This is a genomic window from Streptomyces sp. CA-142005, from assembly GCF_050942335.1.
Lineage (GTDB): Bacteria > Actinomycetota > Actinomycetes > Streptomycetales > Streptomycetaceae > Streptomyces.
Window position 1 is genome coordinate 2757501 of sequence record NZ_CP192078.1, and the last position, 223663, is coordinate 2981163.

Below are 223663 nucleotides of genomic sequence, written 5' to 3' on the forward strand. Positions count from 1 at the left end.
TGGGGCCACGGTAGGCGTGTGAGCCGGGGTCGTTCGGGCCGTCGTACGCCTCGACCTCGGTGAGGCGGACCGCGATCGGGCCGTCGGGGGTCGTACGCACCAGGACGCGGCCCAGGAGGTCCGGTGCCACCTCCAGGACCGGGCGGTCGAAGAACTCTCGGGGCAGTGGCGTACGGTCCGGGGGCGCGATCATGCCGTCCGAGGGTAATGCAGACGAGACACCGCGTCGGCGGAACCGGTCGGCGGCGGATCGCGTTTGTAGGGGTCGAGGTCCTTCGTAAAGGGAGAGTCAATGGCGTTCAAGAAGCTGCTCGCGAGCCTCGGGGCCGGCGGGGCGTCGGTCGAGACGGTGCTGACCGAGGTCAATGTCGTGCCGGGCGGTGTCGTCCAGGGTGAGGTGCGGATCCAGGGCGGGTCCGTGAACCAGGACATCGAGGGGCTGTCGGTCGGTCTGCAGGCCAGGGTCGAGGTGGAGAGCGGCGACGAGGAGTACAAGCAGAACATCGAGTTCACCAAGGTGCGGCTCGGCGGTGCCTTCGAGCTGCAGGCGGGTGCCGTGCACGCGGTGCCGTTCGGTCTGGAGATCCCCTGGGAGACGCCGGTCACGATGATCGACGGTCAGGCGCTGCGCGGGATGCACATCGGGGTCACGACCGAGCTGGCGATCGCGCGGGCCGTGGACTCCGGCGACCTGGACCCGATCAACGTCCACCCGCTGCCGGCGCAGAAGGCCATCCTGGACGCGTTCATCCAGCTGGGCTTCCGCTTCAAGAACGCGGACATGGAGCGCGGCCACATCCGGGGCACGCGGCAGCGGCTGCCCTTCTACCAGGAGATCGAGTTCCACCCGCCGTCGCAGTACCGGGGCCTGAACCAGGTCGAACTGAGCTTCGTGGCCGACGAGCACGCGATGGACGTCGTGCTGGAGATGGACAAGAAGCCGGGTCTGTTCAGCGAGGGTTCGGACACCTACCGGACGTTCCAGGTGGGCCTGAACGACTGGATGGGGACCGACTGGGCGGCTTATCTGAACCAGTGGCTGTCCGAGGTCGGCAGCAAGCGCAACTGGTTCTAGGCTCGGGAACTGCTGGTTCCAGATCATCGATCAGGAGGTACCGAGGTGACCGAGCTCAAGCGGCGGCCGCTCCCCCATGACTTCCATCCGCCCGTGCCGTCGTTCACGGTGACGAGCGCGGACATCGAGGAGGGTGCGACGCTGAAGAGCGCCCAGGTCCACGCGGAGGGCAACACCTCGCCGCACCTGCGGTGGGAGGGCTTCCCGCCGGAGACCAAGAGCTTCGCCGTCACGTGCTACGACCCCGACGCGCCGACCGGCAGCGGCTTCTGGCACTGGGTGCTGTTCGACATCCCGGCCTCCGTGACGGAGCTTCCGGCGGGTGCGGGCGGCGGCAAGTTCGAGGGCCTGCCCGAGGGTGCGGTGCATGTGCGCAACGACTACGGGACGAAGGACTTCGGTGGCGCCGCCCCGCCGCCCGGGGACGGGCCGCACCGGTACGTCTTCACGGTGTACGCGGTGGACCAGGAGAAGCTGGGTCCGGACTCCGACGTCTCTCCGGCCGTCGTCGGCTTCAATCTGCGGTTCCACGCGATCGCGCGCGCCCAGCTCATCGGTGAGTACGAGAACCCCGCGCAGGGCTGAGCGCGGCGCCGTGATTCAGCCGAGCGTTCATTGAACGTTTGCCCGCCTCCGGTCTTGGAAGTGATCGGAGGCGGGCATTTTTTATTGCGTTGTCCATCTCGGCGCGCCCGTCCAGAGTTGATCCAAGCCCGCCGGGGGGTGGGCAGATGCGCACGGGAGGTGGGCTGGATGCGGGACACGCTGGTACTGAACGCGAGCTTCGAGCCGCTGTCGACGGTGACGTTGAATCGAGCCGTCGTTCTGGTGCTCCAGGACAAGGCCGTGGTCGAGCAGGCCCACCCCAAACTGCGCATGCGCGGTGCCGATGTGGACATACCCGCGCCCCGGGTGATCAGGCTGTGCAGGTATGTACGGGTGCCGTTCCGAAGACAAGCCCCGTGGTCGAGGCGGGGCGTGCTGGTCCGGGACCGGCACCGGTGCGCGTACTGCGGGCGCAGGGCCACGACGGTGGACCATGTGGTGCCGCGGGCGCAGGGTGGGCAGGACACGTGGCTGAACACGGTTGCCGCGTGTGCGGAGGACAACCACCGGAAGGCCAACCGGACTCCCGAGGAGGCGGGTATGGCTTTGCTGCGTCAGCCTTTCGAGCCGACTCCGGCGGACGCGATGCTGTTGGCTTTGGGTGCCGAGGAGTTCGAGGCCCTGCCGGACTGGTTGGCTCGGGAGGCTGCCTGACCGGTCGCCGCAGGGGCTTGTGACGTACGTCGGCCGCGGGTGGTTCGTGGTTTCTCGCGCGGTTCCTCCGGGCCCCTGAAGGGCACGGAGGAACCCGGCGTTTCCCGGTAACCGCTAGTCGATGTTCGGCTTCTCCCGGCGCTCCGTGCCCGGGCCGTTGTTCTGTGCGGGGACGTTGGCTCCGCCGTTGCCCTGGCCGCCGCCGCCCAGGGGGCCGAAGTTGCCCATGGCGCCGGACAGGCCCTTGAGGGCGTCGCCGATTTCGCTGGGCACGATCCAGAGCTTGTTGGCGTCGCCCTCGGCGATCTTCGGGAGCATCTGCAGGTACTGGTAGGACAGGAGCTTCTGGTCCGGGTCGCCGGCGTGGATGGCCTCGAAGACCGTACGGACCGCCTGGGCCTCGCCCTCGGCGCGCAGGGCGGCGGCCTTGGCCTCACCCTCGGCGCGCAGGATCTGGGACTGCTTCTCGCCCTCGGCGGTGAGGATGGCGGCCTGGCGCGTACCTTCGGCGGTGAGGATCGCGGCGCGCTTGTCACGGTCGGCGCGCATCTGCTTCTCCATCGAGTCCTGGATGGAGGTGGGCGGTTCGATGGCCTTCAGTTCGACGCGGTTGACGCGGATGCCCCATTTGCCCGTCGCCTCGTCGAGGACGCCGCGCAGTGCGGCGTTGATCTCCTCGCGGGAGGTCAGGGTGCGTTCGAGGTCCATGCCGCCGATGATGTTGCGGAGTGTGGTGACCGTCAGCTGCTCGATGGCCTGGATGTAGCTGGCGACCTCGTAGGTGGCCGCGCGGGCGTCCGTCACCTGGTAGTAGATGACCGTGTCGATGTTGACGACCAGGTTGTCCTGGGTGATCACCGGCTGCGGCGGGAAGGGTACGACCTGTTCGCGAAGGTCGATGCGGTTGCGAATGGTGTCGATGAACGGGACCACGATGTTCAGGCCCGCGTTCAGGGTGCGTGTGTAGCGGCCGAAGCGCTCGACGATGGCGGCGCTGGCCTGTGGGATGACCTGGATGGTCTTGATCAGGGCGATGAAGACCAACACCACCAGAATGACCAGGACGATGATGACCGGTTCCATCGTGTTCCCCGTACCCCTCTCCGCCTCGGCGCCTTCGGCAGATCTCGTGGTTGTAGAAGATCTTGCTGGTCGAGTCTGACAGACCATTGCCCAACTCGTGGGCATGATGCCTCAGATGACGATGGCGGTGGCCCCCTCGATGTCCACGACGTCCACTTCCTGGCCCACTTCGTAGGCACGGCCGGTGTCGAGGGCGCGGGCCGACCAGATCTCCCCGGCGAGCTTGATGCGTCCGCCGGAGCCGTCGACGCGCTCCAGGACGACCGCTTGTTTGCCCTTCAGAGCGTCGACGCCGGTGGCGAGTCCGGGGAGTTGTCTGCTGTGCCGGGCCGCGATGGGGCGGACGACGGCGATGAGTGCGACGGAGACGACGACGAAGGCGAGGACCTGGATCACGGCGTCGAAGCCGAGTCCGGCGACGACCGCGGCCGCCACGGCTCCGACCGCGAGCATGCCGAACTCCGGCATGGCGGTGACCACGAGCGGGATTCCGAGCGCCGCCGCGCCGACGAGCCACCACACCCATGCGTCGATGTCGTTCACACGGTCATGGTAGGGCCGGGGTCGGGCGGCGGACAGGGCGCAAAAGGAGGCGGGACGAGCCCGGGAAGACCTGACGGAAGGTCACGGGCGAAGGGTCAGGACAGGGGCAGGCCCTGGGCCGTCCAGCGGTCGCCGACCTGCTCGACGACGAGCGGCAGGCCGAAGCAGAGGGAGAGGTTGCGGGAGGTCAGTTCCAGCTCGATCGGGCCGGCGGCGAGGACCTTGCCCTGGCGGATCATCAGGACGTGGGTGAAGCCGGGGGCGATCTCCTCGACGTGGTGCGTCACCATGATCATCGAGGGGGCGACGGGGTCGCGGGCGAGCCGGCCGAGGCGGCGGACCAGGTCCTCGCGGCCACCGAGGTCGAGGCCCGCGGCGGGCTCGTCCAGCAGCAGCAGCTCGGGGTCGGTCATCAGGGCGCGGGCGATCAGGGTGCGCTTGCGCTCGCCCTCGGAGAGGGTGCCGAAGCGGCGGTCGAGGTAGTCGCTCATGCCGAGGCGGTCGAGGAAGGCGCGGGCGCGCTGCTCGTCGACCTCGTCGTACTCCTCCTGCCAGTGGGCGGTCATGCCGTAGGCGGCCGTGAGCACCGTCTCCAGGACCGTCTGGCGCTTGGGGAGCTTCTCGGCCATGGCGATGCCGGCCACGCCGATGCGGGGGCGCAGCTCGAAGACGTCGACCTTGCCGAGGGTGTCGCCGAGGATGGTGGCGGTGCCCTTGCTGGGGAAGAGGTAGCTGGAGGCGACGTTCAGGAGGGTGGTCTTGCCGGCGCCGTTGGGTCCGAGGATGACCCAGCGCTCGCCCTCCTTCACCGACCAGGAGACCTGGTCCACCAGAGCCCGGCCCTCGCGGACCACGGATACGTCCTGAAGCTCCAGAACATCGCTCATGAGCGCGTTGTCTCCCCTTGCAGTGTGGCCGGTCTCGGCTGTCGCGTACGCCTGTGGCTCGGTCCGCCGCACCTGTGGGCGCAGCCCTTATGAAATCTACGCCACGAGTGCCCCGCTCCATTCCATCGGTCCGGTCCTTAGGGTGGGGGCATGCTCACGGAACCGCGTTCAGGACGCCTTGCCGCTTGGGGAAATGCCCTTTTGGCCGGACTTGTCTCTCCGGATGACGCCGCGCTCGCCATTGTGGGCGAGGACACCGTGCACCGGGTGGAGGGACTGCCCGGGGAGTCCGCGCAGGTCGGGCTCACGCTCGCGCTGGGGCGGCTGCGGACGCTGGGGGCGACCGGGCTGCGGGTCGCGCTGCCGGCGCCGGGGCATCCGCTGGGGTTGAGCGGTCCGCCCGAGTTCAATGCGCGGGCACTGGAGGCCGAGGAGGCGGTGGTCTGCCACGGCGCCGCGCTCGGGCTGGTTCCGGAGGTCTACGAGGCCGGGCCGGAGGGTGATGTGCATGCCGAGGTGGTCTGGCATGTGCTGTCCGTGCGGGAGGCGCCGCCCGCCGACGTGCCGTCGCTGGGCGAGGCCGAGCGGGAGCTGGCGGAGGCGCTGCGGGAGGCGACCGAGGTGCTGTCGAAGCTGGACGTCGCCGGGTCGGGTCCGGTGGCCGAGGCGGCGATCGACGCGTACCGGGCGCGGGCCGAGCGGGGGCGGGAGGTGCTGGCGCCGGGGTATCCGCCGCGTGCGGTACGGGTGCTGGAGCTGGCGCAGCGGGTCGCGCTGCTGGTGTCGCTGGCGTACGGCAACGGACACGGGGGTGCGGTCAGTTCCAGCGAGATGGCGGCGCGCGCGGAGGCGTTGCGGCCGGTGGAGCGGACGGCGCGGCGGGCGCAGGTGGCGGCGTACAACTCGATCGTGGAGGAGCGGGAGCGGGGAGCCCGGTAACCGGATGGTGGGGGCGGTGGCACCGGCTGGGGCGCGAGGCCGTATCGACATGCGGCTCCACCCGCGGGGGTGCGCCTCCCGAGTGGACGGCAGACGACAGCAGGCCTCCCGGTAGGGACCGGGAGGCCTCTGGTCGGTGTCGGCCGGAGCTCAGTGGTTGAGGCCGAGGTTGCCGAAGGCCGGGTTCAGCACGCCGATGACGCTCACGCTGTTGCCGACCGCGTTCACCGGGACGTGCACCGGGACCTGGACGACGTTGCCCGAACCGACGCCCGGGGAGCCGTGGGCCTCGCCGCCGGCCCAGCTGCCGGTCGTGGCGGAGGCCATGCCCGCACCGGCGGCCACGAGGCCACCGGCCACCATCGTCACGGCGGCTGCCTTCTTCAGGTTCTTCACTTTCCAACCCCTCCTAGGCGGTCACCGCGGCGGTTCGCCGCGGCACGCACTGGAGAACGGCGGAGATCGTCGGAGGATGCGCCATCCGGGTGACATTCCCACGACGGTATGAATCTCAGTCCGGAGTGGAACCCTCCGTATTGCCGGGGCGCCCCGGCGCGCACGGCGCGTTTCAGCCGGTCACTCCGTGCCGTACGGCCCACAGCGCGGCCTGGGTGCGGTCCGCGAGGTCGAGCTTCATCAGGATGTTGGAGACATGCGTCTTGACGGTCTTCTCGGACAGGACGAGGGCGCGGGCGATCTCGCGGTTGGAGCGGCCGTCCGCGATCAGGCCGAGCACCTCGCGCTCCCGGTCGGTGAGCGAACCGCCTCTGCTCTGGCCGGAGTTGGCCTCCTCCTGGGAGAGCAGGGCGCCCGCGACCTCGGGCTGGAGCAGGATGTGGCCGGCGTGCACGGAGCGGATGGCGCCCGCGAGGGCGTCGGGGTCCACGTCCTTGTAGACGTAACCGGCGGCGCCCGCGCGCAGGGCCGGTACGACCGTGCGCTGCTCGGTGAAGCTGGTGACGATGAGCACGCGCGCGGGGTTGTCGAGTTCGCGCAGCCGGCGCAGGGCCTCGACGCCGTCCATGCCCGGCATCTTGACGTCCATCAGGACGACGTCCGGGCGCAGTTCCTCGGCGCGGGCGACTCCCTCGGCGCCGTCGGCGGCCTCGCCGACGACCTCGATGTCGTCCTGCACCTCCAGGAAGGTGCGCAGGCCCCGGCGGACGACCTGGTGGTCGTCGACGAGCAGCACCCTGATCGCGTCAGCCACCGGGGACCTCCATCTCGATCGTGGTGCCCTTGCCGGACACCGACTCCACGGTCAGCGTGCCGCCGACCCCGCTCGCGCGGTCCCGCATGGAGACCAGGCCCAGATGCCGTCCGGCGCGGCGGACCGCCTTCGGGTCGAAGCCGCTGCCGTCGTCGGTGACGCGCAGCACGGCTCCGCAGCCGCGCCGCTGGACGCTGACGTCGACGTGGGCGGCGCCGGAGTGGCGCAGGGCGTTGTGCAGGGCTTCCTGGGCGACCCTGAGCAGGGCTTCCTCCTGAGCGGCGGGCAGGGCGCGGAAGCCGTTGCTGGTGAAGGTCACGCGCGCGGTGTGGGCGCGGTCGAGGACCTGGGTCTGGGTGCGCAGGGTGGCGATCAGACCGTCTTCGTCCAGGGCGGCGGGGCGCAACTCCACAACGGCGGCGCGCAGTTCGTCGGCGGCCTCGGCGGCGAGCGCGGCGACCTGGTGGAGTTCGCCCTTGGCGCGTGCGGGGTCGCGGTCGACGAGGGCCGCCGCGGCCTGGGCGGTCAGGCGCAGGGAGAAGAGCTTCTGGCTGACCGCGTCGTGCAGTTCGTGGGCGAGGCGGGAGCGTTCCTCGGCGATGGTGAGTTCGCGGCTGCGCTCGTAGAGCCGGGCGTTGGTGAGGGCGATGGCGGCGTGCTGGGCGAGGATGGCGAGCAGTTCCTCGTCCTCCTCGGTGAAGCCGCAGGTCCCGTCCCGCCTGGGACAGTTCTTGTTCGCCAGGAAGAGGGCTCCGATGACCTCGTCGCCGTCGCGGATGGGCAGGCCGAGGAAGTCGGCCAGGTCCGGGTGCGCGGCCGGCCAGCCCTCGAAGCGGGGGTCCTTGCGCACGTCGGCGAGGCGCTCCGCCTTCGCCTCGTGCAGCATCGCGGCGAGGATGCCGTGCTGGCGCGGGAGCGGGCCGATGGCGCGCCACTGCTCGTCGCTGACGCCGTCGACGACGAACTGGGCGAAGCCGCCGTGGTCGTCGGGGACGCCGAGGGCGGCGTACTGGGCGTCGAGCAGCTCGCGGGCGGAGGCGACGATCGTCTTGAGGACATCGCGCACCTCCAGATGCCTGCTCATGGCCAGCAGCGCGGAACTGACCGCTGCGAGGCCGGACCGGGGGCGGTGACTCATGTCCTCACGGTACCGGCGGGGTGTGACAGGCGGATCGGACCTGTGGCGGCGGGGCCCGGTCCGCTGGTCCTAGGGCGGCCGGTGTAGGTCCCGGGGCCCCGGACGCGCGGTGTACGCCGAAGGGCCCCTGCGGTTTGCGGCCCGCGTCCGACGCGGCCGGGCCGGTGCCGTTCCTAGGTTGTGGTCACCGCCTGGTGGAGGCGGTAATGACGAGGGGACGGTAGTCATGCCGGTTGCGATCATCACGGGGGCCTCGAAGGGCCTCGGGCAGGCGCTCGCAGCGGCGCTGGCCGCGCGGGGCTGGGATCTGGTGCTGGACGCCCGGGGCGCCGAGGTTCTCAAGGAGGCCGCGGAGAGCATCGCCGGGCACGGCACGCGCGTGGAGGCGCTGGCGGGGGACGTGACGGATGCCGGGCACCGGGCCGCGCTGGTGGCGGCCGCGCGCCGGCTGGGCGGGGTCGACCTGCTGGTCGGCAATGCGAGCGCGCTGGGTGCCGAGCCGCTGGTGCGGCTGGCCGAGCTGTCCTTGGAGGGACTGCGGCGGGCGCTGGAGGTGAACGTGGTGGCCGCGCTGGGCCTGGTCCAGGAGGCGCTGCCGCTGCTGCGGCAGTCGCCGGCCGGGGCGGTGGTCGCGGTCAGCTCCGACGCGGCGGCCGAGGCGTACGAGACCTGGGGCGGCTACGGCGCTTCGAAGGCGGCCCTGGACCAGCTGACGGCGGTGCTGGGCGTGGAGGAGCCCGGCCTGCGGGTGTGGGCGGTGGATCCCGGGGACATGGCGACGGACCTGTACGCCGCGGCCGTACCCGACGACGACGGTCCGCGTCCGGCGCCGGACACCGTCGTTCCCGCGTTCCTGCGGCTGCTCGACGAACGGCCGGCCAGCGGGCGGTACGCGGCGCCGGCCCTGCTGGAGCGGCCATGAGGACGGGCACGGGGGTCCCCCCGCTCGAGCGAAGTCAGGAGTGGGTGAAGGTGCCGGAGGGGCTGTCCGCGCGCGTGCCCGCCGAGCAGCGCGGTCCGGGGCTGGGCCGAGACGCCGTACGGCTGCTGGTGTCGCGCGGTGCCCAGGTGACACATCACGCCTTTCCGGAGCTGCCGCTGCTGCTGCGGGCGGGGGACCTACTGGTGGTGAACACCTCGCCGACGCTGGCCGCGGCGGTGGACGCGCGCATCGGGGACGCGCGCGTGGTGGTGCATTTCTCCACGCGCGGGGACGACGGCCGGTGGGCGGTCGAGCTGCGGGAACCGGACGGTCGAGGTACCACGCGCGCGCGTACGGGCACGCGTGCGTATAGGGAAGTGATGCTGCCGGGGGCGGGGCGGCTGGTGCTGCAGGAGCCGCTCAGCCCGCGCGGGGAGCGGCTGTGGTGGGCCCGGGCGGACGGGGACGTCCTCGGGATCCTGCGCGCGCACGGGCGGCCCATTCGCTACTCCTATACGGAGCGGGACCAGCCGCTGTCCGCGTACCAGACGGTGTTCGCGCTGCCGTCGCCGGACGGGGCGGGCAGTGCGGAGATGCCGAGTGCGGCGCGCCCCTTCACCGCGGCCCTGGTGGCGGAGCTGGTGAGCCGGGGTGTGCAGTTCGCGCCGGTCACGCTGCACACGGGCGTGGCGTCGGCGGAGGCGCACGAGCCGCCGTATCCGGAGCGGTTCGCGGTGCCGGAGGCGTCGGCGCGGCTGATCAACGACGCGAGGGCGGGCGGGCGACGGGTGATCGCCGTCGGTACGACCGCCGTGCGGGCCGTGGAATCGGCGGCCGGGCAGGACGGGGTGGTGCGGGCGGCACAGGGGTGGACGGACCTGGTCGTGACGCCCGAGCGCGGGGTGCGGGTGGTGGACGGGCTGCTGACCGGGCTGCACGAGCCGGAGGCCTCGCACCTGCGGATGCTGGAGGCGGTCGCGGGTCGGCCCGCGGTCGACCGGGCCTACGAGGAGGCGCTCAGCGGGCTCTACCTGTGGCACGAGTTCGGCGACGTGCATCTCATCCTCCCGGTGGAGCACCCTCACACAACGCGTTGCGACGGCAACTCTTGGTGAAACGTCCACCTCTCCGATGTGAGCCCGAGCATAGGGCCCAGATCACGTACGACCGGGCATAGGAGATAAACCATCCCTACATGAACGGGACAGACGGCCTTGTCTGTCCCGTTTTGCCCTTCCATGATCCACTAAGGCGGATCGTACGTCACACCTTTGCATGGGAATTTTGCGCCAGCTAAGAATTGCTTCCGTCGCTCAGCGCCGTGGGTCATCGGCCCGCGGCGTTCGTGTGGGAGGAGCAGATTCCCCCGGCGGACGCAGGAGCGACCTCCGCGCTATCGAAGAGGTCCATCAGCCATGCCCAAGAACATCCTCAACCGTGCTCATAGTGCCCTGACCAAGCAGCACAAGATGGCCATCGCCGGTGTCGCCGCTCTCGGCACCGCCGCCATCGCCGTCTCGGCCGTCCCGAGCAGCGCCGACACCGTCACCACCGGCGCCCCGGCCACGACCGCCCAGGTCGCCGCCGGCACGACGCTGAAGAACGTCAAGGGCACGGTCACCGACCAGCTCGCCCCCGAGACGGTCAAGCTCGACATGTTCGCCGCGAAGAAGAAGGCAGCCGACGAGGCCGCCGCCGCCAAGCAGCGCGCCGAGGCCGCGAAGAAGGCCGCCGCGCAGAAGGCCGCCGCCGACGCCGCCAAGAAGGCCGCGCAGGCCCGCGCCGAAAAGGAGGCCGCGAGCCGCTCCACCCAGCGGGTCGACCTCCAGCCGGTCGCCGCGAAGACCTACGCCAACAACCTCGACGGCTGGATCCGTCAGGCCCTGGACATCATGAAGCAGCGCGGCATCCCCGGCTCCTACAGCGGTGTGCACCGCAACATCATGCGTGAGTCCTCGGGCAACCCGATGGCCATCAACAACTGGGACATCAACGCCCAGAACGGCATCCCGTCCAAGGGTCTGCTCCAGGTCATCGACCCGACCTTCCGCGCGTACCACGTGCCCGGCACGTCGTGGAACATCTACGACCCGGTCGCCAACATCACGGCCGCCTGCAATTACGCGGCCCACCGGTACGGCTCGATGGACAACGTCAACAGCGCGTACTGAGGGCCGGCGCGGACCTCGTACACGTGACGCCGAAGGGCGGCACCCCATCGCGGGGCGCCGCCCTTCGGCGTCGTACGGGCACGGTTACTTGCGCATGACCTCCGGCTCGTGGCGGCGCAGGAAGCGGGCCACGAAGAAGCCGCAGACCACGCCGAGCGCGATCAGCGCGATCATGTCCAGCGTCCAGGCCCCGGCGGTGTGGTTCCACAGCGGGTCCGTGCTGGTGGGGTCGTCGGTGTTCGGGGCGATGTTGTTGAAGTCCAGCGTGGCGCCGGCCGCGGCCACCGCCCAGCGCGACGGCATCAGGTACGAGAACTCGTTCACACCGAGCGTGCCGTGCAGGGTGAAGAGGCAGCCGGTGAAGACGACCTGGATGATCGCGAACATCACGAGCAGCGGCATGGTCTTCTCGGCGGTCTTCACCAGCGAGGAGATCACCAGGCCGACCATCATCGAGGTGAAGCCGAGCGCCATGATCGGCACGCACAGCTCGAACAGCGTGGAGCCGCCGAGCACGACACCCTGGTCCGGGATCTCACGGCTGGAGAAGCCGATCACACCGACCATCAGGCCCTGCAGCACCGTGACGGCGCCGAGGACGACCACCTTCGACATCAGGTACGCCGACCGGGACAGGCCGGTCGCGCGCTCCCGCTCGTAGATCACCCGTTCCTTGATCAGCTCACGCACGGAGTTCGCGGCGCCCGCGAAGCACGCGCCGACGGCCAGGATCAGCAGCACGGTGGTGGCCGTGCCGTTGGGGATGTGCGTGCCGGTCCTCGGATTGACCGCCGCGTTGACCAGCAGGCCCCGCTTGTGGTCGATCAGCAGGCTGACCGCGCCGAGCACCGCCGGCAGGATCACCGTCAGCGCCAGGAAACCCTTGTCGGACACGATGACCGACACATAGCGCCGGATCAGGGTCATCAGCTGCGAGCCCCAGCTCTGCGGCTTGGGCGGCTTCATGGCCTGCGGCGGAGGCATGTGTACGGCCTGCGGGGCGACCGAGTCCACGTCCGCGGCGTACATCTGGTAGTGCTGCGAGCCCTTCCAGCGGCCCGCCCAGTCGTAGTCGCGGTAGTTCTCGAAGGCGGAGAAGACGTCGGCCCAGCTGTCGTAGCCGAAGAAGTTCAGCGCCTCCTCCGGCGGGCCGAAGTAGGCGACCGCACCGCCCGGCGCCATCACCAGCAGCTTGTCGCACAGCGCCAGCTCGGCCACCGAGTGGGTCACCACGAGGACCGTACGGCCGTCGTCGGCGAGGCCGCGCAGCAGCTGCATGACGTCGCGGTCCATGCCCGGGTCGAGACCCGAGGTCGGCTCGTCCAGGAAGATCAGCGACGGCTTGGTGAGCAGCTCCAGGGCCACCGAGACACGCTTGCGCTGGCCGCCGGAGAGGGAGGTGACCTTCTTGTCCTTGTGCACGTCGAGCTTGAGCTCGCGCAGCACCTCGTCGATGCGGGCGTCGCGCTCGGCCGCGGTGGTGTCGGCCGGGAAGCGCAGCTTGGCCGCGTACTTCAGCGCCTTCTTGACGCTCAGCTCCTTGTGCAGGATGTCGTCCTGCGGGACCAGACCGATACGCTGGCGCAGCTCGGCGAACTGCTTGTACAGGTTGCGGTTGTCGTAGAGGACCTCGCCCTGGTTGGCGGGCCGGTAGCCGGTGAGCGCCTTGAGCAGGGTCGACTTGCCGGAGCCGGACGGGCCGATGACCGCGATCAGGGACTTCTCCGGGACGCCGAAGGAGACGTCCTTGAGGATCTGCTTGCCGCCGTCGACCGTGACGGTCAGATGGCGCGCGGAGAAGGAGACCTCACCGGTGTCGACGAACTCCTCGAGCCGGTCGCCGACGATCCGGAAGGTGGAGTGGCCGACGCCGACGATGTCGGCCGGGCCCAGCTGCACCGAGCCGCCCTTGGGGATCGGCTGGCCGTTGACGTAGGTGCCGTTGTGCGAGCCGAGGTCGCGGATCTCCAGCCGGCCGTCGGGCGTGGCGTGGAACTCGGCGTGGTGCCGGGAGACCTGCAGGTCGGAGACGACCAGGTCGTTCTCCAGGGCACGGCCGATGCGCATCACCCTGCCGACGGCGAACTGGTGGAACGTGGTGGGGCTGCGGTCGCCGTAGACCGGCGGCGCCCCCGCGGCACCACCGGGCGTCTTCTGCGCGTACTGCTCCGCGGGCCCCGCCTGCTGCTGCGGGAACGCGGGCGCCTGCTGCGGCCAGCCCTGCTGCGGCTGCTGGGCGGGCGCCTGGTGCGGTACGGCCTGCTGCGGGGCCGGTGCCTGCTGGGCCTGCGGCTGTGCGGCCTGCGGAGAGGCGGGTGCCTGCTGGGCCCAGCCCGGCGCCCCGGCGCCCTGCGCCGCGTACGGTGCCGGCTGCTGCCGGCCGACCGCGGCGCCCGACAGGTTCAGCCGCGGTCCGTCCGTCGCGTTGCCGAGGTGCAGCGACGCGCCCGGCCCGATCTCCATCTGCTGGATCCGCCGGCCCTGCACGAACGTGCCGTTGGTGCTGCCGTGGTCCTCGATGACCCAACTGCGGCCGTTGAAGCTGACCGTGGCGTGCCGCCAGGACACCCTGGCGTCGTCGAAGACGATGTCACCCTGCGGATCGCGGCCGAGGGTATAGGGCCTGGACGGGTCCAACGTCCAGGTCCGTCCGTTTGATTCCAGTACGAGTTCCGGCACTCCATGCCCCACTGAGTTGTCCCCCGAATTACCCCCATCACAGGGAGTCTAGGGATGTCGAACATCGGGGGGAACTATTTCAGGCTCGGCCCGCTGACCGAAACCCGGGCCTTGTGGACGGGCGCCCGCGCACGCTTCAACTCGCCCCGTTGACGGGGTTGAAACCGGGCCGGAGAGTGGTAATCCCGGCGTGGGGGGACAAGCGCGGCTCCGGTGCCGCGCCGCGGATCGGGGGGTCTGCCATGAGGTCTGCCACGAACGCCGAGACCGCGCCGCGCGCCACGACGGTGCCCTGGACGGACGTCCTGCTGTCCGCGATCGCCGCGGTGAGCTGGGCGTTGATCGGGATGGCGGGCACGGCCGCGCTCGGCCTGCACCTCCTGCGAGCGGACACGGCAGGCTCACTGGGCCCCATGACAGCGGCCGTTGTGGCACTCGGGGCGGGTGGGTCGGTCACGCCGTCGGGCGATGTGTCCGCGTTCGGTCTGCAGGGCGCCGAGGCCCACACCGCCATCGAGATCACGCCACTCGGGGTGAGCCTGGCCGGTGCCCTGCTGCTGTCGTGGTTCTTCCTGCGGTCCTTGCGCACGGCCGGAGTTGTCGTCGCGCCCGCCGAACTCCTCGCCCGCGCGGGCACGGTGACCGCGCTCTTCGTCGCCCTGCTGGGCGGTCTCGGCTGGGCGGGGCACGACGTCGTCACCATCGACGGCGGCTCGCTCAGGCTGGACCGGCTGCCGGGCACGGGCGGCACGGAAAGCGGCGGACTGAGCATCCCCGGCCTCGGCGACGTGAGCGGACTGCTGCCGAACCGGATCGGCGACCTCGTCCACGCCAAGGCCGCGGTCGGCTTCACCGTGGACACGTCGGCCACGCTGCTCGGCGGCGCACTCTGGTGTGCCGGCGTCCTGCTGATCGCCCTGCTCGCCTCCCGGCGCGCACCCCTGCCACCGGGCTGGTCCGTCGTGCACCGGGCGGTACGGCCGGCGGTCTCGGCGCTCGTCACCGTGCTGCTGGTGGCCGTGGCGGCCGGGCTCGCGGCGGCGGCGTACGCGGCGACCGGCGACGACCACCCCGGGCGGATCGCCGGCGCGGCCCTGCTCGGCGCGCCGAACGGGGTCTGGCTCGGCCTTCCCCTCGGTCTCCTCGTCCCCTGGGACGGCCACGCCACCGGTGTCCTCGGCAGGTCCCTGCCCCACCCGCTGGACCGGCTCCTGTCCGCGCACACCGATCAGCCGGTGACGCTGGGCCGGCTGGCCGACCTGGACGGCCGGGTGTGGCTGCTGGCCCTGGCCGCGGCACTGGCGATGCTGCTGGCCGGCGTCCTGACGGCGGTCCGCACACCGGTGGTGCGGCAGGCCGACAGCGCTCTCGCTTTCGCCGCCCGGTGCGGACTGCGCCTGGGCATCACGACCGCGCTCGCCCTCCCCCTGCTCGCCTGGCTGACGTCCGTGTCCCTGACCGCCTCGCTGTCCGTACTCGGCCTCGACGCCTTCGGCGCGGGCCTCGACCTGCACGGCCACCTCGGCCTCGCCCTGCGGCTCGGCGCGGCGTGGGGCGCGGGGGCCGGTGTGATCGGCTCCCTGACGGCTTGGGCGACCGGGGCGGCAGGGGGACGGGCGGCTCGGGCGGCTCGGGGGGTGCGGGGGAACGGGGGGAGCTTGGGATACGACGGGGACGGTGGTGCCGGAGGTGTCGGGCGTGTCGGGCCGTACGCGCCGAGCACGCCGTACCGGCCGCCGAACCCGGACACGAATCCCTATCTGCGGGTGCCGCAGGCCCTCCAGGTGCCACAGGACCTGCGCGAGGAGCCGCGGGACGCCGGGCCCGCCGCCGGGGACGACATGTACGGCGCCCCGACCATCGCCCGGCCGCTCGACGAGGCTCCCCCGCCGCCCCGACGCCGTCCTCCGGCACGGCGAGGTGATCGTTCGCAGGGGTCGGACGGCACCGAATGGCCACCGCCGCCCCCTCCGCCGCCACCCCCGGCACCGCCCGGGGAGCCGAAGCGCCGCGGCTGAGTCGGCGGGAGGCCGCGCCCGACGCGGGTTCGGTGCGACCGACTCTCCTGCCCATGCCCGTCGGGGCATCTCATGGCACAGTCGTGGTGGGGCCGGGGGCCGCCGTGTGCGGGCGGGCGGTGTCTCCCGGTGGCAAGATCCCTGACACCGGCGCGACATCCATTGTTCCGTGTCCGTCAGTCGGACCTCGACGGCGGACGGCACTGGGTGCCGGATACGGTGGTGACACCATGAGCGCTTCGCAGACCTCCGCTGAACAGACCCCCGAGGTCCCCACCCTCCTCGTCAAGATCTTCGGCAAGGACCGGCCGGGCATCACGGCAGGCCTCTTCGACACCCTCGCCGCCTACGTCGTCGACGTGGTCGACATCGAGCAGGTCGTCACCCGGGGCCGCCTGGTGCTGTGCGCGCTGGTGACGCAGCCGCCGGCCGGCCTGGAGGGCGACCTCAGGGCCACCGTGCACAGCTGGGCCGAGTCGATGAAGATGCAGGCGGAGATCATCTCCGGGCACGGCGACAACCGGCCGCGCGGCCTCGGACGCTCGCTGGTGACCGTGCTCGGCCATCCGCTGACCGCCGAGTCGACGGCCGCCATCGCCGACCGGATCGCGAAGGCCGGCGGCAACATCGACCGTATCTTCCGGCTCGCCAAGTATCCGGTGACGGCAGTGGAGTTCGCGGTCTCCGGCGTGGAGACCGAGCCGCTGCGCACGGCCCTGGTCACGGACGCGGCGGCACTGGGTGTCGACGTCGCGGTCGTCGCGGCGGGCCTGCACCGGCGGGCTCAGCGCCTGGTGGTCATGGACGTGGACTCCACGCTGATCCAGGACGAGGTCATCGAGCTGTTCGCGGCGCACGCCGGCTGCGAGGACAAGGTCGCCGAGGTCACGGCGGCGGCGATGCGCGGGGAACTGGACTTCGAGCAGTCGCTGCACGCGCGCGTGGCGCTGCTGAAGGGGCTGGACGCCTCCGTGGTGGAGAAGGTCCGCAACGAGGTCCGGCTGACGCCGGGCGCCCGGACCCTGATCCGCACGCTGAAGCGGCTCGGCTACCAGGTCGGGGTCGTCTCCGGTGGCTTCACCCAGGTCACGGACGATCTGAAGGAACGGCTGGGCCTGGACTTCGCGCAGGCCAACACGCTGGAGATCGTCGACGGCAAGCTCACCGGCCGGGTCACCGGCGAGATCGTGGACCGCGCGGGCAAGGCGCGGCTGCTGCGCCGGTTCGCCGCGGAGGCGGGGGTGCCGCTGTCGCAGACGGTGGCGATCGGCGACGGCGCGAACGACCTGGACATGCTGAACGCGGCCGGTCTGGGCGTCGCCTTCAACGCCAAGCCGGTGGTCCGCCAGGCGGCGCACACGGCGGTGAACTTCCCCTTCCTCGACACGGTCCTGTATCTGCTGGGCGTCACCCGCGAAGAGGTCGAGGCGGCCGACACGCACGACGAGGGCTGAACCGGCCCGGATGCGCAGGGGCCCGGCACCTTCGCGGTGCCGGGCCCCTGCGCACGGGTGGGATCACTCGGCGGGCGCCCAGTAGTCCCTGAGGATGGCCACGCCCGGCTCCAGGCTCTTCCAGGGGCCGTCGAAGGACAGCAGCGCGAAACCGGCGGCCGGGAAACCGCGGCGGTCCATCCGGTCGCGGGCGTCGCCCTCGGCCGTGCCGGACAGGATGTCGGCCAGGCCGTGGACGCCCGGGTTGTGGCCGATCAGGATCAGGTTCCGCACGTCGTCCGGAGTCTCGTTCAGCACGGCGATCAGTTCGCCGGGCGAGGCCTCGTAGACCCGCTCCTCGTAGACGGTTTTCGGCCGGTGCGCCAGCTCGTGGACGGCGAGCTTCCAGGTCTCGCGGGTCCGGTTGGCGGTGGAGCACAGGGCCAGGTCGAAGGTGATACCGGTGTCGGCCAGCTTGCGTCCGGCCACCGCGGCGTCCTTGCGGCCCCGCTCGGCGAGCGGGCGCTCGTGATCGGACACCTGGGGCCAGTCGGCTTTCGCATGCCGGAGGAGGACGATACTGCGAGGTTCTGCGGCGCTCATGGGACCCAGCTTCGCATGAAACAGGCCATGCGGCGCAGGGAGTTGACATGCGGATTCACCGCGTACGAAGGCTGCTGGTCAGCGCATGAGGAGTTGGTGGGCGCGCTCGAAGAGGTGGGTGATCGCCGGGTCGCCGCTCGCGGCGTGCGCGTCCGACGGGTTCAGTATCAGCGTCAGCAGTGCGATGAAGGCGAGCGCGGGGAGGGCGAGGGCCCACCAGGGCAGCCGGATGTCGACGCCGCCCGTGGTCGCCGGGTGGGGCCGGGAGTGGGTGCGGGCCGACATGATCGCCTCCGTGGGTCTTCGAGCGGGTCCGTGACCGTGTCGTGCGGTCACATCTCGAAGCTACGGAATCCGGGGCGGCCAACCCATCCGGACTTCCACCCAGTTGACCCTGACCCTTTCCCCCTAGGGGATGGTGGAGCTAGCCCCACCATCCGCCGGGGACGCGGGCCGGGACGCCGTCGTCACGGGGAGGCGAGGGTCGCGATGACGGCGATGATCACGAAGATGGCGAAGAACGAGCCGAAGACGATCAGCATCTTCTTCTGGCCGTTCTGCGGGTTCGGGTCGAGCACAGGCTGCATGCGCCCAGTCTCGCACCCTCCGCTCCGCGGGGGTCGGCCGGGGGCGGACAGTGGCCCCGCGGGGACCCCCGGGCGCGGGGCGTCCCTCGCTCACGCCCACGCCCACGCCGGGAGCGAGCCGACCGATCGCCCGTTCGTCCGGCTCGGACCTGCCACGAGCGGGCACCGCCGCCCTCACCGACCCGCCGGTGCGGGCCGGCCCGTCTCCCCCACCGGTCCACGGACGACCGACGGGGCCATCCACACGGGCACGCCCCGGCCACCCTCCGCGGGGGGCGGTGCGTCGCGCGCCTGGTCCTGGCCGGGGCGGTGCGTCGCCCCTCCGATCGTGGGGCGCCGGTGCGCAATCGGCCGACAGTGCCTCGCACCCTCCAGCCCAAGCCGACACGCTCAGCGCGTCACCCCCTGGCCGGGGCATCGCGTCACCCGCCCGGTCCTGGCCGGGGCAGGCAGCGCGACGTGCCTCCGATCCTGGCGGGGGTGAGCCCGTCGCCCCTCCGATCGTGGGGCGCCGGTGCGCGGTCGGCGGGCAGTGCCTCGCGCCCTCCAGCCCAAGCCGACACGCTCAGCGCGTCACCCCCTGGTCCTGGCCGGGAGCCAGCGCATCGTCCCTCCGATCGCGGGGCGGTGCCACGCATCCTCCAGCCGAAGCGAGCCGACACGCTCAGCGCGTCACCCCCAGCCCAGCCCCCAAGCAGCGCCGACCAGCGCATCGCCCCCCCTCCGGGCCCGGCGGGAAAGGTGGCGCCGATCGACGCATCGAGCCCTCCCACGCCAACGGGCAAGCCGGCGCCACGAGCCCCCACCTCAGCCACCATGCTCAGCGCATCGCGTCCTCGGGCCACAGACCGGTCCGCTGCTCAGTGCACCGCGCTCCGGCCCCAGAGGACAAGCCCTCCCCCCAACCCACCACGCCCAGCACTTCGCCTCCGCCAGCCGAGACCGGACCGCTCAACGCATCGCGCCCCCGCATCCCCCTGGTCCGCCCCCGGGTCAGGGTGCCGTCGCCTCGTCCTCCACCGTGCGGTTGCGGCCCGCCAGGAAGCCCACCGCCATCTGCGGCAGCATCAGGCCCGTCATGAGGGCGATCGGCAGGCCCCAGCCGCCGCTGTGCTGGTAGAGCACGCCGACCAGCAGCGGGCCGGGGATGGAGATCAGATAGCCGGTGCTCTGCGCGAACGCGGACAGCTGGACCACGCCCGGCCCGCTCCGGGCCCGCATGCCGACCATCGTCAGGGCCAGCGGGAAGGCGCAGTTGGAGACTCCGAGCAGCAGCGCCCAGGCCCAGGCGCCCGCAGCCGGCGCGAAGTACAGGCCCGCGTATCCGGCGAGCCCGCACACGCCCAGGACCAGCGCGATCGGCCCCTGGTGGGGCAGCCGGGTGGCGACCCGCGGGATGACGAAGGCCAGCGGCACGCCCATCACCATGGTGACGGCGAGCAGCACGCCCGCGGTGCCGGCCGGCACGCCGGCGTCGCGGAAGATCTGCGGCATCCAGCCCATCGTGATGTAGGCGGCGGTGGCCTGGAGGCCGAAGAAGACGGCGAGCGCCCAGGCGGTACGGCTGCGGGTGATGCGCAGCGGCGCCTGCTGTGCCGCCGCCCCCACCTGCTGTGCCTCCGCGCGCTCCCGCTGCCCGGCCCGCGCGGCCCCGGCGTCGCCGCCGCGGTCCCGGAGGAGCGGCAGCCAGGGCAGCACGGCGGCGCCCGCCAGGGCGGCCCACACGGCGAGGCCGGACCGCCAGCTGCCGCCGAGGACGTCGGTCAGGGGCACGGTCACCGCGGCGGCGAGGGACGTGCCGAGGGCGAGGGCCATCGAGTAGAGGCCGGTCATGGAGCCGACCCGGTCGGGGAACCAGCGCTTGACGATGACCGGCATGAGCACGTTGCTGAGGGCGATGCCCATCAGGGCGAGCGCGCTCGCGGCCAGGAATCCGGCCGTGCTGCCGAGATACGGCCGCATCAGCAGGCCGGCGGTGATGGCGGCCATGCCGGCGCACACCACGGCGGCCGGGCCGAAGCGGCGGGCCAGCCGGGGTGCGGTGATACCGAAGACCGCGAAGCAGAGCGGGGGCACGGAGGTGAGCACGCCGGCCACGCTGCCGCTCATGCCGAGCCCGTCGCGGACCTCCTCCAGGAGCGCGCCGAGGCTCGTGATGGCCGGGCGGAGGTTCAGCGCGGACAGGACGATGCCGACGACGACCAGGCGGGTCGCCCACGCGTGCGTGCGGCCGGCGCCGGGGGTCGTCTCGGGGGCGTTCGTCGTGGCGGCCGTACCGCGTTCGGTCGGTGACATCACCGTACGGGTCTCCGCTGTCCGGGTTTCCTCACGTGCCATGAGGCCCATCATAGAATCATGGGATGATTGGTTGTCCATCCCCGCGGCGCTCCCGCCCGGGCCTCGCGTGCGAAGGTGTGCCATGCCCCTGAGCCACCCGCGCCGTTCCGCGCTGTCCGAGCAGGTCATCGCCGAGCTGCGCAACCAGATCACCTCCGGCGAGTGGCCGGTCGGCTCGCGCATCCCGACGGAGCCGGAGCTGGTCGAGCAGCTCGGCGTCGCCCGCAACACCGTCCGCGAGGCCGTCCGCGCGCTCGCCCACAACGGTCTGCTGGACATCCGGCAGGGCTCGGGCACCTATGTGGTGGCCACGAGCGAGCTGGCCGGTGTGATGCACCGCCGGTTCTCCGACGCCGATCCCCGGCACATCGCCGAACTGCGCGCCGCGCTGGAGTCGGCAGCGGCGAAGCTGGCCGCCGAGCGGCGCACGGAGAAGGACCTCAAGCAGCTGGACGCGCTGCTGGACCGGCGCGAGGCGGCCTGGCAGACCGGCGAGGCGGAGGCCTTCGTGTCCGCCGACGCCACCTTCCACCTGGCCGTCGTGGCCGCCTCGCACAACGACGTGATCACCGCGATGTACGCCGATCTGGGCGAGGTGCTGCGGGACTGGCTGCGCGCGGACGTGGGCGCGGAGCTGACTCCGGAGACGTACATGGATCACACGCGCCTGATGGACGCGATCCGCGCCGGGGACGCGGAGGCGGCGGCTGCCGAGGCCGCGAGCTATCCGTTCCTGTGCCGGCCGGGCCGGTTCGGCGCCCCTTCCGGCGACTGACCAGCCGTGAAGCGCTCCTGCCGTGCCCGATCCAGCCGTTCAGTGCACGTTCTGGTGGCTTATCCAGACCGAGCGGACTTCCTTCCAGCACCGGCCGGCCAGCCGTACGGTCATCGCGGGTCCGGTGTCCACCGGTGCGCTGTCGGTGTCGATGTCCCACCAGCGGGCGCACTCGATGTGCAGACGCACGCGATCGGTGTCGACATAGGGATTGTGGCAGTAGGCCACCACGTGGGAGCCGTGGACGGCCGTACGGCAGGAGGCCCCGAAGAAGCTCGGCGCGGGAGGCTTTCCGTCGTCCACGCGCGCGTAGGACATCGCGTCGTACGGCAGTGAGAGCACGAGGGCCACGGCCACGGTCAGCGGGGCCAGGCTTCGGGACAGGCGCACAACGGGACCTCCTCGGCCGGGCTGGGGAGGGACGCGCGGGTGAACGCTCAATCCAGGGTGAGCCGTCCGGGCCACGGGGCGCCCGGCAGGTGGGCCGAACGGGTGACGCCCCGGTCCCCGCGCGCTGCGGGGACCGGGGCGTCGGGTACGAGGATCAGGCGCCGATGGCGTGCAGACCGCCGTCGACGTGGATGATCTCGCCGGTGGTCTTCGGGAACCAGTCGCTCAGCAGGGCGACGATGCCCTTGCCGGCCGGCTCCGGGTCCTTCAGGTCCCACTCCAGCGGGGCACGGGTGTCCCACACGGAGGCCAGCTCGCTGAAGCCCGGGATGGACTTGGCGGCCATGGAGCCGATCGGGCCCGCGGAGATGAGGTTGCAGCGGATGTTCTGCTTGCCCAGGTCGCGGGCGATGTAGCGGCTGGTGGCCTCCAGCGCGGCCTTGGCCGGGCCCATCCAGTCGTACTGCGGCCACGCGTACTGCGCGTCGAAGGTCAGGCCGACGACCGAGCCGCCGTTCTGCATCAGCGGCAGGCAGGCCATGGTGAGCGACTTCAGGGAGTACGCCGAGACGTGCATGGCGGTGGCCACCGACTCGAAGGGCGTGTTGAGGAAGTTGCCGCCGAGCGCGTCCTGCGGCGCGAAACCGATGGAGTGCACGACGCCGTCGAGGCCGCCCAGCTCCTCGCCGACGACGTCGGCCAGCCGGCCCATGTGCTCGTCGTTGGTGACGTCCAGCTCGATGACCTTGGTGGGCTTCGGCAGCTTCTTGGCGATGCGCTCGGTCAGCGTGGGCCGCGGGAACGCCGTCAGGATGATCTCCGCGCCCTGCTCCTGGGCCAGCTTGGCCGCGTGGAAGGCGATGGAGGACTCCATCAGCACGCCGGTGATCAGGACGCGCTTGCCCTCGAGGATTCCGCTCATGGTGATCAGTGACCCATTCCCAGTCCGCCGTCAACGGGGATGACGGCTCCAGTGATGTACGAGGCGTCGTCCGAGGCGAGGAACCGCACCGTCGCGGCGATCTCCTCCGGCTGCGCGTAACGGCCGAGCGGCACCTGCGAGACGATGTTCCGGCGCTGCTCGTCGGTGAGCACCTTGGTCATGTCGGTGTCGACGAAACCGGGCGCGACGACGTTGAAGGTGATGTTGCGCGAGCCCAGCTCACGGGCGAGGGACCGCGCGAAGCCGACCAGGGCGGCCTTGGAGGCGGCGTAGTTCGCCTGGCCCGCCGAGCCGAGCAGGCCGACCACGGACGAGATCAGGATGACGCGGCCCTTCTTGGCGCGCAGCATGCCGCGGTTCGCGCGCTTGACGACGCGGAAGGTACCGGTGAGGTTGGTGTCGATGACCGAGGTGAAGTCCTCCTCGGACATGCGCATCAGGAGCTGGTCCTTGGTCACGCCGGCGTTGGCGATCAGTATCTCGACGGGACCGTGCTGGTCCTCGATCTCCTTGTAGGCCTGCTCCACCTGCTCCTGGTCGGTGATGTCGCACTTGACGGGCAGGCAGCCCAATTCCGTCAGGGCGGCAGGCGGCTCACCCGAGCGGTACGTGATCGCGACCTTGTCGCCGGCGTCGGCGAACGCGCGGGCGATGGCGAGGCCGATGCCCCGGTTTCCTCCGGTGACGAGAACCGAGCGGCTCAACGGATCACCCTTTCGATAGCGGTCTGCAGATGTCGGACAACCCGCCCGGACACCTGGTGACAGGCGGCTTCATCGGAAACCTATCGGTACGGCCGGGTCCGCGGGCAATCGGGCACCGACAGTGGCGGGCGGGAGTCACTGTCGGATCCCTACAGAACCGCTGCCGTCCGGGCGCGAAACGTGTGGTCCGCCGGGCCGCTCCCACGACATGATCGGATCCGACAGGCCACGACAGCAGGGAGACCTCCGTGCCTCATTCCATCGACGAAGCCTTCACGGCCCTTCCGCTAAGGTCCCTCGCCGACGCCGCTCTGGCTCGCGCGCGTGCGCTCGGGGCCGAGCACGCGGACTTCCGGTTCGAGCGGGTGCGCAGCGCGTCCTGGCGGCTGCGGGACGCCAAGCCCGCCGGATCGTCGGACACCACCGACCTCGGGTACGCGGTGCGGGTCGTGCACGGCGGTACGTGGGGCTTCGCCTCCGGCGTGGACCTGACCATGGACGCGGCCGCCAAGGTCGCCTCGCAGGCGGTGGCCATGGCCAAGCTGTCCGCACAGGTCATCAAGGCAGCCGGGTCGGACGAGCGGGTGGAGCTGGCCGGCGAGCCGGTGTACGCGGACCGCACGTGGGTGTCGTCGTACGAGATCGACCCGTTCTCCGTGCCGGACGAGGAGAAGGCCGCGCTGCTGGCGGACTGGAGCACGCGGCTGCTGGCCGCGAACGGCGTCAACCACGTGGACGCCTCGCTGCTCACCGTGCACGAGAACAAGTTCTACGCCGACACCGCCGGGACCGTGACGACCCAGCAGCGGGTACGGCTGCATCCGCAGCTGACGGCCGTGTCGGTCGACGAGTCCAGCGGCGAGTTCGACTCGATGCGCACCCTCGCGCCGCCGGTCGGGCGGGGCTGGGAGTACCTCACCGGCACCGGCTGGGACTGGGACGAGGAGCTGGAGCGGATCCCGGAGCTGCTCGCCGAGAAGATGCGGGCGCCGAGCGTGGAGCCGGGCCTGTACGACCTGGTGGTCGACCCGTCCAACCTGTGGCTGACCATCCACGAGTCCATCGGGCACGCGACGGAGCTGGACCGGGCCCTCGGCTACGAGGCCGCCTACGCCGGCACCTCCTTCGCCACCTTCGACCAGCTGGGCAAGCTGCGGTACGGCTCGGAGCTGATGAACGTCACCGGCGACCGCACCGCCGAGCACGGCCTCGCGACCGTCGGGTACGACGACGAGGGCGTCGAGGCGCAGTCCTGGGACCTGGTGAAGGACGGCACGCTGGTCGGCTACCAGCTGGACCGGCGGATCGCCCGGCTCACCGGGTTCGACCGGTCCAACGGGTGCGCGTTCGCCGACTCCCCCGCGCATGTGCCGGTGCAGCGCATGGCCAACGTCTCGCTGCAGCCGGACCCGGCGGGGCTGTCCACCGAGGGCCTGATCGGGAGTGTCGACCGGGGCATCTACGTGGTCGGCGACCGGTCCTGGTCGATCGACATGCAGCGGTACAACTTCCAGTTCACCGGGCAGCGCTTCTTCAAGATCGAGAACGGCCGGATCACCGGGCAGCTGAAGGACGTGGCGTACCAGGCGAACACGACGGACTTCTGGGGTTCGATGACCGCCGTGGGCGGTCCGCAGACCTACGTCCTCGGCGGCGCCTTCAACTGCGGCAAGGCCCAGCCAGGGCAGGTGGCCGCCGTGTCGCACGGCCGCCCGTCCGCCCTCTTCAAGGGCGTCAACATTCTGAACACCACGCAGGAGGCCGGTCGATGAGCGCCCGTACGAACAAGCCGCACGAGATCGTCGAGCAGGCGCTCGCGCTGTCCCGGGCCGACGGCTGTGTCGTCATCGCCGACGAGCACTCCACCGCCAACCTGCGCTGGGCGGGCAACGCGCTGACCACGAACGGCGTGACGCGCGGCCGTACGCTCACCGTGATCGCGACCGTGGACGGCAAGGAGGGCACCGCCTCGGGTGTCGTGTCGCGCTCGGCGGTCACCGCTCAGGAGCTGGAGCCGCTGGTGCGGGCCGCCGAGACCGCCGCGCGCGGTGCGGGGCCCGCCGAGGACGCGCAGCCGCTGGTCGGCGGGGTACCGCAGTCGCCGGACTTCACGGACGCGCCCGCCGAGACCTCCTCCGCGGTGTTCGCCGACTTCGCCCCGGCGCTCGGCGAGGCGTTCGCACGCGCGCGTGCGGGCGGCCGTGAGCTGTACGGCTTCGCCAACCACGAGCTGGTGTCGACCTACCTGGGCACGTCCACCGGGCTGCGCCTCAGGCACGACCAGCCCACCGGCACGCTGGAGCTGAACGCCAAGTCGCCCGACCGGACGCGCTCGGCCTGGGCGGGCCAGTCCACACGGGACTTCAAGGACATCGACCCCGGCGCGCTGGACGCCGAGCTGGCCGTGCGGCTCGGCTGGGCCGAGCGGCGCGTGGAGCTGCCCGCCGGCCGCTACGAGACGCTGCTGCCGCCCACGGCCGTCGCGGACCTGCTGATCTACCAGCTGTGGTCGGCGTCGGGCCGGGACGCGGCCGAGGGCCGGACGGTCTTCTCCAGGCCGGGCGGCGGCACGCGCGTGGGCGAGAGGCTCGCCGAGCTGCCGCTGACCCTGCGCAGCGACCCGAACGAGCCGGGCCTGGAGTGCCCGCCCTTCGTGGTCGCCCACTCCTCCGGCGGGGACCAGTCCGTGTTCGACAACGGGCTGCCGACCCACATGACGGAGTGGATCGGCGAGGGTGTGCTCAAGCACCTGACGACCACCCGGCACAGCGCGGGCCTGACCGGGCTGCCGGTCGCCCCGGTGCTCGGGAACCTGATCCTGGACGGCGGGAACGACCGCTCGCTCCAGGACATGGTCGCGGGCACCGAGCGCGGGCTGCTGCTGACCTGCCTGTGGTACATCCGCGAGGTCGACCCGGCCACGCTGCTGCTCACCGGTCTGACCCGGGACGGCGTCTACCTCGTGGAGAACGGCGAGGTGACGGGGCAGGTGAACAACTTCCGGTTCAACGAGTCGCCGGTGGACCTGCTGCGGCGGGCCACGGAGGCGGGGCGTACGGAGAAGACGCTGCCGCGCGAGTGGAGCGACTGGTTCACCCGGGCCGCGATGCCCGCGCTGCGGATCCCTGATTTCAACATGAGCTCTGTCAGTCAGGGCGTATAACCTCGTAGGCGTTCGTGGTCGGGTGTCACCCGACTGCCCGAAGATCATCGAGGAGACACGAGAACCGTGACGGACATCGTCGACGAGCTGAAGTGGCGTGGGCTGTTCGCCCTGTCCACCGACGAGGACGCTTTGCGCAAGGCGCTCGCGGACGGTCCCGTCACGTTCTATTGCGGTTTCGACCCGACCGCGCCGTCACTGCACGTCGGGCACCTGGTGCAGGTGCTCACCGTGCGCCGGCTCCAGCAGGCCGGACACCGGCCGCTGGCGCTGGTCGGCGGCGCGACCGGGCTGATCGGCGACCCGCGCCCGACGGCGGAGCGCACGCTGAACGACCCGGAGACGGTGGCCGGCTGGGTCGGCAAGCTGCGCGCCCAGATCGAGCCGTTCCTGGACTTCGAGGGCGAGAACGCGGCGGTCATGGTGAACAACCTCGACTGGACCGCGGGCCTCTCCGCGATCGAGTTCCTGCGGGACATCGGCAAGCACTTCCGCGTCAACAAGATGCTGACGAAGGACTCCGTGGCCCGCCGCCTGGAATCCGACCAGGGCATCAGCTACACCGAGTTCAGCTACCAGATCCTGCAGGGCATGGACTTCCTGCAGCTCTACCGGCGCTACGGCTGCACCCTCCAGCAGGGCGGCAGCGACCAGTGGGGCAACCTCACGGCCGGCCTGGACCTGATCCACCGGCTGGAGCCCGGCGCCGAGGTGCACGCGCTGGCGACCCCGCTGATGACCAAGGCCGACGGCACCAAGTTCGGCAAGACCGAGGGCGGCGCGGTCTGGCTCGACCCCGAGATGACGACGCCGTACGCGTTCTACCAGTTCTGGCTGAACGTGGACGACCGGGACATCTCCACGTACATGCGCATCCTGTCCTTCAAGTCCCGCGAGGAGCTCGAGGAGCTGGAGCAGCAGACGCAGGAGCGGCCGCAGGCCCGGGCCGCGCAGCGGGCGCTCGCCGAGGAGCTGACCACACTGGTGCACGGCGCCGACCAGACCGCCGCGGTGATCGCCGCGTCGCGCGCCCTGTTCGGGCAGGGCGAGCTGGCGGAGCTGGACGGTCGGACGCTGGCGGCGGCGCTGTCCGAGGTGCCGCACATCAAGGTCGCCGAGCTCGGTCCGGTGGTCGATCTGTTCGCCGAGGTCGGGCTCGTCGCCAGCAAGTCCGCCGCGCGGCGGACGGTGAAGGAGGGCGGGGCCTACGTGAACAACGTGAAGGTCGCCGCCGAGGACGCGGTGCCCTCGTCCGAGGACCTGTTGGACGGGCGGTGGCTGGTGCTGCGGCGGGGGAAGAAGAACCTTGCCGCGGTGGAGGTCGTGGGCGCCTGAGCGCCGTGGGGGTGTGGGTGGACTGGCGACCGCGGCGTTCGTCGTGGTTTCTCGCACAGTTCCCCGCGCCCCTTTCGGGGCGCCCTCGCTCAGCGGGTCCTCAAGCCCGGACCCTCTCCTGCTTCCGCTTGCCCAGCGTCGCCATGTAGAGGGCGTCCACGGCCGCGACGATGATGATCGCGGCCACCAGCTGGAAGATGTGCCGGGTCCAGTCGATGCCGCGGGTGGCGGCGACGCCGACGGCGCGGGCGACCGCGTTGCCCACGATGGCGCCGAGCATGCCGCCGATGGTGGTCAGCCAGAGGGGGCTGTGCTGCTTGCCCGGGATGATCGCCTTGGCTATCAGGCCCAGCACGAATCCCACGATGATCGCCCACAACCAGCCCATGGCTGCCTCCTTGTACGGCTCGACGTGAGCATTAGGGCCAGTGTGGGTCGGTGGGCCGTACGACGCATGTCGGGTTCACCCGTGCGCGGCAGGGCCGGTGGCGTTACCGCAGGCAGTGGGCGACCCGGTCTCGTGGGCGGCGGACCCGCGGCGTAACGTGAAGGGTCGGGGCCGATACGGGCGGATGGTGGAATGTGATGCGGAAACAGCACGGCGGCAACGTCCAGGTGTTCCGGATCACCGGAGCCCGGACGGGACTCGCCGAGGACGTACGGGGCCGGCAGCGCAGGTACGTCATCTCGATGACGATCCGCACGGTGTCGGTGATCCTCGCGGTCTCCCTGTGGAACGTCGAGCGGTACGTCGCCGTCGTGGCGCTCGTGGCCGGAGCGCTGCTCCCCTATGTCGCCGTGGTGATCGCGAACGCCGGCCGGGAGCGGCCGCCGTCCCTTCCCTCGACGTTCATCACCTCGCCGGTGCGGCCGATGATCACGCCGCCGCGCGCGGAGGAGGCGCGGGCGGAATCCGCCCCGGAGGACGCGGCGGCTCATCCGACGGGGGCGCCCGGTGAGCGGCCCGGACCCGCGTGACCGAGGGGCCGGCCGGGAAGCGGAACGACGGCGCCCGTCAAGCTCAAGAAAAGCTCAGATCAATCGTGCAGTTCCAGTGCCGGGCGACGGGGTAGCCGTGACATACTGCGTACGCGCTCCGCATCCCCCGTCGGAGCGACAGACCGACGCCGGGCAGCTCCCCCCGTGGCTGCTCGGCGTCGCCTTGTTCGGGCCCTTTCTGTACGACGAACCCGAGACGAACCTGTGAGTGACGAGACCCCGATCTGCTCTGCCAAGGGCTGCCATGCCGCTGCCGTGTGGGTACTGGCGTGGAACAACCCGAAGATCCACACGCCGGAGCGGCGCAAGACATGGCTCGCGTGCGAGGAGCATCGCGAGCATCTGTCGCAGTTCCTCGGTGTGCGGGGCTTCTTGAAGGACGTCGTGAAGTTCGCCGACTGGCGGGATCCCGAGGGAAGCTAACCGCCGATCGCCGACATCGGCCGGTCCGGCTGCACGAACGACGGGTCGTCCAGTCCCGCCCCGGCCTTCTTCCCCCACATCGCCAGCTTCCAGATGCGTGCGATCTCCTCGTCGGGGGCGTCGCTGCGGAGCGCCTCCCGCAGGTCCGTCTCCTCCGTCGCGAAGAGACAGGTGCGTATCTGGCCGTCGGCCGTGAGGCGGGTGCGGTCGCAGGCCGCGCAGAAGGGCCGGGTGACCGAGGCGATGACGCCGACCCGGTGCGGGCCGCCGTTCACCAGCCAGCGCTCCGCCGGGGCCGAACCGCGCGCGTCGGCACCCTCGGGGGTGAGGTCGAAGCGGGTGCGCAGGGAGGCCAGGATGTCCCCGGCGGTGACCATGCCCTCGCGCTTCCAGCCGTGCTGGGCGTCGAGCGGCATCTGCTCGATGAACCGCAGTTCGTAGTCGTGCTCCACGGCCCAGGCCAGCAGGTCGGGGGCCTCGTCGTCGTTCAGCCCAGGCATCAGGACCGAGTTGACCTTGACGGGGGTCAGGCCGGCCTCGCGGGCGGCCCCAAGACCTTCGAGGACGTCCTTGTGGCGGTCGCGGCGGGTCAGGGTCTTGAAGACGTCGGGGCGGAGGGTGTCCAGGGAGACGTTGACCCGGTCCAGGCCGGCGGCCTTCAGCGCGGTCGCGGTGCGCTTGAGGCCGATGCCGTTGGTGGTGAGGGACGTCTGCGGGCGGGGGGTGAGGGCCGCGACGCGCTCGACGATGCCGACCAGGCCGGGGCGCAGCAGGGGCTCGCCGCCGGTGAAGCGGACCTCCTCGATGCCGAGCATGCGCACGGCGATGTCGACGAGGCGGACGATCTCGTCGTCGGTGAGCAGGTCGGGCTTGGCCAGCCACTGCAGGCCCTCCTCGGGCATGCAGTACGTGCAGCGCAGATTGCAGCGGTCGGTCAGCGAGACCCTCAGGTCGGTGGCCACCCGGCCGTAGGTGTCGATGAGCACGTGGGCCCCCTCCCTCGATCCCGGATCACTCATTTTCCGTCACCTGCGAGCGTACGTGACACCACCGACAACGACAGCGGCCCGATCCGACGAGGTACGACACGGCCGCGTCGTAGGACCCTACAGTCCCGTCACGACGCGGCCGTCGTACGAACGTCAGTGCGCTCCGGTGCCGGTCAGGGACCGCACCTCCAGTTCGGCGTACTTGCCGGCGTCCGGGACCTCCTTGGACAGCAGGGTGCCCACGACGCCGAGCAGGAACCCGACCGGGATGGAGATGATGCCGGGATTCTCCAGCGGGAACCAGTGGAAGTCGACGTCGGGGAACATCGAGGCCGGGCTGCCGGAGACCACCGGGGAGAAGAGCACCAGGCCGACCGCGGTGACCAGGCCGCCGTAGATCGACCACAGGGCGCCCGAGGTGGTGAACCGCTTCCAGAACAGGCTGTAGAGGATGGTCGGCAGGTTGGCGGAGGCCGCGACCGCGAAGGCGAGGGCGACCAGGCCGGCCACGTTCAGGTCGCGGGCCAGGGCGCCGAGGACGATCGAGACCGCGCCGATGCCGACGGTCGCCCAGCGGGCCGCGCCGACCTCCTGCTTCTCGGTGGCCTGCCCCTTCTTGATGACGTTGGCGTAGATGTCGTGGGCGAAGGAGGACGACGAGGCCAGGGTGAGGCCCGCGACGACCGCCAGGATCGTCGCGAAGGCGACGGCCGAGATGGTGGCGAGCAGGATCGCGCCCCAGTTCGAGTCGACGCCGCCCAGATGCAGCGCCAGGAGGGGTGCCGCGGTGTTGCCGGCCTTGTTGGAGGCGATGATCTCGTCCGGTTTGATCAGCGCGGCGGCGCCGAAGCCGAGGGCGAGGGTCATCAGATAGAAGGCGCCGATCAGGCCGATCGCCCAGATGACCGACTTACGGGCGGCCTTTGCGGTCGGGACCGTGTAGAAGCGGATCAGGATGTGCGGCAGGCCCGCGGTGCCGAGGACCAGGGCGAGGCCGAGCGAGATGAAGTCCAGCTTGGTGGTGCCGGTGGCGCCGTACTTCAGGCCGGGCTCCAGGAACGCCGAGCCCTTGCCGCTGTTGTCGGCGGCCTTGCCGAGCAGGTCGGAGATGTTGAAGTGGAACTTCAGCAGGACCAGGAAGGTCAGCAGCACGGCTCCGGCGATCAGCAGCACCGCCTTGACCATCTGGACCCAGGTGGTGCCCTTCATGCCGCCGATGGTGACGTAGACGATCATCAGGAGGCCGACCAGGGCGACGATGCCGATCTTGCCGCCGTCGCTGGTGATGCCGAGCAGGAGCGAGACGAGGACGCCGGCGCCCGCCATCTGGGCCAGCAGGTAGAAGATCGAGACGACGATGGTGGAGGTGCCGGCGGCCGTGCGGACCGGGCGCTGGCGCATGCGGTAGGCCAGGACGTCGCCCATGGTGTACCGGCCGGAGTTGCGCAGGGGTTCGGCGACCAGCAGCAGGGCGACCAGCCAGGCGACGAGGAAGCCGATGGAGTACAGGAAGCCGTCGTAGCCGAACAGGGCGATGGCGCCGGCGATGCCGAGGAAGGACGCGGCGGACATGTAGTCGCCGGAGACGGCGAGGCCGTTCTGGAAGCCGGTGAACTGGCGTCCGCCCGCGTAGAAGTCGGCGGCGTTCCTGGTCTGGCGGCCCGCCCAGACGGTGATGACGAGGGTCGCGGCGACGAACACCGCGAACAGGGTGATGATCAGCGTACGGTGCTGGCTCGCCTCGCCGGCGGCCAGCGTGATCGCGGGGCTCATGCGCCGCCCTCCATCCGGGACTTGATGGCCTCCGCCTTGGGGTCGAGCTTGGCGGCGGCGTGCCGTGCGTACCACCAGGCGATGAGGAAGGTGGTGAGGAACTGGGCGAGGCCCAGGACGAGGGCCACGTTGACGTTGCCGGCCACCTTGGTGCCCATGAAGCCGTGCGCGTAGTTGGAGAGCAGCACGTACAGCAGGTACCAGGCGGTGAAGGCGACGGCCAGCGGGAAGGCGAACGAGCGGTGGGCGCGGCGCAGTTCGCCGAACTCCGCGCTCTGCTGCACCTCGGCGAACTCCTCGGTGGAGGGAAGTGGGGCCCCCGGTGTGGCGGGGGGCGGTGTCTCGGTGGCCACGGGGTCTCCTCGCGTTGCGGAAGCAATGACGAACCGGGAGCTTGATCGTGCTGGCGCCCCCTGCCAAGGTCCACGGCGCCACGCGAGGACCGGTTCAAGTCCTGTGAGTTGTTTCGCAAGCGATCTTGTCGAGCCATTGCCAACTCATTGCTGATCGGTGAGCCGTGGAGATAGCTTCTGCCTGCACCACCCGCCATGTACCTGCCCGAGCGCCACCTGTGTCTCGGGCCGTTTCGTACCCGGATGATGTGGAGATCCCATGGTTCATCTGCGTTCCAGACGCCGGCTCGCGCTCGCCGTGCCCGTCGTGCTGTCGCTGACCGCCTCGCTCGGTTTCCTGCCGACGGCGGCCTCCGCGGCGCCCGACGCGGCCAGGGCGGCGCAGGTGGCGGACGACGGACCGAACCTCGCGTACGTGGTCAACACCCGCACGGATCACCGCACGATCGAGTCCGTGCAGCGGGAGATCCTTCGCAACGGCGGCTCGGTCGTGGCCAGTTACGACAAGATCGGCGTGATCGTCGCCCACTCCGCGAACCCGGACTTCGCCGCGCGGATGCGCGCGGTGCGCGGGGTGGACTCGGCGGGCGCCACGCGTACCGCGCCGCTGAGTGCGGCGGGGACGACCGACGAGGGCGCCGTTCAGGTCCTGTCGAAGGCGGAGGCCGCGAAGCTCACCCAGGCCGCGGCCCCGGGTGAGGAACCGCTCGAGGCGGACCAGTGGGACCTGCGGGCGATCGGCGCCGACCGGGCCGCGCGGATCAACCCGGGCAGCAGCGGGGTGACCGTCGGTGTCATCGACACGGGCGTGGACGACACCCACCCGGACATCGCTCCGAACTTCTCCGCCGCCCAGTCGGCGAACTGCGTGAGCGGCAAGGCGGACACGACGTACGGCGCGTGGCGCCCGGCGGACGCCGACCACTACCACGGCACCCATGTGGCCGGTGAGATAGCCGCGGCCCGCAACGGCATAGGCGTGGCCGGTGTGGCGCCGGGCGTGAAGGTCGCGAGCATCACGGTGGCCCAGCCGGACTCGACGCAGCTGTTCTACCCGGAGAGCGTGGTCTGCGCCTTCGTGTTCGCCGCCGACCACGGCATCCAGGTCACCAACAACAGCTACTACGTTGATCCGTGGCTGTACAACTGCATGGACGATCCGGATCAACGTGCCATCGTTGACGCGGTCAACAGGGCCCAGCTGTACGCACAGGGCAAGGGCACGCTCAACGTGGCCTCCGCGGGCAACTCCAACGACGATCTCGACTCGCACGCGCTCGTGGACGACTCCAGCCCCGACGACTCGACGGCCACGACCCGCACGGTCGACCCGCACGAGTGCTTCGACGTGCCGACCCAGCTGCCCGGTGTGGTGACGGTGAGCGCGGTGGGCGTGAAGGGCGCCAAGTCGTACTACTCCAGCTACGGCCAGGGCGTGATCGACGTGGCGGGGCCGGGCGGCGACAAGTACCAGATCCCGGACACGCCGTCGAAGAACGGCCGCATCCTGTCCACCCTGCCGAACGACCAGTACGGCTTCCTCCAGGGCACCTCGATGGCCTCCCCGCACGTGGCCGCGGTGGCCGCGCTGCTGAAGTCGGCCCATCCGGACGCCACTCCGGCCCAGCTGCAGGCCCTGCTGAAGGCCGAGGCGGACAACCCGGGCTGCCCGAGCGAGCCCTACGACGGCAACGGTGACGGTGTCGTGGACGCGACCTGCGTCGGCGGCGAGCGCGTCAACGGCTTCTACGGCTTCGGTGTCGTGGACGCGCTGCGCGCAGTCAAGTAGCCGCTCAAGTCGCCGCGCCCCGCGCCGACTTCCCGCACGGCACGCTCGTACCGCGAACGAACTGGAGAGAACTGACCCATGACAGCGCCCAAGCCGCGCTTGCGCCGCGCCCTCGCGATCCCGGCCGGGATGGCCCTGGCCACGGCCCTGGCGTTCCTGCCGAACGTCACCGCGTCCGCGGCGGACAACACCCCGGCGGCCACCGCCGACGGGCCCATGCTCAGCTATGTCGTCAACGTCCGTACCGGGAACGGTGTCTCGGCGCACGTGCAGCAGGCGATCGCCCGGGCCGGTGGTTCGGTGGTGATCGCGTACGACCAGATCGGTGTGATCGTCGTCCACTCCGCCAACCCGGACTTCGCGAAGGAGATCCGCGCGGTGCGCGGGGTGGACTCGGCCGGTGCCACGCGCAACGCGCCGCTGCCCGCCCAGTCCACCACCGACGTCGGCACACCGAAGGTGCTCGGCGCCGAGCAGGTCGCCGAGGCCGGCGCCGAGGCGACGGCGGGCCAGGACCCGCTGGAGCCGCTGCAGTGGGATCTGCCGGCCATCAAGGCGGACAAGGCGCACGAGAAGACGCTGGGCAGCCCTGACGTCACGGTCGCGGTCATCGACACCGGTGTGGACGACACCCACCCGGACATCGCGCCCAACTTCGACCGGGCGGCCTCCGCCAACTGCGTGTCCGGCAAGCCCGACACGACCGACGGCGCCTGGCGGCCGAGCGCGTCGGAGAGCCCGCATGGCACGCACGTGGCCGGGGAGATCGCGGGTGCGAAGAACGGCGTGGGCATCACGGGCGTGGCGCCGGGCGTCAAGGTGGCCGGCATCAAGGTCGCCAACCCGAACGGGTACTTCTACACCGAGGCCGTGGTCTGCGGCTTCGTGTGGGCGGCCGAGCACCACGTCGACGTGACCAACAACAGCTATTACACCGACCCGTGGTACTTCAACTGCACCACCGACCCGGACCAGAAGGCGCTGGTCGACGCGATCACGCGGGCTTCGCGGTACGCGGAGAAGAAGGGCACGGTCAACGTCGCCGCGGCCGGGAACGAGAGCTACGACCTCGCGTCCGACTCGATCACCGACCCGGTCTCCCCGAACGACGGCACCCCGTCGGACCGCGTGATCGACCCGCACACCTGCTACGACATACCGACCCAGCTGCCGGGTGTGGTGACGGTCGCGGCGACGGGCGCGAAGGGCCTGAAGTCGTCCTTCTCCAACTACGGTCTCGGTGTGATCGACATCGCCGCACCCGGCGGCGACTCGACCGCCTACCAGAAGCCGGAGCCCCCGGCGACCAGCGGTCTCATCCTGGGGCCGCTGCCGGGTGGCAGGTGGGGCTACATGGCCGGTACGTCGATGGCGACGCCGCATGTCGTGGGTGTTGCCGCATTGATCAAGTCAGCCCATCCGTACGCCCCGGCCTCCCTGGTCAAGGCGCTGCTGTACGCGGAGGCCGACGCCACACCGTGCACGGACCCGTACGACATCAACGGTGACGGCAAGGTCGACGCGGTGTGTGAGGGGGCGAAGAACTACAACGGCTTCTACGGCTTCGGCACGGCGGACGCGTTGGCCGCAGTGACCGAGTAGAGCCGGTCAGCCCCTATATTGATTCAGTCAATACTGCATAGTGCAGTCATGACTGGTATCAAGTCCGCATGGTCCGCGCTGGGTGGCGATCCCGCCCACCTCGCGCGGCTCACCACCGTGGTACGGGAGGGCGCGCTCGAGGCGCGCCTTCCCGTACGGGAGCTCGCCCGTGCCTGTGTCGGCTCCTGTGCGCTGGCCGCCGCCGAACTGGCGGCCCGACGCGCCGGGCTCGCCGAGCTGCCCGCCGTCCGGGTCGACGACGGCGCCGTGGCGGCCGCCTTCCACAGTGAACGGCACCTGCTGGTCGACGGGCGGGCACCTGTCTCCTTCGCGCCGCTGTCGCGGTTCTGGCGGACGGCCGACGGCTGGGTGCGCACCCACGCCAACTACCCGCACCACCGGGCCCGGTTGCTCGGCGCGCTCGGCCTGCCGGCAAACGCCTCGCCGCAGGCGGTGGAAGGCCGGCTCGCCGAGCGGTCCGCGGTGGAGGCCGAGGAGGCGGTGTACGGCGCCGGCGGCCTCGCCGTGGCCCTGCGCACCCCGAAGGAGTGGGCGGCCGCCGAGCAGGCCGCCGAGGTGGCCGCACGCCCGCTGGTCGAGCGCGAGCGCCTCGGCTCCACGCACGCGCGCGTGCTCACCCCGCTCGATCCCGGCGCCGCTCCCCTGCTGCCCGCCGCCGGGCTGCGCGTGCTGGACCTGACCCGGGTCCTCGCCGGCCCGGTCGCCACCCGCACCCTCGCCCTGCTCGGCGCGGACGTGCTCCGCGTGGACGCCCCCTGGCTGCCCGAACTCCCCGACCAGCACGCCGACACGGGCTTCGGGAAGCGGTCGGCGACGCTCGACCTCACCGCCGGCCGCGACACCTTCGAGGAGCTGCTGGCCGCGGCCGATGTCGTCGTCACCGGCTACCGGCCGGGCGCCCTCGACCGGTTCGGGCTCTCGCCGCAGGCGCTGGTGGCGCGCCGGCCCGGACTGGTCGTGGCGCAGATCTCGGCGTGGGGCGCGTACGGCCCCTGGGGCGGTCGGCGCGGCTTCGACAGCCTGGTGCAGGTCGCGACCGGCATCGCCGTGACCGAGGGCTCGGCCGAGCAGCCCGGCGCGCTGCCCGCGCAGGCGCTGGACCACGGCAGCGGCTATCTCCTGGCGGCGGCCGTCCTGCGGGCGCTGACCGAGCAGTCGTACGACGGGGGCGGCCGCCTCGTGCGCCTGGCGCTGGCCCGGACCGCGCGCTGGCTGACCGACGAGATCCGGCCGTCCGCGGCCGCGGACACGCCGTACGAGGGCCCGGACGCCTGGCTGGCCGAGACGGACGGCCCGCTCGGCCGGCTGCGGCACGCGCTGCCGGCGGTGTCCTTCGCGGGCGGCCCCGCCGACTGGGCGCGGCCTCCGGTGCCGTGGGGGTCGGACAGCGCCCGCTGGCGGTGAGTGCGCGGGCGGCCGGAAACGTATCTATGCGTGGAATTCCGTACCGCCAGTTGTTTTCGGGGACTTGCCCGGTTCTGCGGTGGCTGGCGAAGATCGCGGGGTGAGCTTGATACGACCGACCGCCGAGGCGACCGGCGAGGAGGGCTCGGGGCGGCGGTCCGGCACCGGCCGGGCCGCCGCCCTCCTGGTCCTGGTGGCGCTGGGCGCCCTGATCCCGCTGCTCGGTCCGCCGGCGGCGCTGAACGGCACCGGGGAGGCCGCCGCACCGGGGGCCGGTGGCATCGGGCTGCTGCGCACGGTGCTGTTCGCCGCCCTGAGCGTGCCCCTCGGCGAGCTGTTCGTGCACCGGCTCGCCCGGCGTCTGCCCGGTGTGCCGCCCGAAGGGCCGCCCAGCTGGGCACCGTTCGCGACCAGCGCCGGGTTCGTCGCCGCGCTGGCGCTCGCCGCGGTGGTGTCCGCCGGCGATCTGATCCCGCACCGCCTCGGCCAGATCGACGTCGGCGGCCTGTACGGCTCCCGCGACGGGCGGCTGGCCCTGCTGGAGGTCAACGCCTTTCTGGCGGCGGCCCTGTGCACCTTCCTCAGGCGCCCGGCGGCCCAGGTGTGGCCGCTGGCCTCGGTGGTGGTCGCGGAGGCGCTGCGCGCCCACCCCACGACCGAGCACAGCCCGCTGGTCGGCTCGGGCCTGACGCTGGCGCACCTGACGTGCGCGGCGCTGTGGGCCGGCGGTCTGCTGCACGCCCTGCGGCTGGTCCGGCTGTGGCCCGGCGATCCGGCCGGGGCCGCGCTGCTCGGCCGCTACGCGCGCGTGGCGGCCGTCCTGCTCGCCGTCGTCACCGCGAGCGGCGTGTGCGGTGCACTGCGCCGCATGCCGCCGGCCACGATCCTGGACCAGCTGACGACGACGGCGTACGGCCGCACCCTGCTGGCCAAGGTGATCCTGGTCGCCGCCGTCGCGCTGCTCGCCCTGTGGGCGCGGATCCGGCTGCGCCGCGCCGCCGACCCGCTGGCCGCGTACGTGCCCGCGCGGGCCGAGGTGATCGCCCTGGGGACGGTCGTCGCGGTCTCGGGGCTGCTCACGGCGCTGCCGCTGCCGATCCGCTGGACCTAGCGGGTACTCAGGCGTTGGTGACGAGGACCTTGAGGGCCGTGCGCTCGTCCATCGCCTTGTAGCCGTCCGGCACGCCCTCGATGCCGACGGTCATGTCGAACACCGGCGAGGGGTCGATCGTGCCGTCCAGGACGTCCGGGAGCAGGTCCGGGATGTAGGCGCGGACCGGGGCGACGCCGCCGCGCAGGGCGATGTTCCGGTCGAACATGACGCCGAGGTCGAGGCCGGTGCCGCTGCCGTGCGGCACGCCCACGAAGCCGATCGCGCCGCCGTCGCGGGTGATGTTGACCGCCGTGCGCATGGACTGTTCCGTACCGACGGCCTCGACCACGGCGTGCGCGCCCTGGCCGCGGGTGAGTTCACGGACGGCCTCGACGGCCGCTTCCCCGCGCTCGGCGACGACGTCCGTGGCCCCGAAGCGGCGCGCGATGTCGGTGCGGACCTCGTGCCGGCCGAGCGCGATGATCCGCTCGGCGCCCAGCCGCTTGGCGGCCAGCACCGCGCACAGGCCGACGGCGCCGTCACCGACCACGGCGACCGTGGCGCCGGGGCGGGCGCCCGCGCCGAGGGCGGCGTGGTGACCGGTGCCGAGGACGTCGGAGAGGGTCAGCAGGGCGGACAGCAGATGGTCGTCGGAGGCCGCGTCCTTCGGCAGCTGGACGAGGGTGCCGTCGGCGAACGGCACGCGCACGGCCTCGCCCTGGCCGCCGTCGTAGCCGACGGAGCCCCAGAAGCCGCCGTGCTCGCAGGACGTCGTCAGGCCCTCGCGGCAGTAGTCGCAGACGCCGTCGGACCACATGAACGGCGCGACCACCAGATCACCGCGCCGGACGGTGCTCACCTCGGAACCGGTCTCCTCGACGATCCCGAGGAACTCGTGCCCGATGCGCTGCCCCGGCTGCCGGGCCGCCTCGCCCCGGTAGGCCCACAGGTCGCTGCCGCAGATGCAGGCGCGCAGCACCCGTACCACGGCGTCGGTGGGCAGCTGCACCACGGGCTCGGGGACGTCCTCCACGCGCATGTCGTACGGGGCGTGGATGGTGGTGGCGCGCATGGCGAGGGTCCTTCTCGTGCGGGTCGGTGCGGGCGCTCAGGGGGTGGTCGAGCGCAGCTCACGGTACGCCGTCGCCGCCCCGGCCTGCGATCCCGGGGTCCCCGGCCCGCGTGTCAGACCCCGGCCGCGCTCAGCAGGCTGCCCGCCGCGTAGGTGACCCCCATCGCCAGGGCCCCGCCCACCACGTTGCGCAGCACCGCCCGTTTGGGGTCGGCCGCGCCGAGCCGGGCGCTGGTCCAGCCGGTGAGGACGAGCGCGGCCAGGACGGAGACCACGGTCACGCCCAGCCGCCAGCCGGGCGGGGGCAGGACGATGGCCAGCAGCGGCAGCAGCGCGCCCACCGTGAAGGCCAGGAAGCTCGCCCAGGCCGCGTGCCAGGGGTTGGTCAGGTCCTCCGGATCGATTCCGAGCTCCACGCGCGCGTGGGCCCTGAGCGGGTCCCGCGCGGTGAGCTGTTCGGCGGCCTCCCGGGCCACCTCGTGGGACAGTCCGCGGTCCTCCAGCAGCGTGGTCAGCTCCTGCAGCTCGGCCTCCGGCTGCTCCCGCAGTTCCCGTTTCTCCACGGCCAGCGCGGCCATCTCCGAGTCGCGCTGGGTGGAGACGGAGACGTACTCGCCGGCGGCCATGGACATCGACCCGGCGAGCAGGCCGGCCAGCCCGGCGGTGAGCAGGGCGGACCGGCTCTGGGTGGCGCCGGCCACGCCGACGACGATGCCCGCGGTGGAGACGATGCCGTCGTTCGCGCCGAGCACGGCGGCCCGCAGCCAGTTCAGCCGCGAGCCGAGCGCTTCTCCGTGGGCCTCTTCGTGGGTGGGTTCCGTCACAGCAGGGAGGATCGCACTCCCGGGGCCGCCCCCTCCACATCACCACTCCCGCAGCGAGGCCCCCGAGCGAACACCGGGCTGGTCGCGCGCTGTCCTGACGACCCGTCACCCGCACCTCGGTTGCGGCGGATCAGGTGAGGTAAAGACACGCAGCGAAGGGAACTTGGGGGGCACGGCAGCACACATGCGTGCGACGGCCGAACGGCTGAGCGGCAGACCGGCGGAGCCGCGGGCACCTGCCGGATCACGGTGTCAGTCGTGGCCCGTATCCTCAATGACCATGCTCGAAGACCGTGCGACCGCAGTGTCCTCCCCCACCCAGTGGCCGGCCGCGTATCCGAAGGGATACGCGGTCGTTGACGTGGAGACCACCGGCCTGGCCCGGGACGACCGGATCATCTCGGCGGCCGTCTACCGGCTGGACGAGCGCGGCGAGGTCGAGGACCACTGGTACACGCTGGTCAACCCGGAGCGCGATCCGGGACCGGTGTGGATACACGGTCTGACGAGCGAGGTGCTCGAAGGGGCGCCGCTCTTCACGGACATCGCCGAGGAGTTCGCGGCCCGGCTGGACGGCCGGGTGCTGGTCGCGCACAACGCCGTCTTCGACTGGCAGATGATCGCGCGCGAGTACGCGCGCGCGAAGCGCGAGGCGCCGGTGCGTCAGCGGCTGTGCACCATCGCGCTGTCGAAGGAGCTGGGCCTGCCGCTGCCCAACTTCAAGCTGGAGTCGCTGGCGGCGCACTACGGCGTCGTACAGCAGCGGGCGCACCACGCGCTGGACGACGCACGCGTGCTGGCGGAGGCGTTCCGGCCGAGCCTGCGGGCCGCGGCGGCGGGCGGCGTCCGGCTTCCGCTGCTGGAGTGCCGGCCGCTGACGGAGTGGTCGGACCGTCCGGTGCCCCGGCAGTCGTCCGGCGGATACGGGGGCTACGGCGGCTACCGGCCGAGCAGTTGGCGCCCCTCCCGCAAGAGGCCGGCATGCCCCTATCCCAACCCGGGTCGCTACGAAGACGGCAAACGCCTCAAACAGGGCATGCGGGTGGCGTTCTCCGGGGACACCTCCGTCGACCGCGAGCTGCTGGAGGACCGGGCCACCGAGGCCGGTCTGCACGTGGCCTCCAGCATCTCCCGGCTGACCAGCCTGCTGGTCACCAACGACCCCGACTCGGTCACGTCCAAGGTGGTCAAGGCGCGGCAGTTCGGTACGCCGATCGTCGACGAGGCCGCGTTCGGGCAGTTGCTGCGGGACGTCGAGCCGGCCGACGGATAGCGGCACGCAGGGCCGCGCCGAACCGGCAGGAAATCGTACGAACGGGTGGTTGCCGGACGACTCACCCGGCGGCCACTCGCCCGCACGGACGGTGACGGCTCACCCTGTGGCACATGGCGAAATGCGAAGTTTGCGGCAATGACTACGGAATGGCCTTCGAGGTCCACGCCCAGGGTGCGGTGCACGTCTTCGACTGCTTCTCCTGTGCGATCCACCGGATGGCCCCCATCTGCGAACACTGCCGGGTGCAGATCATCGGCCAGGGCGTGGAGGCCGACGGCAAGTTCTACTGCGGGGCCCACTGCGCCCGCGCCGAGGGAAAGGTGGGAATCGTCGACCGGGTGTGACCCGGTACCCGCCTGAATGCACCCCACGGCCCGGATGTACCGTCGTGGGGTGCACCGCTACCGCTTCCTGTTGTCCCGCCAGTGGGTGATCCTCACCCTCGTCGCGATCGCACTGATCCCGACGATGATCAGGCTGGGCTTCTGGCAGCAGCACCGGTACGAGGAGCGCACCGCCCGGAACGACCTGGTCTCCTCGGCCCTGCACGCCAAGCCGGTCCCGGTCGAGCGGCTGACCTCCCCCGGGCACACCGTGACCCGCACCGAGAAGTACCGCACGGTCACCGCGACCGGCACCTTCGACACCGCCGGGGAGGTCGTGGTCCGGCGCCGGACCAACGCCGACGGCGAGGTCGGCTTCCACGTGCTCACCCCGCTCGTCCTCACGGACGGCAGGGTCCTCCTCGTCAACCGCGGCTGGATCCCCGCGGACGGCGCCCAGACCGCGTTCCCGAAGATCCCCGCCCCGCCGTCCGGACGGACCACCGTCACCGGGCGGCTGATGGCCGACGAGACGACCGCGGCGAGCGGCATCAAGAACGTCAAGGGCCTCCCCGACCGGCAGATCATGCTGATCAACAGCGCGGAGGAGGCGCACCGGCTCGGCGCGCGGGTGCTCGGCGGCTATGTCGAGCAGACGGCGCCCACGCCCAAGGGCGGCCCGGAGCAGATCTCCGACCCCGGCAGCGAGGACGCCCCGCTGAACTACGCCTACATGATCCAGTGGTGGCTGTTCGCCGCGGGCGTCCCGGTCGGCTGGTGGTTCCTGGTCCGCCGGGAGATCCGCGACCGCGAGGAGGCCGCGGCGCAGACGGAGCCGGAGGAGAGCACACCGGCCACGGTGTGACCCGCCACGCCACCGGCTCTCCCAGGGCCACGTCACTCCCCCGGCGCACCACCTGATTGGCCCTCTGTCCCGCCGGGAAACCGGATCCCGTGAACGCGCGCATCGAGGACTACGCACTCATCGGTGACGAGCAGACCGCCGCGCTGGTCGGGAGGGACGGCTCCATCGACTGGCTGTGCCTGCCCCGCTTCGACTCCGGGGCCTGCTTCGCGCGGCTGCTGGGCGACGAGGACCACGGCCACTGGCGGATCGCCCCCGAGGGAGCGGACACCTGCACGCGCCGCGCCTACCGGCCCGACACCCTCGTCCTCGACACCGAGTGGGAGACCCCGGACGGCACGGTCCGCGTCACCGACCTGATGCCGCAGCGCGACCGCGCCCCCGACGTCGTACGCATCGTCGAAGGCGTCAGCGGCCGGGTCACCGTCCGCAGCACCCTCCGGCTGCGCTTCGACTACGGCTCGATCATGCCGTGGGTGCGCCGCTCGGACGGGCACCGGGTGGCCGTCGCGGGCCCGGACTCGGTCTGGCTGCGTTCCGAGCCCGCCGTGCGCACCTGGGGCGCGGACTTCGGCACCCACTCCGAGTTCACCGTCGCCGAGGGCGAGCGGGTCGCGTTCGTGCTCACCTGGCACCCCTCGCACGAACAGCGCCCGCCGCTCAACGACCCCTTCGAGGGCCTGGAGTGCAGCGTCACCGACTGGCAGGGCTGGGCCCGGCAGTGCTGTTACGAGGGCCCGTACCGGGACGTGGTCGTCCGCTCCCTGATCACCCTCAAGGCCCTCACCTACATCCCGACCGGCGGGATCGTCGCCGCGGCGACCACCTCGCTGCCGGAACGGCCGGGCGGCGTGCGCAACTGGGACTACCGGTACTGCTGGCTGCGCGACTCCACCCTCACCCTCGGTGCGCTCCTCAACGCCGGCTACCAGCAGGAGGCCTCGGCCTGGCGCGACTGGCTGCTGCGCGCGGTCGCGGGCGACCCGGCCGACCTGCAGATCATGTACGGCGTCGCGGGCGAGCGGCGGCTGCCGGAGATGGAGCTGTCCTGGCTGCCCGGCTTCGCCGACTCCGCCCCCGTACGCATCGGAAACGGCGCCGTCGAGCAGCTCCAGCTCGACGTGTACGGCGAGGTGATGGACTCGCTCGCCCTGGCCCGTAGCTCGGGGCTGTCCCCGCGGCCGCACATGTGGGCGATGCAGCGCGCCCTGATGCGGTTCCTGGAGTCGGCGTGGCGGCAGCCGGACGAGGGCCTGTGGGAGGTGCGCGGCGGGCGGCAGCAGTTCGTGCACTCCAAGGTGATGGTGTGGGTGGCCGCCGACCGGGCCGTGAAGACGCTGGAGCAGCACGAGGACCTCGACGGCGACCTGGAGGGCTGGCGCAGACTCCGCGACGAGGTCCACCAGGAGGTGTGCGAGAAGGGCTACGACCCCGAGCGCAACACCTTCACCCAGTACTACGGCTCCCGCGAACTGGACGCAGCGCTGCTGCTCATCCCGCGCGTCGGCTTCCTGCCGCCGGACGACCCGCGGGTGGTCGGCACCGTCGACGCGATCCGCGACGACCTCGGGCACGGCGGCTTCCTGCGCCGGTACGACACCGAGGACTCGGTGGTCGACGGGCTGCCGAGCGGCGAGGGCGCCTTCCTGGCCTGCTCGTTCTGGCTGGCGGACGCCCTGCATCTGACCGGCCGGAAGGACGACGCGCGGGAGCTGTTCGAACGGCTGGTGGGCCTGGTGAACGACGTGGGGCTGCTGGCCGAGGAGTACGACCCCGTCAACGGCTGCCAGCTGGGCAACTTCCCGCAGGCCTTCAGTCACATCGCGCTGGTGAACACCGCCCTCACGCTGTTCGGGGACCACCAGGCAGGATAGGGGCCATGGATCTTGGACTGAAGGACCGGGTGTACGTCGTCACCGGGGCGACCCGCGGACTGGGCAACGCCGCCGCGCGGGAACTCGTCGCCGACGGGGCGAAGGTCGTGATCAGCGGCCGGGACGGGAAGCGGGTGGCCGACGCCGCCGCCGAACTGGGCCCGAACGCCGTGGGCGTGAGCATGGACAACGCCGACCCCGAGGCGCCGGAGCGGCTGATCGCGGCCGCGCGTGAGCACTTCGGCGGCTTCCACGGCGTGCTGGTGAGCGTGGGCGGGCCGGCGCCGGGGTTCGTCGCGGACAACACCGACGAGCAGTGGCGCACCGCGTTCGAGTCGGTGTTCCTCGGTGCGGTGCGGCTCGCCCGCACGGCGGCTGCCGAGCTGGAGCCGGGCGGGGTGATCGGGTTCGTGCTGTCCGCGTCGGTGCACGAGCCGATTCCGGGGCTGACCATCTCCAACGGGCTGCGCCCCGGGCTCGCCGGGTTCGCCAAGTCCCTCGCGGACGAGCTGGGGCCGCGGGGGATCCGGGTGCTGGGGCTGCTGCCGTCGCGCATCGACACCGACCGCGTGCGCGAGCTGGACGCGTTGTCGGCCGACCCCGAGGCCACCCGGGCCGCGAACGAGGCCCGGATTCCGTTGCGGAGGTACGGGACTCCGGCGGAGTTCGGGAAGGTCGCGGCGTTCCTGCTCTCTCCGGCCGCCTCCTATCTCAGTGGGGTCATGCTGCCTGTGGACGGGGGCATGCGGCACGGGTTCTAGGTGCGGCCCCAGGCCGTCAAGTGACCCTTTCCGCGCGGTGTCTGACCGTCCGCAGGCGTACCTCCGCGGGCAGCGAGGGCAAGCGAGCCGACCGGCGGGCGCGGGTCAGGGCCTCGGCCGTGAACCCGTTCAGGGCCGTCGCCGGGTCCACGTGCGGCTCCAGTTGGAGCCACACCCTCGCCGTGGGCGTCGTACGGCGGCCCCGCAGGAGGATCTCCGCGTGCGCCACGCCCTCCTGCTGTACGGCGTCCTGGGCCAGGGCCGATTCCAGGGCCCTGGCGCGCAGCAGGGCGGACTCGTCGTCGCCGGTGTCGATCAGGATCTCGGCCAGCCGGCGGCGGCGCAGCACCGACGTGAGCCACCACAGGGCGAGCAGCACGACGGCGGCGAGGGCGGCGATGACCGCCGGCCACCACCAGCTCCTGCCGCGCCAGTGGGTGCGTTCGGCCTTGGTCAGCAGGACGTCGTGCGGGCCGGTGTGGATCCACCAGGAGGGTGACGGCGCACCCAGGCCGACGGCGAGCACCGCGCCGCCGAGCGCGAGCAGGAGCAGGCCGACGAGGGCCAGCAGGACGCGGTTGAGGCCGCCGGCGCGCATCGTCCTCACCCCTTCCGTCCGGGCCGGGACACACGCAGTGACAGCGTGGGCGGGCGGGTCAGGCCGAGGCCCCGGATCGCGTCCGTGAGCACGGTGTCCAGGTCGGCGCGTACCTCGTCCAGGTCACGGAAGTGGCAGACGGCACGGACGTCGGCCTTCTTGTGACGCATCCGCACCCGGACCGACCGGACCCCGGACACGTCGACGGCCCGGTCGCGGAGCAGGAGCGCCGCGGCGTCGCGCCGGAGCGCGGCGCGGACATCGGGGTGCGGGCGCCGCATGGACAGCAGTCCGCGCAGGCCGGGCGTGACCGCGAGGACGATCAGCCACAGGCCGAGCGCGACGGCGACGGCCGCGCCGGTCAGCACCCAGACGTCGTCCAGGGGCCGTTCGGCCAGTTGCCGGGCGAGTGCGCGGCGCCAGTGCATCGCGGGGTGGTGGGCGCGTACGGCGGCGATGTCGTACAGCAGCAGACCCGCGCCGGCCAGCAGCAGGAGCGCGACGACGGCGGCCGGGACGCGGCGCGGCGACCAGAAGCGGCCGCTGCCCCCGGCGGGGGCCGGTGGGGTGGTGCCGGGCTCCTTGTCGAGGGTGGGGGTGGTCGACTGGGGTTCGCTCATCACGCCCTCCCGTGCGGTGCCGGGTGCAGCCGTTCGACCTGGACGGCGACCTCGGGCACCTCCATGTCCACCAACGCGCCTACCCGCTCGGCGACATGGCGACGCACGGCGGCGCAGTGGGCGCCGATGTCGCAGGGGTAGCCGAGTTCGAGGTGGACGCGGACGCGGGCCGCCCGCCGGCTGACGACGACCGTGGCGTGCGGGGCGGCCACGTCGGCGGGCAGCGACGGCAGCGCCTCCCGGGCGGCCTGCGCGGCGATCTTCGCCACGACCCGGTCGGCGATCCGGGTGGCGCCGCGCTCGCCCGGCGGCACGAGGGCCGGCGCAGGGCGCGCCGCGCCGGTCTCGGCACTCACCTCCGGTCACCGCCGCCGGTCGCGCCGGTCGCCGCGGGTGCGGAAGAAGTCACCGAGTTCCAGGTCGCCCTCCGCGAACCGGCCGGCGACGAACCCGATCGCGCCCAGCGCCGCCACCAGCAGGAAGGCCGCGAAGCCGCCGAAGTACCCGGCGAAGCCCAGCGCCATTCCGGCGATCATGCCGACCACGGCCATGTTCATGGAGCGCTCCTCAGCTCATCGGGCGTGCGTGGTCCGGGACCGGGTCTCACTGGATCCGGGGCTCCAGTTCCTCTTCCTCTTCCTCGGGCAGCTTGACGTCGCTCACCGCGATGTTGACCTCGACCACCTCGAGTCCGGTCATGCGTTCCACGGCGGCGATCACGTTCTCCCGCACGTCGCGGGCGACATCGCCGATCGAGACGCCGTAGTCCACGACGATCTCCAGGTCGAGCGCGGTCTGCACCTCGCCGACCTCGGCCTTCACGCCCCGGGTGACCGCCTTGGAGCCGCCGGGCACCCGGTCGCGTACGGCGCCGAGCGTGCGGGCCAGACCGCTGCCCAGGGCGTGGACGCCGACCACGTCCCGGGCCGCGAGAGCGGCGATCTTCTCCACCACGCCGTCGGCGATGGTCGTCCGTCCGCGGGCCCCGGGATCGCCGCCGCCGCGCCGGGTCGCCTTACGGGTCGAGACCTGTGGCTCCTGGTCGCCCTCGGGGGTCGTCGTCATGTCGGTCATCGCCGTACATCCCTTTCGGTCGTCCCCTTCGATCGTCCACTGCCCACCGTAAGCAAAGTTCCCCGACCGCGCGCCGCCGATACGGCAGGCTGGAGGAATGACGGCGGAGCGGTGGACACAGGTGGTGCGGCGCCAGATCGGGCTGGGCAGGCTGCTGCCGCTCGGCGGGCCGGGCGACGGCGCCTGGCTCGCGGAGGGCGCGGCCGCGGCGGTACTGGAGCGCGCGGCGGCCGAGGGGATGCCCGGGGTGCGGCTCGGCGCACTGCGGCTCGCGCTCGCCGATCCGGCACAGGTGCAGGAGCCGGTCGTACCGGCTCCGCCGAGCGCGCTTCCGCCGGGCCCGCTGCGGCTGACGGCGGACTTCGCCGCGACGGCCGCCGAGCCGCTGCCGGCGGTGGCGTCCGGGCTGCGGCGGACACTGGCGGCGGCCGCGACGGAGCGGCTCGGGCTCGTGGTGACGGAGGTGGACCTGCGGGTCACCGGCCTGCTGGACGCGCCGCAGCCGGCCGCTGAGGCGCGTGCACCGCAGCCGGTGCCCGCGCGGGAGCCCACGGATCCGGACGAGGCCCGGGCGGCCGCGGCCGCCCTGTCCGTCCCCGGGGTGACCGGGCTGACGGGTTCCCTCGGCGGTCTGCGCCGGGCGGTTCACCTGGAGGAGCGCACGACTGGTACCGCGCTGCCGTACCGGCACGCGCGCGTGGAGCTGGCGACCAGCGCGGACCGCCGGGCCGTTGACGTGGCCCGGCAGGTCCGTACGGCCGTACGGGACGCGCTGGAGGACCGCCCGACGGTGGCGGTGTTGATCACGGCGGTCGGTGAAGCGGCTTTTTAGGGGGCGCGCACCGTCCGAACGGCCGCCGCTCCCGCGGTCACTCGCCGAGGCCGGCCAGGTCCCGGAGCCGGCGTGCCTGAGCGGCACGCTCGGCCGCGCGCTGAGCCTCGTAGTCACGGCCCGCCGCCCCGCGCAGCAACGCCTTGGTCTCGGCGACGGCGTCCCGCGGCGCGGCCAGCAGCGCGGCCGCCAAGTCCCGCACGGCGTCGTCCAGTTGGTCGCCGGGCACGGCGACGTTGGCCAGCCCGGACGCCACCGACTCCGCCGCGCCGACGAACCGTCCGGTCACGCAGATCTCGAGGGCGCGGGCGTAGCCTACGAGGCCGACCAGCGGGTGTGTGCCGGTCAGGTCGGGGACGAGACCGAGGCTGGTCTCGCGCATGGCGAACTGCACGTCGTCCGCGACGACCCGCAGATCGCACGCGAGCGCGAGCTGGAAGCCGGCCCCGATGGCGTGCCCTTGGACGGCGGCGACGGACACGATGTCGTTGCGCCGCCACCAGGTGAACGCCTCCTGGAACTCGGCGATGCTCGCGTCGAGCCCGGCGTCGTCACGGCGCGCGAGTTCGATGAAGTTCGGCTCGCCCGGGATCCCCTCCGGGGTGAACATCTGCCGGTCCAGCCCGGCGGAGAAGGACTTGCCCTCGCCGCGCAGCACGACGACGCGGACGGAGCCCGGCAGCAGCCGGCCGGCCTCGGTGAGCGCGCGCCACAGGGCGGGGCTCTGCGCGTTGCGCTTGGCCGGGTTGGTCAGCGTCACCGTGGCGAGCGCGTCGTCGACGGTGAGCCGTACGCCGTCCTTGTCGAGTGCGGGAGCGAGGTCCTGGTCGGGCGAAGCCATGGGGCGCCTCCGATGGGTGCGGTCATCCGGGCATGCCTACGGCATGCTTAAGTGACTGCACAGTAACCACCCGGCTGATCTGGGGTCCCCCCGGGCCCCTCAAGGGCCCAGGGGGGAGGCCGACCGGGTGGCCACCATCGAAGTCGATGGACCACCCGGCGTCAGGACGATGCGGCCTTCTTGCCCCGGGTCGCTCCGCCACGCCCACGAAGCGTGACGCCCGACTCACTGAGCATCCGGTGTACGAAGCCATACGAGCGGCCGGTCTCCTCGGCCAGCGCCCGGATGCTCGCACCGGAGTCGTACTTCTTCTTCAGGTCTGCCGCGAGCTTGTCGCGCGCGGCGCCGGTCACCCGGCTGCCCTTCTTCAGAGTCTCGGCCACCCGTGCCTCCTCATGGGAAGTGCGCTCTGGTCTCCTCATGATCACCCCTCTTGGGCCTGATGGCCACCCATTCGGCAAGGTCCGTGAGACATCGTTGTGACGACAGGAGTGGACCTCCACAAGCGGAATCAAGGATTCCATGGGGTGGTGTCGAGGGGGCCGAACGGGTGGATTCGCGAAGTGCCAGGTCAGGGACGCGCGACGGCCGATCCCTTGGTGCGCAAGGGATCGGCCGGGAAATCCGTGTACGACACACCTCGATACGAGGAGATCTCACACAGATGATGGATCACGGATGAGCCGAATGATCCATACGCAGTGGATCACGCCAGGGCGACGAGGTCCGCGTAGTCGGAACCCCACAGATCCTCGACGCCGTCCGGCAGCAGGATGATCCGCTCCGGCTGGAGCGCCTCGACGGCGCCCTCGTCGTGCGTGACGAGGACGACCGCGCCCTTGTAGGTGCGCAGGGCGCCGAGGATCTCCTCGCGGCTGGCGGGGTCGAGGTTGTTGGTCGGCTCGTCGAGCAGGAGCACGTTCGCCGAGGAGACGACCAGGGTCGCCAGGGCGAGACGGGTCTTCTCACCGCCCGAGAGGACGCCGGCCGGCTTGTCGACGTCGTCGCCGGAGAAGAGGAACGAGCCCAGCACCTTGCGGACCTCGACCAGGTCCATGTCGGGGGCGGCCGAGCGCATGTTCTCGAGCACCGTGCGGTCCGGGTCGAGGGTCTCGTGCTCCTGGGCGTAGTAGCCGAGCTTGAGGCCGTGACCGGGGACGACCTGGCCGGTGTCGGGCTTCTCGACCCCGCCGAGCAGGCGCAGCAGGGTCGTCTTGCCTGCGCCGTTGAGGCCGAGGATGACGACTCGGGAGCCCTTGTCGATGGCCAGGTCGACGTCGGTGAAGATCTCCAGGGAGCCGTACGACTTCGACAGGCCCTCCGCCATCAGCGGGGTCTTGCCGCAGGGCGCGGGCTCCGGGAAGCGGAGCTTGGCGACCTTGTCGGACATGCGGACCTCTTCGAGGCCGGAGAGCAGCTTCTCGGCCCGGCGGGCCATGTTCTGCGCGGCGACCGTCTTGGTGGCCTTGGCGCGCATCTTGTCGGCCTGCGCGTTGAGGGCGGCGGCCTTCTTCTCGGCGTTGACCCGCTCCCGCTTGCGGCGCTTCTCGTCGGCCTCGCGCTGCTGCTGGTAGAGCTTCCAGCCCATGTTGTAGATGTCGATCGTGGACCGGTTGGCGTCCAGGTAGAACACCTTGTTGACCACGGTGTCGACCAGGTCGACGTCGTGGGAGATCACGATGAAGCCGCCGCGGTAGGTCTTCAGGTAGTCCCGCAGCCAGATGATCGAGTCCGCGTCGAGGTGGTTGGTCGGCTCGTCCAGGAGCAGGGTGTCCGCGTCCGAGAACAGGATCCGGGCCAGTTCGATACGGCGGCGCTGGCCACCGGAGAGGGTGTGCAGCGGCTGGCCGAGGACGCGGTCGGGCAGGTTCAGCGCGGCGGCGATGGTGGCGGCCTCGGCCTCGGCGGAGTACCCGCCCTTGGTCAGGAACTCGGTCTCCTGGCGCTCGTACTGCTTGAGGGCCTTCTCGCGGGTGGCGCCCTTGCCGGTGGCGATGCGCTCCTCGTTCTCGCGCATCTTGCGGATGAGGACGTCGAGCCCGCGTGCGGAAAGGATCCTGTCCCGGGCGAGGACGTCCAGGTCGCCGGTGCGGGGGTCCTGCGGGAGGTAGCCGACCTCGCCGGAGCGGGTGATCTGGCCGGAGGCCGGGATGCCCTCGCCGGCCAGGCACTTCGTGAGGGTGGTCTTGCCGGCGCCGTTGCGGCCGACGAGGCCGATGCGGTCGCCCTTGGCGACCCGGAAGGTGGCGTTCTCGATGAGGACGCGCGCACCGGCGCGCAGCTCGATACCGGAGGCGGAGATCAAGGACAGACTCCAGGGCGTACAGGGGTTGGCGGGTGGGCGGCTGAGGACGTTCCCGCCGTCTAATGCGCGAGGAGAATGGCCATGGGAAGAAGTCTAACGGGGCCGTGCAAGCTGTTTTTCTACGTCCGCGTGTTCGGTCCGCGCGGCGCAGACCGGCGCGGAAGATCGTTGCCGAGGGGCGCGCGGCCCGGGACGATCCGCTTCCCAGGTCGTCCAGGCCCACGAACGGCCCGGTCCGGGCGCCTTGGGCGCACGGCCGGCACGGGTGGTCGTGTCCCGTGCGGTGGAACGGCCGCCTTTCCCGTCAGCGGGTGGGGCCGGCGGGGCGGTCAGAGGGCATGAGGCAGTGCGACGCGTTCTGCCGAGGCTTGTCAGTGGCGGCTGCAAGACTGAACGAGGCGCCACAGAACCGACGCACGAAGGAGTGATCGGCATGGCAGGCACGGGCGGCGGACGGCCGAGTCTCTACCCCACGCTGCTGTACGCGGACGCGAAGGCGGCGATCAGACAGCTCACGGAGGCCCTCGGCTTCACCGAGCTGTCGGTGTACGAGACGGAGGACGGCAAGGTGATGCACGCCGAGCTGGTCCAGGGCAACGGCGCGGTGATGATCGGCTCCAAGGGCCGCGGCGGCCTCTTCGACACGGCGATGAAGGACGCGGGCCCCGCCGGGGTGTACGTCGTCGTGGACGACGTGGACACCCACCACCAGCGGGCCCTGGAGCACGGCGTGGAGATCCTGATGCCCCCGACGGACCAGGACTACGGCTCGCGGGACTACATGGCCCGGGACACCGAGGGCAACATCTGGAGCTTCGGGACGTACGCCCCCGAGATCGGCGCCTGAGCGGCCCCCGCGCCGCTCATCCCCCGGTGTGCACGTGGAAGGCGGCCCGGCGTACGGCCTTGGCCAGGGCCGGGTCGGGATGCGCGGCGGCGAGCGCCACCAGGACCTGCACGGTGCGCGGGTGCCCGACGGCGCGGACCTCGTCGAGCAGCTGGGGGACGGTGGGCTGCACCGCGGACTCCAGATGCCGGACCAGCATCGGCGACTCGCCGTGGTCGGCGACGGCGGCCGCCGTGTCCACCCACAGCCAGGTCGCCTCCTCGCGGGTGAGGACCTCGTGGGCGTCCTCCGGGTCGATCCCGTCGTGCTCGGCGAGCCACAGCAGGGCGTAGGGCCGCAGGGCCGGCTCGTCCACGACGGCGCGCACCTCGGGCTCGGCGGGGGCGCCGACGACGCGCAGCGCCTCGAAGGCCAGGCCGCGCAGCAGCGCGTCCTCGCCGCGGGCTGCGTGGATCAGCTCGGTGACGGCATCGCCGACGGTGCGGGCGGCGAGCCAGGCGCGGTATTCGGCGCGGGCGGCGTTGGGGCGGAGCTGGGCGCAGCCGCGGAGCATGTCCTCGGCGGACTGCTCGATGTTGCCGGCCGGGCTCTGCGCGGCCACGCAGATCTGCTCCAGCTTGACCCAGGTCGCCCAGCTGCCCAGCGGGGTGAGGGTGGCCTGGCCGTCGCCGTAGGTCAGCGCGCCGACCGAGGCGAGGGCCCGCAGCGCCCAGTCGAGGAGGGGTTCGAGCGCGGTGTCGTCGGCGGGCGCGCCGCCCGGGACGACGGCCGTGAGTCCCGCCGGGCTCGGGGAGTCGGCCGCCGGGCGCGCGAGTCCCGGCTCGGACGGCCGCCGCGCCCCCGGCAGGGCCGGCAGTGCGGATCCCGGCTCGGACGGCCGGCGGGCCGCCGGCACGGTCGGCCGCGCGGGCCCGGGCTCGGCGGGCTGCCCGGCGCCGGGCTCGTAGGGGACCTCGCAGCGTTCGGTGCGCAGTTCGGTGACCCGCTGCCGGAGCAGGTCGAGCAGCTGATCGACCGGGACGGGCCCGGCGGACAGCTGGAGGAAGGAGAGCACCTGGGGCATGGCCGAGACCACCTCGGCGACGGCGGCCGGCTCGTGCTCCTCGGGTTCCGGGGAGGCGAGCGACCAGGCGTCGAAGAGGGCGACCCAGCCGCGCAGTACGGCGCTGTCGTCGCGGTCCCAGGCGCGCAGCCGCCAGCCGGGGCGCGCGCTGTCGCCGTGCACCTCGACGAGTCCGGCGAGGCGGGCGGTGTCCCAGTCGGCGCGGATCCGGGCGACGCTCAGGCCCAGATCGGCGGCGGCGCGCCGGGCGGTGGCGTCGGAGAGGGTGGCCTTGCCGTCGGCGGTGGCGCCGTCGCTGCCGGGGCCGAGTGCGGCGTCGGCCCAGCGGGCGACCCGGACCGGACCGGCCAGCCCGGTGCGGGCCATTTCGGCCAGTTCCGCGGGGGCCGGGGTGCCCTCCGGCGGCCGGGGTGCGGGGCGGCGCGGGCGCCGCTGGTTCACAGCTCTGGGGGCGGCGGCCAGGGGTCGCGGTCGGACGAGTCGGAGCCTGGAGTCGCGCGGAATACGGGACGTCACGAGTGCAGTCTTCCGGTAGACGGTCCGAAAACCCAAACGGAATGTCACGGCGGGCGACGGGGCTGGCCAAGGCACGGGGGCCGGGGCGGGGCGAGGAGTGGTGATCAGGCCGGCGGTACGGCCTTAAGCGGAATGCCCGGCACCGGGCCTCCCGACGCCTGCCCGGAGGGTCAGGAGCCGCCCGGTACCGGCGGGGTGGGCCGGCGGCTCATACCAGGGGGGTCAGGAAGCGGCGCAGCCGCTCCTCGTACTCCTTCGGGTCGGCGTTCCACATCGCCGCGTGCGGGGCCTGCGGGACGGTGTGCAGGGCGACCAGATCCGGGCGGCGGCGGGCGAGCCGGCGGGAGAACTCCCAGGGGGCCACCTGGTCGTCGGGCCCGTGGAAGATCAGCGTCGGCACGGTGAGCACGCCGGGGTCGGTGATCTCGGGGACCCGGTCGGCGTACAGGCCGGTCCGGCCCTGCGCGGCGCGCACGGCGAGCGGCAGCAGCGGCTGCGGGGTGCGGCGGGCCCGGGCGAGGGCGCGCAGCGTGGCCTCCCAGCTGAGCACCGGCGAGTCGAGGACCAGTCCGGCGATGTGCTCGCGCACCGCGGAGCGCTCGGCGGCGCGCAGCGCCATGGTGGCGCCGGTGGACCAGCCGAGCAGGACGACCCGGCGGGCGCCGTAGCGGACGGCGTAGCGGATCGCCGCGTCCAGGTCGCGCCACTCGGTCTCGCCGAGGTGGTTCAGTCCGTCCGGGGGGCGCGGGGCGCCGAGGTCGCCGCGGTAGGCGAGGGCGAGGACCGGCACCCGGCGGGCGTGCAGGGGGGCCATGAGGTTCATGGCCTGTTCCCGGGTGGTGCCGAGGCCGTGCACGGCGATCACCCAGGTGTCCCGGGCTCCGGGTACGAACCAGGCCGGCAGTTCGCCGAGTTCGCCGGGGACGTCGATGTCGGCGTGGTCGAGGCCGAGTGCGGTGCCGGGGTTGCCGACGTACAGGTTCGGGGTGAACCACACCGCGTCGCCGGAGGCGAGGGTGCCGTGGGTGACGCGTACCAGGCGGCGTACGACGGTGTCGGCCGCGTGCGGGGCCGCCTCCAGGACGGGGCCGACGACCGCGTGGGAGCCGTCGCCGGAGAGGCCGTAGGTGCCGGGGCGCAGCGAGGCCAGATCGCGGGTGAGGGTGATCTGGCCGGCGGCGGTGCCGTGCACGGTGAGCCGGGGTTCGGTGGGCAGCGGGCGGCCCGCGGGCGCCTTCAGCGCGGCGTCGCTGGCGATCCGGCCGACGGCGACGGATGCCGCGCCGGCGGCGAGGACCGCGGTCAGTGCGGTGGCGGTCGCTTTGACTGGGCGCACGGCTCCAGTGTCGTGGGGGTCGGGCCTGCCGGCCAGTGGAAGGGCCGGGCGGTGAGCAGGGGCCGGCGGGGAAGGGTGAGCGAGGCGATCGAGGAAGCGCCGGAGCGAAGGACTGGGCAGCACGGTGTCACCTCCGTTGGCCGTACCCCTTCAAACGTTCCCCGACCTCCGCCAGCTGTGCCTCCGTCAGCAGGGACGGGTTCAGGCCCGGTACCGAGGACGCCGTCAGCCACAGGCGGCACATCCACTCCAGTTGGGCGGTGCGGTCGTAGGCCTGGTCGAGGGTGGTGCCGTAGGTGACCGTGCCGTGGTTCTGCAGGAGGCAGGCGGAGCGGTCGGACAGGGCGCGGAGCATGTTCTCGGCGAGCTCGTCGGTGCCGTAGGCGGCGTAGGGGGCGACCCGGACGGGGCCGCCGAGGGCTGCCGCCATGTAGTGGACCAGCGGGAGCTCCGGGACGAGCGTGGAGACGGCCGTCGCGTGCACGGCGTGGGTGTGGACGACCGCGCGGGCGTCGGTGGTGCGGTAGACGGCGAGGTGCATGGGCAGCTCGCTGGTCGGCACCAGCGTGCCGAGCACCTGGCGTCCGTCGAGGTCGACGCCGGTGATGTCGTCCGGGGTGAGCCGGTCGTAGGGAACGCCGGACGGGGTGACGAGCACCAGGTCGCCGATGCGCGCGGAGACGTTCCCGGAGGTGCCGACCACCAGCCCGTCGGCCACGGTCCGCCGCGCCGTCGCGACCAGTTCCGCCCAGATCCGTTCGTGTTCCGCGTCCCGCCGCTGTCCAGCCATGCCGTGATCCTGCCAGCCGCGTCCACGGAAGGGGGATGGACGGTCGCTTCCGGCCGGAAGTGCGCACTCCGAATGGGCGAAAACACCGCGAACCGCCGCAAAAAGGCGCTGATTCGCCGATCCGCGGGCTTTCAATGGTCTCTCTTGCCCGCCGGACGATCTTCCGTCCGCCGACCCGGGGAGACACATGGCCCGCGAACGCACCCTTCTCCGTCACCGCGCCGGTGTCCTCGCGGCGGCCACGGCGACGCTCGCCCTCACTGCCACCGCGTCCGCGGCCGCCGGGCCTCCGGCACTGGCCACGGGCCTGCCCCGGGGGCACGACGTCTCGTCCCACCAGGAGCACGTCGACTGGGCGGCCGCCCGGTCCATGGGCGCGCGGTTCGTCTACGTCAAGGCGACCGAGTCCACGAACTACCGCAACCCCTACTTCTCCGAGCAGTACGACGGCGCCCGCGCGGCGGGCCTGTACCGGGGCGCGTACCACTTCGCACGGCCGGACAAGTCCTCCGGCGCCCGGCAGGCCGCGTACTTCGTGCGGCACGGCGGGGACTGGGCGGCGGACGGCCGGACGTTGCCGCCCGCGCTCGACATCGAGGACAACCCGTACAGCAAGAAGCACAAGTGCTACGGGCTGGGCAGCACGCGGATGGTCCGCTGGATCCGGTCCTTCAGCGACGAGATCAAGCAGGAGACCGGCCGCCGCCCGGTGATCTACACGACGACCCAGTGGTGGCGGCTGTGCACCGGCAACAGCCGCGCGTTCGCCAAGAGCCACGCCCTGTGGATCGCCCGGCACGGCACCTCGCAGCCGGGGACGCTGCCGGGCGGGTGGCGGTACTGGACGTTCTGGCAGTTCGACATCGACGGCCGGCTGCCGGGTGACCAGGATCTCTTCAACGGCTCCACGAGCCGGCTGCGGGCCCTCGCGCGGGGTTGGTAGCCAAGGGACGCCTGGGCCGTCCGAGCCAAGCGGAACCTCAACCACCCCCTTCGGACACCCCTACGCCCGTCGCCGTTCACCTTCCGTTCACTCAGGTTGCCTACGGTCGTCCAGCCAATGACCTCGAACGATTGCCTGGGTAAATGGAAAGCTTCTCGCTGATCCTCGCGATAGTGGTGATAACCGCTCTCGCGTTCGATTTCACGAACGGTTTCCACGACACCGCCAACGCGATGGCCACGACCATCTCGACAGGCGCCCTGAAGCCCAAGATCGCGGTGGCCATGTCCGCCGCCCTCAATCTGGTGGGCGCCTTCCTCTCCGTGGAGGTCGCCAACACGATCTCCAAGGGTCTCGTCGACGAGACCGGCATCCGTCCCGAGGTCATCTTCGCCGCCCTGGTCGGCGCGATCCTCTGGAACCTGATGACCTGGCTGGTGGGCCTGCCCTCCAGCTCCTCGCACGCCCTGATGGGCGGTCTGATCGGCGCCACCATCGCCTCCGCCGGCTTCGGCGCCGTGCACGGTGACGTCCTGGTCACCAAGGTGCTGCTCCCCGCGGTCGCCGCGCCGATCGTGGCGGGCGTCGCCTCGATGCTGGCCACCCGGTTCTCCTACGGCATCGGCGGCAAGGCCGAGGGCGAGGCCACCCGCAAGGGCTACCGCGCCGGCCAGATCGCCTCCGCCGGCCTGGTCTCCCTCGCGCACGGCACCAACGACGCCCAGAAGACGATGGGCATCATCACCCTCGCGCTGATCACGGGCGGCGCGATCGCCCCGGGCTCGAACCCTCCCACCTGGGTCATCCTCTCCGCCGGCCTCGCCATCGCGCTCGGCACCTACATCGGCGGCTGGCGGATCATCCGCACCATGGGCAAGGGCCTGACCGACCTGGAGCCGCGCCAGGGCTTCGCCGCCCAGACCAGCGCCGCGACCGCCATCCTGGCCTCCTCCCACCTGGGCTTCTCCCTCTCCACCACGCATGTCGTCTCGGGCTCGGTGATGGGCGCGGGCCTCGGCCGCAAGGGCGGGGTGGTCCGCTGGTCCACCGCGACCCGCATGGCCGTCGCCTGGGTGCTCACCCTCCCGGCCGCCGCGCTGGTCGGCGCGGGCGCCGAGTCCGTCACGGACCTCGGTGACTGGGGCACCGCCGTCGTCGCCGTCTTCCTGGTCGCCGCGAGCGCCACGATCTGGAAGGTCTCCCGCCGCGAGGTCGTCGACCACACCAACGTCGTCGACGCGCCCGAGGAGCCGGCCGGCGTGGTGACCGCCGCCATCGCCGCGGTGACCCCGCCCCCGGCGGGCACGATCACCGAGGACCTGACGGCCACGATCCCCGCCCCGGCCACCGCCGGGCCCGCCCCCGAGGCCGCGCCGCCGGCCGCCACCGTCTGACCCCGGCCACACCGGTAACCAAGGAAGCAACCCCATGAAGATCGACTGGTCGGCCCTCGGCTCCGTCTTCGGCGTCAGCCTCGTGTTCACGGTGGGCCTGGTGGCCCTGTTCACCCTCGGCATCAACGGTCTGGCACGGCGCGAGAAGGCCGCGGCCGAGGGCGGCTCCGCCACCCTCGCCGTCACCGGCGCCTACCTCTGCTTCGCCGCGTGCGCGGCGGCGGTGTCGTACGGCATCTTCCTCATCGTCTCCAAGTCCTGACGGACCACCACGAACCAGGCAATCCGAAGGCTCCCCGCCGTCCGTGACGGAGGGGAGCCTTCGTCATGCCCAGGGGTCACGGGCGCCCCACGGTGTGGGGATCGGCACACTCTCCCCGCGCAGGTCAACGGCAAGTTGACGGCCGTTCCGGGCGCGTGGTGGACTGCCCAGGCCATGTACGGCGGCAAGAGAGGAAGCCGGTGCGAATCCGGCGCGGTCCCGCCACTGTCACCGGGGAAGAACCCCCGGGAGCCAGGAACTCTCACCGCCGAATCTCGTCGAACCAGGGCGCGGACACCCTGAGTGAGGACACGGATCGCCATGCTCGGCTGCCGAAGGACCCGTACCAGGCCCGCTCCTGTACCCACGGCCGGCTGAGCCGATGGGTGCCGATCGCTCCTACGCGTACGGCGCCGCCGCCGGCCTTCTCGGTGACCTGCTCCTCGGCGATCCGCGCCGCGGGCATCCGGTCGCCGCGTTCGGGCGTGCGGCCGCTGCCGTGGACCGCGCGTTGTGGCACGACCACCGCGGCTGGGGCGCCGTGCACACCGTCGTGTGCGCCGGTGGCGCCGTCGCACTCGGCACGCTGGCCGCACGCGCCGTACGCCCCTCCCCCGCCGCCTCCGCCGCGCTGACCGCCGCCGCCACCTGGGCGGTCGTCGGCGGTACCTCGCTCGCCCGGGAGGCCCGCACGATCGGACGCGCCCTGGAGTCCGGGGACGTCGAGGCCGCGCGGGCGCGGCTGCCGCATCTGTGCGGCCGGGACCCGCAGGCGCTGGACGCCGACGGGATCGCCCGGGCCGTGGTCGAGTCGGTCGCCGAGAACACCTCCGACGCCGTCGTGGGCGCCCTGGTGTGGGGGGCGGTGGCCGGGGTGCCCGGGCTGCTGGGGTTCCGGGCCGTCAACACCCTGGACGCGATGGTCGGTCACAAGTCGCCCCGCTACCGCCGCTACGGCTGGGCCTCCGCCCGGCTGGACGACCTGGCCGGCTGGCCGGGGGCCCGGCTGACCGCCGTCCTCGCGGCCGCGGCCGGACCGGACCCGCGCGGTGCCCTGCGCGCCTGGAAGGCCGACGCCCGCCGGCACCCGAGCCCCAACGCCGGGCCCGTGGAAGCGTCGTTCGCGGGGGCGCTCGGCGTCCGGCTGGGCGGAACGCTCTCCTACGGCGGCCGGGTCGAGCACCGGCCCGTGCTCAACGGGGACACCGGCCGGGCCGTCCGGATCACCGACATCGACCGGGCCGTACGGCTCTCCCGCCGCGTCGGCCTGCTCGCGCTCGGCGGCACGGTCGCCGCGCGCCTCCTCGTCAAGAGCGTCAAGGGCCTGAAGGGACGTGCGAAGTGAACGGGGGACTCCTCGTCGCCGGCACCACCTCCGACGCCGGCAAGAGCGTCGTGACAGCCGGGATCTGCCGGTGGCTGGTGCGCCAGGGTGTGAAGGTCGCGCCGTTCAAGGCGCAGAACATGTCGCTCAACTCCTTCGTCACCCGCGAGGGTGCCGAGATCGGGCGGGCGCAGGCCATGCAGGCCCAGGCGTGCCGGGTCGAGCCGACCGCGCTGATGAACCCGGTGCTGCTCAAACCGGGCGGCGAGCAGAGCAGCCAGGTGGTGCTGCTGGGCAAGCCGGTGGGCGAGTTGAGCGCACGCGGCTACCACGGCGGGCGGCAGCAGAAGCTCCTCGGCACGGTGCTGGACTGCCTGGCCGAGTTGCGGGGCACGTATGACGCGGTGATCTGTGAGGGCGCGGGCAGCCCGGCCGAGATCAATCTGCGCCGGACCGACATCGTGAACATGGGCATCGCGCGGAACGCGCGGCTGCCCGTGCTGGTGGTCGGCGACATCGACCGCGGGGGCGTCTTCGCCTCCTTCTTCGGCACCGTGGCCCTGCTCTCGGCGGAGGACCAGGAGCTGGTCGCCGGGTTCCTGGTGAACAAGTTCCGAGGCGATGTCTCCCTGCTGGAGCCCGGCTTGGAGATGCTGTACGGCCTCACCGGGCGGCGCACGTACGGCGTGCTGCCGTTCCGGCACGGGCTCGGCATCGACGAGGAGGACGGGCTGAGGGTCTCCCTGCGCGGAACCGTGCGGGAATCCACCGTGGCTCCCCCCGTCGGCGAGGACGTACTGCGCGTCGCCGTGTGCGCGATCCCGTTGATGTCCAACTTCACCGATGTGGACGCGCTCGCCGCCGAACCGGGGGTCGTGGTGCGGTTCGTGGACCGGCCGGAGGAGCTGGCGGACGCGGACCTGGTCGTCATCCCGGGCACGCGCGGCACCGTGCGGGCGCTGGAGTGGCTGCGGGAGCGCGGGCTCGCGGACGCCCTCGTCCGAAGGGCCGCCGAAGGACGCCCGGTTCTCGGCATCTGCGGCGGCTTCCAGATCCTCGGCGAGCGCATCGAGGACGAGGTCGAGTCGCGGGCCGGCACGGTCGACGGGCTCGGTGTGCTGCCCGTACGGGTCCGGTTCGCGCGCGAGAAGACCCTGACCCGGCCGTCCGGACAGGCCCTGGGCGAGCGGGTCGAGGGGTACGAGATCCACCACGGGGTCGCCTCCCTGGAGGGCGGGCAGCCCTTCCTCGACGGCTGCCGGGTCGGTCAGACGTGGGGCACCCACTGGCACGGCTCGCTGGAGTCGGACGGCTTCCGCCGGGCCTTCCTGCGCGAGGTGGCCGCCGCCGCGGGCCGCCGCTTCGTGCCCGCGCCCGACACCTCCTTCGCCGCGCTGCGCGAGGAGCAGCTCGACCGGCTCGGCGACCTGATCGAACAGCACGCGGACACGGACGCGCTGTGGCGGCTCATCGAGTCGGGCGCGCCGCAAGGACTGCCTTTCATCCCACCGGGAGCGCCTGCATGAGCACAGTGTTGTTGTTGTCGACCGCCGACACGGATCTGCTGGCGGCCCGGGCCTCCGGCGCGGACTACCGCATCGGCAACCCGACCCGGGTGGACGTCGGGCAGGAGCTGCCGGGGCTGCTCGCGGGCGCGGACCTCGCCGTCGTACGGCTGCTGGGCGGCAAGCGCGCCTGGGAGGAGGGGCTGGCCGTCCTGAGGGCGTCCGGCGTGCCGACCGTGCTGCTGGGCGGCGAGGCCGTACCGGACGCCGAGCTGATGGCCGAGTCGTCGGTGCCCGCCGGTGTCGTGGCGGAGGCGCTGAAGTACCTGGTCGAGGGCGGTCCCGCGAACCTGCTGGAGCTGTCCCGGTTCCTCTCGGACACCGTGCTGCTGACCGGTGAGGGCTTCGAGGAGCCGCGCAAGATGCCGGAGTACGGCGTCCACGGCTCCCGCGAGCTCCAAGGCGGCCGGCCGACCGTGGGCGTGCTCTTCTACCGGGCGCACGAGCTCAGCGGCAACACCGCCTTCGTGGACACCCTGTGCGACGCGATCGAGGCGAAGGGCGCCAACGCCCTTCCGGTGTACTGCGGTTCGCTGCGGGGCGCGGACGCCGGGCTGTACGAGCTGCTGGGGCAGGCCGACGCGCTGGTCGCGACCGTGCTCGCGGCCGGCGGCACGCACGCCTCCGAGGCGTCGGCGGGCGGTGACGAGGAGTCCTGGGACATCGGCGCGCTCGCCGATCTCGACATCCCGGTGCTGCAGGGGCTGTGCCTCACCTCCTCGCGGGCCGCGTGGGAGGAGTCGGACGCCGCCCTCTCCCCCATGGACGCGGCGATGCAGGTCGCGATCCCGGAGTTCGACGGCCGGCTGGTCACCGTGCCGTTCTCCTTCAAGGAGCAGGGTCCGGACGAGGTCCCGGTGTACGTGGCCGACCCGGAGCGGGCCGCACGGGTGGCCGGAATCGCCCTGCGGCACGCGCGGCTGAAGCACAAGCCCAACGCGGAGAAGAGGATCGCGCTGGTCTTCACCGCGTACCCGACCAAGCACTCCCGGGTCGGCAACGCGGTCGGTCTGGACACGCCCGCGTCGGCGGTGCGGGTGCTCGACGCGCTCAGGGACGCCGGGTACGGGCTCACCGCATACCCTTCCGGCGGCGACGAGTTGATCCACCGGCTGATCGAGGCCGGCGGCCACGACGTGGAGTGGCTGACGGAGGAGCAGCTGGCGGCGGCGCCCGCGCGCGTCCCGCTGGCCGACTACCGGGCGTGGTTCGAGACGCTGGACCCGGACCTCAGGGACGCCATGGTGGAGGCGTGGGGCGAGCCGCCGGGGAGTCTGTACGTCGACGGTGAGGACATCGTGCTGGCGTCCCTGCAGTTCGGGAACGTCGTGGTGATGATCCAGCCGCCGCGCGGCTTCGGCGAGAACCCGATCGCGATCTACCACGACCCCGACATGCCGCCCTCGCACCACTACATGGCGGCCTACCGCTGGCTGGAGAACAGCTTCGGCGCCGACGCGATCGTGCACATGGGCAAGCACGGCACGATGGAGTGGCTGCCGGGCAAGGGGCTCGGCCTGAGCGCCGGCTGCGCTCCGGACGCCGTCCTCGGCGACCTCCCGCTCATCTACCCGTTCATCGTCAACGACCCCGGCGAGGGCACCCAGGCCAAGCGGCGCGGCCACGCCACGGTGGTCGACCACCTGGTGCCGCCGATGGCGCGTGCCGACACCTACGGCGACCTGGCCAAGCTGGAGCAGCTGCTGGACGAGTACGCGCTCGTCTCCGACCTGGACCCGACGAAGGCACCGGCCGTCCGCGCCCAGATCTGGACGCTGGTCAAGGCGGCCGAGCTGCACCACGACCTGCATGTGGACGAGCAGCCGGACGACGAGGCGTTCGACGAGTTCGTCATGCACATCGACGGCTATCTGTGCGAGATCAAGGACGTGCAGATCCGCGACGGCCTGCACATCCTGGGCGGCGGCCCGGTCGGCGAGCCCCGCGTGAACCTGGTGCTGGCGGTGCTGCGGGCGTCCCAGGTGTGGGGCGGTCGGGCGAACGCCCTGCCCGGACTGCGGTCCTGCCTCGCCGCCCACTTCGGGCTGGACGAGAAGGAGTTGCTGGCCGAGCCCGGTGCCCCGGTGAAGGTGCCGGTGGAGCTGACGGACCTCGTGGTGGGGCCGGCTCGTACCGCCTCGGACGCGGTCGACCTGCTGGAGCAGCTGTGCCGGCGGATCGCGGAGGGCATGGAGGAGCGGGCCTGGGACCGCACGGCCGTACCCGCCGTGCTGCAGGACGCGCTCGGCACCGAACTCCCGGCCGCCGTCGCGGTGCTGGAGTTCGCCTGCGACGAGGTCGTACCGCGCCTCGCCCGCACCACCGACGAGATCGGGCACATCCTGCGGGCCCTTGACGGCGGCTATGTCCCGGCCGGGCCCTCCGGCTCTCCGACCCGGGGTCTGGTCAACGTGCTGCCGACCGGCCGGAACTTCTACTCGGTGGACCCCAAGGCCATCCCCTCGCGGCTGAGCTGGGAGGTCGGCCAGTCCCTCGCCGACTCCCTGGTGCAGCGGTATCTGCAGGACACGGGCGCGTACCCGAGGTCCGTCGGCCTCACGGTGTGGGGCACGTCGGCGATGCGCACCCAGGGCGACGACGTCGCCGAGATCCTGGCGCTGCTGGGCTGCCGTCCGGTGTGGGACGACGCCTCGCGCCGGGTCACGGGCTTCGAGGTGGTCCCGCTCGCCGAGCTGGGCCGGCCGCGCGTCGACGTCACGGTCCGGATCTCCGGGTTCTTCCGGGACGCGTTCCCGCACGTCGTCGCGCTGATCGACGACGCCGTACGGACCGTGGCCGAGCTGGACGAGCCCGCCGAGAGCAACTTCGTGAAGGCGCACGCCGACGAGGACACCGCCGAACACGGTGACCGGCGGCGCGCGACGGCCCGGATCTTCGGCTCCAAGCCGGGGGCGTACGGCGCCGGTCTGCTGCCGCTGATCGACGCCCGCAACTGGCGCTCCGACGCCGACCTCGCCGAGGTCTACGCGGTGTGGGGCGGTTACGCCTACGGGCGCGGGCTCGACGGGCGGGCGGCGCGCGGTGACATGGAGACCGCGTTCAAGCGGATCGCGGTGGCGGCGAAGAACGTCGACACCCGCGAACACGACCTGGTCGACGCCGACGACTACTTCCAGTACCACGGCGGGATGGTCGCCATGGTCCGGCATCTCACCGGCGCCAACCCCGAGGCGTACGTGGGCGACAGCGCCGTTCCGGACCAGGTGAGGACGCGCACCCTGGGCGAGGAGACCCACCGCGTCTTCCGGGCCCGGGTGGTCAATCCGCGCTGGATGGCGGCCATGCGCCGGCACGGCTACAAGGGCGCCTTCGAGATGGCGGCGACCGTGGACTACCTGTTCGGCTACGACGCCACGGCGGGCGTGGTCGACGACTGGATGTACGAGAAGCTCAGCGCGGAGTACGTCTTCGACCCGGAGAACCGGGACTTCATGAAGAAGTCCAACCCGTGGGCGCTGCGCGGCATCACCGAACGGCTGCTGGAGGCGGCGGACCGGGGCCTGTGGGCCGAGCCGGACGCGGAGACCCTGGAGCGGCTGCGCGCCACCTACCTGGAGCTGGAAGGCGACTTGGAGGGCGACGACCAGTGACAACCCCCTTCCCTTTTACGGCCGTTGTCGGTCAGGACGACCTGCGGCTCGCACTGCTGCTGAACGCCGTGTCCCCGGCGGTCGGCGGGGTGCTGGTGCGCGGCGAGAAGGGCACCGCCAAGTCGACGGCCGTGCGCGCTCTTTCGGCGCTGCTGCCGGAGGTCGCCGTGGTGCCCGGCTGCCGCTTCTCGTGCGACCCGGCGGCACCGGATTCCGGGTGCCCCGACGGTCCGCACGAGCCGGGGCCGGGTGCGCGGCGGCCCGCGCGGATGGTCGAGCTGCCCGTCGGTGCCTCCGAGGACCGGCTGGTCGGTGCCCTGGACATCGAGCGGGCGCTCGCGGAGGGCGTGAAGGCGTTCGAGCCGGGTCTGCTGGCCGACGCGCACCGCGGGATCCTGTACGTCGACGAGGTCAACCTGCTCCACGACCACCTGGTCGACCTGCTGCTGGACGCGGCGGCGATGGGCGCCTCGTACGTGGAGCGCGAGGGCGTCTCCGTGCGGCACGCGGCCCGCTTCCTGCTCGTCGGCACGATGAACCCCGAAGAGGGCGAGCTGCGACCGCAGTTGCTGGACCGGTTCGGGCTGACCGTGGAGGTCGCGGCCTCGCGCGAGCCCGAGCAGCGCGTCGAGGTGGTGCGGCGCCGGCTGGCCTACGACGACGATCCGGCCGGCTTCGCCGCGCGGTGGGCCGAGGAGGAGTCCGCCGTACGGCAGCGGATCGTCGCGGCGCGGGAGCTGCTGCCGCGGGTGCGGCTGGGCGACGGCGCGCTGCGGCAGATCGCGGCGACCTGTGCGGCCTTCGAGGTGGACGGCATGCGCGCCGACATCGTGATGGCGCGTACGGCGACCGCGCTGGCCGCGTGGGCCGGGCGGACGGACGTGCTCGCCGAGGACGTGCGGCAGGCGGCGCTGCTGGCGCTGCCGCACCGGCGCCGTCGGAACCCCTTCGACGCGCCGGGCCTGGACGAGGACAAGCTGGACGAGACGCTGGAGCAGTTCTCCGGCGAGGACGAGAGCGACGACGATCCCGACCCCGACGGTCCCGGTGGCGGCGGTGGGCAGCCGGCGCCCGACAGCGGCCCCCAGGGCGGCGGGGACACCGCCGCGCGGCCCGAGGCCGGGGAGGGCGGGGAACCGCAGGCGTCCGGCTCGACGGAGCAGTCGGCCGTACGGGCCGCCGAGCCGTTCCGGGCCAAGGTGCTGAGTGTGCCCGGGATCGGCGAGGGTACCGCGGGCCGCCGGTCGCGGGCGCGTACCGAGCACGGGCGGACCACCGGCGCCCGGCGGCCCCGGGGCGTGCTGACCAAGCTGCACCTGGCCGCCACCGTGCAGGCCGCGGCCCCGCACCAGCGGGCACGCGGCCGGTCCGGGCCGGGGCTGGTGATCCGCCGCGACGATCTGCGGCAGGCGACCCGGGAGGGCCGCGAGGGCAACCTCGTGCTGTTCGTCGTGGACGCCTCGGGGTCGATGGCGGCGCGGCAGCGGATGGGCGCGGTGAAGGGTGCCGTGCTGTCGCTGCTGCTGGACGCCTATCAGCGGCGGGACAAGGTGGGTCTGGTGACCTTCCGGGGGTCGTCCGCGGAGGTCGCGCTGCCGCCCACGTCGTCCGTGGACGCGGCGGCGGCCCGGCTTCAGTCGCTGCCGACCGGTGGCCGTACGCCGCTCGCGGCCGGGCTGCTCAAGGCGCACGAGGTGCTGCGCGTGGAGCGGCTGCGGGATCCGGCGCGGCGGGCGCTGGTCGTGGTCGTGACGGATGGACGGGCCACGGGCGGACCGGAGCCGGTCGCGCTGGCGGGGCGTGCGGCACGGCTGTTCGCCGCCGAACAGGTCGCCTCCGTCGTCGTGGACTGCGAGTCGGGGCCGGTGCGGCTCGGGCTCGCCGGGCAGCTCGCCGGTGAGCTCGGCGGTACGGCCGTCACGCTGGACGAGTTGCGGGCCGACTCCATCGCCGGGCTGGTCAGGGATGTGCAGGGGACTTCGAGGAGGGCCGCGTAATGCCGCAGGGGCAGCCGAGTGTCGTACCCGATGACGGTTTGACGACCCGTCAGCGCCGTAACCGTCCGCTGGTCGTCGTGCACACCGGTGTCGGCAAGGGGAAGTCCACCGCCGCGTTCGGGCTCGCGCTGCGCGCCTGGAACCAGGGGTGGCCGATCGGGGTGTTCCAGTTCGTCAAGTCGGCGAAGTGGAAGGTCGGCGAGGAACGCGCGCTGCGGGTGCTGGGCGACAGCGGTGAGGGCGGTTCGGTCGCCTGGCACAAGATGGGCGAGGGCTGGTCCTGGGTGCAGCGGGACGCCCAGATGGACAACGAGGAGAAGGCCCGGGAGGGCTGGGAGCAGGTCAAGCGGGACCTGGCCGCCGAGACGTACCGGCTGTACGTGCTGGACGAGTTCGCCTACCCCTTGCACTGGGGGTGGGTGGACACCGACGAGGTCGTGGACGTGCTGCGCAACCGGCCCGGCACGCAGCATGTGGTGATCACCGGGCGCAACGCGCCGGAGAAGCTGGTGGACTTCGCCGACCTCGTCACCGACATGTCCAAGGTCAAGCACCCCATGGACGTGGGGCAGAAGGGCCAGAAGGGCATCGAGTGGTGACATCGTCGGTGCCTCGGCTGGTCATCGCCGCGCCCTCCTCGGGCAGCGGCAAGACCACCGTCGCCACGGGGCTGATGGCCGCGTTCGCCGCGCGGGGGCTCGCCGTGTCCCCGCACAAGGTCGGGCCGGACTACATCGACCCCGGGTACCACGCGCTCGCCACCGGGCGGGCGGGGCGCAACCTTGACGCGTACCTGTGCGGGCCGGAGCTGGTCGCTCCGCTGTTCCTGCACGGGGCGCGGGGGTGTGACATCGCCGTGGTCGAGGGCGTGATGGGGCTGTACGACGGGGCGGCGGGCGAGGGTGAGCTCGCGTCCACCGCGCACGTCGCCAAGCTGCTGCGGGCACCGGTGGTGCTGGTCGTCGACGCGTCGTCGCAGTCGCGGTCGGTGGCGGCGCTGGTGCACGGGTTCGCTTCCTGGGATCCGGAGGTGCGGGTCGGGGGCGTGATCCTGAACAAGGTCGCGTCCGACCGGCACGAGGAACTGCTGCGGGAGGCGCTGGATCAGGCGGGGGTGCCCGTGCTGGGGGTGCTGCGGCGGGTTCCTCAGGTGGACACGCCGTCGCGGCATCTTGGGCTCGTACCGGTCGCCGAACGTCGCTCCGACGCCGTGAACGCGGTGACGGCCATGGCCGCACAGGTCGAGCGAGGGTGTGATCTCGAGGCTCTGCTGGGACTGGCCCGGAGTGCGGGAGCGTTGTCCGGTGCTCCCTGGGAGGCCCCCGTCAGCCCGACGCAGAAGCGCGCGGTGGTGGCCGTCGCCGGTGGGTCCGCGTTCACCTTCTCCTATGCCGAGCACACCGAGCTGCTCACCGCCGCCGGTGCGGAGGTCGTCACCTTCGACCCGCTGAGGGACGAGCAACTGCCCGAGAACGCCGCCGGGCTCGTGATCGGCGGCGGCTTCCCCGAGGTGTACGCGGCCGAGCTGTCCGCCAACGAGCCGCTGCGGAAGGCCGTCGCCGAATTCGCGCTGAGCGGTGCTCCCGTGGCCGCCGAATGCGCCGGGCTGCTCTATCTGTCCCGGGAGCTGGACGGGCAGCCGATGTGCGGGGTGCTGGACGCCGCCGCGCGGATGACGCAGCGGCTCACCCTGGGCTACCGGGACGCCGTTGCCGTCGGGGACAGTGTGCTGGCCGTCGCGGGGACGCGGATGCGGGGGCACGAGTTCCACCGGACCGTCGTCGAGCCCGGGGCCGGGGCCGCTCCGGCGTGGGGTGTGCGGGCGCCCGTCCGGCGGGTCGAAGGTTTCGTACAGCAGGGCGTGCACGCGAGTTATCTGCACACGCACTGGGCGTCCCGGCCCGGTGTCGCCCGTCGGTTCGTGGAGAGGTGCCGGACGTCATGAGCAGCAGGCTGGTCGGAGTCGGGGTCGGTCCCGGTGACCCGGAGCTGGTGACCGTCAAGGGGGTCAACGCACTGCGGGCCGCCGCTGTCGTCGTCGTGCCCGTGATGGACACCGGGGAGCAGGGGCGGGCCGAGGCGACCGTGCTGCACTACGTGCCCGAGGACAAGGTCGTCAGGGTGGTGTTCGCGCTGAACGAGCGGACCGACCGGGCGCGCCGGGAGGCCGCCTGGGACGCGGCGGGCGAGCGGGTCGCCGAGCTGCTGAAGCGGCACGCGTCCGTCGCCTTCGCCACCATCGGCGATCCCAACGTGTACTCGACGTTCACCTATCTCGCGCAGACCATCGCCGCCCTGGTGCCGGGTGTCGTCGTGGAGACCGTGCCCGGGATCACCGCCATGCAGGATCTGGCGGCCCGGTCCGGTGCCGTGCTGACCGAGGGCACCGAGCCGCTGACGCTGGTGCCGGTGACCGCCGGGTCCGCCGTGCTCAAGGAGGCGCTGGCCGGGCCGGGGACTGTCGTCGCGTACAAGTTCGGCCGGCAGGCCGCCGAGGTCGCCGAGGCGCTCGCGGAGACCGGGCGGCTGGCCGGTGCCGTGTGGGGGTCGGCGCTGGGGCTGCCGGAGGAGTCGGTGCGGCGGGCCGCCGAGCTGGACGGGACGCCGCTGCCGTATCTGTCGACGCTGATCGCGCCGCCGCGGCGGGACGGCGGACGGGGCGGGAAGCTGTGAGGCGGCCGGGGCGGCCGGCCGGGGCGGGAACCGGGGACACCGGCCGCCGGGCCCGGGTCCGGGTCCGTTCAGCCGCCGGACAGACCCACCACCAGCCAGATGAACGCCGCGCCCGCCACCGTGCACAGCAGGGTGGAGCGCGCGGGGTGCTCGTGGTGGGCCTCGGGCAGGATCTCGGCGGCGGCGAGATAGAGCAGGACGCCCCCGAAGAGGCCCAGGTAGCCGCCGAGGAGCGCTTCGGGGATGTGGAAGAAGGCGGTCGACAGCGCGCCCACCACGGGTGCGCAGGCGTCGGCCACCAGCATCGCGATCGCCCGGCGGCGGGCGTTGCCGTACAGGCTCGTGATGGTGAAGGTGTTGAAGCCGTCGGCGAAGTCGTGCGCGATCACGGCGAGCGCCACGGCGGTGCCCATGCCGCCGCCCACCTGGAAGGCCGCGCCGATCGCCACGCCGTCCATCGCGCTGTGGCCGACCATCGCGCCGGCCGCCGCCAGCCCCACCTCGGGTGCCCGGTGGTTGTGCCCCTCGGCGCCGCCGTGCGCGGCCTGGCGGGCGGCCAGGGTCCGTTCCACCAGGTGGGCCAGGAGAAAGCCGGCCACGAACAGCAGCAGGGCGGCGGGGACGCCGAAGATCTCGCGGCCGGCCGCGCGCAGCGCCTCCGGCAGCAGGTCCAGGCCGACCACGCCCAGCATCAGGCCGCCGGCCAGTCCCAGGACGAGATGGCGACGGTCGGTCACGCGCTGTGCCGTCCAGCCGCCGGCCAGCGTCATCAGGAACGCGCCGAGCGCGACGAAGACCGCCATAGGCCCTTGCTATCCGATGGAGGCACCTTCGCGCACATCCGGCGTCGCACACACCCCACCAGACCCTGACATTTCACCGATTCCGACTTGCGTTTCCGCAGTTTCCAGAGCTTCGTACGAGAGGACCCTCCCCATGGCCGATGCCCCCACCGGCAAGGTGACGTTCGTCGGTGCCGGCCCCGGCGCCGCCGATCTGCTGACGTTCCGCGCCGCGCGCGCCATCGCGGAGGCGGACGTGGTGATCTGGGCGGCGAGCCTGGTCCAGGCGGAGGTCCTCGAACACGCGCGTGCGGACGCCGAGATCCTGGACTCGGCGACCATGGCCCTGGAGGACGTCGTCGCGGTCTACCGGCGCGCCCACGCCGGGGGTCTGAAGGTGGCGCGGATCCACTCCGGCGACCCGGCGCTGTGGGGCGGCACGCAGGAGCAGCTGGACCGGTGCGCGGAGATCGGGATCGAGACCGAGGTCGTACCCGGGGTCTCGGCATTCTCCGCCGTGGCCGCTCTCGCGCGGCGCGAGCTGACCATTCCCGAGGTGGCGCAGTCCGTCGTCCTCACCCGGCTGGGCGGCGGCAAGACGCCGATGCCGCCCGGCGAGGAGGTGCGCGAGTTCGCCCGGCACGGTACGACGATGGCGATCTTCCTCTCCGCCGCGCGCAGCGGGCAGCTGGTGCGCGAGCTGCTGGAGGGCGGCTACCCGACGGACACCCCGGTGGTCGTCGCGTACCAGGCGACCTGGCCGGAGGAGCTGGTCGTGAGGTGCACGGTCGGCACGCTGGAGGAGACGGTCAAGGAGCACAGGCTCTGGAAGCACACGCTGTTCCTGGTCGGCCCGGCGCTGGACGCGCACGGCACCCGCTCGCACCTGTACCACCCGGGTCACTTCCACGGGTACCGCAAGGCCGACCCGGAGGCCCGGCGGGCCCTGCGCGAGCGGGGGGCGAGCAGTTGATCACGGTCGTCGGTGCGGGGACGGGGGCACCGGTTCCGGAGGATGTCCTCGCCGGGGCCGCCCTCGTCGTCGGCGGGCGCCGGCACCTGGACGCGGTACGGCTGCCGGAGGGTGCCGAACGGGTCGTGCTCGGGCCACTGGCGCCCGCCCTGGACACGATCGCCGAGTATGTCGACAAAGAGCTTCCGGTGGTGGTGCTGGCCTCCGGCGACCCGGGGTTCTTCGGGATCGCGCGGGTGCTGGCCGAGCGGTTCGGCTCGCGGCTGCTGCAGGTGCGGCCCGGGGTCTCGTCCGTCGCCGCCGCGTTCGCGCGGGTGGGGCTGCCGTGGGACGACGCCGTGGTCGTCAGCGCGCACGGCCGGGAGCTGCGTACGGCGGTCAACGTGTGCCGGGCGCGGCCGAAGGTGGCGGTGCTGACGGCGCCGGGCGCGGGGCCGGCGGAACTAGGGGCGGCGCTGCTGCGCCACACGCGCCAGCCGGGCCGTGTCCTCGTCGTCGTCTCCGCCCTCGGCTCCGCGGACGAGCGCGTCGAACGGGTCACGCCCGCCGAGGCCGCGGCCCGGGACTGGGGTACGGCGGTGAGCGTGGTGCTGTGCCTGGACCGGGCGCGGGCGCTCGGGCCGGTGCGTACGGTCGCCGGGGTTCCCGCGCGTCCTTCCCGGTGGGCCCTGGACGAGGGTGAGTTCGCCCACCGCGACTCCATGATCACCAAGTTCGAGGTACGGGCGCTGGCGCTGGCCCGGCTGGGGCCGGGCCTGGGCGACCTGGTGTGGGACGTGGGCGCCGGCTCGGGCTCGGTGGCGGTGGAGTGCGCGCGGCTCGGCGCGGCCGTCGTCGCCGTGGAGAAGGCGGCGGACGGGGTGGAGCGGATCCGCGCCAACGCCCGCGCCCACGGCGTGGACGTGGACGTGGTGCACGGCTCGGCGCCCGAGGCCCTGGACGGGCTCGACGATCCCGACGCGGTGTTCGTCGGGGGCGGTGGGCGCGAACTCCCGGACATCGTCGCGGCGTGCGCGCGCCGCGCCCGGCGAACGGTCGTGGTCGCGATGGCCGCGCTGGACCGCGTACCGGCCGCCCGAGAGGCGCTCACGGCCGCCGGGTTCACCTGCGACGGGGTGCTGCTGCAGTCGTCGCGACTGACACCGCTGCCGGGAGATGTGACCCGGCTCGCGGCGGCCAATCCCGTGTTTCTGCTGTGGGGCGTCAGGCGCCCAGCGGTAGGCGAAGGAGTTACCGATTGAATCCTCTCCCCCGTCGGCGGGGGAGATTCCCGGCTCACGCTGCTCGTCGGTTCGATGAACCGCCGAGTCTGACGCGATCGACACCAGCCGGGTTGAAACCAGCCCGGTTTATGAAGTTGTTGGAGGTTACTGCTGTGCTGGCTTGCTTCTCGCTCAGCGATTCGCGACCCTACCCGTCACCATCCGGAGGCACCCGGTGATTGGACTCATTTCCACCACCGCCGCCGGAACCGTCGCACGGGACCGGCTGGCCGCGGCCTGGCCGGGCCGGACGCGGGTGTACGAGGGGCCCGTCGGGGAGGCGGTGCGGTCCGCGTTCGCCGAGTGCGAGCAGCTGGTGTGCTTCCTGGCGACGGGCGCGGTGGTACGGCTGCTCGCACCGCTGCTCGGCGACAAGACGGCCGACCCCGGTGTGGTGTGCGTGGACGAGGGCGGCCGGTTCGCGGTGTCGCTGGTCGGCGGGCACGGCGGCGGCGCCAACGAACTCGCCCGTGCGGTGGGCGACTTGCTGGGCGCCGAGCCGGTGGTGACGACCGCGACGGACGCGGTGGGGCTCGCGGGCCTGGACACGCTGGGGCTGCCGTACGAGGGCTCGGTCGCGACCGTGTCCCGGGCCCTGCTGGACGGTGAACCGGTCGCGCTGGAGGCCGAGTTGGCGTGGCCGCTGCCGCCGCTGCCGGTCTCGCCGCGGGGCGCCTGCACCATCCGGCTCACCGACCGGGACGTCGTGCCCGGCGAGCGCGAGGTGCTGCTCCGGCCGCCGTCGCTGGTGGTCGGGGTCGGCGCCTCCAAGGGCGCGCCCGCGGAAGAGGTCCTCGGGCTCATCGAGGGGACGCTGCGGGAGGCGGGGCTCTCGCCGAAGTCCGTGGCCGAACTCGCCACCGTGGACGCCAAGGCGAAGGAGCCCGGCATCGTGGCGGCCGCCGGGCGGCTGGGAGTGCCGCTGGTGACGTACTCCGCCGAGGAACTGGCGGCGGTCGAGGTGCCGAACCCCTCCGAGGCGCCGCTGGCGGCCGTCGGCACGCCGTCGGTGGCGGAGGCGGCCGCGCTGGTGCGCGGAGGTGAACTCCTCGTGCCCAAGACGAAGTCGCAGGCCCGGCCCGCCATGGCGACCTGTGCCGTCGTACGGCGTCCGGGGCGCGGGCGGCTCGCGGTGGTCGGGCTCGGACCCGGCGCCCGGGACCTGCTGACCCCGCGCGCGGCGGCCGAGCTGCGCCGGGCCTCGGTGCTGGTCGGGCTCGACCAGTACGTGGACCAGATCCGCGACCTGCTGCGGCCCGGCACCCGGGTGCTGGAGTCGGGGCTCGGCGCCGAGGAGGAGCGGGCGCGCACGGCGGTCGCCCAGGCCCGCGAGGGGCACGCGGTGGCGCTGATCGGCAGCGGGGACGCGGGCGTGTACGCCATGGCCTCGCCGGCGCTCGCCGAGGCCTCGGACGACATCGACGTGGTCGGGGTGCCCGGGGTGACGGCCGCGCTGGCCGCCGGGGCGGTCCTGGGCGCGCCGCTGGGCCACGACCACGTGTCCATCAGCCTGTCCGACCTGCACACGCCGTGGGAGGTCATCGAGCGGCGGGTGCGGGCCGCGGCCGAGGCGGACATCGTCGTCACCTTCTACAACCCGCGCTCCCGGGGCCGCGACTGGCAGTTGCCGAAGGCGCTCGCGATCCTCGCCGGGCACCGGGAGCCGACGACGCCGGTCGGTGTCGTGCGCAACGCGTCCCGCCCGGACGAGTCCAGCCGGGTCACGACCCTGGCCGAACTGGACCCGGCGACGGTCGACATGATGACCGTCGTCACCGTGGGCAATACGGCCACCAGGATCATCGCGGGCCGCATGGTGACCCCGCGCGGCTACCGCTGGCAGGAGAGCACCCAGGAACGCACCCAGGAGGGCGCCCAGTGAACCCTGCGGCCCGTGTGGTCCATCCGATCGAGCAGGAGTCCTTCCGGCGGCTGCGCGCCCGTCTGGACACCTCGCACTTGCCGCCGCTGACCCGGGCGGTGGTGGAGCGGGTCATCCACTCCGCCGCCGACCTGGAGTACGCGACCGATCTCGTCATGGACGAGGGCGACCTGGTCGCGGCGCACGCGGCGCTGCACGCCGGGGCGCCCGTCGTCGTGGACGTGGAGATGGTCGCGGCCGGGATCACCCGCCGGGAGACGGTCTGCCGGCTGAAGGACGCCAGGTCCGGTGCGGGACTGACCCGTTCGGCCCGGGCCGTCCGGCTCGCCTACGAACAGGTCGGGCCCGGCGCCCTGTGGGTGATCGGCTGCGCGCCGACCGCCCTGGAGGAACTGCTCACCCTGGACGCCTCCCCCGCGCTCGTCATCGGCCTGCCCGTCGGTTTCGTCGGCGCCGCCGAGTCCAAGGCCGCGTTGCGCGAGAGCGGGCTGCCCGCCGTGAGCAACGTGTCCGAGAAGGGCGGTTCGGCGGTCGCCGCCGCCGCGCTCAACGCCCTGCTGTACCACCCCGTTTCGTCTGAGGAGACCTCGTGACCACCCCGCCCGCCCTGCTCATCGCCGGCCACGGCACTCGTGACGACGCCGGCGCCGAGGCGTTCCGCGACTTCGTGCGGCAGTTGCAGCTCCGCTCCGACATGCCGGTCGCGGGCGGCTTCATCGAGCTCTCCGCGCCGCCGCTGGGCGAGGCCGTCGCCGGACTGGTGGCACGGGGCGTACGGCGGTTCGCCACCGTGCCGCTGATGCTGGTGTCCGCCGGGCACGCCAAGGGCGACATCCCGGCCGCGCTGGCCCGCGAGAAGGAACGGCACCCGGGGATCTCGTACACCTACGGCCGTCCGCTGGGCCCGCACCCGGCGCTGCTGGGCGTGCTGGAGCGGCGGCTGGACGACGCGCTGGGTTCCTCCGGGCGGAGCCCCGGGGACCGGGCCGATGTGACGGTGCTGCTGGTGGGCCGCGGTTCGACGGACCCCGACGCCAACGCCGAGGTGTTCAAGGCGGCGCGGCTGCTGTGGGAGGGCCGTGGGTACGCCGGGGTGGAGACGGCCTTCGTGTCGCTGGCGGCGCCGGACGTGCCGAGCGGCCTGGACCGGTGCGCGGCGCTGGGGGCGCGGCGGATCGTCGTACTCCCCTACTTCCTGTTCACCGGGATCCTGCCGGACCGGGTGCGGCAGCAGACCGAGGGGTGGGCGGCCGCGCACCCGGAGATCGAGGTGCGGTCGGCCGATGTCATCGGTCCTGAGCCGGAGCTGCTGGATCTGGTGCTGGAGCGGTACGAGGAGGCCGTCAAGGGCGATCTGCGCATGAACTGCGACTCGTGCGTGTACCGGATCGCGCTGCCGGGCTTCGAGGACAAGGTGGGACTGCCGCAGCAGCCGCACTTCCACCCGGACGACGACGGCCACCACGGCCCCGGGCACGGGCACCACCATCACGGGGGGCACTCGCACAGCCATGCGCACTGAGGGAACGGAACCGGATCTGCGGCACCACGGGGACGCCGAGGTGCGGGACGACGGGGCCGCGTTGACCGACCTCGCCGTCAACGTCCGTGCGAACACGCCCCCGCCGTGGCTGCGGGAGGAGATCGCCGGCTCGCTGTCGTCCCTCGCGGCCTACCCGGACGGGCGGGCCGCGCGGGCGGCGGTGGCGGCGCGGCACGGGCTGCCAGTGGAGCGGGTGCTGCTGACGGCGGGCGCGGCGGAGGCGTTCGTGCTGCTCGCCCGCGCGCTGAAGGTACGGCGACCGGTCGTGGTGCACCCGCAGTTCACCGAGCCCGAGGCGGCGCTCAGGGACGCGGGGCACACCGTGGAGCGGGTGCTGCTGCGGGAGGAGGACGGGTTCCGGCTGGATCCGGCGGCGGTGCCGGAGGAGGCGGACCTGGTGGTCATCGGGAATCCGACGAATCCGACGTCCGTGCTGCATCCGGCGGGCGCGATCGCCCGGCTCGCCCGGCCGGGGCGGGTGCTGGTGGTCGACGAGGCGTTCATGGACGCGGTACCGGGTGAGCGGGAGGCGCTGGCCGGGCGGACCGATGTGCCGGGGCTGGTCGTGCTGCGCAGTCTGACCAAGACGTGGGGGCTGGCCGGGCTGCGGATCGGGTATGTGCTGGCTCCGGCGGAGATCGTCGCCCAACTGGAGCGGGCCCAGCCGTTGTGGCCGGTGTCGACGCCGGCGCTGGCCGCGGCCGAGGCGTGTGTCACGTCGCGCGCGCTGGCGGAGGCGGGGCATGCGGCGCATCGCATCGCGGCGGACCGGGCCCATCTGGTGGCGGGGCTGTCGGAGTTCGCTGCGCGGGGAGTGCGGGTGGTGGAGCCTGCGGAGGGGCCGTTCGTGCTGGTCCGCATGCCGGGGGCGGACGCCGTACGACACCGGTTGCGTGACCTTGGCTACGCGGTGCGGCGGGGGGACACGTTCCCGGGGCTCGGGGAGGAATGGGTGCGGGTGGCCGTGCGGGACCGGGTGACGGTGAGCGGGTTTCTCTCGGCGCTGTCCGTTGCGCTCGGCTGAGAGGTTCGGTTACGAGATCGCCCTCAGCCTTCCCCGCGTCCGTGCCCGGAGTCCGGCCAGCGCCTCGCTCGTCTCCTCGTCCGCCGGCAGGAACACCACGAGTTGCTGGGCGTCCGCCGGGGCGTCCAGGGTTTCGCGGGTGAGGCGGAGTTCCGGTCCTGCCGGGTGGTTCAGGCGGAGCACCCCGCGGCGCGGCACCGCGTGGCGGTTGATGCGGCGGGTGAACTCGGGGCCCGCCACGGGGGCCAGTTCCGTGCTGAGCCATTCCGAGTTCTCCTGGGACGGGCCGAGCCACAGGTCGAAGGCCTGCTCGTCGGCGACCTCGTCCCAGTCGGCGAAGAAGGCGCGTGCGCGGGGGTCGGTGAAGACGTACCGGGTGAGGTTCGGGGCGTCGCCGTCGAGCAGCCCGGTGCCGGCGGTCACCAGCTCGTAGCCGCTGGTGTGGGCCAGGATGTCGCCGAGGCGGTTGGTCACGGCGGCGATGCCCGGTTCCAGCAGGCAGAGGGTCTGGCGGAGAGAGGGGCGGACGTCCCGGCGGGCCGGGGCCGGGGGGCGGTGGGCGGTGCAGACGCCGCCGGTGATCTTCGCGAGGTAGCGCAGGTGGTTGCGCTCGTCGGGGTCGAGGCTGAGCGCGTCGGCGAGGGCGTTGACCACGGACACCGAGGGGTTGCGGTCACGGCCCTGCTCGATGCGGGTCAGGTACTCGACGCTGATGCCGGCCCGTGCGGCGAGGTCCAGCCGGCGCAGACCCGGGGAGCGGCGGCGGCCGCGCTCGGGCAGCCCCAGTGTCTCCGGCTGGATGCTGTCACGTTTGGCCCGGATGAAGTCCCCCAGTGGCGTACCCATGGGCCGAGGATAGGTCGGCGGCCCACGGTCGGTGGAGGGCTCAGGGTGGCCCTCCGGGGGCCAGCCTGGGCCCGGCCTGGTTACCTCGTGGCCGGCGGCCGATCGTGAGGGGCATGGAGAACACGCACAAGTTGCTGATCATCGTCGGAAGCGTCCGGGAAGGCCGGTTCGGGCCGGTCGTGGGTTCGTGGGTGGCCGAACAGGCCCGCGAGCACGGTGGGTTCGAGGTCGACGTCGTCGATCTGGCCGACGTCGACATTCCGTTGGCGCTGCCGGTCGAGTCGCCGAAGTTCGCCGGGGACGCCTACCCACGGCCGGCCGGGATGGCCCGGCTGACCTCGGCGCTGGAGGAGGCCGACGCGTTCGTCGTCGTCACCCCGGAGTACAACCACAGCTACCCCGCCTCCCTGAAGGCGGCCATCGACTGGCACTTCACCCAGTGGACGGCCAAGCCGGTCGCCTTTGTCAGCTACGGCGGCGCGGCCGGTGGCCGGCACGCCGTGCTGCACCTGGAGAACGTGCTGACCGAGTTGCACGCGGTGACCATCCGGGACGGTCTGGCCTTCCCGAACTACTTCACCGCGTGGCGGGACGGCCGCCCGCTGGACGAGCAGGCCCCCGGCTACGCCAAGACCCTGCTGGACCAGCTGTCCTGGTGGGCGGCCACGCTCCGGTCGGGCCGCAAGGCCGCTCCCTACCCGGCGTGACGGCCGGGCCCACCGCCGCACGGCCGGGCGGGGAGCGGCACAGGGAGGTGGTGTCAGCCCTTGCGGCGCCGGGCCACCGTCACCGCTCCCCCGCCGAGCAGCAGCAGTGCCAGCGCGCCGCCCGCGATGTACGGGGTCGCGGAGCTGCCGCCGGTCTCCGCGAGGTCGGCCTGGGATCCCTGGGGCTTTACGTCGGCCGCCGGGTCGTGGCTCGGCACCGGGTGGCGGGTGGGCGGGACCGCCGGGGACTCGCAGGTGGCCTTCGCCAGGGTGACCGTGCCCTCGACGTCGGCCACGTTGAGCTTCAACGGGTTGACGGAGACCTTGAGTTCGAGGGCGGTGGCGGCGGCCGTGCGGGTCGTGGTGCGCCGCTGGGCGAGGTCGAGGCGGACCTCGCCGACGCCGGGCACCTTGACCTCGGTCGGGCCGCCGGCGGTGAGGGTGACGCGCTTGCCGAGGACCGTGACGGCGCCGAGGACGTCGGCGTCGGCGACGGGTGCCTTGCCGGCCTCGCAGGTGGCCTTGGCGGTGACCGTGCCGACCTCGATCAGCGACAGCAGGGGCAGGCCGGGGACGTGCATCCTGGCGTCGACGAGCCGCACCGAGCCCTCGGCGCGCCTGGCGGTCACGGTGGCCTTCGCCGAGGCGACGTCCGCGCCGAGGACCGTGAACGGTCTGCCGCCGGCCACGCCGTCGAGCCGGGCGGACAGCGCGGTCCTGTCGGCGCTCTGCGGTGCCTGGACCTCGTTGAGGGAGACCGCGAGCGGGACGTCGACGGTCTTGTTGAGCAGGGACACGTCGAGCCCGGTGCGCAGGACGACGGCGGAGGCGCGACCGTGGTCACCGGTCGCGTGCGCGGCGCCCGCGCCCAGGACCGCGGGTGCCGCGGCGAGGGCGGTGACCGTCGCCGCGGCGGCGAGACGGCGTGCGGGCATGCGGAAGTTGTTGCTGTTCAAGGCGGTGGGACCCCCAGTGGAAACCTGCTTGGGACCCGTCAACCTTGTACACGCTGCGGGTGAACGGTCAGCGATCCTGCGTCACTTCACTCAAACGTGGATTTGCCGCACACCGATTCGAATCGGCAGGGCACAGCCGTTCCCCTGCCCCTTCCGCGGGCCTAGTCGACCACCAGTCCGTTCAGCACCACCCGGCGCGGTGCCGCCAGTACCCGTACGTCCGTACGCGGGTCGTCCTCGTACACCACGAGGTCGGCAGGCGCGCCCTCTTCCAGGCCGGGCCGGCCGAGCCAGGCGCGGGCGCCCCAGGACGCCGCCGACACGGCGTCCACGGCGGGGATGCCGGCGGTGACCAGCTCCGCCACTTCGTCCGCGACCAGACCGTGGGCCAGCGAGCCGCCGGCGTCCGTCCCGACGAACACCGGGATCCCGGCGTCGTAGGCGCCGCGCACGGTGTCGTAGCGGCGCTCGTGCAGCCGGCGCATGTGCGCGGACCAGCGCGGGAACTTGGTGTCGCCGCCGGCCGCGAGGTGCGGGAAGGTGGCGATGTTGACGAGGGTGGGGACGATCGCGACGCCGCGCTCGGCGAACAGCGGGATCAGGTCGTCGGTCAGGCCGGTCGCGTGCTCGATGCAGTCGATACCGGCCTCGACCAGGTCGCGCAGGGAGCTCTCGGCGAAGCAGTGCGCGGTGACGCGGGCGCCGAGCCGGTGGGCCTCGGCGATGGCCGCCTCGACCGCCTCGCGCGGCCAGCAGGCGGACAGGTCGCCGAGGTCGCGGTCGATCCAGTCGCCGACCAGCTTGACCCAGCCGTCTCCGCGCCGGGCCTCCTGGGCGACGTAGGCGACAAGGTCCTCGGGCTCGATCTCCCAGGCGAAGTTCCTTATGTACCGGCGGGTGCGGGCGATGTGCCGGCCGGCCCTGATGATCTTCGGCAGGTCCTCGCGGTCGTCGACCCAGCGGGTGTCGGAGGGCGAGCCGGCGTCCCGGATCAGCAGGGTGCCCGCCTCCCGGTCGGTGAGCGCCTGCTTCTCGGCGGTGGCGGCGTCGACCGGGCCCTGGGCGCCGAGGCCCACATGGCAGTGCGCGTCGACCAGGCCGGGCAGCGCCCAGCCCTCGACGGTCCGGACGTCCCCGGCCCCGGCGGGGCGGTCGTAGGACACCCGGCCCCCGACCACCCACAGCTCGTCGCGGACCTCCTCGGGCCCGACGAGGATCCGCCCCTTCACGTGCAGCACCGCGCCATCGCTCATGTCCTGCACCCTAACGACCTACGGCCGGTCCTTTCCCACCTGGTCGGAGGTCTCCTCCTCGACCTCGGCCATCGCCGGGTCGAGCAGCCGGGACAGGAAGTGGCGGGTGCGCTCGTGCCGCGGGTCGCCGATGACCTGCTCGGGGCTGCCGTCCTCGACGATCACGCCGCCGTCCATGAAGACGACCCGGTCGGCGACCTCGCGGGCGAAGGTCATCTCGTGGGTGACGACCATCATGGTCATGCCCTCGCGGGCGAGCATGCGCATGACGGCGAGGACGTCGCCGACCAGTTCCGGGTCGAGGGCGGACGTCGGCTCGTCGAAGAGCATGACCTCCGGGCCCATCGCCAGCGCCCGGGCGATGGCCACACGCTGCTGCTGGCCGCCGGAGAGCGAGGACGGATAGGCCTGCGCCTTCTCGGCCAGGCCGACGCGGGCCAGGTTCTCGGCGGCGATCCGCGCGGCCGCCGCCTTGTCCCGCCCGAGCACCCTGCGCTGCGGGAGCGTGAGGTTCTCGGTGACGCTCAGGTGCGGGAAGAGGTTGAACTGCTGGAAGACCATGCCGATCCGGCGGCGTGCGGCGTCGATGTCGACGTCCGGGTCGGTGAGCTCGGTGCCGCCGACGAAGACCTGGCCCTTGGTGGGCTCCTCCAGCAGGTTCACACAGCGCAGGAGGGTCGACTTGCCGGAGCCGGAGGGGCCGATGACGCAGACGACCTCGCCCTGGTCGATCTCCAGGTCGATGCCGCGCAGGACGTGGTTGTCGCCGAAGGACTTGTGCAGGTCCTGGACGCGGATCTCGGGGCGGGTCACTTGATCTCCTTCTGGGCCTTGGCCTCCAGACGGCGGGCGACGAAGCCGAGCGGGATGGTGACCAGCAGATAGCACAGGCCCGCGACCAGGATCGGCGTGGAGTTGGCGGTGGTGCTCGCCAGGTCCCGGCCGAACTTGGACAGTTCGCGCTCCTCCAGGGTCACGCCCAGCAGCAGCACCAGGGAGGAGTCCTTGAAGAGCATGATCAGCTCGTTGGTGAGCGGCGGGAGGATGATCCGGAACGCCTGCGGGATGATGATGGAGATCATCGCGCGGGCGGGCGAGAAGCCCAGCGAACGCGCCGCCTCCATCTGCCCCTTGGGCACCGCCTGGATGCCGGCGCGGAACGTCTCCGCCATGTAGGCGGCACCGATGAGTCCGAGGCCGAGGGCGCCCTTGCCGTAGGTGCCGCCGGGGATCTCCGTGCCCGGGAAGGCCAGCGGGACGGCCACCGCGATGAAGACGAAGATCAGCAGGGCGGGCAGGCCGCGGAAGATCTCGATGTAGATGCCGGCCACCCAGCGGTACGGCCCCACGGAGGACAGCCGCATCAGCGCGATGACCAGGCCGAGCACCAGTCCGAGGACGAAGCCGGACACCGTGTACAGGACGGTGTTCTTCAGCGCCAGCGTGATGACGTCCGGCCACATCTGCCGCGCGATGCCGCCCTGCGCGAACTGGTTCTGCAGCCGGCCCCAGTCCGCCGTGACCGCGATGGCGATCACGGCGGCGACGAAGACGGCGTACTGGATGCCGCGCGACAGCCGGCGCTTCTGGCGTCGCGTCAGCCCCTGCTTCTTCGGCTGGAGTTGTACGTCCGTGTCGGTCATGAGGCGGCGGGAGAGGCCACGGAGGGGTTGTACGGGCCGATCCACTGCTCGTAGATCTTCTTGTAGCTGCCGTCGGCCTTGGCGTCCTTCAGGGCCTTGTCGATCGCCTCGCGCAGCGCCGTGTTGCCCTTCTTGACCGTGAAGCCGTACTGCTCGCCGGTCTTGAGATTGTCGACGACCTTGAACTTGTCCGCGTTGGCCTTGTCCTTCAGCCAGCCCTGGACGACCGGGTAGTCGATGACGACGGCCTGGACCTGGCCGGTGCGCAGGCCGTTGAGGACCGCGTCGGAGGACTCGAAGGAGATCGGGTCGTAGCCCTTGCCCCTGACGTAGTCCTCGCCGGTGGTCTGCGCCTGGGCGCCGAGCTTCTTGCCCTTGGCCTTGACGTCGGCGAGCGAGTCGACGCCGCTGTTCTTGGCGACGAGGACGGCCTGGGTGGCCTCGAAGTACGGGTCGGAGAAGTCGACGTTCTTCTTGCGCTCGGGCGTGATCGTCATGCCGGCGGCGGCCAGGTCGCACTGGCCGGAGTTCAGGAAGGCGCCGGTCTTGAAGTTCTCGAACGGCGTGTCGACGATCTGCTGCTTGACGCCGAGGTTCTTGGCGACGAGGTCGATGAGGGAGACGTCGAAGCCCTGCACCTTGCCGTTGATCTCCGACTGGAACGGCGGGTAGGGCAGGTGGGTGCAGGTGGTCAGCTGACCGGCCTTGACGAGGTGGACCCCCTTGACGGTGGCACCGCCGCTCCCCCCGTCGCCGTTCGAGGAGCAGCCGGCCACGACGAGGACCAGTCCGGCGGTCGCGGTGGTGGCAGCCAGGAGGCGGGTCCGGCGTCCGAGGAGGGTTTTCATGGGGGATCTTCTCTGTGGGGGAACTGTGGGTTCCGATTATAAGGAAGGGTTTGAGTCTCTCAAATCAAACCGATGGTTACGGAGCCGTTGGACCTAAGATCGGTGGAGTTGTCCCCCGCGTTGACGCCGAGAACGAAGAGAGCACCGCCGTGACCCACCCCTTCCTCGATCTGCCCCCGCTGAGTGCCGAGCGCTTCGCCGCCATCGAGGACGGGGTCGCCCGGCTGCTGGACACCCGGCAGGACGTGCTGATCACGCAGGGTGAGGCGCTGCTGCCGCTGGAGGGCGCGATCCGCGCGGCTGCCGGGCCGGGCACGGTGGCCCTGAACGTGATCACGGGCCCCTACGGGCAGACCTTCGGCAACTGGCTCCGGGACGCGGGTGCCACGGTGTACGACCTCTCCGTGCCCTTCCACACGGCCGTGACCGCCGACCGGATCAGGGAGGCGTTCGCCCGGCACCCGGAGATCGACTTCGTGTCGCTGGTGCACGCGGAGGCGGCGACAGGCAACACCAACCCGGTCGCGGAGATCGGCGAGGCGGTACGGGAGCAGGGCGCGCTGTTCTACCTGGACGCGGTCGCCTCCGTGGGCGCGGAGCCGGTGCTGCCGGACGCGTGGGGCGTGGACCTGTGCGTGATCGGCGCGCAGAAGGCGATGGGCGGCCCGGCGGGTGTGTCGGCGATCTCGGTGAGCGAGCGGGCCTGGGCCCGGATGGCGGCGAATCCGAACGCGCCGCGCCGCTCCTATCTGTCCCTGCTGGACTGGAAGGAGCGCTGGATCGACACCGGCCGCGCGGTGCTGCCGCACGCTCCGGCGCAGTTGGAGATGCTGGCGCTTCAGGCGTGCCTGGAGCGGATCGAGTCGGTGGGGCTGGATGCGGTGATGGCCCGGCATCGCGACGCCGCGCTGGCCACGCGGGCCGGTGCGGTGGCCCTGGGCGGTGGCCTCGAGCCGTATGTGTACGAGGAGAAGGACGCGGCGCCGGTGGCCACGACGCTCCGGGTGCCGCCGGACGTGGTCGCCTCGGAGCTGGTGGCGCGGGCCCTGGCCGACGACCCGACGCTGCCGATCGCCGCCGGCGGCGGGGCGCTGGCCAGGGAGATGATCCGGGTGAACCATTACGGGGCGGACGCCTCGCCGGAGACCGTGCAGAGGTGTCTGGCGGCACTCGGGGCGGCGCTCGGCGTCTGACGCCGGGTCCTGGAAGCCTGCCCTGCGGACCCCCGTTCGTGCCGCGTGGATGTCAGTGGCCCGTGCCATCCTCCCCGCATGACCACACCACGGACGCCCCAGGCCCCGCACACCCTCCCCGACGGCCGGCCGATCCCCCCGATGACCGGGTCCGAGCGCGCCCTGCTGGAGGGCTGGCTGGACTTTCACCGGGCCACGCTGGAGCTGAAGTGCCGGGGGCTGGACGACGCGCAGGTGCGGCAGACCCCGGCCGAGCCGTCGGAGCTGACGCTGCTCGGGCTCGTGCAGCACCTCGCCGAGGTCGAGCGGAACTGGTTCCAGCGGGTGCTGGCCGGGCGGGAGGTGCCGCCGGTGTTCGAGGAGGCGACGGGGTACGCCCTCGATCCGGAGCGGGGGCTCGAAGAGGCGCTGGCCGTGTGGCGGCGGGAGATCGCGCGCGGCCGGGAGCTGCTCGCCGGGCTGTCCCTGGACGGTACCGGGCGGATCGTCGACGAGCCGATGGCCGGTGTCGAGGTCAGTGTGCGCTGGGTGCTGATCCACCTCATCGAGGAGTACGCCCGGCACAACGGACATGCCGACATTCTGCGTGAACGAATCGACGGGGTCACCGGAACATGAATTCAATTTAGCTTCACAATTTCCGCCAATTTTCCAGGTGGCAGCTTCCCATCTTCTTCTGCCCGCTTTTTGCAAGACTAAACGGGGGAGTTTCCTGGCGGTTTTCTGACGGTTTCAAGCGTGTGACACACTCCACAATGCGGTGATTTTGTCCCGATTTAATGCGGGTCAATCCGGGCATTTCAGAGGGGCCTCTGTGCGGCGCAGTGAAAGCGGCCGTGCATTTCCTAATTCACCTCGCTAAATTCGTGCCGCATGACTGCCGCACCCGCAGACCTGCTCATCGACCAGCCGGCGGTGACCGACGGAGCCGCGCTCTGGCGTCTCGCCAAGGCCTCGAAAACCCTCGACCTGAACTCCTCGTACAGCTATCTGCTGTGGTGCCGGGACTTCGCCGGCACCTCGGCGGTGGCGCGTGGTGCGGACGGGGAGCCGGTCGGTTTCGTCACCGGCTATGTGCGGCCGGAGCGCCCCCGCACGCTGCTCGTCTGGCAGGTGGCCGTCGACTCCGCCCACCGCGGTCTCGGTGTCGCCGCCGCGCTGCTGGACGGGCTGACCGCACGGCTCACCGCCGAGCGCGGCATCACCGACGTGGAGACCACGATCACGCCCGGCAACACCGCCTCCGAGCGGCTGTTCACCTCGTTCGCCGCCCGGCACGGGGCGCCCCTGGAGCGTGCGGTGCTGTTCCCCGCCGAGCTGTTCCCGGACGGCCCGCACGACCCCGAAGTCCTCTACCGCATCGGCCCGTTGACCGACACCACCGCCCACTGAGGAGCGATTCACCGTGACCATCACCCAGCCCGACCTCAGCGTCTTCGAGACACTCGAGTCCGAGGTGCGCAGCTACTGCCGCGGCTGGCCCACGGTCTTCGACCGCGCGCAGGGCAGCCGGATGTTCGACGAGGACGGTCATGCCTACCTCGACTTCTTCGCCGGTGCCGGCTCACTCAACTACGGCCACAACAACCCGGTGCTCAAAAGGGCGTTGATCGACTACCTGTCGCGGGACGGGGTCACCCACGGCCTGGACATGTCGACCACGGCCAAGCGGTCCTTCCTGCAGACCTTCCAGGACCTGGTGCTGCGCCCGCGCGATCTGCCGTACAAGGTCATGTTCCCGGGCCCGACCGGCACCAACGCCGTGGAGTCGGCACTGAAGCTGGCCCGGAAGGTGAAGGGGCGCGAGGCGATCGTGTCGTTCACCAACGCCTTCCACGGGATGTCGCTGGGCTCGCTCGCGGTGACCGGCAACGCCTTCAAGCGGGCCGGCGCCGGGATCCCCCTGGTGCACGGCACGCCGATGCCGTTCGACAACTACTTCGACGGCACCGTCCCGGACTTCCTGTGGTTCGAGCGGCTGCTGGAGGACCAGGGCTCCGGCCTCAACAAGCCCGCCGCGGTGATCGTGGAGACCGTGCAGGGCGAGGGCGGCATCAATGTCGCCCGGCCCGAATGGCTGCGCGCGCTGAAGGAGCTGTGCGAACGGCAGGACATGCTGCTGATCGTCGACGACATCCAGATGGGCTGTGGCCGTACCGGCGCCTTCTTCTCCTTCGAGGAGGCGGGGATCACGCCCGACATCGTCACGGTGTCCAAATCGATCAGCGGCTACGGCCTGCCGATGTCGCTGTGCCTGTTCAAGCCGGAGCTGGACGTCTGGGAGCCGGGCGAGCACAACGGCACCTTCCGGGGCAACAACCCCGCGTTCGTCACCGCCACCGCGGCGCTGGAGACGTACTGGACCGACGGTTCGGCCATGGAGAAGCAGACCCGCGCCCGGGGCGAGCAGGTCGAGCAGGCGCTGATCGCCATCACCGAGGAGAACCTCGCCGACGTGAAGGAGTACCGCGGGCGCGGCCTGGTATGGGGCATGGAGTTCCACGACAAGGACCGGGCCTCGCGGATCGCGCGACGGGCCTTCGAGCTCGGGCTGCTCATCGAGACGTCCGGCCCCGAGGGCGAGGTCGTCAAGCTGCTGCCCGCGCTCACCGTCACCTCCGACGAGCTGGACGAGGGCCTGAGCGTCCTGGCCCGCGCCGTCCGCGAAACCGTCTGACCGACCCCTCTGATCAACCCTCTGATCAACGCTCTGATCAACCGGAGAGAGAACACACCGTGATCGTCCGATCGTTCAAGGACATCGAAGGCACCGACCGGCACATCAAGTCGAAGTCCGGCACCTGGGAGAGCAAGCGGATCGTCCTCGCCAAGGAGCGGGTCGGCTTCTCCCTGCACGAGACCATCCTGTACGCCGGCACCGAGACGTCGATGTGGTACGCCAACCACATCGAGGCCGTCGTCTGCACCCGGGGCGAGGCCGAACTCACCGACCACGAGGCCGGGACGACGTACACCATCACGCCCGGCACCATGTACCTCCTCGACGGGCACGAGCGGCACACGCTGCGCGTCAAGGAGGACTTCCACTGCATCTGCGTGTTCAACCCGCCGGTGACCGGGCGGGAGGACCACGACGAGAACGGCGTCTACCCGCTGCTCACCGAGCCCGAGGAGGTGTGAGAACCCATGACCACCGCACCCGTGAAGGATCTCTACCCGACCCGCGGCAGCACCGAGGTGACCGTCCCGCGCCAGGACCCGGTCGTCTGGGGCTCCCCCGACACCCCGGGCCCGATCCCCGCGGCCGACCTGCAGGGGTACGAGCGTGACGGCTTCCTCGCCATCGACCAGCTGATCACCCCGGACGAGGTCGCGGTCTACAAGCGTGAGCTGGACCGGCTGGTCACCGACCCGGCGATCCGCGCCGACGAGCGCTCCATCGTGGAGCCGAAGTCCAAGGAGATCCGCTCGGTCTTCGAGGTGCACAGGATCAGCGAGGTGTTCGCGAACCTGGTGCGCGACGAGCGGGTGGTCGGCCGCGCCCGGCAGATCCTCGGGTCGGACGTCTACGTCCACCAGTCCCGGATCAACGTCAAGCCCGGCTTCGGCGCGAGCGGCTTCTACTGGCACTCGGACTTCGAGACCTGGCACGCCGAGGACGGTCTGCCGAACATGCGCACCGTGTCCGTCTCGATCGCGCTGACCGAGAACCACGACACCAACGGCGGACTGATGATCATGCCGGGCTCGCATCGGACGTTCCTGGGCTGCGCCGGCGCCACGCCCAAGGACAACTACAAGAAGTCGCTGCAGATGCAGGACGCGGGCACGCCCTCCGACGAGGCGCTGACCGCGCTGGCGGGCGAGCACGGCATCCGGCTGTTCACCGGCAAGGCAGGCTCGGCGACCTGGTTCGACTGCAACTGCATGCACGGCTCGGGCGACAACATCACGCCGTTCCCGCGCAGCAACGTGTTCATCGTGTTCAACAGCGTGGAGAACACGGCGGTCGAGCCGTTCGCGGCTCCGGTACGGCGGCCCGAGTTCATCGGGGCGCGGGACTTCACCCCGGTGAAGTAGCCCCCTTCCGGCACCGGGCCGGGGCCTCCTCATGTGGGACGGGGGCTCCGGCCCGGTTACGTCGTCAGCCGGCCAGGACGTCCAGCAGGCGGTCCACGTCCGCTTCCGTGTTGTAGAGGTGGAAGGACGCCCGCAGGTTGCCGGCGCGGTTGGAGACCTCGATGCCCGCGCGGCTCAACTCCCCCTGGCGTGCGCCCAGTCCGGGCACGGAGACGATGGCCGAGCCGGGTGCGGGCAGCGGTTCGTGGCCGAGCGAGACGAGCCCGGTGCGGAACCGGTCGGCCAGCGCCAGGTCGTGCGCCTGTACGGCGGCCACGCCCAGCTCCTCGATCAGGGCCAGCGACCGCGCCACCCCGGTGTAGGTGAACAGGGCCGGGCTGACGTCGAACCGCCGGGCGGAGTGGGCGAGTTCGGTCACCGGGCCGTAGCAGCTGTTCCACGGTTCCTCGGCCGCGACCCAGCCCGCCAGCAGCGGGGACAGCCCGCCGAAGTCCTCGGGGACGACGAGGAAGGCCGCCCCGTGCGGGCCGAGCAGCCACTTGAAGGTCGTCGCGACGGTGAAGTCGTGGGCGTCCGCCTCCAGCGGCAGCCAGCCGGCGGCCTGGGAGAAGTCGATGTAGGTGCGCGCACCGTGCGCCCGGGCCGCCGCGCGCAGGGCGGGCAGGTCGGCGATCCGCCCGTCGGCGGACTGCGCGGCGCTGACCGCGACCAGTGCGGTGCCCGGACGGACCGACTCGGCGAGCCGTTCCAGCGGGACCGCGCGCACCTTGAGGTCGCCGCGCACATGGAACGGGTTCAGTACGGAGGTGAAGTCGTCCTCCGCGGTGAGCACTTCGGCGCCCGCGGGCAGCGAGGCGGCGATCAGCCCGGTCTGGGCGGAGACGGACGGGCCCGCCGCCACCCGGGTGACCGGCACCCCGGCCAGCCGGGCGAACGCGGCCCGGGCGACCTCGACGTCGTCGAACAGCGGATCCAGCGGACGGCCCTCGGCCCGGATGGCGACCGCCTCGTGCAGCGCGGCGGCCGTACGGGCCGGGAGCAGGCCGCTGCTCGCGGTGTTCAGGTAGGTGTTCTTCGGGGCGAACTCGGCGCGGACGAGGCTCTCGAACGTCTCCGTGGTCTCCATGGGTCCACTCTGCGGCCCCGTGAAGTCCCCGTCCATTGCGAATTTTTACGTGGATCCGCTTAGGCCGTCTTATACATCCGCCCCGACCTGCGGTTTCAGCCCTGCTGCGGCACCGCGCACCCGTCGGGCCCGCAGGCCGCCCCGTCCCCCTGGTCCCCCTGCTCGACCAGCTTCAGCGGGGAGCGCTCGCCCCAGGCCTGGCTGAGCGCCTGGGTGAAGACCTCGGCGGGCTGGGCGCCGGAGACGCCGTACTTCCGGTCGAGGACGAAGAAGGGCACGCCGGTCGCGCCGAGCTCGGCGGCCTCGCGCTCGTCGGCGCGGACCTCGTCGGCGTAGCGGGACGGGTCGGCGAGCACCGCGCGGACGGCCTCGGCGTCGAGACCGGCCTCCACGGCCAGCTCGGCGAGCCGCTCGTCGCCCTCGGTGAAGACGGACCGCTCCTCGGCGAAGTTCGCCCGGTACAGGATCTGGATCAGCTCGTCCTGCCTGCCCTGCTCCTTGGCGAAGTGCAGCAGGCGGTGCATGTCGAAGGTGTTGCCGTGGTCGCGGCCCCGGGTCCGGTAGTCCAGCCCCTCGGCGGCGGCCTGGGCGCCGAGGTTGTCCTCGCCGGCCTGCGCCTGGGCCTCGCTCATGCCGTACTTCCTGGTCAGCATGGTGATCACCGGCTGGACGTCGCCCTTGGCGCGGCCCGGGTCCAGCTCGAAGGAGCGGTGCACGACCTCGACGTCGTCGCGGTGCGGGAAGGCGGCGAGCGCCTTCTCGAAGCGGGCCTTGCCCACGTAGCACCAGGGGCAGGCGATGTCGCTCCAGATCTCGACGCGCATGTCTTCGGCCTTCTTCGGGTCGTACGGGCACGGAGGCTCTCTCCGCCCGGTACGTGAACGTTCAAGCAGCCGGTTTCATTCCCGGGGCACGGAGAAGCGCAGGAAGAGGTGGTGGTCGCCCTCGGCCGGCGGGTTGTCCGGGTCCGGGACCCAGCCCTGGCGGGCGTAGAAGGCCTGGGCGCGCCGGTTGTCCACGTGGACGTCGAGGACCGCCGTGCGCTTGCCGTCGGCGCGCCACTCGTCCACGCAGGCGGCGTGCAGGGCCCCGCCGATGCCGGAGCGCCAGTGGTCGGGGTCGACATGGAACTGGAACAGCTTGACCGTTTCCGCGGGGGCGCCGTCCGGGGTGCGGAAGGAGGCGACGGCGACGATCCGGCCCTGCGCGACGGCGCACAGCACATGGCCGTCGGGGCGCTCGATGGAACCGCGCCAGGCCTCGGTCCAGTCGACGTCGGCCTGCGGGATGCCCTCCGGGTAGTACGTCGAACGGGCCCGGAAGTGCAGCTCGGCGATGACCTCGGCTTCGGCGGGCAGGGCGGAGCGGATCACCGGACCGGCCGTCACACGTTGACTGATCATGCAACGGAGGACGTGACCGCGCCGGACCCGGTTCCGAGGCGGCTGAACTGGGCCCGGTAGGCGCTCGGTGTGAGGCCGGTGCGGCGCACGATGTGGGTGCGCAGGGAGTCGGCGGTGCCGAGACCGCAGGCCGTGGCCACCTGGTCCATGGGCAGCGTGGTGGTCTCCAGCAGTTCCCTGGCCCGCTCGATGCGCTGGTGGAGGAGCCACTGCAGGGGGCTGACGCCGGTCTCCGCGTGGAACCGGCGGGTGAGCGTGCGTACCGAGACCCCGGCGTGCCGGGCCAGGTCGGTCAGGGTGAGCGGCTTGTCGAGGTTGCGCATGGCCCAGCCGCGGGTGTCGGCGCAGGCGGTGCCGCGCTCGGGCGGCAGCGGGGTGTGGGTGAACTGGGTCTGTCCGCCGGGGCGGACCGGGGCGACCAGGGCGAGGCGGGCGACCTCGTTGGCGACGGCGGCGCCGTAGTCGGTGCGGATGACGTGCAGGCACAGGTCGATGCCGGCGGCGTAGCCGGAGGAGGTGAGGTACGGCCCGTCCTGGACGTACAGGACGTCGCCCTGGAGTTGCACCTGTGGGTAGCGTCTGCGCAGCTCGTCGGCGTGCGCCCAGTACGTGGTGGCCTTGCGGCCGTGCAGCAGGCCCGCCTCGGCGAGCTGGAAGGCACCGGTGCAGATGGAGGCGATCCGCTTGCCGTCGGCGGCGGCCGCACGGACGGCCGCCACGATCCGGGGCTCCGGCTCGAACGGGGCGCCGGTGCCCGCGACGACCACCGTGTCCGCCTCCCGCACGGCGTCGAGGCCGTGGCGTACGTACAGGTCGAGACCGCCGGTGGTGGGGACCGGGCCCGGGTCCGCGGCGCAGACGAACACCTCGTAGCCCGGCCGGCCGTCCACCTCCACCTTGCCGAACAGCATCTCGGGGATGGCGACGTTGAACATCGACACCGGTGAGGGCGCGATGACAGCGACTCGGTGCGGCATGGCCAGAACCTCCGGGTGCATGGCATTCAGGCCACTACTGTACGGCGCCGGCGATCCGCAGCATGGGAGCATGTCAACGAACCAGATGCCCGGGGTCCGGCAACTCGGCTCCGAGGAAGGTGACCTGGAGCCCGCAGGGTCCTCCGCCGCGCTCACCCTCACCGCCGCCCTGCTCGGCTTCGCGCTGATCTGTCTCGACGCGTCCGTGGTCAATGTGGCCCTGCCCGCGATCGGCTCCTCCCTGGGCGGCGGGATGTCCGGCCTGCAGTGGGTGGTGGACGCCTACACGCTGGCGTTCGCGGCGCTGATGCTGTCCACCGGGGCCTTCTCCGACCGGGCCGGGGCGAGCCGGGCGTTCGCCCTCGGCACCGCGGTGTTCACGCTCGCCTCGGCGGCCTGCGGACTGGCGCCGAGTCTGCCGGCCCTGATCGGCGCGCGGGTGGTCCAGGGTGTCGCGGCGGCAGTGGTGCTCCCGGCGTCGCTGGCGCTGGTGCGGCAGGCGTACCGGGAACCGGCGCGGCGGGCCCGCGCGGTGGCGGCCTGGGCGGCGGGCGGTTCGCTCGCCGTGGCCCTCGGCCCGGTGGCGGGCGGTGCGCTGACCACCGTCTGGGACTGGCGTGGCATCTTCTTCGTCAACCTGCCGGTGGGGGCCGCGATCCTGGCCCTGCTCGTCCGCGCCCCGCGCTCGCGGCCCCGCCCGGCACCGCTGGATCTGCCCGGCCAGCTGACGGCGGTGGCGGCCCTGGTGTCCCTGACCTTCGCGGTGATCGAGGGCGGGACGGCGGGCTGGGCGGCACTGGCGGTAGCCGTCCTCGCGGGCGCGGCCTTCCTGCGCGTCGAGGCGCGTCAGCCCCACCCGGTGGTGCCCCTCGGCCTGTTCCGCGACCGGACCGTGGCGACGGCGGTCGCGGCGGGTTCCGCGGTCAGTGTGGCGTTCTTCAGCATGGTGTTCGTCTTCTCGCTCTTCTTCCAGCGGGTCCAGGGCCACTCCGCGCTGTCCGCCGGGCTGATGTTCCTGCCGATGACGGGCCTGATCGCGGTGACGAACGTGGTGGCGGGCAAGCTCGCGGGCCGCTACGGCCCCCGGCTGCCGATGCTCGTGGGCCAGCCGGTCGCCGTCACCGGCCTGCTCCTGCTGCTGTACGTCGACGCCGGCACGCCCCCGGCCCTGGTGTCGGTGCTGCTGGTACCGCTGGCGCTGGGCTGCGCGCTGACGGTCCCGCCGCTGACCACCGCGATGATGGACGCCGTGCCCGCCGAACGGGCGGGCCTGGCCGCCGGGGTGCTGAACTCGGCCCGTCAGGTGGCCGGCGGCCTGGGCATCGCGGTGTTCGGGGCGCTGCTCGGCCACGGCTTCCAGGCCGGCATGCGCTGGAGCCTGGCCGTCAGCGCGGCCCTGCTCACGGTGACGTTCGCGCTCAGCTTCCGTCTCGCAGGTCGCTCGGCCAGGACGTCCTGAACTCCAGGTGGTCGTAGGTGACCACGCAGCCCTCCCCCAGCGGCGACTGGGTCATGAAGCCGACCAGCGCCTCACCGGTCTCCTTCTCGTCGCCGAGGGTGAACAGCCGGACGAAGGTCCAGCGCTCGCCGTCCCGGGAGGCGTGGAAGGCGAGGGCCCGCCCGGTCCTGCTGACCCGTAGCCACACCGAACTCCCTTCCACGGTGAAGGAGTTGGCGTCGTCGGAGTGTCCCCGGGTGACCACCGTGCAGACGGTGGGCACGTCCGGGGAGTACTCCAGACAGAGCTTGGCCCAGGCCCGGTCACCGACGTGGACGTAGAGCACGCCCGCGTCGAAGGACGCGTTGAACCCGACGGTGACCCGGGCGATCAGCTGGAAGTCCCCTTCCGGCGCCCCCAGCAGCCGGGGCGCGTCCGAGGCCGGGTCCAGGGCCTCCCCGGTGGGCGTGACGAACCGGTCCTGCCGGGGGCCGGCCCAGCCGGTGAGCACACCGTCCTCGTACGACCAGTGCCCGTCGGGCCCGTAGGTGCGGAGGGGGAAGGGGAGTTCGGGGAGTTCCACGTCCATGGTCCGATCGTCTCAGCTGTCCGGGCGGAAGGTCCGGGTTCTCGGCTACCGCTCCAGAACGCCGTTGAACCTCCGGGGAAGCCCCAGCGGGTTCTCGTCCTTCAACTCGACCGGAAGCAGGGCCGACGGCGCGTTCTGGTACGCGACCGGCCGCAGCCACCGCTCGATGGCCGTGCCGCCGACAGAGGTGGACGTCGAGGTCGTCGCGGGGTAAGGCCCTCCGTGATGCTGGGCCGGCGCCACCGCGACGCCCGTCGGCCACGCGTTGACCACCACACGCCCGGCCAGCGGGGTCAGCTCGGTGAGGAGCTCCGCACCGCGCCCCTCCCCCGCCGCCTCCTCGGCGGACAGCTGCACCGTCGCCGTCAGGTTGCCCGGCAGTCGGGACAGCACCGCCGCCGCCTCACCCTCGTCCTCGTAGCGGACCACCACGGTGACCGGCCCGAAGCACTCCTCCAGGAGCCGGTCGTAGGCCCCTTCCCCGGCCAGCCTGTTCGCCGGCACCGTGAGGAACCCCGCGCTGACCGTGTGCTCGCCGCCGGCGCCCGGAGTGACCGGGGAGTCCACCTCGGGGAGCTCGGCACGCTCGGCCACCCCGGCGATGAAGTTGTCCCGCATCCGGTGGTCGAGCAGCACCCCCGCCTCGGTGTTGCTCACCGCGGCCGTCAGGGCCTTGACCAGGCCGTCGCCCGCCGCGCCGGACGGCACGAGCACCAGCCCGGGCTTCACGCAGAACTGCCCGACGCCCAGCGTCATCGATCCGGCGAGCCCGGTGCCGATCTCCTCGGCGCGCTCGGCGGCGGCGGCCTCGGTCACCAGGACCGGGTTCAGCGAGCCCAGCTCACCGTGGAACGGGATCGGCACCGGTCGGGCGGCGGCCGCGTCGAAGAGGGCGCGCCCGCCCCGCACCGATCCGGTGAAGCCGGCCGCGGCGACCAGGGGGTGCTTGATCAGTTCGACGCCCGCCTCGAAGCCGTGCACCAGGCCGATGACGCCCTCGGGGATGCCGTGCTCGGCGGCGGCCCGGCGCAGCACCTTGGCGACCAGCTCGGACAGGGCCGGGTGGTCGGGGTGGGCCTTGACCACGACCGGGCAGCCCGCGGCGAGCGCGCTCGCGGTGTCGCCGCCGGCGACGGAGAAGGCGAAGGGGAAGTTGGAGGCGGAGTAGACGGCGACGACGCCGAGCGGCACCTTGTAGCGGCGCAGGTCCGGGATGGGCGGGGTCGCCGTGTCGTCGGGGTGGTTGATGACGACGTCGAGGAAGGCGCCCTCGTCGACGATGCCGGCGAAGGCCCGCAGCTGGTAGCTGGTGCGGGCGAGTTCGCCGGTCAGCCGGACCGGGCCGAGGGCGGTCTCGGCGTCGGCGGTCTCGACCAGGCCGTCCTTGGCCGCGTCCAGGCCCGCGGCGGCCGAGCGCAGGAAGGCGGAGCGCACCGCGCGGTCGGCGAGGGCGCCGCGCGCGGCGTGGGCCGCCCGGACCGCCGTGTCCACCTCCTGGGCTGTGGCCTCCACCGCAACCTGTTCACGCTGCTTCCCGGTACGCGGGTCGACACTCCAGACTGGTGCTGCTGCCACCGCGGGTCCCTCCAGTAAGGCCGCAAGAACTAGGGTCACCGATCAGCCGCGTTCGATATACTGAACACTGTCTCTGATGATGAATATGCTGCTCGGAGACTATTTCCCGGCGATTGAAGGGGTCAAGGGCGATGTCGGCTGGCGAGACAGGCGGGGCCCAGGTCAAGTCCGCGGTGCGGACCGTTGAATTGCTCGAGTACTTCGCCGGCAAGCCCGGCATGCACTCCCTCGCGGCCGTACAGGAGGCCGTGGGGTACCCCAAGTCCAGCCTGTACATGCTGCTGCGCACGCTCGTGGAGCTCGGCTGGGTGGAGACCGACGCGACGGGCACGCGGTACGGCATCGGGGTGCGGGCGCTGCTGGTCGGCACGTCGTACATCGACGGCGACGAGGTGGTGGCCGCCGCCCGGCCGACCCTGGACCGGCTCTCCGACGACACCACGGAGACCATCCACCTGGCCCGGCTCGACGGCACCAACGTCGTGTATCTGGCCACCCGCCAGTCCCAGCACTATCTGCGCCCCTTCACCCGGGTCGGTCGCCGGCTGCCGGCCCACTCCACCTCTCTCGGCAAGGCGATCCTCGCCACGTACACCGACGAACAGGTGCGCAAGCTGCTGCCGGAGACGCTGCCCGCGCTCACCGAGAACACCCTCACCGACCGGGAGAAGCTCATCGAGGAGCTGCACCAGGTGCGGGAGCAGGGCTTCGCGGTCGACCGCGAGGAGAACACCCTCGGCCTGCGCTGCTTCGGCGTGGCGATCCCCTACCGCACCCCGGCCCGGGACGCGATCAGCTGCTCGGTGCCGGTGGCCCGGCTGACCCCGGCCCACGAGCAGATGATCAGGGACGCGCTGTTCGACGCCCGCGACCGGCTGACGCTGGCGACCCGCAGGCTCTGAGGCGCACGGTCATGGGCTGGGCGCCCGGGCCGTCGTAGGCTCGGGCACCATGGAGATCGCGCTGCGGGCCGTCGAGGACGGCGACCTGCCGGTGTTCCACCGGCAGATGACCGACCCGGAGGCCGTCCGGATGGCCGCGTTCGGACCGGAGGACCCGTACGACCCGGAGGCCTTCGCGGCCTACTGGCAGCGCGTGCGCGACTCCGCGCACGTGCTGCGCACGGTCCTGGCCGATGGCGAGGTGGCCGGTAACGCGGCGGTCTACGGAGTGGCCGGCGAGCGCGAGGTGACCTACTGGATCGACCGGGCCCACTGGGGCCGCGGTGTCGCCACCGCGGCGCTGCGGGCCCTGCTCGCCGAGGCGCCCGAACGGCCGCTGTACGCGCGGGCGGCGGCCGACAACGCCGCGTCGCTGCGGGTGCTGGAGAAGTGCGGCTTCCGCGAGACGGCCCGGGCCCAGGGGTACGCGAACGGGCGCGGGAAGAAGATCGAGGAGGTCGTGCTCGTCCTGCAGGACTGAGCGCCTCCCCCGTGCGGCGGAGACGGATCGTCGCGCCGCAGGAGATGAACACCCCCGGCCGCGCGGGAGCGTTGGGCCATCACCGTCTCAACGGCCCCTGTCCTCGTGGGTGGGTGTCTGCGCCCGGCGGCGCTTCCTCTTCGAGAACGACTCCTACGTGTACGACGCCCTGCGCGCCGGAGCGTCCGGTTCCTCCTACGCGTGGGTGAGCAAGCTCACCGGACGCGAGCGCGAGGTGCTGCGGCACCAGGGACGGGCCGACCAACGCCGAGATCGTCGCCCTGCGGATCGCCGCGTACGAGGCCGGTTTCCTGAGCGCGCGATGAGAAAGCGGGGCGTACGGGAACGATCGCCCCCCTCCCGGTCGTCTTCCGAGCGGGATGAACAAGACGATCAGGCGGGCGTCCGTCTTCACGCTGCTGCTCGTGCTCGCTCTGCTGGTCAGGGCGACCTGGGTGCAGTTCTACGACGGCAAGGCCCTCGCGGACGACAACGACAACCGGCGGAACGCGATCCAGACGTACTCGCAGCCGCTCGGCAACATCATCGTGGCCGGAAACGCGATCACCGGTTCCACCCGGACCAAGGGGAGCGACCTCGCGTACAAGCGGACGTACAGGGACGGCAGGCTCTACGCGGCGGTGACGGGCTACGCCTCGCAGGCCTATGCCCCCACCCAGCTGGAGGGCATCTACAAGGACCTGCTCAACGGCACGGACACCCGGCTGAAGAACGTGCTGGACACGCTCACCGGCAAGCGCGCCGACCCGGGTGACGTGCTCACCACGATCGACCCGGACGTGCAGAAGGCGGCCTACCGCGCGCTCGGCGGAACGAAGGGCGGGGCCGTCGCGATCGACCCGAAGACGGGCAGGATCCTCGCGGCCGTGTCCACGCCGTCGTACGACCCCGACGCGCTCACCGACGCCAACACGGCCGGGTCCGCGTGGAAGCGGCTCAACGCGGACAAGGACAAGCCGCTCACCAACCGCGCGCTGCGCCAGCCGCTGCCGCCCGGCTCGACGTTCAAGCTGGTCGTGGCGGCGGCCGCGCTGGAGGACGGGCTGTACAAGGACGTGGACGAGCGGACCGACAGCCCGGACCCCTACACCCCGCCGGGCACGACGCACGTCCTGGTGAACGAGAACAGGTCGGCGCCGTGCAAGAACGCCTCCATCCGCGTCGCCCTGCAGTACTCCTGCAACAACGTCTTCGGTCATATGGCCGTCCAGCTCGGCCAGGACAAGGTGAAGGCGATGGCCGAGAAGTTCGGCTTCAACGACGACAAGCGGGACGTGCCGGTGCGGGCCTACGCCAGCGTGTACCCCTCCGGCATGGACCAGCCGCAGACCGCGTATTCCGGCATCGGCCAGTTCGACGTCACCGCGACCCCGCTGCAGATGGCCATGGTGTCCGCGGCCATAGCCAACGGCGGCAAGCTGGTCTCGCCGCATATGGTGTCGCAGATCACCGACAGTGGCGGTGATGTGTTGCAGAACTACGACGACAGCGCGGACACCAAGGAGATCGTCAGCTCCTCCACCGCCGAGCAGCTCCAGTCGGCCATGGAGACGGTGGTGAAGGACGGCACCGGCACGAACGCCCTGATCGACGGCGCCACCGTCGGCGGCAAGACCGGCACCGCCCAGCACGGCGAGAACAACAGCAAGACGCCGTACGCCTGGTTCACGTCCTTCGCCACGTCCGACACCAACGGCAAGGAAGTGGCCGTCGCCGTGATGGTGGAGCAGTCGGACGCGGCGAGGTCCGAGGTCAGCGGCAACGGTCTGGCGGCGCCGGTGGCCAAGGCGATGATGCAGGCGGCACTGAAGTGAGGCTCCCCGTGAGGAGCGTGCCTCACTTCACCCCGAGAACCTGCTCGATCGGGTCGATCGCGAAGTACACGAGGAACAGCGCCGACACGGCCCACAGCAGCCAGTTGACCTCCCTGGCCTTGCCCAGCACCGTCTTGATGACGACGTAGGACAGGAAACCGGCCCCGATCCCGTCGGTGATGGAGTAGGTGAACGGCATCGCCGCGATGGTGAGGAACGCCGGGATGGCGATCTCGTACCGGTCCCAGTCGATGTGCTTGACGTGGGTCATCATCAGGAAGCCCACCGCGATCAGCGCGGGCGCCGCCGCCTGGAGCGGGACGATGGTGAGCAGCGGGGTGAGGAAGAGGGCGAGGCCGAACAGGCCGCCGGTGACGAGGTTGGCGAGGCCGGTGCGGGCGCCCTCGCCGACGCCGGCCGCGGACTCGATGTAGGCGGTGTTGGAGGAGGCGGAGCCGATACCGCCGACGGCGGCCGCGGCGCCGTCGATGAACAGCACCCGGCCGATGCCGGGCACCTGCCCCTTGTCGTCCAGCAGTCCGGCCTCCGCGCTGATGCCGACGATCGTGCCCATGGCGTCGAAGAAGTCGGACAGGATCAGGGTGAAGACCAGCAGGACGGCGGTGAGCACGCCGGCCTTGGCGAAGCCGCCGAACAGGCTGAAGTGGCCGATGAGCCCGAAGTCCGGTGCGGCGACGAGCTTGTCGGGGACCTTCGGCGTGGTCAGGCCCCAGCTCTTGATGTCGGCGACGGCGTTGATGACGATCGCGACGATCGTCATCGTCACGATGCTGATGAGGATCGCGCCCTTCACCTTGCGGGCGATGAGGGCGATGGTCAGCAGCACACCGAGGCAGAAGACGAGCACGGGCCAGCCGGTGAGGCGTCCGACGGCGCCCAGTTGCACGGGCACGGTGGTGTGCGCGGCGTCCGGCATGCGGCTGACGAACCCGGCGTCGACGAGGCCGATGAACGCGATGAACAGGCCGATGCCGACGCCGATGGCCTGCTTCAGCTGCTGCGGGATCGCGTTCATGATGGCCTCCCGCAGTCCGGTGAGGACCAGCAGGCAGATGATCAGGCCCTCCAGGACCACCAGGCCCATGGCGTCGGGCCAGCTCATCAGCGGGGCCAGCTGGAAGGCGACCACGGCGTTGAGGCCGAGGCCGGCGGCGATGGCGAGCGGGAGGTTGCCGCCGACGCCCATGACGATCGTCATCACGCACGCCACCAGGGCGGTGGCGGTGACGAGTTGGCCGGTGTCGAGCGTGTGCCCGAACTTGTCCTTGGCGCTGCCCAGGATGATCGGATTCAGGACGAGGATGTAGGCCATGGTGAAGAACGTGGCGAAGCCGCCGCGTATCTCCCGGCCGAAAGTGGATCCCCGCTGGGAGATCCTGAAGTACCGGTCGACGCCGTTCCGGGCGGGTGGCCCGGCGTACGGCCGCTGGTCCACCGTCTGCGTCTCGGACATGGTCCAACTCCTCGTGCCTGGTGAGCGGTGTGCGGATGCTGGCTGGATTGTTCCCCCGTCGAACCCGTTTCAGGTTTTCTCCGTGTTACGGAATTCGGCTCGGTGGACCATACGCTGTCCGGCTCCCCGTACAGTCACTTTCGCCGGCCTGGCCCGCACCCGGATCCGCTGCGCGGCGCGCCCTCCTGAAAACAGCCGAGACTTTCGGTCCTCCCAGTCGCCCGCACATCGATTGACGCCCTGTCCCCCGCCGGCCACAGTCCGAGAACGCACAGCCCTCAACAGAAACCCTCACGATCCCCCAGGACTGTCATGCGTCGTCTCAGAGCTCTGCTGGTCCCCCCGGTACGCCGGTTACCTCTTCGTCTACTTCACCGGCGAGGGCACGGTCGACGGCGAGCAGATCCGCTACGCCCTCAGCCAGGGCGACGACCCGCTGCACTGGCGGGAGCTGAACGCGGGCAGGCCGGTGCTGACGTCGACCATCGGGGAGAAGGGGCTTCGCGACCCGTTCGTGATCCGCTCCCCCCAAGGGTGACACGTTCTATCTGATCGCCACCGACCTCAGGATGTACCAGAACGGCAGCGGCAGCTGGGACTACCTCCAGCGGCACGGCAGCAGGTCCGTCATGATCTGGGAGTCCACCGACCTGGTGCACTGGACCGACCAGCGGCTGGTGAAGGTGGCACCGGACAACGCGGGCAACACCTGGGCGCCGGAGGCCTACTGGGACGACCGGCTGCACGAGTACGTCGTCTTCTGGGCGTCGAAGCCGTACGCCGCCGACGACCCCGGCTACTCGGTGATCGACTCGACGGTCGTCAAGGACAAGGGCACGTACTACCGCTTCACCAAGGACGAGCGGGACCCGGGCTCCAGCTCGCCGTGCTCGAAGTTCATCACCGCCGAGAAGTCGCGGGACCGGACCGACACGGCGTACGGCTTCGTCGCCGACTGCATCGGCAGCGGTGCCATGCAGCGCGGCGAGGGCCCGACCGTGTTCCGGTCCAACACCGAGAGGAAGTGGTACCTGTTCATCGACGAGTACGGCCTGCGCGGCTACGCCCCCTTCGAGACGACGGACCTCGCCTCGGGAGTGTGGACCCGGTCCACGGACCACGCGCTTCCGGCCGGCCCCCGCCACGGCACGGTGCTGCCGGTGACGGGGGCCGAGTACGAGCGGCTGCTCAGGACGTACGGTCAGGGCCTCAGCTGACGAAGTACGTCGGGTTCGGCAGCTTGTAGGTACGGTCGGCGTAGCCGCCGTCGAGGTCCGAGTACTGGTCGCCGAAGTTGGCGATGATCTCGTACCCCAGGTCGTCCTCGATGTGCTTGCGCGTCCCGGACTTGTACTGCACGGTCGTGCAGTTCCAGGCGTTCGGGGTGGCGCAGTCGCCCAGGTAGGCCGGCGGGTTGGCCTTGTCCTTGAGGAACATGTGGTCGGCGTCGAGGTTCACATCGGCGCCGATCTTCTTCAGGTTCTCGACGGCGGCGGTGCGCTGGGCCTCGCTCAGACCGGAGTTGTAGAAGACCTCGACGCCCTGGGACTCGGCGTACCGCACCAGCTCGGGGCTGCCGAAGACGGCCGGGCGGTCGGCGCGGTTCACGTAGTCGTTCCACGTGGTGGGGTTGTACGTGTAGTTGTAGCGCTTCTCGTAGTCGAGGCTGAGCAGCAGCGTGTCGTCGATGTCGAAGACGACGGCCGGCTTCTCGCCGTGGTGGTGCGCCTTGCGGGCCGCCTTGTCGATGTAGCGCTTGGCGTCGGCGTCGATGTCGGCCAGGTCCTGGGCGTACGGGCTGTCCGGGGAGGCCTGATAGACGCCGTTGCTGTCGGCGTGGGTGCCGTAGTAGGTGTCGATGTCCTTCACCAACTGCCCGATGTTGTAGGGCTCGTGGGTGGAGTTCGCCGTCGACTGCCCGGCGGTGGCCGCGCCCGCGCCGTACAGCGCGACACCGGCGAGAGCACAGGCGGCACCGGCGGCGACGACTCTGTGGGACTTCCGCATGGATTCTCCGGATCTGGTGGGATGAGAGTGATGTACCAGGTCGGGGACTATCTACGCGCATAACACCCTGCGCTGCGAGGCCTGTTATCCGATCGATACACTTTTCTCCGTGATCGCTGCACGCCCCGCGCTGCTCCGACGGCAGCCCCCCGTCTCATGACGACCGAGCGTCTCCCCGCACCGAGTCGGCGGCTCCTCACCAAGCTCCTCGCGGCCGAGTTCCCGGGCGCGGCCGAGCTCAGGGGCCAGGTGGCAGAGGCCCGCGTCGCGGCGCACTGGGGTGCCGCGTCGCCGAGCGTGGACCTGGCCGTGCCGTCGCGGGTCCGGGCGGCACCGGTCGAGGACGGCCTCCTTCCGGTCGTCGGCACGGTGCGGGACTGCTCCGGGGAGCTCGTCGGCGAGTTGCTCGTCTGGGTGAGCGGAGGAAGGCTGTCCGCGCTCGAGTTCGCCTGGTACGGCGACGCCGCTCCGGCGGAGCTGCCGGAGCCCGGGCTCGTCACCGTGACCGTCGAGTGAGGCGGCGATGACGCCGGACCCGGACGGCGCTCCCGACTGCCTGGACCTCGACCGGAGAGGACCGAGGACATGAGATTCGTCAAGACCCATTGGCAGGAGCACGGTTTCTACGTCGATCCGACCGCCTACCTCGCCGAGCTGCCGCGCCTGCGCGGCGTGCTTCCGCCGGGTGCCTGGGCGTTCGCGTCCGATCCGGGGCACTACGACATACCCGGCGCCGTCCGGTGCGTGAAGGACCTGGAGCCGGCCGGGATCCATCCGGCTACCGACAAGAGCGGGCGCCTGGTGCTGGAGTTCGCGCCGAACCGGTTCAAGCACGACTCGGGGCTGCGCGTCAGCTACGCGGGCGTGCGGCACTTCTCCGTCGACTACCACCGTGCGATCGACTGGATGCGGGTCGACACCGTGCTGCTCGACGAGATCCTCCCGGACGAGGAAGCCGGCGAGGACGGTGTCGAGGCCGGCGGCTGTGTGCACCAGATCGCGCTCACCGACGCGTCGATCACCGTCCGGTGCCAGGATCTCCACGCGGAGTGTGGCGGCGGCGGCTGACGCCGGCGGTCGGTTCGTCGTCGCGCCGATCGTCGTGCTCCCCGTCGTCGGTCCACCCGGTCCCGGTGACGGCGTCCGAGGTGCCGGGCGCCGTCGCGCCACCGACGGGACCCCGATGAGCGTGCGTCTGCTGGAAGACGCTGAGCACCGGGTAGGCGATGAAGCCCAGCATCAGCAGCGCCGCCGGGGCGATCAGCAGGTACGGCAGCCTGCGCGGCGTCGCGGAGGCACGGCGCCGCCGTGGTGGCGCGGGCGGTTTCGCCACGGCTGCGGCTTGGGCCATGACTGATCTCTGTTCGCAGGGGGGCTATTACAGTGGGTGCGGGAAGCGCTTGCTATGTGCACATGAGTTAAGCGCTTCACCTCTCTCGGTGCGTGGGTCAGCCGGCGTAGGGGTCCGGCACGTGGCCCCGCCGGGCCAGGAACTCGAAGTCGCAGCCGGTGTCGGCCTGCGTGATCTGTCCGTTGTAGAGGACGCCGTAGCCGCGCTCGTAACGGGCGGGCGGCGGCGTCCATGCGGCGCGCCGGCGCTCCAGCTCCGCGTCGTCCACGTGGAGATGGAGGCTACGGGCCTCGACGTCCAGGGTGATGAGGTCACCGGTGCGCACGAGCGCCAGGGGTCCGCCGATGTACGACTCCGGGGCCACGTGCAGCACGCAGGCGCCGTAACTCGTGCCGCTCATCCGGGCGTCGGAGATCCGGACCATGTCCCGTACGCCCTGCCTGAGCAGGTGGTCGGGGATGGGGAGCATGCCGTACTCGGGCATGCCGGGGCCGCCCTTGGGACCGGCGTTGCGGAGCACCAGCACGCTGTCGGCGGTGATTCCGAGTGCGGGCTCGTTGATGGTGCGCTGCATGGTCTTGTAGTCGTCGAAGACGACCGCGGGGCCGGTGTGCTTGAGCAGGTGGCGCTCGGCGGCGATGTGCTTGATGACCGCGCCGTCCGGGCAGAGGTTGCCGCGCAGGACAGCGACCCCGCCCTCGCTCGCGACCGGGTTGTCGCGGGGGCGGATGACGTCGTCGTGGTGCACCCGGGCGCCCTGGAGCTGCTCGCGCAGGGTGTCGTACGACACCGTCGGCCGGTCCAGGTGGAGCAGGTCGGTGATCCGGGACAGGAAGCCGGGCAGGCCGCCCGCGAAGTGGAAGTCCTCCATCAGGTACGTGCGGCCGCCGGGGCGGACGTTGGCGAGGACGGGCACGGTCCGGGCGATGCGGTCGAAGTCGTCGAGGGTGAGCTTCACCCCGGCGCGGCCGGCCATGGCGATCAGGTGGATCACGGCGTTGGTGGAGCCGCCGAGGCCCAGCACGGTCGTGACCGCGTCCTCGAACGCCTCGCGCGTGAGGATCCGCGACAGCCTCCGGTCCTTGCGTACCAGCTCCACGGCCGTCATCCCGGACTTGGCGGCCATCCGGTCGTGCCCGGAGTCGACGGCGGGAATGCTCGACGCGCCCGGCACGGTCACGCCGAGCGTCTCGGCGGCGGCGGTCAGCGTGGACGCCGTCCCCATGGTCATGCAGTGCCCCGGGGAGCGCGCGAGCCCGCTCTCCAGCTCGCTCATCTCGCAGTCGCCGATGAGACCGGCCCGCTTGTCGTCCCAGTACTTCCACATGTCCGTACCGGACCCGAGCACCTCGCCGCGCCAGTGCCCCGGCAGCATGGGCCCGGCGGGTACGAAGACGGCGGGCAGATCGGCGCTGGCCGCGCCCATCAGCAGCGCGGGCGTGGACTTGTCGCAGCCGCCCATCAGCACGGCCCCGTCGACCGGATAGGAGCGCAGCAGCTCCTCGGTCTCCATCGCCAGCAGGTTCCGGTAGAGCATCGGCGTCGGCTTCTGGAAGGTCTCGCTCAGCGTCGAGACCGGGAACTCCAGCGGAAACCCGCCGGCCTGCCACACCCCCCGCTTCACGGCCTGCGCGCGGTCCCGCAGGTGCACATGGCAGGGGTTGATGTCGGACCAGGTGTTGAGCACGGCGATCACGGGCTTGCCCAGGTGCTCCTCGGGCAGATACCCGAGCTGCCGGGTCCGGGCCCGGTGACTGAACGACCGCAGCCCGTCGGTCCCGTACCACTGATGGCTTCTCAGCTTCTGCATGTCGTTGCTCATATGGACCATCCGGCGACGATGGCGGCGACCTCGGCGCGCTCGTCCTCGGGCAGCGGCCTGCTCGGCGGGCGGACGTCCCGGCGGCACAGGCCGAGCGCGGCGAGGGCTTCCTTGACGACGGTGACGTTGTTCGCCGAGCCGTGGGCGGCGCGAAGTTCCTCGAAGCGGCGGATCTGCTCCCAGACCTTCATGGCGGCCGGGTAGTCGCCGGATCGAAGCGCTTCAATCATGTTCAGCGAAACGGCCGGAGCGACGTTCACGAGCCCGGAGGTGAAGCCGGTGGCACCCGCGGAGAAGTAGGAGGGGGCGTACGGCTCGGCGAGGCCGGCGACCCAGACGAAGCGGTCGAGGCCCGCGTCACGCGCGAAGGCGGCGAACCGTGCGGCGTCCGGTACGGCGTACTTGACGCCGATGACGTTCGGGCAGTGGTCGGCGAGTTCGGCGAGCCGGGTGCCGGATAGCTGGGCGTTGCGGATGTAGGGCACCACGCCCAGCTCGGGCACGGACTCGGCGATGGCGCGGTGGTAGTCGACCCAGCCGGCCGCCGAGACGTACGGGTGGACGGGCTGGTGGACCATGACCATCCGGACGCCGAGCTCATGGGCGTGCCGGGCGGAGGCGACGGCGGTGGGCAGGTCGTGGCCGACGCCGACGAGGACGGCGGCGCGGTCACCGGCCTCCTCGACGGTCGACTCGGTGACCAGGCGGCGCTCTTCGGGTGTGAGGGCGTAGAACTCGCCGGTGTTGCCGTTCGGGGTGAGGGTGCGGATCCCGCCGTCGAGCAGGCGACGCAGCAGGGCCCGGTGGGTGGCGGTGTCGACGGAGCCGTCCGCGGCGAAGGGGGTCACCGGGATGGCCACCACGTCGGCCAGGGCCGCCCGTTGGGTCTCGAACGTCACGCTGCTCATGAATGACCTTCCTGTGCGTGGGGGGCGGCGGCGACCTCGGTTTCCCCGGTTTCCCCGGTGTCCTCGGTGTCCGGGGGGAACGCGCGCCGGACGAAGGAGGCGATGTGGGCGTGCAGGGCACTCGCCGCGCCGTCGGCGTCGCCGGCGAGCGCGAGCCGGAGGATCTCGCGGTGCTCGGCGGCCTCCCGCTCCCAGGAGGGGTCGGCGGCCCAGGCGACGGCGGAGACCAGCGCAGCCTGGTCGCGGACCTCGTCCAGCATCCGGCCGAGCAGCGGGTTGCCGCAGGGCAGGTAGAGGGCGCGGTGGAACTCCCGGTTGGCGAGCGACCGTTCGGCGGTGTCGTGGGCGGCGTCGGCCCGGCCCAGCGCGTCGCGCGCGGCGTCGAGGGAGGCACCTCGCCGGACGGCCCTGCGCAGCGCCTCGGGCTCCAGCAGCAGGCGTACGTCGTAGACCTCGCGTGCCATGTCCGCGTCCACCATGCGCACCGTGACGCCCTTGTACTGGTTCATCACGACGAGACCGGTCCCGGCGAGCGTCTTCAGCGCCTCCCGCACCGGGGTCTTGGACACCCCGAACTGCGCGGCCAGCTCCGTCTCGACCAGGGCCTGACCGGGCGTCAGCTGTCCGGTCAGGATGCGGTGTTTGATCGCGTCCAGCACGAACTGCGTGCGGGACGGGATGGGGGTGGGCACAGAGGTCATGCGGCCCTCTCGGATCTCACGTATCGCGTCTCATATATGACGTACGAAGTACGACGCGTTGAAGCTAGGAGGGGGGCCGTGTTTCGTCAATGCTTCTGACAAAGAAGGTGGGTGGCGGCCTCAGACGGTGTGGGTGCGGCCCTCCACGGCGGTGTGCGTGGGCCGGCCGGAGACCGCGGCGGCGCGGGCGGTGGCCTCCTCGCGGGTGAGCGTGGGTCCGACATGGGTGACGAGCAGCTCGCGCACCCGCGCCTCGAGGGCGGTACGGCCCGCGTCCTCCGGCGTCAAATGGACCTGCCGGCCGTCGTGATGCGCGTCGATGTCCGCCTCGCACAGGAACAGGTCGGCGCGGGCGGCGAGTTCGCCGAGCGCGGCGCAGGGCCCGCTGTCCCCGGAGTAGGCGAGCACGCTCCCCTGGCATTCGGCGCGCAGCCCGTAGGCCTCGGTGTCGTGGGCCACGGCGCGGGCGGTGAGGCGGAGGTTCCAGTGCCGCACGTCATGGCCGTCGTACAGGGCCCGGAAGTCGAAGACGCCCTTGAGGAAGTCGACGTCCGCCCGCCCGAGGAAGCCGGCGAGCCGGCGGGCGCAGTCCTGCGGGGCGTACACCGGGATCGGTGCGGCCGGGGTCATGCCGCCGAAGGCGAAGGCGTAGGCGGCGGACAGCAGATCGGCGCTGTGGTCGGCGTGCAGATGGGAGATCCAGATCGCGGTGAGCCGCGCGGGGTCCGTGTGCCGCTGCAGCGCGGCGAACGTACCGGGCCCCGCGTCCACCCACACCTCGGCACCCCCGCCGGACAGCAGGTATCCGGAACAGGGCCGGTCGGGGCCGGGGTGCGGGGAGGCCGTGCCGAGGACGGTGAGGGTGAGTGGCATGAGGGGAGAGTACGACGGGCCGGGACCCCGCTTCGGCCCACTCGCTAGGGCGCGGGCAGGGTGAGGACCAGGAAGAGGATGCTCAGGGGTGGCAGCAGGGCCACGAGGGACGCCGCGGCGCGGGCCGCCGTCCAGCGGCGTTTCCAGGGCAGCAGCCAGGCGGTGAGCAGTGCCGCGGTCGAGACCACGCCGCCGTAGGTGAGCAGGCGGTAGATCCAGGCGAGCGCCGTGTCGAGGGCCGCCGAGCAGTCGTCGGGGCCGCAGCTGTCTGTGGCCATGGGGGACAGCCCGCCGAAGACGAGGGCGGCCGGACCGAGCACCATCATCAGGGCGGTCGCGATCGTCGGGGCCACCCAGCCCCTGGGGTCCCGCGCGTCCCCGTCCACCGGGCCCGGAACTGTCGCGAAGTGCTGTGTCATGCGCTCAGTGAACCGGCAGGGGGATGCCCGGCACACCGGCGCGCGTACTCATGCGCACCGGGCGACGTACTCAGTGTCCGACAGGGAGTCGGGCGCCCGGTACGGGGGTGTCCTGGGCGGCCTGATCCCTTTCCGCGACGATGCGATGACCGATGTTTCTTCGAGGTGTTTCCGTTACGGCCGCCACCCCGGGTCCCGCCCGCTCAGCCCCACCGCCCGGTCCAGCAGGGGCGCCTCCGCGGGCACCGGGACGACCGGGCCGAAGATGCCGCCACCGCGGTGCGGGTCCTCGGCGGCGGCGAGCAGGAAACCGTGGGCCGAGTCCAGGGCCGCGGGGTCGGGAGCATAGGGCCGGCCGACGGCGCGGGCCAGGTCCCAGCCGTGGACGACCAGTTCGTCGGCGACGACGGCGCCGGCGACGTCACCGGGCAGGTCCACGCCGCCCGCACGGGTCATGCCGGTCCAGGCGTCCGGGTCGCGCCAGGCGTCCGCCAGTTCGTCCAGGACCTTGGCCAGCTCCTCGCGCCAGCCGGGGCCGATGTCCGGGACGGCGGCGTTCGGGTCGGTGTCCGTCGTCGCACCGAGGTCCTTGCGGGCCGCGTCCCGGAAGGCGACGGACAGGTGCAGCAGGTGGCCCAGCAGATTCCGCACCGCCAGGTCGGGGCACGGTGTGCGGGCCGGCAACTGCTCGTCGGTCACGGACTCGGCGAGCCGCGCCACGATCAGTGTCTGCGGGCCGAGGTCGATCATGGTCATGCCGCTACTCCTTCACGGTTGCACTCCTCGTACGAAGGACTGACCGGCCGGCCGGCGAGAACTCATCGGTGCCGCGCGGCCGCCGCCACGGGGATCGCCCGCCGCCCAGGCACCACACCGCGATCACCGGGTCGCACAGCGCGCAGCCGAAGGAGGAGTCGTGGGCGAACGGGACGATCGGGTGTCCCTTGAGGTGGTGCACGACGTCCCAGGCCGTGTGCAGCAGCCAGCCGGCGCCGATCCACGCCCAGGAGTCGAGGCCCTTGTAGGCGACGCAGGTGGCCACCGCGGTGAACGCGAACTCCCAGCCGCCGAGCCCGCCGCCGCTGAGATAGGCGGCGCCCGCGCCGGCCACCATGACCGCGTTCAGGCGGCGCCGGTGGCGTTCCGGGACGAGGGACATCAGCAGGACGTAGACGAGACCGATCAGGATCGGGGCGATGTAGCGCATGGCGCCGACGGTAGGTTCGGGCGGACGCGCGCCCCAGGGGCATTACCGACAGGTTCCGACGGATTGCCGCCGTCCGCCGGCCCCCGCGGGATAAGGCACCTTACCGATCCGCGCCCGCCCGCCTTAGACCCACGATGAGCAGGCATGACGACTTCCTGGACCCTGCTCCGCGTGCTGCGGGACCGCAACGCGGGGCTGTATCTGACGGCGGTGGTGGTGTCGGGCTTCGGCAACTCCGCGCTGTTCCTGGCCTCGGGTGTGTGGGTGAAGGACCTCACCGGGTCCGACGGCCTGGCCGCGCTGTGCATGCTCGCCGTGTGGGCCCCCACCCTGGCCGGACCGCCGCTGGGCACGCTCGCCGACCGCGTGCCACGCAAGCCCCTCCTGGTGGCCCTGAACGCCGGCCTGGCGGCCCTGCTGCTCACCCTGTGCACCGTGGACTCCCCGGGCGGCCTGTGGCTGCTCTTCACCGTCCTGCTGGTCTACGGCGCCGCCGAGGTGGTGCAGGACGCGGCCGAGTCGGCCCTGGTGACCGCGGCGATCGGCCCGGAGCGCCTCGGCGACTTCAACGGGCTGCGCATGGCCGTCACCGAGGGCATGAAGCTCGTCGCCCCGCTGACCGGGGCGGGCCTGTACACCGCCTTCGGCGGCCCCGCCGTCGCCTGCCTGGACGCGGGCACCTTCGTGGTCGCCGCCGGGCTGTACGCCCTGCTGCGGGTGCGCGAGGAGCGGCCCGCACGGTCCGGCGGCGGCTGGCGCGAGGAGACAGCGGAGGGCGTCCGGCACCTGTGGCGCCACCCGGCGCTGCGGCCGCTGGTCCGGGCGGGCGGTACCACGATGCTCCTCACCTCCCTGGGCAGCACCACGCTGTACGCCGTCGTCGACCGTCTCGGCCACTCCCCCGCGTACACGGGCGTGCTGTACGCCGTCCAGGGCGCCGGTTCGGTGACCGCCGGGCTGGTCTCGGGCGCCGCGCTGCGGCTGCTCGGCGCGCGCCGGTTCGCGGCGGCGGGGATCGCGCTGACGGCGCTCGCGGTGGCGGCCCGTGCCGTGCCGTCGGACCCGGTGGCCCTCACGTCGTCCGCGGCGGCCGGTCTCGGCCTGCCCTGCGTGCTCGTCGCGGTCTTCACCGCCGTGCAGCAGCAGACGCCCGGCCCGCTGCTCGGCCGGGCCACGGCCACCGCCGGCACCCTGGTCCTCACGCCCAACGCCGTCGGACTGGCCGTCGGCGCGGGGCTGGTCGAACTGGCCTCCCCCGCGCTGCTGTTGCCGGTGTACGGCCTGGCGCTGCTCGGGGCGGCGGCATCCCTGGCTCAGCGCGCCGACAGCGCCTCGCGCACCGCCGCCAGGTCACCGTCGGACGCCAATCCGGCGTGATAGAGCCGCAGTTCGGTCGCGCCCCGCGCACGCGCGCGTGCCGCGTCCGTCGCGAGCGTGCCGGGGCTGCCGCCCATCCCGGAGACGACGGTGAGGTTGGCGGCCAGCACCGTCCGCTCCCGGGCCTGTTCGGCGAAGGGCGCCAGCAGGGCCGTACCGCCGGTGCAGGGCACCACCACGCCGTCGGCGACGGCGAGGACGCGCGCGGGGTCGACGCCTGCGTCGGCGCCGCAGTGGTAGGAGACCGGGTCGGCGTGCAGCAGGACCTGGAACCCGGCCGGGGCGGCGGCGCGCACGGCGGCGACGGCCTCCTCCTGGAGCGTGCCGGCGGTGTCGTCGCGCCACGCGCGCGTGCGGGCCGTCTTCTCCTCGCCGAGCAGCTTCTGAACCGTCGGCCAGCCCTCGTCGTCGGTCGCGCCCCGCCACAGCGGCTCCAGCGCGGCGCGCACGGAGGCGGCCAACTCCTCGGGATCCATGCCCTGTTCGGCGTACCCGGCGCGGCAGGACGAGCAGAAGCACAGGGACATCAGGTACTGCCCGGCCTCGCCGAGGCCGACCCCGGAGATCTTGTCGTGGGCGTGCAGGTGCTGGAGTCCGTACCAGCCGAGGGACTCCAGCTCGGTGCCGTGCGCGCCGGGGCGTACGGCGGCCTCGGCGGCCAGGTCGACCAGGTACGCGCGCGTGGCGGGCTGGGCGATGCAGGGCGCCCACGGGTAGCGGTCGTCGTAGGCGTTGACGACGGAGGTGTCCGGGTGTTCGGCGCCCAGGCGGGAGTTGTGGGCGAGGACGACCCAGGTGTGCACCTGAAGGCCCGCCGCGGCCAGGGCCGCCGCCGCCTCGCCGTAGGCGTCGCCGGGGGCCCAGCGGCCGGCGGGGTACGGCCTGAGGCCGCGGCCCGCCCAGCGGTCGCCCGGCGGGTAGAGCACGGCCGCGTACTCGGCGGTGACGATGCGGTGGCGGGGGTGGTGCGGGGTCAGGGCGCGCGTGGAGTGGTAGGCGGCGGCGAGGGTCACCTGCTCCACGCCGAGCCCGGCGATGCGCGCGGGGGCCTCGGGGTCCCCGTCGACATCCCAGGGGTAGACGAACGCCGACGCCTTCACGCGGTCCCCTCCAGGCCGTACCGACGCTTGCTCACGCGTCCTCCTCCAGCAGCGCGTAGCCCCGCTCGATCAGCTGGGCGAGTTGTTTGACGTGGTCCTCGGCCGGTTCGTGCAGCGGGGGCCGGACCTCGCCGACGTCCAGGCCGCGCAGCCGTACGCCCGCCTTGACGAGCGAGACGGCGTAGCCGCGGCCCTGGGCGCGCAGCTCCACGAACGGGCGGTAGAAGCCGTCCAGGAGGCACCGCAGGGTCGCGGTGTCCCCCGCGGTCAGGGCCCGGTAGTAGGCGAGGGCGATCTCGGGGGCGAAGCAGAAGACGGCCGAGGAGTACAGGGGGACGCCGAGGGCGTGGTAGGCGAGCTGGGTCTGCTCGGCGGTGGGCAGGCCGTTGAAGTACAGGAAGTCGCCGGGGGCTTCGGTGCGTACGGCGCTGATGATCCGCTGCATCAGGTCGAGGTCGCCGAGGCCGTCCTTGAGACCGATGATCCCGTCGGTGCGGGCGAGCTCCACCACCGTGCGCGGGGTGAAGACGGCGTTGTCGCGCTGGTAGACGATCACCGGCAGGGCGGTCGCGGCGGCGACCTCCTGGTAGTGCCGCAACAGCCCCTCCTGACCGGCGAGGACGAGGTACGGCGGCATGGCGAGGAGGCCGTCGGCGCCCGCCCGCTCGGCGAGACGGGCGTAGCGGACGGCGAGCGCGGTGCCGTAGCCGGCGCCCGCGACGACCGGGACGCGGCCCACGGCCGCCTCCACGGCCGCCCGGACGCAGGCCTCGAACTCCTCGGGCAGCAACGCGTGGAACTCCCCGGTGCCGCAGCAGGCGAACACGGCGGCGGCACCGGCGGCGACGCCGCGGCGGACATGGGTGCGGTAGACGTCGAGGTCGAGCGAGCCGTCGGGGCCGTAGGCCGTGACGGGGAAGAAGAGCGGCCCGCTCGGTTCGCGGAGCCGTTCGGTGAGAGGGGCTGGCGTCACGGGCTCTCCCTTGAGACACGCCGGTGCATGTTTCTGATCCACGTCTATATTTCTGAACGCGACCACGCTAAGGGGCCTGCTTATGGCAGGTCAAGCAGGCAAACTCGCAACACTGGGAGCGAATTCACCGACATCACAGGACACTTGACGGTGCACGGCAAACCTCTTTAGCGTGTCCACGTATGTGAATATCGGCCACAAGGAGAACCGAGGATGCCCGCTCCCCGCACCGTTCTGCTCACCGGCGCCGCCGGCGGACTCGGCACCCTGATGCGGTCCCTGCTGCCGGAGTACGGCTACACGCTGCGCCTGTTCGACGTGCGCCCCATCGAGGACACGCCGGACGCGATCACCGCCGACCTCAGCGACACGGCCGCCCTGCGCGAGGCCGTCCGGGGCGTGGACGCGATCCTGCACCTCGCGGGCATCTCCCTGGAGGCCCCCTTCGAGAAGATCCTGAAGTCGAACATCGAGGGCACCTACCACCTCTACGAGGCCGCCCGTCAGGAGGGCGTGCCCCGGATCGTCTTCGCCTCCTCCAACCACGCCGTCGGCTTCACCCCGGCCCCGCGCGCGGGCGAGCCCCTGATCCCGATCGACACCCCGCGCCGCCCGGACACCTTCTACGGCCTGTCCAAGTCCTTCGGCGAGGACCTCGCCCAGCTGTACTGGGACAAGCACGGCCTTCAGACCGTGTCCGTGCGCATCGGCTCCTGCTTCCCGGAGCCGACCAGCGTGCGCATGCTCTCGGTGTGGATGAGCCCGGCCGACGGCGCCCGCCTCTTCCACGCGGCCCTGACGGCCGAGGAGGTCGGCCACACGGTCGTCTACGGCTCCTCCGCCAACACCCGGCTGTGGTGGGACCTGACCACGGCGCGGGCGCTCGGCTACGAGCCGCAGGACGACTCCGAGCCGTACGCCGAGAAGCTGATCGCCGAGCAGGGCGAGCTGGACCCGGCGAACCCGGCGCACGGCCACCTCGGCGGGCACTTCGTGAACGACCCTCCGATCTGGCCGTACTGAGCGTCCCGGGCACCTGTCCGAGGACCCTCGGCGGCGCAAATTGATCGCTCACGCGCGCGGGCGGGCACCGAACGGGCCCGCCCGCCGCCGTGTTCGGGCATCCACGGCGCCCGCTCCCACCCCGCCGGGCACGGCCTCGCAGGTCCGCGCCGGGCACCTCCCTCGGTAAACGGGCACAAGCGGGCAGTATCGGGCCCGCAACAGGCCTGGTCAGTGCCGCACGCCCGCTGTAGAACTTCCCCCATGGGCCCGAACGGGCAGTTCCGCGGGAAGGTGGGTGACGAGATGAGCACGAGGACGGAAGAACGCCAGCGCGCGATCGTGCGGGCCGCGCGAGCCACCGGCTCGGTCGACGTCACCGCGCTCGCCTCCGAGCTGGGCGTGGCCAAGGAGACCATCCGGCGCGATCTGCGCGCCCTGGAGGACCACGGACTGGTCCGCCGTACGCACGGCGGCGCCTATCCGGTGGAGAGCGCCGGCTTCGAGACGACGCTCGCCTTCCGCGCCACCAGCCATGTGCCCGAGAAGCGCCGGATCGCGACCGCCGCGGCCGAGCTGCTCGGGGACGCGGAGACGGTCTTCGTGGACGAGGGCTTCACGCCGCAGCTCATCGCCGAGGCCCTGCCGTCCGGCCGGCCGCTGACCGTGGTCACCGCGTCCCTGCCGGTCGCGGGCGCCCTGGCGGAGGCCGAGCAGATCTCGGTGCTGCTGCTCGGCGGCCGGGTCAGGGCCGGCACGCTGGCCACCGTCGACCACTGGACGACGAAGATGCTCGCCGGTTTCGTCCTCGACCTCGCCTACATCGGCGCCAACGGCATCTCCCGCGAGCACGGCCTGACCACGCCCGACCCGGCGGTCAGCGAGGTCAAGGCGCAGGCGATACGGGCCGCCCGCCGCACCGTCTTCGCGGGCGTGCACACCAAGTTCGGCGCGGTCAGCTTCTGCCGGTTCGCCGAGGTCGGCGCGCTGGAGGCAATCGTGACGAGCACCCAGCTCCCGGCCGCCGAGGCCCACCGCTACTCCCTGCTGGGCCCGCAGGTCATCCGGGTCTGAAAGTCCAACCCACTCCCTTGGCGGCCCTCCACACCGCCGAGTGCCCCTTATCTCCCGATATCTCCAGGAGCGATCCATGCGAACCCAGAGCCGACGGAGGCCGCGAGCCACGCTCGCCATGGCCGCCGCAGGGACGCTGCTCGCCCCGCTGCTCTCCGGCTGCTGGGTCGGTGCGGGCGGGACCGGTTCCGGCGGCGACTCCATCAACGTGCTGATGGTCAACAACCCGCAGATGACCGAGCTGCAGAAGCTGGCCCCCCGCTTCACCAAGGAGACCGGCATCAAGGTCAACTTCACGGTCCTGCCCGAGAACGACGTCCGCGACAAGATCAGCCAGGATTTCGCCAACCAGGCGGGCCAGTACGACGTGGCGACGCTGAGCAACTACGAGATACCGATCTACGCCCGCAACGGCTGGCTGCACGAGATGAGCTCGTACGTCGCCAAGGACCCGTCGTACGACGAACAGGACGTCCTGGGCCCCATGCGCCAGTCCCTGACCGCCTCCGACGGCAAGCTCTACGGCCAGCCCTTCTACGGCGAATCGTCCTTCCTGATGTACCGCAAGGACGTGTTCGCGGCGAAGGGCCTGACGATGCCGGCGCATCCGACCTGGCAGCAGGTCGCCGACCTCGCCGCACGGGTGGACGGCGCGCGGTCCGGCATGAAGGGCATCTGTCTGCGCGGCCTGCCCGGCTGGGGCGAGATGATCGCGCCGCTGACCACCGTGGTGAACACCTTCGGCGGCACCTGGTTCGACAAGAACTGGAAGGCGCATCTCGACTCCCCGGAGTTCGAGAAGGCGACGAAGTTCTATGTCAACCTGGTGCGGGCGCACGGCGAGTCCGGCGCAGCCCAGTCCGGCTTCGCCGAGTGCCTCAACGACATGACGCAGAGCAAGGTCGCCATGTGGTACGACGCCACCTCCGCGGCCGGCCTGCTGGAGGCGAAGGGATCCCCCGTCAAGGGCAAGCTCGGCTACGCCCCCGCCCCCGTGGAGAAGACCCCGTCCTCCGGCTGGCTCTACACCTGGGCCTGGGGGATCCAGCAGGCCTCCCGCAATCCGGACAATGCCTGGAAGTTCGTGTCCTGGGCGTCCGGCAAGGAGTACGAGCGACTGGTCGGCGAGACCAGCGGCTGGCCGAACGTCCCGGCGGGCAAGCGGGCGTCGACGTACACCAACGCCGAGTACCGCGCCTCGGCCGCCGCCTTCCAGGACATGACCAAGCAGGCCATCGAGAGCGCCCGCCCGAACGACCCCGGCGTACAGCCGCGCCCCGCGCCCGGCATCCAGTTCGTCGACATCCCCGAGTTCACCGACCTCGGCACCAAGGTCTCCCAGGAGATCAGTGCGGCCATCGCCGGACGCCAGTCCGTCGACTCGGCCCTGAAGAAGTCTCAAGCGCTCGCCGAGAAGATCTCCAAGGAGTACGAGGGACGATGACCGCGACGACAGCACCCCTTGCGACCACACCGGTACGCGCCACGCGGCAGCCCTCCGCCCGCCTGCGCGCCTGGGCCACCCGGGCCCCCCTCATGCCCGCCCTCGTCTTCATGATCGTCGTGACCCAGCTGCCGTTCGTGGCCACGCTGGTGATCTCCTTCTTCGACTGGAACGCCCTCTATCCCAAGGCCCGCCACTTCACCGGCCTGGACAACTACCGCCAGGTCCTGACCGACGCGGACCTGCGCCACTCGGTCTGGACGACCGTGCTGCTCACGGTGTCGGTGGTGCTGGTCAGCCTGGTCCTCGGACTGGCGCTGGCCCTGCTCCTGGACCGGAAGTTCCGCGGCCGGGGCGTCGTCCGCACCCTGCTGATCGCCCCGTTCCTCGTCGTCCCGGTGGCCGCGGCCCTGCTCTGGAAGCATGTGCTGTACAACCCCGAATACGGTCTGCTCAATGGGTTGTTGCACTATGTGGGCGGCCCACAGCCCGACTGGATCTCCAACACCCCGCTGCTCGCGGTCGAGGCCTCCCTGGTGTGGCAGTGGACGCCGTTCATGATGCTGATCCTGCTCGCCGGGCTGCAGAGCCGTGACCACGAGCAGATCGAGGCCGCGCGGGTGGACGGCGCGAACGACTGGCAGGTCTTCCGCCATCTGACCCTCCCGCATCTGCGCCGCTACCTCGAACTCGGCGCCCTGCTGGGCTCGATCTACATCGTCCAGAACTTCGACGCGGTCTTCACGATCACGTCCGGCGGACTCGGCACCGCCAACCTGCCCTACACCGTCTACCAGAGCTTCTACCAGGCCCACGAGAACGGCCTCGCCTCGGCCGCCGGCGTCCTGGTGGTCATCGGCTCGATCATCATCGCGACCTTCGCCCTGCGCGTGGTGTCGTCCCTGTTCCGCGAGGAGGTGTCCCGCGCATGAACGCCGTGCTCCGCCGCAACGGCCTGGGTCTCGTCGCCTGGCTCGTCGGGATCGTGTTCTTCCTGCCCATCGCCTGGATGGCGCTGACGTCCTTCCACTCCGAGGCGGACGCGGCGACCAACCCGCCGTCCTTCGCCGCCTCCCTGACCCTCGACGGCTACCGCGAGTTCTTCGGGTCGGGCGGCGGCGCGAGCCCCTGGCCGGCGCTGATCAACTCCACGGTGGCGTCCCTGGTGTCGACGGTCTGCGTGCTGCTCCTCGCCCTGCCGGCGGCGTACGCGCTGTCCATCCGGCGGGTACGCAAGTGGACCGACGTCCTGTTCTTCTTCCTGTCCACGAAGATGCTGCCGGTGGTGGCCGGTCTGCTGCCGATCTACCTGTTCGCGAAGAACACCGGGATGCTCGACAACATCTGGCTCCTGGTCATCCTCTACACCTCCATGAACCTGCCGATCGCGGTGTGGATGATGCAGTCCTTCCTCGCCGAGGTCCCGGTGGCGGTGATCGAGGCCGCCCAGATCGACGGCGCCCGGCTGCCGACCATCCTCGCGCGCGTGGTCGCCCCGATCGCCCTGCCCGGCATCGCCGCCACCGCACTGATCTGCTTCATCTTCAGCTGGAACGAGCTGCTGTTCGCCCGAGTCCTGACGGGCGTGGTCGCCGAGACCGCCCCCGTCTTCCTGACCGGCTTCATCACCAGCCAGGGCCTGTTCCTGGCCAAGGTGTGCGCCGCGTCGCTCGTCGTCTCCCTGCCGGTGCTCGCCGCGGGGTTCGCCGCCCAGGACAAGCTGGTCCAGGGCCTGTCGTTGGGAGCTGTGAAATGAAGGCCGCCGTCATCGAGTCCGTGGGCCGCGCCGTCGTCACCGAGGTGCCCGACCCGACTCCGGGCCCCCGCGAGGTCGTCGTCGAGGTGGCGGCCTGCGGCCTGTGCGGCACGGATCTGCACATCCTCCACGGCGAGTTCGCGCCCAAGCTGCCGATCGTCCCCGGGCACGAGTTCGCGGGCGAGGTGGTCGGCGTCGGCAGCCAGGTCACCGAGGTCGCGGTCGGCGACCGGGTGGCGGTGGACCCCTCCCTGTACTGCTACGAGTGCCGTTACTGCCGCGACGGCCACAACAACATGTGCGAGCGGTGGGGCGCGATCGGCGTGACGACGGCGGGCGGGGCGGCACAGTACGCGGTCGCCCCCGTGGCCAACTGCGTGAAGCTGCCCGAGCACGTGCGCACCGAGGACGCGGCCCTGGTGGAGCCGCTGTCCTGCGCGGTGCGCGGCTACGACGTCCTGCAGTCCCGCCTGGGCGCCCATGTGCTGATCTACGGCTCCGGGACCATGGGGCTGATGATGCTGGAGCTGGCCAAGCGGACCGGCGCGGCGAGCGTCGACATCGTCGACGTCAACCCGGCCCGCCTGGAGACCGCCCGCAAGCTCGGCGTCTCGGGCGCGGCCGGAAGCGCGGACGAGCTGGACCGCCCGCGGGGCTGGGACGTGGTCGTGGACGCGACCGGCAACGCGGCGGCGATCCAGGACGGCCTGGAGCGGGTGGCGAAGGCGGGCACCTTCCTGCAGTTCGGGGTGGCCGACTACGCGACCCGGGTGACGATCGACCCGTACCGCATCTACAACCAGGAGATCACCATCACCGGCTCCATGGCGGTGCTGCACAGCTTCGAGCGGGCGGCCGAGCTGTTCGCGAACGGCGTGCTGGACCCGCAGGTGTTCATCAGCGACCGGATCCCGCTGGCCCGGTACCCGCAGGCGCTGGAGCAGTTCGCGGCCGGGGTGGGACGGAAGATCGTGGTGGTCCCCTGAGGCACATCGGGGTCGGGCCCCTGAGCCGGTCGGGGGCCGGGCCCTGAGCCGATTGGGGGTCGGGTAAGGGAACGGTAAAGCGGTGTCGTTCGTTCACCCGGCATGACAGCTATGACCCCTGGCTCGAACATCGCTCTCCCCGCCGCGCGCGTGACGGTGGACGTCGCCGCTCCGGTGCGGCTCGACGTGTCGGGCCTGCTGCTCACGGCCGACGGCAAGGTGCGCTCGGACGACGACTTCATCTTCTACAACCAGCCGGCGGGGCCGGGCGTGACGCACACCTCCGGCGGCGGTGCGGCGCCGGACGCGATCACGGTCGACACCGCCGCCGTCCCGCCGGACATCGAGAAGATCGTGGTCACGGCCAGCCCGGACGCGGCCGGCCAGACCTTCCAGGGCATCGAGCCGACGGCCACGATCCGCGACGCGGACGGCGGCACGGTGCTGGCCACGTTCACCCCGCCGCAGCTCGGCACGGAGACCGCGCTGGTCGTCGTGGAGATCTACCGCCGGGGCGGCGTCTGGAAGGCCCGCGCGGTCGGCCAGGGGTACGCCAACGGGCTGGCCGGCATCGCGACGGACTTCGGCGTGACGGTGGAGGAGCCGGCGGCCACGCCCGCGGCACCCCCGCAGCCGGCCGCCGCCCCCGCGGCCCCGCCGCAGCAGCCGGTCGCCCCGCCGCCGCCCACCATGCAGCCGCCCGTCACCCCTCCGGCCCCGCCGGTGTCCGCTCCCCCGGTCCCGCCCTCCCCGGCACCGGGCGCGGGGAAGATCAACCTCGACAAGGGGCGGGTCAGCCTCCGGAAGAACCAGACCGTTTCCCTGATCAAGGGCGGTCGCCCGCTGCTCTCCCAGGTCAAGATGGGGCTCGGCTGGGAGCCGGCGTTCCGCGGTGCGGACATCGACCTGGACGCCTCGGTCATCGCCTACGGCCCGCAGCGCAACCACCTCGACAGCTGCTACTTCGGCAAGCTGACGATCCTGAACGGCGCGATCAGGCACTCCGGCGACAACCTCACCGGTGAGGGCGCGGGCGACGACGAGGTGATCACGGTCGACCTCGGCCGCCTCTCCCAGGAGGTCACCGGCCTGGTCTTCACGGTCAACTCCTTCTCCGGGCAGAAGTTCACCGAGGTCGCCAAGGCCTACTGCCGTCTGCTGGACGCCACCACCGGCGAGGAACTGGTCCGCTTCGACCTCACCCACGCCGAGCCCCAGACGGGCGTGATGATGGCCAAGCTCATCCGTCAGTTCTCGGGCGAGTGGGACATGACGGCGCTGGGCGACTTCGTGAAGGCCCGGACGGTGAGAAACATGGTGGAGCCGGGGGCGCGGGCCCTGTAGTTCGTGGGGTGCGGGGGGCTGTGCGGCCAAAGGTCGCCGTCGGAGTGCGGACCGTTGCCGGGGGCGCGACCATCGTGGCTGGTCGCACCCGCGGGCGGTGGCCGCATGTTCGAGATGGGCGATGCGGCCCCGCGCCCCTTCAGGGCGCCAGCCCCTCCGTCAGCAGCGCCAGATACCGCCGGATCTCCCGCCCCTGCCCACCCCCCAGTTCCGAAGCCGTCGCCACCCCGTGGGCCAGCCGCAGCAGCTCGATCGGCCGCAGGTCGGCCCGCAGGGCACGCTCCCGCTGAGCCGCCTCCACCAATCGGGCCGCCGCCCGCTGCACCGTCGTGGCGCACGCCGTCGACGCGGCCGAGCTGCCGTCCGTGACCGCCGACCCCAGCAGCGCCTTCATCCCGCGCACCTGGATCGTGGCCACGCACAACTCGTTCAGCCACTCCATCAGCGCCTCACCCGGCGGCAGTTCCTCCGCCAGCTCGGCGGCCCGCGCCCCCAGCGCCTCCATCCGGTCCACGTACGCGGCCTCCAGCAGCGCCTGCCGGGTCGGGAAGTGCCGGTAGAGGGTGCCTGAGCCGACGCCCGCCCGCTTGGCGATGTCGTCCAGCGACGCGTTCTCGCCATGCTCGGCGAAGGCCTGCGCCGCCACCTTCAGCAACCGCTCGTAGTTGCGCCGGGCGTCCGCGCGCATGGGCCTGACCTGCGGCATCCAGCAACTCCTCGCACCCGGGGATCGTCTCCACAGCCTAGCGAGGCCCGGTTCGCCCGGTCAGTGCCGCTCGGGTGGCTCGTATCCGCCGCTCGCCGGGTCAGGACCGAGGTAGCGGCGTACCACACCGGTGCCCAGGCCGACCGTGGCACGCGTCCGCATGGGGCCGTCACCGCGGCGGGACAGCACGGCGATCTCGTCCACGCGGGCGTGCAGCACCCCGAGCCGGGCGGCGCATTCGGCCGCGAGGACACGCGGGGCGCGGGTCCGCCCGAGCGAGAGGTGCGGGGTGAAGCGCGGGAAGCGGTCCGTGCAGGCCGGGAAGGGCTCGGCCAGCACGCGCCTCAGCTCGGTCCAGGGCGCGGCGCCGGCCGCAGCGGGGTCGAGCCACACGGTGGAGTAGGACCGGTGACGGAAGGAGCGGACCCCGTCGAGCCGGATGTCGAAGGGCTGGCACTCCGTGGCCGCGGCGGCCAGCAGGGGGAGGGCCGCCGCGAAGTCCTCCTCCGGCACGAAGCCGAAGATCAGGTTCACATGGGGCGGCCAACGGCGGATCTGCGGGTCGTGCTCGGCACGGATGCCCTGGATGACAGGCCACAGCCCGCCCGGCGGCAGCCACGCCACGGCACTCCGCGGCGTCGGCTCCGACCCCAGCCAGCCGGGGGCGGCAGCCGGGAGGGGGGCCTCGGGCGGACGGGAGACCTCAGCCGGGCCGGGGGCCTCGGGCGGGCCGGGGACCTCGGATGGTCCAGGCACCTCAGCTGAGCCGGGGGCCTCGGATGGATCGGGGACCTCAGGAGGGCCAGAGACGACCTCAACCAAGCCGGGGCCCTCGGGGGGACCGGGCACCTCGGGGGGACCGGGCACCTCGGGTGGACCGGGCACCTCGGGTGGACCGGGCACCTCGGGTGGACCGGGCACCTCGGGTGGACCGGGGACCCCAGCCCGGCCGAAAACCTCAGCCGAGCCGGGAACCTTCGGCAGACCGGAGATCTCGGCCGGGCCGGAGACCTCCGGGGGACCGGAGACCTGTGCGGGTCCAGGAACCCCAGCCCGGCCGAAAACCCCAGCCGAGCGAGGAACCACCAGCAGACCGAAAACCTCAGCCAAGCCGAGAACCTCCGGCAGAGCGAAAACCTCAGCCGAGCCGGTGATCTCAGCCGGGCCGGAGGCCTCCGGCAGACCGGGGTTCGTGGGGTGGGGCACTCCTCCATCATGGCCCCGTCCTCCGAGCGGGCGTCGGTGTGAGGTCGGGCGGAACGGGGCTAGAACAGGGCGCTGTAGGCGTTCAGCGCCGGCTGGCCGCCGAGGTGGGCGTAGAGCACGGTGGAGTCCGCGCCGATCTCGCCGCGCCCGACGAGATCGATGAGCCCGGCCATCGACTTCCCCTCGTACACGGGGTCGGTGACCATGCCCTCGGTCCGTGCGGCCAGCCTCATGGCCTCCAGGGTCGACGCGTCGGGGATGCCGTACGTCCCCGCGTGGTACCGCTCGTCCAGCTCGATGTCCGCCTCGGTCAACTCGCCCTTGACACCGATCAGTTGGCCCGTGGCATGGGCGATGCGGGCGATCTGCGCCCGGGTGGCGGCCGGTTTGGCCGACGCGTCGACACCGATCACCCGGCGCCGCCGGCCGCCCGCCTCCTCGAGCGCCCGGAATCCGGCGACCATGCCCGCCTGCGTGGACCCGGTCACCGAGCACACGATCACCGTGTCGAAGAAGACACCCAACTGCTCTTCCTGCTCGGCGACTTCGTAGGCCCAGTTGGCGAAGCCGAGGCCGCCGAGCGGGTGGTCGGAGGCGCCGGCCGGAATGGCGTACGGCTTGCCGCCCGCCGCCTCGACGTCCCTGAGGGCCTGCTCCCAGCTCTCCTTGAACCCGATCCCGAACCCGGCCCGCACCAGCCGCACCTCGGCCCCGGCGAGCCGGCTGATCAGGATGTTGCCCACCTTGTCGTACACGGAGTCCGGCCACTCGACCCAGCTCTCCTGCACCAGCACGCACCCGAGTCCGGCGCGGGCGGCGACGGCCGCGACCTGCCGGGTGTGGTTGGACTGCACCCCGCCGATCGACACCAGCGTGTCGCAGCCCTGGGCGAGCGCGTCGGCGACCAGGTACTCCAGCTTGCGGGTCTTGTTCCCGCCGTAGGCGATCCCGGAGTTGCAGTCCTCCCGCTTGGCCCACAGCGAGGCGCCACCGAGGTGCGCGGTCAGGCGTGGGAGCGGGTGCACCGGGGAGGGGCCGAAGAGGAGGGGGTGACGCTCGTACGACGCCAGGGACGCGGACCGGGACACGGGCAGGGACACGGGACCTCCAGGGACGGAGAAGGGATCAGTCGGGGTCGGCCAGGTCGGTGAGCGTGCGCCAGATCCGCTCCGTGACGCTGACCGCGCCGTCCACGTCACCGCCGGCGCAGGCCTCGATCAGCCGCTCGTGCAGTCCGGCCGAGCGGCACGAGCCGCCCTCGCCGAAGCGCTGCCGCTCCAGGCGGCGGATGAGCGGGGTGTAGCGGGCGACGGTGGCGGCGGCCGCGCGATTGCCGGCCGCCCGGACCAGCACGTCGTGCAGGTCGTCGTCGGCACGCAGGGCCTCGTCCACGTCACCGGCGCGCACGGCGGCGGCGAACCGTTCGTTGGCCGCGCGCATCTCCGCCACGTCCGCCGGCCGCAGCCGGGGGACGGCGACCCGGGTGACCAGCTCGTGCATGGCGCCGACCACGGCCGCCGCGTCCCGTACGTCGGCGGCGACGAGCGGGGTGACCCGGGTGTAGCTCTGCGGCTTGCTCTCCAGCAGCCCCTCGTCCACCAGCCGGGAGAAGGCCTCGCGCACGGGCGCCCGGGACAGCCCGAGCCGCTCGGCGAGGTCGGCGTCGCGCACCACCGCGCCGGGCTCGATCTCCCCGGCCACGATGGCGTCCCGGATCTCGGCGTAGGCGCGGTCGCGCAGCAGGGTGCGGGGAACGGGTCGTAGGGTCTGCACGGACTGAAATGTTAGATGTCAGCTCGGTGCCCGGCAATCCCCGGGCACGGATGTGGCCCGCACCCCCGTGGAAGTGCGGGCCACGCTCAGGGCCGGATGCCGCTCAGGCCTGCCACGGCCAGCGGCTGTCGTCGGCCGCCTCCAGGAGGGACACCATCCGGAAGGCCGCGTCCGAGAGGCCGCCGAAGGTGTGCCGGTTTCCCGTGCCCGACGGTCCGTGACCCGCCCGGTATCCCTCCAGGTTCCAGGTGTAGACGGGCACATGGGCCGGGATCTGGTCGGTCGGCGCGCCGTGCCGGCTCGGGGCGTACTGCTCGTCGGTGACGATCAGCACCCGGTCGTGCCCGCGGTAGTGCCGGCGCACCGCGTCGGTGGTGTCGGTGCCGCCCAGGCTGTTGAAGCGCTCCAGGATCCTCAGCACCGACTCGCCCTTGCGGAACCTCACCTCGTCGCTGGTCGTACCGAACTGGACGAGGTCGGCGTCGGCCGCCCGCAGCGCGAGGGCGGTGCCGAAGATCGCCGCCGCGTCGGCCCGGGTGAGCCCCGAGCGGTCCTGGGACTGGGACCAGAACATCGAGCCCGACCGGTCGACCAGGACCAGCGTCCGGCCCGGCAGCGCGGGCACGTTGGCCAGCGAGTGGCCGAGCGCCTGCTCCAGCGGGTAGGACCAGCGCAGCGACGGCGCGTGCCGGTGGGCGGCGAGGTAGCGGAAGGGGAACTGCCGCGAGCGCGCCACCTGCTCCGGGTCGCTGATCTTCGCCGCCACCCGGGCCGCGACCTCGTCGGACACCCCGGCCTCGTCGAAGTTGCGCAGATTGCGGACGAGCGCCATCGCACCCATCGACGGGATCACGGCCTCCCAGGCCGCCTTGTCCATGGGGCCCTGGAGCCACCCGGCGAGCGCCTCCCAGGTGATCCCGGCCGCCGCGAGCCGTTCGGCGCCGCCGGGCGAGGCGACGACCGCCCGCCGGTCCCCCACCGGCAGTGTCATCAGCTCGCGGTGCGCGGTGAGCACCGGCAGGGACGCGGGCGGCACGGCGGTGTCCGGGTGGTGCCGGCGGTCGAGCGCGTACTGGAACAGCTCGCCCTGCCACGGCTTGTCCGGGTCCGGGGCGGCGTGCACCAGGTTGAGGATGTCGCCGAAGCGGTAGCCCCTGGACGCGGTGTCGTACTTCAGCAGCGACTTGGCGTGGTACAGCCGTCGTACGGCGTCGGCGACCCCGCGCTTGACGGGCTTGGGTACGGCGCGGCCGTGGACGGACGTCCAGTACGCGAGCAACTCGCCGGGCTCGTCCGGGCGCTGGAGTACGCGGTCCACGACCTGCCGGTTCGACGGGCCGTCGCTCGCGCCGGCCGCCAGACGTGCGTGCACGTACTCGGCGGCGCCGACGAGCGAGGCCGTCCGCAGGTGCCCGTCACCGCGCAGCCAGCCGAGCAGGCCGGCCGTCCAGTGCGGGTCGCTGACGGCGAGCTCGCGCACCAGCCGGGCGAACCGGTCGTCACGGTCGGTGCCGGACTCGTAGAAGGTGCTGCGCGTCACGAAGTTGGAGACGGCGAGCAGAAAGAGCTCGGAGCGTGCGTCACGCTCGTGACCCCGGCCGCCCTCGTACGTCGGCAGGGTCCGGCCGGTCGTGGTGACGGGCGAGGCCGGCTGCGCCTTCGCGGCACGCGTATTGAATCGCGCCATGATGAATTCCCCCGAATTCTGTGCTGTTTCGGAGGGAGGCGCAGCAAGTGGAGGGTGTCCGAGGTCGGAAGTCGGCGACGGTCCTTAGTCAGATGCTCTATCCATTGAGCTACATCGACCCGTGGTCGATGACGGGATTCGAACCCGCAACCTTCTGATCCCATGAAGTATCCGCTGCCTGCGCACCGGACACCCACCATGAGCTGCGCCTCCCGAGATCAAGTCGGCTGCGGCTGTTGTTTCATTCCTGGAAAGGGAAGTAGCCGCTGCCATCGCACCGGGAGGTGCGTGACGTTGTGATCTCACCTTAGGAGGCGCAGCACTGGGGGTGCGAGCGAATTAATCCCCGCTTCCGGCGTTACCGCTGCTGCCGCTTCCACGGCCCGGTGATGGCGAGCATGATGCCGGGCGTCTGGATGTTGGCGAACAGGATCCGGCCGTCGGGCGAGAAGGTGACGCCGGTGAACTCGCTGTACTCCGGCTCCGCTTCGGTGCCGATGTTGAGCTCGTTGCGGGCGATCGGGTAGGTGCTGCCGCTCTCGGTGGCGCCGAACAGGTGCTGGACGCCCTCGCCGTCCTCGGCGATGACGAGGCCGCCGTACGGGGAGACGGTGATGTTGTCGGGGCCGTCGAAGGCGCCGTCCTTGGCCGGGTCCGGGTTCACACCGAGCAGCACCTTCAGGGTGAGGGTCCGGCGCTTGGGGTCGTAGAACCAGACCTGGCCGTCGTGCTGGACCGGGCTCTCCGCACGGGCGAAGGAGGAGACGATGTAGGCGCCGCCGTCGCCCCACCACATGCCCTCCAGCTTGCGGGCGCGGGTGACCTGGCCGTCGGTGAACTGCTTGCGGACCGAGACCGTCTTGGCGTCGCGGTCGGGGACGTCCACCCAGTCCACGCCGTAGACCGTGCCGATCTTCGTGGCGCGGGAGAGGTCGTCGACGAACTTGCCGCCGGAGTCGAAGCACTTGAAGGCCTGCAGCACACCGGCGTCGTCGGCGAGGGTGCGCAGCTTGCCGCGGCCGTGGCGGAAGCCCTCCGGCGGGGTCCAGCGGTAGAGCAGGCCGTTGGGGCCGGCCGCGTCCTCGGTCAGGTAGAGGTGGCCGCGCTTGGGGTCGACGACGACGGCCTCGTGGGCGTAGCGGCCGAGAGCCTTGATCGGCTTGGGGTCACGGTTGGCCCGGCGGTCCTCCGGGTCGACCTCGAAGACGTAGCCGTGGTCCTTGGTGAAGCCGTTCTTGCCGGCCTTGTCCTCGGTCTCCTCGCAGGTCAGCCAGGTGCCCCACGGGGTGCTGCCGCCCGCGCAGTTGGTGGCGGTGCCGGCGATGCCGACCCATTCGGCGACCTCGCCGCCGTGGCGGACCTCGACGACGGTGCAGCCGCCGGCCGCGGCCGGGTCGTAGACGAGGCCCTCGGTGAGCGGGACCGGGTGCGGCCAGTTGGCGCGGGCACCGGCGAGCTCGTGGTTGTTGACGAGCAGGATGGTGCCGCGGGGGCCCTCGAAGGTGGCGGTGCCGTCGTGGTTGGACGGGGTGAACTCGCCGGACTCCAGCGTGGTCTTGCCGCTGTAGGTGATGATCTTGTACGTGAAGCCCTCGGGCAGGGCCAGGATGCCGTTCGGGTCGGAGATCAGCGGGCCGTAGCCGACGCCGTGGTGGCCACCGCGCGCCGACTCCGCCTCGTCGCTGTCAATGTCGATGTCCGTCGCGGCGAGGGCGTTCGGCGCCGTGGCGAGCGCGCCGACGCTGCCCGCCAGGGCGACACCGGCACCGGTGATCGCGGATTTTCTGGCGAAGTCCCTGCGGGTGAGCGACATGGTGTGTCTCCTGAGACGGTGGGAGGGCCGTGGAGGGTGGCGGACCTCGGTTCGGCGCACACGCTCCCGCCACACCTTGAACGGGGGTTGAACAAAGGACTACTTCAGAGGCCCTTGTTCAAGAATCCGTATGCGTCACCCCATGACCGGCTCAAGGAGTTGTCAAGCCCCGTGCTGCGATCGCGCCTTGAAAGCGGCCTTGCGCGCTTCCTTCGCCACCTTCTTGTCCGGGTGCAGCCGTCCCATCGCCTCCAGCACCTCGGCCGTGGCCGGGTGCTCCACCCGCCAGGCCGCGGAGAAGAACCCGCTGTGCTGCGCGGCCAGCCCCTCCACCAGCGCCTGGAGTTCCTCGGAGTTCCCCTCGGCCGCGAGCTGCGCCGCCACCGTGTCGATGGTCAGCCAGAACACCAGCTCCTCGGACGGCGCCGGCACACCCGCCGCACCCCGTTCGCTGAGCCACACCCGGGCCAGCCCGCCCAGCTCCGGGTCGTCCAGCACCTCCCGCAGCGCCGGCTCGGCCTCCGCGCCGATCAGGGACAGGGCCTGCTGGCAGCGCAGCCGGCGCAACGGCGCGCCCGCGTCCGCACCCCGCGCCGCCGCCAGCAACTCCCGTGCCCCGGCGAGCGGTTCCCGCCGGGCGAGCCACTGCTCGGTCTCGGCGCGCGCCGCCGCCTGACCGAACGCGGCCGTGCCGTCGAGCAGCGCGTCCGCGCCCTTGTCGGCGAGTTCACCGACGGCCGGTGCCTGGAACCCGGCCTCCAGCAGCCGCGCCCGCAGTCCGTACGCGCCGAGCGGGGTGAGCCGGACCATGCCGTACCGCGAGACGTCGGTGTCGTCCACCGGCGCGGCGGGCTCCTCGTCGGCGTCCGCCATGAGGGCCTCGTCCACCGGGCGGTACTCCACGACCCCGGCCGGCTCCAGCATCCGGAACTGGTCGTCCAGCCGCATCATCGCGTCGGAGACCTGCTCCAGGACGTCGTTGGTGGGCTCGCCCATGCCGTCGGGGACGATCATCGAGGCGGCGAGGGCGGGCAGCGGGACCGGGCCCTCGCCGGAGCCGCCCTCACTCACGGTCAGCAGATACAGGTTGCCGAGGACGCCGTCCAGGAACTCCGCCTCGGCCTCGGGATCCCAGTCGAGTGACGAGAAATCGATCCGGCCGCCCTCGTCCAGGGCGTCGGCCAGATCGTCCAGATCCGGAACGCTCGCGTCGGCGATGACGGTCTCCAGCGCGGCGAGCCACACGGCGAGCACATCGGCCGGGGCGCCGGCGGTGAGCAGCTTCAGATCCTCGCCGGCCCGGACCGTGCCGGCCTCCTCGTCCACGATCTCGACCAGTCCGGCGTCCACGGCGACCCGCCAGGCCTCACTGGCGTACGCGGCGGCGTCCTCGCCGCTCAGTCCGAGCAGTTCGGCGGCGGCCGGAAGCTGCTCCTCGGCCAGTCCGCCACCGGCGTCCACGCGAGTCTCGGGCCCGGCCCAGCGGGCGAGGCGGGCGGCGCGGGAGAGCAGCGGGGTGGACAGCGCGGCGCGTGCCAGCTCCGCTTCGGAGTGCAGCCGTACGGGCGGCAGGGGGGAGCTGTCTGACATCGGCTGGTTCTCCTCGGACCGTGAACGGGCTCAGCCGCTCAGCCTAGACGGATTTCCACCCATGCCGCCCGGTTCATCTCCCCGTCAGCCGTCGTACATGGCCGAAACCTTGACAACTCCCCACCCCAGGCAGGAGATTGACGCGCGTAGAAGTTGGGGGGACAACTGTTCACTCGGCTCTACGCGTGTCACAGAGGGCTACGAGCCCCACACGCTCCCGTACCACCCTCGTCCCGGCGCATCGTCACGTCCCCGGAGGGATCCCTTGCCGAGCAGGTCTTCCGCGCGCCTCGCCGCGCTCACCGTCGCCGCCGTCTGCAGCGCGGCGTCCGCCGTCGTCCTCACCTCGCCCGCGCACGCCGACTCCGTGCGTATCCACGACATCCAGGGCACCACCCGAATATCGCCGTTCGCGGGCCAGAAGGTGACGGACGTGCCGGGCGTCGTCACGGCCACGCGCACCTACGGCTCCTCCAGAGGTTTCTGGATCCAGGATCCGAGCCCGGACGACAACCCGGCCACCAGCGAGGGCGTCTTCGTCTTCACCAGCTCCACCCCGAAGGTCGCGGTCGGCGACTCGGTGACGGTGACCGGCACGGTCTCCGAGTACGTCCCGGGCGGCGCCTCCTCCGGCAACCAGTCCCTGACGGAGATCACCAAGCCGACGATCACCACCGTCTCCACCGGCAACGCGGTCCCGGCGCCGGTCGTGATCGACGAGGACTCGGTGCCGGACGCGTACACGCCCGAGGGCGACACCGCCGCCGCCGGCTCGGTCAACGGCCTGACCCTGGACCCGTCGACGTACGCCCTGGACTACTACGAGTCCCTGGAGGGCATGAACGTCCAGGTCGCGGACACCCGCGTGGTCACCGCCACCGACCCCTACAGCGAGCTGTGGATCACGGTGAAGCCGTGGGAGCACCGCAGCCACCGGGGCGGCACGGTCTACGGCTCCTACGACTCGCAGAACACCGGCCGGCTGCAGATCCAGTCGCTGGGCTCCACCGCCGACTTCCCGAAGGCGAACGTCGGCGACACCCTGGAGGGCACCACCACCGGCCCGCTGGACTTCAACCAGTACGGCGGCTACACCCTGGTCGCGAGCAAGCTCGGCACGCTGCACAGCGGCGGCCTGGAGCGGGAGACCACGCGGAAGCAGTCGAGCCGCGAACTGGCGGTGGCGACCTACAACGTCGAGAACCTCGACCCGTCGGACGCCACCTTCGACAAGCACGCCGCCGCGATCGTGAACAACCTGCAGTCGCCCGACATCGTGTCGCTGGAGGAGATCCAGGACAACAACGGCGCCACGGACGACGGCACGGTCGACGCGAACCAGACCGTGAACAAGCTGATCGACGCGATCGTCGCGGCGGGCGGCCCGAAGTACGACTGGCGCTCGATCAACCCGGTCAACGACCAGGACGGCGGCGAGCCCGGCGGCAACATCCGCCAGGTGTTCCTGTTCAACCCGGAGCGGGTGTCCTTCGTGGACCGCGTGGGCGGCGACTCCACCACCGCGGTCGGTGTCACCAAGGTGGACGGCAAGGCGCAGCTGACGGTCTCCCCGGGCCGTATCGACCCGACGAACGCGGCCTGGACCAGCAGCCGCAAGCCGCTGGCCGGCGAGTTCGTGTTCCGCGGCAAGACCGTCTTCGTGATCGCCAACCACCTCAACTCCAAGGGCGGCGACCAGGGTCTGACCTCGCAGTACCAGCCGCCCGTGCGCAGCTCGGAGATCCAGCGGCACGCCCAGGCGACCGAGGTGAACGCGTTCGTCAAGGACATCCTGTCCGTCCAGAAGAACGCGGACGTCATCGCGCTCGGCGACATGAACGACTTCGAGTTCTCCGAGACCGCGAAGATCCTCGAAGGCGACGGCGAGCTGTGGTCGGCGATCAAGTCCCTGCCGAAGAGCGAGCGTTACACCTACGACTACCAGGGCAACGAGCAGGTCCTGGACCAGATCCTGGTCAGCCCGGCGATCCGGCGCGGCTGCGACTTCGAGTACGACAGCGTGCACGTCAACTCGGAGTTCAACGACCAGATCAGCGACCACGACCCGCAGGTGCTGCGCTTCCGCCCGTGAGCGAAGCCGCTCTCAGGACCGGCTGAACACTCCGTTCAGCCAGTCCTGCCAGGCGCTCTCGTTCGCCTCGGCGTCGGCGTCCGGCGCGAAGTCGTGCACGCTGATGCCGAGCGGGGCGCCCCAGTGGCCGCGCCCGAAGAAGCGGATGAGCGCGTCGTCGGTGCGCAGCCCGATGAAGTACGGGTTGCGGTAGTCGAGTACGGCGTCCAGGGTCCGTCCGCCGGGACCCTGGACGGCGACCTTCGCACCCGCGGCGGCGTCGTCCGCCAGGCCGAGGGCATGGCCGACGGCGGCGAGGGCCTCCGGGGTCCCCGAGGCCGCCGGCCCGTTCAGCTGGGCGAAGGCGACCGGGCGGGGCGCGAAGTGCGTCAGGTACTCGCACAGGGTGTGCAGATAGAAGTTGGTGTGCTTGCTGGCGCCGTCGTACTGGTTGTTCCAGTCGTCGGTGAAGATGCCGCTGTGCACATAGCGCACCCAGGCGCGGCGGCCCTCGTCGCGGGGCTCGATGGTGTAGTCGAGCTGGTTGAGCGACTGGACCGGGAAACCGACGTCCTCGCTGCGGTTGGTGTAGCGGTGGGGCGGGTCCCAGGCGGTGACGGTGGACCCGAAGGGCCCCGAGCCGCCGACCCGGGGTTCGGGCGGGTCCATGGGCCACAGATAGCCACCGGTACCGGTGGTGACGGCCTCCCACACCTTCTCGGGCGGGACGTCGACCTCGAACTCGCGGACGATCTCGAATTCCTGGGACATGGCGGGGCTCTTTCTCACTGGTCCAGTGCGGGGGCGGGCTGCTGTTCCTTGACCGTCGGGTGGAGGGCGACGACGATCCGGTGGTCCCTGCCGCCCTCGGCGTCCGGGGCGTCGTACTTGCGGATCAGGGCGCTCACGCCCGCCGTCAGCTCCTGCACGAAGGCCGCGCGGTCGGCGGCGGAGGCGAACCGGACCTGGCCGTCCAGGGCGTAGGTCGCCAGCCGCTTCCTGGCCTTGGCGGCGCCGGTGATCAGCGCGCCGACGTCGCGCACCAGGCGGGCGCCGAGCGCGAGCAGCCAGCGCGCGGAGAGCTGGTCGCGGAAGCGGTCCGGGTCCGGCTGCACGGCGGGCAGGGCGGCCGGCGAGATGACGTACGACGCGGCGGTCGCGCGCATCAGCCGCTCGGTGACATTGCCCTTGCGGCGCTCTTGGGCCAGCTCGACCAGGCCGTGCCGCTCCAGCGCCTTGAGGTGGTAGTTCACCTTCTGGCGGGGCAGTCCTACCTTGCCGGCCAGCATCGCCGCCGACGCGGGTTCGGCGGCCAGCTCGGCGAGCAGCCGGGCCCGGACGGGGTCCAGCGACACCGCCGCCGCCTCGGGGTCCTCGATCACGGTCACGTCCAGCATGCGACCACCCTCCCACCGAAAACTTTGTTTGTCCAGACGGACCGAGTTTTCGGCAGGAGGGTGGTGTCGTGTCGGAGCCCCGGCGGGCCGGGAGCTGTCAGTGGCGGCGGCGCTGCCTGCGCCAGGCGATGCCCGCCGTCACCGCGGTCGCGCCCAGCACCCCCACGGCGATGACCGGCCCCGGATGACGCATGCCCGCACGCAGCGTCCCGCGCAGGGGCTGCGGGACGGAGCCTTCCATGGCGTGCCCGGCACGACTCGCCCGGCCCTGCATGGCGTGCCCGGCCTGTGCCGCCCGGCCCTGCATGGCGTGCCCGGCCTGTGCCGCCCGGCCCTGCACGGCGTGCCCGGCCTGTACTGCCCGGCCCTGTGCCGCATGCCCGGCCTGGGCGGCCCGCCCCTGCAGCGCGTGCCCCGCCTGGGCGGCCCGGCCCTGCATGGCGTGCCCCACGTGCCCGGCCTTGCCCTGCACCACGTGACCCGCCTGGGCGGCCCGGCCCTGGACGGCGTGACCGGCCTTGACGGCCCTGTCCTGCATGCCGTGGCCGGCGTGGGCGGCGCTCGCGCGCAGCTGCACCGTCATGGCACCGGCCTTGTCCTTCAGGTCGGCGGCCCGCACCCGGGCCCGGCCCTTGACATCGGCCTTGCCGACCAACTGGGCGACGGTGTGGCCCAGTTGATGCCTGGTGTGCTCGATCTGCCGCCGCAGCTCGTCGGGACCCTTGGCGCCCGATCCGTGCGGAACCCTGTGCTTCATCGGTGTGCCCTTTCCCTGATCGCTGTAGCGCTGAGCGTGATGCCTCCTGAAGCCGCACACGGCGGGGAGGGAACGCGGCGGGTGGTGTCCGCCCGCGGCGGCCGGCCAGGACTTGCCGCACCACGCGACGAACAGCCCGCCGGACCGAGACCGGACGCCACCCGGCGCGGCACCGACTCACAGACCACCGTAGGCGCGACCCCGGCCACCACGCACCCGCACGGGCCGCGCCGGAGGCATCCGCATCCGCGCACCCGTACGTTCGGGTACCCAGCCCGGAGACGTTCAGCCCCGCCCGGCGCCGCCGGTGCCGCGCTCGCCGAGCCGCGCGAGTTGGCTCTGGAACCAGTCGAGTCGCGCCTGCAACAGAGCGGCCTCCGCGACGAGTTCGGGCACCCCCAGCTCCGCCCCGGCCGCCGACTCGCCGGACTCGCCGGACTCGCCGACGGGAAATCCGCCGTCCCCGCCCCGCGCCACCACCCGCAGCCCGTGCCCGGCCAGCCGGGCGAAGCCGGCGAGCGAGACGGACGGACGGCCCCGCACACAACCGGCGCAGACGGGGCCGAGGGCCCGCCAGCCGGGCCTGCCCCAGCCGGCGTCGCCGAGCGCGGCGGCGGTGGCGCCACAGGCGCACGGACCGGCGGTGGCCGTGCGCACCCGCTGCCGGGCGTAACGGAAGCCGCGCTCGAAGCGGATGTAGGCGCCGAGCACGGAGACCTCCAGCAGCAGGGCGGTCCGGTGCTCGGCGGTGCACAGCATGGCCTCGGCGGCACTGCGGTCGTGGACGCAGTGGAAGCCGCAGTCGCACAGCCGGGCCGGCGGGCGGTGCCGGCGGCCGTAGACGCAGGAGGCGTCGTCGAGCACGGCGTACGGCAGCGCGCCGCCGAGCGACACACCGGTGAACCCGGCCCGGGTGCCGTCCTGGGACAGCACCGGGTGGGCGATCTTGTAGCCGGTCGGCGGCTCCGTCGGGCGTTCCGCCGGGAGCCGCAGTCTCATCGGGCGGCCGGGACCTCTTCGCGGGCCGGCTCGGCCGGTTCGACGGGGGCGGCGGTGTCCTCGGGGAGGGGGGTCCGCTCTTCGTCGACGAGCGGCCGCTCCTCGGCGACTCCGGTGGCCAGTGCCTTGCCGAGCTTCATGGTGCCTCCCATGACGGACGTCGGTGACCCTCCGGCCATAGTGACCCATGAGGGGCCGAGTTGGACACAGGGCCTTCGGCCACCCGCCCCGCCACTTCAGCAATGCTTAGCTGTATCTGGTAGGAGAATTAAGTAGAGCTTCATCAAGGTCGTGCCGACACTACCCGTATGACCCGTACGACGACCTCACGCACCACCGCCCGCCCCTTCGGCCGCACGCTCTGCGCGATGATCACGCCGTTCACCGAGGAAGGCGCCCTCGACCCGGACGGTGCCCGGAAGCTGGCCGCGTGGCTGGTGGCCGAGGGCTGCGACGGCCTGGTGCTGAGCGGCACCACGGGCGAGTCGCCCACCACCACGGACGCGGAGAAGGCGGAGCTGATCAAGGCGGTCCGGGAGGCGGTCGGCGACCGGGTGTCCCTGGTGGCGGGGGTGGGCAGCGCCGACACCCGGCACACCGTCGAGCTGGCCCTGGCGGCCGCGGAGGCGGGCGCCGACGGCGTGCTGGTGGTGACGCCGTACTACAGCAGGCCGCCGCAGGAGGCGGTGGAGGCGCACTTCCGCGCCGTCGCCGACGCGAGCGGGCTGCCCGTGATGCTCTACGACATCCCGGGCCGCACCGGCACCCGGATCGAACCGGAGACGATCATCCGCCTCGCCGCGCACCCCCGGATCGTGGCTGTCAAGGACTGCTCCTACGACTTCCTCGGCACCCAGAAGGTGCTGGCCCGCACGGACCTGGCGTACTACGCGGGCTGCGACGAGCACGTACTGGCCCTGTACGCGGTCGGCGCGGCGGGCTGTGTGAGCACCGTCGCCAACGCCGTCCCCGCCGAGATCGCCGCGATCCTGAACGCCTTCGACGCGGGCGACACCACCCGGGCGACCGAACTCCAGCTACGGGCCACGCCGTTGATCGAGGCGATGATGGGCGCGGGCCTGCCCGGCACGGTCACCGCCAAGACCCTGCTCACCCGCCTCGGCCGACCAGCGGGCCCGGTGCGGGCACCGCTGCTGCCCGCCGACCGAGAGACGGCCGACGGACTGCTGGCGCGCTACAAGGCACTCACCGCCGCGCTCTGATCGGCGCTCGGCGCGGCGGGCTGTGTGAGCACCGTCGCCAACGCCGTCCCCGCCGAGATCGCCGCGATCCTGAACGCCTTCGACGCGGGCGACACCGCCCGTGCAACCGAACTCCAGCTACGGGCCACGCCGTTGATCGAGGCGATGATGGGCGCGGGCCTGCCCGGCACGGTCACCGCCAAGACCCTGCTCACCCGCCTCGGCCGACCCGCGGGCCCGGTGCGGGCACCACTGCTGCCCGCCGACCGGGAGACGGCAGACAGGCTGCTGGCGCACTACAAGGCACTCACCGCCGCGCTCTGATCAGCGGTCGGCGAACACCGGCTCCCAGTCCCGGTCGCCGTAGCCGTCGTTCGGCTCCTGGAAACCGCTGAGCGGGACGACCTTGGTGCTGCCGATCGTGACCAGCACCAGCCGGGGCCGGTACCGCTCCACGTCCGGGTCCCGCTCCCAGGCGATGAGCCGCTTGTCGTCGGCCCAGGCGAGCAGATGGGAGCCGCGCACCCGGGTGAGCTCCTTGCCGGTCAGCGGATCACGGATCGAGGAGTACGACGTGTGGTGCGGCTCGGCCACCAGCCCCCAGGCGGCGAGCCGCCCGTCCGGGGACAGCCGGGCGCCGACGTCCGACCTCAGATGGGCCTCGTTCGCGGGCGCGGGCACCTTCCGGCCCGCGAAGTCGTAGAACTGCTGCATACCGTCGCGGGGTCCCACGATCCGCGCGTACAGCAGGTCACCGGCGCGGCCGAAGGCGAAGTCCTCCCGGCCGAGGAACTCCCGGCCCGGCGGAACCGCGACCCAGGTTCCCCGTCCGGAAGCCACGTCCAGGATCTCGAAGCCGGTCCGGGACAGGGACTGGAAGCGCGGCACCCAGTGGGAGCGGCCGGTCCGCGTGTCCATGGCCTTCTCGAACCCGTCGGGATTGTCCGTGTACGTCGTGGCGACCAGCCTGCGGCCGTCAGGCGAGAAGGCGAGCCCCCCGACGCCGTGCGACACCGGGATCCACCGCTCGACCTCCCCCGTCGCGAGGTCGAGCAGTCCGATCCGGGCGGCGGGCATCCGCCGCTCCAGCACGGCGGCGGTCCGCAGGCCCGGGGCGACGGCCACGAACGACCACCGGTCGTCCTTCTCGTACCGGCCGGTCCTCTGGTTCAGCAGCCGGTACGTGCGCTCGCCGATCGCGAGGCCGGCGCTCTGCGGCACCACCTTCACCGTGTAGTACGCGGCCAGCACCGACCGCCCCGCCGCGATCAGCTCGCGCGGCGGCCCCTGGTCCGGATGCGCGCTGACGTCACGGGAGTCCAGCACGCCGGAGGGCCGTACGTCCTTCCGGCCGCCGGAGTCCAGCAGCGGCACCCCGACACCGACCACGGCGGCGGTGGCCACCGCGACGGACGCGAGCCGGCGGGTACGGCGGCGCCGGCGGGCGCCCAGCACCCGGTCGGCGAATCCGGCCGGCGCCGGCTGCTGCTGCGCGGCCTGCTCCCGCAGCGCGTCGCGCACGAGTTCCTCGACGTTCACGGGCGCACCTCCACGGGCGAGAAGTCGCGGGACGGCTGCCGGCGGCCGGGGTCCAGTGCCGCCAACTCGGGGGCCAGCGCACGGAGTCTGGCCAGGGAGCGATGGGTGGTGGACCGTACGGTGCCCACGGAGCAGCCCAGGATCCGGGCCACCTCGGCCTCGGGCAGGTCCTCGAAGTACCGCAGCACCAGCACGGTGCGCTGGCGGGCGGTGAGCCGGGACAGCGCCGTACGCATGACGAGCCGCAGCTCGGCGGCGCCGGACGCGTCCGGGGCCACGGCGTCCTCCGGCGGCTCGGCGACGGTCACCTCCCGCCGCGGCCATTTCAGCCGCCAGCGGCTGATCTGCTGCCGGTACAGGATCCGCCGGACGTACGCCTCCGGCTCGTCGATCCGCTGCCACCGTCCGGCCGCCCTGACCAGCGCGTTCTGCAGCAGGTCCTCGGCGGCGTGCCGGTCGCCGCCGGTCAGCAGGACGGCGGTCTTCAGCAGCGCGGACGACCTGCCGGCCACGAACTCCCGGAAGTTCTCCTGCGCTTCGGCATCCATCGTCACCTTCTCTTTCCCCCGGGCCACTCGTCGTCGCGGCCCTTCATCCCTCCTGACGCGCGGAAGGGCCGCCCGCTATGCCTCACGCCCACAGGAAAGGGCGGGCGCGGCCCGAAGGCCTGCGGTAGCCGGACTTCACGGCACTGGCGCGGTTCGCGGCCGTACCGCCGGTGCGACCGAGCTTCCCTCAGCGGATGTGTGAAGGGCGCCCGAAGGGTGGATCGACTTCTGCGAGGCCGAGTTGACGCAGCATGCCGAGTTCGTCGCTGCTGCCCCAGCGCTCCACGAGCTTGCCGTCGTCGTCGAAGCGGCTGATCTGCATGCCCCGGTAGCTGACCTTCTTACCGGTCGCCCGATGCCCCATCAGCGGGCCCAGATGCGTCCCGGTGACGGTGTAGGCGAAGGCCACCTCCTCGTCGGTGGCCACCAGATGGTCCACCGCGATCTGCAGGTCGGGGAAGGCCGAGCGCAGCTCGCCGAACATGCTCTTGTATCCCTCGGGCCCCGGTACCTGTCCCGGCGCGGGGTCGTGGTCGATCGATCCGGGCGCGACGATCTCTCCGAGAACGTCGAGGTTGCCGGAGACGACGGCTTCTGCGAAAGCGGTCTGCGCGGCGATGTTCGTTTGCTGGGACATGGATGCTCCTCGGGTGCCTGTCGACCACCGGTCCGTCCGCCGGCTGCGAGATCCACGCACCTGTGCCCTAGAGCGACCGTACATCGGGCCCACGCCCCCGGCATGTCCTCGCCGCCGCGGCGGGAGGGCAACGCCCCGGGTGTCGCCGAAGCCGACACGCCCGAGCGCCCTCCCCGGCCGTTGCCGGTACCGCGGAAGGGCGCTCGGAGCGCACCGCACTCAGTTGTGGCTGTTCTGAATACGATGCAGGTCAGGGGGGCAACCCGCCCCCTGGGCCGTCTCGGGGCCGTCCTCGGTGCTGTCGGGGTTCCGGAAGACACGATCCACGGCGGCCCGGGACGTGAGCGCCGGGCGCCACACAAAGCGGTTGAAGCGAGTTCGGTGCACAGCCAGAGCCTTGTTCCCGGACGTTGACGAACAGCAGCGAGGCCGTCACAGGCGGACCGTCCGGGGTCTTCCAGGGCAGCGTGACCTCTACCGGCTCATGCTTGGTGATGTGAGTGGCCAGCGCGAAGGAGACCGTCTCGGGCAGGGGCACACGCCGTTCCTTGCCGCCCTTGGGCGGGCCGAAGACCGCCTGGGTGCCTCGGATGAGCTTGACCTGCCGGACAACGTGGACCGTGCCCCCGAGGAAGTCGACGTCTTCGAGGGCCAGGCCGAAGATCTCGCCTTACCGAAGACCGCACCCCGCGCCCAGGGACACCGATTCTCGGCGATGATCCGATCTTCCACGGCGGCCGTGAACACGGCGGACACGTTGGCGAAGATCGACCGCCGGTAGGATGCCGCACGCCCTGTTACCTCCAGCTCTCGCATCCAGGCACGCAGGTGCAAGGGCCGGAAGGACCCCATAGGGCGGTCACCGGGGTACACGGCCCCAACGTCGTGCTTTACCGGGCAGGTCCACAGACTGCCCGACGCGCCGGAAGCTTACGGGGCCATGATCACTCGCGCCGAAGCAGCTCCAGGCCAAAGTCGTTCCGCCGACCTAGTGGCTCGTCTCGCAGCGTTGGCCGGGTAATCGATGTGCCGCCCGGCGGTCGGCGGACTGTCTCCAGGGCCTGCTTGGCGTTGGTCGTGGGACGTCGCCCGGGTTTGTCCGTCGGCCGGTCGGCATGGAGGAAGGCTGCCGCTTGCAGCGGATCAGCCGGACGGCGAAGGACAGCTGCGGCGGGCGATCGTGGTGCTGATGTCCGCTCAGGGCAGCAGAGCGTCAAGGTCACTACCCTGCTGAGGCAGGGGCGTTGAGCTGCCAGTTGCTTGATCGAGCCTGTCGTCGGGTGGCCGCCCTGCTGATCCGGGTTCAAAGGTGCGTTGCAACGCGGACCAGGTCAGCAACTGCACGAAGGCGGCTCTGCGGCGGCCAGGCGATCACCGTTGTCACAGGCGGAGCGTCCAGGACCGGCACCGCGGCGAGGTCCCGGCGCAGGTCGGTGCTGGCTGACTCGGGAATGACCGCGGTGGTACGGCCGAGCGCGATCAGCTGGAAGAGCTGTGTCAGGTTCCGTATCTCCGCGCCCGGTCCTTCCGGGTAGCTGCCGCCGGGACCGGGCCAGCGGGCCATCGGGAGCTCTGGCAGTGTGGTGACGTCGGCCATCCGGACCTGGGAGTGGATGGCGAGCGGGTGTGAGGCCGGCAGGATCGCGACCTGTCCCTCGGTGTACAGGGTTTCGGTGTCGAGCCCGGCTGCTGAGTCGAAGGGCAGGTGCAGCAGAGCCACGTCGGCTTGTCCCTCCTGCAGCAGCTGCCGGTGCTGGTGTGCCTCGCAGATCAGCAGATCGACGGTGGCTGCGCCGGGTTCCGCGGCGTAGGCGTCGAGCAGTTTCGTCAGCAGCTCGCCACCGGTGCCGGATTTGACGGCGAGGACGAGGCTGGGGTGTGCCTTGGCGGCCCGTTGGGTACGCCGCTCAGCCGCGGTCACTGCGCTGAGGATCGCGCGTCCTTCGGCCAGCAGCACGGCTCCGGCCTCGGTGAGCGTGACCTTGCGGCTGTTGCGTTCCAGCAGTGCGGTTCCGAGCCGCCGCTCGAGCTGGGTGATCGTGCGGGACAGTGGCGGCTGGGCTATCCCAAGGCGCTGGGCAGCCTTGCCGAAGTGCAACTCCTCGGCGACGGCGACGAAGTACCGCAGCTCGCGTATTTCCATGAGTCCAGGCTAAGACGGCAGGCGGCTGATCGATATCGCTCGGGTATCGCTGCACTACCGAGAGGGTGTTGGTGTCCGGCTGCAGCGCAGGCATGCTCGTTTTCATGAGCGAGAAGACGATCGCGCTGGTTACTGGCGCGAACAAGGGAATCGGGTATGAGATCGCGGCCGGGCTGGGTGCGCGGGGCTGGAGCGTCGGTGTCGGCGCCCGGGACGAGCAGCGCCGGAAGGACGCTGTGGCGAAGTTGCGTGCGGCTGGTGTTGACGCGTTCGGCGTGCCTTTGGACGTGACCGACGACGGGAGCGTGGCCGCCGCAGTCCAACTGATCGAGGAGCGGGCAGGACGGCTGGACGTACTGGTCAACAACGCCGGCGTTGCCGGCGGCTGGCCGGAGGAACCGACGACCATCGACCTGGAGACCGTGCGGCGACTGCTGGAGACCAACGTCCTCGGCGTCATCAGGGTCACCAACGCGATGCTGCCCCTGCTGCTCCGTTCGGCGCACCCGCGGATCGTCAACCAGTCCAGCCACGTCGGCTCCCTGACACTGCAGACCACGCCCGGCGTGGACCTCGGGGGGATCAGCGGGGCGTACGCGCCGACGAAGACCTACCTCAACGCCGTCACCATCCAGTACGCCAAGGAGCTGAGCGGCACCAACGTCCTGATCAACAACGCCTGCCCCGGTTACGTGGCCACCGACCTCAACGGATTCAGCGGGACGCAGACCCCCGAGCAGGGCGCGGCGATCGCCATCCGGCTGGCGACCTTGTCGGACGACGGCCCGACCGGCCAGCTGTTCGACGACAGCGGCGTCGTACCGTGGTGACCTGACCTTGGATGCGTTCCTCGATCGCTGTCGCTGGGCATCGTCACGCAGCCTTGGCCGGGTAATCGGTCCACTGGCGGATCGGTGACTCGGGCGCGAAACGGGTCTTCGGCTCGGCGCGGGCGTTGCGCCAGCGGAGATAGGCGGCGATGGCGGCGTTCTGTTCGGCGTGGGTGCGGTGGTCGGTGCCGTTGAGTGCGAAGTGGCGCAGGGCGGCGAACTCCGACTCGATCCAGTTCAGCCAGGAGCCGTAGGTCGGCAGGAAGACCAGTTCGACGTCGTGGTCGGCGGCCCAGGTGCGGACTTCGGCGTGCTTGTGCGGGGAGAAGTTGTCCAGCACCACGTACAGCTTCTGCTCGGGCCAGCGTTCCCGCAGGGTCTTGAGCAGGCCAGGAACTCGCGCCACCGTTTGCGTGTGCCGATCCGGTAGGAGATCTTGCCGGTGGCCAGGTCGAGGGCGGCGAGCATGTGCATCACTAAAGCGGTGGCTTCCTGGCAACCAGCGGCAGTGGCCAGCTGACGCAGGCCACGAGTGCGCTGCCGTCCTCGGTGAGGAAGAGCAGGGTGAACCGTGTCCGATTGTCAGGATCGATCAGCGCTGTGCGCACAGGCCGGCCATAGTCCCTGATGAGCTGCACTGCTCGCTCCAGGCCAGGAGGTTCGAATCCGCGCATCCGCATGCGCTGAAGTCGGCGACTGAAGACTCCGGCATGCGCACCAGTGGGTTGTACCCGTTCCTCCACCGAGTAGGGGGCGCCGCTGCGGAGGGCGGCCAGAGCCATCACGGACGCCTCGTCATCACCCATCAAAAGCGATTCCAGCACATGCCGTTCCATGGTCACCCCGTTTGGATCGTGCGGTACAGCAGCCAGGTACCGCAACCCTAGTAACCACCCCCGCACGGTAGCGTCCCTCCGGGCCCGCTCAGCGGCCGGTGTGACCCCCGCTGACCGATCGCGCTAGAGCTACGGATCAGAAGGTTTTCGACATCCACGGCTGACATCAACAAGGGCGGACGGCGGCACACAGCGACGCCCCTGGGCGTCCGTCGGATCAGCCGACGAAGGCACCAGGAGCGGGCGTAGATCGAACTCCTAAAGCGGTGCTCACGCACGAGCGCCCTCCCGGGCCGTCCTGGGGCCGTGGAAGGGCGCTCAACGATGACCAACGTCGACAACTGCCGACAGCTCGGCAGCAGGTCAGGGCGTTGATCGATGAGGCGGCCGCAGGTCACGGCCGCCGGTGATCAGTTGTGGCTGTGCAGGATGTCGTTCAGGCCGCCCCAGACCGCGTTGTTCGGGCGGGCCTCGACCACGCCGGTGACCGAGTTGCGGCGGAAGAGGATGTTGGAGGCGCCGTTCAGCTCGCGGGCCTTGACGATCTGGCCGTCGGGCATGGTGATCCGGGTGCCCGCGGTGATGTAGAGGCCGGCCTCTACCACGCACTCGTCGCCGAGCGCGATGCCGACGCCCGCCTCGGCGCCGACCAGGCAGCGCTCGCCGATGGAGATGATCACGTTGCCGCCGCCGGACAGGGTGCCCATGGTGGAGGCGCCGCCGCCGATGTCGGAGCCGTTGCCGACCACGACGCCCGCGGAGATGCGGCCTTCGACCATGGAGGTGCCGAGCGTGCCGGCGTTGAAGTTGACGAAGCCCTCGTGCATGACCGTGGTGCCCTCGGCGAGGTGCGCGCCGAGGCGGACCCGGTCGGCGTCGGCGATGCGCACGCCCTTGGGGACGACGTAGTCGGTCATCCGCGGGAACTTGTCGATCGAGGTGACCTGCAGGTGCAGGCCTTCGGCGCGGGCGTTGAGCCGCACCTTCTCGATGTCGTCCACGGCGACCGGGCCGAGCGAGGTCCAGGCGACGTTGGCGAGGTGGCCGAAGATGCCGTCCAGGCTCTGGCCGTGCGGCTTGACCAGGCGGTGCGAGAGCAGGTGCAGACGCAGGTAGACGTCGTGCGCGTCGATCGGCTTCTCGTCCAGTGAGGCGATGACCGTACGGACCGCGACCACCTCGACGCCCCGTCGGGCGTCCGGGCCGATCGCCGCGGTCGCGCCGCCGCCCAACAGCTGGGCCGCCTGCTCGGCGGTGAGCCGCTCGGTGCCGGCCGGGCCCGGCTCCTCGACCAGCTCGGGGGCCGGGAACCAGGTGTCGAGAACGGTGCCGTCGGAGGCGAGGGTGGCGAGGCCAGCGGCGACGGCGCCGGTGGTGCGGGAAGCAGAGTCGGTCATGCAGGCAAACCTAACGTGGGCGGGGTGGTCGGGGCGAACCGCGTCTCACGTGCCGGGCGCCCCGTCAGGGGATCAGCCGAGCGAGGGCGGCGCGGGCGTATTCCTCGTCGTAGGAACCGCCCGTCAGCAGCACCTGGAGGCAGATCCCGTCCAGGAGGGCGAGCAGGGCGCGGGCCGTGACAGGGTCCGTGCGGCCGGCCAGCAGGGCCGCCGCGGCCTCGGTCCACTCGGCGGCGACGGGACGCAGGGCGGGCCGGCGCAGGGCCGCCAGATACAGCTCGTACTCCAGCTCCACGCCCGTACGGTCGCCGCCCAGCCACACGCCGAGCGCGCCGGCGAGTTCGGCGGCGAGATCGCCCGCACCGTCCTTGGGCAGCCGCTCGGCCAGCACCCGGCCGAAGTTCTCGTTCGACTGCCGCAGCGCGGCCACCATCAGCTCTTCGAGGGTGGCGAAGTGGTACGTCGTGGAGCCGAGCGGTACGTCCGCCTCGGCGGCGACCGAGCGGTGGCTGAGACCGGCGATGCCGTCCCGGCCGACCACGCGGATCGCCGCGTCGATGAGGCGCCGGCGCCGGTCGGGGTCGTAGCGGCGGGGCATCAGTGGCTCGCTCCCCCCAGGTTCAGCACGACCACTCCCCCGATGATCAGCAGGATCCCGCCGACCTTGGCGACGCCCAGCCCCTCCCCGAACAGCAGCAGTCCGAGGAGGGCGATGGTCGCGGTGCCCACGCCGGACCAGATCGCGTACGCCGTGCCGATCTGGACGGTCTTCAGCGTCTGGGCGAGCAGCGCGAAGGAGACGAGGTAGCCCAGAGCCGTCACGAGCGAGGGCCACAGCCGGCTGAACCCCTCGCTGTACTTCATCGCCGTCGTCGCGGCGACCTCGGCGGCGATGGCGCCGGCGAGCGTCAGGTATCCCATGTGTGCGAGCGTACACAACGGATGCGTACGGTCGTACACGTCCGCGGGACCACAAGAAAGTTTCACTTTCACAGAAACCGCTCGCTACGGACGCTTCGGCCACTACTCTGCGGGCCCATGCCCGACCACACCCCCCATCCCTGGGAGACCGGCTGGACGGCCGACACCTCCCGTCTCCCCGGCACCCGAAGACTCTGGCTGGCCGGCGCGCTGGCGTTCGCGGTCGCCACCGCCTGCGTCACCGCCCTGGTCGTGAACGACGGGCCCCGGCACACCACGACCACCCCGCAGCAGACCGGTGCCCCCACGGACAACGGCCCCGGCCTGCTCTCCTTCGCCTCCCCGTCGGCGCCTACGACCGCTCCCCCGAAGGGCGGGCGCGGCACGACCCCGGTGACACCGCAGACGGCCACCTCCGCCTCCACCTCCACCTCCGCCTCCGCCGAACCGAGGTCCACGCCCTCCAAGTCACCGGCACCCCACGGAAGTTCACCCCACTCACCCGAGCCCGCCGCGCAGGGCACCTCCGTCCGCTCCGTCAACTACCCGGACCGTTACTGGCACATCGGCGGCGACTACGTGCGGCTCGACCCGGTCACGTCGCCCGCCGACCGCCGCGCCGCGACCTTCACGGTGGTCAAGGGCCTTGCGGAGAGCCGCTGTTACTCCTTCGCCACGGCGGGCGGCGGCTACCTCCGGCACCGGAACTTCCTGTTGCGCGCCGAACCCGACGACGGCACGCCCCTGTTCCGCCAGGACGCCACCTTCTGCCCTCGCCGCTCGTCCTTCGGCGGGGCGGTCATGCTGGAGTCGGTCAACTACCCCGGCCGCTTCCTGCGGCACCAGAACTTCCGGCTGAAGCTGGTCCCGTACCAGGACACCGAGCTCTACCGCGCGGACTCGGCGTTCCAGCTCGTGGAGGGGCTGGGCTGAGCAGACGAAAGCGGCGGCACCCGTGCGGGGTGCCGCCGCTTTCGCGGATACAGAAGCCGTCAGACGTTGAACCCGAGCGCCCGAAGCTGCTCGCGCCCGTCGTCCGTGATCTTGTCGGGGCCCCACGGTGGCATCCAGACCCAGTTGATGCGGAGTTCGTTGACGAGGCCGTCCGTGGCGGACTTGGCCTGGTCCTCGATGACGTCCGTCAGCGGGCAGGCCGCCGAGGTCAGGGTCATGTCGACCGTGGCCACGTTGGAGTCGTCGATGTGGATGCCGTAGATCAGCCCGAGGTTGACGACGTCGATGCCCAGCTCGGGGTCGACCACGTCCATCAGGGCCTCGCGGAGTTCCTCCTCCGAGACCGGCTTCATCTCTGCGGTGTCGGTCATGCCGTCTTCCTTTCGGCGTCGGCGCCACCCAGCGCCTGGGCCGTCGCGTCCTTCCACGCCATCCAGCTCAGGAGGGCGCACTTGACCCGCGCGGGGTACTTGGAGACACCGGCGAACGCGACCGCGTCCTCCAGGATGTCCTCCATCGCGTCGTCGGGCTCGATCCGGCCCTTGGACTGCATCAGCTCCAGGAAGGTCTCCTGGATCTTCTGCGCCTCGGTCAGGTCCTTGCCGACCAGCAGCTCGTTGAGGACCGACGCGCTCGCCTGGCTGATCGAGCAGCCCTGGCCCTCGTAACTGACGTCCGCGATCTTCGTGCCGTCGTACTTCACGCGGAGGGTGATCTCGTCGCCGCACGTCGGGTTCACATGGTGCACCTCGGCGTCGCCATCCCGCAGACCACGCCCGTGGGGGTTCTTGTAGTGGTCCAGGATGACTTCCTGGTACATCGAGTCCAGCTTCACGGTTTCAGCTCACGCCTCTCAGCCGAAGAAGTTCCGTACGTGCTCCAGCCCCTCGACCAGTGCGTCGATCTCGGCCGGCGTGGAGTACAGATAGAACGACGCTCGCGTGGTCGCAGGAATTCCGTACCGGAGGCAGACGGGCCGCGCGCAGTGGTGGCCGACACGGACCGCGATGCCCTGCTCGTCGAGGACCTGGCCCACGTCGTGCGGGTGGATGTCACCGAGCGTGAAGGAGATCGCGGCGCCCCGGTCCTCGGCCGTGGTCGGGCCGATGATCTTCAGGTCCGGGACCTTCTGCAGACGCTGGACCGCGTACTCGGTCAGCGCGTGCTCATGGGCGAGGATCTTCTCCATGCCGATCGACTGGAGGTAGTCGATCGCGGCACCGAGACCGACCGCCTGAGCGATCGGGGGCGTGCCCGCCTCGAACTTGTGCGGCGCCGGGGCGTAGGTGGACGAGTGCATCGAGACGGTCTCGATCATCTCGCCGCCGCCCAGGAAGGGGGGGAGGTCCTCCAGCAGCTCCTGGCGGCCCCACAGGACGCCGATGCCCGTCGGGCCGCACATCTTGTGGCCGGTGAAGGCCACGAAGTCGGCCTGCAGGGCCTGCACGTCCAGCGGCATGTGCGGGGCGGCCTGGGAGGCGTCGATGCAGACCAGCGCGCCGACCTCCTGGGCGCGGCGCACTATCGCCTCGACCGGGTTGACCGTGCCCAGGATGTTCGACACCAGCACGAAGGAGACGATCTTCGTCTTCTCCGTGATGATCTCGTCGATGTTGGTGAGGTCCAGCCGGCCGTCGTCCGTGAGACCGAACCACTTCAGCTTCGCGCCGGTGCGCTGCGCGAGCAGCTGCCACGGCACGATGTTGGAGTGGTGCTCCATCTCCGTGATGACGATCTCGGTCTCGTGGTCCACCCGGTAGGGCTCCTCGGCCCAGCCCAGCATGTTCGCCACGAGGTTCAGCGACTCGGAGGCGTTCTTGGTGAAGATCACCTCGTCGCGGCTCGGCGCGTTGATGAACGCGGCGACCTTGTCGCGCGCGCCCTCGTACAGCGCCGTGGCCTCCTCGGCGAGCACATGCACACCGCGGTGGACGTTGGCGTTGTAGCGCTCGTAGTACTCGCTCAGGGCGTCCAGCACCTGGCGCGGCTTCTGCGAGGTCGCCGCGTTGTCCAGGTACACGAGCTTCTTGCCGTCGTGGACCAGACGGTCCAGTACGGGGAAGTCCTTGCGGATCGCCTCGGTGTCGAGGAGGCCCGGCAGCTGTGTCACGCGGATACGCCACCCTTCGTGTATGCCTCGTAGCCCTCGTCCTCCAGCTTGTCGGCGAGCTCGGCACCGCCGGACTCGACGATCCGGCCACCGGAGAAGACGTGGACGAAGTCGGGCTTGATGTAGCGCAGGATGCGCGTGTAGTGCGTGATCAGCAGGGTGCCGACCTCGCCGGTCTCGCGGACGCGGTTGACGCCCTCGGAGACGATGCGGAGCGCGTCGACGTCCAGGCCGGAGTCCGTCTCGTCCAGGATCGCGACCTTGGGCTTGAGCAGCTCCAGCTGAAGGATCTCGTGGCGCTTCTTCTCACCGCCGGAGAAGCCCTCGTTGACGTTGCGCTCGGCGAAGGCCGGGTCCATGTTGAGGCGCTCCATGGCCTCCTTGACCTCCTTCACCCAGGTGCGCAGCTTGGGGGCCTCGCCGCGGACGGCGGTGGCGGAGGTGCGCAGGAAGTTGGAGACCGAGACGCCGGGGACCTCGACCGGGTACTGCATCGCCAGGAACAGGCCGGCGCGGGCGCGCTCGTCGACGGACATCTCCAGGACGTCCTCGCCGTCGAGGGTGACGGTGCCGCTGGTGATCGTGTACTTCGGGTGACCCGCGAGCGAGTAGGCGAGGGTCGACTTGCCGGAGCCGTTGGGGCCCATGATGGCGTGCGTCTCGCCCTGCTTCACGGTGAGGTCGACGCCCTTGAGGATCTCCTTCGTGGCGTTGTCGGCCTCGACGGTGACGTGCAGGTCTCGGATTTCAAGCGTTGCCATGGGTGCCTCAGGACTCCTGGGTGAGGGAGACGAGAACGTCGTCCCCTTCGATCTTTACGGGGTATACGGGGACGGGGCGCGTGGCCGGGAGGCCGGACGGCTTGCCGGTGCGCAGGTCGAAGGAGGAGCCGTGCAGCCAGCACTCGATCTGGCAGTCCTCCACCTCGCCCTCGGAGAGCGAGACGTTCGCGTGGGAGCAGATGTCGTAGATCGCGAACACCTCGCCCTCGGTCTTGACGACCGAGACCGGCGTGCTGTCGATCTCCACCCGCTTCGGGGTGTCCTCCTCCAGCTCGCTCAGCCCGCAGACGCGTACGAAGGTCATGCGACCGAAGCCTCCAGCTCCTCCTCGATCTTGGCGAGCAGGCGCTCCTCGATGTCGGCGACACCGATCTGCTGGACCAGTTCGGCGAAGAAGCCGCGGACCACCAGGCGGCGCGCCTCGTGCTCCGGGATGCCGCGGGCCATCAGGTAGAAGAGCTGCTCGTCGTCGAAGCGGCCGGTCGCGGAGGCGTGGCCGGCACCGACGATCTCGCCGGTCTCGATCTCCAGGTTCGGCACCGAGTCGACACGCGCGCCGTCCGTGAGGACCAGGTTGCGGTTCATCTCGTAGGTGTCCGTGCCCTCGGCCTTGGCCTCGATGAGCACGTCGCCGATCCAGACCGCGTGCGCGTCGTCGCCCTGGAGCGCGCCCTTGTAGACGACGTTGGACTTGCAGTGCGGGGTGTTGTGGGTGACCAGCAGGCGGTGCTCCTGGTGCTGACCGGCGTCGGTGAAGTACAGGCCGAACAGCTCGGCCTCGGCGCCGGGGCCGGCGTACGTCACGCGCGGGTGCAGGCGGACGACGTCGCCGCCGAAGGTCACGACCACGGACTTGTAGGAGGCGTCCCGGCCGACCAGCGCGTTGTGCTGGGCCACGTGGACGGCCTTGTCGTCCCAGTCCTGGACGGAGACGACGGTCAGCTTCGCCCCGTCACCGAGGACGTAGTCGACGTTGGCGGCGAGCACCGCGTCACCGGTGTGGTCGATGACCACGACCGCCTCGGCGAAGGCGCCCAGCTCGATCACCTGGTGGCCGAAGGCGGTGCCGCCCTGGCCGTGCACCGCGATGCGGATCGGCTCGGTGAGGACGGTCTCCTTCGGGACGGTCACGACCGAGGCCTTCTCGAAGGCGGAGTACGCCTGCGCGGCGACCCGGTCCACCGGGGTGCCCGCCTTGCCGAGCCGCGCGTCGTCACGGCCGACGGTCTCGACGGTGACGCCCTCGGGGGCCTGGACGTCGACCTTCACGCCGTCGCCGTTGGCCACCGCGGTGCCGTCGTGCAGCCCGCGCAGGCGCTCCAGCGGGGTGAACCGCCACTCCTCCTCGCGGCCGTGGGGGACCGGGAAGTCCGCCACGTCGAAGGACGGGGGCGCGCTCATGCGCGAGACGACGGTCGACTCCGCGGCGACCGCGATCGAGCCGGCGGTGGTGGAACCCACCGGGATGTTCTGGGCCTCAGCCATGGCTGTCGTATTGCTCGCTTTCTCAGGTCAGTGGCTTGATGGGGAAGGCGGTGGGTGATTAACCGACCGCGCCCTCCATCTGCAGCTCGATCAGCCGGTTGAGCTCCAGCGCGTACTCCATCGGCAGCTCCTTGGCGATGGGCTCGACGAAGCCGCGCACGATCATCGCCATGGCCTCGTCCTCGGACAGTCCGCGGCTCATCAGGTAGAAGAGCTGGTCCTCGGAGACCTTGGAGACGGTGGCCTCGTGACCCATGGACACGTCGTCCTCGCGGACGTCCACGTAGGGGTAGGTGTCCGAGCGGGAGACGGTGTCCACCAGCAGCGCGTCGCACAGCACGTTGGACTTCGACCCGGCGGCGCCCTCGCCGATCTCGATCAGACCGCGGTAGGAGGTACGGCCTCCACCGCGCGCCACCGACTTGGAGACGATGTTGGACGAGGTGTTCGGCGCCATGTGGACCATCTTGGCGCCGGCGTCCTGGTGCTGGCCCTCGCCCGCGAAGGCGATGGACAGGGTCTCGCCCTTGGCGTGCTCGCCCATCAGGTAGACGGCCGGGTACTTCATCGTCACCTTGGAGCCGATGTTGCCGTCGATCCACTCCATGGTCGCGCCCTCGTAGGCCACGGCGCGCTTGGTGACCAGGTTGTAGACGTTGTTCGACCAGTTCTGGATGGTCGTGTAGCGGCAGCGGGCGTTCTTCTTGACGATGATCTCGACGACCGCGGAGTGCAGCGAGTCCGACTTGTAGATCGGGGCGGTGCAGCCCTCGACGTAGTGCACGTAGGCACCCTCGTCGACGATGATCAGGGTCCGCTCGAACTGGCCCATGTTCTCCGTGTTGATGCGGAAGTAGGCCTGCAGCGGGATCTCGACGTGGACGCCCTTGGGGACGTAGATGAACGAGCCGCCGGACCACACGGCCGTGTTCAGCGCGGCGAACTTGTTGTCACCGGCCGGGATGACCGTGCCGAAGTACTCCTTGAAGAGCTCCGGGTGCTCCTTCAGCGCGGTGTCGGTGTCGAGGAAGATGACGCCCTGCTCCTCCAGGTCCTCGCGGATCTGGTGGTAGACGACCTCCGACTCGTACTGGGCGGCGACACCGGCGACCAGGCGCTGCTTCTCGGCCTCCGGGATGCCCAGCTTGTCGTAGGTGTTCTTGATGTCCTCGGGCAGGTCCTCCCAGGACTCCGCCTGCTTCTCCGTGGAGCGCACGAAGTACTTGATGTTGTCGAAGTCGATGCCCGAGAGGTCGGAGCCCCAGTTCGGCATCGGCTTCTTCTCGAAGAGCTTCAGGCCCTTCAGGCGCAGCTTGGTCATCCACTCCGGCTCCGACTTCTTGCCGGAGATGTCGCGGACGACCTCCTCGTTCAGGCCGCGCCTGGCGGAGGCACCGGCCACGTCGGAGTCGGCCCAGCCGTATTCGTACTTGCCCAGGCCCTCGAGTTCGGGGTGGGCAGTCTCCGTGGGGAGAGTCATGCGGGGTTCCTCCCGGCCGTGCTTGCAGGTGCGTCGTTGGAAATCTTGGGGATGAACGTCGTGCAGACGCCGTCGCCGTGCGCGATGGTCGCCAGTCGCTGGACGTGGGTACCCAGCAGCTCGGCGAAGATCTCCGTCTCCGCCTCGCACAGCTGCGGGAACTGCTCCGCGACGTGGGCGACCGGGCAGTGGTGCTGGCACAGCTGCTCGCCGACCGGTGCGCTGCGCGCCGTAGCAGCGTACCCGTCCACGCTCAAGGCCTTGGCCAGCGCTTCGGCGCGCTTGTCCGGGGTGACCGCCTCGATCGCCTTGCGGTACGCGCTCGCCTGGGCGGCGATCCGGGCGCGGGCGAAGGCCGCGACCGCCTCGGGGCCCCCGCCCTGCTCGGCGATCCAGCGGAGCGCGTCCGCGGCGAGCTTGTCGTACGACTGGTCGAAGGCGTCCCGGCCGCAGTCGGTGAGTGCGAAGACCTTGGCGGGGCGGCCGCGCGTGCGCGTGCCGTACACCCGCTGTTCGCGGGCCTCCACGACGTCGTCGGCGACCAGCGCGTCCAGGTGGCGCCGGACGGCCGCCTGGGTGAGTCCCAGCCGGCCGGCGAGTTCGGCGACGGTCGACGGGCCGTGGTCCAGGATGGAGCGCGCGACGCGGTTGCGCGTGGAGCGCTCACCGGTCGCGAGTTCCTCCTGTGGGGCCCCCAGAGGGGTCTCCCGAGCCTCGCCGACGTTTTTCACAACGCCATTGTTGCGTAATTCCTCGGAGCCTGACAAGCGCCGTCCGGATCATCGACCGGTGCCCTGCGTCACTTAGGCATACCTAACGTGACCTGCGGAAACGATCTTCGATCGATCATCCGGCACGCTTCTGAGCAGGCAATTCGGTGGCGGCACGGGCGCCCGTCGGGAAGACTCGCGAACCATGCCGACACCCCCTCCGACCGGCCCTCTTGTCACACGGGACACCCTGGCCACACAACTGCGCCTTCTGGGTGTCGAGACCGGAGAGATCCTCCTCGTCCACTCCTCCCTCGGCTCCCTCGGCTGGGTCAACGGAGGTGCCGTCGCGGTCGTCCAGGGACTGCTCGACGCCCTGGGCCCGTCCGGCACCCTGGTCGTCCCCGCCCAGTCGGCCCAGCTGTCCGACCCGGCGCTGTGGGCGAGGCCGCCGGTGCCCGAGCAGTGGTGGGACCGGATCCGGGCCACCATGCCGCCGTACGACCCGCTGATCACGCCCACCCGCGGGGTCGGCGTGATCCCCGAGACCGTGCGGACCTGGCCGGGTGCCCTGCGCAGCGCGCACCCGCAGACCTCGTTCGCGGCGCTCGGCCCGCGCGCCCGGGAGATCACCGACGGCCACGCCCCCGACTGCCGGCTCGGCGAGCACAGCCCGCTGGCCCGGCTGGAGAAGCTGGGCGCCCGGGTCCTGCTGCTCGGCGCGGGCTACGCGTCCTGCACCAGCTTCCACCTGGCCGAGTACCGGATACCCGCGCCGCTGGTGGAGGTCGGACGGCCCGCTCCCGGCGGCGGCTGGGAGACGGTGATCGAGGTGTCGATCGACTCCGACCGGTTCGACGAGCTCGGGCACGACTTCGAGCGGGACCGGCCCGTCGTACGCGGCAGGGTCGGCGCGGCGGACGCCCGGCTCTTCCCGGTGGCGGACGCGGTGGCCTATGCCGAGCGGTGGCTGCCGCTGCACCGGCCCCGCGAGGAGTAGCCCGGCCCGCGGGAAACCCCGTGCGGAGGACTTCCCGCACCCCCGCGCCTGAACGGCAAGCGGTCTCCCTAGACTCTGGACCCATGCGAAGTGAGCCCGTCCACCCGTCTCCCGACCACCACCCCTCAGGGAGACGCTTCGCGCCGCACCCGCTCATCGAGGTCCAGGCCCTGGTGAAGCGGTACGGCACGAAGACCGCGGTGGACGGCCTCGACCTGGTGGCCGGAGCGGGCGTGACCGCCGTCCTCGGTCCCAACGGGGCCGGCAAGACGACCACGGTCGAGACCTGCGAGGGGTACCGGAAACCGGATTCCGGCACGGTGCGCGTCCTGGGCCTCGACCCCATACGCCAGTCCGCCGAGCTGCGTCCCCGCATCGGTGTGATGCTCCAGTCCGGCGGCGTCTACTCCGGCGCCCGGGCCGACGAGATGCTCCGGCATGTCGCGAAGCTGCACGCGCACCCGCTGGACGTGGACGCCCTGATCGAGCGGCTGGGCCTCGGCAGCTGCGGCCGGACCTCCTACCGGCGGCTGTCCGGCGGCCAGCAGCAGCGCCTCGCGCTCGCCATGGCCGTCGTCGGGCGCCCGGAACTGGTCTTCCTGGACGAGCCGACGGCCGGCCTGGACCCACAGGCCCGCCGGGCCACCTGGGACCTGGTGAAGGACCTGCGCGCCGACGGCGTCTCGGTGATCCTCACCACCCACTACATGGAAGAGGCCGAACAGCTCGCCGACGACGTGGCGATCATCGACGGCGGCCGGGTCATCGCCCAGGGCTCCCCGGAGGAGCTGTGCAAGGGCGGCGCCGAGAACACCCTGCGCTTCACCGGCCGCCCCGGCCTCGACGTGGGCTCCCTGCTGAAGGCCCTCCCGGCCGACTGCACGGCCGCCGAGCTCACCCCGGGAGCCTACCGGGTCGTCGGCAAGGTCGACCCGCAGCTGCTGGCCACCGTGACCTCCTGGTGCGCCCAGCACGGAGTGATGCCGGAGCGGATCTCGGTGGAGCGGCACACGCTGGAGGACGTCTTTCTGGAGCTGACCGGCAAGGAGCTGCGCTCGTGACGACTGCAACCGGTACCTACGCCCCCAAGCCGGGTGCGGCGCCGCTCCCCCGCATGATCGCGGCCCAGGCGGCCCTGGAGACGAAGATGCTGCTCCGCAACGGCGAGCAGCTGCTGCTGACCGTGGTCATCCCGACCCTGCTGCTGGTGCTCTTCAGCTCGGTGGACATCGTGGACACCGGCAAGGGCGAGGCGGTCGACTTCCTCGCCCCCGGCATCCTGGCGCTCGCCGTGATGTCGACGGCGTTCACCGGGCAGGCCATCGCGACCGGCTTCGAGCGCCGCTACGGCGTGCTCAAGCGGCTCGCCTCCTCGCCGCTGCCCCGCTGGGGCCTGATGACCGCGAAGACCGCGTCCGTGCTGGTCACGGAGGTCCTGCAGGTGATCCTGCTGACGGCGATCGCGTTCGCGCTGGGCTGGTCCCCGCACGGCAACCCGGCCGCGGTCGTGCTCCTCCTCGTCCTCGGTACGGCGGCCTTCTCCGGCCTGGGCCTGCTGATGGCGGGCACGCTGAAGGCGGAGGCGACCCTGGCCGCCGCCAACCTGGTCTTCCTGCTGCTGCTCGTGGGCGGCGGGGTCATCGTCCCGCTGGACAAGTTCGGTTCGGGCGCGCAGACCGTGCTCGGGCTGCTGCCCATCTCCGCGCTGTCGGACGGCCTGCGGGACGTGCTCCAGCACGGGGCCGGGATGCCCTGGGGCGACCTGGGGATCCTGGCGGTGTGGGCGGTCGTCGGGCTGGCCGCCGCGGGAAAGTTCTTCCGCTGGGAGTGAGCCCGCACGGCGGACCCTCGTGAAAGCGTGCACAAGCGGCGGCCTACGATGGTGGGCGTGCCAAAGCTGAACCCCGCCGACGCCGCAGCGGCCGTACGCAACCCGCTCGCCTTCATCGCCGAACGCTGGACCCCGACCCCGAGGACGGTCCAGCGGGCGGCCCTCGCCGCGCTCGTGATGTCGGTGGTCATCGTCGTCACCGGCGGCGCCGTACGCCTGACCGGCTCCGGCCTCGGCTGCCCGACCTGGCCGGAGTGCACCGACGGCTCGCTGACCCCGACGAACGCGCTGAGCTACCACAGCGCGATCGAGTTCGGCAACCGGATGCTGACCTACGTGCTGTGCGCCGCGGTCGGCTGGGCGATCATCGCCGCCCGCTCCGAGAAGCCGTACCGGCGCAGCCTGACCCGGCTGGGCTGGGCGCAGTTCTGGCTGGTGATGAGCAACGCGATCCTCGGCGGCATCGTCGTGCTGGTGGGCCTCAACCCGTACACGGTCGCGGCCCACTTCCTGCTGGCGACGGCCCTGACCACCGTCGCCGCGGTGATGTGGCAGCGCACCCGCGAGGGCGACGGCGCGCCCCGGCCGCTGGTCGGCAAGGCCGTGCAGCAGCTGGTGTGGTTCCTGGTGGCCGCGTCTCTGCTGCTCATCGCGGTCGGCACGGTGGTGACCGGGGCCGGCCCGCACGCGGGTGACTCCAGCGAGGTCGAGCGGATCCCCATCGACTGGGAGACGGTGGCCAAGCTGCACGCGGTGCTCGCCTGGATCGTGGTGACACTGACGTTCGCGCTGTGGTTCGTGCTGAAGGCGGTGGACGCCCCGAAGGGGCCGCTCGCCCGCACCCGCGACCTGTTCCTGATCCTGCTCGCCCAGGGTGTGATCGGCTACGTGCAGTACTTCACCCATCTGCCCGAGGTGCTGGTGGGCCTGCACATGCTGGGCTCCTGCCTCGTGTGGATCGGCGTCCTGCGCATCCTGCTGGCCCTCCGCGAACGCCCGGAGGCCACCCTGGACCTGCCCGGCCCCGCGGCCGAGGTGGCGGTGGGCACGCGCGCGTGAGTCACCCGTAGCTGGTGACCAGCGCGCCGATCGCCGGGCCGAGGTAGGCGCGGGTCAGCTCGGCGCGGCGGACGAGCCAGTCCTGGGCTGCCGGGGCGGGATCGTCGTCGTAGCGTCGGCGGGTGATGTCCGCGACGACCTCGGCGGGAGCGCCGAGCGCCGGGAGTTCGTCGAGCGCCTCCCGCTTCGAGATCAGCCGGCCGTCCCGCAGGGTCACGGTGGCCCGGGCGAAGGTGAGCAGGCCCAGGTCGACCCACACGTCCTGCCGCCACAGCCGGGCCTTGTCGACCGCCGGGCGCCAGTAGTCCCGCTGGTCCCGTACGACGAAGTCGTGCAGCTGCCGCTCCGGCACCGGCGGGAGCAGCCCGGCCGGCGACCCGCCGTACAGCGCCCGCCCGAAGTCGTGCAGCTCGCGCCGGGTGACGGGGGTGACCGGGCGGCGCATCACGTGTCCGTGGGCCCAGGTGAGGTGCGGACGGTCCGGGTCGCCCAGGGTGGCGGGGGTGAGATAGCTGCAGTGGAGTTTCGCGGAGAGCGGCAGGGCGCGCAGCCTCCGGTGCAGGGCCACCACCCGCCGTACGGTCCCGAGGCGCACCGGGCCGGGCAGTACGGCGATCAGGTCCAGGTCGCTGCGGCCCTCCTGGTAGTCACCGCCGGCCAGTGAGCCGTGCGCCCACACCGCGCGCGGTCGCAGCGGCGTGAGTCCGTCGAGGAACCTGTCGAGCAGCGATGCGGTCGGCATCCGCCCAGTCTGGGCAGGTCATGCCAGTCCGTAAACCCGGCGCGCGTTGTCCGCCGCGACCATCCGGGCCACCCGCTGGGCGTCCTCCAGGGACCAGGCGCCCTCGGCCACCCAGTTGCCCAGGACCCGGGCCAGGGCCTCGCGGAACAGCCGGGCGCCTACGACGTGCAGCTCGGGCAGGCCGTGGGCGCCCGTGGAGAAGAGGATCTTGCCGAAGGGCGCCAGCTCCAGGATCTCGGCGAGGACGGTGGCCGCGCGGGCGCCGGTGCGGACCAGCGCGGCACCGGAGTCGGTGTAGACGTGCGGGAAGACGCCGGCCAGATGGGCGGCGTGACGGTGGTACGGGTAGCCGTGCAGCAGGATCAGGTCGGTGCCGAGGCCCGCCGTGGCCCGCACGAAGTCGGTGAGCAGCACGGGGTCGGTGCGGTCGATGCGGGAGGCCGGCTCGCCCAGCCCCGCGTGCAGTTGGAGCGGCAGGCCCGAGGCAACGGCGATCCACAGCAGGTGCCGCAGCAGCACCGGGTCGGTGAGCGGCCCGCCGACCCTGCGCCCGGCCAGCCAGCGGCCCGCCGCGCCCCGCACCTCCCCCGGACCCGGCGGCTCGGGCGCCAGCGCCAGGCCGTGTCCCAGCCCCGCGACGGAGGTGAAGGCGACGGCGTTCGCTGCGGCGCCGTGCACCGACTCGGCGAGGTTGGCGAGGAAGGACTCGACGGTGCCGGAGGTGTCGGCGACCTGCTCTGCGAGCTGCTCCAGCCGGACGATTTCACGGGCGTCGGCATCGCCCGTGGACGCCAGTTCGGTGGGGCCGGTGAGGTCGCCGGGGAGCCCCGTGTCGACGAGGTAGGTGGTGATGCCGCTGCCGCGCAGCAGCCTGCGGCCCGCTTCCAGGACGCCCAGTTCCCGGCGCCGGGCCAGATAGCGGGCGGGCGGGCAGTGCGGCTCCAGGCCGAGCAGCGGCGGGCACCAGCGCCGTACGGCGAATCCCGTCTGGGTGTCGAAGAGGGTGGTGCCGGGTGCCGGTGGGCCCTCGGTGCGGGCGAGCTGGGCCTCGAAGGTGCCGAGGCCCAGCTCTGTCCGCAGTACGCCGTGGCAGTACTGGTCCACGAGGGACGGCGTTTCGATCATCCCGGACTCCCCGTGTGCACCGGCTTTTGCGGCTTAACGAGTGAACGGGGTTCGAGGTCGCGGATCGGCTCGGGAATGCGCGTGCGTCGGCGGCCACCGGTCCCTCATGGTCGCTCGCGCCCACGCGGCGGAGCCGCATGCCGATACGGCCCCGCGCTCCTTCAGGGGCGCGCTGTTCAGCCGCCGATCTGAATGCCGGCCATCCGCTTCCATTCGTACGAGCCCGTCTTCACCTTCGCCGCGAACTCGCCGTCGAAGGACTCGTGGACGGTGATGCCGGACTTCTCGACGGCCTTCTCGGCGATCTCGGTGCTGGGGGCCACCAGGTCGCCCCAGCCGCCGTCCTCTCCGACGAGGACGATGCGGGCGCCGCGCTCGCCGATGTGGGCCACCTGGCCCTCGGCGCCGCCGTGGGCCCTGGCGAAGGCACTGATCTCCCGGGCGAGCTTCGCGGCCTTGCGCTCGGCCCTCGCGTCAACCTGCTGCGTGTCTGCCATGGCCAGGATGCTACTCGTGGGTAGATCGGCTGGCGAGAGCAGGGCTCTGTGACGTACGCCCGGCGCCGGTCAGCGCAGGAACGGGTCCACCGCGATCGCCACGAACAGCAGCGACACATAGGTGATGGACCAGTGGAACAGCCGCATCTCCTTCAGCTTCCCGCCCGTGACCTCGGCCTTGGCCCGGTTCTGCAGCGCGTGCGCCTCCCACAGCCACCAGCCGCCCGCGGCCAGCGCGACGGCCGTGTAGAACCAGCCGGTGTAGCCGAGCGGCGTGAGCAGCAGGGACACGGCGACCATCACCCAGCTGTAGATGACGATCTGCTTGGCGACGACCTTGTTGGACGCGATGACCGGGAGCATCGGGACGCCCACGCGCGCGTAGTCGTCCTTCACCTTCATGGACAGCGGCCAGTAGTGCGGCGGGGTCCAGAAGAAGATCACCAGGAACAGGACGACCGGCGCCCAGGAGAGGGAGTTCGTCACGGCCGACCAGCCGATGAGCACGGGCATGCAGCCCGCGATGCCGCCCCACACGATGTTCTGCGAGGTACGCCGCTTGAGGATCATCGTGTAGACGACGACATAGAAGAGGAGTGCGCCGAGGGACAGCCAGGCGGACAGCCAGTTGACGGTGAATCCGAACAGGAGCGTCGAGACGACCGCGAGGGCGATGCCGAAGGCGAGGCACTCGGGCGGGCTGACCATGCCGGTCACCAGCGGCCGCTGCGAGGTGCGGTCCATCAGGGCGTCGATGTCCCGGTCGATGTACATGTTCAGCGCGTTGGCGCCGCCCGCGGAGAGATAGCCGCCGACGCAGGTCAGCAGGACCAGCTTCAGGTCGGGCACACCCTGCTGCGCCAGGAACATCACCGGAACGGTGGTGATGAGCAGCAGCTCGATGATCCGCGGCTTGGTCAGAGCCACGAACGCCTTGACACGGGCCCCGAACGGCCGGTGAACCGGGCCCTGGCTCGCACCACCCAGCACGCCCGCTGGACGTGATTCGACGGCCGTCACGCACACCCCTGACAGAGACTCCCAGCGAGCCTCCCTGTGAAGTGCCGGTAAAGGCTCGCGCGTACCACGCCACTTTAGACGTTGCCCATACCCCGGCCTTCGCGGGGGTGGGGTCGTGTTGACGCACGCCCCATAAGAGGGGAGCCATCACTCGATTGAGCGCTCAGATGACCGGCTCCGTATTCAAGTGCCACACGGCTTCTCGGCCAGTCGGGAGGCGGATCCGGGAGAGTCCCGGCAGTCTGGAAACACTCGAAAAAATGCACGTCCTCACAGGGGTAGGCTCGGCAACGGCCGGCGGGCAGAAGCACGCCGGCGGCCGGGTGGGCGTATGCCCCGAAGACCGGCGACCGACATGTGGAGAGGAGCCCTGACCCAGGGTGAGCACCAAGCCGACCACCACAGACCTTGAGTGGACCGAGCTGGACCAGCGGGCCGTGGACACCGCCCGGGTCCTGGCCGCCGACGCCGTACAGAAGGTCGGCAACGGCCATCCCGGTACGGCGATGAGCCTGGCCCCGGCCGCCTACACCCTCTTCCAGAAGGTGATGCGGCACGACCCGGCGGACCCCGAGTGGGTCGGACGCGACCGCTTCGTGCTGTCCGCCGGCCACTCTTCCCTGACCCTCTACACGCAGCTCTACCTGGCCGGCTTCGGCCTGGAACTGGAGGACCTGGAGTCCTTCCGCACCTGGGGTTCGAAGACCCCGGGTCACCCGGAGTACGGGCACACCAAGGGTGTCGAGACCACCACCGGTCCGCTCGGCCAGGGTGTCGCCAACGCGGTGGGCATGGCGATGGCCGCCCGCTACGAGCGCGGCCTGTTCGACCCGGACGCGGCCGTCGGCGAGTCCCCCTTCGACCACTTCGTCTACTGCATCGCCGGTGACGGCTGCCTCCAGGAGGGCATCTCCGCCGAGGCCTCCTCGCTGGCCGGCCACCAGAAGCTCGGCAACCTGATCCTGCTGTGGGACGACAACCACATCTCGATCGAGGGCGACACCGAGACGGCCGTCTCCGAGGACACCGTGAAGCGGTACGAGGCCTACGGCTGGCACGTGCAGCGCGTGGAGGCCCAGGACAACGGCGACCTGGACCCGCGGGCGATCTACGAGGCGATCCAGAAGGCCAAGGCCGTCACCGACCGGCCGTCCTTCATCGCGATGCGCTCGATCATCGCCTGGCCGGCCCCGAACGCCCAGAACACCGAGGCCGCGCACGGCTCGGCGCTGGGCGACGAGGAGGTCGCGGCCACCAAGCGCGTCCTCGGCTTCGACCCTGAGAAGCACTTCGCCGTCGAGGACGAGGTGATCACCCACACCCGCAAGGCCCTGGAGCGCGGCGCCCAGGCGCGTGCCGAGTGGGAGAAGGCCCTGCAGGTCTGGCGGGACGACAACCCCGAGCGCGCCGCCGAGTTCGACCGCATCAGCCGGGGCGAGCTGCCCACCGGCTGGGAGGAGAAGATCCCGGTCTTCGAGCCGGGCAAGGGTGTCGCGACGCGTGCCGCCTCCGGCAAGGTGCTGCAGGCGCTCGGCGCGGTGATCCCCGAGCTGTGGGGCGGCTCCGCCGACCTCGCCGGGTCGAACAACACGACCATCGACAAGGAGAGCTCGTTCCTGCCCGAGGGCAACCCGCTGCCCGAGGCCAAGCCGTACGGGCGCACCATCCACTTCGGCATCCGCGAGCACTCGATGGGCGCCGAGCTGAACGGCATCACGCTGCACGGCAACACCCGTGTCTACGGCGGTACGTTCCTCGTCTTCTCCGACTACATGCGCAACGCGGTGCGCCTGTCGGCCCTGATGCACCTGCCGGTGACGTACGTGTGGACGCACGACTCCATCGGCCTCGGCGAGGACGGCCCCACCCACCAGCCGGTCGAGCACCTGGCCTCGCTGCGCGCGATCCCCGGCCTGAACATCGTCCGTCCGGCCGACGCCAACGAGACCGCGATCGCCTGGCGCGAGATCCTGCGGCGCTGGACGAAGGAGTTCGGCAAGGGGCAGCCGCACGGCCTGGCCCTCACCCGCCAGGGCGTGCCGACGTACGAGCCCAACGAGGACGCGGCCAAGGGTGGCTACGTCCTGTTCGAGGCCGACGGCGGCGAGCCGCAGGTGATCCTGATCGCCACGGGTTCCGAGGTGCACGTGGCCGTGGAGGCGCGTGAGCGGCTCCAGGCCGAGGGCGTTCCCACGCGTGTCGTGTCGATGCCGTCCGTCGAGTGGTTCGAGGAGCAGGACCAGGGGTACCGGGACTCCGTGCTCCCGCCGTCCGTCAAGGCCCGCGTGGCCGTGGAGGCGGGCATCGGACTGACCTGGTACCGCTACGTCGGGGACGCCGGCCGCATCGTTTCCCTGGAGCACTTCGGTGCTTCCGCCGACGGCAAGGTGCTCTTCCGCGAGTTCGGCTTCACTGCCGAGAATGTGGCCGCCAAGGCCCGGGAATCCATCGCCGCCGCCCAGCGCTGACGCTCATATACGACACGTAGGAGATGTAATTCCATGACAGACGCACTCAAGCGCCTCTCCGAAGAAGGCGTCGCGATCTGGCTGGACGACCTGTCGCGCAAGCGGATCACGTCCGGCAACCTCGCCGAGCTGATCGACCAGCAGCACGTCGTGGGCGTCACCACCAACCCGACGATCTTCCAGAAGGCGATCAGCGGCGGCGACGGCTACGAGCAGCAGGTCACGGACCTCGCCGCCCGCAAGGTCACCGTCGAAGAGGCCATCCGCATGATCACCACGGCGGACGTCCGCGACGCCGCCGACATCCTGCGCCCGGTCTTCGACGCCACCGGCGGCAAGGACGGCCGGGTCTCCATCGAGGTCGACCCGCGCCTGGCGCACAACACCAAGGCCACCGTCGCCGAGGCCAAGCAGCTGGCCTGGCTGGTGGACCGCCCCAACACCCTGATCAAGATCCCGGCCACCGAGGCGGGTCTGCCGGCGATCACCGAGACGATCGGCCTCGGCATCAGCGTCAACGTCACCCTGATCTTCTCCCTGGAGCGGTACCGGGCCGTCATGGACGCCTACCTCTCCGGCCTGGAGAAGGCCAAGGAGCGCGGCCTGGACCTGTCCCTGATCCACTCCGTGGCGTCCTTCTTCGTGTCCCGCGTGGACACCGAGATCGACAAGCGCCTGGACGGCATCGGCACCGACGAGGCCAAGGCGCTGCGCGGCAAGGCCGCCGTCGCCAACGCCCGCCTCGCCTACCAGGCGTACGAGGAGGTCTTCTCCTCGAGCCGCTGGCAGGCGCTGGAGAGCGCGGGCGCCAACAAGCAGCGTCCGCTGTGGGCGTCGACCGGTGTGAAGGACCCGGCGTACCCGGACACGCTGTACGTCACCGAGCTGGTCGCGCCGAACACGGTCAACACCATGCCGGAGGCCACGCTGGAGGCCACCGAGGACCACGGCGAGATCAGCGGCGACACCATCGCCGGCACCTACGAGCAGGCGCGCGCCGACCTCGACGCGCTGGAGAAGCTCGGCATCTCGTACGACGACGTCGTGCAGGTGCTGGAGGACGAGGGCGTCGAGAAGTTCGCGGCGTCCTGGAACGACCTGCTGAAGTCCACTCAGGCGGAGCTCGAGCGCCTTGCCCCTTCGGAGGGCTGAGTTGTCACCCCTTTCCGGTTCCGGAGCGAACCCGCTTCGTGACCCGGCCGACCGACGGCTCCCGCGCATCGCGGGGCCGTCGGGTCTGGTCATCTTCGGTGTCACGGGCGACCTGTCCCGCAAGAAGCTGATGCCCGCGGTGTACGACCTCGCCAACCGGGGTCTGCTGCCGCCGGGCTTCTCGCTGGTGGGCTTCGCCCGCCGCGAGTGGGCGCACGAGGACTTCGCGCAGGAGGTCCACGACGCGGTCAAGGCGCACGCCCGTACGCCGTTCCGCGAGGAGGTCTGGCAGCAGCTCATCCAGGGGATGCGCTTCGTCCAGGGCACCTTCGACGACGACGACGCGTTCGAGCGGCTGCGCTCCACCATCGACGAGCTGGACAAGGCGCAGGGCACGAGCGGCAACTTCGCCTTCTACCTGTCGGTGCCGCCGCGTTCCTTCCCGGTGGTCATCCAGCAGCTGAAGAAGCACGGGCTGGCCGACCAGTCGGGCGGTTCCTGGCGGCGCGCGGTCATCGAGAAGCCGTTCGGGCACGACCTGAAGTCGGCCGAGGACCTGAACAAGGTCGTGCACGAGGTGTTCGAGCCGGACCAGGTGTTCCGGATCGACCACTACCTCGGCAAGGAGACCGTCCAGAACATCCTGGCGCTGCGCTTCGCCAACACGATGTTCGAGCCGATCTGGAACCGGTCCTTCGTGGACCACGTGCAGATCACCATGGCCGAGGACATCGGCATCGGCGGCCGCGCCGGTTACTACGACGGCATCGGCGCCGCCCGTGACGTCATCCAGAACCACCTGCTCCAGCTCATGGCGCTGACCGCCATGGAGGAGCCCGCCTCCTTCGACGCGGACGCCCTGGCCGCGGAGAAGGAGAAGGTGCTGGGCGCGGTACGGCTGCCCAGGGACCTGGGCGGCAGCACCGTGCGCGGGCAGTACGCGGGCGGCTGGCAGGGCGGCGAGAAGGTCATCGGCTACCTCGAAGAGGAGGGCATCGACCGCAAGTCGAAGACCGACACCTACGCGGCGATCAAGCTGGAGATCGACAACCGCCGCTGGGCGGGCGTCCCCTTCTATCTGCGCACCGGCAAGCGCCTCGGCCGCCGGGTGACGGAGATCGCCGTCGTCTTCCAGCGGGCCCCGCACTCCCCCTTCGACACCACGGCGACGGAGGAGCTGGGCCAGAACGCGATCGTCATCCGCGTCCAGCCCGACGAGGGCGTCACCGTCCGCTTCGGCTCCAAGGTCCCGGGCACCTCGATGGAGATCCGGGACGTCTCCATGGACTTCGCCTACGGCGAGTCCTTCACGGAGTCCAGCCCGGAGGCGTACGAGCGGCTCATCCTGGACGTGCTGCTGGGCGACGCCAACCTCTTCCCGCGCACGGAGGAGGTCGAGCTGTCCTGGAAGATCCTCGACCCGATCGAGGAGTACTGGGACAAGCACGGCAGGCCCGCGCAGTACCAGTCGGGCACCTGGGGCCCCGCCGAGGCGGACGAGATGCTCGCACGAGACGGACGGAGCTGGCGCCGGCCATGAAGATAGACCTGACCGACACCACCGCCGGCGACATCAACAAGGCGCTCGTCCAGGGCCGCCGCGCGATCGGCACGCCCGCCGTGGGCATGGTCCTGACCCTCGTCATCGTCACCGACGAGGAGAACGCCTACGACGCGCTGAAGGCCGCCAACGACGCCTCGCACGAGCACCCCTCGCGCACGCTGGTGGTCATCAAGCGGGTCTCCCGCAGCCCGCGCGACCGCACCTCCTCGCGTCTGGACGCCGAGGTGCGGGTGGGCGCGGACGCGGGCACCGGCGAGACGGTGGTGCTGCGGCTGTACGGCGAGGTCGTGGGCCACGCCGACTCGGTCGTGCTGCCGCTGCTGCTGCCGGACGCGCCGGTGGTCGTGTGGTGGCCGGTGAACGCGCCGCTGGACCCGGCGAAGGACCCGCTGGGCGCGCTCGCGCAGCGCCGGGTCACCGACACCTACGCCGCCGAGCAGCCGGTGCGGGAGCTGTCCGCCCGCGCCGAGGCCTACACGCCCGGCGACACCGACCTGTCCTGGACCCGGATCACGCCGTGGCGTTCGATGCTCGCGGCGGCCCTGGACCAGGTCACCTGCCAGGTGACGGCCGTCGAGGTGGAGGGCGAGGAGTTCAACCCGAGCTGTGAGCTGCTGGCGATGTGGCTCGCGGACCGGCTGGACGTACCGGTGAAGCGGTCGCTGTCGGGCGGCCCGGGTCTCACCGCGGTCCGCATGGACACGAGCTGCGGCCCGATCGTCCTGGACCGCGCGGACGGCACGCTGGCCACGCTGTCCATCCAGGGCCAGCCGGCCCGCGCGGTGGCGCTGAAGCGGCGGGACACCGCCGAGCTGATCGCGGAGGAGCTGCGCCGGCTCGACCCGGACGACACCTACGCCTCGGCGCTGCGCTACGGCGTGGAGCGGCTGAACCCGGTTCCGGAGCAGTCCGTTCAGGAGCCGCTGGCCGAGCCCAGGTCCGAAGAGGAGACGGCGAAGGCACCGGCCAAGAGGGCGGCGTCCAAGACCGCGAAGAAGGTACCTGCGAGGAAGGCGGCGGCGAAGTGAGCACTCCGCAGCTGGTCGTCCACCGCGACAAGGAGCTGATGGCTCAGGCCGCCGCGGCCCGCCTGATCACGAAGATCGTGGACGCGCAGGCCTCCCGGGGCACCGCGTCCGTGGTCCTCACGGGCGGACGCAACGGCAACGGCCTGCTGGCCGCGCTGGCGGCGGCCCCGGCCCGGGACGCCATCGACTGGGGCCGGCTCGACCTGTGGTGGGGCGACGAGCGCTACCTCCCCGAGGGCGACCCGGAGCGCAATGTCACGCAGGCCCGCGCGGCCCTGCTCGACTCCGTTCCGCTGGCCCCGGAGCGCGTGCACGCCATGCCCGCCTCCGACGGCCCGTACGGTACGGACGTCGACGCGGCGGCGGAGGCGTACGCGGCGGAGCTGGCGAAGGCGGCCGGACCCGAGAACCACGGCTCGGTGCCCACCTTCGACGTGCTGATGCTGGGCGTCGGCCCGGACACCCACGTGGCCTCGCTCTTCCCGGAGCATCCGGGGGTACGGGAGACGGAACGCACGGTGATCGGCGTCCACGGCGCCCCCAAGCCGCCGCCGACCCGGGTCTCCCTCACGCTCCCCGCGATCCGTTCGGCCCGCGAGGTCTGGCTCCTCGCGGCCGGCGAGGACAAGGCGGAGGCCGCGGCCATCGCCCTGTCGGGCGCGGGCGAGATCCAGGCGCCGGCAGCGGGGGCGTACGGCCGCTCGCGCACGCTCTGGCTGCTGGACGCGGCTGCGGCTTCGCAGTTGCCGAGATCGCTGTATCCGCCGGCTTCACCGTGAACCGGTGACCGGTGAACCGGTGAACCGGTGAACTGCCGACGCACACGAGGGCGGCAGGGGACGACTCCCCTGCCGCCCTCGTCGTGTCTTCTGACTCCCCCTCAAGCAAGTCCTTCACGACTTCCACGAAATATTCATATAACACTCAACTTTTGTGTAAGCTCCTGGGCGCACCGATCGCACCACTGAGGGGGGACCTCATGCGTATACGTTCCGCGCTCACCGCCACCGCCGCTGCCGGCGCTCTCGCCGTCGCCGTCGCCGCCCCGGCCCAGGCCACCGAGTACTCCTCCGCCCTGAAGATCACGGGCGTCCAGTACGACGCGCCGGGGCGGGACTCCAACAGCTGCAGCACGGGCAACACCCGGGACGAGTATCTGACGATCAAGAACTACTCGCGCAGCACGACCGTCAACCTCAAGGGCTACTTCGTCAAGGACGCCGCGGGGAACCGGTTCACGTTCGGCTCGAACCACTACCTCCAGCCCGGCGACTACGTGAAGCTGCGCGGGGGCCACGGCACCGACTCGGACGCCCACAACGTCGTCTACCGCCAGAACTGCAACTTCATCTGGAACAACGACAAGGACACCATCTACCTCTACAAGCCGTCCGGGGCCCACGCGGACACCCACGCCTACACCAAGTCCGGCAACGACCGGGACGGCAACGGTTACATCACCTTCCACGGCTGACACCGAGCCGTCCCGGGAGAGTGACCGTGAATCCGTACAAGAGTCCGCACCGACGCGTGCGGGTGTGGGCCGCGTGCGTCGCCCTGCTGGCCGCCGGCGCGGCCGGCTGTGGCCAGTCCACGCACGACAGCGCGGCCAAGGCGCCGGCACCGGCGCCCCGGCCCACCGTGACCGTCACGGCGACGGCCACCGTGACCGCCCGGCCGGAGCCCGGGCCGACGGTCACCAGGACGAAGACCGTCCGAACGCCCGGACCGACCGTCACCGTCACCAAGGCCGCTTCCGGCACGGTGCGCAGTGACGACACCGGCAGTGGCAGTGGCAGCGGCAGCGGCACCTGCTCCATCGTCTCCAACGCGGGCAACTGCTACCAGGCGGGCCAGTTCTGCCGCAGCAGCGACCACGGGGCGACGACCACCACGGCGAGCGGTACGCCGATCACGTGTTCCTACAGCGGCAGCGCCTGGCGCTGGACGTACGCGTGAGCCGCGCGGGCTCGGTCACTTGACCGAGCCCGCCATCACGCCCTGGACGAAGTGCCGCTGGAAGGCGAAGAACACCACCACCGGCACGATCAGGGACAGGAACGCGCCCGGGGCGAGGACGTCGATGTTGCTGCCGAACTGGCGGATCTGGGACTGGAGTTCCACGGTCAGGGGCTGGGAGGAGCTGTCGGCGAAGAGCAGCGCCACCAGCATGTCGTTCCAGACCCAGAGGAACTGGAAGATCGCGAGCGAGGCGATCGCGGGCCGTCCCACCGGCAGGACCAGGCGGGTGAAGATGCGCCATTCGCTGCCGCCGTCCATCCGGGCCGCCTCCAGCATCTCCTTCGGCATCTCCGCGAAGTAGTTGCGGAGCAGGAACACCGCGAACGGCAGTCCGTACGCCACGTGGAACAGGACGACTCCGGGGATCGTGCCGAACAGGCCCAGCGCGCCGAAGAGTTTGGCCACCGGCAGCAGCCCGATCTGGACCGGCACCACCAACAGGGCCACCACCAGCAGGAAGAGTGGCTCCCGGAGGGGGAAGTCCAGCCAGGCGAAGGCGTATCCAGCGAGGGCGGCGATGACCACGACGAGGGTCGTGGCCGGTACCGAGATCAGGACCGTGTTCCAGAAGGCCTGCGTCATGCCGGCGTTCTTCAGCAGGGCCGAGTAATTGTCGAAGGACAGCTGGCCGGGGCTGGTGAGCGCGGTCCACCAGCCGCCCTTCGCGGTGTCCTGTGCCGAGCGCAGGGAGGACACGAAGAGGCCTGCGAGCGGGGTCAGCCAGACCAGGCCGATCACCACCAGGAAGGCCTGCACCAGGCCGTTGCCCAGGCCCCGCCTGATCGCGTTCATGGCCGAGTTCATCGCTGGCTCCTCATCGTTGACTACGGCGGAAACGGCGGACGTTGAAGACCATCGCCGGGATCACCAGGAGCAGGAGCAGCACGCCCAGCGCGCTGCCGAGGCCCTGGTTGTTGCCGCCGCCGAAGGACACGAGCCACATCTGGGTGGCGAGCACCGTGGCGTCCTCCTGCACCGGTCCGGGCGCGATGATGTAGACGAGGTCGAAGACCTTCATCACGTTGATCACCAGGGTGACGAAGACGACCGTCAGCACGGGGGCCAGCAGCGGGACGGTGATCCTGCGGAAGATCTGCCACTCGTTCGCCCCGTCCATCCGGGCCGCCTCCAGAGCGTCCCGCGGCAGGGTCGACAGGCCCGCGCCGATCAGCACCATCGCGAAGCCGGTCCAGATCCACAGGTACGCGCCGATGATCGCCGGGGTGACGAGGGTCGGGCCGAGCCAGGAGACGCCCTGGTAGGGCGGGGCGAAGTTGGACTGCGGGAGTCTCACCGTGTACGAGCCCGCGCGCAGCCCGGCGAAGCGGAAGGAACCGTCGGCCGCGGTGATCGTGCTCGCGACCGTCCGCCCGTCGCGCACCGCCTGGACCTTCATGCCGGGCAGGCCGCTCTCCTTCGCGTCGACCTTGCCCTGCCTGCCTCCGCCGCCGGGCGTGAAATCCAGGTAGACGACACCGCGCAGCTCGCCGGGCGCGGCCTTGCGCGAGGCCGCCGCATCGGCGGGCTCGGCCCCCTTCGGCAGGTCCTTGGGCAGCACGCCGACCATCGGGAGCGTCACCGAGTGACCGGCGGAGGCGGCCGTACGCCAGGAGCCGTCGTCGTCCTGGGTCAGCAGGCCCTGGCGGCCGCGCGCCGTCGGGTACGACGAGGTGCCCTTGAAGGCGTCGTGGACGGAGACCACGGCTGCGTTCAGCACGCCCTTGTTCGGGTCCTCGTCGTAGGCGAGCCGGAAGATGATGCCGGCGGCCAGGAAGGACACCGCCATCGGCATGAAGAGCAGGAGCTTGAAGGCGGTGGCCCAGCGGACCTTCTCCACCAGCACGGCCAGGATCAGGCCGAGGCCGGTCAGCAGGGACGGGGCCACGACCACCCAGATGGCGGTGTTGCGGATGGCCTTCAGGGTCGCCGGGTCGCGGAACATCTCGGCGTAGTTGCCGCCGCCGACGAACCGGGTGCCGGAGGCGTCGAAGAAGCTGCGGCCGACGGAGAACAGCACGGGGTAGACGACGAGCGCGCCGAGCAGGAGCAGCGCGGGGAAGACGAAGAGCAGGGCGATCAGCCGGGCGCGCCGCCGGCTGCGGCGCCCGCGCGCCTCGCCGGCGGCCCGCGGGCCCGCCTGCCGTTTCACAACAGTGGTGGCGGTCATGATCGCTGCCGGTCAGCCCTGGTAGGCCTTGGCCGCGGCGGACTCGAGCTTCGCCGCGGTGCCCTTGGGGTCCGACGGGTCGCGCAGGAAGTCCTGGAGCAGCTTCCACTCGCCGGCGCCCTTGGTGCCGCCGAAGGCCGCCGGGGCCTGGTCGGACATGTCGAAGCGGACCGAGTCGCCCGCGTCGATCAGGGACTTGGCGGTGGCGCGGGTGACGTCGTCGCCGTAGGAGGCGAGGTCGAGCTTCTTGTTCGGGGACAGGAAACCGCCCGCCTTCGCCCACACGGCCGCGGCCTCGGGGCTCGCCAGGTACTCCAGGAGCTTCATGCCGGCCTTGGCGTTCTTGCCGTCCTTGAGGACGACCGCCGCGTCGCCGCCGCTGACGACGGGTGCGGTGCCGCCGTCGACCGCCGGGAACGGGAAGAAGTCCGCGTCCTTGCCGATGGTCTTGCCGAACTGGTCGTGCGCGACGCCGGCCACGAAGTCGCCCTCGTAGACCATGCCGGCCTCGGGCTTGGGCCCGAACACCTTCTCCACCGAGCTCGGGAAGTCGGTGTTCAGGGCCTCCTTCTGGCCGCCCGCGATCAGCTGCTTGTCCTTGAACAGCTTGCCGAGCGTGGTGAGCGCCTTGACCACGGACGCGTCGGTCCACTTCAGCTCGTGAGCGGCGAGGGCGTCGTACTTCTCGGGCCCGGCCTGGGAGAGGTAGATGTTCTCGAACCAGTCGGTGAGGGTCCAGCCGTCCTGGCCGGCGACGGAGAAGGCGGCGAGTCCGGAGTCGGAGACGGTGTGGCCGGCCTTCAGCAGCTCGTCGTAGGTCGTCGGCGGCTTGACCCCGGCCTGGGTGAGCGCGTCGGGGCTGTACCAGACGGTGGACTTGTGCGCGGCCTTGAAGTACAGGCCGTACAGGGTGCCGTCGACGCTGCCGTAGTTCTTCCACACGGGCGCGTAGTCGGCGGTGATCGTCTGCTGGGCCGTGCCGGACAGCGGCTTGAGCCAGCCCTTCTTGGCGAACTGCTGCAGGACGCCGACCTGCGGGACCATCACGACGTCGGGCGCGTTGCCGCCCTCGATCTTGCTGCCGACGACCGTGGAGACGTTGTCTCCGGTGGAGATGAACTGCGTCTTGGCGCCGGTCTTGGCGGTGAACGCGTCCAGGACCTTCTGGAAGTTCTTCTGCTCGCTGCCGGTCCAGACGCCGGCCACGGTGACCGTCTGGCCGCTGAGCGCCTTGTCGCCGCCGCCGGCCGAGACGGGCCCGCCGCCGCAGGCGGTCGCGCCGAGTGCCAGGGCGAGGGCGGTGCAGCCGGTGAGCAGGGTGGTACGTCGTCGCATCATCTTCGATGTCCCTTCGAGAGGCGGTTGATCACAGGTCGGTGAGCCACCAGGCCGCCGTGGCGCCGGGCAGGACGCCGGACGGGCAGGGGCCGCTGGAGAACAGGGGGGTGCCGGAGACCGGGGCGGGCGTGGGGGCCGTACCGAAGTTGACGGCGCAGACCAGGCCGTCGCCGCGGGTGAAGGCGAGGACGCCGGGCTGGGTGTCCAGCCAGTGGAGCGTTCCCTCCCCCAACTGGGGCAGAGTGGCGCGGAGTTGGAGGCCGTCGCGGTACAGGTGCCAGAAGGAGCGGGTGTCGGCGAGGGCACGGTCGGTGGCGTACTCGGCGAAGTAGTCCGGCTGGGGCAGCCAGGGCTTCACGCCCTCGACGCCGGAGGTGAAGCCGAACGGGGAGGCCTGACCGGACCAGGGCAGCGGCACCCGGCAGCCGTCGCGGATGCGGGCGCGGCTGCCGGTGCGGCGGAATATCGGGTCGGTGAGGACGTCGTCGGGCAGGTCGACGACCTCGGGCAGGCCCAGCTCCTCGCCCTGGTAGATGTACGCGGCACCGGGCAGCGCCAGCATCAGCAGCGCGGCGGCGCGGGCGCGGGCGGCGCCGAGTCCGCTGCCCTCGGGGGCGGGCTCGCCGTAGCGGGTGACGGTGCGGACCTGGTCGTGGTTGTTGAGGACCCAGGTGACGGTCGAGCCGGTGCCGGCGATGTCCTGCATGGCCTCGGAGATGACCTTGCGGAAGGCGTCGGCGTCCCAGGGTGCGCCGAGCAGGTCGAAGAAGAAGGCCTGGTGGAGTTCGTCCGGGCGGACGTACAGGGCGTGTTCGCGGGCGGTGGGCACGGAGACCTCGCCGACGAGGAGGCGCTCGCGGCCGTCGCGTGCGGTGTACTCCTCGCATGTCGCGCGCCACTGCCGCCACACCGCGTGCACCTCGGGCTGGTTCCAGGCGAGCGGGTTGACCGAGTCGCGGGTGCGGGCGTCTGCCTCGGGGTCGTCGGAGTCGGGCAGTTCGGGGTGCTTGTAGAGGCCGGCGGCGACGTCGATGCGGAAGCCGTCGACGCCCCGGTCGAGCCAGAAGCGCAGCACGCGGTCGAACTCGGCGGCGACCTCGGGGGTGCGCCAGTTCCAGTCGGGCTGCTCGGGCGTGAACATGTGCAGGTACCACTGGCCGTCGCCGGTCCTCGTCCAGGCGGGTCCGCCGAACATGGCGTGCCAGTTGTTGGGCGGCTCGTCGCCGTCCGGGCCGCGGCCGTCGGCGAAGTGGAAGCGGGCGCGGGCCGGGCTGCCGGGCGCGCTGTCCAGTGCCTCGCGGAACCACGGGTGCTCGCTGGAGCAGTGGTTGGGGACGATGTCGAGGAGCACCTTGATGCCGAGCCGGTGCGCGGCGCCCACCAACAGGTCGAACTCGGCGAGGTCGCCGAAGAGCGGGTCGACGTCGCAGTAGTCGGCCACGTCGTAGCCGTGGTCGTGCTGCGGCGAGGGGTAGAACGGGCTCAGCCAGATCCCGTCGACGCCCAGCTTCTTCAGGTACGGCAGCCCGGCCCGGACGCCGGCCAGATCGCCGACGCCGTCGCCGGTGCTGTCGAGAAAGCTGCGGACGTAGACCTGGTAGATCACCGCGTCACGCCACCAGTGGTACTTACTCAGCATGCATGCATGTTAGGTAGGCGTGTCATCGGCGTGTCAACGAAAAGAACGAAGGCTACTGGTGAGTTGAGGGCGCAAATTCGGACTTAGCCGGGCATCGCGCGTCAAGATGAGATCGGCGCGTTACTTAACAAGTAACTATCGGCGGGCGATCGCGTCGAGCTCGCGCGCCAGCCGGCGCACGGCCTGCTCGGGCGTCTGGCGCCCGCTCAGCGCGTCCTGCATCACGGCCTGCACCACCAGGCTGACCTGGTCGTAGCGCGGACTCTTGGGGCGCGGCCGGGCCGTGAGCACGGCGGCGCGCAGGGTCGGCAGATAGGGGAACCGCCGTACGAGTCCGGGGTCCTCGTAGAGCGCGGCGCGCACGGGTGGCAGCGCGCCCCGGGTGAGCACCTGGCGCTGCACGGGCGCGCTGGTGAGGTAGGCGATCAGACGGGCGGCCGAATCGGGGTGCGCTGTATGGGAGTTGACGGCCAGGTTGGAGCCTCCGAGCACACTGGTCCCCGGTCCGTCGGGTCCGGGCAGCGGTACGGCGCCGATCTTCCCGGCGACCTTGGATCCCCTGGCGGAGGCGACGGCGTAGGCGTAGGGCCAGTTGCGCAGGAAGAGCAGCCTGCCGTCCTGGAAGGCCTGCTTGGACTCCTCCTCCTTGTACGTCAGCGCCGCCTTCGGTATCCAGCCCTCGCGGACGCCTCGGGCGAGGAAGCCGATGCCCTCGCGGGCGGCGGAGGAGTCGACCGTGACCCGGGTGCCCTCGCCACCGAGGATCGTGCCGCCCGCCGAGTACACGGCCTCGGCCGCGTTCACGGTGAGGCCCTCGTAGGGCAGGAACTGGCCCGCGTAGCCACCGAGTCCGTACTTCGGCGCGATGGTCTTCGCGTCGTGCTCCAGCTCGGCCCAGGTGCGCGGCGGCGGCACGCCCTCCTTGGCGAGGATGTCCTTGCGATACAGGAGAAGTCCGGCATTCGTGACGTACGGGACCGCGTACAGCCGGCCGTCGTAGGTGGCCGTGTCGACGACCGGCGGCAGGAAGCTCTTCAGCGGGAAGCGGTCCGGCGGCAGCGGGCGGATCCAGCCGGCCGCCGCGAACTCCGAGGTCCAGTTGACGTCGATGTTGAGGACGTCGAAGCGGCCCCGGTCGCCGCCGCGCAGGTCGGTGGTCATCTGCGCATGGGTCTCGTCGGCGGAGTCGGGCAGTTCGACGAGGGTGACCTTCTCGCCGGGGTGGGTGCGGTTCCAGCCCTGGAGCAGCGGGGCGAGATAGCCGGTGAGGTCGCCGGCGGTGGCCAGGGTGAGCGGGCCGCGGCCGTCGCCCGTGCCCTCGTCGGCGCGGGCGCCGGAGGCGACGTACCCGGTGAGGATCACGACGAGAACGAGGAGGCCCCTACCGGCGGCGCGTATCCACCGCATAGGTTCCTCCCTGAACACGTACACACGGCTCCGGGCGTCCTCGCCCGGGAGTCAGAGGCCATGTATACCTGTTAGGTATGGGCGATACTAGGGCCTGGAGCACATTGAGCAGACAGGAGGACAGCACGAGTGCGCCTGCCCCTCCTGGCACTCCTCGCCCGCGGCCCGGCCCACGGCTACGAGCTGAAGCAGGACCTTGAGCAAGTGCTGGGCTCCGCGTACCCTCAGCCCAACGTCGGCCAGATCTACGTCACCCTCGGCCGCCTCGAGAAGTCGGGACTGATCGAGGGCGAGGACGTCGAGCAGTCCAGCCGGCCCAACAAGAAGGTCTACCACCTCACGGACGCCGGGCGGGAGGCGCTGCACGCCTGGTTCGAGGAGACCGAGGACGAGCCGCGGGTGCGGGACGAGTTCTTCATGAAGCTCGCCCTCGCCCCGCAGACCGGTCTCGCCGACCAGATCGCCCTCATCAACCGGCAGCGGCGCCAGTACCTCAACACCATGCGCAACCTGTCGAAGCTGGCCGCGGCCGAGAACCGGGACAACCGCATCGCCCATCTGCTCATCGAGGGCGCGATGCTGCATCTGCAGGCCGATCTCGACTGGCTGGAGCGGTGCCAGGAGGAACTGGAATGAGCGAGGACGCTACTCCGGTGCTGCGCGCCGAGGGTCTGGTCAAGACCCACCACGGCGAGGGCGCCCCGGCGCACGCCGTCCGCGGGGTCGACCTGTCCGTGGGGCGGGGCGAGTTCGTGGCGATCACCGGCCCGTCCGGCGCCGGCAAGTCCACGCTGCTGCATCTGCTCGGCGGGCTGCAGCGCCCCGACGAGGGCAGCATCTGGCTGGACGGCCGGTGCACGGACTCCTTCGGCGAGGCCCGCTGGGCGGTGGAGCGCCGCAAGGCCATCGGGATCGTGTTCCAGTTCTTCAACCTGGTGTCGAACCTGTCGGTCGCCGACAACGTCGAGCTGCCCGCCCTGCTCGCCGGGGTTCCGCCGAGGAAGGCCCGCGCCGAGCGGGAGGAGCTGCTGGCCGAGCTGGGGCTCGAGGGCAAGGAGCGCAGCATGCCGGGCGAGTTGTCCGGCGGTGAACAGCAGCGGGTCGCGCTGGCCCGGGCCCTGGTCAACCATCCGCCGCTGCTGCTGGCCGACGAGCCCGCCGGCAGCCTGGACAGCAAGGGCACCCGCGAGGTCATGCGGCTGCTGTCCCGCTTCCACGGACGCGGGCAGACGATCGTGCTGGTCACGCACGACGCCCGGCTGGCGAGCGCAGCCGACCGCGTGATCAGCTTCTTCGACGGCCGGATAGCCGACGACGCCACCCTGGACGGCACCCCGCCGCCCCGGCGCGGCGGCATCTCCGGTGTGCTGGAGCTGAGGGACTGACCGTGCTGGATCTGCGGGACGTACGAGCCACCCTGCGCTGGGCGCACTCGGACCTGCGCACCCACCGGGGCGAGGCCCTGTTCCTCGTGCTGGCCACCGCCGGGATCGTCGTCTCGCTGCTGCTGGCCACCGCCCTGTTCGGGTACGCGACCAACCCCTGGCAGCGCGTCTTCACACAGGCCCGCGGGGCGCACGTGTGGATCCACACCGTGCCGTCGGCCGACGCCCGCGATCTGGCCCGGCTGGGCGGCGTCGAGTCCGTGGCCGGCCCCTACCGCACCGAGTCCGCCACCGTCGCCGTACGCGGCACCCGCGCCTCCGTGGAGCTGCGCGGCACGCCGGAGCCGCCCTCCGTCGGCCGGCCGCTGCTCACCGCCGGGCACTGGCTTCGGGCGGCCGAACCGGACGGCGTGGTGCTGGAGAGCAGTCTGGCCAGGGCGCTGCTGGCCGAGCCCGGGGACACCATCACGCTGCCCGGTACGGCCCGCACCCTGACCGTCGAGGGCATCGCGGACAGCGCCGAGCCCCGCTACAGCGCGGGCGAGCAGCCGGGGCTGGTGTGGGCCCTGCCCTCCGCCGTACGCGCTCCCGGCGGCCAGGTGATCGGGCTGCGCCTCGCCGACCCGGCCGACACGGACTACGCGGTGCAGCGTGCCGTCACGGTGCTGGGCGCGGGCGCGGTCGGCGAGGTCTCCACCTGGCAGCAGGCGCGCTCCGCGGCCCAGGGCGACAACCGGCTGCTCGGCCAGGTGCTCGGCCTGTTCGGTCTCGGCGCCCTGATCGCCGCGGGGTTCGCGGTGCACGGGGCGATCGCCACCCGCATCCGCGGTCATCTGCGGGACATCTCGGTGCTGAAGGCGATCGGCTTCACCCCCGGCCAGGTCGTCCGGGTCTTCCTGCTCCAGCATCTGACGTACGCGCTGCTCGGCGCGGTGGCCGCCGCGGCGCTCACCAAGACCCTGGGCAGCCGGATCCCCGGCCGGCTCGGTGACGCCGTGGGCGTGTGGCAGGGGCTTCCGGGGCACACCGTGGCGCTGTTCGTGGTGCCCGTGGGCGCGGTGCTGTTCATCGGCCTGACCACGGGGCTCGCGGCGTGGCGGGCCGGGCGGGTGCCGCCGGTCCCGGTGCCGCGCCCGGCCGCGACGGCCGGCGGACGGCTGACCGGCCTCGCCCGGCAGGGGCTCGGGCTGCGGCTGCCGGCCGCGCTGGTCCTCGGCTGCCACAAGGCGTTCGCGGGGCGGGGCCGGTCGCTGGCCACCGTGGCCCGGCTGACGCTGCCGCTGCTGCTGATCGTGGTGGCGCTCGGCGCCTGGACCACGATCGACCGCTTCCACAGCAGCCCGGACCGCATGGGTGTGCCGACGGCCCTGACGGTCCGTTCCGACGGTGCCATGGACACATCCGCCGTACGGTCGCTGCTCACCGGCGATCACCGGGTCGCCGCCGCCTATCCGGGCGTCGAGGTCGCCGCGCTGGTCCCCGGCCAGACCGGCACCATCGCGCTGCGCGGCGTCGGCACCCGCGCCGAGCCCTACCCCTACGCCCTCGCCGAGGGCCGGGCCGCACGCGGACCCGACGAGGCGGTGGCCGGCCAGGGCCTGCTGGACCTCCTGCACGCCCGGGTCGGCGACTGGGTGCGCATGACGGTGGGCGACCGGCCGCAGATCCTGCACATCGTGGGCCGCAGCATCGAACCGCAGAACGCCGGCCGGGTGGTGACCACCTCCCTGGACACCCTCCGCGAGAACGACCCCGCGCTGACCCCGGCCTTCTATGAACTGCGGCTGCGTCCCGGCACCGACCCGCAGCACCTGGCTGCCGCGCTGGCCCGGGCCGGCCGGGGCCACCTCGACGTGCACACGGTGACGAACCCGGCCGACGGACTGTCCCCGCTGCGCGGAGTCGTCGCCGGGCTGATCGCCGTACTGGCCCTGATCGGGCTGGTCGAACTGCTCACCGCCATCGGCGGCAGCGTCCGCGAGGGCGAGCGGGACGTGCTGGCGCTGAAGGCGATCGGCATGTCGCCGCGGCAGATCACCGCGATCACCGTCACGGCGACGAGCTGTACGGCCCTGGCCGCGGTGATCGCCGCCACGGCGCTGGGGCTGCCGCTGGGCCGCCGGCTGATCGACGCCCAGGGCAGCTCCAGCGGTATCGGCGCCGGGATCGCCCAGTCCCCCTCGCCCGCGCTGCTGCTCGTGCTGGGCGCGGCAGCCGTGCTCGGGGCGGCGGGCCTCGCCGCACTGCCCGCGGCCCGCGCGGCCCGCAGCCGCCTCGCGGACACACTGAGCGCGGTGGCCTGAGCCCCCGGATCCGGCCACCGCGTGGCAGGGACCTGCCGGGGGGACGGGTCAGCCGGCGTCCTGCCACATGTCGGGGTCCGCCCGGATCTTCGCGAGCAGCCCGGAGAACACATCGCCGTCGAACAGCACGCCGTTGTACTCGGCGGGGACGCGTATGCCGTCGATCTCGGCGGTGGGGGTGCCGGGGCCCTGGGGGTCCTGCGGTCCGCCCGCGTCCTCGTACGCCTTCTCCGACCGGGTCACGAACGAGCGGTACTTCATGGTCTTCACGGCCGAGTCGAAGTCCGGTCCGCGCAGTCCGGGGACCCGGCCCGCCAGCTTGAGCAGATACGCGTCGGTGAACCCGTCGACGCTCTCGGCGGGCTGGTGGGCGTAGAGGACGTCGTGGTATTCGGCGAACTTGCCCTTGTCCAGCGCGGCCCGCAGGGCGTTGACCGCCTTGCGGGAGCCGGAGCCGGTGAGGCGGTCGTCGAGGAAGGAGGCGAGGGTGTACTCGGTCCTCGTCTCCCGCCGGACGGTCGCCGCGCGCAATTGCGGGGCGCCGCCCGTGGTCTCGAACTCCTTGCACACCGGGCACCGCGGGTCCTCGTACAGGTGCACGGACACCGGGGCGGCCGGGTCGCCGACCGTGATGGTCGTCCCGTCCTCGCCCAGCCGCTCCGGAACGGCCGACAGCCCGGAGTAGGCCGACGCGGCCGAGTTCGTGGCCCGGCCGTCCTTGGACTCCGCCGGCTGGTGTCCACTGCCGCAACCGGCCGCCGACACCCCGATGACGGCGGCCGCGACCGCCGCGGCGAACCCTCTGTGCACCATGCGCTTCCTCCCCTGAAGATCCCCCGAACCTTAAGGGATGTGCAAAGAGAACGCACAGAAAAAGTCGCCGCGACGGCTCGGCGGGCGGATCAGCTCCGGCCGCGCAGCTCCCGGTACTTCCCCACCAGCGCCTTGGTGGAGGCGTCGAGGCCGGGGACCTCCGCGCCCTCGGTGAGCGCCGGCTCGACCCGCTTGGCGAGGACCTTGCCCAGCTCCACGCCCCACTGGTCGAAGGAGTCGATGTTCCACACCGCGCCCTGCACGAACACCTTGTGCTCGTAGAGCGCGATCAGCTGGCCGAGCACGGACGGGGTGAGTTCCTTCGCCAGGATGGTCGTCGTCGGCCGGTTGCCCCGGAAGGTCTTGTGCGGGACCAGCTCCTCGGGGACGCCCTCCGCGCGGACCTCCTCGGCGCTCTTGCCGAAGGCGAGGGCCTGGGTCTGGGCGAAGAAGTTGGCCATCAACAGGTCGTGCTGCGCCTTGAGTTCCTCGCTCAGCTCGCCCACCGGCTCGGCGAAGCCGATGAAGTCCGCCGGGATCAGCTTGGTGCCCTGGTGGATCAACTGGTAGTAGGCGTGCTGGCCGTTGGTGCCCGGCGTGCCCCACACCACCGGCCCGGTCTGCCACTCCAGCGGCCGGCCGTCCCGCGCCACGTACTTGCCGTTGGACTCCATGTCCAGCTGCTGGAGATAGGCGGTGAACCTCGACAGGTAGTGGCTGTAGGGCAGGACGGCGTGCGACTGGGCGTCGTGGAAGTTGCCGTACCAGATGCCCAACAGGCCCAGGATCAGTGGGGCGTTGGCCTCGGCGGGTGCGGTGCGGAAGTGGTCGTCGACCAGCCGGAAGCCGTCGAGCATCTCCCGGAACCGCTCCGGGCCGATGGCGATCATCAGGGACAGGCCGATCGCGGAGTCGTACGAGTAGCGGCCGCCGACCCAGTCCCAGAACTCGAACATGTTGTCCGGGTCGATGCCGAACTCGGTGACCTTCTCCGCGTTCGTGGACAGCGCCACGAAGTGCTTGGCGACCGCCGAGTCGTCACCCAGCGCGTCCAGCAGCCACTTCCGCGCGGAGGTGGCGTTGGTGATGGTCTCGATGGTGGTGAAGGTCTTGGAGGCGACGATGAACAGCGTCTCGGCCGGGTCCAGGTCCCGGGTGGCCTCGTGCAGGTCGGCACCGTCCACGTTCGAGACGAAGCGGACCGTCAGGGCGCGGTCGGTGAAGCTGCGCAGCACCTCGTAGGCCATCGCCGGGCCGAGGTCGGAGCCGCCGATGCCGATGTTGACGACATTCCTGATGCGCTTGCCGGTGTGGCCGGTCCAGGCGCCGGAGCGGACGCGGCCGGCGAAGTCGCTCATCTTGTCGAGGACGGCGTGCACCTTCGGCACGACGTTCTCCCCGTCGACCTCGATCACCGCCTCGCGCGGGGCGCGCAGCGCCGTGTGCAGGACCGCACGGTTCTCGGTGACGTTGATCTTCTCGCCGCGGAACATGGCGTCCCTGAGCCCGAACACGTCCGTGGCGGCGGCCAGCTCGCGCAGCAACCGCAGCGTCTCGTCGGTGACCAGGTGCTTCGAGTAGTCGAGGTACAGATCGCCGACCCGGAGCGTGTACCCCTCACCTCGCCCGGGGTCGTCGGCGAACAGGTCCCTGAGATGGGTGTCGGCCAGCTCCTCCCGGTGCTTGGCGAGAGCGGTCCATTCGGGTGTCTGATTGAGCCTGGTACGGCCGTCTGCGTTCATTTCCGACTTCCGCCTTCTTTCGTGCCTGTCCCAGCTGTTCCAACCTATTTGATCAGCGCGCGGCACGAGCCGTCGTGACGTCGTCCTGCGCCGCAACAACAGGTACGTCCGGCTTGCGGGCCGGTATCAGCGCGGTGACGGACAGGACGAAGAAGGCCGCCGTCAGCAGGGCCGGCGTGTTGCGGCCCCACACCGTGGCCACGACGCCGCCGAGCAGGGCGCCCACCGGGGCGCCGGCGACGGCGAGGGTGCGGAAGGCGGAGCTGACCCGGCCGAGCAGCCCGGCGGGGGTGCGCTGCTGCATCAGCGTCGTGGTGTTGACGTTCCAGAGCATGCCCATGCAGCCGAACACGGCGAGGGCGGCCACCAGAGCGGTCAGGCTGGGCACCGAGCCCATGACGACGAGCGCGCCGATCTGCACGGCGCCGGCGAGCAGCACGGTCCGCAGGGGACCGAGCCGGGCCGTGACCACCGGTCGAGCGCTCCGCCGGCCAGACCGCCGAGGGTGTACGCGGTCGTCGCCGCCGCGTATCCGGCCGTGCCCGCGTGCAGCCGGCCGGTCACCAGGATCACCAGGGTGGCGATCAGGGCGCCCATGCCGATGTTGCACAGCGCCGTGGCGGCGCACAGCCCGCGCAGCGCCCGGTCGTGCCACAGGGTGCGCCGGCGGCGATCTCCCGGCGCAGGCCGCCGCCCGCCGCTCCGGACACGCGCTCGGGTGCGTCGGTCCGCAGGGAGGCGACCAGCGCGGCGGCCACGAGGAAGGTGGCGGAGTCGGCCGCGAAGGGGACGGCCGCTCCGACGGGCGATCAGCACCGGTACGAGGGGCGCGCCGAGCAGGCCGCCGGCGATCGTCTGGCCGGTCATCAGCCGGGCGTTGGCACTGCCGAGCGCCTGCCCGTCCACCAGGGCCGGCAACAGGGCCGTGGCCGCGTTGTCGAACAGGGTCTGGAGGGTGGTCAGGGTGAAGGCCAGGGCGATGAGCAGCGCGATCGAGGCGTGTCCCCAGGCGACGGCCACCGCGAAGGAACCCATCAGCAGCCCGCGCACGGCGTCCACGACCCACATCGCGCGCCGCTGGTCGACGCGATCGGCGACCGCGCCGCCGAGCAGCCCGAAGACGATCCAGGGCAGATAACCACAGGCGGTGACCGAGGCGATGAGCAGCGGCCGGTCGGTCAGCGACGCGGCGAGCAGCGGGAGCGCGGCCGCGCGCAGGGCGTCCCCGAACCGGGAGACCACCGCAGCCGTCCACAACCGTCCGAAGCCCCCGCGCCACGCCGGCGCATGCCTCTCCCCCGTCTCGACCACTGCCGGAACTCCCCCCGCCCAGTTCTCGCCTGCACGAAAACCGTAGAGGGCACCACTGACAATCGGTCGGCCGGTGCGGAGCGATACGGCTCCGGCCAGGCACCTGAAGGCACCCGGCCGGTCTCAACTCCTAGATCTCGCCCCGCAGTTTGGCGAGCGCCTCGGCGAGGATCGCCTCGCCGTCCGCGTCGCTGCGCCGCTCCCGTACATACGCGAGGTGCGTCTTGTACGGCTCGGTGCGAGGCGGGTCCGGCGGGTTGTCCCGGTCCTGGCCGGCCGGGAAGCCGCAGCGCGGGCAGTCCCAGGTGTCGGGGACCTGCGCGTCGCTGGCGAAGCTCGGCTGCGTCTCGTGCCCGTTGGAGCACCAGAAGGAGACGCGCAGCCGCGGCGCGGACTCGCCGCGCTCGGCCTCGCCCATCGGCCCCGCCCCGACCCGGCTTCCTCGGATCGCGTTGCCACTTGCCACGGTCGTAACTCCCTGCGTGATGGTGCCGCGAAGCGAGTCGGCGTTCCGCTTCGCCGCGAGCGCCTCAGTCTACGTAAGGCCCAACGCGCGTCCAGTCATTGGAGTTACCAGCCCCACATCCAGACGCAAGCCCCATGATAGGCCGCGCCCAGGAGCGCGTACCGAACATGGGGCCTTACGTACCGAATATGCGTGATGCGTGTGCTGCGCGGGCGCCGTCAGCTGGTCGTCTTCACCAGGATGCCGAGGACGATGACGCACGCGAACCACAGCAGGCCGATCACGATGGTGATCCGGTCCAGGTTGCGCTCGGCGACCGAGGAGCCGCCGACGGAGGACTGCATGCCGCCACCGAACATGTCGGAGAGGCCGCCGCCCTTCCCCTTGTGCATCAGCACCAGCAGCATCAGCAGCAGGCTGAAGACGATCAGGGCGATCGAGAACCCCAAAACCACGGCTGGACCAACTTCCTCGGATTCGGATGGACGACGGGGGCACAGCACGTCGGCTGTGCCCCCGCAAGAGTACGACGTATCGCCGCTACCGCCTACTCGCGGCGTGTGTCACTGATCGCGGAAACGCACGATCTTGACGAACTCGTCGGCGTCCAGCGAGGCGCCCCCGACCAGGGCGCCGTCGATGTCGGCCTGCGCCATGATCTCCGCGACGTTGCCGGCCTTCACGGAGCCGCCGTACTGGACGCGGACCTTGTCGGCCACGTCCTGCGAGTACAGCTCGGCGATCTTGGCGCGGATGGCGGCGCAGACCTCCTGGGCGTCCTCGGCGCCGCAGACCTTGCCGGTGCCGATGGCCCACACGGGCTCGTAGGCGATCACGATGGTCTCGGCCTGCTCGGCCGGGAGGTCCTTCAGACCGCCCTCGACCTGGGCGACGGTGTGGCCGACGTGGTTGCCCGCCTCGCGGACGTCCAGTTCCTCGCCGACGCACAGGATCGGGGTCAGGCCGTGCTTGTAGGCGGCCTTGACCTTGGCGTTCACGAGCTCGTCGGTCTCGTTGTGGTACTGGCGGCGCTCGGAGTGGCCGATGACCACGTACGTGCACTTCAGCTTGGCCAGCATCGGACCCGAGATCTCGCCGGTGTAGGCGCCGGAGTCGTGCTGCGAGATGTCCTGGGCGCCATACTTGATCTTGAGCTTGTCACCGTCGACCAGGGTCTGCACCGAGCGCAGGTCGGTGAAGGGCGGCAGGACGGCGACCTCGACGGCCTCGTAGTCCTTGTCGGCCAGGGCGAAGGCGAGCTTCTGGACGTGCGCGATGGCCTCGAGGTGGTTGAGGTTCATCTTCCAGTTGCCCGCCATCAGCGGCGTGCGCGTGCTCATCGAGGTCAGTCCTCCAGTGCGGCGAGGCCGGGGAGCGTCTTGCCCTCGAGGTATTCGAGGGAGGCGCCGCCACCGGTCGAGATGTGGCCGAATGCGTTCTCGTCGAAGCCGAGCGTACGCACGGCCGCGGCGGAGTCACCACCGCCGACGACGGTGAAGCCGTCCGCGTCGACGAGGGCCTGGGCGACGGCCCGGGTGCCTCCGGCGTAGTCGGGGTGCTCGAAGACGCCCATGGGACCGTTCCAGAAGACGGTCGCGGCGTCGGTGAGCTTCGAGGCGTACAGCTCTCGGGTCTTCGGGCCGATGTCCAGGCCCTCCTGGTCGGCGGGGATCTTGTCCGCGTCGACCACGTCGTAGTCGGCCCGCGCCTTGGTCTTCAGGTCCGGGAACTCCCGGGAGACCAGGACGTCGACGGGGAGCACCAGCTCGACGCCCTGCTTCTCGGCGCGCTCCATGTACTCCGTGACGGTCGGGACCTGGTCCTCCTGCAGGAGGGAGATGCCGACCTCGTAGCCCTTGGCCTTGAGGAAGGTGTAGGCCATGCCGCCGCCGATGAGCAGGCGGTCGGCCTTGCCGAGCAGCTGGTCGATGACGGCGAGCTTGTCGGAGACCTTGGCGCCGCCGAGCGCGACGACGTACGGGCGCTTGACGTCCTCGGTGAGCTGCTTCAGGACGCCGACCTCGGTGGCGATCAGGTAGCCGGCGTAGTGCGGCAGCCTGGCCGGGAGGTCGTACACGGAGGCGTGCTTGCGGTGCACGGCGCCGAAGCCGTCACCGACGTAGACGTCGGCGAGGGCGGCGAGCCGGTCGGCGAAGGCGCCGCGCTCGGCGTCGTCCTTGCTGGTCTCGCCGGGGTTGAAGCGGAGGTTCTCCAGGACGGCGACCTGGCCGTCCATCAGGCCGGCGACCGCGTCCTGGGCGGACCGGCCCACGGTGTCGGTCGCGAAGGCCACGGCGGAGCCGAGGAGTTCACCCAGGCGGGAGGCGGCCGGCGCGAGGGAGAAGGCGGGGTCCGGGGCGCCCTTGGGGCGGCCCAGGTGCGAGGCGACGACCACCTTGGCGCCCGCGTCCGCGAGGGCCTTGACGGTGGGCAGCACGGCGCGGATCCGGCCGTCGTCGGTGATGGTGCCGCTCTCCAGCGGCACGTTGAGGTCGGCGCGGACGAAGACCCGCTTGCCGCTCACGCCGGCGGCGAGAAGTTCGTCGATCGTCTTCATTGAGTGGACTCCAAAGGAGGGCTCGTGGTGCACCTGATCGTAAAAGGACGTGGTCCGTACGCGAGACAGGGCCCGGACAGCGCGGCGGTGCGCTGCCCGAGCCCTGCTCTCACTTCAAGGTCCTGCTGCCGCTGTGCGCGGCGATCAGAGCTGGTTGCCGACGAAGACCGTGAGGTCGACGAGGCGGTTGGAGTAGCCCCACTCGTTGTCGTACCAACCGATGACCTTCACGTTCTTGCCCTCCTGGACCATGGTCAGGGAGGAGTCGAAGGTGCAGGACGCCGGGGCGTTGACGATGTCGGAGGAGACGATCTGGTCTTCGGTGTAGTCGAGGAGGCCCTTCAGCTCGCCCTCGGCGGCCTTCTGGAAGGCGGCGTTGACCTCTTCCTTGGTGACCTCGCGGGACAGTTCGACCACGAGGTCGGTGACCGAGCCGGTCGGGACCGGGACGCGCATGGCGATGCCGTCCAGCTTGCCCTTGAGCTGCGGGAGGACCAGGGCGGTGGCCTTCGCGGCACCGGTGGTGGTCGGGATGATGTTCTCGGCGGCGGCACGGGCGCGGCGCAGGTCCTTGTGCGGGAAGTCCAGGATGCGCTGGTCGTTCGTGTACGCGTGCACCGTGGTCATCAGACCCTTGACGATGCCGAAGTTCTCGTCGAGGACCTTCGCCATCGGCGCCACACAGTTGGTGGTGCAGGAGGCGTTGGAGATGACGTGGTGGCTCGCCGGGTCGTACTTGTCCTGGTTGACGCCCATCACGATGGTGATGTCCTCGTCCTTGGCCGGGGCCGAGATGAGGACCTTCTTGGCGCCGCCGGCGAGGTGCTTGGCGGCGTCTTCCTTCTTGGTGAAGATGCCGGTCGACTCGATGACGATGTCGACGCCCAGCTCGCCCCACGGGATGTCGGCCGGGTTGCGCTCGGAGAGCACCTTGATGGTGTGGCCGTCCACGGTGATGGTGTCGGCGGTGTGGGAGACCTCCTGCTTGAGGCGACCCAGGATCGTGTCGTACTTGAGCAGGTGAGCGGTGGTCGCGGTGTCACCCAGGTCGTTGACAGCCACAACCTCGATGTCCGCCCCCTGCTCCAGCAGCGCGCGGAAGTAGTTACGCCCGATGCGGCCGAAGCCGTTGATGCCTACGCGGATCGTCACGAACCGATCTCCTCGTTGGTACGCCGGCCATGCGGTGCCGGCGAGCTCTGTTTGGGATGTCCCCGACCACCACCGACCCTACCTCTCTGCGGGCCCCGGGGTGACATCGAGATGGCCCATACACGGGCAGGCGTTCCGTACCCGTCAGTAGGGGTACGGACCGTGCCGGAACGGCAGTGGATTCACTCGTATTTAGTACGGAATGCCGGGCGGTTTTTGCGTCGTCTTCACTCGTTCGTGAGCGGGTCGGCTCACTTGATCAGGGCCCCTTCCGTGCACTGTTGAGAGGTCTCCCGCTCACCTGTTGGAACAAGGCGAGCGGGACTTGTCAACGTGGCGGCCCTCACCCGCCGAACGCCGCGAACGCCTTCCTCAGCAGAACCGCCCGGTCGGCCGCCGACGGCACCTGCTCCAGGCCGAAACCGAGCAGCACGGTGTCGTCCGTGGTGACCGCTCCGTACGTCTGGAACAACGCGCCGGAGCGCGCCCAGTCCTTCCGTACCGGTGGGCTGCCCGCGGGCGGTCCGGCCACGTGCCAGGCGCCCAGCGACGACTCGAATCCCTCGGTCTCCTTCGCCGACCCGCCCACGACGAGCGAGGCGTCGTCCGCGAGCACGCCGTGTCCGCCGGTGCCCGGGTCGGTGATGTAGGCGATCGAGACCTCGACGGACTTCCCGGCGTAGGCGCTCAGGTCGAAGGTGACCTGCTGCCAGCCGCCGGAGCTGCCGGTGAGGCTGTTCCAGGAGCCGGTCGTGCCGGTCGCGGTGCAGGCGTTGTCCGCGAGCGTCAGATAGTGCTTCAGCCACGGATGCTCGGCGATCAGGAATCCCTGCCCGCAGTCCGCGGGCACGGCCGTCTTCGTGGCGCCCGAGGCCTCCGGCAGCGTGGTCCAGTCGTCGGCGCCCACGGTGTGCGCCTCGATCACCGCGTGGTCGTAGCCCGGCTCGGTGTCCCACAACAGCCGGGTGGTGAGGGCCGGCCTGGCGGCGGCGCCGACGCCGGTGAGGTCGATGGTGCGGGTGAGGCGCTTGTAGGCGTCGTCGGTGTGCACGGCGGCGGTCATGTACGAGCCGGCGTACGGCCCGTAGGGGCTGGCCGTCCCGGCGAACCGGCCGGCGCCCGCGCTCTTGAACTGCGGGTACGCCGACACCGGAAGCTCGTCGGAGGTGACGCCGTAGGCGCCCGCCTTGTCCAGTGGATTGCCGGGCGCGTCGCCGAGGGCGCCGGTGTAGCCGTCCAGGGCGCCGGAGCCGGTGAAGCCGGTGGCTCCCTTGGTCGACGTACGGCTGTAGGCGCCCAGGTAGTACTGGCTGAAGTCGTCCGAGAGGGTGCCGTCGCCGAGGTCGACGCTGCCGCCGGCCAGCTCACCGGCCTCGATCAGCCGGCCGCCCTCGTTGAGGTAGGCGCGCAGCTGGAGCTGGGTGGCGTTGCCGGGTCCGTTCGCGCCCGAGTAGTGCACGACCGTCCGGAAGTGCTTCAGCACGCCGAGCGCGTCCGGGGCGCCCTGTGTGGCGGCGTCCCACACGATCGCCCGGTGCCCGGCCGCCTTCACCGCGTCCGCGTACTTCTGCGCCTGCGTGGCCGCCGTGCCCTCCTCGGCGACGACGAGCGTGTCGGCCTTCGGACGCTCGGCGACGGTGTACGTGAAGTGCGGGCTGGAGGCCTTCCTGCCGCCCTTCGTCTCGCCGGTGAACCACACCTCGACCTTGTCGCCCGGCGCGCCGCCCCGCACCTTGGCCCGGTACTCGTCGAAGTACAGGTCGTCCCGGCCGCCGTAGGTCTCGCCGCCCGTCCAGCGCCGGAGCGCCTGTTCGTGCGTACGGCCGCCGTTGACGCGGTACTTCAGCTCCTTGTCGCGGATCGCCTTGCGGACGACGACGGAGACCTCCTGGTCCGCACCCCGGGCGTACGACACGGGGAAGGTCGCCGGGGTGAAGTCGGCGGCGCTCAGCCCGACCGAGGAGACCGGCCGGTCCGGGTGTACGGCGGTCTCGGCGACGGAGAGCGCGAACGGGATGTTCTTTTCGAACTCCTGGCGGATCAGCTTCTCGTCGTCGGGGAAGTTGAAGACCGACCGGCAGTCCTCGGGCTTCCAGGCGTCGTCCGGGTCGATCTGCGAGGCGGTCTGGCAGGTGGACATCTCCGGGGTGAACATCGCGATGCCGTTGACGTTCGACGCGTGCCCGTCCGCCTCGCCGTTGGTGGTGTACAGCTCCGAGGAGACCTGCGAACGGTAGCCGGGGATGGCCGGGTTGTCCGGGGTGCCGGCAAGCGCCTTGTAGAGGACGTCGTCCGGGGTGGGGGTGGCGACCTGCCAGCCGACGCCGTAAAGGAGGAGTTCGGCGGCGGAGTGGTAGTTGACGGCGTAGCGGAATCCGACGCGCTTCTCGAAGCCGTCCAGCGCCCTGGTCTCGGGCTCGGATGCGGGGCTCGCGCCACGGTAGGTCTCGCTGGTCGGGTCGGGGGACGAACCCTCGTCGTCGTAGCCCCACTTGTAGGGGAAGTTGCGGTTGAGGTCGACGCCGTCACCCGTGCCGATGACACCGTCGCCGTTGACGTCCCGCAGGTTCTTGCGCCACAGGCGGGTCGTGGAGTTCTGGAACGTGTAGTCGTAGCCGTCGGGATTGGCCGAGACGACGAACCACAGCTCGGTGGAGTCGACGATCCTCCGGACGCGCTTGTCGCTCTTGTAGTGGTCCAGGTAGTAGTGCATCAGACGCCGGGTCATCTCCGGTGTGATCCACTCGCGCGCGTGCTGGTTGGACAGGTACAGCACGGACGGCTTGGAGCCGTCCTTCGTCTTCCCGGCGTTCCTGGTCAGCTTGAGCGCGAGGATGTCCTGGCCGTCCACCGTCTTTCCGATGGACTCGACCTTGGTCAGTCCGGGGTTGGCCCGGGCGGTGCGGAGGATCTCCTCCTTGAGCCCGCCGCTTCCGCCGTACGGGCGGAACACGCCCTGGGACGCCTTTTCGGTGCGTGCCTCCGCCTTGGCCGGGACGGTGCGCTCGGTGAGGTCGACGCCCTGTTCACGGAGTTGCGCCGCCTGCCGGCCGGTGAGGTAGACCTCGACCTGGGACTTACCGCTTCCGGTGACCTGCTCGGCGAGTTCGTCGCCGTCCTGGCCGGCCTGGAGAAGCAGGGGTATCTGCGCCTTGGTGACATCGGCGCGGAAGACCTCGACCGCGTTCGGGTCGGACTTCGCCGGACGTCCGCTCTGTGCCTGGGCTACGGGTGCGAGGCTCGCTCCGCCGATCAGGAGCGCGCCGACAGCGAGGATCGATCTCGCTCTGTGTCTCATGAACCCCCCCTAGCGGTGGTCCGCCACAGCGGCGAACAGATTGCCAGGCTCATGTCAGACAGTGATCGAGTCAAGAGCGCCTCACGGCCACGTAAATGAAGGTGTGTCAGGCATGCGCAGGCCGGTGCCTAGGCCCCGACTGGGCCTCGGCACCGGCCTGTTGATGTGGTCCGGTCAGCCGGCCAGGTTGTCCGCCAGCTCCTCGCTGAGGTTGGCCTCCGTGCCCGGGATGCCCAGGTCGGCGGCGCGCTTGTCGGCCATGGCCAGCAGGCGGCGGATACGGCCCGCGACCGCGTCCTTGGTCAGCGGCGGGTCGGCGAGCGCGCCCAGCTCCTCCAGGGAGGCCTGCTTGTGCTCCATGCGCAGGCGTCCGGCGGCGGCGAGGTGCTCGGGGACCTCGTCGCCCAGGATCTCCAGCGCCCGCTGCACCCGGGCACCGGCGGCCACGGCGGCCCGGGCCGAACGGCGCAGGTTGGCGTCGTCGAAGTTGGCGAGGCGGTTGGCCGTGGCCCGCACCTCGCGGCGCATCCGGCGCTCCTCCCAGGCCAGCACCGACTCGTGCGCGCCGAGCCGGGTCAGCAGCGCGCCGATCGCGTCGCCGTCGCGGACCACCACCCGGTCCACGCCCCGCACCTCACGGGCCTTCGCGGCGATGGACAGCCGGCGGGCGGCGCCGACCAGCGCCAGCGCGGCCTCGGGCCCCGGGCAGGTCACCTCCAGGGAGGAGGAACGGCCGGGCTCGGTCAGCGAACCGTGCGCCAGGAAGGCCCCGCGCCAGGCCGCCTCCGCGTCGCACGTGGCCCCGGAGACCACCTGCGGGGGCAGCCCGCGGATCGGGCGGCCCCGGCCGTCCACGAGCCCCGTCTGGCGGGCCAGCTGGTCACCGCCCGCGACGACCCGCACGACATAGCGCGAACCGCGGCGCAGCCCGCCGGGCGCCATCACGATCAGCTCGGAGCTGTGGCCGAAGATCTCCAGGATGTCCCGCTTGAGCCGGCGGGCCGCCATCGCGGTGTCCAGCTCCGCCTCGATCACGATGCGCCCGCTCACCAGGTGGAGGCCGCCGGCGAACCGCAGAATGGCGGAGACCTCCGCCTTCCTGCAGCAGGTCCGGGTGACGGGAAGCCGGGAGATCTCGTCCTTCACCGCTGCCGTCATCGCCATGGGCCGATCCTTCCATGCATCCGAAAAATACGGTCGTACGCGGCGGCCAACAGCTCCGGGTCGTGCCGGGGTGTTCCGTCGGTCCGGGCCACCGGCGCCAGCTCGACCGCGGCTCCCAGCCGCTCGGCGGCCTCGGTGAGCGAGTCGCGGTCGGGCACGGCAGCCTCGTCGGCCAGCACCACGTCCAGGGCGAGTTTAGGGGCGTGTCGCCCCAAAACCTCCAAATGACGCTGCGGGGAGAAGCCCTCGGTTTCTCCCGGCTGCGGGGCGAGGTTCAGCGACAGCACCTTGCGCGCCTTGGTCGCCATCAGGGCGTCCAGCAGCTCGGGGACGAGCAGATGCGGGATCACCGAGGAGAACCAGGACCCCGGGCCGAGCACCACCCAGTCCGCGTCCAGGACCGCCGCCACCGCCTCGGGCACCGCCGGCGGGTCGTTCGGCACCAGGTGCACCGACTGGACCTCGCCGGGCGTCAGGGCGACGTTCGCCTGCCCGCGCACCGTGTCCACGTCCTCCGGGCGCTCCGGGTCGTGCCCTCTGACCAGGGCCTGCAGCTCCAGCGGTACGGCGGACATGGGCAGCACCCGCCCGTGCGCGCCGAGCAGCTTGCCGACCAGGTCCAGGGCCTGGACGTGGTCGCCGAGCTGCTCCCACAGGGCGACGATCAGCAGGTTGCCGACCGCGTGCTCGTGCAGATCGCCCTTGGACTGGAAGCGGTGCTGGATGACCCGGGCCCAGGTCTGGCCCCACTCGTCGTCGCCGCACAGCGCGGCCAGCGCCTTGCGCAGGTCGCCGGGCGGCAGCACGCCCAGCTCGTCACGGAGCCGGCCGCTGGAGCCGCCGTCGTCGGCCACGGTGACGACGGCGGTGAGATCCCCGGTGATCCGGCGCAGCGCGGCGAGCGAGGCGGACAGACCCATGCCGCCGCCGAGCGCGACCACCTTGGGCTGCGCACCCCGGCGGCGGGGCCGGCCACCGCGGGCCTCGGCGGGGCGGGGCGTCCCCTCGGCCGTGGCACGGCTGGAGCGCCCCTCCGGCACCATCCGGCGCAGCCTGCCGAGCCGCCGTGTACGTTCCGTCATTCCCGTCCCATGTCCCGGTGTACGACCACCGTCTCCACGCCCTCGGCCGCGAGGCGTGCGGCGAGCTTCTCCGACATCGCGACCGAGCGGTGCTTGCCGCCGGTACAGCCGATGGCGATGGTCACATACCGCTTGCCCTCGCGCCGGTAGCCGGCGGCGATGAGCCGCAGCAGTTCGGCGTACCGGTCGAGGAACTCCTTCGCGCCGGGCTGGTTGAAGACGTACGCCGACACCTCCTCGTTCAGGCCGGTGAACGGCCGCAGCTCCGGGACCCAGTGCGGGTTGGGCAGGAACCGCATGTCCGCGACCAGGTCGGCGTCGACCGGGAGGCCGTACTTGAAGCCGAAGGACATCACGGTGGCCCGCAGCTCGGGCTCCTCCTCGCCGGCGAACTGGGCGTCCATCTTGGCGCGCAGCTCGTGCACGTTCAGGCTGGAGGTGTCGATCACCAGGTCGGCGTCGCCGCGCAGCTCGCGCAGCAGCTGGCGCTCGGCGGCGATGCCGTCCACGATGCGGCCGTCGCCCTGCAGCGGGTGCGGGCGGCGCACCGACTCGAAGCGGCGCACCAGGGCCTCGTCGGAGGACTCGAGGAAGACGATCCGCCGGGTGACGCCCCGGGTGTCGAGGTCGGCGAGGGATTCGCGCAGATTGTCGAAGAAGCGCCGGCCGCGCACGTCCACGACGACCGCGATCCGCGCCACGTTGCCCTGCGAGCGGGCGCCCAGCTCCACCATGGTGGGGATGAGGGCGGGCGGGAGGTTGTCCACGACGAACCAGCCGAGGTCCTCCAGACATTTCGCCGCCGTGGACCGTCCCGCTCCGGACATGCCGGAGATGATCACCAGCTCGGGGATGGCCGCTTCCGGGCCCGAGGCCGGCGTACCGTCCGTGCTCACCTGTGCTCCGTTTTCCTGGGCCGCGGGCTGCTCACCCGCCGCGGGGTGTGGCTGATCCTGCCCCGCTTCACTGTGGGCCCGATCTCGCTCCGCTGTGGGCTGTGCGTCGTGCTCCGTCATCTCTCCTGCCCCCGTCGTTCGTCCGGGAGGCCCGCGGTTACGGGCTCCCCCGTGGAACCCGCCGTCGTATCGGGTTCCTCGTCATCAATGATCTCTCCGGTCGCCGTGTTCACGGCGGGTGCGGCCGGAGCCGCCTGGGCGAGGGCCGCGGCGATGGTCTCGGCCGTCTTCCGGCCTATCCCGGGCACCCCCTGGATCTCTTCGATTGTGGCGGACCGCAGCTTCTTCACCGAGCCGAAATGCTTGATGAGCGCCTGTTTGCGGGTCTCGCCGAGGCCGGGGACGTCGTCCAGGGGGCCGGCCCGGAAGCGTTTGGCGCGCTTGGTGCGCTGGTAGGTGATCGCGAACCGGTGGGCCTCGTCGCGGACGCGCTGGAGGAGGTAGAGGCCCTCGCTGGTGCGGGGCAGGACCACCGGGTCGTCGTCGCCGGGCAGCCAGACCTCCTCCAGGCGCTTGGCGAGGCCGCAGACGGCGATGTCGTCGATGCCCAGCTCGTCCAGGGCGCGCCGGGCCGCGGCGACCTGCGGCTGCCCGCCGTCGACCACGACGAGCTGGGGCGGATAGGCGAACTTCTTCGGACGGCCGTCGTCGTCCTTGAGGGAGTTGGTGATCTCGTCCGGGCCGGTGAGCGTGCCGTCGCCGTCGGTGAGGGGGTCCTCGGTGCCGGAGCCGTCGGCCCACTCCCCCGTCTTCTCCTTCTCCGCGAGGTACCGCTTGAAGCGGCGGGTGATCACCTCGTGCATGGAGCGGACGTCGTCCTGACCGGCGAAGCCCCTGATCTGGAAGCGGCGGTACTCGCTCTTGCGCTGCAGGCCGTCCTCGAAGACGACCATGGAGGCGACCACGTCGTCCCCCTGGAGATGCGAGATGTCGTAGCACTCGATGCGCAGCGGCGCGCTGTCCAGGTCGAGGGCCTCGGCGATCTCCTCCAGGGCGCGCGAGCGCGTGGTCAGGTCGGAGGCGCGCTTGGTCTTGTGCAGCGCGAGCGCCTGCTGGGCGTTGCGCTGCACGGTCTCCATGAGCGCCTTCTTGTCGCCGCGCTGCGGGATGCGCAGCGACACGTTCGCCCCGCGGCGGCCGGTCAGCCACTCCTGGACCGGCTCGACAGGCTCGGGAAGTGCCGGGACCAGGACCTCCTTGGGGACGGCGTCCCCGGTCTCCTCGCCGTAGAGCTGCTGCAGGGCGTGCTCGACCAGGGCGCCGGTGGTGATCTCCTCGACCTTGTCGGTGACCCAGCCGCGCTGGCCGCGCACCCGGCCGCCGCGCACATGGAAGATCTGCACGGCCGCCTCCAGCTCGTCCTCGGCGACGGCGATGAGGTCGGCGTCCGTCGCGTCGGCGAGCACGACGGCGTTCTTCTCCATGGCCTTCTTCAGGGCCTCGATGTCGTCGCGCAGCCGCGCGGCGCGCTCGTACTCCATCTCCTCGGCCGCCTCCATCATCTGCTTCTCCAGACGGCGGAGGTAGGTGCCGGTGCGGCCGGCCATGAAGTCGCTGAACTCCTCGGCCAGCTCCCGGTGGTCCTCGGGGCCGATCCGCCCGACGCAGGGGGCGGAGCACTTGCCGATGTAGCCGAGCAGGCAGGGACGACCGGTTCGGGCGGCGTTCTTGAACACGCCGGCCGAGCAGGTGCGCACCGGGAAAACGCGCAGCAGCAGGTCGACGGTGTCCCGGATGGCCCACGCGTGCGCGTACGGCCCGAAGTAGCGCACACCCTTCTTCTTGTGACCGCGCATCACCTGCACGCGCGGGAACTCCTCGTTCATCGTCACCGCGAGGTAGGGGTAGCTCTTGTCGTCGCGGTACTTGACGTTGAACCGGGGGTCGTACTCCTTGATCCAGGAGTACTCCAGCTGGAGTGCCTCGACCTCCGTGGACACCACGGTCCACTCCACGGACGCGGCGGTGGTCACCATCGTCCGGGTGCGCGGGTGCAGGTTCGCCAGGTCCTGGAAGTAGTTCGCCAGGCGCTGGCGCAGGCTTTTCGCCTTTCCGACGTAGATCACCCGGCGGTGCTCGTCACGGAACCTGTACACCCCCGGAGAGTCCGGGATCTCACCCGGCCTGGGGCGGTAGCTGGAGGGGTCGGCCATGTCTCACACCCTACTGGCGAGCACCGACACCGCGTCGGGCCTGTGGACAACGCCCCCGGCCGTGCCGCTCAGCCGTCCACAGCCCATCCGGTGCGGGCCGGCGGCAGGCCCGTACGGATCACGTGCCGGACGATCCGGAACGCCTCGTCGAGCGGCACGGTGTCCTCGTCGGGGTACGTGTCGCACTGCCCGTTCGCCGACCGGAAACCCCCGCTGGACCCTCCGGCTCCCGCGGAGACGGCGTGGGCTCCCGGGTCGCCCTCGCCGTCGAGAAGCATCACCAGCGCGCGTTCGGTGGTGCTCACCACGGACAGCAGGCGCCCGGCGGAGCCGGTCAGCCAGGTTTCGAGACGGCCCTCGGCGAGCCGCCGCCGCAGCACGGCGACCGCCTCGTCCGCCGTCACGGCCGTGTGATCACCGTCGAAGGTCCAGGTCTCCGTCACGCGTCGATCTTCCCATCGGCCGGCTCGGGCGGTCCTGACGCTCGCGGCCGCGGGCTCCGGCGCGAAGGCGCGGCCCCGCCGGGGTGGTCGTGGCGGGTTCGAGGTGTTGTCGGGGCCTGGTCAACACGCTTCAATGCGGGGGAACTCGGGGCCGTGCACGCACGCGTACAGACGCGGTGTGGGCAGCCAGGGCGTCCACGACGCCCACGGGGGTGGCCCCGCACACCAGCGCAGGCGGTCTGACCAGCCGTAGCGACACCTCACAGAAAGGCGCCCCGGCATGCGGCATGCCACAGAGCACGCGCATCTCCCCACCGCGGAACTGGACACGGCCCTGCGGGGCGGCCCCTTCCATGTGGCGCTGCGCGCCGCGATCGCCGCACGCGGGCTGCCGCTCCAGCGCGTCCAGCACCATCTGTCCCGGCACGGGGTCAAGGTCGGTGTCACCAGCCTGAGTTACTGGCAGCAGGGTGCCCGCCGCCCCCAGCGCCCGGAGTCGCTGCGGGCCGTACGGGCGCTGGAGGAGATCCTCCAGCTGCCGGACGAGTCACTGATCCGGCTGCTCGCCGAGGCCGACGGGCACGCGGCGGGCGGCAGGCCGGCGGGGCGCTCCTACCGCTCCCTGATCGAGGCCTCGGACGTCCTGGACCGGCTCCGGGCCGAGCTGGGCTGGTCCGTCGACGGCGGACTGCACACGCTGGGCCACCACGAATGCGTCCGCATCGGCGCCCGGCGCGAGCTGGCCGGCCGCGAGGCCCACCACATCGTGCGCGCCCACCGCGACGGCGTCGACCGCTTCGTCGCCGTGCACCACGGCGACCCCGGCTGCCGCCCGCACGACATCCGGGTGCGGGCGCTGGAGAACTGCCGCACCGGACGCGTCCGCTGGGACCAGGACACCGGCGTGCTGGCCGCGGAGCTGCTCTTCGACACCCGGCTGAGCCCCGGCGACACCTTCCTCTTCCGGTACGGCATCGAGGACGGCACGGCCGGGCCCAGCCGCGAGTACCTGCACCGTTTCGGCTTTACCGGCGGCCAGTACGCCCTCCAGGTGCGCTTCGACGCGGCCGCGCTGCCGGCCCGCTGCCATCGCTTCACCCAGCACTCGACGGCGGCCCCCCGCACCGGCCGCCACGAACTGTCGGTCACCGGCCCCCACCACTGCGTCCACGTGGTCGAGCCACGGATACGGCCGGGGATCGTGGGGATCGCTTGGGAATGGGAGTGATGTCGGGGCGGGGGCACGCCGGCGTGGAGTGCGGGGGGCTGGGTGCGGCGACTGTGGGCCGCGAGGGGGTGGCTAGCTGGGCGAGCTGGGCGCGCAAGGTCACGGCGGCAGTGCGGTGCGGCCGTACACCCCGTTCACGCGCCAGCGTGGCAGCGTGGCTGTCCGTTCAGGCGCCCGGGCCGGCGATGATCCTGCCGTTCGTGGTCTTCACCGACAGCTCGGTCAGGGGCTCGGTGGCCGGTGACTCGACCACCTTGCCCGTCACGGCGTCGAACTGGCTGCCGTGGCAGGGGCAGATCAGGGTCGTCCCCTGCAGCTTGTTGATGGGGCACCCCGCGTGCGTGCAGATCGTGCTGTAGGCCTTCAGCGCGCCGCTCCCGTCGCGGCTGACGACGACGTTGTGGTCCCGGTAGAGCTTGGCACCGCCCTTCGCGACCTCACTCTCGGCACCAAGATCCACCGGCGCGGTCGGAGTGGCCGCGGCCGGGCTGCCCTGGCCCGGTGCCGCGCATGCGGCCAGGCCGAGCCCGGCGACCGGGGCCACAGCGGCCCCTCGAAGGACGGTACGACGGCTCGCGGACGGTCGGGCGGGCATCTGGGGACTCCACTGCTCAAGGGGTGTGCAGGGCGACGATACCCGGGCACAAGGCCCGGCCCCGCGGCGGGCCGGTGATCACGGGGAGGGGCCGGTGTGCGGCAGTGAGGAGCGCGGGGGCGCTCTGGGACGACTGTGGAGGTGAGCCCGACGTAAACGCTTACGCAAGCGTTTACGCAGGTGCGGTCGATGGGATACCGTCCCGGCCGGAACGACTTCGCCCGGGCCGTGCAGGAGGGAGAGACGATGCCCACCATGGCGGACGTCGCACGGAGCGCCGGGGTCTCCGTGGCGACCGTCTCTCACGTCCTGAACGGCACCCGTCCGGTGCTGCCCCACACCCGCCAGGCCGTGCTCGACGCCATCGACGCGCTCGGATACACCCCCAACACGCTGGCGCGGTCCCTGGTGACCTCCCGCACCCGCTCCATCGGGCTCGCGGTGTCGGCGATCAGCAACCCGTACTTCACGGAGATCCTCCAGGGCGTCGAGGCCGCCGCCCTGGAAGCGGGCTACAGCCTGCTCATCGCCGACCCGCACGACGACCCCGGGCACGAACGCAAGGTCGTACAGCTCCTCCATGAGCGCCGGGTGGACGGCATGATCGTCGCTCCCTCCGCGCGCCCGCACGAACTCGTCGGCTATCTGAGCCGCCACACCGTTCCCACCGTGTTCCTGGACCGGGTGATCGACACCGACGTGTCCGACGGCTCCGTGGTGGCTGGTGGGGCGGACGCCACCCCCGACGAGGTCACGCCCTGGTACGACCAGGTATGCGCCGACAGCGCCGAGCCGACCGCCCGTCTGGTCGCTCATCTCGCCGGGCTGGGCCACCGCAGGATCGGCCTGGTCGCGGGCCTGCCCGGGCTCAGCACCACCAGTGAGCGGGTCTCGGGCTACCGGGACGCCCTCGGCGCCGCCGGCCTGGACCTCGATGAACGGCTTCTGGTGTCCGGCAACTCCGAGTCCACCGGTGCCGAGCAGGCCACGGCCGCCCTGCTTGCCCTCCCCGAACCGCCGACGGCACTCGTCACGGCCAACAACGCCATGACCATCGGCGCCCTGCGCGCCCTGCGCCGGCACGGACTGTCCGTGCCCGACGACATCGCCCTGTGCTGCTTCGACGACTTCGCCTGGGCCGACCTGTTCTCCCCCCGGCTCACCGCCATCGCCCAGCCCAGCAGGCAATTGGGCGCACAGGCCGTCCGGGTGCTCCTGGACCGTCTCGACGAGCCGCGCCGGCCGCCCCGGACGGTACGGCTGCCGTGCGCGTTCGTCCATCGCACGTCCTGCGGATGCCCGGAGGAGCCGGGCGGGTCCGAGGAGCCCGGACACACCGCATCATCCACGTCGTCGCAGAAGGGAACCGCCTCGTGATCGTCGTCGCCGGTGAGGCACTGATCGACCTGGTACCGCAGGGCTCCGGCGCCCTCGCGGCCCTGCAGCCGGCGCTCGGCGGCGGCCCGTACAACACCGCCGTGGCCCTCGGCCGGCTCGGCTCCCGCACCGCGTTCTGCTCCCGGACGTCGCACGACGCCTTCGGTGAGGCCCTGCTCGACGGGCTGCGGCGCGCTGGGGTGGACGTGTCGGGCGTGCAGCGCGGGACGGAGCCGACGACGCTGGCGGTGGCCACGATCGACGACGGTGGCTCGGCCGCCTACTCCTTCTATGTCGACGGCACCGCCGACCGTCTGTTCACCGCCCCCACCGCGCTGCCCGCCGGTACGCGCGCGGTGTCCTTCGGCACGTGCTCGCTCGTCCTGGAACCGGGGGCGAGCGCCTATGAGGAGCTGATGCGCACGGCGGCCGGGCAGGGGCTGTTCACCTCGCTCGACCCCAACATCCGGGCGGGGCTGATCCCGGACGCGGACGCCTACCGGGCGCGTTTCAAGAGCTGGCTGCCCTCGGTGACGCTGCTGAAGCTGTCCACGGAAGACGCCGAGTGGCTGGGCGGCACCCCGCGCGAGTGGCTGGCCGCTGGACCGGCGGCCGTGGTGGTGACCCGAGGCGGGGATGGTCTGACCGCGTTCACCCGGGACGGCGCGGAGTACTCCGTACCGGGTGAGAAGGTCGCCGTGGTGGACACCATCGGCGCCGGGGACACGGTGAACGCCGCCTTGCTGCACAGGCTTTGCGCCCTGGACGCGCTGTCGGAGGAAGCGCTGGCCGCCCTCGGGACGGAGGGCTGGACGCGGCTGCTGCGCTTCGCGGCACGCGCGGCGGCGATCACCTGCTCGCGGGCGGGGGCCGAGCCACCGTTCGCGGCCGAGCTCGGTGATCTGTGAGCGGCCCCTTTTCTCTCTGCTGTCTTCCTCTCTGCTGTTGTCAAGGAGCGGCCGGACCCGTGGTAGGGGGACCTGGCGAACCTCGGAGCCGGGGTGGCTGATGGTGGAACGAGCGGCGCCCCGCGGGGAGTTCCCGCGGGGCGCCGCTTTTCTGCCGATGTGTCAGGCCTTGCGTGCCCGCGTCGCCTTCTTCGCCGGCGTCGTCTTCTGCGTGGCCGTGGCGGCCTTCTTGGTCGCCGTGTTGTTGGCCTTGGCCGTGACCGTCTTCTTCGCCGCCGTCTTCGCCGCGACCGTCTTCCTGGCCGTGGCGGTGCGCTGCGCCGGCACGGGTTCCGCGTCACTGATGCGGTCGGCGCCGAGGATCTCGCGCAGGAACTTGCCGGTGTGGCTGGCCGGAACCCCGGCGACCTCCTCGGGCGTGCCCTCGGCGACCACGAGGCCACCGCCCGCGCCGCCCTCCGGACCCATGTCCACGACCCAGTCGGCGGTCTTGATCACGTCGAGGTTGTGCTCGATGACGATGACCGTGTTGCCCTTGTCGACCAGGCCGCCGAGGACCTTCAGCAGCTTGCTGATGTCCTCGAAGTGCAGACCGGTGGTCGGCTCGTCCAGGACGTAGACCGTGCGTCCGGTGGATCGCTTCTGCAGCTCGCTGGCCAGCTTCACGCGCTGGGCCTCACCGCCGGAGAGCGTGGTCGCGGACTGACCGAGGCGGACGTAGCCGAGGCCGACGTCCTTCAGCGTCCTCAGGTGCCGGGAGATGGCCGGGACGGCCTCGAAGAACTCGGTGGCCTCCTCGATCGGCATGTTCAGCACGTCGGCGATGGACTTGCCCTTGTAGTGGACCTCCAGGGTCTCCCGGTTGTACCGGGCGCCGTGGCAGACCTCGCACGGGACGTAGACGTCCGGGAGGAAGTTCATCTCGATCTTGATCGTGCCGTCGCCCGCGCAGTTCTCGCAACGGCCGCCCTTGACGTTGAAGGAGAAGCGACCGGGCAGGTAGCCGCGGACCTTCGCCTCGGTGGTCTCGGCGAACAGCTTGCGGATGTGGTCGAAGACGCCGGTGTACGTCGCCGGGTTGGACCGCGGGGTGCGGCCGATCGGCGACTGGTCGACGTGCACGACCTTGTCCACCAGGTCGTCGCCGTCCACGCGCGTGTGCCGTCCGGGGACGTTCCTCGCGCCGTTCAGCTCGCGGGCCAGGTGCGTGTACAGGATGTCGTTGACCAGCGTCGACTTGCCGGATCCCGAGACGCCTGTGACGGCCGTGAACACGCCCAGCGGGAAGGACACGTCGATGTCCTGCAGGTTGTTCTCACGCGCGCCGTGCACGGTCAGCCGTCGGGACGGGTCACGGGGGCGGCGGATGTCCGGCACCGGGATGGCCTTGCGACCCGAGAGGTACGCGCCCGTCTGCGACTCGGTGTTGGCGAGCAGCTCCTTGAGGGAGCCGCTGTGCACGACCTTTCCGCCGTGCTCGCCGGCGCCGGGGCCGATGTCCACGACCCAGTCGGCGACCTTGATGGTGTCCTCGTCGTGCTCCACGACGATGAGCGTGTTGCCCATGTCGCGCAGCCGGACCAGGGTCTCGATCAGCCGGTGGTTGTCGCGCTGGTGCAGGCCGATGGACGGCTCGTCCAGCACGTACAGGACGCCGACGAGGCCGGAGCCGATCTGGGTGGCCAGCCGGATGCGCTGAGCCTCGCCGCCGGAGAGGGTGCCCGCCGCGCGGTTCAGCGAGAGGTAGTCGAGGCCGACGTCGACCAGGAAGCGCAGCCGCTCGTTGACCTCCTTCAGTACTCGCTCGGCGATCTTCTTGTCGCGGTCGCTCAGCTTCAGCCGGCCCAGGAAGTCCGCGCAGTCGCTGATCGACATCGCGGAGACCTCGGCGATCGACTTCTCCATGATCGTGACCGCGAGGACGATCGGCTTCAGGCGCGTGCCCTGACAGGAGGGGCAGGGCACCTCGCGCATGTAGCCCTCGAAGCGCTCGCGGCTGGCGTCGCTCTCGGCCTCGCTGTGCCGGCGCTTCACGAAGGGCACGGCGCCCTCGAAGGGCGTGGTGTACACGCGCTCGCGGCCGTACCGGTTGCGGTAGCGGACCTCGATCTGGGTCTTGTGGCCGTAGAGCAGGGCCTTCTTCGCACGCTGGGGCAGGCCGGCGAACGGGATGTCCGTACGGAAGCCGAGCGCGTCCGCGAGGGCACCGATCAGGCGGCCGAAGTAGTCCTTGGTGTGCCCGTGCGACCAGGGGTGGATGGCGCCCTCGTCCAGGGTCTTTTCCTCGTCCGGGACGATCAGCTCGGGGTCCACCTCCATGCGCGTGCCGATGCCGGTGCAGTCGGGGCAGGCGCCGAAGGGCGAGTTGAAGGAGAAGGAGCGGGGCTCCAGTTCCTCGAAGGACAGGTCGTCGTACGGGCAGTACAGGTGCTCGGAGTACATGCGCTCGCGCTCGGGGTCGTCCTCGGGGAGGTCGACGAAGTCGAGCACGACCATGCCGCCGGACAGGCCGAGGGCGGTCTCCACGGAGTCGGTGAGGCGGCGCTTGGCGGACTCCTTCACCGTGAGGCGGTCGACGACCACCTCGATGGTGTGCTTCTCCTGCTTCTTCAGCGCCGGCGGGTCGGACAGCTGGACGGTCTGCCCGTCCACGCGCGCGCGGGAGTAGCCCTTGGTCTGCAGGTCGGCGAAGAGGTCGGCGAACTCGCCCTTGCGCTCGCGCACGAGCGGCGACAGCACCTGGAAGCGGCTCCCCTCCGGCAGCTCCAGGACCTTGTCGACGATGGCCTGCGGCGACTGGCGGGAGATCGGGCGGCCGCACTCGGGGCAGTGCGGCTTGCCGATGCGCGCGAAGAGCAGTCGCAGGTAGTCGTAGACCTCGGTGATGGTGCCGACCGTCGAGCGCGGGTTGCGCGAGGTCGACTTCTGGTCGATGGAGACCGCCGGGGACAGGCCCTCGATGAAGTCGACGTCCGGCTTGTCCATCTGGCCGAGGAACTGCCGGGCATACGAAGAGAGCGATTCCACGTACCGGCGCTGGCCCTCGGCGAAGATCGTGTCGAAGGCCAGGGAGGACTTGCCCGACCCGGACAGGCCCGTGAAGACGATGAGCGAGTCACGCGGCAGGTCGAGCGAGACATTCTTCAGGTTGTGCTCGCGCGCGCCACGGACGATGAGACGGTCGGCCACGCCGGTCCGCACCTTTCTTGAGAGAAGTGACAGGGGCGGGGCCCCCGTCCTTCTTCAGACTAGGGGGAGCCACTGACAACGCCGGTCGGATTCTCCGGTTGCATAACAATCCCCGGCCATCCAGCATGCCCGACGCCGCCCTCGACGATATAGCACGTGCTTTCGATTTGTGGACGAGGTTCACCACCTTCACCCGAAGGTGTGGTGGGGCTAGGGTCAGGCCCATGATTGATCACGCTCATGACCTGGCATGTGTACGTGACGCGACCGAACGGCTGCTCACCGCGGTCGCCAAACTGGACAACGCGTCGCTCGCCGAGCCGTCACGGCTTCCGGGCTGGACCCGCGGGCACATCCTCGCCCACCTCGCCCGCAACGCGGACGCGCTCGTGAACGTGCTCGAAGGCCGCCCCATGTACGCGAGCGCCGAGGCGCGGGACGCCGACATCGAGCGTGACGCCCCGCGTCCCCTCGACGACCAGCTCGCCGACCTGCGCGAGAGCGCGGCCCGCTTCCAGGCGGTGGGAGACGTGCCGGCGGACTGGTCGCGCACGGTTCAGCTGCGCAACGGGGTCACCGACTCGGCGTCCCGCGTGCCGTTCCGGCGGTGGGTCGAGGTCGAGCTGCACCACGTCGATCTCGGCATCGGGTACGAGCTGGAGGACCTTCCGGCCGAGTTCACGGACCGGGAGATCGACTTCCTGGCGGAGCGCTTCGCCGGGCACAAGGACGTCCCCTCGACCGGCCTGAGCGCGGGCGATGGCCGGAACTGGACCACGGGCGGCGGAGCGGAGGGCGGACCGGTCGGGGTCGAGGGGTCGGCCGCCGACCTGCTCGGCTGGCTGGCCGGGCGACGCGACGGGTCCGGCCTGACCACGAACGGCACGCTGCCGAAGCTGCCTCCGTTGTAGGTCCCGGAGGGTCCGCGGGGCCCCTCCGCTATAGGCTGATCGTCATGACGTACACCGGAGAGGTCAGGGTCGGCGGACCGGCGGATGTGCACGAGCTGAAGGACCTGATGATCACGAAGATCGCGGTCGGCCCGATGGACAACAACGCTTATCTGCTGCGCTGCCGGGCCACCGACGAGCAGCTTCTGATCGACGCCGCCAACGAGGCGCAGACGCTCCTGGGCATGATCGGTGACGACGGCATCGCGTCCGTCGTCACCACACATCAGCACGGCGACCACTGGCAGGCGCTCGCCGATGTCGTCGCGGCCACGGGCGCGCGTACGTACGCCGGCCGCGAGGACGCCCCCGGCATCCCCGTGCCCACCGATGTCCTCGTGGACGACGGCGACGTCATCAGGGTGGGACAGGTGGAGCTCACCGCGCGGCACCTCGTCGGGCACACTCCGGGTTCCATCGCCCTGGTCTACGACGACCCGCACGGCCACCCGCACGTCTTCACCGGCGACTGCCTCTTCCCGGGCGGTGTCGGCAACACGCGCAAGGATCCGAAGGCCTTCGCCAGCCTGATCCACGACGTGGAGACGAAGATTTTCGACGTGCTGCCCGACGAGACCTGGGTCTATCCCGGGCATGGTAACGACACGACCCTGGGCGCGGAGCGGCCACAGCTGCCGGAGTGGCACGCGCGCGGGTGGTGAGCGCCGGGCGCTTTCCTCTCCCGAGCGCCGGGCGCGTGCTCGCCACGCGCCCCGTGTGAACGTTTCGCACGCGCCGGGGGCGCGTACGCGCTCCCCGCACGCCCTGTCACGCGGTCAACTGGTGGCAAACCCGCAGAGGGTGACGGCTCCTCTGCGGCAGGGCCGCCGGTCTTCAACCCCGCCCTCGGCCGGCGGCCCAGGCCAATGGCCCTCACTCTGAGGGTCGTTCACACGACCGCAACACCCGTTCCCAGCATGCGGACAGTTATGGTCGTGACCTGGACAAACGCGGGGTTCGCTGCCAATCTCCCGCCATGTACACAGCCCCTCGTGTCCTGCGCCGTGCGGCAGCCGCCGTCACCGTAGCCCTGCTCGCCACCGCCGTCGCCTGCGCTCCGCAGCCGGAGGAGAAGGCGTCGGCCTCCCCCTCCGGCTCGGCCGCGAAGAGCTGCGCCAAGGGCAGGCTGGCCACCAAGACGTCCGGAAAGCTGACGATCGCGACGGACGAACCGGCGTACGAGCCCTGGTTCAAGGACGACAAGCCCGCGAACGGCAAGGGCTTCGAGTCGGCGGTCGCCTATGCCGTGGCCCGGCAGCTGGGTTACGGCCAGAGCGCGGTCGTATGGCAGAGCGTGCCGTTCAACAAGGCGTTCGCGCCCGGCGAGAAGACCTTCGACTTCGACATCAACCAGGTGTCGATCAGCACCGAGCGCAAGAAGGCCGTCGACTTCTCCTCGGGCTACTACGACGTGCGCCAGGCCGTCATCGCGCTGAAGGGCAGCAAGGCCGCCAAGGCGACGAGCATCGCGGACCTGAAGGGCCTCAAGCTGGGCGCCCAGGTGGGCACGACGAGCCTCGACTACATCAGCGACGTGGTGAAGCCGTCGCAGCAGGCGGCCGCGTACTCCAAGAACGACCAGGCCGTCTCCGCGCTCAGGAACGGTCAGGTGGACGCGATCGTCGCCGATCTGCCGACCGCCTTCTACGTCACCTCCGCCCAGGTGACCAACGCCAAGATCGTCGGCCAGTTCGAGAACAAGGGCGGTACGCCCGAGCAGTTCGGGCTCGTCCTCGACAAGGGCAGCGGCCTCACGTCGTGCGTGACGTCGGCCGTGGACGCCCTGCGCAAGGACGGCACGCTGGCGAAGCTGGAGCAGCAGTGGCTGTCCGACGCCGTCGACGCTCCGGTGCTCAAGTGACGGTCACAAAGGAGGAGTCCGGGGAGGACTCCGGCGAGCACGCCATGCGCGACGGGTATGTCCCGTCCGAGCGGCGACTGGAACGTGAACGCCACAAGCGCGCGCGTGCCCGCCGCGCGACGGCGATCGCCGCCTTTTCGACCCTGGTCACCGGCGTCGTCCTCTATCTGGTCGTCGTCAACGCGCCCGGCTGGCCGCGCACCAAGGAGACCTTCTTCGACGGGCAGTACGCGCGCGAGGCCCTGCCCAAGGTCCTCGAAGGGCTGTGGCTCAACGTCCGGCTGCTGCTGATCTGCGGCGTGCTGGTACTCGTCCTCGGCATGCTGATCGCCATCGCGCGCACCCTGCCCGGGCCCGTGTTCTTTCCCCTGCGGGTGCTGGCAGCCGCCTACACGGACTTCTTCCGCGGTCTGCCACTGATCATCAATCTGATGATCGTGGTCTTCGGGGTGCCCGCGCTGCGCCTGCAGGGCGTGACCGTCGATCCCGTCCTGCTCGGTGGTACGGCGCTGACACTGACCTACTCCGCTTATGTCGCCGAGGTGTTCCGCGCCGGCATCGAGTCCGTGCACCCCTCCCAGCGCGCGGCGGCCCGCTCGCTGGGCCTGACCAACCGTCAGGCACTGCGGTACGTGGTGCTCCCCCAGGCGGTACGGCGTCAGGTGCCACCCCTCCTGAACGACCTCGTGTCGCTCCAGAAGGACACCGGGCTCGTGTCGATCGGCGGCGCGGTCGACGCCGTGCGGGCGGCCGACATCATCGCCCAGCGCAGCCTCAACTACACGCCGTACATCGTCGCGGGCCTGGTCTTCGTCGCACTGACCATTCCGATGACCCGGTTCACGGACTGGGTGACGGCCCGGATGGACCGGCAGCGGGCCCAGGGAGGATCGCTATGAGCGACATCGTCGCGCCCGTGCTGCGCATGGAGTCCGTCCGCAAGACCTTCGGCGGCTCCGTCGTGCTGCGCGACGTCGGTCTGGAGGTCGCCCCGCACACGGTGACCGCGCTGATCGGCGCCTCCGGCTCGGGCAAGTCCACGCTGCTGCGTTGCGCCAACCTCCTGGAGGAGATCGACGACGGCGCGATCTGGCTCGACGGCGAGGAGATCACCGATCCCCGTGCCGACCAGGACGCGGTGCGGCGCCGGATCGGCGTGGTCTTCCAGGCGTACAACCTCTTCCCGCACATGACCGTGCTGGACAACATCACGCTGGCGCCGCGCCGGGTGCACGGCGTCTCCCGCGCGGAGGCCGAGGAACGGGCCAGGGAGTTGCTGGAGCGCCTGGGACTGGGCGCCAAGGCGGATGCCTATCCGGACCGGCTCAGCGGCGGTCAGCAGCAGCGTGTGGCGATCGTGCGGGCGCTTGCCGTACGGCCCCGGCTGTTGCTGCTGGACGAGATCACGGCGGCGCTCGATCCCGAACTCGTGGGCGAGGTGCTGGAGGTGGTCCGGGATCTCAAGGACGACGGCATGACCATGGTGCTGGCGACGCACGAGATGGGCTTCGCTCGGGACGTCGCCGACCAGGTTTGTTTTCTGGACGGTGGCGTCGTGCTGGAGCGTGGCACCGCCGAGCAGGTCTTCGGCGACCCGCAGCAGGAGCGCACGCGGCGCTTCCTGCGGCGGATCGTGGAGGCGGGCCGGCTGTAGCTACGCGTCGGCCTGGGCCGCGCCCACCAGGGCGGCAACCCGCTCCACACCGAAGACGTAGCCCTGTACTCCGCATCCGGCGATCACGCCGTCGGCGCGCAGCGAGACATAGGAGTGGTGCCGGAACGATTCGCGCTGGTGGATGTTGGAGATGTGCACCTCCAGCACGGGCATGCCGTCGCAGGTGTTGAGTGCGTCCAGGATCGCGACCGACGTGTGGGAGTAGGCGCCGGGGTTGATGACGATCCCGCAGTGGTTCAGGCGCGCCTCATGGATCCAGTCGACCAGCTGACCCTCGTGGTTGGACTGCCGGAAGTCCACGGTGCCGCCGTGCGCGGCCGCTGCCTTGGCACACATCGCCTCGATGTCGGCCAGAGTGTCCCTGCCGTAGATCTCGGGCTGGCGCTGGCCGAGCAGGTTCAGGTTGGGCCCGTTGAGGATCATGATCGGGGCGTTGGCCAGGGTGCGGGGCACGTTTCCTCCGGTCCGTTCGGGGCGGTACGTCGACGACCGCCGCTCGCACCCGGTCTATCACGGGTGACCGGAGCACATGGCGGGCCACGTGCGCCGGAGGCCTCGGCGGCGCACGCCACGGTCGCCCGATCGCCTCCGCGCGCCCCGTAACTGTTGATCACGGTGGGTGGTTGACGCGGCATGCAGCCTGTACGTGCCGTGAGCGCCCCTTCGATGCCGAGACTCGCCGCCGCGTCCCTGGCGGGGACCGCGATCGAGTTCTACGACTTCTTCGTCTACGGGACCGCGGCGGCCCTGGTGCTGGGGCCGCTGTTCTTCCCGACGTTCTCGCCGGTCGCGGGGACGTTGGCGGCGTTCGTGACGTTCGGGGTGGGGTTCGTGGCCCGGCCGCTGGGTTCGGTGGTGTTCGGGCATCTCGGCGACCGGCACGGGCGGCGGCCGGTGCTCGTCGCCTCGCTGCTGCTCACGGGCGCCTCGACCGTCGCGGTGGGCTGCGTGCCGTCGTACGGGACGATCGGCGTCGCCGCGCCCCTGTTGCTGCTCGTGCTGCGCTTCCTGCAGGGTCTCGGGCTGGGCGGGGAGTGGGGCGGAGCGGTCCTGCTGACGGCCGAGCACGCGCCGGCCGCGCGACGCGCGCTGTGGTCGAGCTTCCCTCAAGTAGGGCCTGCGGTCGGCTTCGTGCTCGCCAACGGGGTGATGCTCGCCCTGTCGGCGGCCCTGCCCGACGCGGAGTTCGCGCAGTGGGGATGGCGCGTGCCGTTCTGGGTCGCCGGTGCGCCGGCGCTCGCCGGGCTGTGGTTGCGCTCCTCGCTCGCCGAGAGCCCCCGGTTCCTGGAAATCGACGACCACGCGCGCGTGCCGCTCGTCGAGGTCGTACGGCATCACGGACGGCTGGTGCTGCTGACGGCCGGCGCGCTGGCCATCGGATACGCGGTGTTCTACGCGGTGACGACCTGGTCGCTGGCGTATGCGACGGAGCGGCTCGGGGTGAGCCGGACGGTGATGCTGACCTGCGTCATGGCCGCGGTGGTGGTGAAAGGGGCCCTCACGCCCTTGGTGGCGCTGCTCGGCGACCGCTACGGGCGGCGCCCGATGTGTCTGACGGGGTGCGCCGCCTGCGTCGTGTGGATGCTTCCGATGGTGGCGCTGCTGGCCACCGGCCGGCCCCTGTTGATGTTCCTGGGCATCCTGGGCGCGCTGATCGCCTTTGTCACCATGTTCGCGGTCATCGCCGCCTACCTGCCCGAACTGTACGAGGCGCGGGTGCGCTGCACGGGCGCCGCGGTGGGCTACAACCTCGGCGGGGTGCTGGGCGGCGCGCTCACCCCGATCGTGGCCACGGCACTCGCGGAGCAGAGCGGGCGGGTGCCCTGGGCCGTGGGCGTGTATCTGACGGGCATCGGGCTGATCAGTCTCGTGTGCTTCACGCTGCTGCCGGAGACGCGGCCGGTGCCCGTGCCGGTGGTGGAGCCGGCGACGGGCTGACCGGCCGGGACCCAGGACGTCGGCGACGGGCCACAGGCCTCCCGTGGAGGGACCGGGCGGGTGGGCGTGCTACGGGCTGATGGCCAGTTCCAGGTAGGCCGCGAAGAGCACCAGGTGGACACCGCCCTGCAGGGGCGTGGCCCGTCCCGGCACCACTGTCAGGGAGCTGACCACGATGGTCAGTGCGAGCAACAGCATGTGTGTCGAGCCGAGGCCGAGGACGAGCGGTCCGGACAGCCAGATCGAGGCGAGGGCGACGGCCGGGATGGTCAGGCCGATGCTGGCCATGGCCGAGCCGAGTGCGAGGTTGAGGCTGGTCTGCACCCGGTCGCGGCGTGCGGCGCGCAGCGCCGCGATCGTCTCCGGCAACAGCACGAGCAGGGCGATGATCACACCGACGACGGCCTGGTGCAGTCCGGCTGCCGCCACGCCCGACTCGATGGTGGGTGACACACCCTTGGCCAGGCCGACCACGCCGATCAGGGCGAGGCCGAGCAGGCCGAGGCTGTTCCGGGCGGTCCGCGCGGACGGGGGCCGGGCGTGGTCGTCGGCGGTGATGACCTCGCCCTGCCGGGTGATCGGCAGGAAGTAGTCGCGGTGGCGCACTGTCTGGGTGGCCACGAACAGTCCGTAGAGGATCAGCGAGGACAGCGCGGCGAAGGTCAGCTGCACCGAGGAGAACTCGGGTCCGGGCTTGCTGGTGGTGAAGGTCGGCAGCACCAGGCTGAGCGTGGCGAGCGTCGCCACGGTCGCCAGGGCGGCGCCGGTGCCCTCGGGGTTGAAGACCGCGGTGCCGTGCCGCAGGGAGGCGACGAGCAGACAGAGCCCGACGATGCCGTTGCAGGTGATCATCACGGCGGCGAAGACGGTGTCCCTGGCCAGGGTGGAACTCTTGGCGCCGCCGTCCGCCATGAGGGTGACGATCAGGGCCACCTCGATGATCGTGACGGCGACGGCGAGCACCAGGGAGCCGAAGGGCTCGCCGACGCGGTGGGCGATGACCTCGGCGTGGTGGACGGCCGCCAGGACGGAGCCGGCGAGCACCAGGGTCACCAGCGCGACGACAGCGCCCGGCAGGTTGCGGCCCCAGGTGAAGACCAGGAGGACGACGGCGAAGACGGGCACGAGGGTCGTCCATTGCCGGGTGAGCGTCCGGAGCCGAGTGATCATGCGGTGATGGTCGCAGAGACGTACAGGGTTCGCATTCCGCTCTTTTCCGATGCTTCTCCTCTCCTTTCCGATACCTCTCGTCCCTTCCGCCGCGGGGCCCGCACCGGCGGGAGCGGGTGTCTGCTTCGCGCGCTCCCGCTCCCGCCCCGGCCGTATCTGCCGCAGGCCCGGTCAGGCGTCGACGCTGTCCTTGGCAGCGGCTTCGCCGGCTGCGTGCGCGGCCTCGACGGCGGGCTGCTTCCTGGTGGCCATCAGGCTGGTGATGGTCGTGACGACCAGGACCGCGCAGATCACGCCGAGCGAGACCGGGATGCTGATCTCGGGGACGTGGACGCCGGACTCGTGCAGGGCGTGCAGCACCAGCTTGACGCCGATGAAGCCGAGGATGACCGACAGGCCGTACGAGAGGTGGACCAGCTTCTTCAGCAGGCCGCCGATGAGGAAGTACAGCTGCCGCAGACCCATGAGGGCGAAGGCGTTGGCGGTGAAGACGATGTACGGGTCCTGGGTCAGACCGAAGATCGCGGGTATGGAGTCCAGGGCGAACAGGACGTCCGTGGTGCCGATGGCGAGCATCACGACCAGCATCGGGGTCATGACCCGCTTGCCGTTCTGCCGTATCCACAGCTTGGTGCCGTGGTACCGGTCGGCCACACCGAACTTGCGCTCCGCGGCCTTCAGCAGCTTGTTCTCCTCGTACTCCTCGTCCTCCTGGTCCGCGCGGGCCTCCTGGACGAGCTTCCAGGCGGTCCAGATCAGGAAGGCGCCGAAGAGGAAGAAGACCCAGGAGAAGCCGGCGATGATCGCGGCTCCCGCTGCGATGAAGACGGCCCGCAGGACCAGCGCTATGAGCACGCCGACGAGCAGAACACGCTGCTGGTACTGCGCGGGCACCGCGAACTTCGCCATGATCAGGACGAAGACGAAGAGGTTGTCGACACTCAGCGACTTCTCGGTGATGAATCCCGCGAAGAACTCGCCGGCCGGCTGTCCGCCGCCGAAGACGAGAAGGCCGAGGCCGAACAGTCCGGCCAGGGCGATCCAGACGCCGGTCCAGATTCCGGCTTCCTTGATCGACACCTCATGGGGCTTGCGCCCGATGAAGAAGTCGACCGCGATCAGGGCGGCAAGGCCCACGATGGTCAGGACCCACAGGGTCATGGAGACTTCCACTGCACCTCCGGCATTACGTAACGGCAAACACGTCAGCGTCGTCGCTGCCGGAGGTCTCTTCCACCCGCGTCGGGCCGACGCCCCGGGACCGGAACCGGTCCGTATTGACGGGTGCGCCGCAGTCAGGGAGTACTCCCCTCCGTACGGAAGACAGTACCCAATCACCAAAGAAAGGTAAAGAGAAAAGTAAAATAAAGACCAAGATTCCTGGTCAGAGGCTTTTAACTGCGCTTGGTCATGGCCTTGGCCACCTCGGTGAGCACTTGGTGCACGACCTGGCTCCCGGCCGGCACCAGCGACGGTTCGTACGTCCAGGCGTGCCCCACCCAGGGGTCGGCGAAGTGATCGTCGGGCACCGGGGTCAGTCGCATCAGCGAACGCCACAGCGGATCGAGCAGGGGGCCGTAGGCGGCGGCGTCCTCGCGGTCCGCCACCAGCAGGAGGTGGACACCGACGTCGGGGCCCTCGTCGGCGAGATAGCGCAGCCGGGTCACCGCCCGCTCGTCGAAACCGTGCGGGAAGTCGTTGACGATCAGCAGCTGACGTGCGGTGTCGACATCGGCCGGCAGCGATTCGGGTGCGCCGCCGCGCACCGCCATCTGCACCAGGTCGACTCGCCGGGTGAGCCGCTCCAGCGTCTCCGTCACCCCTGCCGCGCCGGTCGCGGGAGGCGAGACCAGCACGCCGGTCCGGGTGAGCGGGGCGAACGCTGCCGCCCCGGTGCCGGCCGGGTCGATGATCCGTACGGCGAAGTCCCCCGCCGGATGCACGGCGAGCAGCCGCGCCGTGAGCGCCACCGCCGCTTCCAGGGCCAGGTGCCGCAGCTCGGTGGAGTCCGGGAAACCGCCGGGTGCCGCCGCCGGTCCGCTGTCGAGCCACAGACCGCGCTCCAGCGGGAGCCTGACGAGCAGAGGGATGCGCAGCGGCACGCTCTCGGGGAGATGGAGGTCGCCGAGGCGCAGGGCCATCGGCGGCTCGGCGGGCACACGGTAGCCGTGCCAGACGGGGTTGTCCCAGCGGGCGTAGGCGGGCGGAAGCGCGGGTTCGACCACCTCGGACTCGGCCGTGAGCTGGCCGAGGTCACGGTCGAGGACCGCACGCGCCTGGTCCACCAGCTGTGTCCGGCGGGCGTGAGCCGCCTCGCGCGCGGCGTCGCCCGCGGTGCCGAGCCGGCCGCGGGGGTCGGTGAGGGCCTGGTCGAGTTCCTTCTCCAGGCGGGAGTCGGCGAAGTCGACGGCGCTGCGGTATGCGGCGGTCGTGCGGGCCAGGTCCTCGAACATGCCCCAGACCTGGTTGTACAGCCGCTCCTCCATCGACCAGCCCACGGCGTCGCCCGCGACGGGCTGCGCGGGCCGGCCGTCGGCGGCCGGAGCCACCGGAGGCGGTGTGTCGTGCGGATGACGGCCCGGGTGCGTGTAGTCGACAGGGGTGCCGGGGTCTCGTGGGGCTGTGCCGCCGGATGCCTGGGTGTCGTACGGCCCGGCAGCCGGCGTGACGCGCGCGGCGGAGACGGACGCGTCGTGTGGCAGGGCAGCAGAGGTGTCCTGCGGGGCGCGGGCCGAAGTCCCGTGCGCTGACGGTGCGGAGGTCGGTGTCGACAGCGCGCGGGACGGGCCGTGGGCGGCCGCCTCGCCAGGGGCCGCCGGCCCGCCGAGGGCCGTCGCCGCATGGGCGGCGGCTCCGACGTCGGCGGCCTCGCGCAGGCCCTGGTCGGCCAGGAGCGCGGGGAGCCCGGCCTCGTAGCCCTGGCCCACCGCACGCACCTTCCAGGCGCCCTGTCTGCGGTACAGCTCCAGAGCGAGCACGGCCGTCTCGCTGTCCAGGCCGGTGAGGGTGTAGCAGACGAGTTCGGTGCCGTCGGGGCCCTCGACCGTCGTGTGCGGGGCGGCGACGGCACCGAACCGGAGCGGTGCGCCGGCCTCGGTGGGCAGGGCGAGGAAGACGCTGACGCGGTGGACGGCCTCGGGGAGGGCGCCCAGATCGACGGTGAGCCGGTGCCTGGTGGCGGCGTGCCGGGGCACCTCGACGCCGGGCAGGGCGGGGGCGCCGGGGTGGGCCACCCACTGGGCACCGTGGACCGTGCCGTTCTCGTCGCCGAGTGTGGCTCCGGCCAGGACCGGCGCCCCGGCCGAGATCCGGATCGCCAGCCGGACCTGGGACAGCGGGTGGTTCTGCCCCCGCACCAGCTCGGCCGTCATCGCCGTCGCCCCCTGTGTCGTTGTCGTTCTGTCCTGCGCTCCGCCGGTCGAGCGGGCGGGCCTAAAGGTGCTTCTGGATCTCCGGCATGAGGTCCTGGAACGTACGGCCGTAGGCCGCGGCGCCCAGGGCGGTCATCGTCCAGCTGGAGCCCGCGCGGTGCACCTTGGCCATGATCTGGGCGGTGTAGTCGCCGCCGCCGTCCAGCGTGTAGCGGGCCAGCTCCTGGCCATTGGTCTCGTCCACGAGACGGCAGAACGCGTTCTGCACCTCCTGGAAGGTCTGGCCCGTGAAGGAGTTCACGGTGAAGACGATCTGGTCGATGTGGACCGGAACGCGCTGCAGGTCCACGAGGATCGCCTCGTCGTCACCGCCCTGTCCGGCGCCGCCGACGAGGTTGTCGCCGGTGTGGCGGACGGAGCCGTCGTCGCTCACCAGGTGGCGGAAGAAGACGACATCGACCGGCTGGCCCTCGGCGAAGAGGACGGCCGACGCGTCCAGGTCGATCTCGCGCGTGCGGGACCCGAACAGACCGCGTCGCTTCGCGGCCTGCCAGCCGAGCCCCATACGGACCGCGGTGAGGGTGCCCCCGTCCTTCTTCTCCAGGCTGATGGCCTGACCCTTGCTCAAGTTGACGGACACCGCTGAATCCCCTCTCGAAGGTCCCCTGTTGCCGCGCAGTGCGCGGTTGTCCAGAACCCTACGCAGGGGCGCCGACAGTGCCGAACCCCGGCCCGCGCTTTGTGTCGGTGTTGCAACACTTCGCGCATATACCGAGGTCCGGCAGGGTCGCGGGGCTCAGGCGAGACCGGCCTCCCGCATCTGGCGCAGTTCCTTCTTCATCTCCGAGACCTCGTCACGCAGCCGGGCCGCGATCTCGAACTGCAGCTCCGCAGCGGCGGCGCGCATCCGCTCGGTCATCTCCTCGATCTGCTCGGCGAGTTCGGCCGCCGGGCGGTCCGTGGGAACCGTGGCCGCCGCCTTGCCCTTGGCGGCCTTGCCGGCCTTCGCGGCCTTGGCCGCCTTGTCGCCGAGCGCCGGGACCGGTGCCTTGGCGCCCTTGCCGTCCTTGGACTTGCGGTAGCCGCTGCCGAGCAGCTGCTCGGTGTCGACCTCCTCGCGGGCGATCTGCGCGACGATGTCGTTGATCTTCTTGCGCAGCGGCTGCGGGTCGATGCCGTTGGCCTTGTTGTAGGCGATCTGCTTCTCCCGGCGGCGGTTGGTCTCCTCGATGGCCTTCTCCATCGCCGGGGTGATCTTGTCGGCGTACATGTGGACCTGGCCGGAGACGTTGCGCGCAGCGCGGCCGATGGTCTGGATCAGCGAGGTGCCCGAGCGCAGGAAGCCCTCCTTGTCGGCGTCCAGGATCGCCACCAGGGACACCTCGGGCAGGTCGAGGCCCTCCCGCAGGAGGTTGATGCCGACCAGGACGTCGTACTCACCGGAGCGCAGTTCGCGCAGCAGCTCGACGCGGCGCAGGGTGTCGACGTCGCTGTGCAGATAGCGCACCTGGATGCCGAGCTCCAGGAAGTAGTCGGTGAGGTCCTCGGCCATCTTCTTGGTGAGCGTGGTGACGAGGACACGCTCGTCCTTCTCGGTGCGCTGGCGGATCTCGTGCACCAGGTCGTCGATCTGGCCCTCGGTGGGCTTGACCACGACCTCCGGGTCGACCAGACCGGTGGGGCGGATGATCTGCTCCACGACGCCGTCCCCGCGGGACAGCTCGTAGGTGCCCGGGGTCGCGGACAGATAGACGGTCTGCCCGATGCGCTCCTGGAACTCCTCCCACTTCAGCGGGCGGTTGTCCAGCGCGGAGGGCAGGCGGAAGCCGTGCTCCACGAGGGTGCGCTTACGGGAGGCGTCGCCCTCGTACATGGCGCCGATCTGCGGGACGGTCACGTGCGACTCGTCGATGACGAGCAGGAAGTCGTCCGGGAAGTAGTCCAGCAGGGTGTTGGGCGGGGAGCCGGGCGAACGGCCGTCGAAGTGCATCGAGTAGTTCTCCACGCCGGAGCAGGTGCCGATCTGGCGGAGCATCTCGATGTCGTACGTGGTGCGCATCCGCAGGCGCTGGGCCTCCAGGAGCTTGCCCTGCTTCTCCAGCTCGGCCAGGCGCTCCCCCAGCTCCTTCTCGATGTCGTTGACGGCCCGCTCCATGCGCTCGGGGCCGGCGACGTAGTGAGAGGCGGGGAAGACGTACAGCTGCTGGTCGTCGCTGATGATCTCGCCCGTGAGGGGGTGGAGCGTGGAGAGTGCCTCGATCTCGTCGCCGAACATCTCGATGCGGACGGCCAGCTCCTCGTAGACCGGGAAGATCTCGATGGTGTCGCCGCGGACCCGGAAGGTGCCGCGGGTGAAGGCCATGTCGTTGCGCGTGTACTGGATGTCGACGAAGCGGCGCAGCAGCTCGTCCCGGTCGATCTCGTCGCCGACCCTGAGGGGGACCATCCGGTCCACGTACTCCTGCGGAGTACCGAGGCCGTAGATGCAGGACACCGAGGCGACCACGATGACGTCGCGGCGGGTGAGCAGCGAGTTCGTCGCCGAGTGGCGCAGCCGCTCGACCTCCTCGTTGATCGAGGAGTCCTTCTCGATGTAGGTGTCCGACTGCGGGACGTAGGCCTCGGGCTGGTAGTAGTCGTAGTACGAGACGAAGTATTCGACCGCGTTGTTGGGCAGGAGCTCGCGGAACTCGTTGGCCAGCTGGGCGGCCAGCGTCTTGTTCGGCGCCATCACGAGCGTGGGGCGCTGGAGCTTCTCGATCATCCACGCGGTGGTGGCGGACTTGCCGGTGCCGGTCGCGCCCAGCAGGACGACGTCCTTCTCACCGGCCTGGATGCGCTTGGCGAGGTCGGCGATGGCCGTCGGCTGGTCGCCGCTGGGCTGGTAGGGGCTGACGACCTCGAAGGGCGCCACCGTGCGTTCGATCTGGGAAACGGGCCGCATGTCATCCACCGTACGACCCCGCACTGACAACGGGTCCGGATCAGCGGTTCTGCGGGGTCCGGGACACGTGGCGCTCGGGCCGGTACTCCTCGTGGAGGGCGGGACTGCGGTGCGGGTGGGACGCGACGGCGGAGGCGGGGACACCCGGTTTGTGCTCGACGGGCCTGGGGACGGGCCGGCCCGTGATCATCAGCGGGTCGAAGACCACCAGGATGCCCGCGAGGAGCAGGAAGGCGAGCGGGCCGATCAGCATGGGCGCGAGCACGGACGGCTCCGGGGCGCCTCCCCCGGTGCGGGAGATGCCGTCGAGGTGGACGCCGAGGGCGGCCATGCCCGTGTAGTGCATGCCGCTGACCGCGAGCCCCATGACGAGGCTCGCCCCCACGCTCCACATGAAGCCCCGGACGCGTCCGGCTGCCCACAGCGCGGCGGTGGCGGCCACGACCGCTATGACGACGGAGGCGGCGACGGTGAACGTGTTGTAGGTGAATCGCCCGTGGAAGTGCACGCCGGCCATGCCGAGGTAGTGCATCGAGGCGACGCCCAGACCGGTGATCGTGCCGCCGGTGAACAGCGCGGTGCCGGTGGCGCCCCGGTAGCCGACGATGAAGATCCCGACACCGACCATCACGATGGCGAGGCCGAGGCTCGCGTAGGTGATCGGCTTGTCGTAGTGGATCGACGTCTCCTTGATGGCGAAGCCCATCATGGCGACGAAGTGCATGGTCCAGATGCCGGAGCCGATCGCGGCGGAGCCGAGGGCCAGCCAGGCCGGCCGCCGCGAGTGCGTGACCAGCAGGGACCGGGTGGTGCAGCGCAGGCCGAGGGCGCCGCCGAGGCAGGCCATCAGGTAGGCCACCAATGGAGTGACGGCCCCGTAGCTGAATCCGTCGACCGTGCCTTGCATCCGCGGCTGCCCTTCCGCCCTGTTGCGTCCCGGAATCGTTGAAATGTTCCCCCGGCCCAGGACCGCCGGGGCGGTCAGGGTTGTCGCAGAGAGTATGACCCCCACCGGAATGGTCGAACGATTTTCCGGCAAAGAAACACGGCCTTGCCGCAGTTGTGCGGCACCGGTGTGCGGACTTGGGACATATCCGTTCCGTCTGTGGGCATCGTGCGCTCGGGTGCTGGTGACCGTCTGCTGTCAGGCTGGTTGCTGTCCGTGTTCGCTCGAAGCGAGGAGTCTGCATGCACGCGCGCGTAGTTGCCGCCACGGTCGCCGCGGTCCTGGGGACGGCGGCCCTGCTGAACCCCGGCTCCGACGCCCGGGCCGGCGGCGTCTGCGAGCCCACGGTGATCGCCCACCGGGGTGCCTCCGGCTACGCTCCCGAGAACACGCTGGCCTCGATCGACAAGGCCGCGCAGCTGGGCTTCTCCTGGGTCGAGAACGACGTCCAGCGCACCAAGGACGGCGAACTGGTCGTCATCCACGACGACAGCCTGCAGCGCACCACGAACGTCGAGCAGGTGTTCCCCGGACGGGCGCCGTGGAAGGTGAAGGACTTCACCGCGGCCGAGATCGCCCGGCTGGACGCGGGCAGCTGGTACTCCCCCGCCTACGCGGACACGCGCGTGCCGACGCTGGATCAGTACATGCGCCGGGTCGAGCACAACCACGAGAAGCTGCTCCTGGAGATCAAGAACCCGGAGCTGTATCCGGGCATCGAGCAGCAGACCCTGAAGCTGCTCGGGAACGAGGGCTGGCTGGACCACAAGCACCTGGGCCGGCTGATCGTGCAGAGTTTCAGTGCCGACAGCATCCGGACCGTGCACGAACTGGAGCCCGCGGTCACCACCGGCTATCTCGGCTCGCCCACCGTGGCGTGGCTGCACCAGTACGCGGACTTCACCGATCTCGTCAACCCGCCGTACGGCTCGCTCTCCAAGGGGTACGTCGCGGCCGTGCACGCCTTCGACGGGCCGCACGGCAGGCCGCTCGAGCTGTTCGCCTGGACGGTGAACGACGCGGCGACCGCGCGCAAGGTCGCGGGCTACGACGTGGACGGGATCATCACCAACAAGCCCGACGTGGTGCGGGCGGCGCTCGGCTCGGAGTGAGTGCGGCGGGCATTGTCAGTGGCGGGCCGTACCGTGGGCGCATGGACAGCCATGGGCAGGATGAGCAGCAGGTCGTGTGGGCCGTGGTGGGCACGGACATCGGGCCGCTGATGCTGGCGGCGACGCGTGACGGCCTGGTCAACGTCGTCTTCCACGCCACGGACGCGGTGCGCGACCGCGCCCTGGAGCGGCTGGCGGCCCGGCTGGGCGCGGCTCCGGTGGAGGATCCCGACTCGCCGCTGCTGGCGGAGGCGATACGCCAGCTGCGGGCCTACTTCGCGGGCGAGCGGCACGACTTCGACCTGCCGCTGGACTGGTCGCTGATCTCGGGCTTCAACCGGCAGGTGCTGCGCGAGCTGGCCTCCGGTGTGCCGTACGGCACGGTGGTGGGGTACGGCGATCTCGCCGGGCGGGTCGGGCAGCCGGGCGGGGCGCAGGCGGTCGGCGCGGCCATGGGTGCCAATCCACTGCCGGTGGTCGTGCCCTGTCACCGGGTGGTGGAGAGCGATGGAGGGATCGGCGGCTTCGGGGGCGGCCTGGAGACCAAGCGGCAGCTGCTCGCCCTGGAGGGTGTGCTGCCCGAGCCGCTGTTCTGACCGGCCCCGACTTTTCGTCTCTGACCGGCCCCGGCCATCGGTGTCCGACCGGTCTCGGCTACTCGTCGTAGTGCCGGGCCTCGAAGACGTTGCCGTCGGGGTCGCGGAAGTAGAAGCTGCGCGTGGCGTTGCCGCGGGCGCCGGACAGGCCGTGGTCGATGCCCGACAGGGCGACGCCGTGTTCCTGCAGGCGGGCGCGGAGGGCGTCGAAGGCGTCTCCCGGCAGGGAGAGGCAGACGTGGTTGACGGGGTGGCCGGCGCTCTCGGCCGCACCGGGCAGCATGTTCATGCGGGCGGCCATGGTGAGCGGGGCGAGGTCGAGGATGGTCTCCTCGTTGACGCGTACGGAGGGGAAGGCCACCTTCCCCTCGGCGAACTCGGCGACCCTGATCGGTTCGAGACCGACGGCGTCCTGGTAGAAGCCGGCCGCGGCCACGGGATCGGTCACCCACAGGACGACGTGGTCGAGACGCGTGCTGTTCCTGGTCATGCGCCCAGGCTGGTGGCCTCCCGCACGGTCCGCAAGGGCGACAGGCCGTGAGCGTTTAACGGCGGCCGGAGCCCGCCAGAGATGAGGAAAGGCCGACGGACAGGAGGCGGTGCGTGGTGCTGGTGGTGTCGGAAGAGGTCCGGGAAGCGATCGACGCAGGGCGGCCGGTGGTGGCTCTGGAGTCCACGATCATCGCGCACGGTCTGCCCCGCCCGCGCAATCTGCAGGTGGCGCTGGAGCTGGAGGACGCGGTGCGCCGGGAGGGCGCCGTACCGGCGACCATCGCCGTGCTCGACGGTCGTGCCCGTGTCGGCCTGGACAAGGAGCAGCTGGAGCGGGTCGCGAACGAGGACGGCATCCGCAAGCTCGGCCACCGCGATCTGCCGCTCGCCGTGGCGAGCGGTGCGAGCGGGGCGACCACGGTGTCGGCGACGGCGCAACTGGCCGCGCTCGCGGGCCTTCGGGTGTTCGCCACCGGCGGGCTGGGCGGGGTGCACCGGGAATGGACGGTGACCCAGGACGAGTCGGCCGACCTGGGCCTGCTGGCCCGCACCCGGATCACGGTGGTCTGCGCGGGCGTGAAGTCGATCCTGGACGTGCCGGCGACCCTGCAGCGGCTGGAGACGCTGGGCGTGGCCGTCGCCGGGTACGGCACGGGCCGGTTCCCCGGCTTCTACTTGTCCGACTCGGGGCATCCGGTCGACTGGACGCTGGAGACCCCGGAGCAGGTCGCGGGCGTCATGCGGGCCCAGGACGCGCTCGACGCGCCGCCGTCGGCGCTGATCGTCGCCCAGCCCGTGCCCGAGGCGGAGCAGCTCGATCCCGAGCTGCACGCGCGCGTGCTCGCCGACGGCCTGCGCGACTGCGCGGACCAGGGCATCTCCGGTCCGGCGGTGACCCCGTTCCTGCTGGACTACCTGGTCCGGCACACCGACGGGGCCTCCCTGAGCGCCAATCTGGCGGCCGTCCGCGGCAACGTACGGCTGGCGGCGCGGATCGCCACGGCGTGGACCAGGGGATGACCCCGGGCCGGGACGGGGCCCTGCTGGTCGTCGGGGACGTGGTCACCGATGTGGTCGCCCGGCACCAGGGGCCGCTCGCGGCCGGCACCGACACCGCCGCGGCGATCCGCACGCTGCCGGGCGGCGCGGGCGCGAACGTGGCCTGCTGGGCCGCCCACACGGGCTGTGCGGACGTGCGGCTGCTCGGGCGGGTGGGCGCGGACGCGGCCGCCTGGCACGAGCGTGAGCTGGTCGCCGCCGGGGTGCGGCCCCGGCTGGTGGTCGATCCGACAGCGGCGACCGGGACGGTGATCTGCCTCGTCGATGCGGGTGCGGCGGCGGAGCGTACGTTCCTCACGGACAGCGGGGCGTCCTTGCGGCTCGAACCCGCCGACTGGTCGGACGCGCTGCTCGACGGTGTCGGCCGGCTGCACCTGTCGGGCTATCTGCTGTTCACGGAGCCGAGCCGGGAACTCGCACGGACGGCGCTCGCGGCGGCACGCGCGCGTGGCGTGCCGGTCAGCCTGGATCCGGCGTCGGCCGGCTTCCTGGTGCGGCTGGGGGTGGACCGCTTCCTGGCCTTCGCGGAGGAGCTGGACGTGTTGCTGCCCAGCCGGGACGAGGCATGCCTGCTGACGGGGCTGCCGGATCCGGTGGACGCGGCGGCCAAGTTGAGCCGTCTCGTTCCGCTGGTGGTCGCCAAGGCGGGTGTGGACGGTGCGCTGGTGGCCCGTTCCGGCAGCGCACCGACCAGGGTCCCGGCCGTGGAGGCGGTCGCGCAGGACACCACGGGCGCCGGTGACGCCTTCACCGGTGCGTTCCTCGCCGCCCTGCTGGCGGGCGCGGACCCGGAGGAGGCGGCGGCACGCGGCTGCCGGGCGGGTGCGGAGGCGGTCGAACGGGTGGGTGCCCGACCGCCGGGTCCCGGGCACGGCGGCTAGCCGCCCGCCGAGGCCACGAGGACATCGGCGGCGCGGGCCCGGCCCGCGCCGCGTACGCCGCGGCCGGGGCGGCCGGGATCCGCACCGAACCCGGCCCGGGCGGCTGGGATCCGCGCGTACCAAGGCGCGCGCACCCAGGCCTTCTCCCCCCAGTCCTTCCTCTAGTCCTTCCTCCCCCACGCCGAGATCATCGGCGCGGTGGCCAGGTCCATGCCGCCGGACTCGACGTTGGCCAGGTGCTGGTCGACGTCCTCGTCGGTGGCGAGCCCCGCGGTGACCAGCCGGTCCCGGATCTGACGGACCGTCGCGGCCTCAAGAGCGGTGCAGGCAGGTGACGTCACCGGGAAGAACGCATCGGCCTCCACCCCGCTCAGTCCGGCCTCGCGGAGCAGACGCGGGAGTTTGCGGCCGTACGACAGATCCGCGCCACGTTCGGCGAGCAGCTTGCGGAAGCCCTGCCGCAGGCGGTTGGCGAGCCGCTGCTCGGGGCCGTACTCGTCGGGACAGATCAGGGGCTGGAGAGCGGGATCGGCATCCTCGATCAGCAGCACCCCGCCGGGCCGCAGGGCCTGGATCATGGACCGCAAGGCCCTTTCCCGGTCCGGCACATGGACGAGGACGAGCCGGGCGTGGACCAGGTCGAAACCTTCACCCGGCGGTTCCTCGGCACCCACGTCGTGGACGCGGACCTCCACCGGCGGGCGGGCCGCGGCGGCCAGCCGCGAGGTGTCGATGTCGGTGGCGACGACCTGCCCGGTGGGGCCCACCTTCCTTGCGAGCCAGGACACCACGGAGGTGCCGCCGGCGCCGACTTCCCAGCAGCGCCAGCCGGGCCCGATGCCGAACGCCTCGATGTGCCGGAAGGTCGTCGGATCGAAGAGGGTGGCGAAGGCGTCGAAGCGCTCCGCGGCCTCGTTCTGCCGGTTCTCGAGGAGGTACCCGTCGGATGAGGTCATGCCACGATCATCCCAGTCGCCCGGCTTTGACCGGTCGGCCGACGCCCCGGCCGGGGACGGACCAGGCCGAGGTGGCCGCGGCATCTATGCTCCGTCCACAGCCGGGAACCAAGCGGAACATCACGTTCCCACAGGCTTACCCACGCTTTGCGCTCGGCTGGCAGACTTGCCGGGCAAGGCGCGAAAAGCGTTGCGTGAGGAGATCCAGGCAAGGAGATCCAGATGTCCATGGCGGGGAATCTGCGGAAGGTCACAGGGCTGGGCAGGGTCGGCGGCCTGCGCAAGGTGGCGCGGCTGACCCGGCGACGGCCGCGCGTGGACCTGAGCCATCCCGCCCGGTCACCGTTGGGCTCCTCGGTGGTCAACTGTGTGACGTACCAGGACGGCGTGCGCGTGCCGCAGTGCACGGACCTGGTGGAGGCCGTGCGGATGGTGCGCAAGACGGGCGAGGGGTTCGTCTGGCTCGGACTGCACGAGCCGACGGACCGTGAGTTCGCGGGCATCGCGGAGCTGTTCGACTTGCACCCCCTGGCGGTGGAGGACGCGGTCGAGGCTCATCAGCGTCCGAAGCTGGAGCACTACGGCGACACGCTCT

The 223663-nt window shown here is 71.5% G+C and carries 216 protein-coding genes, 3 pseudogenes and 1 riboswitch (2 of these 220 only partly in view); of the genes and pseudogenes, 98 read left to right on the forward strand and 121 right to left on the reverse strand.

What is annotated here, in order from left to right; genetic code table 11:
- Window positions 1-193: the 5' end (the start) of a DNA-3-methyladenine glycosylase gene (locus ACQPXS_RS13145; protein ID WP_433449344.1), read on the reverse strand. Its footprint begins 458 nt before the window's first position; 193 of the gene's 651 nt are visible here — the first part of the coding sequence; its start codon is at window positions 191-193; its stop codon lies beyond the left edge, outside the window.
- Between the two features lie 99 nt (window positions 194-292).
- Between ACQPXS_RS13145 and ACQPXS_RS13150 the strand changes: the two genes are divergently transcribed.
- From ACQPXS_RS13150 to ACQPXS_RS13160, 3 genes are all read left to right on the forward strand, one after another.
- Window positions 293-1075: a sporulation protein gene (locus tag ACQPXS_RS13150; RefSeq protein WP_433449345.1), complete on the forward strand. Its 783-nt coding sequence runs from the start codon at window positions 293-295 to the stop codon at window positions 1073-1075.
- Between the two features lie 45 nt (window positions 1076-1120).
- A complete protein-coding gene (locus ACQPXS_RS13155; RefSeq protein ID WP_433449346.1) occupies window positions 1121-1660 on the forward strand; it encodes a YbhB/YbcL family Raf kinase inhibitor-like protein in 540 nt (179 codons plus the stop codon).
- 168 nt (window positions 1661-1828) lie between these two features.
- A complete protein-coding gene (locus ACQPXS_RS13160; RefSeq protein WP_433449347.1) occupies window positions 1829-2335 on the forward strand; it encodes an HNH endonuclease in 507 nt (168 codons plus the stop codon).
- A gap of 114 nt (window positions 2336-2449) precedes the next feature.
- Here the strand turns inward: ACQPXS_RS13160 and ACQPXS_RS13165 are convergent, their stop codons facing one another.
- From ACQPXS_RS13165 to ACQPXS_RS13175, 3 genes are all read right to left on the reverse strand, one after another.
- Window positions 2450-3418 (reverse strand): SPFH domain-containing protein, encoded by a 969-nt coding sequence (locus ACQPXS_RS13165; RefSeq protein WP_356310420.1) that lies wholly within the window; start codon window positions 3416-3418, stop codon window positions 2450-2452.
- Between the two features lie 111 nt (window positions 3419-3529).
- Window positions 3530-3961, reverse strand: coding sequence for an NfeD family protein (locus ACQPXS_RS13170; RefSeq protein ID WP_351801091.1), 432 nt, complete (start codon window positions 3959-3961; stop codon window positions 3530-3532).
- 95 nt (window positions 3962-4056) lie between these two features.
- Window positions 4057-4848 (reverse strand): ABC transporter ATP-binding protein, encoded by a 792-nt coding sequence (locus ACQPXS_RS13175; protein WP_365721970.1) that lies wholly within the window; start codon window positions 4846-4848, stop codon window positions 4057-4059.
- Window positions 4849-4998: 150 nt separating this feature from the next.
- Between ACQPXS_RS13175 and ACQPXS_RS13180 the strand changes: the two genes are divergently transcribed.
- Window positions 4999-5787, forward strand: a complete 789-nt coding sequence (locus tag ACQPXS_RS13180) for a hypothetical protein (RefSeq protein ID WP_433449348.1) — start codon at window positions 4999-5001, stop codon at window positions 5785-5787.
- 150 nt (window positions 5788-5937) lie between these two features.
- On the opposite strand, the gene ACQPXS_RS13185 is transcribed toward ACQPXS_RS13180, so the two are convergent.
- The 3 genes from ACQPXS_RS13185 to ACQPXS_RS13195 all read right to left on the reverse strand — a co-directional run bounded on the left by ACQPXS_RS13185 (window position 5938) and on the right by ACQPXS_RS13195 (window position 8135).
- Window positions 5938-6183, reverse strand: a complete 246-nt coding sequence (locus ACQPXS_RS13185; protein ID WP_351801086.1) for a chaplin — start codon at window positions 6181-6183, stop codon at window positions 5938-5940.
- Between the two features lie 172 nt (window positions 6184-6355).
- On the reverse strand, window positions 6356-6997 hold the full coding sequence (locus ACQPXS_RS13190) for a response regulator transcription factor (RefSeq protein WP_365332530.1): 642 nt from the start codon (window positions 6995-6997) through the stop codon (window positions 6356-6358).
- Window positions 6990-8135: a GAF domain-containing sensor histidine kinase gene (locus ACQPXS_RS13195; RefSeq protein ID WP_351801082.1), complete on the reverse strand. Its 1146-nt coding sequence runs from the start codon at window positions 8133-8135 to the stop codon at window positions 6990-6992. The genes ACQPXS_RS13190 and ACQPXS_RS13195 overlap by 8 nt, the downstream gene beginning before the upstream one ends.
- Window positions 8136-8361: 226 nt before the next feature.
- On the opposite strand from ACQPXS_RS13195, the gene ACQPXS_RS13200 reads away from it, so the two are divergent.
- From ACQPXS_RS13200 to ACQPXS_RS13210, 3 genes are all read left to right on the forward strand, one after another.
- Entirely contained in the window at window positions 8362-9057 is a 696-nt protein-coding gene (locus ACQPXS_RS13200) for an SDR family NAD(P)-dependent oxidoreductase (RefSeq protein ID WP_433449349.1), read from the forward strand.
- Window positions 9054-10172 (forward strand): S-adenosylmethionine:tRNA ribosyltransferase-isomerase, encoded by a 1119-nt coding sequence (locus tag ACQPXS_RS13205; protein ID WP_433449350.1) that lies wholly within the window; start codon window positions 9054-9056, stop codon window positions 10170-10172. Before ACQPXS_RS13200 ends, ACQPXS_RS13205 begins: the two co-directional genes overlap by 4 nt.
- A 300-nt stretch (window positions 10173-10472) precedes the next feature.
- Window positions 10473-11228, forward strand: a complete 756-nt coding sequence (locus ACQPXS_RS13210; protein ID WP_433449351.1) for a transglycosylase SLT domain-containing protein — start codon at window positions 10473-10475, stop codon at window positions 11226-11228.
- A gap of 84 nt (window positions 11229-11312) precedes the next feature.
- Here ACQPXS_RS13210 and ACQPXS_RS13215 read toward each other — a convergent pair whose 3' ends face one another.
- Window positions 11313-13907 carry an FHA domain-containing protein gene (locus ACQPXS_RS13215; RefSeq protein ID WP_433449352.1) on the reverse strand — a complete coding sequence of 865 codons (2595 nt, stop codon included), beginning with the start codon at window positions 13905-13907 and terminating at the stop codon, window positions 11313-11315.
- 242 nt (window positions 13908-14149) lie between these two features.
- Between ACQPXS_RS13215 and ACQPXS_RS13220 the strand changes: the two genes are divergently transcribed.
- Window positions 14150-15925 carry a streptophobe family protein gene (locus ACQPXS_RS13220; protein ID WP_433449353.1) on the forward strand — a complete coding sequence of 592 codons (1776 nt, stop codon included), beginning with the start codon at window positions 14150-14152 and terminating at the stop codon, window positions 15923-15925.
- Between the two features lie 230 nt (window positions 15926-16155).
- On the forward strand, window positions 16156-17379 hold the full coding sequence (serB, locus tag ACQPXS_RS13225) for a phosphoserine phosphatase SerB (RefSeq protein ID WP_351801070.1): 1224 nt from the start codon (window positions 16156-16158) through the stop codon (window positions 17377-17379).
- Between the two features lie 63 nt (window positions 17380-17442).
- Here the strand turns inward: serB and ACQPXS_RS13230 are convergent, their stop codons facing one another.
- The 4 genes from ACQPXS_RS13230 to ACQPXS_RS13245 all read right to left on the reverse strand — a co-directional run bounded on the left by ACQPXS_RS13230 (window position 17443) and on the right by ACQPXS_RS13245 (window position 20885).
- Window positions 17443-17961, reverse strand: coding sequence for a SixA phosphatase family protein (locus ACQPXS_RS13230; protein ID WP_433449354.1), 519 nt, complete (start codon window positions 17959-17961; stop codon window positions 17443-17445).
- Between the two features lie 78 nt (window positions 17962-18039).
- Complete coding sequence (locus ACQPXS_RS13235) at window positions 18040-18246, reverse strand: hypothetical protein (protein ID WP_351801066.1); 207 nt, start codon at window positions 18244-18246, stop codon at window positions 18040-18042.
- 182 nt (window positions 18247-18428) lie between these two features.
- Window positions 18429-18548 carry an SGM_5486 family transporter-associated protein gene (locus tag ACQPXS_RS13240; protein WP_279617406.1) on the reverse strand — a complete coding sequence of 40 codons (120 nt, stop codon included), beginning with the start codon at window positions 18546-18548 and terminating at the stop codon, window positions 18429-18431.
- A 993-nt stretch (window positions 18549-19541) separates the two neighbouring features.
- Window positions 19542-20885, reverse strand: a complete 1344-nt coding sequence (locus ACQPXS_RS13245) for a CynX/NimT family MFS transporter (RefSeq protein WP_433449355.1) — start codon at window positions 20883-20885, stop codon at window positions 19542-19544.
- An 82-nt stretch (window positions 20886-20967) separates the two neighbouring features.
- Between ACQPXS_RS13245 and ACQPXS_RS13250 the strand changes: the two genes are divergently transcribed.
- Complete coding sequence (locus ACQPXS_RS13250; RefSeq protein ID WP_433449356.1) at window positions 20968-21660, forward strand: FadR/GntR family transcriptional regulator; 693 nt, start codon at window positions 20968-20970, stop codon at window positions 21658-21660.
- 39 nt (window positions 21661-21699) lie between these two features.
- On the opposite strand, the gene ACQPXS_RS13255 is transcribed toward ACQPXS_RS13250, so the two are convergent.
- The 3 genes from ACQPXS_RS13255 to fabG all read right to left on the reverse strand — a co-directional run bounded on the left by ACQPXS_RS13255 (window position 21700) and on the right by fabG (window position 23697).
- Window positions 21700-22050 carry a hypothetical protein gene (locus tag ACQPXS_RS13255; protein ID WP_433449357.1) on the reverse strand — a complete coding sequence of 117 codons (351 nt, stop codon included), beginning with the start codon at window positions 22048-22050 and terminating at the stop codon, window positions 21700-21702.
- 154 nt (window positions 22051-22204) lie between these two features.
- Entirely contained in the window at window positions 22205-22972 is a 768-nt protein-coding gene (fabI, locus tag ACQPXS_RS13260) for an enoyl-ACP reductase FabI (protein WP_351801056.1), read from the reverse strand.
- A 5-nt stretch (window positions 22973-22977) separates the two neighbouring features.
- On the reverse strand, window positions 22978-23697 hold the full coding sequence (gene fabG, locus ACQPXS_RS13265; protein ID WP_433449358.1) for a 3-oxoacyl-[acyl-carrier-protein] reductase: 720 nt from the start codon (window positions 23695-23697) through the stop codon (window positions 22978-22980).
- Between the two features lie 248 nt (window positions 23698-23945).
- Between fabG and ACQPXS_RS13270 the strand changes: the two genes are divergently transcribed.
- From ACQPXS_RS13270 to tyrS, 3 genes are all read left to right on the forward strand, one after another.
- Window positions 23946-25469 (forward strand): TldD/PmbA family protein, encoded by a 1524-nt coding sequence (locus ACQPXS_RS13270; protein WP_433449359.1) that lies wholly within the window; start codon window positions 23946-23948, stop codon window positions 25467-25469.
- Entirely contained in the window at window positions 25466-26860 is a 1395-nt protein-coding gene (locus ACQPXS_RS13275) for a metallopeptidase TldD-related protein (protein ID WP_433449360.1), read from the forward strand. The genes ACQPXS_RS13270 and ACQPXS_RS13275 overlap by 4 nt, the downstream gene beginning before the upstream one ends.
- Window positions 26861-26926: 66 nt before the next feature.
- Complete coding sequence (gene tyrS, locus ACQPXS_RS13280) at window positions 26927-28195, forward strand: tyrosine--tRNA ligase (RefSeq protein ID WP_356310447.1); 1269 nt, start codon at window positions 26927-26929, stop codon at window positions 28193-28195.
- Window positions 28196-28295: 100 nt separating this feature from the next.
- On the opposite strand, the gene ACQPXS_RS13285 is transcribed toward tyrS, so the two are convergent.
- Window positions 28296-28583, reverse strand: coding sequence for a GlsB/YeaQ/YmgE family stress response membrane protein (locus tag ACQPXS_RS13285; RefSeq protein ID WP_351801046.1), 288 nt, complete (start codon window positions 28581-28583; stop codon window positions 28296-28298).
- A 197-nt stretch (window positions 28584-28780) separates the two neighbouring features.
- Between ACQPXS_RS13285 and ACQPXS_RS13290 the strand changes: the two genes are divergently transcribed.
- Window positions 28781-29173, forward strand: a complete 393-nt coding sequence (locus ACQPXS_RS13290) for a DUF3099 domain-containing protein (protein WP_433449361.1) — start codon at window positions 28781-28783, stop codon at window positions 29171-29173.
- A gap of 225 nt (window positions 29174-29398) precedes the next feature.
- Window positions 29399-29617: a hypothetical protein gene (locus tag ACQPXS_RS13295; protein WP_351801042.1), complete on the forward strand. Its 219-nt coding sequence runs from the start codon at window positions 29399-29401 to the stop codon at window positions 29615-29617.
- Here ACQPXS_RS13295 and moaA read toward each other — a convergent pair.
- The 3 genes from moaA to ACQPXS_RS13310 form a co-directional block, all read right to left on the reverse strand.
- Window positions 29614-30603, reverse strand: a complete 990-nt coding sequence (gene moaA, locus ACQPXS_RS13300; RefSeq protein ID WP_433449362.1) for a GTP 3',8-cyclase MoaA — start codon at window positions 30601-30603, stop codon at window positions 29614-29616. The genes ACQPXS_RS13295 and moaA overlap by 4 nt on opposite strands.
- 156 nt (window positions 30604-30759) lie before the next feature.
- On the reverse strand, window positions 30760-32379 hold the full coding sequence (locus ACQPXS_RS13305) for a solute symporter family protein (RefSeq protein WP_356310453.1): 1620 nt from the start codon (window positions 32377-32379) through the stop codon (window positions 30760-30762).
- The gene (locus tag ACQPXS_RS13310; RefSeq protein ID WP_433449363.1) at window positions 32376-32732 is read right to left on the reverse strand and encodes a DUF485 domain-containing protein; all 357 of its coding nucleotides are present in this window, start codon (window positions 32730-32732) and stop codon (window positions 32376-32378) included. Before ACQPXS_RS13310 ends, ACQPXS_RS13305 begins: the two co-directional genes overlap by 4 nt.
- Before the next feature lie 259 nt (window positions 32733-32991).
- On the opposite strand from ACQPXS_RS13310, the gene ACQPXS_RS13315 reads away from it, so the two are divergent.
- From ACQPXS_RS13315 to ACQPXS_RS13330, 4 genes are all read left to right on the forward strand, one after another.
- Window positions 32992-34521: a S8 family peptidase gene (locus tag ACQPXS_RS13315; RefSeq protein WP_433449364.1), complete on the forward strand. Its 1530-nt coding sequence runs from the start codon at window positions 32992-32994 to the stop codon at window positions 34519-34521.
- Between the two features lie 78 nt (window positions 34522-34599).
- On the forward strand, window positions 34600-36123 hold the full coding sequence (locus ACQPXS_RS13320) for a S8 family peptidase (protein ID WP_433449365.1): 1524 nt from the start codon (window positions 34600-34602) through the stop codon (window positions 36121-36123).
- Window positions 36124-36171: 48 nt separating this feature from the next.
- Window positions 36172-37548, forward strand: coding sequence for a CoA transferase (locus ACQPXS_RS13325; RefSeq protein WP_433449366.1), 1377 nt, complete (start codon window positions 36172-36174; stop codon window positions 37546-37548).
- 100 nt (window positions 37549-37648) lie between these two features.
- Entirely contained in the window at window positions 37649-38659 is a 1011-nt protein-coding gene (locus ACQPXS_RS13330) for a CopD family protein (RefSeq protein ID WP_433449367.1), read from the forward strand.
- 7 nt (window positions 38660-38666) lie between these two features.
- Here the strand turns inward: ACQPXS_RS13330 and ACQPXS_RS13335 are convergent, their stop codons facing one another.
- Complete coding sequence (locus ACQPXS_RS13335) at window positions 38667-39713, reverse strand: zinc-dependent alcohol dehydrogenase family protein (protein ID WP_351801026.1); 1047 nt, start codon at window positions 39711-39713, stop codon at window positions 38667-38669.
- 113 nt (window positions 39714-39826) lie between these two features.
- Window positions 39827-40537, reverse strand: a complete 711-nt coding sequence (locus tag ACQPXS_RS13340; RefSeq protein ID WP_433449368.1) for a VIT1/CCC1 transporter family protein — start codon at window positions 40535-40537, stop codon at window positions 39827-39829.
- 280 nt (window positions 40538-40817) lie between these two features.
- On the opposite strand from ACQPXS_RS13340, the gene ACQPXS_RS13345 reads away from it, so the two are divergent.
- From ACQPXS_RS13345 to ACQPXS_RS13365, 5 genes are all read left to right on the forward strand, one after another.
- The gene (locus ACQPXS_RS13345; protein WP_356310467.1) at window positions 40818-41810 is read left to right on the forward strand and encodes a DEDDh family exonuclease; all 993 of its coding nucleotides are present in this window, start codon (window positions 40818-40820) and stop codon (window positions 41808-41810) included.
- A 113-nt stretch (window positions 41811-41923) separates the two neighbouring features.
- Entirely contained in the window at window positions 41924-42157 is a 234-nt protein-coding gene (locus ACQPXS_RS13350) for a hypothetical protein (protein WP_330340843.1), read from the forward strand.
- A gap of 34 nt (window positions 42158-42191) precedes the next feature.
- The gene (locus ACQPXS_RS13355) at window positions 42192-43001 is read left to right on the forward strand and encodes an SURF1 family cytochrome oxidase biogenesis protein (protein WP_433449369.1); all 810 of its coding nucleotides are present in this window, start codon (window positions 42192-42194) and stop codon (window positions 42999-43001) included.
- Window positions 43002-43090: 89 nt separating this feature from the next.
- A complete protein-coding gene (locus ACQPXS_RS13360) occupies window positions 43091-44875 on the forward strand; it encodes a glycoside hydrolase family 15 protein (protein ID WP_433449370.1) in 1785 nt (594 codons plus the stop codon).
- A gap of 5 nt (window positions 44876-44880) precedes the next feature.
- Window positions 44881-45636, forward strand: coding sequence for an SDR family oxidoreductase (locus tag ACQPXS_RS13365; protein ID WP_351801018.1), 756 nt, complete (start codon window positions 44881-44883; stop codon window positions 45634-45636).
- A 16-nt stretch (window positions 45637-45652) separates the two neighbouring features.
- Here ACQPXS_RS13365 and amaP read toward each other — a convergent pair whose 3' ends face one another.
- The 5 genes from amaP to ACQPXS_RS13390 are packed head-to-tail and all read right to left on the reverse strand — an operon-like array spanning window position 45653 to window position 47928.
- A complete protein-coding gene (gene amaP, locus ACQPXS_RS13370; RefSeq protein ID WP_433449371.1) occupies window positions 45653-46234 on the reverse strand; it encodes an alkaline shock response membrane anchor protein AmaP in 582 nt (193 codons plus the stop codon).
- A gap of 5 nt (window positions 46235-46239) precedes the next feature.
- Window positions 46240-46854, reverse strand: coding sequence for a DUF6286 domain-containing protein (locus ACQPXS_RS13375; RefSeq protein WP_365332473.1), 615 nt, complete (start codon window positions 46852-46854; stop codon window positions 46240-46242).
- The gene (locus tag ACQPXS_RS13380; protein ID WP_433449372.1) at window positions 46854-47210 is read right to left on the reverse strand and encodes a hypothetical protein; all 357 of its coding nucleotides are present in this window, start codon (window positions 47208-47210) and stop codon (window positions 46854-46856) included. The genes ACQPXS_RS13375 and ACQPXS_RS13380 overlap by 1 nt, the downstream gene beginning before the upstream one ends.
- Window positions 47211-47216: 6 nt before the next feature.
- A complete protein-coding gene (locus tag ACQPXS_RS13385) occupies window positions 47217-47411 on the reverse strand; it encodes a hypothetical protein (RefSeq protein ID WP_351801010.1) in 195 nt (64 codons plus the stop codon).
- Window positions 47412-47457: 46 nt separating this feature from the next.
- Window positions 47458-47928 (reverse strand): Asp23/Gls24 family envelope stress response protein, encoded by a 471-nt coding sequence (locus ACQPXS_RS13390; protein WP_433449373.1) that lies wholly within the window; start codon window positions 47926-47928, stop codon window positions 47458-47460.
- A 97-nt stretch (window positions 47929-48025) separates the two neighbouring features.
- Here ACQPXS_RS13390 and ACQPXS_RS13395 point away from each other — a divergent pair, with 97 nt between their 5' ends.
- Window positions 48026-48760, forward strand: coding sequence for a nucleopolyhedrovirus P10 family protein (locus ACQPXS_RS13395; RefSeq protein WP_433449374.1), 735 nt, complete (start codon window positions 48026-48028; stop codon window positions 48758-48760).
- Window positions 48761-48797: 37 nt separating this feature from the next.
- On the opposite strand, the gene ACQPXS_RS13400 is transcribed toward ACQPXS_RS13395, so the two are convergent.
- The 3 genes from ACQPXS_RS13400 to abc-f form a co-directional block, all read right to left on the reverse strand.
- Window positions 48798-49601, reverse strand: coding sequence for an enoyl-CoA hydratase/isomerase family protein (locus ACQPXS_RS13400; protein ID WP_356310481.1), 804 nt, complete (start codon window positions 49599-49601; stop codon window positions 48798-48800).
- A 161-nt stretch (window positions 49602-49762) separates the two neighbouring features.
- Complete coding sequence (locus tag ACQPXS_RS13405) at window positions 49763-49984, reverse strand: helix-turn-helix domain-containing protein (RefSeq protein ID WP_004002281.1); 222 nt, start codon at window positions 49982-49984, stop codon at window positions 49763-49765.
- Between the two features lie 323 nt (window positions 49985-50307).
- Window positions 50308-51906, reverse strand: coding sequence for a ribosomal protection-like ABC-F family protein (gene abc-f / locus ACQPXS_RS13410; RefSeq protein WP_433449375.1), 1599 nt, complete (start codon window positions 51904-51906; stop codon window positions 50308-50310).
- Between the two features lie 433 nt (window positions 51907-52339).
- Here abc-f and ACQPXS_RS13415 point away from each other — a divergent pair, with 433 nt between their 5' ends.
- Window positions 52340-52753 carry a VOC family protein gene (locus ACQPXS_RS13415; protein WP_433449376.1) on the forward strand — a complete coding sequence of 138 codons (414 nt, stop codon included), beginning with the start codon at window positions 52340-52342 and terminating at the stop codon, window positions 52751-52753.
- Between the two features lie 16 nt (window positions 52754-52769).
- Here ACQPXS_RS13415 and ACQPXS_RS13420 read toward each other — a convergent pair whose 3' ends face one another.
- The 3 genes from ACQPXS_RS13420 to ACQPXS_RS13430 form a co-directional block, all read right to left on the reverse strand.
- On the reverse strand, window positions 52770-54332 hold the full coding sequence (locus ACQPXS_RS13420; RefSeq protein WP_433449377.1) for a hypothetical protein: 1563 nt from the start codon (window positions 54330-54332) through the stop codon (window positions 52770-52772).
- A gap of 208 nt (window positions 54333-54540) precedes the next feature.
- Window positions 54541-55668, reverse strand: coding sequence for an alpha/beta hydrolase (locus ACQPXS_RS13425; protein ID WP_433449378.1), 1128 nt, complete (start codon window positions 55666-55668; stop codon window positions 54541-54543).
- A 127-nt stretch (window positions 55669-55795) separates the two neighbouring features.
- On the reverse strand, window positions 55796-56458 hold the full coding sequence (locus ACQPXS_RS13430) for a class II aldolase/adducin family protein (RefSeq protein WP_433449379.1): 663 nt from the start codon (window positions 56456-56458) through the stop codon (window positions 55796-55798).
- A gap of 187 nt (window positions 56459-56645) precedes the next feature.
- Here ACQPXS_RS13430 and ACQPXS_RS13435 point away from each other — a divergent pair, with 187 nt between their 5' ends.
- The 10 genes from ACQPXS_RS13435 (at window position 56646) to cobI (ending at window position 70227) form a co-directional block, all read left to right on the forward strand.
- Window positions 56646-57401, forward strand: a complete 756-nt coding sequence (locus ACQPXS_RS13435) for a lysozyme (RefSeq protein WP_433449380.1) — start codon at window positions 56646-56648, stop codon at window positions 57399-57401.
- 143 nt (window positions 57402-57544) lie between these two features.
- The gene (locus tag ACQPXS_RS13440; protein ID WP_433449381.1) at window positions 57545-58795 is read left to right on the forward strand and encodes an anion permease; all 1251 of its coding nucleotides are present in this window, start codon (window positions 57545-57547) and stop codon (window positions 58793-58795) included.
- A gap of 34 nt (window positions 58796-58829) precedes the next feature.
- Window positions 58830-59057 (forward strand): hypothetical protein, encoded by a 228-nt coding sequence (locus ACQPXS_RS13445; RefSeq protein ID WP_351800988.1) that lies wholly within the window; start codon window positions 58830-58832, stop codon window positions 59055-59057.
- A gap of 142 nt (window positions 59058-59199) precedes the next feature.
- Window positions 59200-59341, forward strand: a riboswitch (cobalamin riboswitch).
- 98 nt (window positions 59342-59439) lie between these two features.
- Window positions 59440-60402: a cobalamin biosynthesis protein gene (locus ACQPXS_RS13450; protein WP_433449382.1), complete on the forward strand. Its 963-nt coding sequence runs from the start codon at window positions 59440-59442 to the stop codon at window positions 60400-60402.
- Window positions 60399-61907 (forward strand): cobyric acid synthase, encoded by a 1509-nt coding sequence (locus ACQPXS_RS13455; protein WP_433449383.1) that lies wholly within the window; start codon window positions 60399-60401, stop codon window positions 61905-61907. Before ACQPXS_RS13450 ends, ACQPXS_RS13455 begins: the two co-directional genes overlap by 4 nt.
- A complete protein-coding gene (gene cobN, locus ACQPXS_RS13460) occupies window positions 61904-65557 on the forward strand; it encodes a cobaltochelatase subunit CobN (RefSeq protein ID WP_433449384.1) in 3654 nt (1217 codons plus the stop codon). Before ACQPXS_RS13455 ends, cobN begins: the two co-directional genes overlap by 4 nt.
- Window positions 65554-67554: a putative cobaltochelatase gene (locus ACQPXS_RS13465; protein ID WP_433449385.1), complete on the forward strand. Its 2001-nt coding sequence runs from the start codon at window positions 65554-65556 to the stop codon at window positions 67552-67554. Before cobN ends, ACQPXS_RS13465 begins: the two co-directional genes overlap by 4 nt.
- On the forward strand, window positions 67554-68153 hold the full coding sequence (gene cobO / locus ACQPXS_RS13470; RefSeq protein WP_351800978.1) for a cob(I)yrinic acid a,c-diamide adenosyltransferase: 600 nt from the start codon (window positions 67554-67556) through the stop codon (window positions 68151-68153). Before ACQPXS_RS13465 ends, cobO begins: the two co-directional genes overlap by 1 nt.
- Window positions 68150-69499, forward strand: a complete 1350-nt coding sequence (locus ACQPXS_RS13475) for a cobyrinate a,c-diamide synthase (protein WP_433449386.1) — start codon at window positions 68150-68152, stop codon at window positions 69497-69499. Before cobO ends, ACQPXS_RS13475 begins: the two co-directional genes overlap by 4 nt.
- Window positions 69496-70227, forward strand: coding sequence for a precorrin-2 C(20)-methyltransferase (cobI, locus tag ACQPXS_RS13480; RefSeq protein ID WP_433449387.1), 732 nt, complete (start codon window positions 69496-69498; stop codon window positions 70225-70227). Before ACQPXS_RS13475 ends, cobI begins: the two co-directional genes overlap by 4 nt.
- A gap of 68 nt (window positions 70228-70295) precedes the next feature.
- On the opposite strand, the gene ACQPXS_RS13485 is transcribed toward cobI, so the two are convergent.
- Window positions 70296-71030 carry a ZIP family metal transporter gene (locus tag ACQPXS_RS13485; protein WP_356310510.1) on the reverse strand — a complete coding sequence of 245 codons (735 nt, stop codon included), beginning with the start codon at window positions 71028-71030 and terminating at the stop codon, window positions 70296-70298.
- A 133-nt stretch (window positions 71031-71163) separates the two neighbouring features.
- Here ACQPXS_RS13485 and cobM point away from each other — a divergent pair, with 133 nt between their 5' ends.
- From cobM to cobC, 6 genes are all read left to right on the forward strand, one after another.
- Entirely contained in the window at window positions 71164-71982 is an 819-nt protein-coding gene (gene cobM / locus ACQPXS_RS13490) for a precorrin-4 C(11)-methyltransferase (protein WP_351800970.1), read from the forward strand.
- Entirely contained in the window at window positions 71979-73223 is a 1245-nt protein-coding gene (gene cbiE / locus ACQPXS_RS13495; protein ID WP_433449388.1) for a precorrin-6y C5,15-methyltransferase (decarboxylating) subunit CbiE, read from the forward strand. Before cobM ends, cbiE begins: the two co-directional genes overlap by 4 nt.
- 196 nt (window positions 73224-73419) lie before the next feature.
- Window positions 73420-75126, forward strand: a complete 1707-nt coding sequence (cobJ, locus tag ACQPXS_RS13500; protein WP_433449389.1) for a precorrin-3B C(17)-methyltransferase — start codon at window positions 73420-73422, stop codon at window positions 75124-75126.
- Window positions 75123-75719 carry a precorrin-8X methylmutase gene (locus ACQPXS_RS13505; protein ID WP_433449390.1) on the forward strand — a complete coding sequence of 199 codons (597 nt, stop codon included), beginning with the start codon at window positions 75123-75125 and terminating at the stop codon, window positions 75717-75719. The genes cobJ and ACQPXS_RS13505 overlap by 4 nt, the downstream gene beginning before the upstream one ends.
- Window positions 75716-76648, forward strand: coding sequence for a sirohydrochlorin chelatase (locus tag ACQPXS_RS13510; RefSeq protein ID WP_433449391.1), 933 nt, complete (start codon window positions 75716-75718; stop codon window positions 76646-76648). Before ACQPXS_RS13505 ends, ACQPXS_RS13510 begins: the two co-directional genes overlap by 4 nt.
- The gene (gene cobC / locus ACQPXS_RS13515) at window positions 76638-77693 is read left to right on the forward strand and encodes an Rv2231c family pyridoxal phosphate-dependent protein CobC (protein ID WP_433449392.1); all 1056 of its coding nucleotides are present in this window, start codon (window positions 76638-76640) and stop codon (window positions 77691-77693) included. Before ACQPXS_RS13510 ends, cobC begins: the two co-directional genes overlap by 11 nt.
- A 9-nt stretch (window positions 77694-77702) precedes the next feature.
- Here the strand turns inward: cobC and ACQPXS_RS13520 are convergent, their stop codons facing one another.
- On the reverse strand, window positions 77703-78539 hold the full coding sequence (locus ACQPXS_RS13520) for a helix-turn-helix domain-containing protein (RefSeq protein ID WP_433449394.1): 837 nt from the start codon (window positions 78537-78539) through the stop codon (window positions 77703-77705).
- Window positions 78540-78652: 113 nt separating this feature from the next.
- On the opposite strand from ACQPXS_RS13520, the gene ACQPXS_RS13525 reads away from it, so the two are divergent.
- A complete protein-coding gene (locus ACQPXS_RS13525) occupies window positions 78653-79246 on the forward strand; it encodes an NADPH-dependent FMN reductase (protein WP_399171859.1) in 594 nt (197 codons plus the stop codon).
- Window positions 79247-79299: 53 nt separating this feature from the next.
- On the opposite strand, the gene ACQPXS_RS13530 is transcribed toward ACQPXS_RS13525, so the two are convergent.
- From ACQPXS_RS13530 to ACQPXS_RS13550, 5 genes are all read right to left on the reverse strand, one after another.
- Complete coding sequence (locus ACQPXS_RS13530; protein ID WP_365332423.1) at window positions 79300-80202, reverse strand: SCO1860 family LAETG-anchored protein; 903 nt, start codon at window positions 80200-80202, stop codon at window positions 79300-79302.
- Between the two features lie 161 nt (window positions 80203-80363).
- Complete coding sequence (locus tag ACQPXS_RS13535; RefSeq protein WP_433449396.1) at window positions 80364-81455, reverse strand: amidohydrolase family protein; 1092 nt, start codon at window positions 81453-81455, stop codon at window positions 80364-80366.
- Between the two features lie 18 nt (window positions 81456-81473).
- Window positions 81474-82268 carry an amino acid ABC transporter ATP-binding protein gene (locus tag ACQPXS_RS13540; RefSeq protein WP_433449398.1) on the reverse strand — a complete coding sequence of 265 codons (795 nt, stop codon included), beginning with the start codon at window positions 82266-82268 and terminating at the stop codon, window positions 81474-81476.
- Window positions 82265-83098: an amino acid ABC transporter permease gene (locus ACQPXS_RS13545; RefSeq protein WP_356310532.1), complete on the reverse strand. Its 834-nt coding sequence runs from the start codon at window positions 83096-83098 to the stop codon at window positions 82265-82267. Before ACQPXS_RS13545 ends, ACQPXS_RS13540 begins: the two co-directional genes overlap by 4 nt.
- Window positions 83095-83946, reverse strand: a complete 852-nt coding sequence (locus tag ACQPXS_RS13550) for a transporter substrate-binding domain-containing protein (RefSeq protein WP_433449400.1) — start codon at window positions 83944-83946, stop codon at window positions 83095-83097. The genes ACQPXS_RS13545 and ACQPXS_RS13550 overlap by 4 nt, the downstream gene beginning before the upstream one ends.
- 149 nt (window positions 83947-84095) lie before the next feature.
- On the opposite strand from ACQPXS_RS13550, the gene ACQPXS_RS13555 reads away from it, so the two are divergent.
- The 6 genes from ACQPXS_RS13555 (at window position 84096) to thpD (ending at window position 89180) form a co-directional block, all read left to right on the forward strand.
- Window positions 84096-85139, forward strand: coding sequence for a pyridoxal-phosphate-dependent aminotransferase family protein (locus ACQPXS_RS13555; protein ID WP_433449401.1), 1044 nt, complete (start codon window positions 84096-84098; stop codon window positions 85137-85139).
- Window positions 85140-85217: 78 nt separating this feature from the next.
- Window positions 85218-85757 carry a DinB family protein gene (locus ACQPXS_RS13560; protein WP_433449402.1) on the forward strand — a complete coding sequence of 180 codons (540 nt, stop codon included), beginning with the start codon at window positions 85218-85220 and terminating at the stop codon, window positions 85755-85757.
- 255 nt (window positions 85758-86012) lie between these two features.
- The gene (gene ectA, locus ACQPXS_RS13565; RefSeq protein WP_351800940.1) at window positions 86013-86531 is read left to right on the forward strand and encodes a diaminobutyrate acetyltransferase; all 519 of its coding nucleotides are present in this window, start codon (window positions 86013-86015) and stop codon (window positions 86529-86531) included.
- A gap of 13 nt (window positions 86532-86544) precedes the next feature.
- Entirely contained in the window at window positions 86545-87816 is a 1272-nt protein-coding gene (ectB, locus tag ACQPXS_RS13570) for a diaminobutyrate--2-oxoglutarate transaminase (RefSeq protein WP_433449403.1), read from the forward strand.
- Window positions 87817-87875: 59 nt separating this feature from the next.
- The gene (locus ACQPXS_RS13575; protein ID WP_351800936.1) at window positions 87876-88280 is read left to right on the forward strand and encodes an ectoine synthase; all 405 of its coding nucleotides are present in this window, start codon (window positions 87876-87878) and stop codon (window positions 88278-88280) included.
- 6 nt (window positions 88281-88286) lie between these two features.
- The gene (gene thpD, locus ACQPXS_RS13580) at window positions 88287-89180 is read left to right on the forward strand and encodes an ectoine hydroxylase (RefSeq protein WP_351800934.1); all 894 of its coding nucleotides are present in this window, start codon (window positions 88287-88289) and stop codon (window positions 89178-89180) included.
- 64 nt (window positions 89181-89244) lie between these two features.
- Here the strand turns inward: thpD and ACQPXS_RS13585 are convergent, their stop codons facing one another.
- The 4 genes from ACQPXS_RS13585 to ACQPXS_RS13600 all read right to left on the reverse strand — a co-directional run bounded on the left by ACQPXS_RS13585 (window position 89245) and on the right by ACQPXS_RS13600 (window position 92686).
- Window positions 89245-90306 (reverse strand): aminotransferase class V-fold PLP-dependent enzyme, encoded by a 1062-nt coding sequence (locus tag ACQPXS_RS13585; protein ID WP_433449404.1) that lies wholly within the window; start codon window positions 90304-90306, stop codon window positions 89245-89247.
- A 95-nt stretch (window positions 90307-90401) separates the two neighbouring features.
- Window positions 90402-91130, reverse strand: coding sequence for a DsbA family oxidoreductase (locus ACQPXS_RS13590; RefSeq protein ID WP_433449406.1), 729 nt, complete (start codon window positions 91128-91130; stop codon window positions 90402-90404).
- A 75-nt stretch (window positions 91131-91205) separates the two neighbouring features.
- Window positions 91206-91709 (reverse strand): N-acetyltransferase family protein, encoded by a 504-nt coding sequence (locus tag ACQPXS_RS13595; protein WP_433449408.1) that lies wholly within the window; start codon window positions 91707-91709, stop codon window positions 91206-91208.
- Window positions 91706-92686 carry a GlxA family transcriptional regulator gene (locus tag ACQPXS_RS13600; protein ID WP_433449409.1) on the reverse strand — a complete coding sequence of 327 codons (981 nt, stop codon included), beginning with the start codon at window positions 92684-92686 and terminating at the stop codon, window positions 91706-91708. The genes ACQPXS_RS13595 and ACQPXS_RS13600 overlap by 4 nt, the downstream gene beginning before the upstream one ends.
- Window positions 92687-92756: 70 nt before the next feature.
- Here ACQPXS_RS13600 and ACQPXS_RS13605 point away from each other — a divergent pair, with 70 nt between their 5' ends.
- Window positions 92757-94145 carry an MFS transporter gene (locus ACQPXS_RS13605; protein ID WP_433449410.1) on the forward strand — a complete coding sequence of 463 codons (1389 nt, stop codon included), beginning with the start codon at window positions 92757-92759 and terminating at the stop codon, window positions 94143-94145.
- Here ACQPXS_RS13605 and ACQPXS_RS13610 read toward each other — a convergent pair.
- Window positions 94105-94713 carry a DUF1349 domain-containing protein gene (locus ACQPXS_RS13610; RefSeq protein ID WP_351800924.1) on the reverse strand — a complete coding sequence of 203 codons (609 nt, stop codon included), beginning with the start codon at window positions 94711-94713 and terminating at the stop codon, window positions 94105-94107. The genes ACQPXS_RS13605 and ACQPXS_RS13610 overlap by 41 nt on opposite strands.
- Before the next feature lie 45 nt (window positions 94714-94758).
- Window positions 94759-96288, reverse strand: coding sequence for an aldehyde dehydrogenase (NADP(+)) (locus ACQPXS_RS13615; RefSeq protein ID WP_433449412.1), 1530 nt, complete (start codon window positions 96286-96288; stop codon window positions 94759-94761).
- Between the two features lie 131 nt (window positions 96289-96419).
- Between ACQPXS_RS13615 and ACQPXS_RS13620 the strand changes: the two genes are divergently transcribed.
- The 3 genes from ACQPXS_RS13620 (at window position 96420) to ACQPXS_RS13630 (ending at window position 99545) form a co-directional block, all read left to right on the forward strand.
- Window positions 96420-97190 carry an IclR family transcriptional regulator gene (locus tag ACQPXS_RS13620; protein WP_351800920.1) on the forward strand — a complete coding sequence of 257 codons (771 nt, stop codon included), beginning with the start codon at window positions 96420-96422 and terminating at the stop codon, window positions 97188-97190.
- Window positions 97191-97239: 49 nt separating this feature from the next.
- Entirely contained in the window at window positions 97240-97710 is a 471-nt protein-coding gene (locus ACQPXS_RS13625; RefSeq protein WP_433449414.1) for a GNAT family N-acetyltransferase, read from the forward strand.
- Window positions 97711-98090: 380 nt separating this feature from the next.
- Complete coding sequence (locus ACQPXS_RS13630; RefSeq protein ID WP_433449416.1) at window positions 98091-99545, forward strand: peptidoglycan D,D-transpeptidase FtsI family protein; 1455 nt, start codon at window positions 98091-98093, stop codon at window positions 99543-99545.
- Between the two features lie 22 nt (window positions 99546-99567).
- On the opposite strand, the gene ACQPXS_RS13635 is transcribed toward ACQPXS_RS13630, so the two are convergent.
- Complete coding sequence (locus tag ACQPXS_RS13635; RefSeq protein ID WP_433449417.1) at window positions 99568-101019, reverse strand: NCS2 family permease; 1452 nt, start codon at window positions 101017-101019, stop codon at window positions 99568-99570.
- A gap of 307 nt (window positions 101020-101326) precedes the next feature.
- On the opposite strand from ACQPXS_RS13635, the pseudogene ACQPXS_RS13640 reads away from it, so the two are divergent.
- Window positions 101327-102218 (forward strand): annotated as a pseudogene (locus tag ACQPXS_RS13640) (glycoside hydrolase family 43 protein); the annotation flags it as partial.
- A gap of 10 nt (window positions 102219-102228) precedes the next feature.
- Here ACQPXS_RS13640 and ACQPXS_RS13645 read toward each other — a convergent pair.
- A complete protein-coding gene (locus ACQPXS_RS13645; RefSeq protein WP_433449418.1) occupies window positions 102229-103026 on the reverse strand; it encodes an HAD family acid phosphatase in 798 nt (265 codons plus the stop codon).
- Window positions 103027-103182: 156 nt separating this feature from the next.
- On the opposite strand from ACQPXS_RS13645, the gene ACQPXS_RS13650 reads away from it, so the two are divergent.
- Both ACQPXS_RS13650 and ACQPXS_RS13655 read left to right on the forward strand, forming a co-directional pair.
- Entirely contained in the window at window positions 103183-103542 is a 360-nt protein-coding gene (locus ACQPXS_RS13650; RefSeq protein ID WP_433449419.1) for a hypothetical protein, read from the forward strand.
- A 69-nt stretch (window positions 103543-103611) separates the two neighbouring features.
- Window positions 103612-104094, forward strand: coding sequence for a hypothetical protein (locus ACQPXS_RS13655; protein ID WP_433449420.1), 483 nt, complete (start codon window positions 103612-103614; stop codon window positions 104092-104094).
- On the opposite strand, the gene ACQPXS_RS13660 is transcribed toward ACQPXS_RS13655, so the two are convergent.
- The 8 genes from ACQPXS_RS13660 to ACQPXS_RS13695 form a co-directional block, all read right to left on the reverse strand.
- Window positions 104045-104377: a hypothetical protein gene (locus ACQPXS_RS13660; RefSeq protein ID WP_433449422.1), complete on the reverse strand. Its 333-nt coding sequence runs from the start codon at window positions 104375-104377 to the stop codon at window positions 104045-104047. The genes ACQPXS_RS13655 and ACQPXS_RS13660 overlap by 50 nt on opposite strands.
- 97 nt (window positions 104378-104474) lie before the next feature.
- Window positions 104475-106187: an L-arabinonate dehydratase gene (araD, locus tag ACQPXS_RS13665; RefSeq protein ID WP_433449423.1), complete on the reverse strand. Its 1713-nt coding sequence runs from the start codon at window positions 106185-106187 to the stop codon at window positions 104475-104477.
- Window positions 106188-106195: 8 nt separating this feature from the next.
- Window positions 106196-107107 carry a dihydrodipicolinate synthase family protein gene (locus ACQPXS_RS13670; RefSeq protein ID WP_433449424.1) on the reverse strand — a complete coding sequence of 304 codons (912 nt, stop codon included), beginning with the start codon at window positions 107105-107107 and terminating at the stop codon, window positions 106196-106198.
- Window positions 107104-107808 carry a GntR family transcriptional regulator gene (locus ACQPXS_RS13675; protein ID WP_433449426.1) on the reverse strand — a complete coding sequence of 235 codons (705 nt, stop codon included), beginning with the start codon at window positions 107806-107808 and terminating at the stop codon, window positions 107104-107106. The genes ACQPXS_RS13670 and ACQPXS_RS13675 overlap by 4 nt, the downstream gene beginning before the upstream one ends.
- A 120-nt stretch (window positions 107809-107928) precedes the next feature.
- Window positions 107929-108681: an MBL fold metallo-hydrolase gene (locus tag ACQPXS_RS13680; protein WP_433449427.1), complete on the reverse strand. Its 753-nt coding sequence runs from the start codon at window positions 108679-108681 to the stop codon at window positions 107929-107931.
- Between the two features lie 44 nt (window positions 108682-108725).
- A complete protein-coding gene (locus ACQPXS_RS13685; RefSeq protein ID WP_433449429.1) occupies window positions 108726-109100 on the reverse strand; it encodes a hypothetical protein in 375 nt (124 codons plus the stop codon).
- 174 nt (window positions 109101-109274) lie between these two features.
- Complete coding sequence (locus tag ACQPXS_RS13690) at window positions 109275-109856, reverse strand: TIGR03086 family metal-binding protein (protein ID WP_351800896.1); 582 nt, start codon at window positions 109854-109856, stop codon at window positions 109275-109277.
- A 4-nt stretch (window positions 109857-109860) separates the two neighbouring features.
- Complete coding sequence (locus ACQPXS_RS13695) at window positions 109861-110307, reverse strand: DUF6010 family protein (RefSeq protein WP_433449430.1); 447 nt, start codon at window positions 110305-110307, stop codon at window positions 109861-109863.
- Between the two features lie 144 nt (window positions 110308-110451).
- Here ACQPXS_RS13695 and ACQPXS_RS13700 point away from each other — a divergent pair, with 144 nt between their 5' ends.
- Window positions 110452-111684, forward strand: coding sequence for an MFS transporter (locus tag ACQPXS_RS13700; RefSeq protein WP_433449431.1), 1233 nt, complete (start codon window positions 110452-110454; stop codon window positions 111682-111684).
- On the opposite strand, the gene ACQPXS_RS13705 is transcribed toward ACQPXS_RS13700, so the two are convergent.
- Both ACQPXS_RS13705 and ACQPXS_RS13710 read right to left on the reverse strand, forming a co-directional pair.
- A complete protein-coding gene (locus ACQPXS_RS13705; RefSeq protein WP_433449433.1) occupies window positions 111621-112784 on the reverse strand; it encodes a hypothetical protein in 1164 nt (387 codons plus the stop codon). The genes ACQPXS_RS13700 and ACQPXS_RS13705 overlap by 64 nt on opposite strands.
- A gap of 31 nt (window positions 112785-112815) precedes the next feature.
- Window positions 112816-113757 (reverse strand): 5-dehydro-4-deoxyglucarate dehydratase, encoded by a 942-nt coding sequence (locus ACQPXS_RS13710; RefSeq protein ID WP_433449435.1) that lies wholly within the window; start codon window positions 113755-113757, stop codon window positions 112816-112818.
- A gap of 213 nt (window positions 113758-113970) precedes the next feature.
- Between ACQPXS_RS13710 and ACQPXS_RS13715 the strand changes: the two genes are divergently transcribed.
- From ACQPXS_RS13715 to ACQPXS_RS13745, 7 genes are all read left to right on the forward strand, one after another.
- A complete protein-coding gene (locus ACQPXS_RS13715; RefSeq protein WP_433449436.1) occupies window positions 113971-114780 on the forward strand; it encodes an NAD-dependent epimerase/dehydratase family protein in 810 nt (269 codons plus the stop codon).
- 285 nt (window positions 114781-115065) lie between these two features.
- Window positions 115066-115833, forward strand: a complete 768-nt coding sequence (locus ACQPXS_RS13720) for a DeoR/GlpR family DNA-binding transcription regulator (protein WP_433449437.1) — start codon at window positions 115066-115068, stop codon at window positions 115831-115833.
- A gap of 76 nt (window positions 115834-115909) precedes the next feature.
- Complete coding sequence (locus tag ACQPXS_RS13725; RefSeq protein WP_433449439.1) at window positions 115910-117277, forward strand: ABC transporter substrate-binding protein; 1368 nt, start codon at window positions 115910-115912, stop codon at window positions 117275-117277.
- Entirely contained in the window at window positions 117274-118209 is a 936-nt protein-coding gene (locus tag ACQPXS_RS13730) for a carbohydrate ABC transporter permease (RefSeq protein WP_433449440.1), read from the forward strand. The genes ACQPXS_RS13725 and ACQPXS_RS13730 overlap by 4 nt, the downstream gene beginning before the upstream one ends.
- Window positions 118206-119033, forward strand: a complete 828-nt coding sequence (locus ACQPXS_RS13735; RefSeq protein ID WP_366488163.1) for a carbohydrate ABC transporter permease — start codon at window positions 118206-118208, stop codon at window positions 119031-119033. Before ACQPXS_RS13730 ends, ACQPXS_RS13735 begins: the two co-directional genes overlap by 4 nt.
- The gene (locus tag ACQPXS_RS13740; RefSeq protein WP_433449441.1) at window positions 119030-120019 is read left to right on the forward strand and encodes a zinc-dependent alcohol dehydrogenase family protein; all 990 of its coding nucleotides are present in this window, start codon (window positions 119030-119032) and stop codon (window positions 120017-120019) included. Before ACQPXS_RS13735 ends, ACQPXS_RS13740 begins: the two co-directional genes overlap by 4 nt.
- 111 nt (window positions 120020-120130) lie before the next feature.
- Window positions 120131-121363: a TerD family protein gene (locus ACQPXS_RS13745; protein ID WP_433449442.1), complete on the forward strand. Its 1233-nt coding sequence runs from the start codon at window positions 120131-120133 to the stop codon at window positions 121361-121363.
- 139 nt (window positions 121364-121502) lie between these two features.
- Here ACQPXS_RS13745 and ACQPXS_RS13750 read toward each other — a convergent pair whose 3' ends face one another.
- The 7 genes from ACQPXS_RS13750 to ACQPXS_RS13780 all read right to left on the reverse strand — a co-directional run bounded on the left by ACQPXS_RS13750 (window position 121503) and on the right by ACQPXS_RS13780 (window position 130138).
- Window positions 121503-122069, reverse strand: coding sequence for a TetR/AcrR family transcriptional regulator (locus ACQPXS_RS13750; protein ID WP_433449443.1), 567 nt, complete (start codon window positions 122067-122069; stop codon window positions 121503-121505).
- A gap of 60 nt (window positions 122070-122129) precedes the next feature.
- Complete coding sequence (locus ACQPXS_RS13755) at window positions 122130-122693, reverse strand: 2'-5' RNA ligase family protein (protein ID WP_433449444.1); 564 nt, start codon at window positions 122691-122693, stop codon at window positions 122130-122132.
- Between the two features lie 641 nt (window positions 122694-123334).
- On the reverse strand, window positions 123335-124369 hold the full coding sequence (locus tag ACQPXS_RS13760; protein ID WP_433455802.1) for a 1-aminocyclopropane-1-carboxylate deaminase: 1035 nt from the start codon (window positions 124367-124369) through the stop codon (window positions 123335-123337).
- A 31-nt stretch (window positions 124370-124400) separates the two neighbouring features.
- Window positions 124401-125048, reverse strand: a complete 648-nt coding sequence (locus ACQPXS_RS13765; RefSeq protein ID WP_433449446.1) for a GntR family transcriptional regulator — start codon at window positions 125046-125048, stop codon at window positions 124401-124403.
- A 103-nt stretch (window positions 125049-125151) separates the two neighbouring features.
- Window positions 125152-126735, reverse strand: coding sequence for a TROVE domain-containing protein (locus tag ACQPXS_RS13770; protein ID WP_433449448.1), 1584 nt, complete (start codon window positions 126733-126735; stop codon window positions 125152-125154).
- Window positions 126736-127093: 358 nt separating this feature from the next.
- Window positions 127094-128548: an alkaline phosphatase PhoX gene (locus ACQPXS_RS13775; RefSeq protein ID WP_433449449.1), complete on the reverse strand. Its 1455-nt coding sequence runs from the start codon at window positions 128546-128548 to the stop codon at window positions 127094-127096.
- 162 nt (window positions 128549-128710) lie between these two features.
- The gene (locus ACQPXS_RS13780) at window positions 128711-130138 is read right to left on the reverse strand and encodes a hypothetical protein (protein ID WP_433449450.1); all 1428 of its coding nucleotides are present in this window, start codon (window positions 130136-130138) and stop codon (window positions 128711-128713) included.
- A gap of 265 nt (window positions 130139-130403) precedes the next feature.
- Here ACQPXS_RS13780 and ACQPXS_RS13785 point away from each other — a divergent pair, with 265 nt between their 5' ends.
- Window positions 130404-132230 (forward strand): endonuclease/exonuclease/phosphatase family protein, encoded by a 1827-nt coding sequence (locus ACQPXS_RS13785; protein ID WP_433449452.1) that lies wholly within the window; start codon window positions 130404-130406, stop codon window positions 132228-132230.
- Between the two features lie 12 nt (window positions 132231-132242).
- On the opposite strand, the gene ACQPXS_RS13790 is transcribed toward ACQPXS_RS13785, so the two are convergent.
- The 5 genes from ACQPXS_RS13790 to ACQPXS_RS13810 form a co-directional block, all read right to left on the reverse strand.
- Window positions 132243-132980: an SRPBCC family protein gene (locus ACQPXS_RS13790; RefSeq protein WP_351800858.1), complete on the reverse strand. Its 738-nt coding sequence runs from the start codon at window positions 132978-132980 to the stop codon at window positions 132243-132245.
- Between the two features lie 14 nt (window positions 132981-132994).
- Window positions 132995-133606 (reverse strand): ArsR/SmtB family transcription factor, encoded by a 612-nt coding sequence (locus tag ACQPXS_RS13795; RefSeq protein ID WP_365332336.1) that lies wholly within the window; start codon window positions 133604-133606, stop codon window positions 132995-132997.
- Between the two features lie 97 nt (window positions 133607-133703).
- Window positions 133704-134363: a DUF3618 domain-containing protein gene (locus ACQPXS_RS13800; protein ID WP_433449453.1), complete on the reverse strand. Its 660-nt coding sequence runs from the start codon at window positions 134361-134363 to the stop codon at window positions 133704-133706.
- 285 nt (window positions 134364-134648) lie between these two features.
- A complete protein-coding gene (locus tag ACQPXS_RS13805; protein WP_433449455.1) occupies window positions 134649-135362 on the reverse strand; it encodes a hypothetical protein in 714 nt (237 codons plus the stop codon).
- Window positions 135359-135502: a hypothetical protein gene (locus ACQPXS_RS13810; protein WP_433449456.1), complete on the reverse strand. Its 144-nt coding sequence runs from the start codon at window positions 135500-135502 to the stop codon at window positions 135359-135361. The genes ACQPXS_RS13805 and ACQPXS_RS13810 overlap by 4 nt, the downstream gene beginning before the upstream one ends.
- 168 nt (window positions 135503-135670) lie before the next feature.
- On the opposite strand from ACQPXS_RS13810, the gene dapA reads away from it, so the two are divergent.
- Window positions 135671-136585 (forward strand): 4-hydroxy-tetrahydrodipicolinate synthase, encoded by a 915-nt coding sequence (gene dapA / locus ACQPXS_RS13815; RefSeq protein WP_433449457.1) that lies wholly within the window; start codon window positions 135671-135673, stop codon window positions 136583-136585.
- A gap of 3 nt (window positions 136586-136588) precedes the next feature.
- A pseudogene (locus tag ACQPXS_RS13820) lies at window positions 136589-136888 on the forward strand (dihydrodipicolinate synthase family protein); the annotation flags it as partial.
- On the opposite strand, the gene ACQPXS_RS13825 reads toward ACQPXS_RS13820, so the two are convergent.
- The 3 genes from ACQPXS_RS13825 to ACQPXS_RS13835 all read right to left on the reverse strand — a co-directional run bounded on the left by ACQPXS_RS13825 (window position 136889) and on the right by ACQPXS_RS13835 (window position 139288).
- Window positions 136889-138103, reverse strand: coding sequence for a WD40 repeat domain-containing protein (locus ACQPXS_RS13825; RefSeq protein WP_433449459.1), 1215 nt, complete (start codon window positions 138101-138103; stop codon window positions 136889-136891). It lies immediately after the preceding pseudogene.
- Window positions 138100-138651: a SigE family RNA polymerase sigma factor gene (locus tag ACQPXS_RS13830; protein WP_433449461.1), complete on the reverse strand. Its 552-nt coding sequence runs from the start codon at window positions 138649-138651 to the stop codon at window positions 138100-138102. Before ACQPXS_RS13830 ends, ACQPXS_RS13825 begins: the two co-directional genes overlap by 4 nt.
- A gap of 187 nt (window positions 138652-138838) precedes the next feature.
- Entirely contained in the window at window positions 138839-139288 is a 450-nt protein-coding gene (locus ACQPXS_RS13835) for an ester cyclase (RefSeq protein WP_356310624.1), read from the reverse strand.
- 496 nt (window positions 139289-139784) lie between these two features.
- Here ACQPXS_RS13835 and ACQPXS_RS13840 point away from each other — a divergent pair, with 496 nt between their 5' ends.
- On the forward strand, window positions 139785-140069 hold the full coding sequence (locus tag ACQPXS_RS13840) for a hypothetical protein (protein WP_433449462.1): 285 nt from the start codon (window positions 139785-139787) through the stop codon (window positions 140067-140069).
- A gap of 522 nt (window positions 140070-140591) precedes the next feature.
- Here the strand turns inward: ACQPXS_RS13840 and ACQPXS_RS13845 are convergent.
- Complete coding sequence (locus ACQPXS_RS13845; RefSeq protein WP_433449464.1) at window positions 140592-141431, reverse strand: LysR family transcriptional regulator; 840 nt, start codon at window positions 141429-141431, stop codon at window positions 140592-140594.
- 92 nt (window positions 141432-141523) lie between these two features.
- Here ACQPXS_RS13845 and ACQPXS_RS13850 point away from each other — a divergent pair, with 92 nt between their 5' ends.
- Window positions 141524-142261, forward strand: a complete 738-nt coding sequence (locus ACQPXS_RS13850; protein WP_433449465.1) for an SDR family oxidoreductase — start codon at window positions 141524-141526, stop codon at window positions 142259-142261.
- Between the two features lie 43 nt (window positions 142262-142304).
- Here ACQPXS_RS13850 and ACQPXS_RS13855 read toward each other — a convergent pair whose 3' ends face one another.
- The 5 genes from ACQPXS_RS13855 to ACQPXS_RS13875 form a co-directional block, all read right to left on the reverse strand.
- On the reverse strand, window positions 142305-142667 hold the full coding sequence (locus ACQPXS_RS13855) for a transposase (protein WP_433449466.1): 363 nt from the start codon (window positions 142665-142667) through the stop codon (window positions 142305-142307).
- Between the two features lie 70 nt (window positions 142668-142737).
- The gene (locus ACQPXS_RS13860; protein ID WP_433449467.1) at window positions 142738-143097 is read right to left on the reverse strand and encodes a hypothetical protein; all 360 of its coding nucleotides are present in this window, start codon (window positions 143095-143097) and stop codon (window positions 142738-142740) included.
- 410 nt (window positions 143098-143507) lie between these two features.
- Complete coding sequence (dapD, locus tag ACQPXS_RS13865; protein ID WP_356304302.1) at window positions 143508-144494, reverse strand: 2,3,4,5-tetrahydropyridine-2,6-dicarboxylate N-succinyltransferase; 987 nt, start codon at window positions 144492-144494, stop codon at window positions 143508-143510.
- 64 nt (window positions 144495-144558) lie between these two features.
- Window positions 144559-145092: a TetR/AcrR family transcriptional regulator gene (locus tag ACQPXS_RS13870; RefSeq protein WP_356304305.1), complete on the reverse strand. Its 534-nt coding sequence runs from the start codon at window positions 145090-145092 to the stop codon at window positions 144559-144561.
- Complete coding sequence (locus ACQPXS_RS13875; protein ID WP_351800838.1) at window positions 145092-145415, reverse strand: DMT family transporter; 324 nt, start codon at window positions 145413-145415, stop codon at window positions 145092-145094. Before ACQPXS_RS13875 ends, ACQPXS_RS13870 begins: the two co-directional genes overlap by 1 nt.
- Before the next feature lie 117 nt (window positions 145416-145532).
- Here ACQPXS_RS13875 and ACQPXS_RS13880 point away from each other — a divergent pair, with 117 nt between their 5' ends.
- Entirely contained in the window at window positions 145533-146348 is an 816-nt protein-coding gene (locus ACQPXS_RS13880) for an AbfB domain-containing protein (protein WP_433449469.1), read from the forward strand.
- Between the two features lie 59 nt (window positions 146349-146407).
- Here ACQPXS_RS13880 and ACQPXS_RS13885 read toward each other — a convergent pair whose 3' ends face one another.
- Genes ACQPXS_RS13885 through ACQPXS_RS13920 form a run of 8 tightly spaced genes read right to left on the reverse strand, consistent with a single transcriptional unit; the run spans window position 146408 to window position 152957 of the window.
- Complete coding sequence (locus ACQPXS_RS13885) at window positions 146408-146740, reverse strand: metal-sulfur cluster assembly factor (RefSeq protein ID WP_103812962.1); 333 nt, start codon at window positions 146738-146740, stop codon at window positions 146408-146410.
- Entirely contained in the window at window positions 146737-147204 is a 468-nt protein-coding gene (gene sufU / locus ACQPXS_RS13890) for a Fe-S cluster assembly sulfur transfer protein SufU (RefSeq protein WP_076092461.1), read from the reverse strand. Before sufU ends, ACQPXS_RS13885 begins: the two co-directional genes overlap by 4 nt.
- An 18-nt stretch (window positions 147205-147222) precedes the next feature.
- Window positions 147223-148479 carry a cysteine desulfurase gene (locus ACQPXS_RS13895; RefSeq protein WP_351800832.1) on the reverse strand — a complete coding sequence of 419 codons (1257 nt, stop codon included), beginning with the start codon at window positions 148477-148479 and terminating at the stop codon, window positions 147223-147225.
- Window positions 148476-149240: a Fe-S cluster assembly ATPase SufC gene (sufC, locus tag ACQPXS_RS13900; RefSeq protein ID WP_356304315.1), complete on the reverse strand. Its 765-nt coding sequence runs from the start codon at window positions 149238-149240 to the stop codon at window positions 148476-148478. Before sufC ends, ACQPXS_RS13895 begins: the two co-directional genes overlap by 4 nt.
- A gap of 7 nt (window positions 149241-149247) precedes the next feature.
- A complete protein-coding gene (locus tag ACQPXS_RS13905; RefSeq protein ID WP_351604967.1) occupies window positions 149248-149565 on the reverse strand; it encodes a non-heme iron oxygenase ferredoxin subunit in 318 nt (105 codons plus the stop codon).
- Window positions 149562-150746, reverse strand: coding sequence for a Fe-S cluster assembly protein SufD (sufD, locus tag ACQPXS_RS13910; RefSeq protein WP_433449471.1), 1185 nt, complete (start codon window positions 150744-150746; stop codon window positions 149562-149564). Before sufD ends, ACQPXS_RS13905 begins: the two co-directional genes overlap by 4 nt.
- 58 nt (window positions 150747-150804) lie before the next feature.
- Window positions 150805-152226 carry a Fe-S cluster assembly protein SufB gene (gene sufB / locus ACQPXS_RS13915; RefSeq protein ID WP_351209414.1) on the reverse strand — a complete coding sequence of 474 codons (1422 nt, stop codon included), beginning with the start codon at window positions 152224-152226 and terminating at the stop codon, window positions 150805-150807.
- Window positions 152223-152957: a helix-turn-helix transcriptional regulator gene (locus tag ACQPXS_RS13920; RefSeq protein ID WP_433449472.1), complete on the reverse strand. Its 735-nt coding sequence runs from the start codon at window positions 152955-152957 to the stop codon at window positions 152223-152225. The genes sufB and ACQPXS_RS13920 overlap by 4 nt, the downstream gene beginning before the upstream one ends.
- A 184-nt stretch (window positions 152958-153141) precedes the next feature.
- On the opposite strand from ACQPXS_RS13920, the gene ACQPXS_RS13925 reads away from it, so the two are divergent.
- The 4 genes from ACQPXS_RS13925 (at window position 153142) to ACQPXS_RS13940 (ending at window position 156826) form a co-directional block, all read left to right on the forward strand.
- Entirely contained in the window at window positions 153142-153936 is a 795-nt protein-coding gene (locus tag ACQPXS_RS13925) for an aminoglycoside N(3)-acetyltransferase (RefSeq protein ID WP_351800828.1), read from the forward strand.
- 83 nt (window positions 153937-154019) lie between these two features.
- Window positions 154020-154997, forward strand: a complete 978-nt coding sequence (locus ACQPXS_RS13930) for an ABC transporter ATP-binding protein (protein WP_433449473.1) — start codon at window positions 154020-154022, stop codon at window positions 154995-154997.
- 53 nt (window positions 154998-155050) lie between these two features.
- The gene (locus ACQPXS_RS13935; protein ID WP_390681745.1) at window positions 155051-155767 is read left to right on the forward strand and encodes an ABC transporter permease; all 717 of its coding nucleotides are present in this window, start codon (window positions 155051-155053) and stop codon (window positions 155765-155767) included.
- A gap of 48 nt (window positions 155768-155815) precedes the next feature.
- Entirely contained in the window at window positions 155816-156826 is a 1011-nt protein-coding gene (locus tag ACQPXS_RS13940) for a COX15/CtaA family protein (protein WP_433449474.1), read from the forward strand.
- A 1-nt stretch (window position 156827) separates the two neighbouring features.
- Here the strand turns inward: ACQPXS_RS13940 and ACQPXS_RS13945 are convergent, their stop codons facing one another.
- The 4 genes from ACQPXS_RS13945 to ACQPXS_RS13960 form a co-directional block, all read right to left on the reverse strand.
- Entirely contained in the window at window positions 156828-157568 is a 741-nt protein-coding gene (locus tag ACQPXS_RS13945; RefSeq protein ID WP_433449475.1) for a nucleotidyltransferase, read from the reverse strand.
- A gap of 18 nt (window positions 157569-157586) precedes the next feature.
- Window positions 157587-158693 (reverse strand): amidohydrolase family protein, encoded by a 1107-nt coding sequence (locus tag ACQPXS_RS13950; RefSeq protein WP_433449476.1) that lies wholly within the window; start codon window positions 158691-158693, stop codon window positions 157587-157589.
- Window positions 158694-158869: 176 nt separating this feature from the next.
- The gene (locus ACQPXS_RS13955; RefSeq protein WP_351800824.1) at window positions 158870-159190 is read right to left on the reverse strand and encodes a hypothetical protein; all 321 of its coding nucleotides are present in this window, start codon (window positions 159188-159190) and stop codon (window positions 158870-158872) included.
- A 69-nt stretch (window positions 159191-159259) separates the two neighbouring features.
- Window positions 159260-160216, reverse strand: a complete 957-nt coding sequence (locus ACQPXS_RS13960; protein WP_356304342.1) for a heme o synthase — start codon at window positions 160214-160216, stop codon at window positions 159260-159262.
- 374 nt (window positions 160217-160590) lie between these two features.
- Here ACQPXS_RS13960 and tkt point away from each other — a divergent pair, with 374 nt between their 5' ends.
- The 7 genes from tkt to ACQPXS_RS13995 all read left to right on the forward strand — a co-directional run bounded on the left by tkt (window position 160591) and on the right by ACQPXS_RS13995 (window position 168381).
- A complete protein-coding gene (gene tkt, locus ACQPXS_RS13965) occupies window positions 160591-162678 on the forward strand; it encodes a transketolase (protein WP_351800820.1) in 2088 nt (695 codons plus the stop codon).
- A 33-nt stretch (window positions 162679-162711) separates the two neighbouring features.
- On the forward strand, window positions 162712-163830 hold the full coding sequence (gene tal / locus ACQPXS_RS13970; protein ID WP_433449479.1) for a transaldolase: 1119 nt from the start codon (window positions 162712-162714) through the stop codon (window positions 163828-163830).
- A 1-nt stretch (window position 163831) separates the two neighbouring features.
- A complete protein-coding gene (zwf, locus tag ACQPXS_RS13975; RefSeq protein WP_351800817.1) occupies window positions 163832-165370 on the forward strand; it encodes a glucose-6-phosphate dehydrogenase in 1539 nt (512 codons plus the stop codon).
- Complete coding sequence (gene opcA, locus ACQPXS_RS13980; RefSeq protein ID WP_433449480.1) at window positions 165367-166422, forward strand: glucose-6-phosphate dehydrogenase assembly protein OpcA; 1056 nt, start codon at window positions 165367-165369, stop codon at window positions 166420-166422. Before zwf ends, opcA begins: the two co-directional genes overlap by 4 nt.
- A complete protein-coding gene (gene pgl, locus ACQPXS_RS13985) occupies window positions 166419-167201 on the forward strand; it encodes a 6-phosphogluconolactonase (RefSeq protein WP_399171944.1) in 783 nt (260 codons plus the stop codon). The genes opcA and pgl overlap by 4 nt, the downstream gene beginning before the upstream one ends.
- Window positions 167202-167401: 200 nt before the next feature.
- Entirely contained in the window at window positions 167402-167896 is a 495-nt protein-coding gene (locus ACQPXS_RS13990; protein WP_433449482.1) for a lamin tail domain-containing protein, read from the forward strand.
- 26 nt (window positions 167897-167922) lie between these two features.
- On the forward strand, window positions 167923-168381 hold the full coding sequence (locus tag ACQPXS_RS13995) for a hypothetical protein (RefSeq protein ID WP_433449484.1): 459 nt from the start codon (window positions 167923-167925) through the stop codon (window positions 168379-168381).
- A 15-nt stretch (window positions 168382-168396) separates the two neighbouring features.
- On the opposite strand, the gene ACQPXS_RS14000 is transcribed toward ACQPXS_RS13995, so the two are convergent.
- The 5 genes from ACQPXS_RS14000 to ACQPXS_RS14020 all read right to left on the reverse strand — a co-directional run bounded on the left by ACQPXS_RS14000 (window position 168397) and on the right by ACQPXS_RS14020 (window position 174995).
- On the reverse strand, window positions 168397-169236 hold the full coding sequence (locus tag ACQPXS_RS14000; RefSeq protein WP_351801133.1) for a carbohydrate ABC transporter permease: 840 nt from the start codon (window positions 169234-169236) through the stop codon (window positions 168397-168399).
- Window positions 169237-169258: 22 nt separating this feature from the next.
- A complete protein-coding gene (locus ACQPXS_RS14005; RefSeq protein WP_433449485.1) occupies window positions 169259-170611 on the reverse strand; it encodes an ABC transporter permease subunit in 1353 nt (450 codons plus the stop codon).
- 12 nt (window positions 170612-170623) lie between these two features.
- Window positions 170624-171949, reverse strand: a complete 1326-nt coding sequence (locus ACQPXS_RS14010) for an ABC transporter substrate-binding protein (protein WP_433449487.1) — start codon at window positions 171947-171949, stop codon at window positions 170624-170626.
- Window positions 171950-171977: 28 nt separating this feature from the next.
- On the reverse strand, window positions 171978-173588 hold the full coding sequence (locus ACQPXS_RS14015) for a glycoside hydrolase family 13 protein (RefSeq protein WP_433449488.1): 1611 nt from the start codon (window positions 173586-173588) through the stop codon (window positions 171978-171980).
- A 135-nt stretch (window positions 173589-173723) separates the two neighbouring features.
- Entirely contained in the window at window positions 173724-174995 is a 1272-nt protein-coding gene (locus ACQPXS_RS14020; protein WP_433449490.1) for an ABC transporter substrate-binding protein, read from the reverse strand.
- 129 nt (window positions 174996-175124) lie between these two features.
- Here ACQPXS_RS14020 and ACQPXS_RS14025 point away from each other — a divergent pair, with 129 nt between their 5' ends.
- Genes ACQPXS_RS14025 through ACQPXS_RS14035 form a run of 3 tightly spaced genes read left to right on the forward strand, consistent with a single transcriptional unit; the run spans window position 175125 to window position 178683 of the window.
- Window positions 175125-175631, forward strand: coding sequence for a PadR family transcriptional regulator (locus ACQPXS_RS14025; protein WP_365722258.1), 507 nt, complete (start codon window positions 175125-175127; stop codon window positions 175629-175631).
- Window positions 175628-176380, forward strand: a complete 753-nt coding sequence (locus tag ACQPXS_RS14030) for an ABC transporter ATP-binding protein (protein WP_433449491.1) — start codon at window positions 175628-175630, stop codon at window positions 176378-176380. The genes ACQPXS_RS14025 and ACQPXS_RS14030 overlap by 4 nt, the downstream gene beginning before the upstream one ends.
- 2 nt (window positions 176381-176382) lie before the next feature.
- On the forward strand, window positions 176383-178683 hold the full coding sequence (locus ACQPXS_RS14035) for an FtsX-like permease family protein (protein ID WP_433449493.1): 2301 nt from the start codon (window positions 176383-176385) through the stop codon (window positions 178681-178683).
- Window positions 178684-178731: 48 nt separating this feature from the next.
- Here the strand turns inward: ACQPXS_RS14035 and ACQPXS_RS14040 are convergent, their stop codons facing one another.
- From ACQPXS_RS14040 to ACQPXS_RS14105, 14 genes and pseudogenes are all read right to left on the reverse strand, one after another.
- Window positions 178732-179496 carry a DsbA family protein gene (locus tag ACQPXS_RS14040; RefSeq protein ID WP_433449494.1) on the reverse strand — a complete coding sequence of 255 codons (765 nt, stop codon included), beginning with the start codon at window positions 179494-179496 and terminating at the stop codon, window positions 178732-178734.
- An 89-nt stretch (window positions 179497-179585) separates the two neighbouring features.
- The gene (pgi, locus tag ACQPXS_RS14045; RefSeq protein ID WP_433449496.1) at window positions 179586-181238 is read right to left on the reverse strand and encodes a glucose-6-phosphate isomerase; all 1653 of its coding nucleotides are present in this window, start codon (window positions 181236-181238) and stop codon (window positions 179586-179588) included.
- 52 nt (window positions 181239-181290) lie between these two features.
- Window positions 181291-182549, reverse strand: a pseudogene (locus ACQPXS_RS14050) (MFS transporter).
- A 130-nt stretch (window positions 182550-182679) separates the two neighbouring features.
- Window positions 182680-183015, reverse strand: a complete 336-nt coding sequence (locus ACQPXS_RS14055; RefSeq protein WP_078066843.1) for an RNA polymerase-binding protein RbpA — start codon at window positions 183013-183015, stop codon at window positions 182680-182682.
- 218 nt (window positions 183016-183233) lie between these two features.
- Complete coding sequence (secG, locus tag ACQPXS_RS14060; protein ID WP_356304384.1) at window positions 183234-183470, reverse strand: preprotein translocase subunit SecG; 237 nt, start codon at window positions 183468-183470, stop codon at window positions 183234-183236.
- 108 nt (window positions 183471-183578) lie between these two features.
- Complete coding sequence (tpiA, locus tag ACQPXS_RS14065; protein ID WP_433449498.1) at window positions 183579-184355, reverse strand: triose-phosphate isomerase; 777 nt, start codon at window positions 184353-184355, stop codon at window positions 183579-183581.
- Window positions 184356-184360: 5 nt separating this feature from the next.
- Window positions 184361-185572, reverse strand: coding sequence for a phosphoglycerate kinase (locus ACQPXS_RS14070; protein WP_433449500.1), 1212 nt, complete (start codon window positions 185570-185572; stop codon window positions 184361-184363).
- A 144-nt stretch (window positions 185573-185716) separates the two neighbouring features.
- The gene (gap, locus tag ACQPXS_RS14075) at window positions 185717-186724 is read right to left on the reverse strand and encodes a type I glyceraldehyde-3-phosphate dehydrogenase (RefSeq protein WP_433449502.1); all 1008 of its coding nucleotides are present in this window, start codon (window positions 186722-186724) and stop codon (window positions 185717-185719) included.
- Between the two features lie 343 nt (window positions 186725-187067).
- The gene (locus tag ACQPXS_RS14080; protein ID WP_433449504.1) at window positions 187068-190022 is read right to left on the reverse strand and encodes a M14 family zinc carboxypeptidase; all 2955 of its coding nucleotides are present in this window, start codon (window positions 190020-190022) and stop codon (window positions 187068-187070) included.
- A gap of 174 nt (window positions 190023-190196) precedes the next feature.
- Window positions 190197-191186, reverse strand: a complete 990-nt coding sequence (gene whiA, locus ACQPXS_RS14085) for a DNA-binding protein WhiA (RefSeq protein ID WP_030583311.1) — start codon at window positions 191184-191186, stop codon at window positions 190197-190199.
- Window positions 191177-192268 (reverse strand): gluconeogenesis factor YvcK family protein, encoded by a 1092-nt coding sequence (locus tag ACQPXS_RS14090; protein ID WP_433449506.1) that lies wholly within the window; start codon window positions 192266-192268, stop codon window positions 191177-191179. The genes whiA and ACQPXS_RS14090 overlap by 10 nt, the downstream gene beginning before the upstream one ends.
- Entirely contained in the window at window positions 192265-193284 is a 1020-nt protein-coding gene (gene rapZ, locus ACQPXS_RS14095) for an RNase adapter RapZ (protein ID WP_351800777.1), read from the reverse strand. Before rapZ ends, ACQPXS_RS14090 begins: the two co-directional genes overlap by 4 nt.
- The gene (uvrC, locus tag ACQPXS_RS14100) at window positions 193281-195377 is read right to left on the reverse strand and encodes an excinuclease ABC subunit UvrC (protein ID WP_351800775.1); all 2097 of its coding nucleotides are present in this window, start codon (window positions 195375-195377) and stop codon (window positions 193281-193283) included. Before uvrC ends, rapZ begins: the two co-directional genes overlap by 4 nt.
- Before the next feature lie 68 nt (window positions 195378-195445).
- Window positions 195446-195820, reverse strand: a complete 375-nt coding sequence (locus ACQPXS_RS14105; protein WP_433449510.1) for a hypothetical protein — start codon at window positions 195818-195820, stop codon at window positions 195446-195448.
- Window positions 195821-196100: 280 nt separating this feature from the next.
- On the opposite strand from ACQPXS_RS14105, the gene ACQPXS_RS14110 reads away from it, so the two are divergent.
- The gene (locus tag ACQPXS_RS14110) at window positions 196101-197048 is read left to right on the forward strand and encodes a hypothetical protein (protein ID WP_433449511.1); all 948 of its coding nucleotides are present in this window, start codon (window positions 196101-196103) and stop codon (window positions 197046-197048) included.
- 166 nt (window positions 197049-197214) lie between these two features.
- On the opposite strand, the gene ACQPXS_RS14115 is transcribed toward ACQPXS_RS14110, so the two are convergent.
- Window positions 197215-197643 carry a Rieske (2Fe-2S) protein gene (locus ACQPXS_RS14115; RefSeq protein ID WP_433449513.1) on the reverse strand — a complete coding sequence of 143 codons (429 nt, stop codon included), beginning with the start codon at window positions 197641-197643 and terminating at the stop codon, window positions 197215-197217.
- 246 nt (window positions 197644-197889) lie between these two features.
- Between ACQPXS_RS14115 and ACQPXS_RS14120 the strand changes: the two genes are divergently transcribed.
- The gene (locus tag ACQPXS_RS14120; RefSeq protein WP_433455805.1) at window positions 197890-199020 is read left to right on the forward strand and encodes a LacI family DNA-binding transcriptional regulator; all 1131 of its coding nucleotides are present in this window, start codon (window positions 197890-197892) and stop codon (window positions 199018-199020) included.
- The gene (locus ACQPXS_RS14125) at window positions 199017-199928 is read left to right on the forward strand and encodes a carbohydrate kinase family protein (protein ID WP_433449514.1); all 912 of its coding nucleotides are present in this window, start codon (window positions 199017-199019) and stop codon (window positions 199926-199928) included. The genes ACQPXS_RS14120 and ACQPXS_RS14125 overlap by 4 nt, the downstream gene beginning before the upstream one ends.
- Window positions 199929-200090: 162 nt before the next feature.
- Here ACQPXS_RS14125 and uvrA read toward each other — a convergent pair whose 3' ends face one another.
- Window positions 200091-203117 carry an excinuclease ABC subunit UvrA gene (gene uvrA / locus ACQPXS_RS14130; RefSeq protein ID WP_433449515.1) on the reverse strand — a complete coding sequence of 1009 codons (3027 nt, stop codon included), beginning with the start codon at window positions 203115-203117 and terminating at the stop codon, window positions 200091-200093.
- A 224-nt stretch (window positions 203118-203341) separates the two neighbouring features.
- Between uvrA and ACQPXS_RS14135 the strand changes: the two genes are divergently transcribed.
- The 5 genes from ACQPXS_RS14135 to ACQPXS_RS14155 all read left to right on the forward strand — a co-directional run bounded on the left by ACQPXS_RS14135 (window position 203342) and on the right by ACQPXS_RS14155 (window position 207582).
- A complete protein-coding gene (locus ACQPXS_RS14135; protein ID WP_351800761.1) occupies window positions 203342-204028 on the forward strand; it encodes a maleylpyruvate isomerase family mycothiol-dependent enzyme in 687 nt (228 codons plus the stop codon).
- Window positions 204029-204072: 44 nt separating this feature from the next.
- The gene (locus ACQPXS_RS14140; protein WP_351800759.1) at window positions 204073-204729 is read left to right on the forward strand and encodes an MBL fold metallo-hydrolase; all 657 of its coding nucleotides are present in this window, start codon (window positions 204073-204075) and stop codon (window positions 204727-204729) included.
- Between the two features lie 314 nt (window positions 204730-205043).
- The gene (locus tag ACQPXS_RS14145) at window positions 205044-205928 is read left to right on the forward strand and encodes an ABC transporter substrate-binding protein (protein WP_433449516.1); all 885 of its coding nucleotides are present in this window, start codon (window positions 205044-205046) and stop codon (window positions 205926-205928) included.
- The gene (locus ACQPXS_RS14150) at window positions 205925-206827 is read left to right on the forward strand and encodes an amino acid ABC transporter permease (RefSeq protein WP_433449517.1); all 903 of its coding nucleotides are present in this window, start codon (window positions 205925-205927) and stop codon (window positions 206825-206827) included. Before ACQPXS_RS14145 ends, ACQPXS_RS14150 begins: the two co-directional genes overlap by 4 nt.
- Complete coding sequence (locus ACQPXS_RS14155) at window positions 206824-207582, forward strand: amino acid ABC transporter ATP-binding protein (protein WP_433449519.1); 759 nt, start codon at window positions 206824-206826, stop codon at window positions 207580-207582. Before ACQPXS_RS14150 ends, ACQPXS_RS14155 begins: the two co-directional genes overlap by 4 nt.
- Here the strand turns inward: ACQPXS_RS14155 and aroQ are convergent, their stop codons facing one another.
- The gene (gene aroQ, locus ACQPXS_RS14160) at window positions 207583-208056 is read right to left on the reverse strand and encodes a type II 3-dehydroquinate dehydratase (RefSeq protein WP_351800751.1); all 474 of its coding nucleotides are present in this window, start codon (window positions 208054-208056) and stop codon (window positions 207583-207585) included.
- Window positions 208057-208269: 213 nt separating this feature from the next.
- On the opposite strand from aroQ, the gene ACQPXS_RS14165 reads away from it, so the two are divergent.
- Window positions 208270-209541: an MFS transporter gene (locus tag ACQPXS_RS14165; RefSeq protein WP_365326691.1), complete on the forward strand. Its 1272-nt coding sequence runs from the start codon at window positions 208270-208272 to the stop codon at window positions 209539-209541.
- A 69-nt stretch (window positions 209542-209610) separates the two neighbouring features.
- Here ACQPXS_RS14165 and ACQPXS_RS14170 read toward each other — a convergent pair whose 3' ends face one another.
- The 6 genes from ACQPXS_RS14170 to ACQPXS_RS14195 form a co-directional block, all read right to left on the reverse strand.
- The gene (locus ACQPXS_RS14170; protein WP_433449521.1) at window positions 209611-210711 is read right to left on the reverse strand and encodes a calcium:proton antiporter; all 1101 of its coding nucleotides are present in this window, start codon (window positions 210709-210711) and stop codon (window positions 209611-209613) included.
- Window positions 210712-210882: 171 nt separating this feature from the next.
- The gene (locus tag ACQPXS_RS14175) at window positions 210883-211884 is read right to left on the reverse strand and encodes a TerC family protein (protein WP_433449522.1); all 1002 of its coding nucleotides are present in this window, start codon (window positions 211882-211884) and stop codon (window positions 210883-210885) included.
- Window positions 211885-212105: 221 nt separating this feature from the next.
- Complete coding sequence (locus tag ACQPXS_RS14180; protein ID WP_433449523.1) at window positions 212106-214082, reverse strand: TerD family protein; 1977 nt, start codon at window positions 214080-214082, stop codon at window positions 212106-212108.
- A 61-nt stretch (window positions 214083-214143) separates the two neighbouring features.
- Complete coding sequence (locus ACQPXS_RS14185) at window positions 214144-214722, reverse strand: TerD family protein (protein ID WP_351800743.1); 579 nt, start codon at window positions 214720-214722, stop codon at window positions 214144-214146.
- Window positions 214723-214878: 156 nt separating this feature from the next.
- Entirely contained in the window at window positions 214879-217026 is a 2148-nt protein-coding gene (gene uvrB, locus ACQPXS_RS14190; RefSeq protein ID WP_365326372.1) for an excinuclease ABC subunit UvrB, read from the reverse strand.
- A gap of 40 nt (window positions 217027-217066) precedes the next feature.
- Window positions 217067-217933 carry an MHYT domain-containing protein gene (locus ACQPXS_RS14195; protein ID WP_433449525.1) on the reverse strand — a complete coding sequence of 289 codons (867 nt, stop codon included), beginning with the start codon at window positions 217931-217933 and terminating at the stop codon, window positions 217067-217069.
- Window positions 217934-218214: 281 nt separating this feature from the next.
- On the opposite strand from ACQPXS_RS14195, the gene ACQPXS_RS14200 reads away from it, so the two are divergent.
- Both ACQPXS_RS14200 and ACQPXS_RS14205 read left to right on the forward strand, forming a co-directional pair.
- Window positions 218215-219084 carry a glycerophosphodiester phosphodiesterase gene (locus ACQPXS_RS14200; RefSeq protein WP_433449527.1) on the forward strand — a complete coding sequence of 290 codons (870 nt, stop codon included), beginning with the start codon at window positions 218215-218217 and terminating at the stop codon, window positions 219082-219084.
- A gap of 41 nt (window positions 219085-219125) precedes the next feature.
- On the forward strand, window positions 219126-219680 hold the full coding sequence (locus ACQPXS_RS14205; protein ID WP_351800736.1) for a methylated-DNA--[protein]-cysteine S-methyltransferase: 555 nt from the start codon (window positions 219126-219128) through the stop codon (window positions 219678-219680).
- Between the two features lie 58 nt (window positions 219681-219738).
- Here ACQPXS_RS14205 and ACQPXS_RS14210 read toward each other — a convergent pair whose 3' ends face one another.
- Window positions 219739-220170 carry a VOC family protein gene (locus tag ACQPXS_RS14210; RefSeq protein ID WP_433449530.1) on the reverse strand — a complete coding sequence of 144 codons (432 nt, stop codon included), beginning with the start codon at window positions 220168-220170 and terminating at the stop codon, window positions 219739-219741.
- 113 nt (window positions 220171-220283) lie between these two features.
- On the opposite strand from ACQPXS_RS14210, the gene ACQPXS_RS14215 reads away from it, so the two are divergent.
- Entirely contained in the window at window positions 220284-221192 is a 909-nt protein-coding gene (locus ACQPXS_RS14215; protein WP_433449531.1) for a pseudouridine-5'-phosphate glycosidase, read from the forward strand.
- A complete protein-coding gene (locus ACQPXS_RS14220) occupies window positions 221189-222112 on the forward strand; it encodes a carbohydrate kinase family protein (RefSeq protein WP_433455808.1) in 924 nt (307 codons plus the stop codon). Before ACQPXS_RS14215 ends, ACQPXS_RS14220 begins: the two co-directional genes overlap by 4 nt.
- On the opposite strand, the gene ACQPXS_RS14225 is transcribed toward ACQPXS_RS14220, so the two are convergent.
- Together ACQPXS_RS14225 and ACQPXS_RS14230 are read right to left on the reverse strand one after the other, a co-directional pair.
- Window positions 222109-222246, reverse strand: coding sequence for a hypothetical protein (locus ACQPXS_RS14225; protein WP_433449533.1), 138 nt, complete (start codon window positions 222244-222246; stop codon window positions 222109-222111). The genes ACQPXS_RS14220 and ACQPXS_RS14225 overlap by 4 nt on opposite strands.
- A gap of 27 nt (window positions 222247-222273) precedes the next feature.
- Window positions 222274-223068, reverse strand: coding sequence for a class I SAM-dependent methyltransferase (locus ACQPXS_RS14230; protein ID WP_433449534.1), 795 nt, complete (start codon window positions 223066-223068; stop codon window positions 222274-222276).
- 222 nt (window positions 223069-223290) lie between these two features.
- On the opposite strand from ACQPXS_RS14230, the gene corA reads away from it, so the two are divergent.
- Window positions 223291-223663 carry the 5' end (the start) of a magnesium/cobalt transporter CorA gene (corA, locus tag ACQPXS_RS14235; protein WP_433449537.1) on the forward strand. The gene runs 755 nt beyond the window's last position, so 373 of the gene's 1128 nt are visible here — the first part of the coding sequence; it begins with the start codon at window positions 223291-223293; its stop codon lies beyond the right edge, outside the window.

Bases quoted from the DNA above. Each gene is read 5' to 3' on its own strand.
- ACQPXS_RS13235 (WP_351801066.1), bottom strand. From the start codon at position 18,246: ATGTCGGCCCGCACCCACTCCCGGCCCCACCCGGCGACCACGGGCGGC.
- ACQPXS_RS14155 (WP_433449519.1), top strand. From the start codon at position 206,824: ATGAGCGACATCGTCGCGCCCGTGCTGCGCATGGAGTCCGTCCGCAAG.
- ACQPXS_RS14220 (WP_433455808.1), top strand. From the start codon at position 221,189: ATGACCCCGGGCCGGGACGGGGCCCTGCTGGTCGTCGGGGACGTGGTC.
- ACQPXS_RS14205 (WP_351800736.1), top strand. From the start codon at position 219,126: ATGGACAGCCATGGGCAGGATGAGCAGCAGGTCGTGTGGGCCGTGGTG.
- amaP (WP_433449371.1), bottom strand. From the start codon at position 46,234: ATGCGCGCCGGCGGCCTCAACCGCGTCCTGCTGGCCCTCGTCGGCCTG.
- ACQPXS_RS13375 (WP_365332473.1), bottom strand. From the start codon at position 46,854: ATGAGCGAACCCCAGTCGACCACCCCCACCCTCGACAAGGAGCCCGGC.
- thpD (WP_351800934.1), top strand. From the start codon at position 88,287: ATGACCACCGCACCCGTGAAGGATCTCTACCCGACCCGCGGCAGCACC.
- ACQPXS_RS13750 (WP_433449443.1), bottom strand. From the start codon at position 122,069: ATGCCGCAGGTCAGGCCCATGCGCGCGGACGCCCGGCGCAACTACGAG.
- ACQPXS_RS13320 (WP_433449365.1), top strand. From the start codon at position 34,600: ATGACAGCGCCCAAGCCGCGCTTGCGCCGCGCCCTCGCGATCCCGGCC.
- ACQPXS_RS13675 (WP_433449426.1), bottom strand. From the start codon at position 107,808: ATGACCTCTGTGCCCACCCCCATCCCGTCCCGCACGCAGTTCGTGCTG.
- ACQPXS_RS13950 (WP_433449476.1), bottom strand. From the start codon at position 158,693: ATGATCGAAACGCCGTCCCTCGTGGACCAGTACTGCCACGGCGTACTG.
- ACQPXS_RS13485 (WP_356310510.1), bottom strand. From the start codon at position 71,030: ATGGCGGTCTTCGTCGCGCTCGGCGCGTTCCTGATGACGCTGGCCGGC.
- ACQPXS_RS13990 (WP_433449482.1), top strand. From the start codon at position 167,402: ATGCGTATACGTTCCGCGCTCACCGCCACCGCCGCTGCCGGCGCTCTC.
- ACQPXS_RS13160 (WP_433449347.1), top strand. From the start codon at position 1,829: ATGCGGGACACGCTGGTACTGAACGCGAGCTTCGAGCCGCTGTCGACG.
- ACQPXS_RS13250 (WP_433449356.1), top strand. From the start codon at position 20,968: ATGCCCCTGAGCCACCCGCGCCGTTCCGCGCTGTCCGAGCAGGTCATC.
- ACQPXS_RS13790 (WP_351800858.1), bottom strand. From the start codon at position 132,980: ATGTCCCAGGAATTCGAGATCGTCCGCGAGTTCGAGGTCGACGTCCCG.
- ACQPXS_RS14115 (WP_433449513.1), bottom strand. From the start codon at position 197,643: ATGCCCGCCCGACCGTCCGCGAGCCGTCGTACCGTCCTTCGAGGGGCC.
- ACQPXS_RS13690 (WP_351800896.1), bottom strand. From the start codon at position 109,856: ATGACCATGATCGACCTCGGCCCGCAGACACTGATCGTGGCGCGGCTC.
- ACQPXS_RS13560 (WP_433449402.1), top strand. From the start codon at position 85,218: ATGACCACACCACGGACGCCCCAGGCCCCGCACACCCTCCCCGACGGC.
- ACQPXS_RS13810 (WP_433449456.1), bottom strand. From the start codon at position 135,502: ATGAAGCTCGGCAAGGCACTGGCCACCGGAGTCGCCGAGGAGCGGCCG.
- ACQPXS_RS13930 (WP_433449473.1), top strand. From the start codon at position 154,020: ATGCGAAGTGAGCCCGTCCACCCGTCTCCCGACCACCACCCCTCAGGG.
- ACQPXS_RS13685 (WP_433449429.1), bottom strand. From the start codon at position 109,100: ATGACACAGCACTTCGCGACAGTTCCGGGCCCGGTGGACGGGGACGCG.
- sufD (WP_433449471.1), bottom strand. From the start codon at position 150,746: ATGGCTGAGGCCCAGAACATCCCGGTGGGTTCCACCACCGCCGGCTCG.
- ACQPXS_RS13395 (WP_433449374.1), top strand. From the start codon at position 48,026: ATGACGGCGGAGCGGTGGACACAGGTGGTGCGGCGCCAGATCGGGCTG.
- ACQPXS_RS13670 (WP_433449424.1), bottom strand. From the start codon at position 107,107: ATGAGCAGCGTGACGTTCGAGACCCAACGGGCGGCCCTGGCCGACGTG.
- ACQPXS_RS13210 (WP_433449351.1), top strand. From the start codon at position 10,473: ATGCCCAAGAACATCCTCAACCGTGCTCATAGTGCCCTGACCAAGCAG.
- ACQPXS_RS13400 (WP_356310481.1), bottom strand. From the start codon at position 49,601: ATGGCTTCGCCCGACCAGGACCTCGCTCCCGCACTCGACAAGGACGGC.
- cobI (WP_433449387.1), top strand. From the start codon at position 69,496: ATGAGCAGCAGGCTGGTCGGAGTCGGGGTCGGTCCCGGTGACCCGGAG.
- ACQPXS_RS13605 (WP_433449410.1), top strand. From the start codon at position 92,757: ATGTCAACGAACCAGATGCCCGGGGTCCGGCAACTCGGCTCCGAGGAA.
- ACQPXS_RS13720 (WP_433449437.1), top strand. From the start codon at position 115,066: ATGAGCACGAGGACGGAAGAACGCCAGCGCGCGATCGTGCGGGCCGCG.
- ACQPXS_RS13655 (WP_433449420.1), top strand. From the start codon at position 103,612: ATGAGATTCGTCAAGACCCATTGGCAGGAGCACGGTTTCTACGTCGAT.
- ACQPXS_RS13345 (WP_356310467.1), top strand. From the start codon at position 40,818: ATGCTCGAAGACCGTGCGACCGCAGTGTCCTCCCCCACCCAGTGGCCG.
- ectA (WP_351800940.1), top strand. From the start codon at position 86,013: ATGACTGCCGCACCCGCAGACCTGCTCATCGACCAGCCGGCGGTGACC.
- ACQPXS_RS13800 (WP_433449453.1), bottom strand. From the start codon at position 134,363: ATGAAGCACAGGGTTCCGCACGGATCGGGCGCCAAGGGTCCCGACGAG.
- ACQPXS_RS13660 (WP_433449422.1), bottom strand. From the start codon at position 104,377: ATGGCCCAAGCCGCAGCCGTGGCGAAACCGCCCGCGCCACCACGGCGG.
- ACQPXS_RS13870 (WP_356304305.1), bottom strand. From the start codon at position 145,092: ATGCCCCGCCGCTACGACCCCGACCGGCGCCGGCGCCTCATCGACGCG.
- tal (WP_433449479.1), top strand. From the start codon at position 162,712: ATGACAGACGCACTCAAGCGCCTCTCCGAAGAAGGCGTCGCGATCTGG.
- uvrB (WP_365326372.1), bottom strand. From the start codon at position 217,026: ATGCGGCCCGTTTCCCAGATCGAACGCACGGTGGCGCCCTTCGAGGTC.
- ACQPXS_RS13795 (WP_365332336.1), bottom strand. From the start codon at position 133,606: ATGCTGGACGTGACCGTGATCGAGGACCCCGAGGCGGCGGCGGTGTCG.
- ACQPXS_RS13935 (WP_390681745.1), top strand. From the start codon at position 155,051: ATGATCGCGGCCCAGGCGGCCCTGGAGACGAAGATGCTGCTCCGCAAC.
- ACQPXS_RS13700 (WP_433449431.1), top strand. From the start codon at position 110,452: ATGACGACTTCCTGGACCCTGCTCCGCGTGCTGCGGGACCGCAACGCG.
- ACQPXS_RS13725 (WP_433449439.1), top strand. From the start codon at position 115,910: ATGCGAACCCAGAGCCGACGGAGGCCGCGAGCCACGCTCGCCATGGCC.
- ACQPXS_RS13850 (WP_433449465.1), top strand. From the start codon at position 141,524: ATGCTCGTTTTCATGAGCGAGAAGACGATCGCGCTGGTTACTGGCGCG.
- cobN (WP_433449384.1), top strand. From the start codon at position 61,904: ATGAGCACAGTGTTGTTGTTGTCGACCGCCGACACGGATCTGCTGGCG.
- opcA (WP_433449480.1), top strand. From the start codon at position 165,367: ATGAAGATAGACCTGACCGACACCACCGCCGGCGACATCAACAAGGCG.
- ACQPXS_RS13620 (WP_351800920.1), top strand. From the start codon at position 96,420: ATGTCGGCTGGCGAGACAGGCGGGGCCCAGGTCAAGTCCGCGGTGCGG.
- ACQPXS_RS14090 (WP_433449506.1), bottom strand. From the start codon at position 192,268: ATGACGGAACGTACACGGCGGCTCGGCAGGCTGCGCCGGATGGTGCCG.
- sufB (WP_351209414.1), bottom strand. From the start codon at position 152,226: ATGACTCTCCCCACGGAGACTGCCCACCCCGAACTCGAGGGCCTGGGC.
- ACQPXS_RS13885 (WP_103812962.1), bottom strand. From the start codon at position 146,740: ATGACCGACACCGCAGAGATGAAGCCGGTCTCGGAGGAGGAACTCCGC.
- ACQPXS_RS13180 (WP_433449348.1), top strand. From the start codon at position 4,999: ATGCTCACGGAACCGCGTTCAGGACGCCTTGCCGCTTGGGGAAATGCC.
- ACQPXS_RS14170 (WP_433449521.1), bottom strand. From the start codon at position 210,711: ATGATCACTCGGCTCCGGACGCTCACCCGGCAATGGACGACCCTCGTG.
- ACQPXS_RS13305 (WP_356310453.1), bottom strand. From the start codon at position 32,379: ATGAGCCCCGCGATCACGCTGGCCGCCGGCGAGGCGAGCCAGCACCGT.
- dapA (WP_433449457.1), top strand. From the start codon at position 135,671: ATGACCCGTACGACGACCTCACGCACCACCGCCCGCCCCTTCGGCCGC.
- ACQPXS_RS13430 (WP_433449379.1), bottom strand. From the start codon at position 56,458: ATGGCTGGACAGCGGCGGGACGCGGAACACGAACGGATCTGGGCGGAA.
- ACQPXS_RS14030 (WP_433449491.1), top strand. From the start codon at position 175,628: ATGAGCGAGGACGCTACTCCGGTGCTGCGCGCCGAGGGTCTGGTCAAG.
- ACQPXS_RS14140 (WP_351800759.1), top strand. From the start codon at position 204,073: ATGACGTACACCGGAGAGGTCAGGGTCGGCGGACCGGCGGATGTGCAC.
- ACQPXS_RS14180 (WP_433449523.1), bottom strand. From the start codon at position 214,082: ATGACGGCCGAGCTGGTGCGGGGGCAGAACCACCCGCTGTCCCAGGTC.
- ACQPXS_RS13880 (WP_433449469.1), top strand. From the start codon at position 145,533: ATGCCCGACCACACCCCCCATCCCTGGGAGACCGGCTGGACGGCCGAC.
- ACQPXS_RS13275 (WP_433449360.1), top strand. From the start codon at position 25,466: ATGAGCGCCCGTACGAACAAGCCGCACGAGATCGTCGAGCAGGCGCTC.
- ACQPXS_RS13240 (WP_279617406.1), bottom strand. From the start codon at position 18,548: ATGCAGCCTGTGCTCGACCCGAACCCGCAGAACGGCCAGAAGAAGATG.
- ACQPXS_RS13445 (WP_351800988.1), top strand. From the start codon at position 58,830: ATGAAGATCGACTGGTCGGCCCTCGGCTCCGTCTTCGGCGTCAGCCTC.
- ACQPXS_RS13545 (WP_356310532.1), bottom strand. From the start codon at position 83,098: ATGACCGACACGGACGTACAACTCCAGCCGAAGAAGCAGGGGCTGACG.
- ACQPXS_RS13165 (WP_356310420.1), bottom strand. From the start codon at position 3,418: ATGGAACCGGTCATCATCGTCCTGGTCATTCTGGTGGTGTTGGTCTTC.
- ACQPXS_RS13735 (WP_366488163.1), top strand. From the start codon at position 118,206: ATGAACGCCGTGCTCCGCCGCAACGGCCTGGGTCTCGTCGCCTGGCTC.
- ACQPXS_RS13645 (WP_433449418.1), bottom strand. From the start codon at position 103,026: ATGCGGAAGTCCCACAGAGTCGTCGCCGCCGGTGCCGCCTGTGCTCTC.
- ACQPXS_RS14165 (WP_365326691.1), top strand. From the start codon at position 208,270: ATGCCGAGACTCGCCGCCGCGTCCCTGGCGGGGACCGCGATCGAGTTC.
- ACQPXS_RS14040 (WP_433449494.1), bottom strand. From the start codon at position 179,496: ATGGTGCACAGAGGGTTCGCCGCGGCGGTCGCGGCCGCCGTCATCGGG.
- ACQPXS_RS13585 (WP_433449404.1), bottom strand. From the start codon at position 90,306: ATGGAGACCACGGAGACGTTCGAGAGCCTCGTCCGCGCCGAGTTCGCC.
- dapD (WP_356304302.1), bottom strand. From the start codon at position 144,494: ATGACCGACTCTGCTTCCCGCACCACCGGCGCCGTCGCCGCTGGCCTC.
- ACQPXS_RS13200 (WP_433449349.1), top strand. From the start codon at position 8,362: ATGCCGGTTGCGATCATCACGGGGGCCTCGAAGGGCCTCGGGCAGGCG.
- ACQPXS_RS14015 (WP_433449488.1), bottom strand. From the start codon at position 173,588: ATGCTGAGTAAGTACCACTGGTGGCGTGACGCGGTGATCTACCAGGTC.
- ACQPXS_RS14000 (WP_351801133.1), bottom strand. From the start codon at position 169,236: ATGAACGCGATCAGGCGGGGCCTGGGCAACGGCCTGGTGCAGGCCTTC.
- ACQPXS_RS13805 (WP_433449455.1), bottom strand. From the start codon at position 135,362: ATGAGACTGCGGCTCCCGGCGGAACGCCCGACGGAGCCGCCGACCGGC.
- ACQPXS_RS13730 (WP_433449440.1), top strand. From the start codon at position 117,274: ATGACCGCGACGACAGCACCCCTTGCGACCACACCGGTACGCGCCACG.
- ACQPXS_RS14230 (WP_433449534.1), bottom strand. From the start codon at position 223,068: ATGACCTCATCCGACGGGTACCTCCTCGAGAACCGGCAGAACGAGGCC.
- ACQPXS_RS14120 (WP_433455805.1), top strand. From the start codon at position 197,890: ATGCCCACCATGGCGGACGTCGCACGGAGCGCCGGGGTCTCCGTGGCG.
- serB (WP_351801070.1), top strand. From the start codon at position 16,156: ATGAGCGCTTCGCAGACCTCCGCTGAACAGACCCCCGAGGTCCCCACC.
- ACQPXS_RS13450 (WP_433449382.1), top strand. From the start codon at position 59,440: ATGGGTGCCGATCGCTCCTACGCGTACGGCGCCGCCGCCGGCCTTCTC.
- ACQPXS_RS13195 (WP_351801082.1), bottom strand. From the start codon at position 8,135: ATGAGTCACCGCCCCCGGTCCGGCCTCGCAGCGGTCAGTTCCGCGCTG.
- ACQPXS_RS13435 (WP_433449380.1), top strand. From the start codon at position 56,646: ATGGCCCGCGAACGCACCCTTCTCCGTCACCGCGCCGGTGTCCTCGCG.
- araD (WP_433449423.1), bottom strand. From the start codon at position 106,187: ATGCAGAAGCTGAGAAGCCATCAGTGGTACGGGACCGACGGGCTGCGG.
- ACQPXS_RS13715 (WP_433449436.1), top strand. From the start codon at position 113,971: ATGCCCGCTCCCCGCACCGTTCTGCTCACCGGCGCCGCCGGCGGACTC.
- ACQPXS_RS13335 (WP_351801026.1), bottom strand. From the start codon at position 39,713: ATGCGCGCCACCACCATCCACGCCCCGTACGACATGCGCGTGGAGGAC.
- ACQPXS_RS14135 (WP_351800761.1), top strand. From the start codon at position 203,342: ATGATTGATCACGCTCATGACCTGGCATGTGTACGTGACGCGACCGAA.
- ACQPXS_RS13385 (WP_351801010.1), bottom strand. From the start codon at position 47,411: ATGAACATGGCCGTGGTCGGCATGATCGCCGGAATGGCGCTGGGCTTC.
- ACQPXS_RS13245 (WP_433449355.1), bottom strand. From the start codon at position 20,885: ATGGCACGTGAGGAAACCCGGACAGCGGAGACCCGTACGGTGATGTCA.
- ACQPXS_RS14210 (WP_433449530.1), bottom strand. From the start codon at position 220,170: ATGACCAGGAACAGCACGCGTCTCGACCACGTCGTCCTGTGGGTGACC.
- ACQPXS_RS13595 (WP_433449408.1), bottom strand. From the start codon at position 91,709: ATGATCAGTCAACGTGTGACGGCCGGTCCGGTGATCCGCTCCGCCCTG.
- rapZ (WP_351800777.1), bottom strand. From the start codon at position 193,284: ATGACGGAGCACGACGCACAGCCCACAGCGGAGCGAGATCGGGCCCAC.
- ACQPXS_RS14005 (WP_433449485.1), bottom strand. From the start codon at position 170,611: ATGACCGCCACCACTGTTGTGAAACGGCAGGCGGGCCCGCGGGCCGCC.
- ACQPXS_RS13600 (WP_433449409.1), bottom strand. From the start codon at position 92,686: ATGCCGCACCGAGTCGCTGTCATCGCGCCCTCACCGGTGTCGATGTTC.
- ACQPXS_RS13610 (WP_351800924.1), bottom strand. From the start codon at position 94,713: ATGGACGTGGAACTCCCCGAACTCCCCTTCCCCCTCCGCACCTACGGG.
- fabI (WP_351801056.1), bottom strand. From the start codon at position 22,972: ATGAGCGGAATCCTCGAGGGCAAGCGCGTCCTGATCACCGGCGTGCTG.
- ACQPXS_RS13775 (WP_433449449.1), bottom strand. From the start codon at position 128,548: ATGTCGCTCACCCGCAGGGACTTCGCCAGAAAATCCGCGATCACCGGT.
- ACQPXS_RS13230 (WP_433449354.1), bottom strand. From the start codon at position 17,961: ATGAGCGCCGCAGAACCTCGCAGTATCGTCCTCCTCCGGCATGCGAAA.
- ACQPXS_RS13925 (WP_351800828.1), top strand. From the start codon at position 153,142: ATGCCGACACCCCCTCCGACCGGCCCTCTTGTCACACGGGACACCCTG.
- ACQPXS_RS13650 (WP_433449419.1), top strand. From the start codon at position 103,183: ATGACGACCGAGCGTCTCCCCGCACCGAGTCGGCGGCTCCTCACCAAG.
- ACQPXS_RS13150 (WP_433449345.1), top strand. From the start codon at position 293: ATGGCGTTCAAGAAGCTGCTCGCGAGCCTCGGGGCCGGCGGGGCGTCG.
- ACQPXS_RS13945 (WP_433449475.1), bottom strand. From the start codon at position 157,568: ATGCCGACCGCATCGCTGCTCGACAGGTTCCTCGACGGACTCACGCCG.
- ACQPXS_RS13745 (WP_433449442.1), top strand. From the start codon at position 120,131: ATGACCCCTGGCTCGAACATCGCTCTCCCCGCCGCGCGCGTGACGGTG.
- ACQPXS_RS13315 (WP_433449364.1), top strand. From the start codon at position 32,992: ATGGTTCATCTGCGTTCCAGACGCCGGCTCGCGCTCGCCGTGCCCGTC.
- ACQPXS_RS14010 (WP_433449487.1), bottom strand. From the start codon at position 171,949: ATGATGCGACGACGTACCACCCTGCTCACCGGCTGCACCGCCCTCGCC.
- ACQPXS_RS13175 (WP_365721970.1), bottom strand. From the start codon at position 4,848: ATGAGCGATGTTCTGGAGCTTCAGGACGTATCCGTGGTCCGCGAGGGC.
- ACQPXS_RS13520 (WP_433449394.1), bottom strand. From the start codon at position 78,539: ATGGGTACGCCACTGGGGGACTTCATCCGGGCCAAACGTGACAGCATC.
- ACQPXS_RS13845 (WP_433449464.1), bottom strand. From the start codon at position 141,431: ATGGAAATACGCGAGCTGCGGTACTTCGTCGCCGTCGCCGAGGAGTTG.
- ACQPXS_RS14070 (WP_433449500.1), bottom strand. From the start codon at position 185,572: ATGAAGACGATCGACGAACTTCTCGCCGCCGGCGTGAGCGGCAAGCGG.
- ACQPXS_RS13625 (WP_433449414.1), top strand. From the start codon at position 97,240: ATGGAGATCGCGCTGCGGGCCGTCGAGGACGGCGACCTGCCGGTGTTC.
- ACQPXS_RS13770 (WP_433449448.1), bottom strand. From the start codon at position 126,735: ATGGCGCGATTCAATACGCGTGCCGCGAAGGCGCAGCCGGCCTCGCCC.
- ACQPXS_RS13860 (WP_433449467.1), bottom strand. From the start codon at position 143,097: ATGGAACGGCATGTGCTGGAATCGCTTTTGATGGGTGATGACGAGGCG.
- ACQPXS_RS14110 (WP_433449511.1), top strand. From the start codon at position 196,101: ATGCGGCATGCCACAGAGCACGCGCATCTCCCCACCGCGGAACTGGAC.
- ACQPXS_RS13350 (WP_330340843.1), top strand. From the start codon at position 41,924: ATGGCGAAATGCGAAGTTTGCGGCAATGACTACGGAATGGCCTTCGAG.
- tpiA (WP_433449498.1), bottom strand. From the start codon at position 184,355: ATGAGCACGCGCACGCCGCTGATGGCGGGCAACTGGAAGATGAACCTC.
- ACQPXS_RS13695 (WP_433449430.1), bottom strand. From the start codon at position 110,307: ATGCGCTACATCGCCCCGATCCTGATCGGTCTCGTCTACGTCCTGCTG.
- ACQPXS_RS14080 (WP_433449504.1), bottom strand. From the start codon at position 190,022: ATGAGACACAGAGCGAGATCGATCCTCGCTGTCGGCGCGCTCCTGATC.
- ACQPXS_RS13290 (WP_433449361.1), top strand. From the start codon at position 28,781: ATGCGGAAACAGCACGGCGGCAACGTCCAGGTGTTCCGGATCACCGGA.
- ACQPXS_RS13440 (WP_433449381.1), top strand. From the start codon at position 57,545: ATGGAAAGCTTCTCGCTGATCCTCGCGATAGTGGTGATAACCGCTCTC.
- ACQPXS_RS13905 (WP_351604967.1), bottom strand. From the start codon at position 149,565: ATGACCTTCGTACGCGTCTGCGGGCTGAGCGAGCTGGAGGAGGACACC.
- ACQPXS_RS13630 (WP_433449416.1), top strand. From the start codon at position 98,091: ATGAACAAGACGATCAGGCGGGCGTCCGTCTTCACGCTGCTGCTCGTG.
- ACQPXS_RS14020 (WP_433449490.1), bottom strand. From the start codon at position 174,995: ATGCGGTGGATACGCGCCGCCGGTAGGGGCCTCCTCGTTCTCGTCGTG.
- ACQPXS_RS13780 (WP_433449450.1), bottom strand. From the start codon at position 130,138: ATGTCAGACAGCTCCCCCCTGCCGCCCGTACGGCTGCACTCCGAAGCG.
- ACQPXS_RS13830 (WP_433449461.1), bottom strand. From the start codon at position 138,651: ATGGATGCCGAAGCGCAGGAGAACTTCCGGGAGTTCGTGGCCGGCAGG.
- ACQPXS_RS13355 (WP_433449369.1), top strand. From the start codon at position 42,192: ATGTACCGTCGTGGGGTGCACCGCTACCGCTTCCTGTTGTCCCGCCAG.
- ACQPXS_RS13205 (WP_433449350.1), top strand. From the start codon at position 9,054: ATGAGGACGGGCACGGGGGTCCCCCCGCTCGAGCGAAGTCAGGAGTGG.
- ACQPXS_RS13940 (WP_433449474.1), top strand. From the start codon at position 155,816: ATGGTGGGCGTGCCAAAGCTGAACCCCGCCGACGCCGCAGCGGCCGTA.
- ACQPXS_RS13550 (WP_433449400.1), bottom strand. From the start codon at position 83,946: ATGAAAACCCTCCTCGGACGCCGGACCCGCCTCCTGGCTGCCACCACC.
- ACQPXS_RS13875 (WP_351800838.1), bottom strand. From the start codon at position 145,415: ATGGGATACCTGACGCTCGCCGGCGCCATCGCCGCCGAGGTCGCCGCG.
- ACQPXS_RS13635 (WP_433449417.1), bottom strand. From the start codon at position 101,019: ATGTCCGAGACGCAGACGGTGGACCAGCGGCCGTACGCCGGGCCACCC.
- ACQPXS_RS13680 (WP_433449427.1), bottom strand. From the start codon at position 108,681: ATGCCACTCACCCTCACCGTCCTCGGCACGGCCTCCCCGCACCCCGGC.
- ACQPXS_RS13535 (WP_433449396.1), bottom strand. From the start codon at position 81,455: ATGAGCGATGGCGCGGTGCTGCACGTGAAGGGGCGGATCCTCGTCGGG.
- ACQPXS_RS13325 (WP_433449366.1), top strand. From the start codon at position 36,172: ATGACTGGTATCAAGTCCGCATGGTCCGCGCTGGGTGGCGATCCCGCC.
- ACQPXS_RS13590 (WP_433449406.1), bottom strand. From the start codon at position 91,130: ATGCGCGTCGAGATCTGGAGCGACATCGCCTGCCCCTGGTGCTACGTG.
- cobO (WP_351800978.1), top strand. From the start codon at position 67,554: ATGCCGCAGGGGCAGCCGAGTGTCGTACCCGATGACGGTTTGACGACC.
- ACQPXS_RS13365 (WP_351801018.1), top strand. From the start codon at position 44,881: ATGGATCTTGGACTGAAGGACCGGGTGTACGTCGTCACCGGGGCGACC.
- ACQPXS_RS13220 (WP_433449353.1), top strand. From the start codon at position 14,150: ATGAGGTCTGCCACGAACGCCGAGACCGCGCCGCGCGCCACGACGGTG.
- ACQPXS_RS13415 (WP_433449376.1), top strand. From the start codon at position 52,340: ATGGCAGGCACGGGCGGCGGACGGCCGAGTCTCTACCCCACGCTGCTG.
- sufC (WP_356304315.1), bottom strand. From the start codon at position 149,240: ATGGCAACGCTTGAAATCCGAGACCTGCACGTCACCGTCGAGGCCGAC.
- ACQPXS_RS13835 (WP_356310624.1), bottom strand. From the start codon at position 139,288: ATGTCCCAGCAAACGAACATCGCCGCGCAGACCGCTTTCGCAGAAGCC.
- cobC (WP_433449392.1), top strand. From the start codon at position 76,638: ATGCGCACTGAGGGAACGGAACCGGATCTGCGGCACCACGGGGACGCC.
- pgi (WP_433449496.1), bottom strand. From the start codon at position 181,238: ATGAACGCAGACGGCCGTACCAGGCTCAATCAGACACCCGAATGGACC.
- ACQPXS_RS13285 (WP_351801046.1), bottom strand. From the start codon at position 28,583: ATGGGCTGGTTGTGGGCGATCATCGTGGGATTCGTGCTGGGCCTGATA.
- ACQPXS_RS14200 (WP_433449527.1), top strand. From the start codon at position 218,215: ATGCACGCGCGCGTAGTTGCCGCCACGGTCGCCGCGGTCCTGGGGACG.
- ACQPXS_RS13955 (WP_351800824.1), bottom strand. From the start codon at position 159,190: ATGGCAGACACGCAGCAGGTTGACGCGAGGGCCGAGCGCAAGGCCGCG.
- ACQPXS_RS14145 (WP_433449516.1), top strand. From the start codon at position 205,044: ATGTACACAGCCCCTCGTGTCCTGCGCCGTGCGGCAGCCGCCGTCACC.
- whiA (WP_030583311.1), bottom strand. From the start codon at position 191,186: ATGGCGATGACGGCAGCGGTGAAGGACGAGATCTCCCGGCTTCCCGTC.
- ACQPXS_RS13740 (WP_433449441.1), top strand. From the start codon at position 119,030: ATGAAGGCCGCCGTCATCGAGTCCGTGGGCCGCGCCGTCGTCACCGAG.
- ACQPXS_RS14195 (WP_433449525.1), bottom strand. From the start codon at position 217,933: ATGCAAGGCACGGTCGACGGATTCAGCTACGGGGCCGTCACTCCATTG.
- ACQPXS_RS13390 (WP_433449373.1), bottom strand. From the start codon at position 47,928: ATGACCGACATGACGACGACCCCCGAGGGCGACCAGGAGCCACAGGTC.
- cobM (WP_351800970.1), top strand. From the start codon at position 71,164: ATGGCCGATGCCCCCACCGGCAAGGTGACGTTCGTCGGTGCCGGCCCC.
- ACQPXS_RS13525 (WP_399171859.1), top strand. From the start codon at position 78,653: ATGGAGAACACGCACAAGTTGCTGATCATCGTCGGAAGCGTCCGGGAA.
- uvrC (WP_351800775.1), bottom strand. From the start codon at position 195,377: ATGGCCGACCCCTCCAGCTACCGCCCCAGGCCGGGTGAGATCCCGGAC.